Source organism: Serratia sp. UGAL515B_01 (genome assembly GCF_033095805.1).
Taxonomy (GTDB): Bacteria; Pseudomonadota; Gammaproteobacteria; order Enterobacterales; family Enterobacteriaceae; genus Chania.
This window is the reverse complement of sequence record NZ_CP109901.1, coordinates 3,052,689-3,283,374: the sequence shown is the minus strand read 5'-3', so window position 1 is coordinate 3,283,374 and position 230,686 is coordinate 3,052,689. Positions and strand designations below refer to the sequence as shown.

183 protein-coding genes, 7 tRNA genes, 3 rRNA genes, 10 pseudogenes, 1 riboswitch and 1 other annotated feature (2 of these 205 only partly in view) are annotated in these 230,686 nt (G+C 48.2%); of the genes and pseudogenes, 138 read left to right on the top strand and 65 right to left on the bottom strand.

The window, feature by feature from the left end; genetic code table 11:
• Both OK023_RS14750 and ftsP read left to right on the top strand, forming a co-directional pair.
• Window positions 1-339 carry the 3' end of a 1-acylglycerol-3-phosphate O-acyltransferase gene (locus tag OK023_RS14750; protein WP_317693439.1) on the top strand. 396 nt of this gene lie to the left of the window's left edge, so the window shows 339 of its 735 coding nt (coding positions 397-735); its start codon lies off the left edge, out of view; the stop codon is at window positions 337-339.
• Window positions 340-492: 153 nt separating this feature from the next.
• The gene (gene ftsP / locus OK023_RS14745) at window positions 493-1,908 is read left to right on the top strand and encodes a cell division protein FtsP (protein ID WP_317693438.1); all 1,416 of its coding nucleotides are present in this window, start codon (window positions 493-495) and stop codon (window positions 1,906-1,908) included.
• An 81-nt stretch (window positions 1,909-1,989) separates the two neighbouring features.
• On the opposite strand, the gene OK023_RS14740 is transcribed toward ftsP, so the two are convergent.
• A complete protein-coding gene (locus OK023_RS14740; RefSeq protein ID WP_317693437.1) occupies window positions 1,990-2,919 on the bottom strand; it encodes a PfkB family carbohydrate kinase in 930 nt (309 codons plus the stop codon).
• 227 nt (window positions 2,920-3,146) lie between these two features.
• A pseudogene (locus tag OK023_RS14735) lies at window positions 3,147-3,395 on the bottom strand (ADP-ribosylglycohydrolase family protein); the annotation flags it as partial.
• 207 nt (window positions 3,396-3,602) lie between these two features.
• Here OK023_RS14735 and OK023_RS14730 point away from each other — a divergent pair.
• Together OK023_RS14730 and OK023_RS14725 are read left to right on the top strand one after the other, a co-directional pair.
• Window positions 3,603-4,337, top strand: a complete 735-nt coding sequence (locus tag OK023_RS14730) for a GntR family transcriptional regulator (protein ID WP_317693436.1) — start codon at window positions 3,603-3,605, stop codon at window positions 4,335-4,337.
• An 88-nt stretch (window positions 4,338-4,425) separates the two neighbouring features.
• Window positions 4,426-6,591 carry a YgiQ family radical SAM protein gene (locus OK023_RS14725; protein WP_317693435.1) on the top strand — a complete coding sequence of 722 codons (2,166 nt, stop codon included), beginning with the start codon at window positions 4,426-4,428 and terminating at the stop codon, window positions 6,589-6,591.
• A 32-nt stretch (window positions 6,592-6,623) separates the two neighbouring features.
• Here the strand turns inward: OK023_RS14725 and OK023_RS14720 are convergent, their stop codons facing one another.
• The 3 genes from OK023_RS14720 to ahr all read right to left on the bottom strand — a co-directional run bounded on the left by OK023_RS14720 (window position 6,624) and on the right by ahr (window position 9,208).
• Window positions 6,624-7,229 (bottom strand): transglycosylase SLT domain-containing protein, encoded by a 606-nt coding sequence (locus OK023_RS14720; protein ID WP_317693434.1) that lies wholly within the window; start codon window positions 7,227-7,229, stop codon window positions 6,624-6,626.
• A gap of 105 nt (window positions 7,230-7,334) precedes the next feature.
• The gene (dkgA, locus tag OK023_RS14715; RefSeq protein WP_317693433.1) at window positions 7,335-8,150 is read right to left on the bottom strand and encodes a 2,5-didehydrogluconate reductase DkgA; all 816 of its coding nucleotides are present in this window, start codon (window positions 8,148-8,150) and stop codon (window positions 7,335-7,337) included.
• A gap of 11 nt (window positions 8,151-8,161) precedes the next feature.
• Window positions 8,162-9,208, bottom strand: a complete 1,047-nt coding sequence (gene ahr, locus OK023_RS14710; protein ID WP_317693432.1) for an NADPH-dependent aldehyde reductase Ahr — start codon at window positions 9,206-9,208, stop codon at window positions 8,162-8,164.
• Between the two features lie 330 nt (window positions 9,209-9,538).
• Here ahr and OK023_RS14705 point away from each other — a divergent pair, with 330 nt between their 5' ends.
• Together OK023_RS14705 and OK023_RS14700 are read left to right on the top strand one after the other, a co-directional pair.
• Window positions 9,539-10,360, top strand: coding sequence for a transcriptional regulator (locus OK023_RS14705; protein WP_317693431.1), 822 nt, complete (start codon window positions 9,539-9,541; stop codon window positions 10,358-10,360).
• Window position 10,361: 1 nt separating this feature from the next.
• On the top strand, window positions 10,362-10,853 hold the full coding sequence (locus OK023_RS14700; RefSeq protein WP_317693430.1) for a hypothetical protein: 492 nt from the start codon (window positions 10,362-10,364) through the stop codon (window positions 10,851-10,853).
• Window positions 10,854-11,046: 193 nt separating this feature from the next.
• Here the strand turns inward: OK023_RS14700 and OK023_RS14695 are convergent, their stop codons facing one another.
• Window positions 11,047-16,134, bottom strand: coding sequence for an Ig-like domain-containing protein (locus tag OK023_RS14695; protein WP_317693429.1), 5,088 nt, complete (start codon window positions 16,132-16,134; stop codon window positions 11,047-11,049).
• An 879-nt stretch (window positions 16,135-17,013) separates the two neighbouring features.
• Between OK023_RS14695 and OK023_RS14690 the strand changes: the two are divergent.
• Window positions 17,014-17,273 (top strand): annotated as a pseudogene (locus OK023_RS14690) (IS110 family transposase); the annotation flags it as partial.
• Window positions 17,274-17,848: 575 nt separating this feature from the next.
• Here OK023_RS14690 and OK023_RS14685 read toward each other — a convergent pair.
• Window positions 17,849-18,214 (bottom strand): annotated as a pseudogene (locus tag OK023_RS14685) (DDE-type integrase/transposase/recombinase); the annotation flags it as partial.
• Between the two features lie 113 nt (window positions 18,215-18,327).
• Here OK023_RS14685 and OK023_RS14680 point away from each other — a divergent pair.
• The gene (locus OK023_RS14680) at window positions 18,328-22,644 is read left to right on the top strand and encodes an autotransporter domain-containing protein (protein ID WP_317693428.1); all 4,317 of its coding nucleotides are present in this window, start codon (window positions 18,328-18,330) and stop codon (window positions 22,642-22,644) included.
• 273 nt (window positions 22,645-22,917) lie between these two features.
• Here the strand turns inward: OK023_RS14680 and OK023_RS14675 are convergent.
• Window positions 22,918-22,995: pseudogene (locus OK023_RS14675) on the bottom strand (IS1 family transposase); the annotation flags it as partial.
• A gap of 72 nt (window positions 22,996-23,067) precedes the next feature.
• Complete coding sequence (locus OK023_RS14670; protein ID WP_411569364.1) at window positions 23,068-23,913, bottom strand: transposase; 846 nt, start codon at window positions 23,911-23,913, stop codon at window positions 23,068-23,070.
• On the opposite strand from OK023_RS14670, the gene OK023_RS19225 reads away from it, so the two are divergent.
• Complete coding sequence (locus OK023_RS19225; protein ID WP_411569429.1) at window positions 23,902-24,078, top strand: hypothetical protein; 177 nt, start codon at window positions 23,902-23,904, stop codon at window positions 24,076-24,078. The genes OK023_RS14670 and OK023_RS19225 overlap by 12 nt on opposite strands.
• On the opposite strand, the pseudogene OK023_RS14665 reads toward OK023_RS19225, so the two are convergent.
• Both OK023_RS14665 and yqhD read right to left on the bottom strand, forming a co-directional pair.
• Window positions 24,018-24,209: pseudogene (locus OK023_RS14665) on the bottom strand (IS1 family transposase); the annotation flags it as partial. The gene OK023_RS19225 and the pseudogene OK023_RS14665 overlap by 61 nt on opposite strands.
• A 177-nt stretch (window positions 24,210-24,386) precedes the next feature.
• Window positions 24,387-25,550 carry an alcohol dehydrogenase gene (yqhD, locus tag OK023_RS14660; protein WP_317693427.1) on the bottom strand — a complete coding sequence of 388 codons (1,164 nt, stop codon included), beginning with the start codon at window positions 25,548-25,550 and terminating at the stop codon, window positions 24,387-24,389.
• Window positions 25,551-25,774: 224 nt separating this feature from the next.
• Here yqhD and OK023_RS14655 point away from each other — a divergent pair, with 224 nt between their 5' ends.
• Window positions 25,775-26,662 carry an AraC family transcriptional regulator gene (locus OK023_RS14655; RefSeq protein ID WP_317697737.1) on the top strand — a complete coding sequence of 296 codons (888 nt, stop codon included), beginning with the start codon at window positions 25,775-25,777 and terminating at the stop codon, window positions 26,660-26,662.
• Window positions 26,663-26,668: 6 nt separating this feature from the next.
• Here OK023_RS14655 and OK023_RS14650 read toward each other — a convergent pair whose 3' ends face one another.
• The gene (locus OK023_RS14650; RefSeq protein ID WP_317693426.1) at window positions 26,669-27,334 is read right to left on the bottom strand and encodes a DedA family protein; all 666 of its coding nucleotides are present in this window, start codon (window positions 27,332-27,334) and stop codon (window positions 26,669-26,671) included.
• Window positions 27,335-27,556: 222 nt separating this feature from the next.
• Window positions 27,557-28,746: pseudogene (gene metC, locus OK023_RS14645) on the bottom strand (cystathionine beta-lyase).
• Between the two features lie 425 nt (window positions 28,747-29,171).
• Between metC and exbB the strand changes: the two are divergent.
• The 3 genes from exbB (at window position 29,172) to OK023_RS14630 (ending at window position 31,825) form a co-directional block, all read left to right on the top strand.
• Window positions 29,172-30,164: a tol-pal system-associated acyl-CoA thioesterase gene (exbB, locus tag OK023_RS14640; protein ID WP_317693425.1), complete on the top strand. Its 993-nt coding sequence runs from the start codon at window positions 29,172-29,174 to the stop codon at window positions 30,162-30,164.
• A 3-nt stretch (window positions 30,165-30,167) separates the two neighbouring features.
• A complete protein-coding gene (exbD, locus tag OK023_RS14635) occupies window positions 30,168-30,590 on the top strand; it encodes a TonB system transport protein ExbD (protein ID WP_317693424.1) in 423 nt (140 codons plus the stop codon).
• Between the two features lie 434 nt (window positions 30,591-31,024).
• Complete coding sequence (locus OK023_RS14630) at window positions 31,025-31,825, top strand: hypothetical protein (RefSeq protein WP_317693423.1); 801 nt, start codon at window positions 31,025-31,027, stop codon at window positions 31,823-31,825.
• A 208-nt stretch (window positions 31,826-32,033) separates the two neighbouring features.
• On the opposite strand, the gene OK023_RS14625 is transcribed toward OK023_RS14630, so the two are convergent.
• The 6 genes and pseudogenes from OK023_RS14625 to OK023_RS14600 all read right to left on the bottom strand — a co-directional run bounded on the left by OK023_RS14625 (window position 32,034) and on the right by OK023_RS14600 (window position 39,028).
• Window positions 32,034-32,723, bottom strand: coding sequence for a VIT family protein (locus tag OK023_RS14625; protein ID WP_317693422.1), 690 nt, complete (start codon window positions 32,721-32,723; stop codon window positions 32,034-32,036).
• 392 nt (window positions 32,724-33,115) lie between these two features.
• Window positions 33,116-34,402, bottom strand: coding sequence for a phosphopyruvate hydratase (gene eno, locus OK023_RS14620; protein WP_317693421.1), 1,287 nt, complete (start codon window positions 34,400-34,402; stop codon window positions 33,116-33,118).
• A 14-nt stretch (window positions 34,403-34,416) separates the two neighbouring features.
• Window positions 34,417-34,845 (bottom strand): universal stress protein, encoded by a 429-nt coding sequence (locus tag OK023_RS14615; RefSeq protein WP_317693420.1) that lies wholly within the window; start codon window positions 34,843-34,845, stop codon window positions 34,417-34,419.
• A gap of 77 nt (window positions 34,846-34,922) precedes the next feature.
• Window positions 34,923-35,894 carry a manganese-dependent inorganic pyrophosphatase gene (locus OK023_RS14610; protein WP_317693419.1) on the bottom strand — a complete coding sequence of 324 codons (972 nt, stop codon included), beginning with the start codon at window positions 35,892-35,894 and terminating at the stop codon, window positions 34,923-34,925.
• Window positions 35,895-35,934: 40 nt separating this feature from the next.
• Window positions 35,935-36,010, bottom strand: a riboswitch (Fluoride riboswitch).
• Between the two features lie 1,702 nt (window positions 36,011-37,712).
• A complete protein-coding gene (locus OK023_RS14605) occupies window positions 37,713-37,994 on the bottom strand; it encodes a hypothetical protein (RefSeq protein WP_317693418.1) in 282 nt (93 codons plus the stop codon).
• A 342-nt stretch (window positions 37,995-38,336) separates the two neighbouring features.
• Window positions 38,337-39,028 (bottom strand): annotated as a pseudogene (locus OK023_RS14600) (IS1 family transposase).
• An 824-nt stretch (window positions 39,029-39,852) separates the two neighbouring features.
• Here OK023_RS14600 and OK023_RS14595 point away from each other — a divergent pair.
• From OK023_RS14595 to OK023_RS14575, 5 genes are all read left to right on the top strand, one after another.
• Entirely contained in the window at window positions 39,853-41,574 is a 1,722-nt protein-coding gene (locus OK023_RS14595) for an ABC transporter permease subunit (protein WP_317693417.1), read from the top strand.
• Between the two features lie 14 nt (window positions 41,575-41,588).
• A complete protein-coding gene (locus OK023_RS14590) occupies window positions 41,589-42,380 on the top strand; it encodes an ABC transporter ATP-binding protein (protein WP_317693416.1) in 792 nt (263 codons plus the stop codon).
• An 830-nt stretch (window positions 42,381-43,210) separates the two neighbouring features.
• Entirely contained in the window at window positions 43,211-43,993 is a 783-nt protein-coding gene (locus tag OK023_RS14585) for an ABC transporter ATP-binding protein (protein WP_317693415.1), read from the top strand.
• 25 nt (window positions 43,994-44,018) lie between these two features.
• Window positions 44,019-44,309, top strand: coding sequence for a hypothetical protein (locus OK023_RS14580; RefSeq protein WP_317693414.1), 291 nt, complete (start codon window positions 44,019-44,021; stop codon window positions 44,307-44,309).
• A 330-nt stretch (window positions 44,310-44,639) separates the two neighbouring features.
• A complete protein-coding gene (locus OK023_RS14575; RefSeq protein ID WP_317693413.1) occupies window positions 44,640-45,515 on the top strand; it encodes a LysR family transcriptional regulator in 876 nt (291 codons plus the stop codon).
• Window positions 45,516-45,731: 216 nt separating this feature from the next.
• Here OK023_RS14575 and OK023_RS14570 read toward each other — a convergent pair whose 3' ends face one another.
• Complete coding sequence (locus OK023_RS14570; protein WP_317693412.1) at window positions 45,732-45,944, bottom strand: YdgH/BhsA/McbA-like domain containing protein; 213 nt, start codon at window positions 45,942-45,944, stop codon at window positions 45,732-45,734.
• A gap of 1,050 nt (window positions 45,945-46,994) precedes the next feature.
• Here OK023_RS14570 and OK023_RS14565 point away from each other — a divergent pair.
• The gene (locus tag OK023_RS14565) at window positions 46,995-47,966 is read left to right on the top strand and encodes an isoaspartyl peptidase/L-asparaginase (protein WP_317693411.1); all 972 of its coding nucleotides are present in this window, start codon (window positions 46,995-46,997) and stop codon (window positions 47,964-47,966) included.
• A gap of 174 nt (window positions 47,967-48,140) precedes the next feature.
• Here the strand turns inward: OK023_RS14565 and OK023_RS14560 are convergent, their stop codons facing one another.
• Window positions 48,141-48,845, bottom strand: a complete 705-nt coding sequence (locus OK023_RS14560) for a hypothetical protein (RefSeq protein WP_317693410.1) — start codon at window positions 48,843-48,845, stop codon at window positions 48,141-48,143.
• A gap of 529 nt (window positions 48,846-49,374) precedes the next feature.
• On the opposite strand from OK023_RS14560, the gene OK023_RS14555 reads away from it, so the two are divergent.
• The 4 genes from OK023_RS14555 to OK023_RS14540 all read left to right on the top strand — a co-directional run bounded on the left by OK023_RS14555 (window position 49,375) and on the right by OK023_RS14540 (window position 55,104).
• The gene (locus OK023_RS14555) at window positions 49,375-50,160 is read left to right on the top strand and encodes an SDR family oxidoreductase (protein WP_317693409.1); all 786 of its coding nucleotides are present in this window, start codon (window positions 49,375-49,377) and stop codon (window positions 50,158-50,160) included.
• Between the two features lie 22 nt (window positions 50,161-50,182).
• Window positions 50,183-51,655 carry an FAD-binding oxidoreductase gene (locus OK023_RS14550; protein ID WP_317693408.1) on the top strand — a complete coding sequence of 491 codons (1,473 nt, stop codon included), beginning with the start codon at window positions 50,183-50,185 and terminating at the stop codon, window positions 51,653-51,655.
• Between the two features lie 426 nt (window positions 51,656-52,081).
• Entirely contained in the window at window positions 52,082-53,521 is a 1,440-nt protein-coding gene (locus tag OK023_RS14545) for an FGGY-family carbohydrate kinase (protein WP_317693407.1), read from the top strand.
• Window positions 53,522-53,772: 251 nt separating this feature from the next.
• Complete coding sequence (locus tag OK023_RS14540) at window positions 53,773-55,104, top strand: MFS transporter (RefSeq protein ID WP_317693406.1); 1,332 nt, start codon at window positions 53,773-53,775, stop codon at window positions 55,102-55,104.
• 84 nt (window positions 55,105-55,188) lie between these two features.
• On the opposite strand, the gene OK023_RS14535 is transcribed toward OK023_RS14540, so the two are convergent.
• From OK023_RS14535 to OK023_RS14520, 4 genes are all read right to left on the bottom strand, one after another.
• Entirely contained in the window at window positions 55,189-56,112 is a 924-nt protein-coding gene (locus tag OK023_RS14535) for a LysR substrate-binding domain-containing protein (protein WP_317693405.1), read from the bottom strand.
• Between the two features lie 369 nt (window positions 56,113-56,481).
• Window positions 56,482-62,808: an Ig-like domain-containing protein gene (locus OK023_RS14530; protein ID WP_317693404.1), complete on the bottom strand. Its 6,327-nt coding sequence runs from the start codon at window positions 62,806-62,808 to the stop codon at window positions 56,482-56,484.
• A gap of 724 nt (window positions 62,809-63,532) precedes the next feature.
• A complete protein-coding gene (locus tag OK023_RS14525; RefSeq protein WP_317693403.1) occupies window positions 63,533-64,432 on the bottom strand; it encodes a LysR substrate-binding domain-containing protein in 900 nt (299 codons plus the stop codon).
• 781 nt (window positions 64,433-65,213) lie between these two features.
• Window positions 65,214-65,378, bottom strand: a complete 165-nt coding sequence (locus OK023_RS14520) for a hypothetical protein (RefSeq protein WP_317693402.1) — start codon at window positions 65,376-65,378, stop codon at window positions 65,214-65,216.
• Between the two features lie 722 nt (window positions 65,379-66,100).
• On the opposite strand from OK023_RS14520, the gene rfaQ reads away from it, so the two are divergent.
• The 5 genes from rfaQ (at window position 66,101) to OK023_RS14495 (ending at window position 72,464) form a co-directional block, all read left to right on the top strand.
• Window positions 66,101-67,297 carry a putative lipopolysaccharide heptosyltransferase III gene (rfaQ, locus tag OK023_RS14515; RefSeq protein WP_317693401.1) on the top strand — a complete coding sequence of 399 codons (1,197 nt, stop codon included), beginning with the start codon at window positions 66,101-66,103 and terminating at the stop codon, window positions 67,295-67,297.
• Entirely contained in the window at window positions 67,294-68,517 is a 1,224-nt protein-coding gene (locus OK023_RS14510) for an O-antigen ligase family protein (RefSeq protein ID WP_317693400.1), read from the top strand. The genes rfaQ and OK023_RS14510 overlap by 4 nt, the downstream gene beginning before the upstream one ends.
• Window positions 68,518-68,740: 223 nt before the next feature.
• A complete protein-coding gene (locus OK023_RS14505; protein WP_317693399.1) occupies window positions 68,741-70,171 on the top strand; it encodes an alkaline phosphatase in 1,431 nt (476 codons plus the stop codon).
• A gap of 44 nt (window positions 70,172-70,215) precedes the next feature.
• On the top strand, window positions 70,216-71,745 hold the full coding sequence (locus tag OK023_RS14500) for an alkaline phosphatase (protein ID WP_317693398.1): 1,530 nt from the start codon (window positions 70,216-70,218) through the stop codon (window positions 71,743-71,745).
• A gap of 35 nt (window positions 71,746-71,780) precedes the next feature.
• Entirely contained in the window at window positions 71,781-72,464 is a 684-nt protein-coding gene (locus OK023_RS14495; RefSeq protein ID WP_317693397.1) for a hypothetical protein, read from the top strand.
• Between the two features lie 47 nt (window positions 72,465-72,511).
• Here the strand turns inward: OK023_RS14495 and pulA are convergent, their stop codons facing one another.
• Window positions 72,512-75,805, bottom strand: coding sequence for a pullulanase-type alpha-1,6-glucosidase (pulA, locus tag OK023_RS14490; protein ID WP_317693396.1), 3,294 nt, complete (start codon window positions 75,803-75,805; stop codon window positions 72,512-72,514).
• 555 nt (window positions 75,806-76,360) lie between these two features.
• Here pulA and gspC point away from each other — a divergent pair.
• The 14 genes from gspC (at window position 76,361) to gspS (ending at window position 88,634) form a co-directional block, all read left to right on the top strand.
• Window positions 76,361-77,218 carry a type II secretion system protein GspC gene (gspC, locus tag OK023_RS14485; RefSeq protein WP_317693395.1) on the top strand — a complete coding sequence of 286 codons (858 nt, stop codon included), beginning with the start codon at window positions 76,361-76,363 and terminating at the stop codon, window positions 77,216-77,218.
• Between the two features lie 33 nt (window positions 77,219-77,251).
• Window positions 77,252-79,201, top strand: coding sequence for a type II secretion system secretin GspD (gspD, locus tag OK023_RS14480; protein ID WP_317697734.1), 1,950 nt, complete (start codon window positions 77,252-77,254; stop codon window positions 79,199-79,201).
• Window positions 79,198-80,703, top strand: coding sequence for a type II secretion system ATPase GspE (gspE, locus tag OK023_RS14475; RefSeq protein ID WP_317693394.1), 1,506 nt, complete (start codon window positions 79,198-79,200; stop codon window positions 80,701-80,703). Before gspD ends, gspE (OK023_RS14475) begins: the two co-directional genes overlap by 4 nt.
• 1 nt (window position 80,704) lies before the next feature.
• Entirely contained in the window at window positions 80,705-81,928 is a 1,224-nt protein-coding gene (gspF, locus tag OK023_RS14470) for a type II secretion system inner membrane protein GspF (RefSeq protein WP_317693393.1), read from the top strand.
• A 16-nt stretch (window positions 81,929-81,944) separates the two neighbouring features.
• Window positions 81,945-82,376, top strand: a complete 432-nt coding sequence (gspG, locus tag OK023_RS14465) for a type II secretion system major pseudopilin GspG (RefSeq protein ID WP_317693392.1) — start codon at window positions 81,945-81,947, stop codon at window positions 82,374-82,376.
• Between the two features lie 21 nt (window positions 82,377-82,397).
• Window positions 82,398-82,949: a type II secretion system minor pseudopilin GspH gene (gene gspH / locus OK023_RS14460; RefSeq protein WP_317693391.1), complete on the top strand. Its 552-nt coding sequence runs from the start codon at window positions 82,398-82,400 to the stop codon at window positions 82,947-82,949.
• Window positions 82,946-83,311, top strand: coding sequence for a type II secretion system minor pseudopilin GspI (gspI, locus tag OK023_RS14455; RefSeq protein ID WP_317693390.1), 366 nt, complete (start codon window positions 82,946-82,948; stop codon window positions 83,309-83,311). Before gspH ends, gspI begins: the two co-directional genes overlap by 4 nt.
• Window positions 83,308-83,907: a type II secretion system minor pseudopilin GspJ gene (gspJ, locus tag OK023_RS14450; RefSeq protein WP_317693389.1), complete on the top strand. Its 600-nt coding sequence runs from the start codon at window positions 83,308-83,310 to the stop codon at window positions 83,905-83,907. Before gspI ends, gspJ begins: the two co-directional genes overlap by 4 nt.
• Entirely contained in the window at window positions 83,904-84,881 is a 978-nt protein-coding gene (gene gspK / locus OK023_RS14445; protein WP_317693388.1) for a type II secretion system minor pseudopilin GspK, read from the top strand. Before gspJ ends, gspK begins: the two co-directional genes overlap by 4 nt.
• Window positions 84,878-86,068: a type II secretion system protein GspL gene (gspL, locus tag OK023_RS14440; protein ID WP_317693387.1), complete on the top strand. Its 1,191-nt coding sequence runs from the start codon at window positions 84,878-84,880 to the stop codon at window positions 86,066-86,068. Before gspK ends, gspL begins: the two co-directional genes overlap by 4 nt.
• On the top strand, window positions 86,061-86,549 hold the full coding sequence (locus OK023_RS14435) for a type II secretion system protein M (protein ID WP_317693386.1): 489 nt from the start codon (window positions 86,061-86,063) through the stop codon (window positions 86,547-86,549). The genes gspL and OK023_RS14435 overlap by 8 nt, the downstream gene beginning before the upstream one ends.
• A complete protein-coding gene (locus OK023_RS14430; protein WP_317697732.1) occupies window positions 86,539-87,282 on the top strand; it encodes a type II secretion system protein N in 744 nt (247 codons plus the stop codon). Before OK023_RS14435 ends, OK023_RS14430 begins: the two co-directional genes overlap by 11 nt.
• A gap of 22 nt (window positions 87,283-87,304) precedes the next feature.
• Window positions 87,305-88,159, top strand: coding sequence for an A24 family peptidase (locus tag OK023_RS14425; protein ID WP_317693385.1), 855 nt, complete (start codon window positions 87,305-87,307; stop codon window positions 88,157-88,159).
• Between the two features lie 82 nt (window positions 88,160-88,241).
• Entirely contained in the window at window positions 88,242-88,634 is a 393-nt protein-coding gene (gene gspS, locus OK023_RS14420) for a type II secretion system pilot lipoprotein GspS (protein WP_317693384.1), read from the top strand.
• A 16-nt stretch (window positions 88,635-88,650) separates the two neighbouring features.
• Here the strand turns inward: gspS and gspB are convergent, their stop codons facing one another.
• Window positions 88,651-89,199 (bottom strand): type II secretion system assembly factor GspB, encoded by a 549-nt coding sequence (gene gspB / locus OK023_RS14415; protein ID WP_317693383.1) that lies wholly within the window; start codon window positions 89,197-89,199, stop codon window positions 88,651-88,653.
• A gap of 1,092 nt (window positions 89,200-90,291) precedes the next feature.
• Between gspB and OK023_RS14410 the strand changes: the two genes are divergently transcribed.
• From OK023_RS14410 to OK023_RS14395, 4 genes are all read left to right on the top strand, one after another.
• Window positions 90,292-91,053, top strand: coding sequence for a fimbria/pilus periplasmic chaperone (locus OK023_RS14410; RefSeq protein ID WP_317693382.1), 762 nt, complete (start codon window positions 90,292-90,294; stop codon window positions 91,051-91,053).
• A 27-nt stretch (window positions 91,054-91,080) separates the two neighbouring features.
• A complete protein-coding gene (locus OK023_RS14405) occupies window positions 91,081-93,585 on the top strand; it encodes a fimbria/pilus outer membrane usher protein (RefSeq protein ID WP_317693381.1) in 2,505 nt (834 codons plus the stop codon).
• 173 nt (window positions 93,586-93,758) lie between these two features.
• Window positions 93,759-94,256, top strand: a complete 498-nt coding sequence (locus OK023_RS14400) for a hypothetical protein (protein WP_317693380.1) — start codon at window positions 93,759-93,761, stop codon at window positions 94,254-94,256.
• 119 nt (window positions 94,257-94,375) lie between these two features.
• Entirely contained in the window at window positions 94,376-94,864 is a 489-nt protein-coding gene (locus tag OK023_RS14395; RefSeq protein ID WP_317693379.1) for a hypothetical protein, read from the top strand.
• Window positions 94,865-94,928: 64 nt separating this feature from the next.
• On the opposite strand, the gene OK023_RS14390 is transcribed toward OK023_RS14395, so the two are convergent.
• The 5 genes from OK023_RS14390 to OK023_RS14370 all read right to left on the bottom strand — a co-directional run bounded on the left by OK023_RS14390 (window position 94,929) and on the right by OK023_RS14370 (window position 100,006).
• On the bottom strand, window positions 94,929-95,318 hold the full coding sequence (locus OK023_RS14390; RefSeq protein WP_317693378.1) for an SHOCT domain-containing protein: 390 nt from the start codon (window positions 95,316-95,318) through the stop codon (window positions 94,929-94,931).
• A gap of 171 nt (window positions 95,319-95,489) precedes the next feature.
• Window positions 95,490-96,593 carry a hypothetical protein gene (locus OK023_RS14385; protein WP_317693377.1) on the bottom strand — a complete coding sequence of 368 codons (1,104 nt, stop codon included), beginning with the start codon at window positions 96,591-96,593 and terminating at the stop codon, window positions 95,490-95,492.
• A 300-nt stretch (window positions 96,594-96,893) separates the two neighbouring features.
• Window positions 96,894-98,345, bottom strand: a complete 1,452-nt coding sequence (locus OK023_RS14380) for an alpha/beta hydrolase (RefSeq protein ID WP_317693376.1) — start codon at window positions 98,343-98,345, stop codon at window positions 96,894-96,896.
• Between the two features lie 150 nt (window positions 98,346-98,495).
• Window positions 98,496-98,963: a glycine zipper 2TM domain-containing protein gene (locus OK023_RS14375; RefSeq protein WP_317693375.1), complete on the bottom strand. Its 468-nt coding sequence runs from the start codon at window positions 98,961-98,963 to the stop codon at window positions 98,496-98,498.
• Window positions 98,964-99,268: 305 nt separating this feature from the next.
• Window positions 99,269-100,006, bottom strand: a complete 738-nt coding sequence (locus tag OK023_RS14370; RefSeq protein ID WP_317693374.1) for a carbonic anhydrase family protein — start codon at window positions 100,004-100,006, stop codon at window positions 99,269-99,271.
• Between the two features lie 267 nt (window positions 100,007-100,273).
• On the opposite strand from OK023_RS14370, the gene mltB reads away from it, so the two are divergent.
• From mltB to OK023_RS14320, 10 genes are all read left to right on the top strand, one after another.
• Window positions 100,274-101,344 (top strand): lytic murein transglycosylase B, encoded by a 1,071-nt coding sequence (mltB, locus tag OK023_RS14365; protein WP_317693373.1) that lies wholly within the window; start codon window positions 100,274-100,276, stop codon window positions 101,342-101,344.
• A 479-nt stretch (window positions 101,345-101,823) separates the two neighbouring features.
• Window positions 101,824-102,312 (top strand): nicotinamide-nucleotide amidase, encoded by a 489-nt coding sequence (gene pncC / locus OK023_RS14360; protein WP_317693372.1) that lies wholly within the window; start codon window positions 101,824-101,826, stop codon window positions 102,310-102,312.
• Window positions 102,313-102,486: 174 nt separating this feature from the next.
• The gene (gene recA / locus OK023_RS14355; RefSeq protein WP_317693371.1) at window positions 102,487-103,551 is read left to right on the top strand and encodes a recombinase RecA; all 1,065 of its coding nucleotides are present in this window, start codon (window positions 102,487-102,489) and stop codon (window positions 103,549-103,551) included.
• 60 nt (window positions 103,552-103,611) lie between these two features.
• Window positions 103,612-104,127, top strand: coding sequence for a regulatory protein RecX (locus OK023_RS14350; protein WP_317693370.1), 516 nt, complete (start codon window positions 103,612-103,614; stop codon window positions 104,125-104,127).
• A 132-nt stretch (window positions 104,128-104,259) separates the two neighbouring features.
• On the top strand, window positions 104,260-106,902 hold the full coding sequence (alaS, locus tag OK023_RS14345; RefSeq protein WP_317693369.1) for an alanine--tRNA ligase: 2,643 nt from the start codon (window positions 104,260-104,262) through the stop codon (window positions 106,900-106,902).
• A gap of 423 nt (window positions 106,903-107,325) precedes the next feature.
• Window positions 107,326-107,511 (top strand): carbon storage regulator CsrA, encoded by a 186-nt coding sequence (gene csrA / locus OK023_RS14340; protein ID WP_004091602.1) that lies wholly within the window; start codon window positions 107,326-107,328, stop codon window positions 107,509-107,511.
• Between the two features lie 313 nt (window positions 107,512-107,824).
• A tRNA-Ser gene (locus OK023_RS14335) sits at window positions 107,825-107,917 on the top strand.
• A 3-nt stretch (window positions 107,918-107,920) separates the two neighbouring features.
• Window positions 107,921-107,997: transfer RNA gene (locus OK023_RS14330), tRNA-Arg, on the top strand.
• A 59-nt stretch (window positions 107,998-108,056) separates the two neighbouring features.
• Window positions 108,057-108,133 (top strand) — tRNA-Arg (locus OK023_RS14325).
• 59 nt (window positions 108,134-108,192) lie between these two features.
• Window positions 108,193-108,269: transfer RNA gene (locus OK023_RS14320), tRNA-Arg, on the top strand.
• Window positions 108,270-108,474: 205 nt separating this feature from the next.
• Here OK023_RS14320 and OK023_RS14315 read toward each other — a convergent pair.
• The gene (locus OK023_RS14315) at window positions 108,475-109,650 is read right to left on the bottom strand and encodes an acyltransferase family protein (protein ID WP_317693368.1); all 1,176 of its coding nucleotides are present in this window, start codon (window positions 109,648-109,650) and stop codon (window positions 108,475-108,477) included.
• Window positions 109,651-110,329: 679 nt separating this feature from the next.
• Here OK023_RS14315 and yqaB point away from each other — a divergent pair.
• The 3 genes from yqaB to gshA all read left to right on the top strand — a co-directional run bounded on the left by yqaB (window position 110,330) and on the right by gshA (window position 112,967).
• Entirely contained in the window at window positions 110,330-110,896 is a 567-nt protein-coding gene (yqaB, locus tag OK023_RS14310; RefSeq protein ID WP_317693367.1) for a fructose-1-phosphate/6-phosphogluconate phosphatase, read from the top strand.
• Window positions 110,893-111,321, top strand: coding sequence for a YqaA family protein (locus tag OK023_RS14305; RefSeq protein ID WP_317693366.1), 429 nt, complete (start codon window positions 110,893-110,895; stop codon window positions 111,319-111,321). The genes yqaB and OK023_RS14305 overlap by 4 nt, the downstream gene beginning before the upstream one ends.
• A gap of 83 nt (window positions 111,322-111,404) precedes the next feature.
• Window positions 111,405-112,967 (top strand): glutamate--cysteine ligase, encoded by a 1,563-nt coding sequence (gshA, locus tag OK023_RS14300; RefSeq protein ID WP_317693365.1) that lies wholly within the window; start codon window positions 111,405-111,407, stop codon window positions 112,965-112,967.
• 398 nt (window positions 112,968-113,365) lie between these two features.
• Here gshA and OK023_RS14295 read toward each other — a convergent pair whose 3' ends face one another.
• A complete protein-coding gene (locus tag OK023_RS14295) occupies window positions 113,366-114,655 on the bottom strand; it encodes an HlyC/CorC family transporter (RefSeq protein ID WP_317693364.1) in 1,290 nt (429 codons plus the stop codon).
• Window positions 114,656-114,718: 63 nt separating this feature from the next.
• On the bottom strand, window positions 114,719-115,510 hold the full coding sequence (locus OK023_RS14290) for an inner membrane protein YpjD (protein WP_317693363.1): 792 nt from the start codon (window positions 115,508-115,510) through the stop codon (window positions 114,719-114,721).
• Between the two features lie 166 nt (window positions 115,511-115,676).
• On the opposite strand from OK023_RS14290, the gene ffh reads away from it, so the two are divergent.
• The 5 genes from ffh to rplS all read left to right on the top strand — a co-directional run bounded on the left by ffh (window position 115,677) and on the right by rplS (window position 119,289).
• Window positions 115,677-117,038, top strand: coding sequence for a signal recognition particle protein (gene ffh / locus OK023_RS14285; protein WP_317693362.1), 1,362 nt, complete (start codon window positions 115,677-115,679; stop codon window positions 117,036-117,038).
• 214 nt (window positions 117,039-117,252) lie between these two features.
• Complete coding sequence (gene rpsP, locus OK023_RS14280) at window positions 117,253-117,501, top strand: 30S ribosomal protein S16 (protein WP_004932501.1); 249 nt, start codon at window positions 117,253-117,255, stop codon at window positions 117,499-117,501.
• Between the two features lie 18 nt (window positions 117,502-117,519).
• On the top strand, window positions 117,520-118,068 hold the full coding sequence (gene rimM, locus OK023_RS14275) for a ribosome maturation factor RimM (RefSeq protein WP_317693361.1): 549 nt from the start codon (window positions 117,520-117,522) through the stop codon (window positions 118,066-118,068).
• 52 nt (window positions 118,069-118,120) lie between these two features.
• Entirely contained in the window at window positions 118,121-118,888 is a 768-nt protein-coding gene (gene trmD / locus OK023_RS14270; protein WP_317693360.1) for a tRNA (guanosine(37)-N1)-methyltransferase TrmD, read from the top strand.
• 53 nt (window positions 118,889-118,941) lie between these two features.
• Complete coding sequence (gene rplS, locus OK023_RS14265) at window positions 118,942-119,289, top strand: 50S ribosomal protein L19 (protein WP_025423346.1); 348 nt, start codon at window positions 118,942-118,944, stop codon at window positions 119,287-119,289.
• A gap of 154 nt (window positions 119,290-119,443) precedes the next feature.
• Here rplS and OK023_RS14260 read toward each other — a convergent pair whose 3' ends face one another.
• Window positions 119,444-120,031: a YiiX/YebB-like N1pC/P60 family cysteine hydrolase gene (locus OK023_RS14260; RefSeq protein WP_317693359.1), complete on the bottom strand. Its 588-nt coding sequence runs from the start codon at window positions 120,029-120,031 to the stop codon at window positions 119,444-119,446.
• A 451-nt stretch (window positions 120,032-120,482) separates the two neighbouring features.
• Here OK023_RS14260 and OK023_RS14255 point away from each other — a divergent pair, with 451 nt between their 5' ends.
• The gene (locus OK023_RS14255; protein WP_317693358.1) at window positions 120,483-121,556 is read left to right on the top strand and encodes a 3-deoxy-7-phosphoheptulonate synthase; all 1,074 of its coding nucleotides are present in this window, start codon (window positions 120,483-120,485) and stop codon (window positions 121,554-121,556) included.
• A gap of 6 nt (window positions 121,557-121,562) precedes the next feature.
• The gene (gene tyrA / locus OK023_RS14250) at window positions 121,563-122,684 is read left to right on the top strand and encodes a bifunctional chorismate mutase/prephenate dehydrogenase (RefSeq protein WP_317693357.1); all 1,122 of its coding nucleotides are present in this window, start codon (window positions 121,563-121,565) and stop codon (window positions 122,682-122,684) included.
• Between the two features lie 262 nt (window positions 122,685-122,946).
• Here the strand turns inward: tyrA and pheA are convergent, their stop codons facing one another.
• The 4 genes from pheA to bamD form a co-directional block, all read right to left on the bottom strand.
• Window positions 122,947-124,104 (bottom strand): bifunctional chorismate mutase/prephenate dehydratase, encoded by a 1,158-nt coding sequence (pheA, locus tag OK023_RS14245; RefSeq protein WP_317693356.1) that lies wholly within the window; start codon window positions 124,102-124,104, stop codon window positions 122,947-122,949.
• A gap of 141 nt (window positions 124,105-124,245) precedes the next feature.
• Window positions 124,246-124,371, bottom strand: a sequence feature (Phe leader region).
• Window positions 124,323-124,370: a pheA operon leader peptide PheL gene (pheL, locus tag OK023_RS14240; protein WP_317697730.1), complete on the bottom strand. Its 48-nt coding sequence runs from the start codon at window positions 124,368-124,370 to the stop codon at window positions 124,323-124,325. It overlaps the preceding feature by 48 nt.
• Window positions 124,372-124,493: 122 nt before the next feature.
• Window positions 124,494-124,835 (bottom strand): ribosome-associated translation inhibitor RaiA, encoded by a 342-nt coding sequence (gene raiA / locus OK023_RS14235; RefSeq protein ID WP_317693355.1) that lies wholly within the window; start codon window positions 124,833-124,835, stop codon window positions 124,494-124,496.
• A 317-nt stretch (window positions 124,836-125,152) separates the two neighbouring features.
• The gene (gene bamD / locus OK023_RS14230; RefSeq protein WP_317693354.1) at window positions 125,153-125,884 is read right to left on the bottom strand and encodes an outer membrane protein assembly factor BamD; all 732 of its coding nucleotides are present in this window, start codon (window positions 125,882-125,884) and stop codon (window positions 125,153-125,155) included.
• A 131-nt stretch (window positions 125,885-126,015) separates the two neighbouring features.
• Here bamD and rluD point away from each other — a divergent pair, with 131 nt between their 5' ends.
• The 9 genes from rluD to OK023_RS14185 all read left to right on the top strand — a co-directional run bounded on the left by rluD (window position 126,016) and on the right by OK023_RS14185 (window position 137,993).
• Window positions 126,016-126,990 (top strand): 23S rRNA pseudouridine(1911/1915/1917) synthase RluD, encoded by a 975-nt coding sequence (rluD, locus tag OK023_RS14225; protein ID WP_317693353.1) that lies wholly within the window; start codon window positions 126,016-126,018, stop codon window positions 126,988-126,990.
• 2 nt (window positions 126,991-126,992) lie between these two features.
• Window positions 126,993-127,724 (top strand): purine nucleoside phosphorylase YfiH, encoded by a 732-nt coding sequence (gene yfiH / locus OK023_RS14220; RefSeq protein ID WP_317693352.1) that lies wholly within the window; start codon window positions 126,993-126,995, stop codon window positions 127,722-127,724.
• A gap of 130 nt (window positions 127,725-127,854) precedes the next feature.
• Window positions 127,855-130,428 (top strand): ATP-dependent chaperone ClpB, encoded by a 2,574-nt coding sequence (gene clpB / locus OK023_RS14215; protein ID WP_317693351.1) that lies wholly within the window; start codon window positions 127,855-127,857, stop codon window positions 130,426-130,428.
• Window positions 130,429-130,994: 566 nt separating this feature from the next.
• A 16S ribosomal RNA gene (locus OK023_RS14210) occupies window positions 130,995-132,536 on the top strand.
• A gap of 205 nt (window positions 132,537-132,741) precedes the next feature.
• A tRNA-Glu gene (locus OK023_RS14205) sits at window positions 132,742-132,817 on the top strand.
• Window positions 132,818-133,035: 218 nt separating this feature from the next.
• Window positions 133,036-135,945 (top strand): 23S ribosomal RNA (locus OK023_RS14200).
• Between the two features lie 118 nt (window positions 135,946-136,063).
• Window positions 136,064-136,179: ribosomal RNA gene (rrf, locus tag OK023_RS14195) — 5S ribosomal RNA — on the top strand.
• Together the 16S, 23S and 5S rRNA genes with 2 tRNA genes alongside form the textbook arrangement of a ribosomal RNA operon.
• Window positions 136,180-136,273: 94 nt before the next feature.
• A tRNA-Asp gene (locus OK023_RS14190) sits at window positions 136,274-136,350 on the top strand.
• Window positions 136,351-137,198: 848 nt separating this feature from the next.
• Window positions 137,199-137,993, top strand: coding sequence for an endonuclease/exonuclease/phosphatase family protein (locus tag OK023_RS14185; protein WP_317693350.1), 795 nt, complete (start codon window positions 137,199-137,201; stop codon window positions 137,991-137,993).
• 58 nt (window positions 137,994-138,051) lie between these two features.
• On the opposite strand, the gene mltD is transcribed toward OK023_RS14185, so the two are convergent.
• Both mltD and gloB read right to left on the bottom strand, forming a co-directional pair.
• Window positions 138,052-139,440, bottom strand: a complete 1,389-nt coding sequence (gene mltD / locus OK023_RS14180; RefSeq protein WP_317693349.1) for a murein transglycosylase D — start codon at window positions 139,438-139,440, stop codon at window positions 138,052-138,054.
• A 71-nt stretch (window positions 139,441-139,511) separates the two neighbouring features.
• Complete coding sequence (gene gloB / locus OK023_RS14175) at window positions 139,512-140,267, bottom strand: hydroxyacylglutathione hydrolase (protein ID WP_317693348.1); 756 nt, start codon at window positions 140,265-140,267, stop codon at window positions 139,512-139,514.
• A gap of 44 nt (window positions 140,268-140,311) precedes the next feature.
• Between gloB and OK023_RS14170 the strand changes: the two genes are divergently transcribed.
• Window positions 140,312-141,040, top strand: a complete 729-nt coding sequence (locus OK023_RS14170; protein ID WP_317693347.1) for a class I SAM-dependent methyltransferase — start codon at window positions 140,312-140,314, stop codon at window positions 141,038-141,040.
• Here the strand turns inward: OK023_RS14170 and rnhA are convergent.
• Window positions 141,037-141,504: a ribonuclease HI gene (gene rnhA, locus OK023_RS14165; protein WP_411569363.1), complete on the bottom strand. Its 468-nt coding sequence runs from the start codon at window positions 141,502-141,504 to the stop codon at window positions 141,037-141,039. The two genes, OK023_RS14170 and rnhA, sit on opposite strands and share 4 nt — an antisense overlap.
• A 72-nt stretch (window positions 141,505-141,576) precedes the next feature.
• On the opposite strand from rnhA, the gene dnaQ reads away from it, so the two are divergent.
• Together dnaQ and OK023_RS14155 are read left to right on the top strand one after the other, a co-directional pair.
• Entirely contained in the window at window positions 141,577-142,317 is a 741-nt protein-coding gene (gene dnaQ, locus OK023_RS14160; protein ID WP_411569362.1) for a DNA polymerase III subunit epsilon, read from the top strand.
• A gap of 154 nt (window positions 142,318-142,471) precedes the next feature.
• Window positions 142,472-142,548, top strand: a tRNA-Asp gene (locus tag OK023_RS14155).
• Between the two features lie 152 nt (window positions 142,549-142,700).
• On the opposite strand, the pseudogene OK023_RS19220 reads toward OK023_RS14155, so the two are convergent.
• Window positions 142,701-142,823, bottom strand: a pseudogene (locus OK023_RS19220) (amidohydrolase); the annotation flags it as partial.
• A 285-nt stretch (window positions 142,824-143,108) separates the two neighbouring features.
• Here OK023_RS19220 and OK023_RS14150 point away from each other — a divergent pair.
• From OK023_RS14150 to OK023_RS14140, 3 genes are read left to right on the top strand one after another with little or no spacing between them, the layout of a single operon-like run.
• Entirely contained in the window at window positions 143,109-143,723 is a 615-nt protein-coding gene (locus OK023_RS14150) for a methylthioribulose 1-phosphate dehydratase (RefSeq protein WP_317693345.1), read from the top strand.
• Window positions 143,720-144,409 carry an acireductone synthase gene (mtnC, locus tag OK023_RS14145; RefSeq protein ID WP_317693344.1) on the top strand — a complete coding sequence of 230 codons (690 nt, stop codon included), beginning with the start codon at window positions 143,720-143,722 and terminating at the stop codon, window positions 144,407-144,409. Before OK023_RS14150 ends, mtnC begins: the two co-directional genes overlap by 4 nt.
• A complete protein-coding gene (locus tag OK023_RS14140; protein ID WP_317693343.1) occupies window positions 144,406-144,948 on the top strand; it encodes an acireductone dioxygenase in 543 nt (180 codons plus the stop codon). The genes mtnC and OK023_RS14140 overlap by 4 nt, the downstream gene beginning before the upstream one ends.
• A gap of 79 nt (window positions 144,949-145,027) precedes the next feature.
• Here the strand turns inward: OK023_RS14140 and OK023_RS14135 are convergent, their stop codons facing one another.
• From OK023_RS14135 to OK023_RS14125, 3 genes are all read right to left on the bottom strand, one after another.
• Window positions 145,028-145,282 (bottom strand): SemiSWEET transporter, encoded by a 255-nt coding sequence (locus tag OK023_RS14135; RefSeq protein WP_317693342.1) that lies wholly within the window; start codon window positions 145,280-145,282, stop codon window positions 145,028-145,030.
• Window positions 145,283-145,284: 2 nt separating this feature from the next.
• Window positions 145,285-146,700: a melibiose:sodium transporter MelB gene (gene melB / locus OK023_RS14130; protein ID WP_317693341.1), complete on the bottom strand. Its 1,416-nt coding sequence runs from the start codon at window positions 146,698-146,700 to the stop codon at window positions 145,285-145,287.
• Between the two features lie 76 nt (window positions 146,701-146,776).
• On the bottom strand, window positions 146,777-148,126 hold the full coding sequence (locus OK023_RS14125; RefSeq protein ID WP_317693340.1) for an alpha-glucosidase/alpha-galactosidase: 1,350 nt from the start codon (window positions 148,124-148,126) through the stop codon (window positions 146,777-146,779).
• A 268-nt stretch (window positions 148,127-148,394) separates the two neighbouring features.
• On the opposite strand from OK023_RS14125, the gene melR reads away from it, so the two are divergent.
• Window positions 148,395-149,327 carry a transcriptional regulator MelR gene (gene melR / locus OK023_RS14120; protein ID WP_317693339.1) on the top strand — a complete coding sequence of 311 codons (933 nt, stop codon included), beginning with the start codon at window positions 148,395-148,397 and terminating at the stop codon, window positions 149,325-149,327.
• On the opposite strand, the gene mtnA is transcribed toward melR, so the two are convergent.
• A complete protein-coding gene (gene mtnA, locus OK023_RS14115) occupies window positions 149,301-150,353 on the bottom strand; it encodes an S-methyl-5-thioribose-1-phosphate isomerase (RefSeq protein WP_317693338.1) in 1,053 nt (350 codons plus the stop codon). The genes melR and mtnA overlap by 27 nt on opposite strands.
• Window positions 150,354-150,500: 147 nt before the next feature.
• On the opposite strand from mtnA, the gene mtnK reads away from it, so the two are divergent.
• Window positions 150,501-151,700 carry an S-methyl-5-thioribose kinase gene (gene mtnK / locus OK023_RS14110; RefSeq protein ID WP_317693337.1) on the top strand — a complete coding sequence of 400 codons (1,200 nt, stop codon included), beginning with the start codon at window positions 150,501-150,503 and terminating at the stop codon, window positions 151,698-151,700.
• A gap of 70 nt (window positions 151,701-151,770) precedes the next feature.
• Here mtnK and fadE read toward each other — a convergent pair.
• Window positions 151,771-154,231, bottom strand: a pseudogene (gene fadE, locus OK023_RS14105) (acyl-CoA dehydrogenase FadE).
• 312 nt (window positions 154,232-154,543) lie between these two features.
• Here fadE and lpcA point away from each other — a divergent pair.
• Together lpcA and OK023_RS14095 are read left to right on the top strand one after the other, a co-directional pair.
• Window positions 154,544-155,125 carry a D-sedoheptulose 7-phosphate isomerase gene (lpcA, locus tag OK023_RS14100; RefSeq protein ID WP_317693336.1) on the top strand — a complete coding sequence of 194 codons (582 nt, stop codon included), beginning with the start codon at window positions 154,544-154,546 and terminating at the stop codon, window positions 155,123-155,125.
• Between the two features lie 213 nt (window positions 155,126-155,338).
• Entirely contained in the window at window positions 155,339-156,109 is a 771-nt protein-coding gene (locus OK023_RS14095) for a class II glutamine amidotransferase (protein ID WP_317693335.1), read from the top strand.
• Here the strand turns inward: OK023_RS14095 and dpaA are convergent.
• Window positions 156,077-156,835, bottom strand: a complete 759-nt coding sequence (dpaA, locus tag OK023_RS14090) for a peptidoglycan meso-diaminopimelic acid protein amidase (protein ID WP_317693334.1) — start codon at window positions 156,833-156,835, stop codon at window positions 156,077-156,079. The genes OK023_RS14095 and dpaA overlap by 33 nt on opposite strands.
• 672 nt (window positions 156,836-157,507) lie before the next feature.
• Between dpaA and OK023_RS14085 the strand changes: the two genes are divergently transcribed.
• From OK023_RS14085 to dinB, 8 genes are all read left to right on the top strand, one after another.
• Window positions 157,508-158,857, top strand: coding sequence for a Na(+)-translocating NADH-quinone reductase subunit A (locus OK023_RS14085; protein ID WP_317693333.1), 1,350 nt, complete (start codon window positions 157,508-157,510; stop codon window positions 158,855-158,857).
• Between the two features lie 3 nt (window positions 158,858-158,860).
• Window positions 158,861-160,102 (top strand): NADH:ubiquinone reductase (Na(+)-transporting) subunit B, encoded by a 1,242-nt coding sequence (locus OK023_RS14080; protein ID WP_317693332.1) that lies wholly within the window; start codon window positions 158,861-158,863, stop codon window positions 160,100-160,102.
• Entirely contained in the window at window positions 160,092-160,886 is a 795-nt protein-coding gene (locus OK023_RS14075; protein ID WP_317693331.1) for a Na(+)-translocating NADH-quinone reductase subunit C, read from the top strand. Before OK023_RS14080 ends, OK023_RS14075 begins: the two co-directional genes overlap by 11 nt.
• Window positions 160,879-161,508, top strand: a complete 630-nt coding sequence (locus OK023_RS14070; RefSeq protein WP_317693330.1) for an NADH:ubiquinone reductase (Na(+)-transporting) subunit D — start codon at window positions 160,879-160,881, stop codon at window positions 161,506-161,508. Before OK023_RS14075 ends, OK023_RS14070 begins: the two co-directional genes overlap by 8 nt.
• Window positions 161,509-161,514: 6 nt before the next feature.
• Complete coding sequence (gene nqrE / locus OK023_RS14065; RefSeq protein ID WP_317693329.1) at window positions 161,515-162,111, top strand: NADH:ubiquinone reductase (Na(+)-transporting) subunit E; 597 nt, start codon at window positions 161,515-161,517, stop codon at window positions 162,109-162,111.
• A gap of 15 nt (window positions 162,112-162,126) precedes the next feature.
• Window positions 162,127-163,350 (top strand): NADH:ubiquinone reductase (Na(+)-transporting) subunit F, encoded by a 1,224-nt coding sequence (gene nqrF / locus OK023_RS14060; RefSeq protein WP_317693328.1) that lies wholly within the window; start codon window positions 162,127-162,129, stop codon window positions 163,348-163,350.
• A gap of 124 nt (window positions 163,351-163,474) precedes the next feature.
• Window positions 163,475-163,702: a (Na+)-NQR maturation NqrM gene (nqrM, locus tag OK023_RS14055; protein ID WP_317693327.1), complete on the top strand. Its 228-nt coding sequence runs from the start codon at window positions 163,475-163,477 to the stop codon at window positions 163,700-163,702.
• A gap of 136 nt (window positions 163,703-163,838) precedes the next feature.
• Entirely contained in the window at window positions 163,839-164,900 is a 1,062-nt protein-coding gene (dinB, locus tag OK023_RS14050) for a DNA polymerase IV (RefSeq protein ID WP_317693326.1), read from the top strand.
• A gap of 100 nt (window positions 164,901-165,000) precedes the next feature.
• Here the strand turns inward: dinB and pepD are convergent, their stop codons facing one another.
• Complete coding sequence (gene pepD / locus OK023_RS14045) at window positions 165,001-166,461, bottom strand: beta-Ala-His dipeptidase (protein ID WP_317693325.1); 1,461 nt, start codon at window positions 166,459-166,461, stop codon at window positions 165,001-165,003.
• A 340-nt stretch (window positions 166,462-166,801) separates the two neighbouring features.
• On the opposite strand from pepD, the gene gpt reads away from it, so the two are divergent.
• Window positions 166,802-167,260 carry a xanthine phosphoribosyltransferase gene (gene gpt / locus OK023_RS14040; protein ID WP_317693324.1) on the top strand — a complete coding sequence of 153 codons (459 nt, stop codon included), beginning with the start codon at window positions 166,802-166,804 and terminating at the stop codon, window positions 167,258-167,260.
• 286 nt (window positions 167,261-167,546) lie between these two features.
• Here gpt and hofC read toward each other — a convergent pair whose 3' ends face one another.
• The 4 genes from hofC to nadC form a co-directional block, all read right to left on the bottom strand.
• Window positions 167,547-168,746, bottom strand: a complete 1,200-nt coding sequence (gene hofC, locus OK023_RS14035) for a protein transport protein HofC (RefSeq protein ID WP_317693323.1) — start codon at window positions 168,744-168,746, stop codon at window positions 167,547-167,549.
• Window positions 168,743-170,179 (bottom strand): type II secretion system protein GspE, encoded by a 1,437-nt coding sequence (gspE, locus tag OK023_RS14030; protein WP_317693322.1) that lies wholly within the window; start codon window positions 170,177-170,179, stop codon window positions 168,743-168,745. Before gspE (OK023_RS14030) ends, hofC begins: the two co-directional genes overlap by 4 nt.
• 11 nt (window positions 170,180-170,190) lie before the next feature.
• Window positions 170,191-170,628, bottom strand: a complete 438-nt coding sequence (gene ppdD / locus OK023_RS14025; protein ID WP_317693321.1) for a prepilin peptidase-dependent pilin — start codon at window positions 170,626-170,628, stop codon at window positions 170,191-170,193.
• A 206-nt stretch (window positions 170,629-170,834) separates the two neighbouring features.
• Window positions 170,835-171,725: a carboxylating nicotinate-nucleotide diphosphorylase gene (nadC, locus tag OK023_RS14020; protein ID WP_317693320.1), complete on the bottom strand. Its 891-nt coding sequence runs from the start codon at window positions 171,723-171,725 to the stop codon at window positions 170,835-170,837.
• Window positions 171,726-171,967: 242 nt separating this feature from the next.
• Here nadC and ampE point away from each other — a divergent pair, with 242 nt between their 5' ends.
• Window positions 171,968-172,822, top strand: a complete 855-nt coding sequence (ampE, locus tag OK023_RS14015) for a beta-lactamase regulator AmpE (RefSeq protein WP_317697727.1) — start codon at window positions 171,968-171,970, stop codon at window positions 172,820-172,822.
• A gap of 36 nt (window positions 172,823-172,858) precedes the next feature.
• Here ampE and hemL read toward each other — a convergent pair whose 3' ends face one another.
• Window positions 172,859-174,148 (bottom strand): glutamate-1-semialdehyde 2,1-aminomutase, encoded by a 1,290-nt coding sequence (hemL, locus tag OK023_RS14010; RefSeq protein ID WP_317693319.1) that lies wholly within the window; start codon window positions 174,146-174,148, stop codon window positions 172,859-172,861.
• A gap of 387 nt (window positions 174,149-174,535) precedes the next feature.
• Here hemL and clcA point away from each other — a divergent pair, with 387 nt between their 5' ends.
• Window positions 174,536-175,969: a H(+)/Cl(-) exchange transporter ClcA gene (clcA, locus tag OK023_RS14005; RefSeq protein ID WP_317693318.1), complete on the top strand. Its 1,434-nt coding sequence runs from the start codon at window positions 174,536-174,538 to the stop codon at window positions 175,967-175,969.
• A gap of 144 nt (window positions 175,970-176,113) precedes the next feature.
• Window positions 176,114-176,458, top strand: a complete 345-nt coding sequence (gene erpA, locus OK023_RS14000; protein ID WP_317693317.1) for an iron-sulfur cluster insertion protein ErpA — start codon at window positions 176,114-176,116, stop codon at window positions 176,456-176,458.
• Between the two features lie 65 nt (window positions 176,459-176,523).
• On the opposite strand, the gene OK023_RS13995 is transcribed toward erpA, so the two are convergent.
• Genes OK023_RS13995 through mtnN form a run of 3 tightly spaced genes read right to left on the bottom strand, consistent with a single transcriptional unit; the run spans window position 176,524 to window position 178,659 of the window.
• Complete coding sequence (locus OK023_RS13995) at window positions 176,524-177,150, bottom strand: TRIC cation channel family protein (protein ID WP_317693316.1); 627 nt, start codon at window positions 177,148-177,150, stop codon at window positions 176,524-176,526.
• A complete protein-coding gene (gene btuF / locus OK023_RS13990; protein WP_411569424.1) occupies window positions 177,147-177,935 on the bottom strand; it encodes a vitamin B12 ABC transporter substrate-binding protein BtuF in 789 nt (262 codons plus the stop codon). The genes OK023_RS13995 and btuF overlap by 4 nt, the downstream gene beginning before the upstream one ends.
• 22 nt (window positions 177,936-177,957) lie before the next feature.
• Window positions 177,958-178,659 (bottom strand): 5'-methylthioadenosine/S-adenosylhomocysteine nucleosidase, encoded by a 702-nt coding sequence (gene mtnN, locus OK023_RS13985; RefSeq protein ID WP_317693314.1) that lies wholly within the window; start codon window positions 178,657-178,659, stop codon window positions 177,958-177,960.
• Window positions 178,660-178,797: 138 nt separating this feature from the next.
• Here mtnN and dgt point away from each other — a divergent pair, with 138 nt between their 5' ends.
• Both dgt and degP read left to right on the top strand, forming a co-directional pair.
• Window positions 178,798-180,318: a dGTPase gene (gene dgt / locus OK023_RS13980; protein ID WP_317693313.1), complete on the top strand. Its 1,521-nt coding sequence runs from the start codon at window positions 178,798-178,800 to the stop codon at window positions 180,316-180,318.
• A gap of 310 nt (window positions 180,319-180,628) precedes the next feature.
• Window positions 180,629-182,059 (top strand): serine endoprotease DegP, encoded by a 1,431-nt coding sequence (degP, locus tag OK023_RS13975; protein ID WP_317693312.1) that lies wholly within the window; start codon window positions 180,629-180,631, stop codon window positions 182,057-182,059.
• A gap of 71 nt (window positions 182,060-182,130) precedes the next feature.
• On the opposite strand, the gene barA is transcribed toward degP, so the two are convergent.
• Window positions 182,131-184,866, bottom strand: a complete 2,736-nt coding sequence (gene barA, locus OK023_RS13970; protein WP_317693311.1) for a two-component sensor histidine kinase BarA — start codon at window positions 184,864-184,866, stop codon at window positions 182,131-182,133.
• A 788-nt stretch (window positions 184,867-185,654) separates the two neighbouring features.
• Between barA and relA the strand changes: the two genes are divergently transcribed.
• The 4 genes from relA (at window position 185,655) to eno (OK023_RS13945) (ending at window position 192,292) form a co-directional block, all read left to right on the top strand.
• Window positions 185,655-187,886 (top strand): GTP diphosphokinase, encoded by a 2,232-nt coding sequence (gene relA, locus OK023_RS13960; protein ID WP_317693310.1) that lies wholly within the window; start codon window positions 185,655-185,657, stop codon window positions 187,884-187,886.
• 114 nt (window positions 187,887-188,000) lie between these two features.
• Window positions 188,001-188,801: a nucleoside triphosphate pyrophosphohydrolase gene (mazG, locus tag OK023_RS13955; RefSeq protein ID WP_317693309.1), complete on the top strand. Its 801-nt coding sequence runs from the start codon at window positions 188,001-188,003 to the stop codon at window positions 188,799-188,801.
• A gap of 346 nt (window positions 188,802-189,147) precedes the next feature.
• Window positions 189,148-190,785, top strand: coding sequence for a glutamine hydrolyzing CTP synthase (gene pyrG, locus OK023_RS13950; protein ID WP_317693308.1), 1,638 nt, complete (start codon window positions 189,148-189,150; stop codon window positions 190,783-190,785).
• A 211-nt stretch (window positions 190,786-190,996) separates the two neighbouring features.
• Complete coding sequence (eno, locus tag OK023_RS13945) at window positions 190,997-192,292, top strand: phosphopyruvate hydratase (RefSeq protein WP_317693307.1); 1,296 nt, start codon at window positions 190,997-190,999, stop codon at window positions 192,290-192,292.
• A gap of 95 nt (window positions 192,293-192,387) precedes the next feature.
• On the opposite strand, the gene OK023_RS13940 is transcribed toward eno (OK023_RS13945), so the two are convergent.
• The 3 genes from OK023_RS13940 to hutU form a co-directional block, all read right to left on the bottom strand.
• Window positions 192,388-193,782 (bottom strand): amino acid permease, encoded by a 1,395-nt coding sequence (locus OK023_RS13940; protein WP_317693306.1) that lies wholly within the window; start codon window positions 193,780-193,782, stop codon window positions 192,388-192,390.
• 105 nt (window positions 193,783-193,887) lie between these two features.
• Window positions 193,888-195,423 (bottom strand): histidine ammonia-lyase, encoded by a 1,536-nt coding sequence (gene hutH, locus OK023_RS13935; protein WP_317693305.1) that lies wholly within the window; start codon window positions 195,421-195,423, stop codon window positions 193,888-193,890.
• On the bottom strand, window positions 195,420-197,111 hold the full coding sequence (gene hutU, locus OK023_RS13930) for a urocanate hydratase (protein ID WP_317693304.1): 1,692 nt from the start codon (window positions 197,109-197,111) through the stop codon (window positions 195,420-195,422). The genes hutH and hutU overlap by 4 nt, the downstream gene beginning before the upstream one ends.
• Before the next feature lie 432 nt (window positions 197,112-197,543).
• Between hutU and queE the strand changes: the two genes are divergently transcribed.
• Window positions 197,544-198,215 (top strand): 7-carboxy-7-deazaguanine synthase QueE, encoded by a 672-nt coding sequence (gene queE, locus OK023_RS13925; protein WP_317693303.1) that lies wholly within the window; start codon window positions 197,544-197,546, stop codon window positions 198,213-198,215.
• A 167-nt stretch (window positions 198,216-198,382) separates the two neighbouring features.
• On the opposite strand, the gene queD is transcribed toward queE, so the two are convergent.
• Complete coding sequence (gene queD, locus OK023_RS13920) at window positions 198,383-198,742, bottom strand: 6-carboxytetrahydropterin synthase QueD (RefSeq protein WP_317693302.1); 360 nt, start codon at window positions 198,740-198,742, stop codon at window positions 198,383-198,385.
• Window positions 198,743-199,111: 369 nt separating this feature from the next.
• On the opposite strand from queD, the gene cysJ reads away from it, so the two are divergent.
• The 3 genes from cysJ (at window position 199,112) to cysH (ending at window position 203,459) form a co-directional block, all read left to right on the top strand.
• Window positions 199,112-200,914: an NADPH-dependent assimilatory sulfite reductase flavoprotein subunit gene (cysJ, locus tag OK023_RS13915; RefSeq protein WP_317693301.1), complete on the top strand. Its 1,803-nt coding sequence runs from the start codon at window positions 199,112-199,114 to the stop codon at window positions 200,912-200,914.
• Window positions 200,914-202,629 carry an assimilatory sulfite reductase (NADPH) hemoprotein subunit gene (gene cysI, locus OK023_RS13910; protein WP_317693300.1) on the top strand — a complete coding sequence of 572 codons (1,716 nt, stop codon included), beginning with the start codon at window positions 200,914-200,916 and terminating at the stop codon, window positions 202,627-202,629. The genes cysJ and cysI overlap by 1 nt, the downstream gene beginning before the upstream one ends.
• Window positions 202,630-202,724: 95 nt before the next feature.
• Window positions 202,725-203,459, top strand: coding sequence for a phosphoadenosine phosphosulfate reductase (gene cysH, locus OK023_RS13905; RefSeq protein WP_317693299.1), 735 nt, complete (start codon window positions 202,725-202,727; stop codon window positions 203,457-203,459).
• Between the two features lie 77 nt (window positions 203,460-203,536).
• On the opposite strand, the gene OK023_RS13900 is transcribed toward cysH, so the two are convergent.
• The gene (locus OK023_RS13900) at window positions 203,537-204,247 is read right to left on the bottom strand and encodes a helix-turn-helix transcriptional regulator (RefSeq protein ID WP_317693298.1); all 711 of its coding nucleotides are present in this window, start codon (window positions 204,245-204,247) and stop codon (window positions 203,537-203,539) included.
• A 142-nt stretch (window positions 204,248-204,389) separates the two neighbouring features.
• On the opposite strand from OK023_RS13900, the gene OK023_RS13895 reads away from it, so the two are divergent.
• The 31 genes and pseudogenes from OK023_RS13895 to OK023_RS13745 form a co-directional block, all read left to right on the top strand.
• Window positions 204,390-204,749 carry an antiterminator Q family protein gene (locus OK023_RS13895; protein WP_317693297.1) on the top strand — a complete coding sequence of 120 codons (360 nt, stop codon included), beginning with the start codon at window positions 204,390-204,392 and terminating at the stop codon, window positions 204,747-204,749.
• A gap of 328 nt (window positions 204,750-205,077) precedes the next feature.
• The gene (locus tag OK023_RS13890) at window positions 205,078-206,409 is read left to right on the top strand and encodes a DUF1073 domain-containing protein (protein ID WP_317693296.1); all 1,332 of its coding nucleotides are present in this window, start codon (window positions 205,078-205,080) and stop codon (window positions 206,407-206,409) included.
• Window positions 206,410-206,646: 237 nt separating this feature from the next.
• Window positions 206,647-207,060, top strand: coding sequence for a DUF4054 domain-containing protein (locus OK023_RS13885; protein ID WP_317693295.1), 414 nt, complete (start codon window positions 206,647-206,649; stop codon window positions 207,058-207,060).
• Between the two features lie 63 nt (window positions 207,061-207,123).
• Window positions 207,124-207,519, top strand: coding sequence for a head-tail adaptor (locus tag OK023_RS13880; protein WP_317693294.1), 396 nt, complete (start codon window positions 207,124-207,126; stop codon window positions 207,517-207,519).
• On the top strand, window positions 207,503-208,096 hold the full coding sequence (locus OK023_RS13875) for a hypothetical protein (protein WP_317693293.1): 594 nt from the start codon (window positions 207,503-207,505) through the stop codon (window positions 208,094-208,096). Before OK023_RS13880 ends, OK023_RS13875 begins: the two co-directional genes overlap by 17 nt.
• A gap of 4 nt (window positions 208,097-208,100) precedes the next feature.
• On the top strand, window positions 208,101-209,570 hold the full coding sequence (locus OK023_RS13870; RefSeq protein WP_317693292.1) for a DUF3383 domain-containing protein: 1,470 nt from the start codon (window positions 208,101-208,103) through the stop codon (window positions 209,568-209,570).
• Between the two features lie 15 nt (window positions 209,571-209,585).
• Window positions 209,586-210,026: a DUF3277 family protein gene (locus tag OK023_RS13865; RefSeq protein ID WP_317693291.1), complete on the top strand. Its 441-nt coding sequence runs from the start codon at window positions 209,586-209,588 to the stop codon at window positions 210,024-210,026.
• 2 nt (window positions 210,027-210,028) lie between these two features.
• Window positions 210,029-210,427: a phage tail assembly chaperone gene (locus tag OK023_RS13860; protein WP_317693290.1), complete on the top strand. Its 399-nt coding sequence runs from the start codon at window positions 210,029-210,031 to the stop codon at window positions 210,425-210,427.
• A 2-nt stretch (window positions 210,428-210,429) separates the two neighbouring features.
• Entirely contained in the window at window positions 210,430-210,609 is a 180-nt protein-coding gene (locus OK023_RS13855; RefSeq protein WP_411569423.1) for a DUF6889 family protein, read from the top strand.
• 49 nt (window positions 210,610-210,658) lie between these two features.
• Window positions 210,659-212,347 (top strand): hypothetical protein, encoded by a 1,689-nt coding sequence (locus OK023_RS13850; protein ID WP_317693289.1) that lies wholly within the window; start codon window positions 210,659-210,661, stop codon window positions 212,345-212,347.
• Complete coding sequence (locus OK023_RS13845) at window positions 212,347-212,982, top strand: phage baseplate protein (protein ID WP_317693288.1); 636 nt, start codon at window positions 212,347-212,349, stop codon at window positions 212,980-212,982. The genes OK023_RS13850 and OK023_RS13845 overlap by 1 nt, the downstream gene beginning before the upstream one ends.
• On the top strand, window positions 212,979-213,278 hold the full coding sequence (locus tag OK023_RS13840; protein ID WP_317693287.1) for a phage baseplate plug protein: 300 nt from the start codon (window positions 212,979-212,981) through the stop codon (window positions 213,276-213,278). Before OK023_RS13845 ends, OK023_RS13840 begins: the two co-directional genes overlap by 4 nt.
• Window positions 213,279-213,311: 33 nt before the next feature.
• Complete coding sequence (locus tag OK023_RS13835; protein WP_317693286.1) at window positions 213,312-214,268, top strand: phage protein; 957 nt, start codon at window positions 213,312-213,314, stop codon at window positions 214,266-214,268.
• A complete protein-coding gene (locus OK023_RS13830; RefSeq protein ID WP_317693285.1) occupies window positions 214,258-215,013 on the top strand; it encodes a Gp138 family membrane-puncturing spike protein in 756 nt (251 codons plus the stop codon). The genes OK023_RS13835 and OK023_RS13830 overlap by 11 nt, the downstream gene beginning before the upstream one ends.
• Window positions 215,013-215,366: a hypothetical protein gene (locus OK023_RS13825; protein WP_317693284.1), complete on the top strand. Its 354-nt coding sequence runs from the start codon at window positions 215,013-215,015 to the stop codon at window positions 215,364-215,366. Before OK023_RS13830 ends, OK023_RS13825 begins: the two co-directional genes overlap by 1 nt.
• Window positions 215,363-216,547: a baseplate J/gp47 family protein gene (locus OK023_RS13820; protein WP_317697723.1), complete on the top strand. Its 1,185-nt coding sequence runs from the start codon at window positions 215,363-215,365 to the stop codon at window positions 216,545-216,547. The genes OK023_RS13825 and OK023_RS13820 overlap by 4 nt, the downstream gene beginning before the upstream one ends.
• Complete coding sequence (locus OK023_RS13815; RefSeq protein WP_317693283.1) at window positions 216,544-217,212, top strand: DUF2612 domain-containing protein; 669 nt, start codon at window positions 216,544-216,546, stop codon at window positions 217,210-217,212. The genes OK023_RS13820 and OK023_RS13815 overlap by 4 nt, the downstream gene beginning before the upstream one ends.
• Window positions 217,205-217,918 (top strand): phage tail protein, encoded by a 714-nt coding sequence (locus OK023_RS13810; RefSeq protein ID WP_317693282.1) that lies wholly within the window; start codon window positions 217,205-217,207, stop codon window positions 217,916-217,918. Before OK023_RS13815 ends, OK023_RS13810 begins: the two co-directional genes overlap by 8 nt.
• Entirely contained in the window at window positions 217,918-218,520 is a 603-nt protein-coding gene (locus tag OK023_RS13805) for a tail fiber assembly protein (RefSeq protein ID WP_317693281.1), read from the top strand. Before OK023_RS13810 ends, OK023_RS13805 begins: the two co-directional genes overlap by 1 nt.
• Window positions 218,521-218,532: 12 nt before the next feature.
• Window positions 218,533-219,441 carry a hypothetical protein gene (locus OK023_RS13800; RefSeq protein ID WP_317693280.1) on the top strand — a complete coding sequence of 303 codons (909 nt, stop codon included), beginning with the start codon at window positions 218,533-218,535 and terminating at the stop codon, window positions 219,439-219,441.
• A 354-nt stretch (window positions 219,442-219,795) separates the two neighbouring features.
• Window positions 219,796-220,176 carry a phage holin family protein gene (locus OK023_RS13795; RefSeq protein ID WP_317693279.1) on the top strand — a complete coding sequence of 127 codons (381 nt, stop codon included), beginning with the start codon at window positions 219,796-219,798 and terminating at the stop codon, window positions 220,174-220,176.
• Window positions 220,166-220,477, top strand: coding sequence for a phage holin family protein (locus OK023_RS13790; protein ID WP_317693278.1), 312 nt, complete (start codon window positions 220,166-220,168; stop codon window positions 220,475-220,477). The genes OK023_RS13795 and OK023_RS13790 overlap by 11 nt, the downstream gene beginning before the upstream one ends.
• Window positions 220,473-220,725 (top strand): annotated as a pseudogene (locus tag OK023_RS13785) (IS1 family transposase); the annotation flags it as partial. The gene OK023_RS13790 and the pseudogene OK023_RS13785, both read left to right, overlap by 5 nt.
• Window positions 220,726-221,343: 618 nt before the next feature.
• Window positions 221,344-222,486, top strand: a complete 1,143-nt coding sequence (locus OK023_RS13780) for an LPS O-antigen chain length determinant protein WzzB (RefSeq protein ID WP_317693277.1) — start codon at window positions 221,344-221,346, stop codon at window positions 222,484-222,486.
• A gap of 700 nt (window positions 222,487-223,186) precedes the next feature.
• Entirely contained in the window at window positions 223,187-224,437 is a 1,251-nt protein-coding gene (locus OK023_RS13775) for an oligosaccharide flippase family protein (protein WP_317693276.1), read from the top strand.
• Window positions 224,424-225,590, top strand: a complete 1,167-nt coding sequence (locus OK023_RS13770; RefSeq protein WP_317693275.1) for an EpsG family protein — start codon at window positions 224,424-224,426, stop codon at window positions 225,588-225,590. The genes OK023_RS13775 and OK023_RS13770 overlap by 14 nt, the downstream gene beginning before the upstream one ends.
• 7 nt (window positions 225,591-225,597) lie before the next feature.
• The gene (locus OK023_RS13765; protein ID WP_317693274.1) at window positions 225,598-226,794 is read left to right on the top strand and encodes a glycosyltransferase family 4 protein; all 1,197 of its coding nucleotides are present in this window, start codon (window positions 225,598-225,600) and stop codon (window positions 226,792-226,794) included.
• A gap of 118 nt (window positions 226,795-226,912) precedes the next feature.
• Window positions 226,913-227,947 (top strand): polysaccharide biosynthesis protein, encoded by a 1,035-nt coding sequence (locus OK023_RS13760; protein WP_317693273.1) that lies wholly within the window; start codon window positions 226,913-226,915, stop codon window positions 227,945-227,947.
• Between the two features lies 1 nt (window position 227,948).
• Window positions 227,949-229,052 carry a UDP-2-acetamido-2,6-beta-L-arabino-hexul-4-ose reductase gene (wbjC, locus tag OK023_RS13755; protein ID WP_317693272.1) on the top strand — a complete coding sequence of 368 codons (1,104 nt, stop codon included), beginning with the start codon at window positions 227,949-227,951 and terminating at the stop codon, window positions 229,050-229,052.
• Window positions 229,052-230,182, top strand: coding sequence for a non-hydrolyzing UDP-N-acetylglucosamine 2-epimerase (gene wecB, locus OK023_RS13750; RefSeq protein ID WP_317693271.1), 1,131 nt, complete (start codon window positions 229,052-229,054; stop codon window positions 230,180-230,182). The genes wbjC and wecB overlap by 1 nt, the downstream gene beginning before the upstream one ends.
• Window positions 230,183-230,686, top strand: partial view of a glycosyltransferase family 4 protein gene (locus tag OK023_RS13745; RefSeq protein WP_317693270.1) — the beginning only. Its footprint extends 720 nt past the window's final position; 504 of the gene's 1,224 nt are visible here — the first part of the coding sequence; it begins with the start codon at window positions 230,183-230,185; its stop codon lies beyond the right edge, outside the window.

The following is a 230,686-nucleotide window of genomic DNA, read 5'->3' as shown; positions in this document are numbered from 1 at the left end:
GAAGCCATTAAAGAGAAAGATATTTCTATCTGGATGTTCCCTGAGGGGACTCGCAGCCGAGGCCGGGGCTTGTTACCCTTCAAAACCGGTGCATTTCATGCTGCGATTGCGGCTGGGGTGCCGGTTGTTCCGATTTGTATTTCTACCACCAGCGGCAAGATTAACCTGAACCGCTGGAATAATGGCCATGTGATCGTAGAGATGCTCGAACCGGTTGAAACCAGCGGTTACAGCAAAGAGCAGGTGCGTGAAGTTGCTGCCCGTTGCCATGAGCTGATGAAGGCGAAGATTGAACAGCTGGATGCTGAAGTGGCACAGCTTGACGCCACAAAAAAATAAATTAATTAGCAGGCCAATATCATCGGTTTAAGGTCGCCCTGTTATTTTCGGTGAGAAGGCCGGTGCGGGAACGAGCGGTATTATTTTCAGGCCCCAATGGCTTGACCACATTGGCTCTTTTCATTTGCTTTGGTTTTTCTTCATGGAGAAAATATGTCACTCAGTCGACGTCAGTTTATTCAGGCATCGGGCTTGGCACTCTGCGCCGGAACGGTACCACTGAAAGCTGAGGCGAGCGGCACGCAAACCCTGTTACCCATTCCGCCTTTGTTAGAGTCCCGTCGCGGTCAGCCATTGTTCTTAACCATGCAGAATGTGCACTGGGCTTTTATGAACAACCGCAAAGTGTCTGTCTGGGGCATCAACGGTATGTATATGGGGCCTACAGTGCGAGTGTACAGTGGCGATGATGTTAAGTTGATTTACAGTAATCACCTTACTGAACCGGTCTCGATGACGATCTCTGGGTTACAGGTGCCGGGCACGTTGATGGGGGGGGGGCCGCGGATGATGTCGCCTAATGTCGACTGGTCACCTGTCATACCTGTTCGCCAGGCCGCTGCTACCTGTTGGTATCATGCCAACACGCCGAATCGTATGGCTCACCATGTCTACAACGGTTTGGTCGGTTTATGGCTGGTTGAAGATGAAAACAGCAAAAATCTGCCGTTGCCGAAGCACTACGGCGTTGATGATTTTCCGCTGATCATTCAGGACAAGCGGCTGGATAACTTTGGCTTGCCTGAATACACTCCCCCTGCTCAGGGCGGTTTTATGGGTGACACGCTTTTGGTCAACGGTGTACAAAATCCGTTTGTTGAAGTATCCCGTGGATGGGTGCGTTTACGCCTGTTGAACGCATCTAATTCGCGGTGCTACAACTTACAGTTAAGCGATGGGCGGGCGATCAACGTGATTGCAGGCGATCAGGGCTTTCTGCCAGCGCCGGTAGCGGTACAACAACTTGCTTTGGCACCGGGTGAACGCCGTGAAGTACTGATAGATATGTCAAAGGGAGATGACGTTTCTATTACTGCCGGTGAAGCAGCAGGGATTATGGATCGCTTACGTGGCCTGTTCGAACCTTCGAACAAGCTTATTTCTACCCAGGTGTTGACGCTGAAGCCTACGGGGTTATTGTCACTGGTTACGGACACACTCCCCAGGAACCTGCTGACTAATCAGGTTCTGGAAGGTAAGAGCATTCGTACGCGTGAATTCCGCTTGGGTGATAGCGTGACAGGGATTAATGACGCTCTCTGGGACATGAACCGCATTGATGTGCAAGCGATGCAGGGAACGTGGGAGCGTTGGAATATTCATGCCGATCGGCCACAGGCATTCCATATTCAAGGTGTACAGTTTCTGATAAAACGGGTGAATGGCGCACAACCGATGGCAGAGGACCGCGGCTGGAAGGACACCGTCTGGGTCGATGGTGAGGTTGAGTTACTGGTGAACTTCAATCAGGTTTCTTCCAAGCACTTTCCGTTCTTGTTTTACAGCCAGACGTTGGAGATGGCCGACCGTGGCTCAACGGGGCAGTTTGTGGTGCAGGAAACGGCTTAAGTAAAACTTGAATCACCCCGGGTGTAGAGTGCAGGGTAAAATGCAGTAAGGCTCAGTAAGAATGAACTGAGCCTTGGAAAATCAGGCAGGAAAACGCTGTTGTAACTGTTGCCAGTCTGGTGCTCCGGCCGCTCCTCGATGGGCTACTATGTAGGCTGCGACACGGTTAGCCAAATCGACAGCCTGCGGCAGCGGCCACCCAGCGGAAAGACCGGCAAGTAAGCCTGCACAGTGCGCATCACCGGCGCCAATCGTATCGACTACTTCAACAGGATAAACAGGAACATGATGTGGCGCATTGCGGCCATCACAAATCCAGGCACCGTCACGATCCAGGCGGCAGATGAGCGTAATGTTATGTGAAGCCGCATAACGCTGAGCCGTGCTGACGGGGTCGCCTTCACCACACAGGATAGTCACTTCATCGCGGTTCAGTGTAAGTAGCGTATTGCTATCACTAAGCATGGCAAAAAACGATTCGTCCAGTTGACCGATGCGTGGGCCAGGATCAATCAGCCGCCATTGATCGAACGGCAGACGTGTTAGCCATTCGCGCAATGCTTCGCCAGGCTCCCCCACCATTTCACAACCATTGGCATAGACCACCGTTTCTGGTGTGAGCGGCAGAGTGGCTAATTGCGCTTTGTTCCATTGCGTCTCACAGCCCGTCACCGTGATAAACGTGCGTTCACCGCTTGGTTCTACTAATGCCAAACACCAGCCATTATCTTTCTGGCCGTGGCGTAACAGCACCGGTAAATCGAGCTGTTGCATGGCGGCCTCAATGGCACTCCCCCATTCACCGTTACCAACAGGAATACCGTTGACGACGGGAACATTCAGACAGCGAAGTGCGCGCGCTACGTTGAAGGCACAACCACCAATTTGCCGCTCTTGTGGTTGCGCTTCGATATCTTGACCACTGATTGGCAGGTTTAGCAAAGTGAGGACGATATCGCCTACGGCCCCACCCACAACCAAAATCGGTGTTACTGCAACAAAATCACTCATTGACGTCCCCGGTTATTGGCCAAATAAAAACCATAAGCGAACAGGCTGGCCAGGAAGGAAACGAATAGCTCCTGGCTGGGATCGGCAAACAGGCCTTTGGCCAATGGGCCATCAATAAAACCGGTTTTGGTCATCATCAATCCACAGAGTGCCACGAGAAACCAGCATAGCAGTGGAACGTTCTGTATACCGCGATTTTTACCTTTCAGGCCATAGAGAGCATGACGACCTTTGCTTGCTAACAGTGTATCCATCAGTGCGACGGCCTGTTGCGTGTCGTCGGTGAATTCCCCGGCGACAAATCCGTTTGCTGCTATATTTTCCTCTGGGCCAGGCAAGAAGTAAGTTATCCGACCAAAATAATCACGAACTCGCTGTAATGGCCAAAGTTCTGATGGCATCCTCATTGCATCGCCAACGGCCTGCCCGTAAAGCGTGCCGAGAATGGCATGGTGAGGATCCTTTGTTTTTCCCATTTATTTACTGTTCCCTTGCGTTGCCGCCTAATGTCAAAAAACATCGACTACGATAACGTTATGTGTGAAATGGATTCAATTAAAGTCCAATGATTAATGAATGTGATGCCAACCTATTTTCAACTCACTCACTGAGATGTTCTTAATCTTGAGCGTGATAAATATGATCGAGATGACGCGCTTGATAAGCGTAAAAGGTAAGGGACTATGAAGGATTTGACTGTCTGGCTTCAGCAGCAGTTTTTGCAGGCTGCGGCGGCGCCACGCTATATTCAGCTGGCGACAACGATCGAGGTGGCTATCAAGCAACATGTGTTAGAGGTGGGGGATTTCTTGCCGCCAGAGCGGGCAATAGCTCAAGTTCTTGATGTGTCGCGCGTGACCGTCAGCAAGGCGATGAAACTATTAGAAGAGAAAGCACTGGTTTCACGCCAACAGGGGAGTGGAACGCGTGTCGCAATGCATATCGGTTATTCTCTCAACCCTGATCAAGGCTTTACCGCTCAGGTGCTGCGCAGTGGCAGCAGCGTTAGTAACCACTGGTTGCTGCGTATCCGAACGACCGCACCTGCCGATGTGGCCAAGGCGCTGGAACTCGAAGGGAACAGTGTGGTGGTTAAACTGTGCCGTTTGCGGTTGACGGAGGGCAACCCGGTTTCGTTGGAAACCACTTATATACCGCCTCATTTCCTGCCTGACCCCGAACAACTGGAACACTCGCTTTATGCCCTATGGCAGTCGCGCGGTATCGTGCCGGAAGGAAAACATTTTCTGTTGAAGGCGGTCACCTGTAATGAAGAAAATGGCAGCTTGCTTAATATACACAGTGGCACACCCTTGTTGCGGATTGTTCAGACCAGCCGCAATGCGCAAGGTGAAGTATTGGAGTTGAGTGAAACACTGTGTCGCAGTGATATTTATGAGTTTGAGGTGAATAGCTGAGTAAATTGAGAAATAACCATGCTCTTTTGTCATGGAGTGCGTATAATCGCCGCCCGGCGATAAATTAACCTGTACAAGAGTACCCGTAATGAGCAGCATCAGCCTGATCCAACCTGAACGTGAACTGTTTTCTTACAAACCTTATTGGGCCGAATGTTTTGGCCCCGCGCCATTCTTGCCGATGTCGCGTGAAGAAATGGACCAACTGGGTTGGGACAGCTGTGATGTGATTATTATCAGCGGAGACGCCTATGTCGATCATCCGAGTTTTGGCATGGCGATCGTTGGCCGCATGCTGGAAGCTCAGGGTTTTCGCGTTGGGATTATTGCTCAACCGGACTGGAGTAATAAACAAGATTTTATGCGTTTGGGCAAACCGAACCTGTTCTTCGGTGTGACTGCGGGCAACATGGATTCCATGATCAACCGCTACACGGCCGATCGCAAGCTACGCCATGACGATGCCTATACGGCAGGTAACGTCGGGGGGAAACGCCCCGACCGTGCCACTTTGGTCTACAGCCAACGCTGTAAAGAAGCCTATAAAGATGTGCCAATCGTTTTAGGGGGCATCGAAGCCAGCCTACGGCGGATTGCGCACTATGATTACTGGTCTGATACCGTGCGCCGTTCGGTGTTGGTTGATTCCAAAGCCGATATTCTGATTTACGGCAACGGCGAGCGTCCGCTGGTGGAGTTGGCACACCGCCTTGCGGCAGGTGAGAATATTGCGGATATCCACGATATTCGCAATACCGCTGTGATGCGTAAACAGCCATTACCGGGTTGGAGTGGTGTAGACTCTACTCGTCTGGATAAACCAGGCCGTATTGAACCTATCCCTAACCCTTACGGTGAAGATTTACCTTGCGCCGATGGTGGTAAGCCAGAGCCTGAAGCCAAACCCGTTACCGTGCGTGCAGCCAAACCAAAACCGTGGGAAAAGACTTATGTACTGCTGCCTTCCTTTGAGAAGGTGAAAGCCGATAAAGTCTTGTATGCTCACGCTTCCCGTATTCTGCACCATGAAACCAACCCTGGCTGTGCACGTGCACTGATGCAAAAACATGGCGATCGCTATGTCTGGATCAATCCACCAGCCATCCCACTCACTACGCCGGAAATGGACAGCGTGTTTGGCTTGCCTTATCAGCGTGTGCCGCACCCATCCTATGGTGAAGAGCGCATTCCGGCCTATGACATGATCCGCTTCTCGGTGAATATCATGCGTGGATGCTACGGGGGCTGTTCATTCTGCTCGATTACCGAGCACGAAGGGCGCATTATCCAGAGCCGTTCGGAAGACTCCATCGTGCGTGAGATTGAAGAGATCCGCGACAAGGTTCCAGGCTTTACCGGAGTTATTTCCGATTTGGGTGGCCCAACGGCTAATATGTATATGTTGCGCTGCACCAATCCGCGTGCAGAGCAAACTTGCCGCCGTGCGTCCTGCGTGTATCCAGAAATCTGTACCTATATGGATACCAACCACGAGCCGACCATCAAGCTTTATCGCCGTGCCCGAGAGCTGGAAGGGATCAAGAAAATCCTGATCGCTTCCGGTGTGCGTTACGATCTGGCGGTAGAAGATCCGCGCTATATCAAGGAACTGGCGACGCACCACGTCGGCGGTTACTTGAAAATTGCGCCGGAGCATACCGAAGACGGCCCACTGTCCAAGATGATGAAACCTGGTATGGGCAGTTACGATCGTTTTAAGCAACTGTTCGACCAGTATTCCAAACAGGCGGGTAAAGAGCAGTACCTGATCCCTTATTTCATCTCTTCACATCCTGGTACCCGTGATGAGGATATGGTCAATTTGGCACTGTGGCTTAAGAAAAACCGTTTCCGTCTTGATCAGGTGCAGAATTTCTACCCATCACCAATGGCAAACTCCACGACCATGTATTACAGCGGCAAGAACCCGTTGGGTAAAGTGGGATATAAAAGTGAAGAGGTGTTTATTCCACGTGGCGAACGTCAACGCCGCTTGCACAAAGCGCTGTTGCGTTATCACGATCCGCTCAATTGGCCATTGATCCGTAGCGCGCTGGAAGAAATGGGTATGAAACACCTGATTGGCGGCCGCCGCGAGTGTTTGGTTCCAGCCCCGAGCCTTGACGAACAGCGTGAAGCCAAACGCCTGCAACGCAGTACCCGTCCTGCGTTGACCAAACATACCGATATCACCCGCCAGCGCACGCCAACTAACAAACCGCCGCGTAAGCCGGTTCGCAGTACCAAAGCCTGAGCAAAAGGCGCTACCTGAATGGTAGTGCCTTGCTATAAATGGCTATAGGCTTTTTCAACTTTCAGCATGTAGCGAGGTGCTTGAGGAGAAGGGTGATGCTGGCGGATATGCCAGTGAAACGCCTCAGGCGACAGGCTGTTAATCATGCGGATTGCTTTCTGACGGTCATTGGAAAAGGTGCGCAACAGTGCACCTGCGCCATTGGCATAAGCCGCCTCTGTGGCATAGCGGCGTGTGACTGGGTTTTCAATCCACTTCAATTGCTGGTATTGCAGTGAACCGATATAAGCGGCTCCAAGGTCGATATTGGTCGCGGGATCGAGCAGGTCATTATCATCCGGGCAGCCCCTTTTACCTTTATAACGATAGGCATCGCAACCCGCGCCATTTGCCTTGAGTTGCATTAAACCAATGGCGTTGGAACGACTGACTGCTTGCGGGTTAAAGCCCGACTCTACCTGAATAATGGCGGTGATCAACTTTTCATCGACGCCATATTCTTTGGCTGCGTCTGCGATTTCGTCATTATAAGTCTGCGTATCATGATAGTTCGGTTGACGCTTGCTGGAACAGCTGGCCAACAGCACTGGCATGATCAATATAACCCAGCGTGGTAAGTAAGAAAGAGAGAAGGTCATACGGCTCCGTGTAAACAGTGCAATCACCAACCTGCATCTTGGGATTACATGTGGATGGCGTCAAATCTTTAAAGCATGGGGCCAACCGTGCGGCCCCATGCAAGGCTACAGTAAATCGGGGTTTGGCCCCAGACGCTTGCCGATATCCAGTTTTGCGATCTCGCTCAGCTCATCCTTATCCAGCTTAAAATCAAAAACGTCAAAATTCTCACGGATACGTGCCGCTGTTACCGATTTGGGGATGGCGATCAGACCGCTGTCCAGATGCCAGCGCAACACAATCTGTGCCGGACTCTTGTTGTACTTTTCTGCCAGCTTCTTGATCAATGCCTGATCGAATACCCCTTCTCCACCTTGGGCAAGGGGGCTCCAGGACTCGGTGATAATGTGATGGGTTGCGTTCCAGGCGTGTAGTTGGCGCTGTTGCAGCAATGGATGCAGTTCGATCTGGTTGATCACCGGGGCGACACTGGTTTCTTCAAGTAAGCGTTGCAGATGTGGAATATTGAAATTACAGACGCCAATGCTTTTTACCAGGCCTTGCTGGCGCATTTTGATCAAACTGCGCCAGGCATCGACGTATTGATCCTGAGCAGGTTTCGGCCAATGGATCAGATAGAGATCGACGTAATCGAGACGCAGCTTTTTCAGGCTGTTTTCCAGTGCCGCTTGTGGATCGTGCTGATCGTCGTTCCACAGTTTGGTAGTGATAAACAGCTCGTTACGTGGGATAGAAGCGGATTGCAGAGCTGCGCCTACCCCTTCCTCATTCTGGTAAATTGCGGCAGTATCGATAGAGCGATAGCCGATCTCCAGTGCTTGGCTAACAGCAAAGGCCGTTTCTTCGATACTGGCTTGCCAAACGCCAAGACCTAACTGCGGCATCAGGTTGCCATCGTGGAGTTTGATGATGGGCTGCATGTTTCTCTCCTTTAGGCGTGCATATCCAGTACGATCCGGTAACGGGCTTTGCCTGCGGCCAGATGTGCCATGGCATCGTTCACTTTACTGAGCGGGAAATGCTCTACTTGTGGCACAATGCTATGGCGTGCACAGAATGCTAACATCTCTGCCAACCGTGAAGGGGCACCGGTTGGCGAGGCTGAAAGCTCAGCCTGTTTGCTGATGAACGAGAATACCTGAACCGGTACCGGGTCTGGTATAGCACCGACAAAATGCAGGCGGCCTTTGGGCGCGAGCGTACTGATAAAGGCATCCCAATCCAGTGAAGCACTGGCAGTGACCAGAATAAAGTCGAGCTGGTTAGCGATGGCTTTTAACGCCGATTTATCATTGCTGGCGACTACGCGGTGTGCCCCCAGAGAAAGTGCTTCATCACGTTTGCTGGCTGATGACGTAAAGGCCGTGACTTCGCATCCCCAGGCATGCATAAAACGGATTGCCATATGGCCCAGACCACCGATACCGACGACGCCAACACGCTGCGTTGGACGCACATCGTATTGCAGTAAGGGGTTGAAAACGGTGATCCCACCACAGAACAGCGGCCCGGCACTGGTCACATCAACGCCCTCCGGTAATGGGATCGCCCAAGCCCAATGGCTGCGGATACGGTCGGCGAATCCCCCATGGCGACCAACGATGGTGGGTTGCACTTTATGGCACAGGTGTTGATCGCCAGACATACATGGGTGACAGTGCATACAACTGCCTCGGTTCCAGCCTATACCCACCACCTGACCCACTTTCAAGCCTTTATTTAGCGCATGACTGCCGAGTTGGGTCACTTTGCCGACGACTTCATGGCCGGGTACGAAAGGGTAGCGGGTCATCCCCCATTCGTTATTCAGCATCGATAAGTCGGAGTGGCAGACACCACAATAATCGATAGCAACTTCAATATCATCACTACCCAACGCACCAGCATCGAAGCTGAAGGGTTCAAGAAGTTTCCCTTTGCCTGGCGACGCCCAGGCATGAATGGTATTGTCAGCAACCATGCTTGATTGGTCTGGCATAGTATTCTCCCATGGGTTAACGAAACGCGGTGACGCGAAAAACGCAAAGGCGCAGATAGAGGTTTACTACAGCCTAAAGCCTAGCAGGAAACGACAATGTTGCTTTTATACCCTTCATACTTCAAGTTGCTTGGGTGTCGGCTACGCCTCGCTTCTCGCCCCAGTCACATAGTGGGCTATGCTCCTGGCGACTCATGGTCTTGCTGCCTACAGGCAACTCGAATTATTTTGGGGATATATACCAGCAACGAGCGGAAGTAGACATTCGCCAACACCGGTAATCGTTGCTAATACTAATAACATAGAGCCAGACTTGGGAGAAATGACACTGTGGACTACCTTTTTGACGATGTATTGCTATATCGTTCTGATGACGGTGTGCTGCTTCCCGTGGGTGAAAACGATGATAATGTCATCACGTTAACACCTGTGCTCAACAGGATGCTGATTCTTCTTATTGAAAAAAAAGGGCAATTAGTTACTCGAGAAGAGTTTCTAGAAAAAGTTTGGGATAACCATGGAAGAATCGCGTCTTCTAACACATTGACTCAGTACATTAGCACGCTGCGAAAGATTTTTTCTGACCATTTGAAAAAAGAGTGTGTTGTCACCCTGCCCAAACGAGGGTATATGTTATCTGCTGATGTTAATGTTGTCGCCCTGAGTCGCCCTGATGCAGGTCTAATTGAAGTGGACGTTGAACCCGAATCCAGCAACGACGCGCCGCTATCTGAGTCGGTAAAAGAGCATAATGACGAACGCCCCGCAGGCAAGACCATCAGTAAACGGATGATAAAAATCACACTGGCTTTATTGACAATAACATCAGTGGCAGCCGTACTCTATTTTCTTTTATTTGAGCAGATTAATAGCGATAAAAAGGTATTAGCTGCTGGGAGTATTGACCATTGCCAAATCTTTTTTTTACCTGATTACAATGCTCGTATGAAAGTAAAAAGTGACATAGATATGGATAGGGTTAAAAAACATATTAAACAGTTTGATTTAAATTGCATTGATGGTGCTGAATTCTTTTTTTATAAGAATAATACTACCGGACTACCGGTAAATATTTACAGTTTACTTAGTCGCTGCGTCAAGGATAGTGATTCTCACGATGAATGTGTCACAACTAAAATTAGTGGGCAATAGTATGAAAGTGAAATTTTTTTTCCTGGCATTGCTTACCGTTATCTTGATTATCTCCTTACTGTTTTTTTTCATCAAAAAACCGATGAACCAGGAGAGTAAGTTATGTTTGAGTACCGCAAAGTTTAAAGTGGAAAATGGTAATAATCTGCTTACTTACACTATCAGTTATCGTCTCTTCTTTAGAGGGGGGAATGGTGTGGGATATGCAGCGATGAGAGGAGTAGTGATGAAAAATGAAACTGAGTATGTCCTTGCCAGGAACGTAGCTTTTAATTATTTTGATCAAAATGGTACTAACCATTTTGAGGCGAAAATAAATGAAATGACAAAAACTGGGCAGGATAGCGTGCCTGATCTTTTAATTGAAAAATATTTCCCCTATACCATGCCCGATAAAAAAAGTTACTTCAGGATAGATGAAATAAGTCAAGGGCGTTTCCTTATTTCAGCCAATCAAGGGCCATTTTTAATCTGTAGTGGGGCTATTCAATAGATGATTTTTTGTTGCCAATATACTTATCGTACTTAGAGCTGCATGACAAAAACGGATGGCGTTTTTATCATGCAGCTCTAAGTGTTTTGTGTATAACGCTATGTTGATAGAGTGACCACTCCCATGCTGCAATCAGATGATGATGTAATCTGTTTGAGCATCTTAGGGAATGGTACCCTGTTTTAAATAGACATTAACCCGCAGTATAAGCCGTTATAAATTTAACCTGATGGATGATTCTAGAACCATACACCTCATAACCTTGTAATGTATAACCGGCTTCTAATACAAACTCCTCTACTGTTGTTGAGGTGAGTTCTCCTTGGTAACTACCACATGTCTTGCTGGTGCCGTCTTGATACACAAACTCCAATCGGCCTATAACGTTCCCACCATAATTAACACTATTCCCGTTGGTGATTTTAATTTTGCTTACCTTGTTGGCATTAGCAATATTGAGTGTTTCGGTACCCGTTCCACCGACTCCGCCCATACCATCGACCAGCCAACCGCATGATAAGGGGATCAGATAATCAGGTGCCTGGATGATGATGCTTCCTTGCTGATCGCCAGTTCTAGCGCTGCCAAACGCCTTGGAGTAAACCAAAGGTGCAACTTCTAAGTTGGTGCTGACATCAAACTTCACACCTTCGTAGGTTCCGGTTGCCTTAACATGTGCGGTACCGGGTGTAATGGCTGAAACCATGCCTGCTGAGTTGACGGTAGCAATGCCAGCATTATCGGATGACCAGGTTGTGTCAGTAGCAACAAGGGCTTTGTTACCTTTGTCGTCCGTGCGATACAGCGCCAGTTGATAAGAACTTTTCTCTGCGATTTTCTGATTGGCAGGAGAGAGTTCAAAGGTCACGAAGCCCAGATTGACGCTGGCTGTTTTGCCCGCCACAGTAGCCGAAACGCTCACCGTACCTGCACTGCTGCTGGTGATTGGTAAGGTAGCCAGACCGCTGGTGTCGGTTTTCAGTTCAGTGTTGCTCTGAGTGCCCCCTACGCTAGTGACGATAAAGGTAACGTCATAGCCCGTCAGCGGATTACCTTTGGCATCAGTAACCAGCAATATAGCGCTATTACTGGTGATACCATCAGCCAACGTGTAGCCGGTGTTACTGGCTTTCATCGCGTTGTCGGTGATCGTCGGGGTGCTGCTATCCGCAATAAAGTCGAGGCTGATGCTGGCATCTTTGCCACCCACGTTGGTGGTAACCGTCACAGTCCCTGCTTTTTCACTGGTGACCGGTAGGGTCGCAATGCCGTTGACATTGGTTTTCACCGTCACGTCTTTTTTGCTGCCGTCGGCACCGGTCACGGTGAAGGTGACTTCATAGTCCGTTACCGGGTTTCCGTTGGCATCTACCACCGGCAGCGAGACGGTATTGCTGGTCTCACCATCGGCCACGGTGCTGCCAGTGTTACCGGCAGTGAGGGCGCTATCGGCAATCGTCGCGGTGCTGCTGTCGGCCACAAAGCTCAGTTCGGTGCTGCTGCTGACGCCGCCCACGTTGGCGTCGACCTTCACGCTGCCTGCCTGGTTGCTGGTGACTGGCAGAGAGGCGATACCGTTGGTATCGGTAGTGACCGTCTGCTGACGAGTCGTACCGTCCGGGTTAGTGACGGTAAAGGTCACGTCAAAGTCGGGGATCGGGTTACCGTTGGCGTCTTTCACTGGCAACTGGACGGTGTTGCTGTCGGTGCCGTTGGCCACGGTGTCGCCTGCGCCAGCGGTCATGCCGTTCTGGTCAATGGTGACGGTGCTACTGTCGGCCACAAAGCTCAGTTCGGTGCTGCTGGTCACGCCGCCGACTTGTGCTTCTACCTTCACGCTGCCCGCTTGTGTGCTGGTGACCGGCAGAGAGGCGATGCCGTTGGCATCGGTGGTCACCGTCTGCTGACGGGGGGTACCGTCCGGGTTAGTGACGGTAAAGGTCACCTCAAAGTCGGGGATCGGGTTACCGTTGGCGTCTTTTACTGGCAACTGGACGGTGTTGCTGTCGGTGCCGTTGGCCACGGTGTTGCCTGCGCCAGCGGTCATGCCGTTCTGGTCAATGGTGGCGGTGCTACTGTCGGCCACAAAGCTCAGTTCGGTGCTGCTGGTCACGCCGCCCACGTTGGCGTCGACCTTCACGCTGCCCGCCTGGTCGCTGGTGACCGGCAGAGAGGCGATGCCGTTGGCATCGGTGGTCACGGTCTGCTGACGAGTCGTACCGTCCGGGTTAGTGACGGTAAAGGTCACCTCGAAGCCAGGGATCGGGTTGCCGTTGGCATCCTTCACTGGTAACTGGACGGTGTTGACGTCGGTACCGTTGGCCACGGTGTCGCCTGCGCCAGCGGTCATGCCGTTCTGGTCAATGGTGGCGGTGCTACTGTCGGCCACAAAGCTCAGTTCGGTGCTGCTGCTGACGCCGCCCACGTTAGCTTCTACCTTCACGCTGCCCGCTTGTGTGCTGGTGACCGGCAGAGAGGCGATGCCGTTGGCATCGGTAGTGACCGTCTGCTGACGGGTAGTGCCGTCCGGGTTGGTGACGGTAAAGGTCACCTCAAAGCCGGGGATCGTGTTACCGTTGGCGTCTTTCACTGGCAATTGTACGGTGTTGCTGTCGGTGCCGTTGGCGGTGGTGTCACCCGCTGCTGCGGTCATGCCGTTCGGGTCGATGGCGCTGGTGCTGCTGTCGGCCAAAAAGCTCAGTTCAGTGCTGCTGGTCACGCCGCCCACGTTGGCGTCGACCTTCACGCTGCCTGCTTGTGTGCTGGTGACCGGCAGAGAGGCGATGCCGTTGGCATCGGTGGTCACCGTCTGCTGACGGGTGGTGCCATCCGGGTTGGTGACGGTAAAGGTCACGTCAAAGCCGGGGATCAGGTTGCCGTTGGCATCTTTCACTGGCAGTTGTACGGTGTTGACGTCGGTGCCGTTAGCCACGGTGTCGCCTGCGTCGGCGGTCATGCCGTTCGGGTCAATGGTGGCGGTGCTGCTGTCGGCGATAAAGCTCAGTTCGGTGCTGGCGGTGGTGCCGCCGACTTGTGCTTCTACCTTGACGCTGCCCGCCTGGTCGCTGGTGACCGACAGAGAGGCGATGCCGTTGGCATCGGTGGTCACCGTCTGCTGACGGGTGGTACCGTCCGGATTAGTCACGGTAAAGGTGACGTCAAAGCCGGGGATTGGGTTGCCGTTGGCGTCTTTCACCGGCAGTTGCACGGTGTTGACGTCGGTGCCGTTGGCGACGGTATTGCCTGCTTTTGCCCCCATGCCGTTCTGGTCAATGGTGGCGGTGCTGCTGTCGGCCACAAAGCTCAGCTCGGTGCTGCTGGTCACGCCGCCGATTTCTGCTTCGACCTTCACGCTGCCTGCCAGGTTGCTGGTCACCGGCAGAGAGGCGATGCCGTTCTCATCGGTGGTCACCGTCTGCTGGCGAGTCGTGCCATCCGGGTTGGTGACGGTAAAGGTGACGTCATAGCCGGGGATCGGATTGCCGTTGGCGTCTTTGACCGGCAGTTGTACGGTGTTCACATCCTTGCCGTTGGCCAGGGTGCTGCCGTCTTTGCCAGACAGGCTGTTTTTATCGAGAGTCGCCGTCGTATTGTCTGCCGCCAGGGTGACGGTAGCTGGCTTCACAGCGAGGGTTGCCCCGGTGATGTTGGCACCGATCTTCACCACCCCCGCACGACTGCCTGCCGTAAAGGTGGCCAGATAGACACCGGGACGCTCTGGGGATTCGGTTATCTCACCGATGGTATGCGCCGTCGGTTCGGCCGACATCGAGGCTGCCTGGATTTTTTTGGCCGTTGATGGCGACTCTAACTCGCTGTTCAGGCTGATTTGCCCGGCGATCCCGCTGATGGGGCTGCCGCTGCCGTCTTTCAGGGATAATTCTACCTGCGTGGTAGAACGACCATCGGCCGGTAAACGGGCATTTTTAATCGTCAGTTCGGAGGTTGCCGCAATACCAAATCCGGTCACGGCGATTTCCCCCTGTGCAGGGGCAGAACGGTTACCCGCTTTGTCCACCACGGTGACACTGATCGGGTAGCTGTTATTGCCCTGCAGGCTGTACGCGGGCAGCACCGCTTGCCACCCTTGCCCTTTAGGCATGATTTTCCCGCCGGCTGCGGTAAACCCGTCGGCCTGCCATTCAAACGACGCCACGCCATGCTTGCTGGTGACGGTGATCGGCAACGCGATCGTCTGGCCGGCGTCCCCCTGCATCAGCGGGGCCATGACCACGTTCAGTAACTGTTGTTCGCGGTATTGCAGAACAATTTCATTATTACGGTCAACCAGCTCGTAGCGGCTGCCCGCCAGGGTACGTTTTGCCCCGACGTTGGCTGGGTCAAGCTGCTGCGACAAAGGGGTGCCAAGGGCGTAGTTGAAGGAGAGGTTGAAGCGAGTTTCCTCCATGCCACTGTTGCCGTGCTTATGGTCAGCACCGAGGGTCAGCAGTGGAATAGGGGAGTAATTCACGCCGACGGTAAAGGCCGACGGGTCGGATTGGCGGTTATCTTTGCCAAACAGGCCGACCTCATCACCGAAATAGTGCTCGTAAACCAGCTTGCCGCCCAGCTGTGGCAGTGAAGGCAGATAGGCTTCGGTGCGGATATCAAAGCCGTTGGCGGTTTTTTCATCAAATCCGTCCAGGTCGCGTGAGTTCTTCCAGCCGGTGGCGCCAAAATAACCGTTGGCGCCGATACGCAGGTAATCACGGGCATATTCGCCGCCAAGACCAATGCGCGAATGGCGCCCTTGAACGTCTCGGTCAAGGAACAGGTTATAGCCAAACATCTGCTGGTCGAGGAAGTGACGCTGGCCGATGCCCGCGTTAAGGGTGAGGCGGTCGTTAATGTAGCGCGTGCCTAACTGGCTGAAGGTGAGCAAGCTTGGGGTATCCTGCAGCGGCAAGAGGACGTCGACCTGGCTGCCTTCAAGCGTCAACTTGTCATCCACATTGAGTTGTACTTTGGCGGAGCCAACCTGATTGAGCCAGTTTTCTACGGCGGTGTTTGCCGAGCTGGTCGCGGCTCCACGGGCGATAGATTCAGCCTGTTTGGTTGGGTCACCGCTGGCTAACACACCGGCTAAACGGGTGGCGGCGTTGGCCGTTGCCTGTTCATCTTCGCTATGGGCCTTCTTCGCCGCCATAACGGCGGGCGTATAGACAAGGCTCATGGGGAAGGCGACTTGGGTGACAATATTAGCCCAGGCTAATAACGTGGATAACCGAGATTTTTTGGGTGCTTCTTGCTTACGGCGAGAAGAGAGGTCGTATTTATTCACTGCAACTACCTTTACGAGATAAATTAAAAAGATGTGCTCGATATTTGCAGGAAGGGCTCTCTGTACATTCGCGCGACCTGTCTTTATCGAGATACACAAGGATGATGATGTTGGGTATAAATAACCTTAAATCTGCGTGTTGAATTTCACTCCTTAATCAGGTTAATAATTGAAGAACAGATATCTGCTACGTTAACTTATGATCAAGCGTAAGAAAGAAATTTAATAAAGTTTATATATTACTTCTCATCATATTGGTTGAAGGCGCAACTTATCTTGACAATCCTGAACGCATTCTGGATATCAGAAAGAGTTTTTATTTTTCTACTGAAATGAGCCATTCTAAGCACAATGGCTTTACACCATATTCAATCAATCTAACATTTAAATTTCCAATTAAAAAAACACGCAAGTGGACAGTATTTATATTCAACGCTGTATTGGAGATACACAGGTGAATAGCTGAAGCAATAAGTTGCCGAACTGTTATTTCACCGTGTATGTAAATCGATGTGAATAGTAAAAACTTTTATGCATGGTGTCAACTTTCAATATTTCGGTTAAGGTTTTAAAAAACAATATAAAAATCAGTATTTTGCTATTTATTTATTGGTTTTTTATTGTATTTATGTAACTTTTAATTCTGATTTTGTGTTTTTGGTGGTTAAAAGTATCGTTAAAAATAATTTTATAGATAAATATCCATTTATATGGTTTTTTTTAATATTTTATATTAAGCTTATAGTGTTTATATATAAAAAAAATAATAAAAAACCAATCGATAAATATTATTTCAGATGGTTGTAACATATATTAAAGGCTCTGTTGTATTAAGCTGTCGTCGGATAAAATTCAGCATTTTTATGGTGTTACCTACCCATGACTTGGGTTCGAGATGCCTTGGTTGGCGTTGATATCGTAAAATGTCTGATACAGGTTCACTTCATTGATGAAAACTGCGGTGAGGTGGTGGGGAAACAGCTCAGTAGCCAGGATTTTCTAGCGTTCTTCAGTCATTGAGGGCTCAGTTCCATTCGCGCAGCGGCTCTCGGTATTGGGCCAGACAAGGGCAACAGGTTTGCCTGCTCCAGGCGCGGTTTGTTAAAGCTTTCGTTATGTGCAACAAAAATGACATGATGAGATTGTCACCTGCGGAATAATTTTATTTGTTAACTGCCTAGATAACCAGCCGCACCACTTTTTCTGACCTTTCTAAATAGCTGCGCATAATAGCGGTGATGCAGGTTAGCCGACCATTGAGCGCAGGGATGTGCGATACGAGCTCCCAGGGAAGGGTTCTCGGCGCATCGGCGTTCCTCATCATTCCCACCTGCCGGCAGCATGATGTGTAGCGGTATTAAGAACACCTATTTAGGCTAATGCGAAAGCGCCAAACTGGTTGAATAATCTGTTACCCAGACGGAACACCCATGTTGCGATGGTGGCAATAGCGAATAAAAATTTTCGAATAGGGTGGGTTTTGTTTGCATATGACAGAACGTTTGAGGTTAATTATAGTGATTTTTATTTAAAAAATTGATTTATAAGTATTTTGAATGGGCGATTCAAAGGCGGCGGCCTCAAACAAAGTCCGGATGTATGGCTGCAATCTCAACCTTGTTCTGGTTATAACAAAACGATTGTTTGGCAAACGGGGGCATCCATGTATGCTGCATTAGCGCAAGGAAATGAGAGAAAATTGCGCTGACACTTTTTAGGGACCCAACAGATAAAATTGTGTCGCTGGGGATAAAACCTCGCCATCGGGATCTTGAAGTATCCTTTTACGCATCATGTGCACTAACTCAATGCCTGACAATATCGTCTGCACTCAGCGAAATGATTTAAAGCCCAGCATCAGGTGTATCTGACGTTTGATATTTCGGTGTTCCTGCTCAATAAGGTTGTTTAGCTATGTGTTCTGCCTGACGATAATGATTTCTTTTTCAGTTTTTTCGGTGTAGAAAATTGCCAGAGCGGCTTTATTAGTACTATTTTTACCTATAGTGATTATTTCGGGTTCACCGTGATAACGGATGACCTTACGAAATAAACACTGCGTGGCGGAAGCTTTCCTTTGGTGGTCAGCGGGTTTAAATATAGGTCTGACAATCGGGGTTCGAGTCTTGAACTCATCAATTTCTCCAATACTGCGTTTTAAAGCGAAATTTATAAATATCAATGGATGAAAAAATGGAAATTACAGAATGTTTTGATCAAAAGGAAGATATTATTCTTCACACACCTAAATTAACTCCTCTAGCAACTATTTTACTGGTGCTTTTTTCGGCGAACGCCATGGCTAACGGCCAAGGCGGTAATAGTGCTGATTTTTATGGTTTAAATGGTGCTTATAGTGGACCAGGCGGCGGCGGCGGCGCCAATGGTCTGGGAGGCGTTGCTTTTACGCCGGGTCGTGCTGGTAATGGCTCAAATGGCGGTGCGACTGGAAACGGTGGAAATGGCGCAAATGGAGCACGAGCAGAATTGACTGATCCTGCTTCAACAGGCGGTAACGGTGGCTTGGTGGGCAGTTCACTGACCAATTATGTGGGCGGTAACGGGGGCAATGGGGGGGATGCTCTATGTCTTTCAGGCTGCTCGTCAGGATTTGGTTCTGCCGGTGGCGGTGGCGGCGGTGCTGGCTTTTATGGCACCGACTTATCTGTCGTGACGGATGCTGCCAGAGGAGGGAATGGGGGGAATGGTGGACAAACGAGCACTACCGGTTCAGGAGCTGATGGAGGTTCTGGTGGTGGTGGTGGTGCTGGGGTTTATCTAACGGGCAGTGGTACGACCATCACGAATGCCAGCATTACCGGAGGGAATGGTGGGAATGGTGGGAATGGGAGCGCTGGATCGGGAGGTGCTGGCTATGGTGGTGGCGGTGGTGGTGGCTTGGTAAGCACTGGCGTTAATGTGATTAATAGCCAGGTTATCACCGGTGGTAACGGTGGTATCGGTGGTAACGCTTTAACTACTAGTTTTAACAGCGCGGGTGGTGCTGGCGGTGCTGGCGTTAATGGTAGTTCTTTCTCTTTTACCAATACCGGCACTGTTCAGGGCGGTAATGGCGGTTCAAGTACTGCTGGTGCAAGAGCTAGAGGGATTGCGGACCTGGGTGGAGCGGGCATTATTGGCAGCAACCTTAATGTGATCACGTCTGGCGTAATTAACGGTGGTCTGGCAGGCGATACAACTACCCGAGCCAATGCTATTACCTTTGATGGTGGCACTAATAGTCTGGAGCTGCGATCTGGTTTTAGCTTTAACGGTACGGTAGTCGGTACGGGAACCGATACCTTGATTCTGGGGGGCGATGCCGATAGTAGTTTTGACCTCACCCAAATCGGTACTGCTGCTCAGTACCGTGGATTTACCCAGTTTGGCAAAACGGGGAACAGTACTTGGATACTCAATAATATTGCTGCTCAAGCACTGAACTGGAATGTTCAAGCCGGTATCTTGGAACTGGCACTTACCAACGCCTTAAATGGGGGCAGTGTATCATTGTCTGGGGGGGAGTTATCTTTCAGCAATGCTGGTACGTTTAACGGCAATGTCACTTTAAATCAGGCAGCACCAATCAATGTTAACATCGGTACTGTGACCTTGAGTGGTCTGGTGAGTGGTCTTGCCGGGCTGACGAAATTGGGCGCGGGCAATCTTGAGTTGAGTAATGCAGCTACCTACACGGGTAATACCGAAGTTCAGGCGGGTACGCTCACTTTGGGTGCCGCTGACGCTATTGCCAGCAGCGCTGCCGTTACCATCGATAGTGGTGCGCAGTTAGCCTTGGGGGCCAACGACCAGCAGATTAATAATCTTTCTGGTGCAGGGAACGTGCAGGGAACGGCTACCTTAGCGGCCAATAACAGCAGCGATAGCACCTACAGTGGAACGTTGACCAGCGCCAATCTGACGAAAACCGGTACGGGTACCCTGACAATGTCAGGCAGTGGCAATACCCTTTCGGGGAATGTGCTGGCCAGTGCGGGTGTATTGAACTGGGAAAATACCGATACGGTTCAGATTGACGGTAATTATACCACCGCAACAGGGGCAACCACTTCAATTGGCAGTACGCAAGGGCGTTTGGCTATCGGTGGCGACCTGATACAGGAAGCGGGTTCAATACTGAGCGTCACCATTGGTGCTTCAACAGATATCACGGCTCGCAGCGCACAGTTGGACGGTGCCATCATCAATTTTGATGGGTTCACCGATCCGTTCGTCGGCAATCTTCCTGCGCGTGCCAGTCAGATTGAAGGGCAAAGTTATACGGTTATGCAGACCACCGATGGCATCACCGGTTTTACCCCATCAACAGTTCAACATCCAGACTATCTGTTGGTGGATAAGAGCCTGGCTAATGGTGACCTGGATTTATTATTAGGTACGCGTCTGGCCTGGACCTCTGGCAGTCTTGAAGAATCCACAGGCTCCTTTACCTTGGCTTCAGGGACTGGGTTTAACGTAGACGTGGTCCTCGCTGACCAAACCGGTCCGTTCATTGAAACAGGATGGGATGGTAACAGCCTGACCAAAAATGGTGCAGGGCTATTACAACTCTCTGCTGTTAATACCTACACGGGGGGAACAACGCTAAACGACGGGATACTGGAAATCTCGCAGGATGCCAATTTGGGGGCCAGCAGTGGTGCTTTGACGTTTAATGGCGGTACACTCCAGGTTGACCAGAGTTTTACCACGTCACGTACCCTAAACGTGGCCACCAATGGTGGTGCGCTTGATGTTGCCGGTGAGAGTCTGACGTTGGCAGGCACACTGGAAGGTGAAGGAAACCTGGAGAAAACAGGAGCAGGTACGCTGAACCTTCAGGGCGATGCCAGTAACTATACCGGGGATTTGGCTATTAATCAGGGTGATCTGAACCTCAACACCTCTTTGGGGGGATCTCTGAGTGGAGCCAATAACAGTACCCTGTATACCTATGGCAACACAGTAGCAGGTGACCTGACTCTCAGCACGGGTTCTCGTCTTGTGATGAATTCGGCTAGCCTTGTGATGAGTAGGGCTATTCAACCGATGAGTTTGAGTGCCGCTGCAATAAGCCCTCTGAATACATTCACCGTGCTGGGTAATGCCAGCTTTGCCAATGGCGGGATTTACGCACCGAGCATTAACGAGAGTGGTGCTGCCGATCTGTTGTCTGTTGCCGGTAATGCCAATCTGACCGGCGGGGGGCTTGCAGTCACTGCCTTGCCAGGTAATTACAGCGTAGAGCCTATGCGTTATCTGGTACTGACCGCTAATGGTGGTGTCACTGGTGAGTTTTGGGATTATTCCATTTCTAACCCGTTGTTATCGTTAACTCCGGAATATGATGCTAACAACGTCTATCTGTCTGTTGCGCGTAATGATAGATCGATCAGTAGTATAGGCGTAACGCCTAACCAACGTCAGGTTGGGGCAGCTATAGACAGTCTGGGAGGGTTAAATCGACTTAATTCCGCGATTGTAGCCTTGCTTGATGTGAATGCCATCAATAACGCACTCAATCAGGTCTCGGGTGAAATTTACGCCTCTTTGAAGTCTGCGATGATTGAAGATACTCACTTCATTCGTGATGCTGCCAACGATCGTCTACGCAGCGCTTCCAACGGTGTTGGTGGTAATTCAGCCGCGTATAATGAAAAAGGTCAGGCCATCAAACCTACCACGCCCGATCAAGTTTTCTGGGTTAACTCTTGGGGTTCATGGGGTAACCTTAATGGGAGCAGTGATACGGGTGCCAGGATGACTAAAAACATCGCTGGTTTTGTCATGGGTAGCGATGTGCAAGTCGGTGAGTGGCGTGTCGGTGGGCTTGCTGGTTATACCCATACCTCAAACGACGTAGAGAGCCGGGCATCAAGCAGCAAAGGTAACAATTACCATGTAGGTGCTTACGCTGGCCGTAGTCTGGGCATGGCACAGTTGCGTACGGGGTTGGCGTATAGCCGTTATAATAACTCGGTTGAACGCTCTGTAGATTTCCCTGGATTCAGTGACCATTTGACCAGTGATTTCAATGCCAATGCAGTACAAGGTTTCGGTGAGCTTGCGTTACCTCAGCAATGGAACGGTTTGCATGTTGAGCCGTATGCTAACCTGGCTTATGTATATCTGAAGTCTGGCAGCTTTAACGAAACTGGCGCAGAGGCGGCACTGAGTGCAGATAGCCAAAGCAGTAACAGTACGTTCAGCACCTTGGGAAGCCGCTTTGAGTACCGCTTGCCGAATGTTGATAAGCCAGTTGTATTGTCAGCACAATTAGGTTGGCAGCATGCTTATGGCAAGACGACACCTAAGTCCACACAGCATTTTAATAGCAGTATTGATTTTGATGCTGTGGGTACGCAACAAATGAGGAATGCGCTGGTAGTCGGAACGGGCGCCCAAGTGAATATCAATTCTGATATGAAACTGGGATTATCCTATCAAGGGCTTATCGGTGACAAAGGCCGTGAAAATGGGGTAATGGGAACATTTAACTGGTCCTTCTAACCCTCATTAGCTCTGTTGCATTAGCGTAGAGAAATTAGCTAAAGTTGCGCTGCCGGTTATTTAGGCAGCCAATGATAAAATTGTTCTGCTGGTGACAATTTGTTGTCAGCAGGATGCTGAAACAGCCCATTATGTATCATCTGTAGCAATTCAATTCGACAGAATCCAAAAAAATCCCTCGATCTTCATCGGGGGATTTTTGTATGAAAGACGGCATATTATAACTGGGATTTTATGAAATTTAAGGTGGTAATGATCGGTCGTGACGCAGATTTATTGATAGTGATGAATAGTAAAATACCAACCGATGATCTTATCGTGCATTTCCTCTGACTTCGAAAAGCAAATTGTTCATGGTTAGGAAATTGGATCCCTTTTTTTCCCTTAGGTCAGAGGCAAAAGAGGGTGATAGGGCCATGAATTTCATCCGTTCAGGCAGCGCGAGGTTGACGATTGATTAAAATAACCCCCCATTTTGATGCTAGATCCAAATTTCAGGCAGATCTTCCCTACGCCGCTTGCCGTAACCATCGCTCTGTTTTGAATTCCTGCCGACGCCGGGTTAATAACTCTTCTGCCCGGATGCCGGCTTCTGCACTGTTGAAAACCATCCTGCTTCCACATAACACGCACTGGTAGGGATCTACATTGGTAAATTTCTTCATCAGCGACGCAAAGCCCGGTTTCTGTGGTTTTGCCTTCATGGGCGGTGTAGACCTTAGGCAATAACTCACCCCGTTTGCGGTTGGCTAGAAAACCGTAATACCTGACCATCTTAAAATGGCGTGACGGGATATGGCTCATATAGCGCCACAGCATCTCTTCTTGGCTGAGTCGTTGCGTGCGGTGTTGCTGAGTCCGGTGGTCATAGTCATGATGTACAACGGCTCCGCCGTTGTAATGACGCAGTTTTGAGGCTGCGATCTGCGACCGTTTCAGATAGCGGCCGAGGTAATTGACGTTTTGCCGGGCAGGTTTCGTCTTTTTGGCAAAGTGGATTTTCCAGCGACGCTGAAACTGCGCCTCAAGAAACTGGCACCATTCCCGGTAGTCCCGGATAAGTTGATAGCCGGCAGCAGGTAAATCGAGTGAGGCGTAGCTTTCACGCAACAGGGCGATGACGGCCTGACGCCAATAGCCCTCAACGATTTTCTTTTTGAAGTAAATCGGCCGCCAGACGCCGTGTTTGAGGCACAAACCTCCGCGAGTGACGGACAGATGAATGTGCGGATACTGATTGAGCTGGCGGCCATAGGTATGCAGGGCCACAAACAGGCCTATTTCGATATCGAGCTTTTTGGCCCATTTCAGCAGGGTATTGGCGGCACAGGCGAAGAGTTTATTGAGCAGGGACCAGTTGTTGGCAAAGGCGGGCTACTGTTCATCGCCATATTAACAAGGGTTTGGTGTGTGTCTGGTTTGACGCCGGAGTAGCTAAAGTTGAGCTGAAAGCTCTTTGAGCAGCGCTTGCAGATGTAACGCTGGGCACCGGATGCTGAATGTCCGTTACATCGTACACCCTGGGTTTCATTGCATTGAGGGCAGACGACATCAACTTTTGCCATGAATTTTATCCAAAGTGCGGAGCATACGCGATCAACAAGTCTGCGTCACGACCGTATTGTTGCAGAGGATGCAGGTTAACTGGCGGTCGAACATATTGATGCACGGTATGAACTTAAAGGAATAGGTATTGATGAAATGCATCCCAATGCGATTAATCGCATTGGGAAAGGTACTGCTTAGCGAGCAGCCTGATAAATACGCTGGCTGACTTCTAGAGTGATGTCCTGATGCTCACCGAGTGCGGTCATATTATGCTGGTGCAATTTATCGATCAGCGCAGGTATGGAACTACCATCGAGTTGATAATCGGATAAACGGGTAGGAACCCCCATTTCCTCAAAGAAAGCGCGAGTGGCGGCAATGGCTCCATCAATGCGCTTCTCTTCAGAACCCTCACGCAGGCTCCAAACGCGTTCAGCATATTGCAGCAGTTTTTCGCGTTTTTGCGCTTTTTTCTCATTCAGCAGGGCAGGTAGTACGATTGCCAGCGTTTGGGCATGATCCAATCCGTGCATGGCGGTCAATTCATGGCCAAGCATATGTGTCGCCCAATCCTGAGGGACACCGGCCCCAATCAACCCATTAAGCGCCATGGTTGCGCTCCACATTACATTGGCACGTACCGCATAGTTTTCCGGTTCTGCCAGCGCTCGTGGGCCTTCTTCCAACAGAGTGAGTAATAGGCCTTCCGCAAAGCGGTCTTGTACTTTGGCATTAACCGGATAAGTCAGATATTGCTCTAGGGTATGGACAAACGCATCGACGACGCCGTTGGCAATTTGGCGTGGCGGCAGTGAATAGGTGATTACCGGGTCTAGAACGGCAAACAATGGCTGTACGTGTGGAGAGAAAAAGTGTTGTTTGTCACCGCTACTCTTGCGAGTAATCACGGCGGCAATATTGGATTCAGAACCGGTTGCTGGCAAGGTGAGCACGCATCCCATCGGAACGGCTTCAGTGACGTTACTGCCTACGGTCTTCAGAATATGCCAGGGATCGCTGTCCGCCGTGTAGTGGGCCGCTGCAGCAATAAATTTAGTGCCATCAACGACAGAACCCCCCCCTACGGCCAATAGGAAGTCGATCTTCTCTGCCCGTACCAGCTCAACGGCTTTCATTAGCGTTTCGTAGGTAGGGTTGGGTTCAATGCCGCTGAATTCTAGCGTGTTATGGCCAGCTAGTGCGGAATAGACCTGATCCAGTACACCATTTTTCTTAACGCTACCGCCACCGTAGGTGATCAGAATGCGAGCATTCTCCGGGATCTGTTTACCCAGTTCTGCAATCTGATCTTTACCGAACAGGATTTTTGTTGGGGTATGAAGAGTGAAATTTTGCATCTGCATTTTCTCTATATGGCATCAGTAAGGCGCCAACTGGCGCAAGGTAACAGGTATACATTGTCAGTAACTTAGCCAGAACACACAATGCACATTCCTGTAAGTGTCTTGCCTATTCCTATAATCCACTGTAGAAACCGTGAGATTTTTTCTACTATGCTTGCCAAATGACGCCGTATACAAGAGGAAGCCCTGTGGCACAGATAAGTGAGTTACATCGACGAATGGCGCATCAGGCAATGCGCTTTTCCACAGGCCGGGGCTACAACCCTTCGCCAATCCCCAAAGTGAAGATCCTGTATGTTGATGAACATTGTCCGCGTCAGCCGGTAATGTATGAGCCAGGGATTGTGATTATCTTTCAAGGCCATAAAGTCGGGTACTGTGGTAGTAAGGTGTTCCAGTACGATCCCCGTAATTACTTGTTGATGACGCTACCCTTGCCGTTTGAATGTGAAACCTTTGCCAGCCCGGAACAACCGTTGGTAGGCTTGGCGGTGAATATCGATACCCAGATGTTGCAGGATTTGTTGATCGATATTGGCGATGATAACGACTTGATGCAACCACGAATAGAAAGCAGCGGTGTTAACCTTTCCCCATTGAGTAATGAAATGCTATGTGCCACCGAGCGTTTATTGGACGTCATGGCGAAACCGCTTGATGCTCGCGTGCTAGGCCCTCAGATTGTGCGTGAGTTGCTCTATTATGTACTGCGTGGGAATTGCGGCGCTTCGTTGCAGGAATTGGTCAACCGCAACACCCATTTTAGCCAAATCGCCAAGACGCTGCGGCGTATTGAGAGTCAATATGCTCAGAGCCTGAACGTTGAACAGTTGGCATGTGAGGTGAACATGAGCGTTTCTGCATTTCATCATAACTTTAAAGCGATAACCAATACCTCACCGTTGCAGTACGTCAAATCCTACCGTTTGCATAAGGCGCGTTTGCTGATGGTACATGATGGGCTAAAAGCCAGCACGGCGGCGATAAAGGTAGGGTACGAGAGTGCTTCGCAATTTAGCCGTGAGTTTAAACGTTTTTTTGGCATAACGCCGAGCGATGAGATTGCCCGGCTGCGGGAAAACAATGTGACAATGATGCAGGGCTAATGCGTATTACCCAACTCTGGATGCGCGCTTTTGGCGCCAAATTACTAGAACGGCACCCAACAGGCCGAATACCAGCAGTGCCATAGGCAGGATCATTAACCCTGTCATCACCTGATCTTCATGGCGTTTGACTAATGGGATCTGGCTGAAAGCGTAGCCGAGAGTAACCACTGAACCCACCCAAAGTAAGCCGCTTAGCCAGTTAAAGATCTGAAAGCGTGTGTTATTCAGGCCTGATAGGCCTGCGATCGTCGGTAATAGGGTGCGTACAAATGCCAGGAAACGACCAATCAGTAATGAAACCAGTCCGTGGCGGTCAAACAGCATGTCTGCGCGCTGATGATATTGAAGTGGTAACTGTAGCAGCCAGCCTTTGACTAACGATGTATGGCCGAGCCATCGTCCTTGCAGATAGCTGAACCAGCAGCCAAGGCTGGCCGCAATGGTCAGGATAATCAGGACGGGGATGAAGCTCATCACGCCTTTTGCAACCAGCGCGCCGGTCAACAATAGCAAACTGTCGCCAGGTAAAAAGGCGGCTGGCAGTAACCCGTTTTCCAAGAACAGCGTGGCGAAAAGTACGGTATAAACCACCCAAATTACACTTGGGTCGGCAAGGGCAGCAAAATCTTGCGTCCACAGTGCGTGAATAATTTCTTTCAATACATCCATTTTTTGTCCTGTGGTGCTTGGGCTGACTTTCTGTCGGCTAACGTGTTTTTGAACATGCTTAATAGCGAATTTAGGTTGAGCCTTTCAACCACTTTGACATATGCAAGTGAGGTTGCCAGTGTAACGCTATTAGTCTCAGCGGACATTAAACAGAACGTAGAAATGTGTCAAACGAAGGAAAAACAAGAAAAAAGAGGGCGGCAGGGCCGCCGCCCAGAAAATTTAGTGGGCAATGCGTGCAAAACCGGCAGCCAGATCGTCAATAAGGTCCTGCACGTTTTCCAGCCCGATATGTAGACGTACCAGTGTCCCAGAAAAATCTACACCACCGGCAGGACGGATTGCCCACAGTTCTTCCGGTTGGTTAGCCAAGATCAGCGATTCATAACCCCCCAAGAATAGGCCATGCCAAAGTGGTTAAAATTATCAAGATAATTAGCCAACTGCGTATTGCTCAGGCGCTGTTTCAGTACAAAGGAAAATAGCCCGTTACAACCGCTAAAATCACGACGGTAAAATTCGTGGCCCTTGCACTCCGGCAGTGCTGGGTGATTGACGACTGCAACCTCTTGCCGTTGTTGTAACCATTGTGCCACGGCAACGCTGCTTTGTTCATGCTGTTTAAGCCTTACGCTCAGCGTACGCAGACCTCGGCTGGCCATATAGGCGGTGTCGGCATCAACCATTTGCCCCATCAGGTAAGAATTTTCACGCAGTTGTTCCCAGCAGCGAGCGTTAGCGACCGCTGTTCCCAGCATATAGTCAGAATGTCCGATGATATATTTGGTGCCTGCCTGAATGGAAATGTCGATATCAAAATCCAGCGCTTTAAACAGCACACCAGCCGCCCAGGTATTATCGATCATGATGATAATTTCTGGATTAACGGCGCGAATGGCCTTGACCATTGCCGGGATATCTTGCACTTCCATGGTGATTGATCCGGGCGATTCCAGGAAGACGACGCGAGTATTGGGCTGGATCAACGAGGCGATCCCGGCCCCAATCAGTGGAGCAAAATAACGGGTGGTCACGTTCATCCGGGAAAGGATACGGGTACAGAAATCCTGGGTGGGTTCATAGGCCGAACCTGTTACCAGAACGTGATCGCCAGCACTGACAAATGACAGAATGGCATTTGAAACGGCGGCCGCTCCGCATGGGTAGAGCACACAGCCTGCACCGTTTTCCAATTCTGTCATGGCATCCTGAAGGGCGAAATGGGTGAGGGTGCCGCGGCGTCCGTAAAATAGTTCTCCATGAGCTCGTTGGGCGGTAGCGTGCTTTTTGGCAGCAACCGATTCAAATACTAGCGAAGAGGCGCGTTGGGTGACTGGATTGACGGCGCCTTGAGTGTAGCGGTTGCTTCGTCCGGCACCGATTAGCGCGGTTTCGAGATTCTTTGATGTCATTATGTCATTACCTTTACTCTAAATAGGTGCGGCTAGGCTGTGCTCTTAACTGCACGAGAGCGCCGTTTATTGTCTTTGTCCACAAGGCAAAGCATGAGTCGCGAAGCTAAGAGCACAGTCTAATACCTCGATATTTTACGCTTCAGGCCGATAGGTATGATGCAGTAATGTTGAACACAGAGTAAGCCCCGTTTGCGATGGATTTTACGTTAGCATGATATTAAACAGCCATCTAGACGTTTTTACTTCTGTTTTAAAGGTGAAACGGCACTACCGATAGTCAAGGTACACCACCGAGATATCATTTTTATCCGCTGATGCGTTATTGCGTAAATAATAATGATAACCACTATCAATCCCTGATTGGTTTGGTATCATCTCACGCTGAATTCTTCCTTAAATATTGATATGGGTGGAGGCGCAGCGTGAAAGTGGCTGATAAGACAATAAATCAAGAAACTTGTGGTGGACGCCGTGAGTATTGGGCAGCGCTGAGAGGCAGTGTGATTGCCACGCTGGTTTTGATGATGGGATTAGTGGGTAGTGCGCAGTCTGCCCCTACCACAGAGCCTACAGCAGTGCAGAGTATTGCGACCACAACGGCATCAGCCGCACCGGTTTCTCCTCCTACCGAAGCCATCACTCCTGAAGCGACTCCCCCTGTTAACCCAGTTCCGGCTATCCAACCATCTGATGCCTTTGGCATGGATCTTTCGGTTTGGGGAATGTATCAGAATGCTGATGTTGTAGTGAAAACGGTCATGATCGGATTGGTTCTGGCTTCTGTCGTTACCTGGACCATTTTGTTTTCCAAAGGAAGTGAATTGATCCGCTCCAAGCGCCGTCTGCGTCTTGAACAGCAAGCTCTGGCTGATGTGAATTCTTTGGATGATGCCTGCGAATTGGCACAAAGTTTCTCGGAAGAAAGTATCAGCACGGTATTGCTGCAAGATGCACAAAACGAGCTGGAACTGTCGGCAGCCTCTGACGATAACAACGGAATTAAGGAGCGCGCCGGTTTCCGCCTTGAGCGTCGTGTGGCTGCCTATGGCCGTCAGTTGGGGCGTGGCAATGGCTTTTTAGCGACTATCGGTGCTATTTCTCCCTTTGTCGGTTTGTTCGGTACCGTCTGGGGCATTATGAACAGTTTTATTGGTATTGCTCACTCGCAAACCACGAATCTGGCAGTGGTTGCACCGGGTATAGCGGAAGCATTGCTTGCTACCGCTATCGGCCTGGTTGCGGCGATCCCAGCCGTGGTGATCTATAACATTTTTGCTCGTGTTATTGGTGGCCACCGTGCCCAAGTGGGTGACGTGGCTGCTCAGGTTTTGCTCATGCTGGGACGGGATTTGGATCTGGCCGCTGCGGCTGCAGCCAAACGAGCCAAACACGCTCATCAATTGCGTGTGGGGTGAGTGATGGCGATGCGCTTTAATGAAAATCTGGATGATAGCGGTGAGCTGCATGAAATTAACGTCACACCGTTTATCGATGTCATGTTGGTGTTATTGATCATCTTTATGGTGGCTGCACCCTTGGCAACGGTGGATATTCGTGTCGATCTTCCCGCTTCCTCCGCCAAGCCGCAGCCGCGTCCGGAAAAACCAATATTTTTATCGGTCAAGGCAGACAAGCAACTGTATGTTGGCGATGAGCCAGTATCGGTTGAGCAACTGACTAGGGTGCTGGACCAGCATACGCATTCAAATAAAGAAACCACTATCTTCTTTCAGGCGGATAAAACCGTTGATTATGAAACGCTGATGAGCGTCATGGATACGCTGCGTGGGTCTGGTTATTTGAAAGTCGGGTTGGTGGGTATGGAAGGTACCGCGAGGTAACGCTTCAGCGTTGCGGAGCACACGCCCAAAGCCCATATTTTGCGTTGTCGGACTTCCCCCTCAGGTTTGATGACGCACTTTTGGGGCTGCCATACCACCATGAATTAAGCAATACTGCCAAGGCCTCAAATCCTTTCGACTGCGCTTGGTTAGTGTTTGTCAGAGCCTCGGGGGTAAAAGGCATACTTCAGCATTCAAAAGAAGAAGAATGATCTTCTTGCCGCTTGATAGATAACTACTTCCACTTAGCATTTCGCCTTAATACGACAGAGTCTATATCACTGTCACATTATGCAGGTAACATAGTCTCTGAAGTAACTTGGATATATACCCGTCGCCCTTCAAGCTGCAGCGAGCCGGCCGCCTACAACTCTTGAATGAACTTGAGTAAAGAGGCGCTGCTGTTTTGAGCGGATGATTATCAAGGAGATCTCATGTCACTTACACGAAGACGTTTTTGTTCATATGGTGCCGGGGCGTTGGTTTACCCGGTGGTAGGTTCGACCCTGACGGCTTGTGACCAAACAAATGCCGGTGGTTTTTCCGATGAAAAACAACAACTATTGTCATCAATGCAACGATATCTTATGGCTGAGTTGGAAGATGAGTCGCTGGCTAATGAACTGGCTGGTATGATCTATGATTCGTGTTTTATTTCACAGCCTGAAAGTTGTTCTATCAGTTCGGTTAACACCATATTGGCATTGGCATTTGGTAACCGGCCTACAACAGTTATCCCCAAGCCTGGGGAGGCCGAGCCATTGGCTGAACCCGGGCCAACAAACGAGAAACTGGCAGACTCTGTCTATGAGTTATATAGCCAACAACCCGTACCGATTTACGCTCAATGGGAAATTGCCCGTTTTTTGGAAAGTAAATATCAATTAACGGATATTGTTTCTATCGAGCCGGTTTTTACTGCTGAAGGTAAAATTGAGTATCTGAGTACGCTCGGCGTGGTTCAGCAGGCAGTCAGTACCGCAGGAGGCGCTGACAATTTGGGGATTTGTGCGGTGATCGGGCACCATGACCATATTCGTCGTTGCGTAATGACCGCGAAACTATGTGGGGTGAACGCTTTTAAAGCGCAGGATATTGTATTGCCTGCTGACTATGATCTTGAGTCTGGTCAGGCTTGGACGCGTAGCCGTGACCTCTACGTTCCGGTGGATTTGGTCAATCGTATGCAAATGAATGCACAATTAAAAATTACCAAGAAGTACCCAAATGGCTAAATAGGCGTTTCTTGACTTCCAAACAGTTGCGCGTAATCGTACCGCAAATTGGGGGGATGCAGATCAGCTGGCGGTTGAGCGTATGGATGCGTGTACGCGTTCCGGCGTAGGGCCCAACGAGTATCGGTGTTCCGCATCATTGAGCTTAAAGCCTGGCGGTGCGTTCCATAACCCACGTGCGTCAGTCTGTTTGCGTTTGCCCGACGACTCAGCCGCTAACTGAGCCAAATAGAGCACCAACGCCGGATGACACGCCCATCGCCAACGCACTCCAAAAGGTGATGCGGATAACCCCTGGGCGTATTGGTGCACCGCCCGCTTTTGCCGCAATACCCCCCAAAATAGCAAGAGAAACCAACGCTGAGAGGGCAATAGCCGGGATGGCCCAATCTGCTCTGGTAATAAAAGCCACGATTAAGGGTAATATTGCTCCTGCAGCAAAGCTCATCGCTGAAGTCCACGCCGCCTGTAATGGGCGCGCTGTGGTGATTTCTGATATTCCCAGTTCATCACGTGCGTGCGCCCCCAGAGCATCATGTGTCATCAGCTTTTCTGCGACCTGTTTTGCCAGAGCCACATCAAGACCACGGTGGACATAAATGGACGTTAACTCGCGGTGCTCCCCTTGATAGTCGTCATCCAACTCTGCCTGTTCCTCGGCTAGAGCGGCTTTTTCTGTGTCTGATTGGGAAGATACTGACACGTATTCCCCGGTAGCCATCGACATTGCACCAGCCACTAAACCGGCTATGCCTGCTAATAGCAGGTTCTGATGGGTCGCATTCGCTGATGCGACACCCAGCAACAGACTGGCCGTAGAAACTATCCCATCGTTTGCGCCAAGAACAGCAGCCCTTAGCCAGCCGATTTTTTCTATGCGGTGTCGTTCTCTGTGCATACTGCTTCTCCCTTGATTCGTCGATAACGCAATCACTATAGCTGATGAGCTGCATTTTGAGAGCGTTTAGGTCTATGACGCACAGTATCATTTTGCGTATGCAACAAGTGCCCATTTTTTGCTGAGCAACGCACTTTCCAGCGGATTGACAACGGCATCGTTGATCAGGGCGACAACAGTTGATTTTTTATTCGGTGTGGTGTGTTTAAAGAATAGATTGGCAATCAAGAAAATCAGTAGGTTGTCAGGAATAAGGAACACACAATGTTATAGAGATCAAGCTTTAGGCTGTGCCTCTTAGTGGTAGCGACGGCACCAAGGATAACTAAGAGGCACAGCATGGCATTTATGGTGCCTCCATAAGCCTGCGGCTCAGGAGGCGTTTGATAGAATTAGCGTTTTTTGAAGGCTGACTTACCTGCGAAAATGGCCGCATTGCCCAATTCATCTTCAATGCGCATCAGTTGGTTATATTTCTCTATGCGCTCCCCTCTGCTTGGTGCGCCAGTTTTCAGGTGGCCCGCTCTGAGCGCAACGGTCATATCGGCAATAAAGCTGTCAATGGTTTCGCCGCTGCGGTGTGAAATAAAGGCACCCCAATCGTTATCGTGACAAAGTTGGACTGCATCAATGGTTTCACTCAAACTACCAATCTGGTTTAGCTTGATCAGCGCTGCATTTGCCAGCTTCTCGTCGATGCCTCGTTGAATGTATTTCACATTGGTAACAAAAAGATCGTCACCAACCAGTTCAACTTTGTCTCCCAGAACATCACTCAGAATACGCCAGCCAGCCCAATCGTCTTCGGCCAAGCCATCCTCGATCAGCACAATCGGGAAATCCTTCACCAGTTGAGCGTAGTAATCAGTCATTTCTTGTGCATTGAATTCGGCATTTTCGCTGCGCAGACTGTATTTCCCATTAGAGTAAAACTCGCTGGAGGCGGGGTCCATACAAATGACAATATCCTCACCGGCTTTGTACCCGGCTCTTTCAATAGCCTGCACTATCAGCTCCAACGGTTGGCGGTTTGAAGCAACGGCCGGGGCAAACCCCCCCTCATCACCAACACCGGTAGATAATCCTTTTTCCAGCAACACCTGACGCAGTGTCTGGTAAACTTCACTGCCCCAGCGCACAGCGTCACGCATGGAAGGTGCACCCCATGGCGCAATCATGTATTCCTGGAAATCAGCACCTTGCCAACGGGCATGAACGCCACCGTTAATGATATTCATACAGGGAACAGGCAATAGATTAGCACCAATCCCCCCCAGATAGCGGTAAAGAGGCATATGCGATAATTGTGCAGCCAGGCGAGCAACCGCCAAGGAGACACCCAATATCGCATTTGCCCCCAGACGCGCCTTATTCTCGGTACCGTCCAATGCAATAAGACAATTATCAATATCGCGCTGCCGACGTACATCAAAGCCGATCAGTGCATCGTTAATTTCCGTATTGATACTGTTAATTGCTTCCAGAACCCCCTTGCCGCCAAAACGATGCTTATCGCCATCGCGGCGCTCCATCGCTTCGCGTGAACCGGTACTTGCACCAGACGGAACAGAAGCACGAGCAACAACACCGCCTATTGAAGTCACTTCGACTTCAACCGTTGGGTTGCCTCGGGAGTCGAGTATTTCTCTTGCATATACACGTTCAATTTCATAGCTCATGGTATTCACCTTATCTAGGGAGTTGGAATATGTTTGACCAGTACATCAACCGATAAGTGGTTGATGTACTCAAAGGAATAAGAGGCAAAAACCCCGAACAGGCGGTTTTTATGCCCAAGCATCACCAAGTCTATACCTTCACTTTCGACCAATGCCTCAACGTCTTTAAAACGATTAATACTGACGATAGACTTCACCTCAAGGCTTATGTTGGTGGGATGTACTAGGCGGCTAAGCATTGCATCTGCCTCGATCACTTCGTGTGATTGGCGATCTTTGGTCAGTGAGTCACTGGTGTAATCCAGTTCTCGATAGTCAGAACTGATATGACCAATCGTGATATGTGTTCCCATTTCTTTAGACAGTCGTTCGGCATGATGTAACATCAATTGACCATCTGTTTCATTTTGAACCAGTAACAATGCGTGCCTGTATATATGCATACGTCACCTCTTCGTAGTAGGTAGAACCCGCTATCCTGCCGGTGCGATCGCTTCGCTTGCGAAGGCAGGGAACATCGTTATCTTTCTTGTACCATTGAATCCCTTAGGCATAAGTTATCTGTCAACCATGGGAGTATTTGTTTTTTTCTGCTTGTCATACCTGGCAGTGACACTGTGCGTGGGCCAAAAATTTTGTTGTCCGAGAAGTATAGGATGGAATTTTGTTGAGCAATGTCAGTGACCATCAAAACGATCGCATCCTTGCCTGTTGCCTGCTTGGTTCGTTCCAGTTCTTGTTGCAGAGAAGCCAGGAGCGGAGATATATCTGCCATGTCACGCACTTCTATTTGTGATAACAAAATCGAAAAATCATGGAGTTGGTAGTTTTTAGCATCGCGATTGAGCAATTGCTCGGCAGACTGCTCTGTGACGTCTGTTTTTGCGGTGATAAGTCCATCGACGAAGTCGTTGTAATCAATATCGATAATTTTACGTAATGTATCGACTGCTACTCGATCCTGTATTGTTGTGGTTGGAGCACAGAGTGCTACGGTATCACTCAGGATTGCGCCTAACAGCAACGTAGCTTGCGCTGCAGTGAGTGGCATTGGGTTTTCGATGGTAAGAATATGCAAGAGCACTGTTGCACTGCAGCCGACAGCGCGAACCCAGACATCAGGAGGATTTTTGGTGATTAGCGTACCGAGGCGATGGTGATCAATAATACCTACGATATCGCTGGTAACTAGGGAATCAGGTCCTTGTTCAACCTCAGTAAAATCGACCAGCCACACTTTTTTGCCAGTCAGATCTTCGCGTAGTAAGTCTGGTGCATTAACGCCTGCTGTGTTGAGTATATAGCGGGTTTCTGGCGTTAAATCCCCCAAACGAAAGGGTTTGGCGGGAATACCTCGATGGTTTAGCCAGTCTGCGGTGACCAGCGCACTGCAAATACTGTCGCTGTCAGGATTGCGGTGCCCGAAAACGTGAATGAACCGATCTTGCTCTGAATGTGTTAATGAAGAGGTAATAATATCATTTTTTTTCATGGGAATACCTGACATACCTGCCTAATAGAAAAAGCAAAATTGCATATCAGGTGTCATCATCCGGTTCGAATGAACTCGGCGGTTGGGAAAGGTGGAACACCATCACCTACGACCCAGTTTATATGAAACCTATTCTAAGTGCAATCGTATATCTGGATGCAAGTGAATATCTTTGGCTGAATATCTACTCACGCATTACCCATGTCTGTGAATAGTGATAGTGGGAGAGTTCAGTCATTATATTGGCTGATCAAAATATTTTAATTAAAGTGGCAGTAGACAGTAAGATAGAGAGTGCGATGGTACTGATTAAACCTGTAGTGCTGAAATGGAATGTAAAGAATTTATTGTCATTGATATATTTTATAGATGATAGGCCATAGGCGTAAATAATATAAACCATTGTTTGCAAGATAAAATCAATGGTGTTTGAGTAATACCCTGTAAAATTTGTCAAGTAAAATGAGTATATTATTTCACTGATTGGCGCTAATAAAATAACGCTTTTTATGCTTTTTACTACGCCAAGTAATACAATTAGTAAATCGACTAGAAAAGCTGAAAAAGTAACATAATAACTAATGTGTGGCCTTATTGAAAAGTAATTGGATAGGAAAAAGATAAAATCTAAAACAGTGTTGACAATAAGTATATAAAAGAAAGAAATTATGATTTTTTCGTGAAGATTCCGGATCGTTTTTTTTTTCATTAATCTTTACCAAAATATATCAGATAAGTGGCTATATACACTAAATAATTCTAAATAGCTGCGCTTGATAGTCCTACAGGTGGGAGAGATGAATGTTAGCCGACCGTTGAGCGCTTGGGGGCGCGATAAGCTCCCCCAAGGAGGGGCACGGTGCGTCGGCGTTCCTCATCATTCCCACCTGCCAGAAGCGTGATGCATAGCGTTATTAACAACACCTATTTAGGCTGTGTCTCTCAATTGTCGGTGGTGCCGTCGCAGACCCAAAACCCCTTATCAAGGCGGAGGGTGAAGGGCAGAGTGGCCCTCTTTTAAGCCCGACAACACAGAAAACGGGCTTCTGGGGTGCCCCCTCCGGGCATGGGTCATTGGCGTGCATTGCTGCGTTGTTCGCCGCTTATTTTGCCCACCAAACTCGCGCCTTGCTCTGTGAGCAAATTACCGCCAGCGGCGCTCGCGTGCAATTGAGGGACACAACCCGTTTGCAGGTAGGCACTACGCCTGTGGAAAATTTGTCAGGAACAAGTTTGACCCATGTATGCATTTGCCGCAGGGGAAGTCACCATGAACGAGGATTCATAATCCCCATTAGCGTAATCCACTATTGTCACAGTGGTGTTGGTGATGGTCAGCATACAGCAACTTGAAGTATGATGAGTATGGTAACTCACTAAAAACTCCGGGAAGTATTAGATACTCTATCGGTATTGAATAGTGTAACTTTTTGTTATTAAGTATGTTACCAAGGCATTTAGGGTAGGTGTACGCTATGATGCATTAAGAATATTTACTAATTATTGAATGTAAGTAGCCAATAGCGAATGATATAAGCCAGGAAATAACCACATACTCCCAAAGAATATACTCCAGAGCCGTTAGGTTAGCTGCTTTTAAATCTTTCATCATTAAGCTAATATCAATAGGAGATAAATGCAGTGATAAAATTAATATCCAAAAGAAGAAGGTGGGGGTATTTTTTAAACTAAAGATAATAACCCCGAATAGAGTTGATGGGATTTTTATTCCGCTCAATGTCAATGTAACTACCTGTTTTTATGTTTATTTTAAATGGATAACTTAAATTTCCATGTATGCTAAAATTCAGGTTGAGATTAATCTCCTCCGTGAATGCTAAACGTCAAGACGTTTCCGTTTTCACTATTGTCCTGATCATAAGGTGAGTATGGATTTATTATTTGACGACGTTCATTTTTATTGAGTCGTTCAAACATGTCTGGTTTTTTATGTTGTATATAAAAGCAGGCATTGCCAATGCAGTGTTCTTTATTATCTCCCTGCCACGATACGTCAGGTGCTTTTAGGCTACTGATGTCTACAGCTAAAGTGTTAAATGAGAACATTATTCCTAGTAGAATGAGGGTGATTTTTTTCATTGTATTAACTCCAAACGATAATTAATGTCTATACCCAAAATAATTCGAGTTGCTTGTAGGCGGCAACTGAGCGAAGCCCCAGGAGCTTACTCGGGTAAGTGACTGGGGTGAACGAAGGCAGTCAACACCCAAGCAACTTGAAGTATGACGAGTATAAGTAAATGCACTCAATACAGCGACACTCTAAGTTTATGGCCGCCAGCGGCGCTTGTATGTTATTGAGAAATTCAGCCTGTAACCCGTTACCAAACTTCTCACATAGCTAACACAGCTATTAGCTTAAAGCTGCTACATTCAACTTAACGTATACAAGATTAATTTTATCGGTAATGTCTCCAATTATTAGAACAGGTATTTTTCGATAAAGGCACCGATAACCTTTTCATGACGTTCTACAGAGCGTGAGAAGCAGAGGTTTTTACGGGCCGGTCTTTTGATTCTGGTTCTCAGTGTCGGGTTGTTACGTTCAATGCGCTGAGTAAAGATTTTACCGGTCAGATGTCAGTCGTTCGGTACCTCCCGGCTGTAGCTGTCCAGTCGTCGCTGGTGATCATACCGATGTTGAATAGCGTGAGCAGTGCCAGCAGTTCACGGCAGGTTTCATCGGTTCGTGGACCCAAAGTGTAGGTCAGTACTCCGCCTGTTTTGGTGTTATAGGCGTATCAGAACCAGTGCTGCCGTGGCTTTACTGCCTACCGAACTCCATTGCTCATCGAGTCCGCAGATAAGCGCCACATCAGCATGGGTCACAGGCGAAGACGTTATTCGCTTCGGCGCGAGTTTTTTAAAGAGCGTATGACGGTGTTCATGCCGATTTTTAACGTCCTGGCGGTATTACGAACGCTGGCACCGTTGAATGCCATTTCGGTGTTCTGCTCTTTAACGCCAAGCTTACGGGCTTTATAAGTGTAGGTGAGCTGGAACACGCGGCGGCAGTCACGGCAGCGAAATCTGTCATGGCCTTTAGGGTTCTGACCATGGCTATAAACCTGAGCAGACGGACCGCGTGGACAATGAACGATAACTCTGGCCATGAGAGAATCTCAAAAGCCCGCATTACACATCAGATCCAATCAATTACAGGCACTACCTATTTTCCGTACGTCTATCAACATGTTGATAGACCCTTCATTCTTCAAGTTTTATGGGGGTTGGCTTCGTCAGTTCGCACCCGTCACATAGTGAGCTATGCTCCTGGCGACTCTCAGACTTGCCGCCTACATGCAACTCGAATCATTTTCGGGTATATATTTTCACTTCACTGGCCTTTATATCTGTTTATATTAACAATGTATCATTTTAAAGAAATGTTTATCATCCTGTTACATATATAACCAAAAAAATCGGTATATCAGTTTGCATTTTATTATTGAAAAACCTTATCATGCCCACGAGTTTTTCACTATGGGGGTCCTTATGGACGATGAAAGTTTTAGTTTTAGCTTAGTACTATTGATAAACTTTCAGTAATGCAACCCGCGTTGCGTTCTGAAAGATACAGAATGCAGCACAGTCACCTTATTGTTCATTAATAGCTGGCCATGGTAGCCCAGATACTGATGACATCTGCTTGTCCTGCCTTATTTCAGTAGTACTCATCGTTTACGATTAGCATAAAAATATACATTACACCCGAATCATTCGAGTTGCAGTAGGTTGTTACCCGACGGTAAATTGTATTTGATTACCATCGGCAACAGCCCTTCTGGTGCGAGGCCCAAGGATGGGCAATATCGCACTATTGCTACACATGCAACTCGAATTATTTTGTGTATATATGCGTTTAAATGGAGACGAACCGCCTTATTCGGCCGGGCGTTTCCTGCTGTAATTTCGAAAAAATTATGGGATTGGCATTATGAAAAAAAGCCACAGTACGTTTATTTCTAAAAAGTACTACTTAAATGACATTATTGTATTAGTGATAGGATTATTCGCTATCATTGGCTTTGTGCGTGCATGGGGAGATATGCACGAGACATTCACTGAGCACAGTGTTGCTAACATCACTCTGGATACTTGGAACCTTTTTTATTACTCATTAAGAACAACTATGCGATTTGCGATCGGCATGGTTTGGTCCTTACTCTTTTCAATTGTTTTTGCCGTGTTAGCGGCCCGCTACGTGCCTCTGCGCAGAGTCATTTTGCCCTTTGTCAACTTTATGGAATCCGTACCTCTAGTCGGGTTTTTGACTTTCACTACCGTTTATTTTCTCGGTCTTTATCCACATAGTGTCATGGGCTTAGAGTGCGCTGCCATCTTTGCGGTGTTTACCGGCCAGGCATGGAACATGATGTTGACGCTATATCAGACACTACGTATTGTTCCCCGTGAATTGGATGAAGCTGCACGAAGCTTTAACTACAATCCTTGGCAACGTTTCTGGCGTTTGGAGTTTATTTATTCTGTGCCAGGGTTACTGTGGAATGCCATGGTGTCACAATCAGCAGCGTGGTTTGCGTTGGTAGCTTCAGAGGCTATTCCAGTCAGCGATAAATCAGTGGAATTACCCGGCGTGGGTTCCTACATTGCAGAGGCGTTGGCGCAGCAAAATGTTCACGCGATTGTATTTGCTGTGATTGCGTTAGCTGCCAATATTATCGTGCTCGACCAGCTGGTATTCCGCCCGTTGGTTCGCTATACCGCACGTTTCAAGTATGAAGATGTGGCGGCTAACAGAACGGCCGGTAGTTCATGGTTTTACAACAGCCTGTCATTTTCCCATGTCGGTGCGTTCTTGGCTGTGGTGCTGCGGACGCTGACCAATTTGTGGTTGTTTAAGCTACCACAACTCTGGTATGCGCTTGGTTTACATAAATTATTCCGTATTACTGCCAAAGCCAATTGGTTGTGGAGCAGCATTTGGTATCTCGTTGTCGTCGTCGCTTGTGCCAAATATGGTTACCAGCTGTGGGAGTATTTTCCTAAGCAATACTTTGCGATGCTTCCTGAGTGGATGTTACTGACATCAGCGCGCGTCGTTGCTGCGATGCTGCTCAGTATCGTCATTTTTACCCCGTTGGGCGTGTGGATTGGTATGAATCCGCGCTTGGTAAAATTCTTCCAGCCTATTATTCAAATTCTTGCTGCCATTCCGCCTAATATTTTCTATCCGCTGATCGCGGCCTTCATTGCGGTTTACCATCAGGATCTGGGGTGGTGGGCGATCCCAATGATCATGCTTGGCACACAATGGTATGTGTTGTTTAACGTGATTGCGGGTGTTACCGCCATTCCTTCACAAATTACTGAAGTCAGCCAAACCTTTGGCCTGCGTAGTTTCAAATGGTGGCGTTATTACATGTTACCTGCGATTTTCCCCTACATTGTTACCGGCATTATTTCTGCAGCTGGTGGTGCGTGGAATAGTGCTATTGCGGCGGAAGTCATCCAGTGGGGAGCCACTACGCTCAGTACCACAGGGTTGGGAGGGTTCATTTCAGTCGTGACTGATGCTGGTAAAAACCCAGAAGCTGCTCTTGGCTGTGTCGCCATGTGTGCGCTGGTAGCGTTATGCGTGATATTTGTCTGGCAACCGCTTTACCGTGTAGCAGAAACAAAATTTAAATACGACTAATTCGGGGAAAACAAATGACTAAGCAACAAGTGATTCTCAGCGCAAAGCAAGTCAGCAAAACGTTCATTGGCGAAAATAAATTGCCTAAAGAGGTTCTTCGTGGCGTAAGTTTGAACGTTTATAAAGGCGAGTTTGTGACTATCCTCGGACAGTCTGGTTCCGGTAAATCTACGTTACTACGCATGTTTGCCGGTTTAATTACTCCTGATAACGGTATGATTTATCTGGAGGACAATCTTGTTGAAGATCCTGGCGCCAATGTCAGCATGGTGTTCCAGTCTTACGCGCTTTACCCCTGGCTCACGGTTTACGACAACATTGCTTTTGGCTTATTGGCACAAGACTTACCACCTGCATTGATTGCTAAAAAGTTGAATGCGTTATTAACTCTGGTTGGCTTGAACGGTTATGAAAAAGCGTGGCCGCGCGAGCTTTCTGGCGGCATGCGTCAGCGTGTTGGTTTTGCCAGGGCCCTGGCTGTAGAACCTAAGGTGTTGTTGTTGGATGAACCTTTTTCTGCTCTTGATATCTTTACTGCCCATAAGCTGCAGACGGATTTAATGAATATCTGGACGAGTGGAAAGATTAATACCAATGCGATAGTGATGGTGACACACGATGTGGAAGAGGCCGTGATGATGTCCGACAGAGTCGTCATTATGGATGCCAGTAGCCGACAGATTGCTGATGAGTTTGTCATTAATAAACCGCGTGAAATGCGAAACAAGCACAATATGGCAGCGGTTATTGATGAAATAGGTGGTCGTTTGTACGCTAAAATAGCGATATCACAGCAGGCATCGTAGCCTAAATAGCGTGTGATAGTGCTACAGGTGTGAGCGATGCAGGTTAGTTGACCGTTGAACGGATGGATGCGCGATACGAGCCCCCAGTAATGGGGGCTCGGCGTGTCGGCGTACCTTGTACCTTATCACTACCTCAAACGTACAGCGTAGCGGTATTAAGAACACCAATTTAGGTTACAGAAAAGTTGAAGACTTGCTAACTCGAAGGAAGGCTTTATTAATATTCTTCGTTATTAATATAAAATTACATTTTCGGGTTATTAATAAAGTTATTTTAAATTGAATGTCCCTCTTGTTGTCAGTAGTATATGACCACCTGATTATTATGGAATGACATTATAGATGGTGATATTTCACTATTTGTTGCTGATAATACTGAAGGTTCAGACTAATGAATTTTTTTAGTTCTGAAAGTGTCAGGATATGCTATTTGATAGCGTCATTTCATCCTGCTTTATTTTCTTAGGTATCTTTCAGTGGCTATGCCAAATGTACTCAGATATGCAATAAAGTCTATGCAGATATACTTGAAGTATAAAGGGAAATATTGGAAACGTATTTTCTTGGCAAGAGTTGTCAACAATGGCTACACATTATCGTAACACTACGGTGTTTTTTCATATATATCCAAAAAATCGGAACGTATATAAAGCTATACTCTAAATAATTCGAATTGCTTGTGGACGGCAAGGCTGACGCTTCTGGAGCCATAGCCTGCTATGTGATTGGCGCGATAGAACGTAGCCAACACTCAGCAACTTGAAATATGGCGAGTATATAAGTCATTTAAAAGCCAACTGTTAGACTCAAAGAATATTAAAGGTAAAGTGATGAACAAAAAGAAAAAGCTGCTTGTTGTCAGTAACGTTAGCCACAGTTTTCAGCCTGTCACTGAAAATTCAAATTTAGTGCTTAATGAAATTAACTTCAACGTTTACGATAAAGAAGTGGTCAGTATATTAGGTAAATCCGGCTCAGGTAAATCCACGCTACTGCGTATTATCTCAGGGTTGATCACACCTGATCTTGGTTCAGTCATATTGGGTGATAGCAAGGTATTGGGCCCGGATCCACAGATCAACATGGTCTTCCAGACGTTTGCCATTTACCCTTGGTTGACGGTATATCAAAATATTGCCTTTGGCCTACAGGCACAGCGTTATTCTCAGGAAACTATCGATAATCAGGTTAATAAAATGTTGCACCTGATTGGCCTGGAAAAATACCGCAACGCTTTTCCTCGGGAGCTTTCCGGCGGCATGTGCCAAAGGGTGGGGTTTGCACGCGCACTCGCGGTGGAACCTGAGTTACTGCTGCTTGATGAGCCATTCTCATCCCTTGATATTTATACAGGGGATAATCTGCGTAGTGACCTGATGCGTATCTGGTCCACCCGACAAATCAAGACTCGTGCGATGGTTATGGTGACCCACAGTGTCAATGAGGCAGTGATGATGTCAGACCGCATTATTTTGTTAGGTTCAAAACCCGGCACTATTACCGGTAATTATCAAATCACAACCCCACGCGAGAACAGGACTAAACAAGTTATGCACGAATTGATCGAAGAGATTGGCGAGGAGTTAAGCGATCAGATTGCGGCTCTGGCTTAAAAACTGTGTCCAGACTGTGCCCCTTTTGTGGTCAAGACAGAGGACTGTTGCCATTGAGGGACACCGCCTGAATACAGCAGCAACACTTTGGGGGGCTGCTGCCGTTGGCGCTTGCGCGGGGTGTGCATTGTATGGTGATACATTAGCCGCAACGGTAGATGCTTTAGCTGCCAATATTTTATTGCGTCCGATAGCTAATATTATTAACAAACAACCATTCAGTGATGTAAATAGTGAATGTATATATCAAAGATGTGTTATTGCTTTTGAATATGAGCAATGTGATGTATTAGATAAATTTAAGGGAATGTTGTAAACCGAGAGTTTTTTATTTCGCACCTGGATATAGAACCTTTCGGTGATGATGATGTGGTGAGCACTGCGACATTAATGCCAGCTTCGGTGACGATTGCTGTACTGGATAAAACAGTTAATAATTTATTGGCTGATAAAATGATAAAGCAAGCGTACTATAGCCGAATCTTTGTATCAGGCTAACCTGATATTATTCGTGAGTTGCGTGCTGATTTCTTGCAAATTCCGTTATCAAGCAAGACTAAAAACCTTTCCACCTACTAGGTGTTATTGGTTTAGTCTTTCATTTATGATTTTATATTACTAATTAAAAGAATGGGAAAAAGTCACCATGAAAAGTATGCCAAAGCTATCTCACTTGACGATCTTTAAAGATATTGTCTCTTGTGGCAGCCTGCATGAAACATCTAAGAAATTAGCGATTTCTCAGCCTACGCTCAGTCGTATTATCAAAGAGCTTGAGGAAAACATTGGCTCACGCCTTTTAGAACGCAGCAACCGAGGTGTTAAGCTTACTGAGGTAGGGGCGGCGTTCTATAAGCGTATTGACACGATTACCAATGAATTAAGAAATGCTATCTATGAAGTTCGTGGTATGAAAGAGTCGGGAGAGAAATTTTTGCGTGTTGGAATGAGCACGTATCCACTCATGTGTTATTTGCCTAAAGCACTTAAGACCTTTAATCAGCATTACCCCCACACTCGCGTGACGGTGGTTGAGGATAACCCTGAAGGATTGGTAGCAAAATTGAGGAATAGTGAACTAGATCTGGTTGTGTGCAGCTTAAGCGAAGGAATTAGCTGTGTCGATCTGGTGACTCAGGATTTTAAATGTGAGAAGTTTTCTCTTTATCAACCAAGCAATCAGGATGTTGTTGAACAACCTTTTAACGAGAACAAATGGGTAATCCCACGCTCCAGTGCTGTCGGCCATGCAGCGATAAAAGACATTGTGCCTCAACTTAATCAACACGCTAACATTGTGGAAACTGACTCTTTTCTTGCCACCTGGTGTTTGGTTAAGCAGCAAGGTTATCTTGCCCTGCTAACCGATCAGGTTGTCTCACAATACAATTCACAGCTAAGTCTCAAGAAGATAGAGGTTGATGAACTCGATATCAGTGCCCATTTTTATATAATCAAACGTAATGAACCAATCACTCCGGTAATCACCAATGACTTTATCGAAATCTTGATGGCTATGTGATGTACCTGCCGCCCCTCAAGCTGTAGGGGCTATTTATGAGACTATCTCTCCTGTAGCTGGGTTAATCATTATAATTCAATTGATTAGGTTTTTTGCTACTGAGTTGTGCCATTTAAATCGCTTGCAGATAGAAACGCCCCAGCCACTTATTTACTTAGTGACTGGGGCTTCAAGTTATTTTTTTTTGTATCAAATTATGGATGTTACTGGCTTGAATTACTTTGATAGCTCAGCAGTCATATAAACGCGATTACCCACATGAGCACTTGTGATGGTATAGGATTTTGCACCAGCAGCTTTTGCTTTAGCTGCAATTCTGGCTTCGGCTGTGTCAAGTGTACTCCCTGTTGCTGAAATTGACTGAGCGAAACTACCGAAAGAAATCAGGGACAGTATGGAGATAGCAATGATTCTTTTGATATTTCTCATGATAATTATCCTTTAATTTAGATGGGTTATTTCCTATGACGTTGGGGATTATAGTTTGTTTTTAATAAATTCCATAGTGGAATGATTTGTAAAAATAGATCAAAAAAATTGATGCAAACGAAAGAGTAACAACAAAATAATAATATTTTTATTAAATACGCATGTGTAACAAAAAATGACACGCCTCCTTTTTTCATTATATGAATATACATTCTATAAATGTAATAAATATATGGGCTATACCCTTAATGATTTAATTTTCATGACGGCAGCCTGGTAGAGTGAGTCTCAGTAATGAAAGTTGTAAGCAGACTGTTTGAAGTTTAGTAGGCATGTTGTTCTAAACGAATTGAGCCGAGCTTATTTGAAGCTCAATAATAGTTTTGGCTATCAAGCATCGTTGGATTGTACGGTATAATCATATTTATAGTGATGATGGTTTTTTTTATGATATTTATCAGTTAAATATATCTGCTGTAGGTTATTTTTTTGGTATGTCCAAAAAATGGAATTAAGCTGTCACGATATGTCTATGTACCCAAGTAAATCCAGGCGGTGAAACCGTTGCAAAAGAATGAGCAGAGCAAAGTCACTAATCTCCTGAAATTTGGAAAATGATAAGCATATTGGGATAGTTTCGCTTATTAATTGATGAATTAAATTAACGTATGGATGGCGCCATTCAGAACACATCTTGACCGTCAGCGGAGTATCACTGTTCTTCCTATCATGCTGGAAGGTGAACACATGAGTCTGTTAGACATTCGTAATCTTTCCGTGGAGTTCGGTGTGCGTGAAAAATCGTTTGCGCCGTTGAGAATGTGAGTCTGGGAAGATCGCAAAATAAAGATTAAGATCATGGGTGAGCTACTTAGCCCATTGAATCTGCCTACAGGTTTGCCTTCCATAAGCGTTGCCCGTTTGCCGATGAACGTTGCCAACAGGACGAACCCCAGTTACGTGCATTTGGCAATATCCAGGTGGCCTGCCACCATGTGGAAAGAATTAATTGATCGCGGCTCATAATCAGCAACTTGTTAAGGCTATAAAATGAAACCAATAAAACCCGTTATCGTGATCCATGGTGGTGCAGGAACAATCAGTCGCCAGGCCGTCACGGCTGAAAAAGAACAGGAATACCATAGTGCATTGCGCGCTATTTTAACGGCAAGCCAAAAAATTCTTACCGATGGGGGCAGTGCCGTCGATGCGGTAACCCTGGCGGTGACCATGTTAGAGGACTGTCCATTATTCAATGCGGGTAAAGGCGCGGTATTTACCCACGCAGAAACCCATGAGCTGGATGCGGCAATCATGCGTGGGGAAGATCTGCAAGCCGGTGCGGTTTCTTGCGTCAGACATATTAAAAACCCGATCAAAGCGGCACGGGCAATCATGGAACAGAGTGAGCATGTGTTGCTTGTAGGCGATGGCGCCGAGGATTTTGCCCGCCAGCAGTCCCTGGAACTGGTGGACAGCAACTATTTTTCTACCGAAGCACGTCGCGACCAGCTCTATCGTGTGAGAGATCTCCAGGGGGGAACTGCCCTCGATCACAGTGCTGAAACCTTGACCGTACAACCGGCACCTATTGATGAAGAAAAGAAGTTTGGCACCGTTGGTGCAGTTGCGCTCGATAGCCTAGGGAATCTCGCTGCGGCCACTTCCACGGGCGGGATGACCAATAAACAGGTTGGCCGCGTTGGTGACAGCCCGATTTTTGGCGCAGGAACCTACGCAGATAACCGCACCGCAGCCGTTTCCTGTACCGGCACGGGTGAAATGTTTATGCGCATGGTTTCTGCCTATGATGTTTGTGCATTAATGAGCTATACGGAATTGCCCCTTGAGCAAGCCACCAATAAGGTCGTCATGGAAAAACTGTCGTCGATGGGTGGGGAAGGTGGCCTGATAGCCGTTGATGCCCAAGGCAATATCAGCCTCTGTTTCAACAGTGAAGGGATGTATCGTGGTTATGCTTATGCCGGTGAGCAGGATAGCGTAACCGCGATTTTTAAGTAACCATCCCTTAACTGCCAGCAGTGGTGCCGCAGACTCAAATGACCGCCAGCATAGTTGAATGACGCTGGCTAAATGATTGGCGTTGCGTGAAGGCGGCAAGCTCGAGAGGCTTTACTCGCTTGCCGCCAATCTGTCACTTGTATGCTCTTGAGAATAGGGGCGATTCCAGAGACGTTAAATTTTTGAATTGAATTTCTGTATAATTTCTTCCAAAAAAATAAAGAACAATGTTCGCGACTTTTCGTAGGGTTTTAGTGCGCTATTACCGCTGCTGTTAGTGAGATAAAAAAGCGTATTTTTCTGTAGTTTTGGGAAGTAGCGGAACTCTTCAAATAAAAAGATAATTTCCTTATAATTCAATCCAGTTAGCTCCTCATCAAAAGACTTGAATAGTCCTGTAGTCGAGAGTATCAAGAGTTTGGTATCTTTATTATCGGCGTTCCTGAGAGTGGTGATTTCATTAGTTGCCAAGGTGAATACATCAGAAAAAATACGCAAGCGATAAGCGAAATAATCAGCACAAATATAAGAGGGACCTAGTCCATAGATGATTAACTTATTGCAATCTTTTATCTTCAACCAGAAGTCATTCGCCAGGTTATCGTCAAAATTTGCGATGTAATCTGATATGCGCTGTAATTCGTCAGAAGGTTTTAGCGGGGGGGCGTCATTCTGTTCACTGATAATGAATTTTTTGTATTGTTTGAAGGATTCAAACCCCATTTTTCTGACAAATTTAGAGATTTTTGATGTTGAAACATCAAGCTGCGTGCTGAGTTCAGTAATAGAGATCGTTGAATTATGCTGAATGTATCCCTTGGTACTGTCCAGTAGTTTTTTTTCCAACACATTCAGATTTGAGCAATCAACTTTAATCATGATTTATTTCCGATGTAATGTCCTGAACGATCCACAAAAGATCTCAAATTGCAGCATGGTAGGCAGAAGCCTGACCAGAGGGCGGTGATCGTGGCGCTTCAAGTATGAAGACGCAGCGCTTAAACAGCCCATTAATGCCTGAAATTAACGCTATTATAGGTCGTATTTCTAAACTACCACTTTTACTCAACGGCTTAATGTTACGAGAAAATCTGCCTGATGAGTACCCCGCCGCATGACGATATAAGCTCATGGCGCGTTTATCGTCCCATTTCTTAGCGTTAATAGTAGTTATTTTTAGTTTTAAAAACCATAAATATTGTTTTTATAAGATTATTAATTCAATTGAATTTATTAAATCGTTATTAAAATTCAATTAAGTTGTTTTTTTTGCTTTTTAAATCTTTTATTGTTATTTTTTTCCATTAAAGTGACTTGATCGACTTTTTAATGGAAAATTTTTGCTATAAATGTTAACCAGGATGAGGTGATGTGAAAGTGAAAAGTTAAATATTCATCAGGAAAAAACATGTTGGAAAAAATCACAGATTTTAGTTTGAATCTGTTCTCCCTCAAGGGGAGGACAGCGATTGTTACCGGAGGTAACAGTGGATTAGGGCAGGCGTATAGCATTGCATTTTCTAAAGCCGGGGCTAATGTTGCGGTTATTGCCATTGCTGACGACGATGGTCAAACCCGTCGGTTGGTTGAAGAGTGTGGCAGCGAATATCAGTTTATTCTCGCCGACATCACCCAGGAAGGTGAACCACAGCAGGCAATAGATAAGGTTGCAGCTCGTTTTGGCACAATCGATATACTGGTGAATAATGCGGGGATGTGTATCAACGAGCCGGATGTCCTTAAATTTACCCGTGTACAGTGGGATAAAATGATTGCGCTCAACTTGAGCGCGGCTTTTGAAATGTCTCACGAAGTTGCCAAATATATGATCCCGCAACGAAGTGGAAAAATTATCAATATTGCCTCTATGTTTTCTTATTTGGGTGGGCAATGGTCTCCTGCTTACTCGGCAAGTAAACATGGCATTGTTGGCCTGACTAAAGCCTATTGCGACGAGTTAGCACAGTTCAATATTCAAGTTACTGCTATTGCCCCAGGGTATTATGCAACGCCATTAACTGAAAAAACGCGTTCTGATCCTGAAGCGAATGCACGGGTGCTTTCCCATATTGCGGCTAACCGTTGGGGGAACATCGCCGATTTGATGGGAACCGCCGTATTTTTAGCTTCGGATGCTTCCAATTATGTCAACGGCTCAGTGATCGCTGTTGATGGCGGTTTTTTAGTGCGTTAATAAAAAGACGATAAGGGTAATTATGAACAAGCATGACACATTAGAGCAGCTACGTAAGTTGCTGAAAACGGATCAGGTCATCACTGAACATGCCAAGCTGTATGATGCTGCGGCCGACAGATATAAAAAATATGCCAAGGCTAAAGAGCAACTGAATGTTCCACTCCCTACAGCAATTGTGCTGCCAGAAAGTGCTGCCGAGGTTGCCACGATACTTGAGTTTTGCAATGAAAATGCCATCAACGTTATTCCAAGAAGCGGCAAGACGGCTACAGAGGGGGGGCTGGAAAACTGGAAAGAGAATACCTTGGTGATTGATTCTGCGCGGCTGAATAAAATCGTCAAAATTGATCCCTACAACATGGAAGCCACCGTTCAGGCAGGTGTTTGTCTGCAAACGCTGGAAGATGAAGTACGCAAGCTGGGTCTGACTACCGGCCATTCTCCGCAGTCTAAACCCGTTGCGCAATATGGCGGATTGGTCGCAACCCGCAGTATTGGCCAGTTCTCGACCTTGTATGGCGGAATTGAGGATATGGTACTTGGCTTAGAATGTGTGTTCCCGAACGGGCATATTTCACGCATCAAGAGTGTTGCACGACGCGCGGGTGGGCCGGATATCCGGCATGTTGTTATTGGTAATGAAGGCAGCCTGTGTTTTATCACCGAAGTCACGGTGAAGTTGTTCACCTTCTATCCAGAAAACAACAAGTTTATTGGTCACTTAATCAAAGACGTGGCATCAGGTATCAAAATCCTGCGTGATGTCATGGTTGCAGGTTATCGCCCTTCAGTTGCACGGGTTTATTCAGAAGAAGATGCAGCACAGCACTTCTCCGCTTTTCATGAAGGCAAGTGTGTACTGATATTCATGGTGGAAGGGCCATCCGGGATCGTGAATGCCACTATCGACGGGATCAATGCCATCATTGAGCAAAACTCTGCCGGGATACTAAAACCTGTCAAAAGCCAGTTGATTGAAAACTGGTTCAATCATCTTAATTGGTCGCAGGCCAGGATCGAACAAGAGGTGAATGACATGGTTAACCATAGCCGACATGATGGTTTCACCACCGAGATCTCAGCAAGCTGGGAAATGATCCCCAAAATCTATGATCGCGTGATCCAGCGTATCCGCAGTGAGTTCGAGCGTAGCGACGATCTCACCATGCTAGGGGGGCACTCTTCGCACAGTTATATTAACGGCACCAACATGTATTTTGTTTATAACTACAATATTCACTGCGAGCCTAAAGATGAAATGCGTATTTATCATCACCCTATTCAGCGGATCATTGTCGAAGAAACGCTAAAACTGGGCGGTTCTATGTGTCACCATCATGGTATCGGTAAATATCGTAATGAATGGACCAAGGATGAGCACGGTAGCGCATATTATATTCTGCAAGGCTTGAAAGAAACTTTTGATCCACAGGGAGTGATGAACTTTGGTTGTATTTATCCACAACCAGGTACTGAGCATTTTTTTGAATAACAGTGAAACACGATTCAAAGACAAATAAATATTATATCTATACCCAAAATAATTCGAGTTGCTTGTAGGCGGCAACTGAGCGAAGCCCCAAGAGCTTACTCAGGTAAGTGACTGGGGTGAACGAAGGCAGTCAACACCCAAGCAACTTGAAGTATGACGAGTATACTGCCTCTGTAGTTATAGTTTTATTTATATTTTTTAATTAATTGTTGGCATACGGTCCACGGACGGAGCGTATGCCAAAAACTCGATAGTGTTGCAGATACTTTAACTTACTTAAGTTGAATAAATGTTGCTTGCAGTGGCTCAGTAGGGATGAAATCGAGTGCAACTAATAGGCATGCAACTGAAGTATAACAAGTATAAGGTCAATTAATAAAAATTTTATCCAACTATCGATCGTGTCAAGAATAATGGAAATGAATAATGAAAAATCTATTAATGGGTATTGATAGTGGTTCACAAAGTACCAAAGTAGGTCTTTTTGACCAACAGGGAAATGAAATTTGTTATGGCAGCGATTTATTAAAGAGTACTGAAACACCCGCACCGGGTGTTGTTTATCATCCTGGAGACGATCTCTGGGAAAGCTTGTTACGAGCCGTAGAGAATTGTCTTGATAACTTCACTGGCGATCGGAGCCAGATTTTGGGAATAGGGTTATGTACTATTCGCTGTTGCAGGGTTTTACTGGATGAAAAAGGCGACCTGGCTGAACCTGTCATCAGTTGGATGGACATGCGTATGTCACAACCCTATATTCACCAAAATGAGGCAGTGAAATATGTGACTACGACCTCCGGTTATCTGGGTTTTAGGCTCACTGGCTCCTTTAAAGACAGCTGTTCCAACCAGGAAGTATATTGGCCGATGGATTGGCAAACTTTACAGTGGGCTGATGACGCTGAAATCCAATCTCAGGGGTTAAAGCGCAGCCAACTTTTCGAATTGATCAAGCCAGGTGAAAGTTACGGCCCACTGAGGTCGGAACTGTCTGAGCGTTTTGGTCTACGTTCGGATATTCACGTATTTGCTACAGGCAATGACAAAGCAGTAGAAGTGTTGGGTGCGGGTATTGACACTGCGGATGAAATTATGATCTCGTTGGGGACATTTATTTCAGCCATGCTCTATCGTCATGATTATTACTCTAATGCCGAGACTTTCTTCCCAACCCTAGCATGTGAACCTTTTAAGTATGTCTACGAATCCACAGGGATCAGACGTGGCATGTGGACGGTCAGTTGGTTTAAAAATCTGGCTGGTGAAGATATCAGCAAGATCGCAGAGATGGAAAACATCAGCGAAGAGGACGTATTAAACCGTATTGCTGAATCGATTGCACCCGGTTCTGAGGGGTTGATAACCCTTCTTGACTGGTTGAGCCCACCTAGCCACCAATTCCGTAAAGGAGTTATGTTTGGTTTTGATCAGCGGCATACGAAATATCATATCTACCGTTCTATTTTGGAGGCGATTGCGTACACGATAAAAAATAATATTGATTTAATGCTCAAGGAAATCTCCTCCTCAATTAATACTATTTATGTTATCGGTGGCGGGGCAAAAAGTGATGTTTTAGTACAGATTATCTGTGATCTGTTTGGTAAAGAAACCTATACCCTTAAGGCAAATAGCTCTGCTTGCCTTGGTGCTGCCATGTGTGCTGCTGTTGGATTAGGGCTGGTGGAAGATTTTAATCACGCCAAAAGAGAAATGGTTCATATTAAGAAAAAATACTCCCCTAATCAGGAAAACCATATTTACTATGATGGCATTAATAGCAATGTGTATACCAAAATAAGAGACTACACCGATCCTCTTCTATCAGAGGTTCATAAATTCCTTAATAAAGCATCAACGTAAAGTCATTTATTAAAACTATACCCAAAATAATTCGAGTTGCTTATAGGCGGCAACTGAGCGAAGCCCCAGGAGCTTACTCAGGTAAGTGACTGGGGTGAACGAAGGCAGTCAACACCCAAGCAACTTGAAGTATGACGAGTATATTCCAATCTACAAACGATGGTGTACCCAGGTATTGGTTCAGTACCTGGGTAGGGTGTCTCGTTGTGTGGAATGTTAAGGTTGAAACAGTATCATACAGGTAGACAATTATGGAAAATAGAGTAAATAAAACACCAATAAAAAACAGCAACAGATATCTGCAAATATTGCTGTTGACCATCGCAGGTGGGGCAATCTACCCTATGCTATATTTAAGGCAAATCTACCAGGATACGATGATCCATGCCTTTAATATCTCCCATGTACAACTCGGTGAGTTATATTCTGTTATGGGGCTTTTATTCTTTATCTGCTATACGCCCAGTGGCTGGTTAGCTGATAAAATAAAACCGATGAAATTGATCACTTTATCTCTATTAGGGACAGGGTTATTAGGTTTGTGGTATAGCACCTTGCCTTCGTACACAGCGCTACTGATTATCTTTTCAGGTTGGGGAGTGACAACCGGGCTAACCTTCTGGGGCGCAGTGATGAAACGCATCAAACTGCTGGCTTCCAAAAATGAAGCGGGGCGTTTCTATGGTATCTATGATGGAGGCCGTGGTTTAGTTGAGTCAATTCTGGCCAGTATTGCGCTCTATATTTTCTCGGTAACGGTGGGCCCGGACGATACAAATATCGTTCAAGGATTGGTTTATGTTATTCACATGTATTCCTGGTTTTGCATTTTTTTAGCAGGCGTATGTTTTATCTGTATCTCTTTCGAAAGCAAACAGCCTGAAGAGAAAGAAGAGAAACAGGCTAAAGTAAACAATAAAAGTTTACTCAAGGATCTCGGTTATATTTTACGGCAGCCTGAAGTGTGGTTGATCGCCATCATTATTTCCTCTGGCTACCATTTATTCTGGTCCACTTACAGTTTCTCTGGGTATTTACAGTCCGGCGGTTGGGGCTTGACTGCGGTGATGGCAGGCACGATCACGACCATAAAACTGTGGTTACGCCCGGTAGGTGGCGTTGGCGGTGGCTTTTTGGGCGACAAGTTTGGGAATATCAAAGTATTAACCCACGCGCTGACGTTGAGTGCGTTAGGGTTGGTAGGGCTGATCTGTATCCCTTCAGTCAACTTACCGGCGAATGTTGTCGTCGGGTTCTGCATTTTCTTTATTCTCTTTGTGGGTCTGCTGACTTATGCCGTACGTGGTCTGTATTGGGCGATTATAGAGAATCTGAAAGTGCCAGAAAGTAAACTCGGCCTGGCAATTGGGGTGATTTCAGCCATCGGATATTGCCCAGACATCTTTATTCCGCTGATCAATGGCTACATTATGGACTATGCCCCAGACCAGAAAACGGGCTATCAACTATACTTCAGTTATACCGTTGTTATGGCCTGTTTCGGTATCGTTGCCTGCTATGTGCTGAAGCAACGTGTCAGCGTGCGGCCTGCACCTGCGGTAACGCCGGTGACTGTCGAATAAATAGACTGGTTGCCCCCGCAATGATATCTGCGGGGGCAACCAGCGGTAACCTTGATACAGTCAATGTCATCACGTTCTACCCTATCACTGGTTTTTATCAGTCAGCAGACAGAAGCATGCCTGCTTAACTTTATCTATCAGTTGTCTGGCCAGCGGAGTTAATCCCTGTTGTTGTCTATAAAGTAAGATGTATAGCGCATCAGGCAGTTTCTCTTTTATTGGCACCCTTGTTATAAGGTCTTTGATAGAAGAAATCTCAAGGGTTGCTTTGGGAGCAATAAAAAGATAGTCCTCATTTAAAGTAAGTTGTTCACCAATGACTAGCGAGTCACCATAAATCACAATATTCTTGTCTTCTTTGCCATTTGGAAAAATAAAATCTTCCAAACCCTTAAAGTATCCACTTCTTGTGCTCGGAAAAAACCATTTTGCCCCTTTCAATTCACTTAATGAACGGCAGTTAGAGAGCTGATGTCCTTTTTTTGCAATGATACAAAATTCCGTATTGAAGCAGCTTTCAACCGTAAATTCATTCATCGATATTTCAGGTGACTCAATACCAATGTAAAAATCTAATCGCCCCAGGCGTATTGGGGCAATTAACTCGCAAAGTTGTCCCTCGACAATCGTAATATTTGCACTCGGGTTTTTCTCTTGAAACGCATTAATCAAAGAGGGAAGCACACTAAAAGCGGGGAGGTGTGAACAGCCAAAAGTGACATTGCCCTGAGATTGTTCACTCAGTTGATGCAGCTCGTCTACGGCTCTTTCCAGATCGTTAAGCAACGTGTTGACCCTGGGTTCAAAAACGCGCCCCATCTCGGTTAATACCATGCCTTGTGGGCCTCTGGCAAGTAAGGTTACCCCCAGTATCCGTTCTAACTCCTGAATGCTTTTGGTCATCGCAGGCTGAGTTTTAAACAGAGCCTGCGCTGCGGCTCTGACGTTTCCATAATGGATAATTGCCTGAAAATCCCTGAGCTGATTGATTTTTGGCAGTTCTTTCATGGTTCACCATATAGGTTTTAACGCTGATGGAAGATTCTAAATTTAAGCCTAGATGCTGGACCAATAAATGTAAATGCCAGGAAATTTTAGGGGGCTCGATTAGGATTTTTAGATATCAATACGGCATTTAAAACTGATGGAGTGTGGTTTTGAGGGATTAGTGACTTACCTTTAAAAGGTAATATATTTCTGCTTATTATTTGCGGAAAAGCAGTGAGTTTTGCAAGAGCAATGGCGGTAACTAAACGGATATCCCCCACTCGAAAGTGGGGGGGGTATATGTAGGTGTTGTGGCCAGCCTATCTAGTGTTGAATACAATACCGATCAGGCAAGAGATACTTTATCTGATGACCTGGTAATACTACTTATTAGCCAGCCCCCAATTTAAATACCTTATTCACTGTCGTCGTTTTGAAATCATCTTTAATGCCCGTTACTGTGACTGTAACATCGGTACTGATAAACCTATTCGCGTAGGCCGCTGCCTCAGTCGCATAAGCATCATTGGCAGGAGAATAAGTAGCTGTTCCATCGCTCTTGATTGTTGCCCCATCAGTACCATTTACACTAGATGCCACCGACGTCACAGTTGTGAGTTTTGCACCACTGAGGTTATAAATCAACTCTCCTGAAATGGTATTGCCGTGCTTGTCGTATAACGGTAGTGCTTTGAGGGTCACATAGTTTCTCATGAAAATGTTACCTCTTTGCCTTACATCGAGAGTCTGTCTAGTCACCCCCATAACGGGAGTGGATTGCGCGGCATTCCATGCCCCTGGCGTTATTGTCACTGCTGTTGACAGCCCCTCTAACGTAACACCGGAAGATAACACGGTAATGCTGGCAACGCCGGCCTTGGTACCATTGATACTTGCGGTATAAGTACCGTCATTGTTGTTAACCACTGCTGTTATCTCGGTGTCAGCCAGGTCGGTAACCAACTCAATATCCAGATCCTTAATGGCATTGCCGTTCGCATCTTTGGCAGTAAGGGTAAGCGTAGAGCCCGTGCGGTCATCGGCATTAATGCTAGCTTTGCTTGGCATTAACGTCGATTGTTCACTGCCTACCGCTCCTGGCACTAATGTGACGCTGGTTGTCAAGCTCAGTGGATTGCCACCCACGCTGGCCTGCAGTGTTGTAATACCCGCTGCCACACCTGCGGTCAACGTCGCGGTATAGACCCCGTTGTCGCCTTCGGTCACGCTACTTAACGTACCCAACGTACTGCTAAAGGTGACGTTCTGACCGGTTACCGGGTTATTGTTGCTATCTTTCAGCATCAACGTAATCAGCGTTGTATCCGTCCCGTTTGCCACGATATTGGTTGCTCCAGTCTCCAGACTCGAGTTTACAGCTGTCATCTCGCCTGCTACAAAGCTCAGTTCAGTGCTGCTGGTGACGCCGCCGACTTCTGCTTCCACTTTCACGCTGCCCGCTTGTTCGCTGGTGACCGGCAGAGAAGCGATACCGTTGGCATCGGTGGTCACGGTCTCCTGACGGGTTGAGCCGTCCGGATTGGTCACGGTAAAGGTGACGTCAAAGCCGGGGATCGGGTTGCCGTTGGCATCCTTGACCGGTAATTGCACGGTATTCACGTCGGTGCCGTTGGCCACGGTATTACCTGTTGCCGCGGTCATGCCGTCTTCCTCGATCTTCGCCGTGCTGCTGTCAGCAATAAAGCTCAGTTCAGTGCTGGTCGTTACGCCGCCGACTTCTGCTTCTACTTTCACGCTGCCCGCTTGTTCGCTGGTGACTGGCAGAGAAGCGATACCGTTGGCATCGGTGGTCACGGTCTCCTGACGGGTAGAGCCGTCCGGGTTGGTCACGGTAAAGGTGACGTCAAAGCCGGGGATCGGGTTGCCGTTGGCATCTTTCACCGGCAGTTGCACGGTGTTGATGTCGGTGCCGTTGGCGGTGGTGTCACCCGCTGCTGCGGTCATGCCGTTCTCATCGATCTTCGCCGTGCTGCTGTCAGCAATAAAGCTCAGTTCAGTGCTGGTCGTTACGCCGCCGACTTCTGCTTCTACTTTCACGCTGCCCGCTTTGTCGCTGGTCACCGGCAGAGAAGCGATACCGTTGGCATCGGTGGTCACGGTCTCCTGACGGGTTGAGCCGTCCGGATTGGTGACGGTAAAGGTGACGTCAAAGCCGGGGATCGGGTTGCCGTTGGCATCCTTGACCGGTAATTGCACGGTGTTGACGTCAGTGCCGTTGGCCACGGTATTACCTGTTGCCGCGGTCATGCCGTCTTCCTCGATCTTCGCCGTGCTGCTGTCGGCCACAAAGCTCAGTTCAGTGCTGGTCGTCACGCCGCCGACTTCTGCTTCCACTTTGACGCTGCCCGCTTGGTCGCTGGTGACCGGCAGAGAAGCGATACCGTTGGCATCGGTGGTCACGGTCTGCTGACGGGTAGAGCCGTCCGGGTTGGTGACGGTAAAGGTGACGCTAAAGCCGGGGATCGGGTTACCGTTAGCATCTTTGACCGGTAACTGCACGGTATTCACATCCTTGCCGTTGGCCACGGTATTACCCGTTGCCGCGGTCATGCCGTTTTCATCGATCTTCGCCGTGCTGCTGTCAGCAATAAAGCTCAGCTCGGTGCTGCTGGTGACGCCGCCGACTTCTGCTTCTACTTTCACGCTGCCCGCTTGTTCGCTGGTCACTGGCAGAGAGGCGATACCGTTGGCATCGGTGGTCACCGTCTGCTGACGGGTGGTGCCATCCGGGTTAGTCACGGTAAAGGTCACGTCAAAGCCGGGGATCGGGTTGCCGTTGGCATCCTTGACCGGTAACTGCACGGTGTTGACGTCAGTGCCGTTGGCCACGGTATTACCTGTTGCCGCAGTCATGCCGTCTTCCTCGATCTTCGCCGTGCTGCTGTCGGCAATAAAGCTCAGTTCAGTGCTGGTCGTTACGCCGCCGACTTCTGCTTCTACTTTCACGCTGCCCGCTTTGTCGCTGGTGATCGGCAGAGAAGCGATACCGTTGGCATCGGTGGTCACGGTCTCCTGACGGGTGGTGCCATCCGGATTGGTCACGGTAAAGGTGACGTCAAAGCCGGGGATCGGGTTGCCGTTGGCATCCTTGACCGGTAATTGCACGGTGTTGACGTCAGTGCCGTTGGCCACGGTATTACCTGTTGCCGCGGTCATGCCGTCTTCCTCGATCTTCGCCGTGCCGCTGTCAGCAATAAAGCTCAGTTCAGTGCTGGTCGTCACACCGCCGACTTCTGCTTCCACTTTGACGCTGCCTGCTTTGTCGCTGGTCACCGGCAGAGAAGCGATACCGTTGGCATCGGTGGTCACGGTCTGCTGACGGGTAGAGCCGTCCGGGTTGGTGACGGTAAAGGTCACCTCAAAGCCGGGGAGCGGGTTGCCGTTGGCGTCTTTGACCGGCAGTTGTACGGTGTTGACGTCGGTGCCGTTGGCCACGGTATTACCTGTTGCCGCGGTCATGCCGTCTTCCTCGATCTTCGCCGTGCTGCTGTCGGCAATAAAGCTCAGTTCAGTGCTGCTGGTGACGCCGCCCACGTTGGCTTCGACCTTCACGCTGCCGGCTTTATCGCTGGTGACCGGCAGAGAAGCGATACCGTTGGCATCGGTGGTCACCGTCTGCTGACGGGTTGAGCCGTCCGGATTGGTCACGGTAAAGGTGACGTCAAAGCCGGGGATCGGGTTGCCGTTGGCGTCTTTGATCGGTAACTGCACGGTGTTGACGTCGCTGCCGTTGGCGGTGGTGTCACCCGCTGCTGCGGTCATGCCGTTCTCATCGATCTTCGCCGTGCTGCTGTCGGCAATAAAGCTCAGTTCAGTGCTGGTCGTTACGCCGCCGACTTCTGCTTCTACTTTCACGCTGCCCGCTTTGTCGCTGGTCACCGGCAGAGAAGCGATACCGTTGGCATCGGTGGTCACGGTCTGCTGACGGGTAGTGCCGTCCGGGTTAGTGACGGTAAAGGTGACGTCAAAGCCGGGGATCGGGTTACCGTTGGCGTCTTTCACTGGCAGTTGCACGGTGTTGCTGTCGGTGCCGTTGGCCACGGTGTTACCCGCCGCTGCGGTCATGCCGTCTTCATCGATCTTCGCCGTGCTGCTGTCGGCTACAAAGCTCAGTTCAGTGCTGCTGGTTATACCGCCCACGTTGGCTTCGACCTTCACGCTGCCCGCTTTGTCGCTGGTCACCGGCAGAGAAGCGATACCGTTGGCATCGGTGGTCACGGTCTCCTGACGGGTAGAGCCGTCCGGATTGGTCACGGTAAAGGTGACGTCAAAGCCGGGGATCGGGTTGCCGTTGGCATCCTTGACCGGTAATTGCACGGTGTTGCTGTCGCTGCCGTTGGCCACGGTATTACCTGTTGCCGCGGTCATGCCGTCTTCCTCGATCTTCGCCGTGCTGCTGTCAGCCACGAAGCTCAGTTCGGTGCTGTTGGTCACGCCGCCCACGTTGGCTTCTACCTTCACGTTGCCGGCTTTATCGCTGGTCACCGGCAGAGAGGCGATACCGTTCTCGTCGGTTTTCACCGTCTGCTGACGGGTTGAACCGTCCGGGTTGGTGATGGTAAAGGTCACGTCAAAGCCGGGGATCGGGTTGCCGTTGGCGTCTTTCACTGGCAGTTGCACGGTGTTGACGTCGGTGCCGTTGGCGACGGTATTGCCTGCTTTTGCCCCCATGCCGTTCTGGTCGATGGTGGCGGTGGTGCTGTCGGCGACAAAGCTCAGTTCGGTGCTGCTGGTCAAGCCGCCGATTTCTGCTTCGACCTTCACGCTGCCTGCCAGGTTGCTGGTCACCGGCAGAGAGGCGATGCCGTTCTCATCGGTGGTCACCGTCTGCTGGCGAGTCGTGCCATCCGGGTTGGTGACGGTAAAGGTGACGTCATAGCCGGGGATCGGATTGCCGTTGGCGTCTTTGACCGGCAGTTGTACGGTGTTCACATCCTTGCCGTTGGCCAGGGTGCTGCCGTCTTTGCCAGACAGGCTGTTTTTATCGAGAGTCGCCGTCGTATTGTCTGCCGCCAGGGTGACGGTAGCCGGTTTCACGGCGAGGGTTGCCCCGGTGATGTTGGCACTGAGTTTCACCACGCCCACTTTGCTGCCCGCCGTAAAGGTGGCCAGATAGACACCAGGACGGTCTGGGGATTCGGTTATCTCACCGATAGTATGTGGCGTTGGTTGCTGCGCTGAAGCCGCAGCCGGGCTGATTTTGTTGGCGACGGATGGTGCTTGGAACTCGCTGTCCAACGTGATTTGCCCGGCGATCCCGCTGATGGGGCTGCCGCTGCCGTCTTTCAGGGATAATTCTACCTGCGTGGTAGAACGGCCATCGGCCGGCAAGCGGGCATTTTTAATCGTCAGTTCGGAGGTTGCCGCAATACCGAATCCGGTCACGGCGATTTCCCCCTGAGCAGGGGCAGAACGGTTACCCGCTTTGTCCACCACGGTGACACTGATCGGGTAGCTGTTATTGCCCTGCAGGCTGTACGCGGGCAGCACCGCTTGCCACCCTTGCCCTTTAGGCATGATTTTCCCGCCGGCTGCGGTAAACCCGTCGGCCTGCCATTCAAACGACGCCACGCCATGCTTGCTGGTGACGGTGATCGGCAACGCGATCGTCTGGCCGGAATCCCCCTGCATCAGCGGGGCCATGACCACGTTCAGTAACTGTTGCTCGCGGTATTGCAGAACAATTTCATTATTACGGTCAACCAGCTCGTAGCGGCTGCCCGCCAGGGTACGTTTTGCCCCCACGTTGGCCGGGTCAAGCTGCTGCGACAAGGGGGTGCCAAGGGCGTAGTTGAAGGAGAGGTTGAAGCGAGTTTCCTCCATGCCACTGTTACCGCGCTTATGGTCAGCACCGAGGGTCACCAGTGGAATAGGGGAGTAATTTACGCCGACGGTAAAGGCCGACGGGTCGGACTGGCGGTTGTCTTTGCCAAACAGGCCGACTTCATCACCAAAATAGTGTTCATAAACCAGCTTACCGCCCAGCTGTGGCAGAGCGGGCAGATAGGCTTCGGTGCGGATATCAAAGCCGTTGGCGGCTTTTTCATCAAACCCGTCCAGGTCGCGTGAGTTCTTCCAGCCGGTAGCGCCAAAATAGCCGTTGGCGCCGATACGCAGGTAATCACGGGCATATTCGCCGCCAAGACCAATGCGTGAATGGCGCCCTTGAACGTCTCGGTCAAGGAACAGGTTATAGCCAAACATCTGCTGGTCGAGGAAATGACGCTGGCCGATGCCCGCGTTAAGGGTGAGGCGGTCGTTGATATAGCGCATGCCTAACTGGCTGAAAGTGAGCAAGCTTGGGGTATCTTGCAGTGGTAACAGGACATCGACCTGGCTGCCTTCAAGCGTCAACTTGTCATCCACATTGAGTTGTACTTTGGCGGAGCCAACCTGATTGAGCCAGTTTTCTACGGCGGTGTTTGCCGAGCTGGTCGCGGCTCCACGGGCGATAGATTCAGCCTGTTTGGTTGGGTCACCGCTGGCTAACACACCGGCTAAACGGGTGGCGGCGTTGGCCGTTGCCTGTTCCTCTTCAGTATGGGCCTTCTTTGCCGCCATGACGGCGGGGGTATAAGCCAGGCTCATGGGGAAGGCGACTTGGGTGACAATATTAGCCCAGGCTAACAGCATGGATAGCCGAGATTTTTTAGGAGTCTCTGGATTATTGGCAGAGAGTACGACGTGTTTTTTCACGGTAAATACCTTATAGATAAATTAAAACGATATGTTCAATATTCAAAAGATCGGCTCGGTACAGCTGCCTCATCTATTTATCGAGATTTGAAAGCGTAATTAATTGGCTTAAAATTAATGCCAATCATTAGACTGTGATTTGGGTTTTAATGATTGTGGCTATTTTTTCATATCAGTAAAATGAGTTTTGCGAATAATAATATAGAGTGAAATTAAAAAATAATCACAATAAGTCGAGTTGGTGGTAATGAAAACACCGGGTTATACTTTCGTAAAATGTCTAAAACGATAAGTTTAAAGTTAATTAATGAACTCTTTTTTATATGAGTTCATATCTCAAATGGATTTTTTTTGATACTCAGTTTATCCATGAGTCCTTGCCCTTGCCTTTGTGAATGTGGTGCTTGATTTCTTGAGAGTCTATATGACAATTTTATGACATCCTTTTTTCTGTAGCGCTCCCCTATTAGCTAGCCACTATTGTATTGGGTGTTACAAAGAACGTAAATAAAGTAATTTTTATAGGTGATAAATTTCACGCAGTCTATTTTGGGGAGTTAACTTATTTTCATTGCTGATAAAAATAAGTTTTTTAATTGCAATGGCATGTGATTATATTCAGCGCCTATCTTTGCGCTATCTATAAATAATAACGTAAGTTTGGTCAATAAAAATCTGTGTATACTCGAGTGATTTCAAGCGACAAGATGGCGGCTAAAGTCATTTATTGCTCAACCTTGCTGTACCAAGGGTAGTTCTTACACTCTCTGTGCAGTTTGTCTATCATCGTTTTTGCCACCATCGTCAGTGGCAGGCGATGGGAGTAGATAAAACTGTAGGTTGCATCAGGTAATGGTTCTGCGATGGGTATTATGCAGAGTTGTTGGTTTAAGTAAGGCACCTGAAGGAGCTCTTTTGCGGCCACGGTCAGAAAATCAGCATTTATGACCATCTGCAATGCTGTCGCTGCGGTATCCCCTCTGATGATAGTTTGTGCTTTTTGCTCCCCTTCAGGGAAAAGCAGGGCATCCAGTTCACTGTAGTAACCTATTTTGGCTGTTGGTAAATACCATTTTGCCTCTTTGAGCTGGCTCAGTGAGGTGCTTTGGGCTAGTGGGTGCCCACGGCGTGCTACAACCGCAAAAGGAGTAGTAAAGAATGGCTCTTTGATAAAATCGCTAGTTAGAACAGTTTCCGGCGACGTTGCACCGATGACAAAGTCTAATTTCCCCTCACGTAGTGTAGGTAATAGCTCGGAAAGTTGTCCTTCCGTAAGATTAATGTTGACCTGCGGAAAGCGTTTATGAAAACGCTGGACTGCCGATGGCAACATGGTAAAAAATGGCAATGACGAACTCCCTAACTCAATGGTTCCACGGGAGTTGGTGCTAAGCTGCTTTGCTTCATTGACAGCTCGTTCTAACTCTTTCAGTACTAATTTAACCCGGGGTTCAAAGAGTTTGCCTGCTTCAGTCAGTACCACACCACGTGGTCCGCGAATCAGAAGTGAAGTTCCCAACATCTTCTCAAGCTCATTCATTGATTGTGTCAATGCAGGTTGGGTCTGATGCAGGGCTTTGGCGGCAGCTCGAAAACTCCCGTGTTCTATAATTGACTGGAACATTTTTAATTGATTGGGTTTAGGCAGGTTTTTCATAACTGTGCTGTCTGTTTCTCTCTATGTCACTGATGTTTTATGTTAAGGAATAGCGCTTTTATTGATTTGGATTATTATCTTTTTTTGGAAGTAAGCCAAAACAAGATAAAAGTAATGCATTGGTAGTTTATCTTGTTGTTGTCGTGTCAATTCAAGTATTGGGTAATATGCTGTGGAAATGTCAACGGTGTTTTTTACCCAAAATTACCCTATAAATCTTCCCCTCAATGCTGATAAATTTACCTTACTTTAACTATGCAACGTAATATGACCCAATCACTTCGACTGACAAGGACGTAAGCTTTGCATTGTGAGGTAATGTTTATCTGTATAATGATGGATATAACTTTATTTTAAAGTAGTATAAGATTTTGCTTATGGGTTGTGAAGGAAATATTTTCTATCGGTGATAATGGAAAGTAATTGTTGAAAGAAGGCTAGCTAACGCCTTAATGAATAAAGAAAGTTTCCAATAACGCCACTGTCGTTCTGCAACCTTATTTTGTAAATACTTTTACTTATCACTTATAAAGATAATTTATTTTCAGTATTTGTGTTTTACCTTTGAAAAAATCTCATTGAAAAACGCCCATCTTAAAAGATTATCAATATTTTATTGTGTAAAATAGTGTCAAATACAGTCTTCACTATGTTGATTGGCTGCGAATCTCACTATTTTAAATGCCATTCTACAGCAAGATTTTTTATTAATTCTCATTAAGAAATTTAAATAAAATTATTATATCTGCTATCGCTTGTGAAGTGCTCGGTACATACCGATTTCTACGAAGTTCAGTAAGACTTGCTGAATGGTACTGCTCGCCTCTGTCAGCATGAGCAATGACATTGCATGCTCAACCAACTGGCGTTTTGATATGCACATTTTCAGCAGCGAATTCGCTTTCACGTTCATAGCCTCAGGGATCCCTGACGAAATTCGGGAGTGGGTTGCTTACCTGGTTTTTACTGATTGGTGCTGATTTTGTCATATCAGTTAACTCTGGTTGGGAGTTTACTCTTGCTCAAATTGGCATCGGAAAAGTCTATACACGCCAAGCAAAGTAGAAGCAGCAATGACTTTATTACTAAGCAGTGCGGATGGGTGAATGTTTACTAATGGGGTAAACGTTTACGCTCGGCTCAAAAGGAGCGATGGAATGACCGTGATTACCGGGCGTTCGGCGATATCATCCATCGTTTTTTGTGTTACAACGCCGTTGGCGGCCTCATTAAACGCTGAAACTCACTCAGCGCGTAGCTCAAGAGTTGTTTGAATTTTCCTCTAGCAGATTTGTCGTTTAGTTTTCATCTATCTACAACGTTAATTCACTTAGGTATAAAGCAGAGCCAGTGCTACAGATAAATCTGGCTTCACTCTAGATGTGGAAGTTTCTATACGATGTTATTTAATAGCGTTAGTCACTGGTATTGTTGATAAATAATAACTTATTGAACTGCTATTTAGAACAATGTAGCATTGCGGCGCAGCGAGATGCGCAGGCGATAGGGCCTCTGCCGCGTTGGTGGCTATTCATATCGTCTTATATTGGTATCGGCTAATCGTATTGTCGACGAGTGATGAACGCCTCGACCTCCGTGGAAGGGAGCCTTTGTATTGTTTCGAGATGATGAAATATGACGACTACCCAACCGACAGCTTTATCTGCCCGCCAAACGGTATTACCTGGCAATTTATCCAATCGTAATAAGGTACAGCGCATACTGGTCATCAAGCTGCGCCATTTTGGTGATGTACTGTTGACGACGCCACTACTCAGTACACTGCGTGTCAATTACCCTAACGCACAGATCGATGTCCTAGTTTATAAGGGCACTGAAGCGATGCTGGCGGGGAATCAAGATGTTTTTCAGTCCTACACCGTAGATCGTAACCTTAAGCATCAGGGTTTCAAAGAGCAGTTTCGCGGGGAAAAGGCCCTGTGGAATAGGCTGCGGAGTGCGCACTACGACTTGGTGGTTAATCTGTCTGACCAGTGGCGTGCGGCGTTATATTGCCGCTTCCTGAAACCATCTTTCAGCTTGGGATTTCGTTACTCTAAACGCAACAACTGGCTGTGGCAGGCTTGTCACTCTCTACTGGTGGCGACCGACGAACACCAGCAGCAGCACACCGTATTGAATAATCTTGATATTCTTGCCCCATTGGCGTTGCCAAACCAAATGACCAAAGTGACACAGGCTTACCGTCAATCTGATGTTGATGAGATTGAACGTCTGGAGCAACTACACCACGTGACCCGTTTTGTGCTGGTGCAACCTACCGCCCGTTGGGCGTTCAAGACTTGGTCTATAGCGGGTTTTACCGAGGTTATCAATCACCTCACGGCCAGAGGGGAAACCGTAGTACTGACCGGAGGACGTGCAGAGGATGAAATCGCTATGATAGCTGCCATTGAAGCGGGGCTTAGCCTGCCGCATCAGGTGATCAATCTGGCTGGTCGCCTTGAACTGCCGGAGCTAGCCGTGTTAATCGATCGGGCGAAGCTGTTTATCGGTGTGGACTCTGTACCGATGCACATGGCTGCGGCCCTGCAAACCCCTTCCGTTGTGCTATTTGGCCCGAGTAATCTGGAACAATGGTCCCCTTGGCAGGTACCGCACACCCGATTATGGGCAGGGGATTATCGTGTATTACCGGCCCCTAATGAGATAGATACCGATACCACAGAACGTTATCTGGATGCCATTCCTGCCAAGGACGTTATCCAAGCTGTTGACCACCACCTTATGGACGAAGACGCTTCAACCAGAGATTATGCGCGCTTACAGACAGCGTGTTCATTTAACCCAGATATAAGCCCATCGCCATGACATCAAAAAACCTGTCTTCTACGTTGCCACTCACGCCCGTTCGCTTTCAATTGTTCAGCCTGATTGCATTTTTACTGGGAATTTTTCTACCCAGCTCTAACGCGTTGATGAATATTTCGTTAGCGCTGGCCGCGATTTGCGTGCTGTGGCAGCGGGATTTCCGCTATGTGATGCCGTTACTTAAGGATCCTTTGGTCTGGTTACCTGCCTTAATGTTTGCCTTACTGGCTATTTCGTTGCTAACCAAGCACCACGACTACGGCCCGAAGATGGTAGGCAAATACCAGAAGTTGCTGTACATACTGCCGTTAGCGCTGTTCTTCCTGATTGATAAACGATTGTTCTCTCGGTTTGTCGACGGTTTTTTACTGGCCAATGTGGTGATACTGGCTATCAGTCTGACGTCGGGCATCGGGCATGTCACACTGTGGGGGCTTGAGCCAGAGAACCCGACGGTTTTCAAATTGCAGATAACACAAAACGTGTTTATGGCGTTGGCCGCTCTGGTGTGGTTGTCTCGCGCCTTTGCGCAATCTGGCGTGAAACGTCTGATATACGGTGCGTTGGTTGTTTTGGCAGCCGCTAATGTGTTGTTAATGGTTCAAGGCCGTACTGGTTATGTTGCGCTGTTCGCGGGGGTAGGCATCTGGTTGTTGTTGACGTTCCAGCGCCGGCAGCGTATCGGGGTTTTGTTTTGTGGTCTGCTGGTTGCCGTCGCGTTGGTTTTGATACCAAATCGTGCCACGGAACGCCTGACGCAAGGTCTACAGGAGATCCGCCACTGTGTGTTGGCTCCGGCGGAGTTAGCCTATCAGGTTTGTGACAACTCGATGGGGCAGCGTACCAGCTTTGTCCGTGAATCATTACGCCTGATCAAACAGGCACCGCTGTTGGGAAATGGTGCCGGGAGCTTCTGGTACAATAATGTGGAAAGCGGCTACAACGTACATAACCCACATAATGAGTATCTGCTACAAACGGTACATAGTGGCCTGCTCGGGTTGGCGATATTCCTTGGTTGGATGTTCTGTTGCTTTCGGGCGGCCTGGCGTCAACCAGTAGCCTGCCGCAACCTGCTGGTAGCCGTGCTTGGCAGCTATATGGCCTGCCACTTTTTCAACTCGTTCCTACTAGACTCCTCCGAGGGGCACCTGTTTATGGTTATCGCCAGTTTCTTGGTGGGCGCGGTAGTGGTGAGAGAGGTTAGACCCGATCCCTAGGAAAAAGTGATTTGCGTTAGGTTGTGCCAGCTTGATTGCACCTTCGTAACGCTGTAACCCGCTCAATGGCCCCAATCCTGTGGGGCCTTTTCGTTTACTCCGTAACCTGCCGTGTTCATTATCTTATCTCCTTCTTTTACTGACATATTTCTGTCACACGCTCCCTATAGTTTGTATGTGCTAGCAATGAATGCAAAAACGAAATTTTAGATAGGGAGGTTAGATGAAACACAACATGCTCAGCCTGATGATTCTCGGATTGGTGTTGGCTGCATCAGGGTGCAATGACAGTAATTCGGTTAACAATATTGAAAACTCAGCATCGAAGCCCGCTAAGAACGTGCTGTTTTTTTTGGGGGATGGTATGGGTATTGCCACATTGACTGCTGCACGTATTTATAGCGTTGGTGAAGAGGGCAATCTGACGATCGATACCCTGCCGGAAAGCGCGTTTGTCCACACTTATTCGAACGACGCACAGGTGACCGACAGTGCGCCTTCCATGTCCGCCTATATGACGGGGATCAAGACGAATAATGAAGTGATCTCAATGTCCCCAGACACCTTGGCCACAAACCCGCAGGGCAAAGCTTATCACGTTAATTTTGACAGTACCTGCCCGCCGGACAACGGTCAGGCGGTGGAAACGTTGCTGGAAAAAATGAAAGCCGCGAACTATAGCACCGGGATTGTGACCACCACGCGGGTCACGCACGCAACACCTGCGGCGACCTATGCCCATATCTGCCATCGGGATGCGGAAAACACTATTGCCGCCGCGTTAGTACCCGGTGGCACAGGGTTTAATACCAAGCTAGGAGAGGGTATTGATGTGATCTTTGGAGGAGGCGTTAGCTATTTCACACCAAAGACGGCGGGGGGGACTCGCGGCGATCAGCGTAACCTGGTTGCAGAATTGCAGGCAGCCAATTATCACTATGCAGCAAACAAGCAGCAGTTCGATCAACTGCCGGTTGATGGTAGCAAACTCGTCGGCCTTTTCACGCCTAATCACATGTCTTATGACCTGGATCGCGATCCGGAGCAGGAACCTAGCCTGGCAGAGATGACGTCAAAGGCGATTGATGCTTTGGCTGCTAAAGAAAAAGGTTTTTTTCTGATGGTAGAAGGTGGCCGTATCGATCACGCCCTTCATGCGACTAATGCTCGCCGGGCCTTGCAGGACACGGTTGCGTTCGATCAGGCAATCAAAGTGGCACTGGAAAAGATGCAGCAGCTTGACCCCGATTTGAAAAATACCCTGATTGTAGTCACTGCCGACCATGACCACACGTTGCAAATGAATGGCTATGCACAGCGCACTGGCAAAACGGAGGAGGGTAATCCTGGGGTGTTAGGCATCGTGAAGAATTATGTCAGTGGTGTTGACTCAACGGATGTGGATGGTAACCCGTATACCATTATCGGTTTCGGTAATGGCCCTGCTCATAAGGCAACCCGTGGCCCTATCGACGACCACGAGCTGGAAAGTGCCGATTTTCTGCAGGAATCCGTTATTCCTTTAAACACAGAAACGCATGGTGGTGGTGATGTTTTCCTCGCAGCGCAAGGGATGGGGTCGGAACTGTTCAGTGGAACGCTGAATAACGATCGGGTGTTTAGCCTGATTAAGCAGGCGATTGACTTGCCGTGAACCCTCGTTCACTCAGCGCAACCCCTCTTTCCAGAATGAGCAAAATGATGAAAAAAAGACAATCTGTGGGCAAAACCAATGGCTGTTCTCTGTTTCTGTTGAGCCTATTAACGTTTGCTAGTGGGAGTACCTACGCCGCAAACGAAGCCAAGAACGTGATCTTCTTCTTGGGTGATGGCATGGGGCCAGTGACCGTAACGGCGGCACGTATCTACAAAGGTGAGAAACAGCTGGCGGCTGAGCCGGGCTCACTGAACAGCAGTGAGCGCGCGGAACTGACTATGCAGTCGTTGAAGTATGCTGCACGTATTAAAACTTTCTCCAATGATGCCCAAACCACCGACAGTGCCCCCTCTATGGCTGCGTATATGGCCGGTGTGAAGGCAAACAATGAAGTGATTTCAATGTCTGCCGATACCAAGGCCTATACTGCCGACGGTGCACAGTATATATCGGGCGAGGACAGTACCTGCCCAGCGGGCAATGGTGAACGTGCCCGAACCTTGTTAGAACTCTCCAAGGCTATGGGGCGTTCGGTTGGCGCGGTATCAACCACCCGAGTGGGTCATGCGACGCCAGCGGCCACCTATTCCCATATTTGTAATCGTAATGGTTACAACACTATCGCTGAACAATCCGTACCTGGGCATCCTAACTACAACAGTTGGTTGGGGGATGGCGTGGATGTGTTGATGGGAGGGGGGCAACGTAACTACCTACCGAAATCGGTTAACCCCAGAAGCAAGAGAAGCGATAATCTGAATCTGGTGAGTGCGATGGAGAGTGCAGGTTATACCTACGTCGACAGTGGTTCTCAATTGCGTAATCTGAACACCGATTCGGTCGATAAACTGTTTGGTTTGTTCGCACAAAGTGAAATGGCTTACGAACTGGATCGGGTCAATCAGGATCTGGATCAGCCAAGCCTGGCCGAAATGGCGGAGAAAGCGTTAGAAGTGCTCAGCCGTAATGAAAAAGGTTTTTTCCTGATGGTGGAAGGCGGGCGTATTGATCATGCTCTGCACGGCAGTAATGCCAAACGTGCATTGGAAGATACTCTGGCGATGGATGAAGCCATCAAGACGGCGCTCACATTTATGGAGGCCAAAGACCCTGGTCTTAAAAATACCTTGATTGTAGTGACCGCTGACCATGACCACTCCATTGCCTTTAACGGCTACGGCAAGATCGGTAATCCGATCCTTGGCAAGGTTTACGATTACCAGAATGGAGAACTGGCCAAAGCGGCCGACGGCAAACCGTACACAACACTGGTTTTTGGTAACGGTGGTCGTCCCAATGCCAGCGGCAGTAGCCAAATCAATGTGGAGGATAACAATGCCCCTTGGGTTGCTCCAGCACGTGGTACAGAACGTGAGGATCTCACTGATATTGACACCACACAGGATAATTTCCTGCAGGAAGTGGGGATCAACCTGGGAGCTCCTGGAGCGGAAACGCATGCCGGGGGGGATGTCATGCTTTACGCCGACGGCGCGGGTTCACAAATCTTTAAAGGGACTATGGATAACACCAAAGTCTTTTTCAAAGTGAAAGAGGCAGCAGGTTTATGATGGACTGGCGGAGAATATTTGGTCTGGCGCTACTGATGGCGACAGTTTTACCTTCTGGTGCAGCGGAGCAAGGATCGCAGGTACAGGCAGATGCTGTGCCGTCCGTCAACCTGCGATTGGACTATGAGAACCGGGCGATAGGGCATGATGGTATCACGCGAGATAGTCGTTATACCGATCTAATGTATCGCCGTGCGGGTGTGGTTTGGATCGAACGTGAGCTGCCTACTGCTGTGCTTGAAAGCAAAGAGCATGATCATGAGCCTGCTTCCCCTCATGCGGGGCATGCGCACAGTGAAGCTCAGGGGGCACCACTGTTGATAAAGCAAGATGCTGAAACCGGCAAAGTGAGCGTACAGCTGGTATTGCACAATCTGCAACGCGTGATTGATGTGGAGTTGGCGCACTACGGCAACGTAGGGTACGGCGGATCTTGGGCTTCAGCCTACTGGCTGGTTGATCCCACAGCCTTGAGCCGCATGGAGAAACAAGGCCCGGTTGTTGATGGTATACAGCATTATTTGCTGCATAAAGGGGAGAAAACCACCAAAGTGGCCTGGGACGTGGTCGGTCAGTATGCTCGCAGTATTGAGCAACGAGATAGTCATGGCATCTCGATCCAACGTATGACAGCGACACCCTTTGCCGATCCGCAGCGGTTACCTTGGCAACCGCTGGCTGATTATCAACGCGGTGATTACTCCGACCTGCTGGATTGAGTGGGATTTCAACCTCACGCCCTGTAAAGGCGTGAGGTTGAAATGAGTTATTTACTGCTCACGGGTAGACCTATACCCTGGGACGATCCCTGCGGTTTAGCCAGTAGTGTAACCGACCACGCGGGTACCGTGATGGTGCCATCAGTGGCGATAACAATACCTGATGCCAGCGACTGGGTTCCCAATTCCTGCTGAATAGCGCTCAGACTGAGATTTTTACCCGTAAAATCACTTATCGTTCTGGCTTCTGGTGCCGCATTAATCACTACCACCAGTGCATCGGTTTGCGGATCGAGATCTTTACCTGCCTGAGTGCCGTCATCAATGGTCATCACTAGCAACCCTAACTGTTGTGTTGCACCGGTGTTGCGGAAATCAACGCGTTTAATCACTTCACTGCCGCTTCCCAGAGTGATAAGCGGTGAGGAGTGACGTAACCGGGTGAGCTCCTGATAGAACGCAGTCATTCGCGTGATTTCTGAGCAGTCAGGCGTAGCAACCGCGTCTTTTACCTGGCTGATTATCCCGTAGTTTACGCCATCATCACTAATACGCGGCATACCTACGTTGAAGTTATTGTCCTGATAGCTGTAGTCAACGCGGTTATACCAGTCACCGGAGTCATAGGAGTCGCGGGTGAAGGACTTGGAGCGTAGCAGTTCGGAGCCTTGTTGATCGAAGGCCAATCCTTGACCCAGCAATGCAGTGGCCAGAGAAACCGCCTGCATCCGCACACGGGTTGCCAGATCGGCTTCATTTGCCGCTTTATAGCCGATCATATCCCACAGGGTCTGGTTGTCGTGTTTGGAGACATAGTTGACGATTTCGGTAGGATCGCTGGCGTAGCCACCGATTGCGCCGTTGTAGTCAATTTCACTGCCTTTCTTCAGGTTACCGTCTTTATCGATCAGCAAGAACTCGGCCAGATTGCCCGCCATCCCCAAACGTGTCAGATCGGCCAGATGGCGCACGGAATCTTCGCTTTGCTGGGCCAGCTCGTTGGCCAATACGCCAGCCCCGTTGCCCAACCCCTGATTTTGCCGCAGAGCTTCTTTCTCATCGAATGGGCCACCGCCACGCACGGCATCGCGCAGGCGGTCGGAGAAGGTGCCAATACCAGTGCCTTTCAGGTTGATTTGTGAGGCGATTTCAAAGCGATCCTCCTGCCCGGAATTCCAACCTTCACCAAAGAAATAAACGTTAGGGCTCACCACGTTGACTTTTTCACGTGCCGCGAGGATCTGGGCTTTAGGGTGATAACCCATCAGATCGAAACGGAAAGCGTCAATCTTGTAGTCTCTACTCCAGACAACTAAAGAATCTTCAATCAGCTTGGCGAACATCCGGTGTTCCGGTGCCGAATCGGAACAGCAGGTGGCAGATTCCACGCTACCGGTCGATTCGTTCAAGCGCTGGTAATACCAAGGCACAATCTTATCCAGCACGGAGGTGCGATCGGTTGGGCCCGCAGCGTTGGTATGGTTGTACACCACGTCCATAATGACGTTCATACCCAACTGCTGTTTGATGGCCTGCACCATGGTGCGGAACTCTTTGATACGCAGCGTCCCTTCTGGATTGGTGGAGTAGGAGCCTTCCGGCACCGTGTAGTGGAAAGGATCGTAGCCCCAGTTGTAGGAATCGGTTTGTGATACGTAGCCGTTCAATTCCTGTACTTGCGGATTGTTCTGGTTATCATCCTGCTTCAGTTCGTTGAGCACTTCACTTATGGTCGAGGCGCTGTTGCAGTAATCAGCAAAGCGGCTCTGCCGAACGGCACTGTTCAATTCACACAAACGGCTGAAGGGCTGTGGCAGATCGGCCACTTTATCTGAGAACTCATTCACCGTGGCCAGATCGAACACTGGTAACAATTCAACGTGTGTCACTCCCGACTGCGCCAGTTGCTTGAGGTGTTTGACCATATTGCTGTCTTCTGCGGTTAGCGCCAGATATTTGCCGCGTATGGCTTCAGGCACCGTCTGGTCAAAGGCAGAAAGATCGCGGATATGGGATTCATGGATCACCATGCTGGCAATATCGGCTTGGGTCGCCTGTGGATGGGGCATACTCAGGCTGTCCCAGCCTTCGGGTTTCAATTCGCTGTCATTGAGATCGACGACCTGGCTGTACTCCGAGTTGCTCGAGAGGCTATGAGAGTAAGGATCGGTCACCTCGTACTGTTCAACTTTGCGCGATTGTGGGTGGTAAACGGTGAGCGCGTAACGGTAGAAAGCCCCTTTGAGATCGCTGCCGCCCTGATAAGACCAGGCACCAGAGTCAGTATCGTGTGTCATCGGATAACTGCCGATCACTTTTTTATCCACGCTGTAGAGCACCAGTGCTACCTGTTGGGCGGTCGGTGCCCACAGGCGGAAAGTGATACCAGAACCTCCTATCACCGCACCGTACTCCAGCTCCTCGGCGGCGGCAGAGAAGCGATCATCCAGCACACCGGCGGTTTGTACCTGCGTAGCTGAACTGATGACCCCATCCTGATCGGTAGCAAGCGCAATGGTTTCGCCGGTCAGTAATTCGTCTACACTGACATTTTCCGGCAACTTAAATGCGGCATAATTGGCAAGATGTGGAAAGCGCACGCGCGTCTCTTCGCTGAGGGTGGTGGGGGTCAAAGAGAAATAGCGATCGGTAAATTGTCCTTCGCTGTTGGCGCTTACCTTGCTACTGTGGTTGTAGTAAAGGCGAACAATCGGTTTATCTTTCCCGGCGGGCCAGAGGATAGTCTGTTTATCTACCCAGTGTGCCTCTGCCTGTGCGACCCCGAATGCGGCACGGAAAGCTTCGGCGCGAGTATCGTAAAGTATGTTGCTGCCCGCAAGGACAGACACTGTGCGGTCGGGGAAATCGCTAAACGTCAAACGCATGTCTGCGTCGATCAGCTTGTTGGTACCATCGCGCAGAATAAAGTTGATGCAACCGGTCGTTTTGTTGAGATCTATCACCCAATAGGGGCCGTATTCATCACTGCCTGTTGGGGTGTTGCTGGTGTCATCCCAGCCCGCAAGGGGTTCTTTCAGTGCGTCACAGGTATCATTGTTCCACAAAAACAGGTTTTTAGTGCTGGGAAGACTTCTTGCCGCTTTTCTGCTGACAGCGGCGACATCAACCAGATGGATCACTGCCCTGTTCCCCTCAGCGACGACTGCTTCACCGGGGATGGCAACGTTAGGTAAATGCGCAACGGGTTCTTGGTCACTGGGAGTAGGGGTATCAGGCGTATTTGGTGTGCTGGCTTTAATACTGGAAGAATTGTTGTTATCACAGCCGTTAAGTAACACCAACGAACTTAAGAGTAGGGCATTACAGGTATGTTTAAGCATTCTAAATTCCCTCTACCCTTTGTTCTTTAAGATGTAGGAGGATTGGCTGTGTTATTCGGCCCATCCTTGGATTTCGTCCCCTAGGGCGCTTTCCACAGTGTTCAAATCGGCCTAAGACCAATTTGTCTCTTGTTCGCGCCACCTACCTGCATCTTGAAGTAACTTGGGTATATCAGACTCACATAATAGAAAGTAAGAGACGGTATTCGTTTGTAAAACAAGGGCATTAGATATTGCTGATGGGGCAGGAGCATCCTCCTGTTGGGGGAGGCCTCAGGGCGTAGGGGGAAGGAGGATACCCAACCGGGTAGGGATGATGAACCCCACAAAGGCCAGAATTGTTATTTAGGTTAAAAAAATAAATCACTTTTAAAACAGAAAGATGAAAATTTTACTTGGCGGGAAATAATTATTTTTTCGTTATGTGAGTTTGTATAAAGTATGAGGCTAAAAACAAGGATGCTGCGCAGAACCTTGGCATAATGCATAACAGGCACACGGCGACTAAAACATTGGGTATTGTTTTTCCTTACAGGGATATTACTAAGAGAAAGCATGATGCAATTTTCTGGGATGACATTGTCAATCAAGGGATCCGTTTTAAAGTGGTTAACCCCACGTTGGGTGCTGTATGTAGCCCTCTTTCTGATGTTAAATCAATTGGCTATGCTGACTTGGCACCTTTGGTTACCTTCTGAAATCCCAGCCCCTGTACTGAGCAAAGAAAATTTACCGCAGGTAAGTAAAGCGCGCAGTGACACGGCAGTGGTCACTCATTTTACCCTGTTTGGTACTGCGTCCCCAGCTTCCACTAAGGCTGTAGATATTGCCGGGTCTGATTCCTCTTTGCTTAAGGCACCACCTTCGGTGCTTAAAATCAATTTGACCGGCATTGTGGCAAGCCCGACCCCCGCACACTCTATTGCTATTATCGCCAAAGGCAGCAAGCAGTTTAGTCTGACTATTGGTGACAACACGCCGGGATACGACGCCAAAATCGCGGCTATATACCCCGATCGAGTGGTGATTAGCTATCAAGGGCGTTATGAAGCGTTGCATCTGTTCGGTGAGTCGTCCGTTGTGGCCAAGGCGGGCGGTGAGAGACCCCTATCAATTCAGGCTGAACTGAAGCAGCAGCCGCAAAATATTCTGAACTACCTGAACATCTCCCCCGTCATGGTAGGTAACAAACTGACCGGGTATCGCCTGAATCCTGGTGTGCAAAAGGAGTTGTTCCAAAAGGTTGGGTTGCGGGAAAACGATCTGGCTGTGGCTATTAATGGTCTAGATCTGCGTGATGCCCAACAGTCTCAGCAGGCACTGAAACAACTGCCTGAACTCAGTGAACTGAATCTTACCGTCGAACGCGATGGTCAATTGCAGGATATCTACATTGCTCTTGGAGATAATTAATTGTTTAAAAAAGGGATAATCAGGAGCTTACGCATTCTGGTGTTGGCTACCGTGCTGTTGGGTACAGGGTCAGGATGGAGTGCTGAGTTTTCGGCCAGTTTCAAGGGGACGGATATTCAGGAGTTCATTAACACCGTCAGTAAAAATCTGAATAAAACGGTGATTATTGATCCCTCCGTGCGCGGCACGATCACAGTACGCAGTTACGATATGTTGAACGAAGAACAGTATTACCAGTTCTTTCTCAGCGTGTTGGACGTCTACGGTTTTGCCGTTGTGGATATGCAGAACGGCGTGTTGAAAGTGGTACGTTCAAAGGATGCCAAAACCTCTGCGGTGCCGGTCGCTAATGATGCCGAACCTGGACAGGGCGATGAGGTGGTGACGCGCGTAGTGCCGGTTAATAACGTAGCGGCCAGGGATCTCGCCCCTTTGCTGCGTCAACTCAACGACAATGCTGGCGCGGGCAGTGTGGTGCACTACGAGCCTTCCAACGTACTGCTGATGACCGGACGTGCGGCGGTGATCAAGCGTTTGATGGAGATAGTTGAGCGGGTAGACAAAGTAGGCGATCGCAGTGTGGTGACCGTGCCTCTTGCGTATGCTTCAGCGACCGAAGTGGTCAAACTAGTGACCGAATTAACCAAAGATGCCAGCAAATCGGCAATGCCGAGCCTAATGACTGCCAACCTAGTCGCCGACGAACGTACCAATTCGGTGTTGGTCAGTGGTGACCCTAACTCCCGTCAGCGCATTATCACCATGATCAAGCAACTGGATCGCGAGCAGGCGGTGCAGGGTAATACCAAAGTGATTTACCTCAAGTATGCCAAGGCGACCGATCTGGTTGAAGTGTTGACTGGCGTCAGCAGTAGTATTCAAAACGAACAGAAGGATGCGAAACCTGCCGTGGCGTTGCGCAAAGATGTCACTATCAAGGCACACGAACAGACCAACGCCCTGATCATCACCGGTGCACCAGATGTTATACGCGATCTTGAAAAGGTGATTGCGCAGTTGGATATCCGCCGAGCTCAGGTGCTGGTTGAAGCCATTATTGCCGAGGTACAAGATGCTGATGGTCTGAATCTCGGCATTCAGTGGGCGAATAAACACGCAGGGGTGACTCAGTTCACCAATACCGGGTTGCCGATCACTACCGCGATTGCCGGGGTCAATCAGTACAATAAAGATGGCACTCTCAACAACAGTATGGCCAGTGCCTTGAACAGCTTTAGCGGTATTGCTGCCGGTTTTTACCAGGGCAACTGGGCAATGCTGTTGACCGCACTGTCTAGCAGCAGTAAGAACGATATTCTGGCAACGCCGAGCATTGTAACGCTGGACAACATGGAGGCGACCTTCAACGTGGGTCAGGAGGTGCCGGTATTGTCGGGTTCACGAACCACATCGGGCGATAACATTTTTAATACCGTGGAGCGCAAAACCGTTGGTATCAAACTGAAGGTAAAACCACAGATCAACGAAGGGGATTCAGTGCTGCTGGAAATCGAGCAGGAGGTTTCCAGCGTGGCGGATTCAGCTTCCAGTAGCAGTGCTAACCTGGGGGCGACCTTCAATACTCGAACGGTAAATAATGCTGTTTTGGTGGGCAGTGGCGAAACCGTGGTTGTCGGGGGGTTGTTGGACAAAACCGTACGCGACAGCGTTGATAAGGTGCCCGTCCTTGGCGACATTCCCGTGCTGGGATACTTATTCCGCTCCAATAGCCAGAAGGTTGACAAGCGCAACCTGATGCTGTTTATCCGCCCATCGATTATCCGCGATCGCGATGAGTATCGCCGTGCCTCATCGGCTAAATATCAGGCGTTTAATCAGGAACAGCAACAGTTACGTGGCAAAGAAACCCAAGGGTTAACCCTGAACAACGAAGTATTGAAGTTGCCTGCGGATCAAAATGGGGCCACTTTCCGCCAGGTCAATTCGGCGATCAGCGCGTTCTATCAGCGAGGAGAGCAATGAGTGATACCTTAGCGGAAAACGGTGAATTACGCCCTCAACTGCCTTTTGCCTATGCCCGTGCGCAACGCATTTTGCTGCTGCATGGTCAGGCCGGGTATCATGCGCTTTGCGTTGCCGATACCGCGGGTAGTGCACTACTTGAAGCTCGCAGGGTGGCGGGAGATGCAATTACCGTCAGTACGCTCACTGCTGAAGAGTTTGAGAAGCAACTGGTTAGCAGCTATCAACGTGACTCGGAAGAGGCGCGGCGCATGATGGCTGACATTGGCAACGAAATGGATTTTTACACGCTGGCTGAAGAACTGCCAGACAGTGATGACCTGCTGGATGCTGACGATGATGCGCCGATTATTCGTTTGATCAACGCGATGCTGACCGAGGCGATTAAAGACAAAGCGTCGGATATCCACATTGAAACCTATGAACGTCATCTGCAGATCCGTTTTCGGGTGGATGGCGTGCTGCGCGAAATCCTGCGGCCCCAGCGGCGGTTGGCATCGTTGTTGATATCCCGTATCAAAGTGATGGCACGGCTGGACATTGCGGAAAAACGCGTTCCACAGGATGGCCGCATGGCATTGCGCATCGGTGGTCGAGCTATCGACGTGCGTGTTTCCACCTTGCCTTCCAATTATGGCGAGCGGATCGTATTGCGTTTGCTGGATAAAAATAGCGTTAACCTCGATCTGAACACCCTGGGTATGTCGCAGCAAAACCAGCGGCAGATCGATGAACTTATCCAACGCCCCCACGGTATTATTCTGGTGACTGGCCCAACAGGCTCCGGCAAGAGTACCACGCTGTATGCGGCACTGAGCCGGTTGAATGCCAGTGAACGCAACATCATGACAGTCGAAGATCCTATCGAATACGAATTGGACGGTATCGGCCAGACTCAGGTCAACCCTAAGGTGGATATGACCTTCGCCCGTGGCTTGCGCGCTATTTTGCGTCAGGACCCCGATGTGGTGCTGGTGGGGGAAATTCGTGATAGCGAAACTGCCCAGATTGCGGTGCAGGCTTCGCTGACCGGTCACCTGGTTCTATCAACCCTACATACTAATAGTGCGTTGGGGGCACTGTCGCGTTTGCAGGATATGGGGATCGAACCCTTCTTACTGTCAACTTCACTGTTGGCGGTGTTGGCACAGCGTTTGGTGCGTACCTTATGCCCTGATTGTCGCCACCCCTATCAGGCGGATGCGGTGCTGGCTCAGCAGATGGAGATCCTGCCTGGAACCACTGTTTGGCAGCACAAAGGGTGCCCACAATGTAACTTTACCGGTTATCGGGGCCGAACAGGAATTCATGAACTGCTCTTGATTGACGAGCGGGTTCGCGCTGCCATCCACCGAGGTGAACGTGAGTTCGCTATTGCCCGCCAACTGCGTAATGAATACGTGACGCTGCGCCGCAGCGGTTGCGAAAAGGTGCTGGCGGGAGAGACCAGTTGGGAAGAGGTGGTTCGCGTCACGGAAAGCCAGCTTCAGGAAGAGGTGTGATATGGCACTGTTCCATTACCAAGCGTTAGACCAGCGCGGCAAAAAACGCCGGGGTGTACAGGAGGCGGATTCAGCCCGCCATGCACGCCAACTTCTGCGGGAGCAAGGGCTGGTTCCCGTGAGTCTGGATGAAGGGCAGGATGAACACCAACGTGCCCGCAGCGGTAAACGTATCCTATGGCAGCGCGGCATTAGCAGTGCCGATCTGGCGTTGTTAACCCGGCAACTGGCGACGCTGGTGGCCGCTTCGCTGCCGCTGGAAGAAGCACTGGATGCCGTTGCGAAACAGAGTGAAAAACCACGCCAGCGGGCGCTGATGGCGGCAGTTCGTACCAAGGTGTTGGAGGGGCACTCGCTGGCGGAAGCGATGGGGGGCTATCCCGCCAGCTTTGAGCGCTTGTATTGTGCCATGGTGGCGGCGGGGGAAGCCTCTGGCCATTTAGACCTGGTATTGAACCGGTTGGCCGATTATACCGAACAGCGCCAACAGATGCGTACGCGTATTATGCAGGCGATGATTTATCCCTGTGTACTGACCGTGGTTGCCATCAGCGTGATTGCCATTTTGCTTTCTGCCGTAGTGCCCAAAGTGGTTGAGCAGTTCGTTCATATGAAACAGGCGTTACCGCTCTCTACCCGCATGTTGATGGCATTGAGCGACGGTGTACGGACTTTTGGCCCTTGGTTACTGCTGCTGATACTGCTTGGCATATTGCTGATGCGCATGCTGTTGCGTCAGGATACGCGCCGCGTGGCTTTTCACCGTCAATTGCTGCGCCTGCCGGTCATTGGTCGTATTGCCCGAGGCCTGAATACCGCGCGCTATGCTCGAACGCTCAGTATCCTTAATGCCAGCGCGGTACCGCTGTTACAAGCGATGCGTATTAGCGGTGAAGTCTTGACCAATGAATACGCACGCAGCCAACTGACCATCGCTACCGAATCAGTGCGTGAAGGGGTGAGCCTGCATCGGGCTTTAGAACTGACCGCACTGTTCCCACCGATGATGCGGCACATGATCGCCAGCGGTGAGCGCAGTGGTGAGCTAGATAGCATGCTAGAGCGTGCGGCAGATAATCAGGATCGTGAGTTTTCTGCCCAAATGCAATTGGCACTAGGGTTGTTTGAGCCTTTGCTGGTGGTCAGTATGGCGGGCGTTGTGTTGTTTATTGTTTTGGCGATCCTGCAACCGATCCTGCAACTAAATACCTTGATGAGTTCCTAAACTAATGGAGATAAACATGCAGCAACAGCATCAGCGTGGCTTTACCCTGTTGGAAATTATGGTGGTAATTGTGATCCTTGGCGTCTTGGCCAGTCTGGTCGTGCCCAACCTGATGGGGAACAAAGACAAAGCAGACCACCAGAAAGTGGTCAGCGACCTGGTGGCGCTTGAAAGCGCGTTGGACATGTATAAGCTCGATAACAGCCGCTATCCCACCACTGAGCAGGGGCTGCAAGCGTTGGTGAGCAAACCGTCTGCCCAGCCGGAACCGCGTAATTACCCTCAAGACGGCTATATCCGCCGCTTACCGCAGGACCCGTGGGGGGCTGATTACCAATTGTTAAGCCCAGGGCAGCACGCTCAAATAGATATTTTCTCTTATGGGCCGGACGGCATGCCGGACACTGAGGATGACATTGGCAACTGGACAATCGGTAATAAGAAGTAGCCAGCTAAGGGACGCGGCCTAGTGCGTGAGCGCGGTTTTACACTGTTGGAAATGATGTTGGTGGTGCTGCTGATTGGCAGTGCTGCCACTCTGGTGATGATGTCATTTCCTGCCGGTCAGAAGAATACCCCACAACAGCAATTGGCACGTTTTCAGGCTCAGTTGGATTTTGCTCTGGACGACAGCCAACAAAATGGTCAGGTGTTGGGGATACAGGTACGGCCGAACGGCTGGCAGTTCAAGATCCTGCGGCAGCAAAAGCCAGTAAGTAGTGACGTGCCGTCGGGCTCTGATGTCTGGCAGGGGTATGCCTGGCAAGAGTGGCAACCGCGCCGTGCGGCATTGGGCAATGAACTGCCTGAGGGTATGCAACTTGAACTGCAGTTCCCAGGTCTTCAGGATTGGCCGTCTGCGAATGCTGAAGCGACAGAACCGGATATCATGCTGCTTCCTGGTGGGGAAATTACGCCGTTTAAACTGCTTTTTTTGCGAGCGGATAGCGACCCTGAAGTTTGGCTACAGGTTGATAAGAATGGAGCAGTGACTACTTCAGAGCATGAGGCCGTAGAGTGAGAAGGCAACGTGGAATGACCCTGCTGGAAGTGCTTGTAGCGCTGGTGGTGTTTGCGCTAGCGGGGTTAGCGCTGTTGCAAACCACGGCACAGCAAGCGAGCGGTATTGGTCGCATGGAGGAAAAGATACTGGCGAGCTGGCTGGCGGATAATCAGCAGGTCCAACTGCATTTGGAGCATGTCTGGCCGGAGAAGCGTTGGAGCGAAAAAACGGTCACTTTTGCCGGGGAACGTTGGTACCTGCGCTGGCAGGGTGTCGATACCCAAATCAGTCAGATGCGTGCACTCGATGTTGAAGTACGCCGTAAAAAGGAAGACGAGTCCGCGTTAGTCTTTTTGCGTAGCTACGTGGTGCGCAAATGAAGCGTAAAAAGGCACAGGGTTTTACCCTGCTGGAAATGCTGTTGGCTCTGGCGATTTTCGCTGCGTTGAGCATTAGTGCATTCCAAGTATTGCAGGGCGTTATGCGTAATGACGAGATTTCTCAACGCAAAGTGCAACGCCTGGCTGAGCTGCAACGGGCGTTTGTGCAGATGGACAAGGACTTTGGCCAAATCATTCCACGCCGTAGCCGTGGCAGTGAGCGCATGCTTTCTGCCGCACGTTACCAATTGCAGAGTGAAGATTGGGCGGCCTCTTTCACGAGAAATAGCTGGCAGAATCCTTTGGGTACGCTGCCAAGATCGGAATTACAGAGCGTAGGCTACCGCCTACGCAATCATCAGTTAGAACGATTGAGTTATTCCCATACGGACCCGCAGGAGGGGGAGACACCGGTGATGAAGGTATTGCTCACCGACGTCAGCGCTTTTCGACTGAGGTTCTTTTCCAAGGGGGCCTGGCTGGATAGCTGGGATAATCCAGCAACGTTACCACAAGGGATTGAGGTAACGCTAACGGTGAACGGCTTGGGTGAACTTACCCGCTTGTTCGCTCTCCCTGAGGGGCCGAAAGAGTGAAGTCTCGGCAGAAAGGCGTTGCGCTGTTGGTGGTGCTGTTGATCCTTGCCCTGATGGTTACGGTTGCTGCTACCATTGCAGAACGTAATGGGCGGACTTATCTGCGCACGGTAGCGCAGTTGGATCACCAGCAGGCGAAATGGTATGGCGTTGCTGCAGAGGCGCTGGCAGGGACCATTTTGCAAAGAGACATGCTGGATTCACCGAATAAAACGCATCTGGCACAAAACTGGGCGCAAGATGAACGTCGATTCCCGGTTGAAGGCGGGGAAGTGTTGGGGCAAATCGTTGATGCTCAAGCCTGCTTTAATCTTAACGCCATCAATCAAGGAGCAGAGGGACAGGCAGGTATACCTTACCCCGCCCAGGTATTTACGCAGCTATTAATCAATCTAGGAGAAGAACCGCTGCGGTCTGAACAGGTGACTGCCGCCCTGCGCGATTGGATAGACAGCGACAGCGAACCCGGCATCAATGGTGCGGAAGATGATGTTTATATGGCGCTGGATGAGCCTTACCTTCCAGCCAATCAACCGATGAAGGATGTTAGCGAATTGCGCACGGTCTATGGCGTTGACACCGGTATTTATCAACGGTTGTTGCCTTATGTGTGCGCACTGCCAACACAGAAGTTACTAGTGAATGTAAACACTTTACGTATCTCTCAAACGCCTTTAATGGTGGCACTGTTTCTAAACGAACTTTCTTCAGCAGAGGCTTCGCAGTTATTGCAACAGCGACCACGTGAAGGATGGAGCAGCGTGGCAGAATTCTTGACTCAATCGTCGTTACAGGCATTTGATACCACAGCTGCCAAGCCAATGCTGGCGGTTAAAAGCGACTTTTTTCTCGCTAATTTCAGCGTGCTGATGGGAAATAACCATTTTAGTCAGCAGAGTTTATTGCAGAATGCAGGCAATAGTTTTCATGTGGTACAGCGGAAATACGGATTAAGCATGATGGTGATGCCTTGACTGAGAATATAAAGCGCAACGGAGAAGCACGGTTGATCCTGCGGTTACCCAGTACCGATACCCAGCCGATACAGTGGCGATGGGCTCACCGGCAAGGGAACCTGGCTGCAGGAGAGTCTGACCCGGAACTGGCACGTCTACTGGCCACTTACCCCGCATGGGTACTGGTTCCGGCAAGCGAGTTTGCTTTCCATCAGGTGACGCTGCCGCGACGGGCACGACGTCAGAGCCTGCAGGTGTTGCCGTTTATGCTGGAGGAGCAACTGGCAACAGATGTCGAGCATCTTCACTTTGCCATTTTGCAACAAACGGGTGACCAGTGTGACGTCGCGGTGGTAGAGAAATCGGCCATGCAGCGCTGGATTGCCCGCTGTGAGCAACTGGGGGTTCGCATACAGGCATTACTCCCCGACGTGCTGATGCTACCGCTGGTTGCTGACGGTTGGAGTGCTGTTTGCCTGAACGATCAATGGCTGTTCCGCCGGGAGGCTCATGCCGGGATGATAGTGGAATCCTCTTGGCTGCCTGAATTGTTGGCGATATGGTCACCATCGTTTATCGCCAGTTATTCAGCGCCCCCATCAACGACGGTAGGTACGCTCGAATGGCGTGAGCAACCAAGGCGGGATTTATTGCAACTGGCGGCAGAAGGTGAAGTTTATCATGGTGCAGATCTACGTCAGGGGGAGTTTACCCGTGCTAGCCCTTGGCGTGCGGGTTTACGCCCCTGGCGCCCGGTGATGCTGGTGCTGGCGGGCTACTTACTGTTACTGAGTGTCGATGCAGGATTGTCGCACTATAGGCTTTGGCAACAGGCAGAATACTGGCGGACGCAGAGTGTGCGGCTTTACCAACAACTGTTCCCGGCAGAGAAAAATGTGGTTAACCCACGGGTACAAATGCAACAACATTTGCAGGAGTTACAACCTATCGGACAGACCGGGTTGAACGAGCAGATGCGTCAGTTGCAGCAGTTGATCGCCAAAAACTCGACAATCCATCTACAGGCGTTGTCCTATGACGCCGGTCGTAAAGAAATGAAAATCGATCTACAAGCTCCCTCATTCCAAGCTTTGGAACAGTTCCAGAACAGTATTGGGCAGCATTATCGGGTGCAACCTGGTGAAGTTAAGCAGGGTCAAGGCAGGGTAGAGAGCCGATTGATTCTGGGGATACAGGATGAATGAGCTAAAACGCCGTTGGTTGCAGATCAGCCCCCGTGAACGTGGGCTGCTATTGGGATGCGGGGTGTTGATTGTCCTGAGCTTGTGCTACTACACGCTATGGCAGCCTTGGCAACAACGGGCAGAGCAGTGGCAGCATACTATCTCACGTGAGAAGGATACGGTGGAATGGATGTCTCAGCAGGCTCCACGCCTGCGCCAGCAAACACCTCCCCCGGTGCAGGGCGAACCGATCAGCCTGTCGGCTACGGTGACGCGTAGTGCCTCAGCTCAGGGGATCATCATTGCCCGTATACAGCCGCAGGGAGAACGGTTGGCTGTTACTCTTGAACCAAGTGATTTTAACCGGTTGATGCTTTGGCTCACCCAGTTGGAACGACAATATCGTATTCGTATCCTGGCCTTTGATGTGGCGGCAAAGCCTGAAAAACCAGGATGGGTAGCGGTAAACAAACTGATGCTGGAACACAGTGATGGGCGCTAAAGCGAAAAAAGTTGTCCTGTTGCTGGCCTGCTACCTGCTGTTGCTGTGTTGGAATGCCCCTGCACAGGTGTTGCGGAATTTTTTGCCAGCGGATATGCGGATTGGTAGTTTCGCCGGTTCACTATGGCAAGGCAGCTTGCGCCAATTTAATTGGCAGCAGCTTACACTGGCAGAAGTGAACTGGCAGATTACGCTATCCTCATGGCGGCCCGCATTGAAGCTTGAACTGCGTGGTCCGCAGGGCATTCAAGGCGCTGGGACATTGCGTGGCTGGTTTAGTCTTCAGCTGTATCAATGGCAGTTCTCAGCCCCGGCAGATTGGCTACAGCAACAGTTACCTTTGCCGCTGCCGGTTACTGCTCAAGGTAACCTACAACTGCGCTTACAGCAGGGGGAAATTGGCCCTGGCGGCTGTGTGAGTCTCATCGGCGGGGCGATCAACTGGCATAATGCCCAGTTGGAGACCCCTTTAGGTGCAGTTGAACTGACTCATGTTCAGGGGCGATTAAGCTGTGATAAGAAAGGAGCGCTTGCATTGGTGCTGAAACAGAACTCTGCTCATCTGAGTTTGACGGGGCAAGGCAATCTTGGATTCGACGGACGCTATCAGTTCAATGGTCAATTACGCGGTGGTCCTGAATTACCTAATGTTATTAAACCGCTGATGAATCAGTTAGGTAAAGCTAATGACCAAGGGCAGATCGCTTGGCAGGTTCAGGGACGCGTCTTGTGAGCCGCAACGACAGGGAGGTTTTATGAGTTTGCTGTTGAATTTTACAGAGGCTTTTCCTCTGATCTGGCTGTGTTCGGTAGGGGGGCTCGGTGCGATTGTTGGCAGCTTTCTGAACGTGGTAATTTACCGGTTGCCCGTGATGCTGGAGACGCGCTGGCAACGTGAGGCGTTGCTACAATTGGCACAACCTTTGCCAGAGAATACACCACGTTTTAACCTGCTGTTACCACACTCTTGTTGCCCCCGTTGCCAGCAACCGATTGTGGCCAGGGATAACGTTCCACTGTTGAGCTTTTTGTGGTTAAAAGGTAAAGCCCGTTGTTGCGGTGCGCGCATTTCTTGGCGTTACCCATTGGTTGAACTGGCCACGGCCAGTTTGTTTATGCTAGCGGCGGCGGTTTTGCCGTTGGGCATGCCGTTAATGGGAGTCTGGATATTTCTGTCGTTTTTACTGGTGTTAGCGGTGATTGACCTCCGTACGCAACTGTTACCCGATGCGCTGACGTTGCCACTGCTATGGATTGGGCTGTTTTTTAATCTGCAAGGGCATTTTGTTGATCTGGAAGAGGCAACGGTAGGCGCAATGGCGGGTTATCTGTGCTTATGGGCCCTGTTCTGGTTATTCAAACTGGCGACAGAAAAAGACGCGCTTGGCTATGGTGATTTCAAATTGCTTGCCGCGTTGGGGGCTTGGTTAGGCTGGCAGGCGTTGCCGCAGGTGGTTCTGCTAGCTGCGAGCTGTGGACTGGTATTTACTTTGGTGCAACGTGTTGTAACACGCAAGAGTTTCGACCAGCCCTTAGCCTTCGGGCCCTGGCTGGCGTTGGGCGGTGTAGCTTGCATGTTGATGTCTTTAAACGTCGTTGGGCTGTGGTAACGTGGGGTTAGCACCCTTATTAATATTTTCCACTGACAAGCGGTAGTGGATTGGGTGGAATGGAATTAGGGAAAATAACAATATGATTAAGTTACCTCTATTTGTGCGCTTTACTTCTGTGCTGTTTGTTTTGGGCGTTGTGGGTTGCCAGCAACCGCACTCCTTACGCCAGAATAAATCCGTGCCCCTTAATGTTCAGGTGGAACAGCTCGCTTCGGTAGTGGCTGGCACTAAATACCTTAAATACAAGTGTAATCGCAGCGATTTACCTGCGGATGCGGTGATCAACCAGGTTGCTAACAAGGTGGCAAAACAACGCGGCTGGGACCCGTCGGCGTATGCGGCACTGCCTCAGCGTAGCGAGGCTATTTATCAGAGCTTAGCTAAAGACAGTACACCAGAACAGACTAAATGTAGTAGTTTTAACAGCCTGTTGGCCCCTTTCACCGATGAGTTGCGCAAAGAAGCGCGGTGAGCCCTTGATGTTGGGTTTACCTTTCAGTGGAATTTGCCACATCAACGTTGCCACCAGGCCAGTCCTCTAACGCATCAAGCGTGAACACCTCACCGTTAAAATCGAAGATAGTCACATCCTGCTGGATTTGTTCAATGGTGAGGTTAGGAGCGGGACTGTCACCTTCTTTATAGCGCTGCCCATTCATCGTTATGCTGCGTTTTTCATCCTCAGAAGCGTAAATATGGGCGCTGTAATGTAGTACGGGCAGTTCATCACTAGCCAATGCCTTTGCCTGCGGTGGTTGAACTGCTGTGCTGTTTTGCTTTGCGGCGTCTTTTTTGGCTACTACGGTTACATCAGGTTTAACCTGCGCAACGTGGTTTTGCGCTACGGCGGAGGGGACGACCTTCGCGATCGTGACTGCCGTGTGATCGAGGATTGGGCTGCTAAGCCAATGTTCCCTAGAAAACCAGCCTAACGCGATAAATAGCAGTGCATATATAGGTAGGAGATAATGAGGAATAAACAGTCCTCTGGTGTCATGTTTCCTGACTTCTGGTGCTGATTCCGTTTGCTTGTCCACGACCCTAAGCCCTTACGTTAATGCATTTTGCAATAGCCAGAGGCTCTGCAAATTATTGGTATAGGAAGAAACTATCTTTCCGGCTGGTGCGGGTCAAGAGTAGTTTAGATATGCTTTATGTTAATTTATTGTTATTTAACAATTTTTAATTAAGTTGATTGAATTTTGCGCTTATATGGTTTAAGCGTCTCTTGGATTTTATGGCGTGACCTTTAACTTGCCTAGATAGCCGACTGTTGAGTGCACGGATGCGCGATACGAGCCCCAGGAAGGGGTTGCTGAGTTGTTCGCCGCTTATTTGGCCCACCCAACCTCGCGGCTCACGCCTTGCTCTGCGCGCAAATTACCGCCAGCGGCGCTCGCGTGCAATTGAGGGACGCAGCCAGGATACCATCGAAATCCTAAACGCCTGACAACGGTGCCCGTGTGCCATTAACGGGTACAGATTATACCCGTCATACTTGAAGTTGCTTGAGTGTTGGCTTTCCACGCTCACCCCAGTCACTTACTTAGTTAAGCTCCTGAGGATTCACTGCGTTGCTGCCTTCATGCAACTCGAATGATTTAGAGTATATAGCATTTGTTTGATACTCAATAATAGGTATTAATCTAAATAAGATATTCATCCATTTTTATACTATTGTTGAATAAATCACGCTTGCTTAGATAATTTTCCTAAAAGGGCGTTATCATCAAGGCTAAATTAATTTTCTTCAGGAATGTATTGTCCTATAGGACATCCTGAATAATAGCCTTGATCCATTGATGTTATTTATATATATATTAAAATATAAATTTACCAATCATATTTCAATTTATTTTTATAAAAAACCATTTTATATCAGTGACTTAAGAAAATGGAGTGTGCCGCATTGGTAAATAATGAAAATGATTTACCTAATTAACTATCAGGTTGCGTTAATTATTCATTGTAACTAAAAAGTACTTAAATGCTTTATATGAAATATTTTTATACATAAGCTTGATTATAGTAATAATGCAATTTATTATGCGGATAACATTGGACGTTTTATCTATCTGTGTTTTTTTACTTAGAATGTTTATCTGAAGATAGTCTATATGGAGATTTTAATGTCAAAACATCTCGGATCTGTAAATTACGTAGCGATAGCATTGGCTTTTTTATTCAGTATCAATGCTTATGCTAAAGCCAATATTGAAACGAAAACTAAATCATTTTCTGTCGAATTGAATACGTCAAGAATAGTCTATCTTTCTGGAGCAAAGAATGTCACGTTCAGTGTTAATAATCCTCAGGATTACCCTATTTTAGTTAGATCAACTGTCGTAAAGGAAGATAAGAAAACAGCGGCACCTTTTATTGTTACACCACCGTTATTTCGCTTGGATGCAAAACAAACCAATAGTTTGAGAGTGATACAAACCGGCGGTAGTTTTCCAGAAAACAAAGAGACTTTACATTGGCTTTGTATTGCAGGAATACCACCTAAAGAAGATGATGTCTGGGCTCAGAGGGGACAAACAAAAAGTAACGATGATATTGCTCAACTGAACGTTAAAATTAGTGTTAACAATTGCATTAAATTATTTGTAAGACCGCAAAAAATTAAAGGCGATATCGATGAAGGTTACGCCTCGTTGAAATGGCAGCGCAAGGGGAATGTGATTGTTGCCCAGAATCCTTCGCCTTTCTATATAAGTATTGCATCAATAAAAATTGGTGGGAAAGAGTTACCCGATATGGATTATATCGCTCCTTTCTCCAGCCATGAGTTTGCGCTTCCGCAGGGGGCTAGTGGGGAAAGGGTTGCTTGGCAAGCCATAACGGATTACGGTGGAAAAACGAAAACCTTCGAGAAAAAAATACAATAAAACTGCTTATTTTTACAAATTTATTTTATGGATAATAAACAGCTCGTCGTATTGACTGTAGCTATGCTTTTCTTAATTCAGGGTAATTGTAAGGACTACGATTTTGATGTCAGCGCATTGGGCGAGAGCTATAAGGATGTTGATTTATCATTACTCAGCGAAGGGGGGCAGCTACCTGGTATTTATACCGTAGATATTTTAGTTAATGGTGAAAAAAGAGATACCCGAGAAATGTATTTTAAACAAGCCCGAGGGAATGATAATCAGGTAAGCTTGCAGCCCTGTATTTCAACCAAGCTACTCAGCAGTTATCGTATCAAAACTGATGATTACCCTGATTTAAATCATTCCACGGGGCAGGGTGAGGCTGATTCAGCTTGTGCCGATCTATCGGCTATTCCGAATGCTAACGCGACATTTGATTTTAATAATCAGCAGTTGTATTTGAGTATTCCTCAAATAGCGCTTTATTCTGAATCGCACGGTTTAGCGCCAGTAGAACAATGGGATGATGGGATCCCGGCTTTGTTACTTAATTATCGAGCCAATACTAATCGGGTAGAGCTTCACAATCTGGGGCAATCCAACACCTCAAGTTATTTACAATTGAATCCAGGTATCAACATTGGATCATGGCGCTTGCGTAACCAGGTGAACTGGCAACGTCTAAGTAACGGAAGTTCGCAATGGCAGAACTTGTATACCTATGCAGAGCGAGGGTTTTATAAGTCAAAAAACAAGTTAACCCTTGGTGACAAAACTACGCCTGATAATATTTTTGATAGTTTGCCCTTTCGTGGTGTGATGCTGGGTTCCGATGATAGTATGGTTCCTGCAGATCAGAGAGATTATGGTCCTGTGATACAGGGGATTGCCAGGACGTTAGCCCGAGTAGAGGTTAGGCAAAATGGTTTCGTCATTTATAATGCGACGGTGGCGCCAGGGCCTTTTTCCTTAACGGATATTAACTCCTATGATTTCGGTGGAAATCTCCAGGTGACGGTATGGGAAACGGATGGTAAACCACAAGTATTTTCTGTGCCTTACCAGAAGCCTGCGATAGCCTTGCGGCAAGGCTATCTTAAATACAACGTTATGCTGGGCCGCTACCGCTCATCGCAGGCTGCAGAAGCCAAAGAAAAAATTGTTCAGGCAACTATGATGTATGGTTTGCCTTGGGATCTGACTGCCTATGGCGGTGGGCAATTTGCTCAAGGCTACGCGGCTTTGGCGTCAGGTTTGGGGATGTCCCTCGGTCTGATGGGGGCGCTTTCAATAGATGTGATGCAAACCCGCGCAGAGGTATCAGACAGGAATAGAGAAACGGGTCGTATTTGGCGTTTAAGATACAACAAGATGATTTTATCATCGAATACCAGCCTGTCTGCCAGTTATAATACTTATACTAATAAAGGTGTTGCTTCATTTAATGAATTTATGAATCAAAAAAATAATTTATTAAATATCGCAGGGAAAACAAAAGCAAAAAAATCCATGACTGCATTGACGTTGAGTCAGCCATTGTCAAAATATGGGTATTTCAACTTCAGTATGTTGAAAAATAATTATTATAATGCTGCACATGATAGCTCAATTAGCGCAGGTTATTCGTTTAATTTTTTTAGAGCTAACGTGTCACTTAATTTTTCACTGAATAAAAGTATAAGGGAAAATAACATAACCCAAACGGATAAGTTAAGCAGCTTGTGGGTTTCTATTCCTCTCGGAAATTGGTTAAAAACACCGGCTAACATGACGCTGCAAACATCGTTATCTGATAATAGACGTAGCACAATACTGGGCCTTAACGGCCAGGCTGTTGATCATCAGTTGTACTGGGATATGCGCCAAAGTGTGACTCAAAACAGGGAATCTAAAAGTACTAATACTGACAGGTCACTTTTTATGACTTGGTACGGTGGTTACGGCCAGGTATCGGGTAACTATCAGTACAGTGCCGAGATGCGTCAGGCAGGTGCTGAGATTGATGGTAGCCTTATTGCCCATCGTCACGGTTTTACCTTCGGCCAACCTTTAGGGGAAACCGTCGCACTGATAGAAGCGCCAGGTGCGACAAATGTTCCTGTAGGAAATTGGCCTGGAATAAAAACGGACTTTCGTGGCTATGCTGCGGTCTCTTATTTAAATCCCTATCAGGACAATATTCTAACGCTCAACCCAGCCTTTTTGTCTGATGAGACGGAAGTGCTGGTTTCTGATGTCTCTGTTGTGCCTACAGAGGGGGCAATAGTTTCTGCTAAATTTGTCACTCGTACTGGTGGCAGAGGGTTAATCCAGCTTAAGCAGACCAACGGAGCGGTTGTTCCTTTTGGCGCATTGGCACAATTGGAAAGTGAAATAGTGACATCAAGTATCGTTGGTGAGGACGGGCAGCTTTATATCTCTGGGCTTTCTGCGAAAGGCATATTAAACGTTCGGTGGGCAAAAGAGAGTTGTAAAGCTGAGTATGTACTGCCAGAAAAAAAGAATGAGGCAGGACTGTATGTAATCTCGGCGTTATGTAGAAGCTGACAGCCTTTATTTTTCGTAATTGGCTAACGCACTAGGTTGAGGTTTTTACGCCTATAGATAGGCTGTTAATATTCATTGGGTGAATAAGGAGGTGAAGATCATTAATTTTTTATTTGCAGTTTTTAATGTGTGATTTTTTAACTTAATAAATATTTAATTTAAAGGAAATGAAAATGAAATTGAATTCAAAAATCAGTATTGCCGCCGTGATGAGTGCCGCGCTTTTCTCTGCTGCTGCCAGTAGTGCAGATTTCACTAATATTACCAGTGGTTCCGCAGAGATTAACGTGGTCGAAAAAACTGTGGTATTAATGAATATAACTCCTCTGGCTGGCTTGGGATCAGGTCAGCTAAAAGAGAATACTCCGCTAGCATCTTTCCTGGCAAGTACCTCTAGCTCTAATGGTTTTGTTGCTGTTCGTTGGGGGAACGGTGCCCACGCTAACTTTAACATTGGTGGAGTAGATATAATTGGGATTCCTAGTAAAACGGATCCTAAAAACATTTTGCCGCTAAAACTGGTTGCACCTGAGTTGAAGCATGTAAAAGATACTGAGTGGTATTCTAATAATAAGTCACGTATCGATGGTCACGTAGTATTGGCGACTCCTCTAGATGTCAAAGCTGGTACCTACGCTATTACACTGGATGCCGCTTCTTACACCCTGTAAAGCAATATACATGGTCTGAATGGGATTTATGTTTGAACCCGTTGAGGCTCATTGTAAATTGTTATCTGATGTTATCAGAATGATGCTGTTTAGGCATCATTCTGACAGGGAGTAACCGAATGACAACTGCATCGAAGTTAGCATCATTACTTGTAGCAGGTGTTGCATTAACAGCGTTTACTGTACAAGCAGAAAGTTCTTTTAACAGTATCACCTCGGCATCTGCAAATTTAGAGATTACCGAAAATAATATTGTGAAAATGGACATAATCAGCTTTGACAACAAGGCGGCAGGTTTTACGGCGGCTGGTACATTGTTTGCTAAGTTCCAGGCCAGTAGCTCGAATAACCAGGATGCTGTTGCGGTTGCCTGGGCGGGAAATTATCTGCCTGCGGGTAATGACGGCGTCATTATTAACGGGGTAAACAATCCCCGTAATCTTGTTATCCTGAAAATTGATTTTCCTGGCAAGCAGATGATCAACGGAACACGCTGGCTGACGGCATGGAAACCTACCATGGCTGGCCAAGTTGTACTGGCAAGTGAGACGTATGTAACGGCTGATACCTATGATATCAGGCTAGAAGCAACCTCTTTTAAACTGTAATGACAGAGGACACCGTTTTTTGGTGTCCTTTTTTAATCTCTTTGGCTGAAACCTGATTAGGGTATCAGGCTAATGCTTTTGCCTTGAGTTGCAAGTATTCACTCTCGGTAATCACTCCGTCATCCCATAGTTTCTTGGCATCAGCAATCTGATCTGCTGGAGATTTACCGGCAACTTCGCGAATGTACGCGTTAGTTGCGGAGACTGACTTTTGTACCTGTGCACGATGGCGTTCAGCCATACCCTTACCTCGCGTAATAAGATAGACGAGTGAAGTGAGCAGAGGAATGAAAAGCAAGAATATAATCCAGACTGCCTTAAATAAACCGCTGAGTTCGTGATCACGGAAAAGGTCAGAGACTACCTGGAACAAGATAAATAGATAAGCCACAAAGAAAAAGATTGAGAATGTTGTCGCCAATATATCCCATAAAGTCAGTAAATGGTTTGTCATTGAAGCTCCTAATAGTCAAAATAATTTGACATCCCCCAGTCACAGATCCCATCCAGCCTCTGGGGGAGTTAGCCTCATTCCTGAGGTTTGCCTTTGAGCGTGGCTGACTGGCTTATCGCTCCGTTGCTGTCATTGCTCCACAATCTTGTTGCTAGGCTACGCTGAAAATCTTTACAGTGGGTAACGCAATATGGCGTTAAGGTCAGCTCCTGAAGGCAAGTCATCATTGCGCACTGCCAATACTCTGGCACCGGTAGCAATTGCTCGTTTGGCTATCTCATCAATCAAACCATAATTTGCTTCATCTTCGCCGCCAGCAAAGGTGAGCACACCATTCTCATCAATAGTTCCGTTGAGGGTACTATCGAGATTAATCAACAACAAATCAATCGCACCGAAAGTTGCAGCCCTTGCCGCGTCTGAAAGATCCTGAGTGACACGGCGTTCTCCTGCTCGTGCATCAAAGCGTAATTTTAAAGTGTTCAACTGTGCCTGGTAGTAATTATCCATTAATGGCCTTACAAGAGTGACCAATTCAGAGACACCAAGATGCTCGGCATTGCTGAATAACGTTTCTTCAGCCAGATTGGGGAGAGTGTTGGTTGAACGGTAGATGGAAGCTAACGGTTCGGTACTGACAAGAATTAATGGTGAGTCATGCCTGGCAAATAGCGGGCGCAATGCCTGATCAATTTGACGTGTATACTGCGCCAGACGAACTTTATGGTGTACCGCACCATGATGATGATCGTTTAACGCCGCGTCTCCCATTGCATCTTTCATTCGCGCTGGCATACCGGATACGGTGACTTCTTCTGCTGGCGCATCAGCAAAGAATTCGATCAACCGTGTCTGATTTTCGGAAAGCGCGAGAATATAAGCCGAATGGGGAAAGGTTAATGCGCGTAACAAGGGCTTAAGATAGAAACGATCGCCAACATCAAGTCGATTGGCGAGTTTGTTGGCTAGCCGGTAAGTACGAATACTGTCTGGAGTCACTAAGACTGCTAGACTGTGTGCATGCAAATCCCAAAATGACTCGTCTTCCAGTACTGAGTGCAATTCCTCTTCTAATAGAGCAACTCGGCGCTTGTCCAGGCCTCTCTCCACAACCTGCTGCAGTGCTTCCTTGATAAAGTTACCAAACTGAATTTTGCTACCCTTAAGTTGCTGGCGAATAGGCGAGGTTTGGAGGTAAATGGAGATGCAGGCATCAGAACGTACATCAGCTAGATAGGAATACTCTTCACGGCTTGGAATATCAACATGGAGCATTTAACACCTCGCGAACTGAGAATTTTTTAATTCTGGCAAATGAAACGACCAAAACTCATTGGCTAGAATCTTAGACAAATGGTATGTGTTTCAATCCCAAGTGTAGACTATCTTTGAACAAATGTTGGCGGCAATGGAGCGAGAAACCAGTCTGGAAGCGATTTGAATCGCACTGACATGGCACACACACAGAGTGAGCTTCAGGAGTAGAAGTTGATTTCCCCCAGAAACGGGCTAAACCCGTAGACTGGGGGAGTACTAACATGCCTGCATTAATCAGCTACTGCGTGACTACAACAGTTATTTCGGCACGGGACCAATGTTCTCATCAATGCGTCTAAGCATATAGGGGAAAAACGGGTTGGAAGAGAGGCGCATTAGCGAATCCAGCCCGACGACTAGCACTGAACGTTCACCACGCGCGGCAAAGGTACCCAGACTGATACCATATTGATTCCGTGGCTGCGGGTAACGCCCATAGAGAGAATCACTCAATGGGAAGGGTAACGCAACGTGAGACAGCGAAAAGATATCTGGCAAATAGGTGATACCGAGCATTTCGGTTGTTTCTGCCGTTTGCCCTGCAGCCGTAGTACGCGCTAGCGTATCAGTGGTTTCTGGTGTCACATTAGTGACAATCGTGGCCTTGTAGTTACGCGGTGGAGGCGGTAGTAGCCTTGGTAATGCGGTATAGGAAGCGGTTCTGAGCAGTGGCCCGAAACTTACCGCCTGGTTCAAATCAAACAACACCACTTCACTACCGTTGGCCGGTAGGTGGTTATACAGGGCGGTAATAACCGCACGGGTACTGACGGTGGAATCCATTACTGATTGGAACGTCAAGATCGGCGGTAATTCCTTGATCTTTTGGTTACGTGAATCGGTAGCAATTTGTTTTTGCAATACCTGAGTGAGTTGGAACGACTGACGTGCCGCATTCACTGGGAACGAATTGTATTTGAACGGATTGAACTCCGGTACAATGCCCAGCCATGCCGCCTTGGCAAATGCCGGGAAAATCGCTGGCCAACCAGCAACGCCAGCAAAACGGGCAAAGCTTGTGACACCAATCATCGGTGAAATCAGTACGACACGCTCTGGTTTTGCCAGCTTGGGATCATCCAACGCATCCAGAGTATATTTCATTGCTAATGCCCCACCGTTGGAAAAACCAACGATGTGCAATGGCACGTCATTACCGGCTAGGCTTCTTGCCTGGCGTACAGCCAAACGGGTAGCTGCCAGCCAGTCCTGCCACTTCACATTTGTTAATGCTCCTGGCACGGTGCCGTGTGCTGGTAGACGAATACCAACCGCTACGTAGCCGTATCGCCGATAGCTATCAGCAATGTGACGCAGGCTGTAAGGGGTATCAGTCAAACCATGTAATAACACCACCGCGCCTTTCGGTTTACCTTGCGGCATCATCATATAGGAGCGGTTCCAGTCGGTAGAGAATTTTTCCGGGTAGATAGGGCTACCAGAATAATAACGGTTCAATGGCGTCCGTGCACTGCTGTCTAACTTATCAGTAACATTTAGCTTGACCTCGTTGAAGATGGCTCTTTCGGCTTTCAAGTAGTCAGCCCAACTGGCTTTATCTATTGCGTCAGCACGCATTTCATCGGGGACGAATGTGTGCCAAAGCTGGAGGGATGGCCCACTCTGCGTATCGTAAATACGCATACCTAATGCACCAATGATTAATAAAATCACTAACAGTGCAATACGCTTTATCCATTTGAGAAACATATGTTCTTCACTCCGTTTCTTATTGTAATTAAAGAGCCGGAAAACTCGTAATCATCCCGAAAGGCTGACTCTCTGTGTTATACACCACCAGAAAATGACCCCTTGATAAGTCGATCTTAACCGTCGAATAACCTAAAAAATCCGTAAGTATTATCGTGGTGATACGGTTACGGTACTTCCGTTTGTCGCAATAGCAACGCGTTGTCCTGCACGGAACTGGGAGGACCCCTGAGCCTGTACGACAATAATGGTAGTTCCATCATCGCGCCGAACCTCAAGCTCTAAACCTGCACTGCGGTTCATTGAGCTTTGAATGCTCTGGCCTGCTACTGCTCCGCCAACAACGCCTGTTGCTGTTGCCAAGTTGCGACCTCTGCCGCCGCCAACGGTATTGCCCAAAAATCCTCCAACCACTGCACCACCAATTGCTCCGGCTGCGTTAGTACCATCACCACCCTGGATTGTTACCTGGCGGATTGACACTAATGTTCCATAAGTCACGGTTTGTACCTGCCTGGCTTGCGCTGCTGTGAAGGTATCACCTGAAGAGGTTTGGTTCGCTGCACAGCCACTGAGAAGTGCGGTTGCAATAGTTATGACAACAATTGTTTTAGTCATAAATAACTCCGAGCATATTGAGTGTGTAGAAGAGAGCGGTCTGCCTTACAGTTTGAAGTATGGCATGAAGCTGATTTTATTCAGGTAGTTCTGAAAAAAATTATGGTTGGTTAACAGGATATAAATTGGAGTTTGTATTTTTTATTTATAAATCAATTTGTTACTTTTTTTGTGCGGTAATTGATTATTGATGTGGTATATACGTGTCATACTTCAAGTTGCATGTGTGTTGGCTTACCACGGCAATTCTAAGAGGCACCGCTTATTGCGGTGCCCCAGGCAGTGTTAGGACAAGTTGACTACTCTCAAGCGATAAATTCGACTTTACCACCAGTTAGATGGTACATACTGCCGACAATCTTTATTTTCCCTTCTTCTTCTAGTTTCTTCAAAACTGGGCTGTTTTTACGAATGTCTTCTATTGTCATTTCAACGTTGGTTTTAGCAACGGCATCAACAAAGTCATAGTTACTGCCTACGCGTTCACCTTTATAATCGGTTTTGTCGATAGCCGGTTTGATTTTGTTGAGTAGCCCTGTCAGGTTACCCAGTTGGGCGTTATCAATAGCCCCTCTCACGGCTCCGCAGCCAGTATGCCCCATCACCAATACCACTTTAGCCCCTGCGACGGCACAGGCAAACTCCATACTACCCAAAATATCATCATTTTGGATATTGCCAGCCACACGACTGTTGAAGGTTTCACCAATGCCGACATCCAGTAGGATCTCTGCCGGAGCGCGCGAGTCAATGCAGCTTAAAATAACGGCGGCTGGGAACTGCCCATCTTGGCTAGCTTGTTTTTGAGCCACATAGTCATGTTGGTGCATTTTTCCTTCACGAAACCTCATATTGCCTTGCTTAAAGCTTTCTATGATGTCGTTTGGGGTCATATTATCGCGTTCTTCTTTGGTCATCGCTGCAGCATAAGAGACAGATGGTGCAGTGAAACCGGCAATCCCTGTCACGGCAAGGACAGAGAGAGCGGCTGTTTTTTTCAAAAGGGTACGGCGTGCTGGTTCTTGAGAGTGTAACTTACTCATAACGTCACTCCTTGAGTGCTATCTGATGAGAAGGTAGTTTATTCAGGGCTTACCGTTGATACTGCAGGTAAGAATGATATCTATATTTTATGTTAAACAGATTTTACCCTGATGTTGGCAGTTTAAGTGTATATGCCCTTTTCCTTTTTGCTGGATTATTTCGCGGTCAATTTTCGAGTAACAGCAGATATATATTCCTGTTTGTTCCTGTCAGACAATGCCTTAACATAGCGGCAATTCTCTTTGTCTGGCTTATATGGATTTCTGATGCGCCATCTGGTCTCTTTTTTACCCCTGATCCCTTTTTTAGCTGCTTGCAGCAGTGAGCCGGAACCTACCGCTCAAGCCCCACAACCCAGCCTGGTGCAGACTGGGTTCCAGCTTGAACCAGAACATGCCGTTCATCCTTTAAGTGGGGATTTTGCCGATAACCCAGCAACGGCAAGGTTTATCGATAAAATGGTACAGAAGCATGGCTTTGAACGTCAGCAACTGCATGATGTACTGGCACAGGCCAAACAGTTGGATTGGGTAGTCCGCCTGATGGACAAACAGGCGCCTGCGGTGCAACCCTCGACTCGACCAAACGGTGCTTGGCTTCGATACCGCAGTAAGTTTTTGACGCCTGATAATGTGCAAAATGGTGTCGCGTTCTGGAGCAAATATGAAGAGGCATTACACCGCGCCTCGCAGATTTACGGTGTGCCACCGGAAATCATTGTTGGCATCATTGGGGTTGAAACCCGCTGGGGGCGGGTGATGGGGAAAACGCGCATTATAGATGCGTTGGCAACGTTGTCATTTAACTACCCGCGCCGTGCCGATTACTTTAGCGGGGAGTTGGAAACTTTCCTTCTGATGGCGCGTGCAGAAGGGGATGATCCTCTGTCCTTGCTGGGTTCCTATGCAGGTGCAATGGGCTATGGCCAGTTTATGCCATCATCGTTCAAGAACTATGCTGTTGATTTTAACGGTGATGGTCATATCAACCTGTGGGATCCGGTAGATGCCATCGGCAGTGTGGCGAACTATTTTAAAGCCCATGGCTGGACGCGAGGGGCTCCGATAGCGATCCAGGCCAATGGCCAAGCGACTGGCCTAGAAACTGGCTTTAAAACCCGTTACTCGGTTGCCAATTTGGCAGTTGCAGGTTTGACACCACAACGCCCGCTTGCCGGTAATCAACAGGTCAGTCTGTTGCGTTTGGATATGGGTAACCGCTTTCAATATTGGTTCGGGCTACCGAATTTCTATACGATCACCCGCTATAACCATAGTGTTCATTACTCCATGGCAGTATGGCAACTAGGGGAAGCGGTTAGCCGTGCACGACGTTAGGCAGTGTTCCTCAATTGCCAGTGGTGCCGTCACAGACCCAAAAGCCCGTTATCAAGGCGTAGGGTGAAGGGCAGATAGCCCTTTGTTCAAGCCCGAGAACGCAGCTTCGTAGTGAGTTTTCAGCAGAGTACAGTTTTTTCAGTCCTGTACTCTCTTCTGAATCTGCCCCCACAACGTGGAAGCGTGTTTCCTCTGCAAGCGTTTCTATCCAAAGAGATCCTTAATTTGCCTCTGTTGCTGTGGGGATGGGCTCTGAATGATTTTGTCGCCTAAAAATGGGGTTCAGGCGTGCTATTGCCAGGAATGGGAATATCCGTACAGACTGTTTTCTATCTTCTTCTATTGCCGTAGCAGTTCAGACTTGGAAGTAAAACACTCCTCTATGCGAAGCATGGCACATTTCCAGTTGGTTGCCGTCCGCGAGCGCCGATAAATGCTACTATCGGGGTATGTGTACCTTGATTAAAAAAGGAGAGGTGATGGGGGCGAATATGCTACGTGAACTCAGTATTTCCGTAGGGCAAAAATTGAAGGTGAACCGGCAATCGATCACCTGCGCAGAGTCTTGTACCGGCGGGGGAATTGCTAAGGCTATTACCGATATTGCCGGTAGCTCTGCCTATTTTGAACGTGGTTTTGTGACCTACAGTAACGCGGCAAAGCATGAATTATTAGGGGTTGCTGAAACGACCCTATCTGCTCACGGTGCCGTCAGTGAAAACGTGGTGCGCGAGATGGCAGTTGGAGCGCTTAAGGCTGCCAATGCGGATCTAGCTATTTCGGTTAGCGGTATTGCGGGGCCTGATGGTGGTAGCGAAGATAAACCTGTAGGTACGGTCTGGTTTGGTTTTGCTACACGTTCCGGAAGAGTGCTGACGCGCAAGATGCACTTTGCTGGCGATCGAGATGCGGTACGCTTGCAGGCAACGATTTTTGCACTGCAAACCACACTGGACGTATTTTTATAAAATTAGGCTTGATACTGTATGACCATACAGTATAATTGGTGATATTTCCTACCTATCCCCGCGCTACTTCAAGATGTAGCTGACACTGCTACAACATGAAGTGGATAAGGGAATAGCATTCATTCAGCGGCAGTGTGTGGGATGACACCGGCATTGCGAAACGAAGGAGCAAAAATGGCTATTGATGAGAACAAGCAAAAGGCGTTAGCAGCAGCACTGGGCCAAATTGAGAAGCAATTCGGCAAAGGCTCCATCATGCGTCTGGGTGAAGACCGCTCCATGGACGTAGAAACAATCTCCACGGGTTCGTTATCGCTCGATATTGCCCTGGGGGCTGGTGGCCTGCCAATGGGCCGTATCGTTGAGATTTATGGCCCAGAATCCTCCGGTAAAACGACGTTGACCCTACAGGTTATTGCTGCGGCTCAGCGTGAGGGTAAAACCTGTGCGTTTATCGATGCTGAGCATGCCCTTGACCCCATCTATGCCAAGAAATTGGGTGTCGATATTGATAACCTGCTCTGTTCTCAGCCGGATACCGGTGAACAGGCACTAGAGATCTGCGATGCACTGACGCGCTCAGGGGCTGTCGATGTGATCATCGTTGACTCCGTGGCGGCGTTGACGCCTAAAGCAGAAATCGAAGGCGAAATTGGTGACTCACATATGGGCTTGGCGGCACGTATGATGAGCCAGGCAATGCGTAAACTTGCCGGCAACCTGAAAAACGCAAACACCTTGCTGATCTTCATCAACCAGATCCGTATGAAGATTGGTGTAATGTTCGGTAACCCTGAAACCACGACCGGTGGTAATGCGTTGAAATTCTACGCCTCGGTGCGTCTGGATATCCGCCGTATTGGTGCGATCAAAGAGGGTGATGAGGTAATTGGTAGTGAAACCCGTGTGAAAGTGGTGAAAAACAAGATTGCTGCGCCATTCAAACAGGCTGAATTCCAAATTCTCTACGGGGAAGGCATCAACAGCCGTGGCGAACTTGTCGATCTAGGCGTGAAACACAAAATGATCGAGAAAGCCGGTGCTTGGTATAGTTATAACGGTGAGAAGATAGGTCAAGGGAAGTCGAATGCCTGTAATTTCCTGAAAGAAAACCCTGCAATTGCGGCTGAATTGGATAAAAAACTGCGTGACCTGCTGCTGCACAGTAATGGTGAGGCGGTTGCTGTGAGTGTTGAGGATTTAGATGGTCACGAGGCTGAAACCAGCGAAGAGTTCTAATCTCTACCGATGAGCATGCGCATCACTATGGTGCGTATGCTGTTCATCAGGTTTTAATCTATGAAACAAACCGTTGATCCGTCTTCTGGCAATAAACAAAATGCGTTGTTAAGCCGTGCTATGCGCTTATTGTCACAACGCGACCATAGTGAGGAAGAACTGCGCCGCAAGCTGGCTGCGCCACCGTTTGTCTCGAATCCTACCGCAGAGAATTCCGCAAAGTTCGTTGATCCAGCCATTGTTGAACAGGTGATAGCCTATTGTTACCAGCATAATTGGCTTGATGACCTGCGCTTTGCCTATAGTTTTATTGCCAGCCGCAGCCGCAAAGGTTACGGCGCACAGCGTATCCGTTCGGAGTTATTACAAAAGGGCGTTGAAAAAGAAACGGTACAGGTTGCTTTGGCTGAATGTGGGATTGATTGGTGCGAACAGGCTAAGCAGGTTGCGCGGCATAAATTTGGCGAGTTACCCCCTCAAGAATGGAGAGAGAAGGGGAAATTGCAACGCTATCTGCTTTATCGCGGTTTCTTTATGGAAGAAATTCAGTCAATTTATCGTGATTTTGCGCAATGAATGCACTCGGTGTTTTACTTCCCCTTGAAGAAAATTTATCTTATCCCCACTTTGAGTTCGTGAGCAGGTAATATCGTCAAGATATCGCATCTCTTGCTCACGGGTCGTTATTCTAGCCTTTCCGGGAAAATTATGAGCAAGAGCACCGCTGAAATCCGTCAAGCGTTTCTCGATTTCTTTCATAGTAAAGGTCATCAGGTTGTAGCAAGTAGCTCCTTGGTGCCTAACAATGATCCGACATTGCTGTTTACCAATGCTGGCATGAACCAATTTAAAGACGTTTTCCTGGGGCTGGACAAGCGAGCCTACTCGCGTGCAACCACTTCACAACGTTGTGTGCGTGCCGGTGGCAAGCACAATGACCTGGAAAATGTTGGCTATACCGCCCGTCACCATACTTTCTTTGAAATGCTGGGCAACTTCAGTTTCGGTGATTACTTCAAGCCCGAGGCTATCAGCTATGCGTGGGAACTCTTGACCGGCGAAAACTGGTTTAACCTGCCGAAAGAGAAGCTTTGGGTTACCGTTTATGAAACCGATGACGAAGCTTTCGATATCTGGCAGCACCAGATTGGCATTCCTGCAGAGCGCATAATTCGTATTGGTGATAACAAAGGCGCGCCTTTCGCTTCTGATAACTTCTGGCAGATGGGAGATACTGGCCCGTGTGGTCCTTGTACAGAAATTTTTTACGATCATGGTGATCACCTTTGGGGAGGGCCTCCAGGCAGTCCAGAAGAAGATGGTGACCGTTATATCGAAATTTGGAATATCGTGTTTATGCAGTTCAACCGTCAGTCTGACGGGACTATGCAACCGCTACCAAAACCTTCAGTAGATACCGGTATGGGGTTGGAACGTATTGCTGCAGTGCTGCAACATGTGAATTCCAACTATGAAATTGATCTTTTCCACACCTTGATTGCTGCGATTGCTAAACTGACTGGTGCAACCGATCTGAGCAATAAATCACTGCGCGTTATTGCCGACCATATTCGCTCATGTGCATTTTTGATCGCTGATGGGGTCATCCCTTCTAATGAAAACCGTGGCTACGTGCTGCGGCGTATCATTCGCCGTGCGATAAGGCATGGCAATATGTTGGGAGCCCAGGAGACCTTCTTCTATAAGTTGGTTGCTCCGTTGATCGAAGTAATGGGTTCGGCTGCAGATGAGTTGAAGCGCTTGCAAACCCAGGTTGAGCAAGTACTGAAAACCGAAGAAGAGCAGTTTGCACGTACGCTGGAGCGCGGTCTGGCTTTGCTGGATGATGAACTGGCTAAATTACAGGGAGATACCCTTGACGGTGAAACGGCATTCCGTCTGTATGACACCTATGGTTTCCCTGTGGACCTTACGGCAGACGTTTGTCGTGAGCGTGGGCTGAAAGTTGATGAAGTGGGTTTTGAACAGGCGATGGAGGCTCAACGACGCCGTGCGCGTGAATCAAGCGGCTTTGGTGCTGACTATAATAACCTGATCCGCGTTGATGGTGTAAGCCAATTCAACGGCTATGACCGTGAAGAGCAACGGGTTAAAGTGACAGCGTTGTTCCGCGACGGTCAGCCTGTGGGGGAGATCCATGCCGGTGAAGAGGGTGTGGTGATTTTGGACGAAACGCCATTCTATGCAGAATCTGGTGGTCAGGTTGGCGATAAGGGCATACTGAAAGCTGCCGGTATCGAGTTTGTAGTTGGTGATGTGCAAAAGTATGGTCAGGCAATCGGTCATTTGGGTAAGCTGACTGCTGGTACGTTGAGACTGAATGACAATATCGATGCTGTTATCGATAGTTCTCGCCGAAACCGTATTCGCTTGAATCACTCTGCAACTCATTTGCTGCATGCCGCATTGCGTCAGATTCTTGGCGAACACGTATCACAAAAAGGTTCGTTGGTTAACGACAAATACCTGCGCTTCGATTTCTCTCATTCTGAAGCGATGAAGCCACAGCAAATCCGTGCGGTAGAGGATTTGGTCAACCAACAGGTCCGTAGAAATCTCCCTGTGCAGACTGACGTGATGGCATTGGACGAGGCGAAAGAGAAAGGGGCAATGGCACTGTTCGGTGAAAAGTACGACGATAACGTACGTGTGTTGTCTATGGGAGATTTCTCAACTGAGCTATGTGGTGGTACTCATGCCAGTCGTACCGGTGATATAGGCTTATTCCGTATTCAGAGTGAATCGGGTACTGCTGCGGGTATCCGCCGAATTGAAGCGGTAACAGGGGAAGCTGCGATTGTTGCCCTGCATCAACAGAGCGATTTGCTACAGGATATTGCCCAGCAGGTAAAAGGTGACAACAATAACCTGAGCGATAAAGTCCGTGCAGTACTTGATCGCTCACGCGCGCTTGAAAAAGAGCTACAACAGCTGAAAGATCAGCAAGCTGCGTTGGAAAGTGCTTCACTATCGAGTAAAGCCAAGTTGGTAAATGGTGTGAAATTGCTGGTTAGCCAGTTGGATAACGTTGAGCCAAAAATATTGCGCACTATGGTTGATGATCTCAAGAATCAACTGGGGTCTGCGATCATTGTTTTGGCTACGGTAGAAGAAGATAAAGTCAGCTTGATTGCTGGTGTTACCAAAGATTTGACAGACCGGGTTAAGGCTGGTGAACTGATTGGTACCATTGCGCAGCAGGTTGGTGGCAAGGGTGGTGGTCGCCCGGACATGGCAATGGCCGGGGGGAGTGATATCGATGCCCTGCCTGCGGCATTGAACAGTGTTGAAGCCTGGGTGGCATCTGCACTATTAAAACAAAATAAATAGGCACATTAGAACGCCATAATCATTGAGTATCCGTTGTTCCTCAAGTTACAGATGTGTCGGTTGTGCTTGTTCACCTGTCATTTGGTTTAGCAAGTGACAGGGATGATGAACCTTAATTTGGTGCTCATCCTTTTGGGTAGCATAAGCGCTGGGCAGATTGGTTTTTGACCGAGTTGCTGCTCATCTGCAACTTGAAGTAACTTGGGTCTTAATTATGGCGTGTTTATGCATTGTTGATGCAATGCAGTTACAATTACGGGAACAAAGTTTTTCTGGTCAGCTAAACTTATCTTTAATCTGGGGTGATACTAAGCTGGCATACCTTATATTGTGGTGTATTGGCTTATGTTCTCACTGTATATCATGGATAATGGCGGGGAAACTGAGAGACCCGACTCTTTATAATCTTTCAAGGAGCAAAGAATGTTAATTCTGACTCGTCGAGTTGGTGAAACCCTCATGATTGGCGATGAGGTCACGGTCACAGTACTTGGGGTGAAAGGCAATCAGGTTCGTATTGGTGTTAATGCCCCAAAAGAAGTCTCTGTTCACCGCGAAGAAATCTATCAGCGCATCCAAGCCGAGAAGTCTCAACAGACGACTTACTGATTTCTAAGAAGCACCTCGTTGTATAACGAGGTGCTTTTGCTGTACTTAATACCCTTTTTACCTCTACCCCACCGTTACTCCTAAAGCTCACTCACTCCCTTCCCTCGAAACTTTATATGTATGGCACTGCTGTGTTCTTTGTTGATGTCCCTCTTTTTTGTTTTTAAATTACTCATGTTGCCTGTGATTTGTGCAAACGCACGTCAGTTGGGAAAAATTGTTTGACTTATAAGTCGGGGAAAGTAATATGTGCGCCACGCAGTGCCGATGAGCTTTTCTAAAGCATGTAAGGCATAATTCGAAAGAAGCGTATGGTGAGGTGGCCGAGAGGCTGAAGGCGCTCCCCTGCTAAGGGAGTATGCGGTCAAAAGCTGCATCCGGGGTTCGAATCCCCGCCTCACCGCCATTTGCATCCATAGCTCAGCTGGATAGAGTACTCGGCTACGAACCGAGCGGTCGGAGGTTCGAATCCTCCTGGATGCACCATATCTAGCCATATGGTAAAGGCGTAAGAGTAACACCACGTGGTGTCAAAAAATCCCCATGCATCCATAGCTCAGCTGGATAGAGTACTCGGCTACGAACCGAGCGGTCGGAGGTTCGAATCCTCCTGGATGCACCATATCTAGCCATATGGTAAAGCCGTAAGAGTAATACCATATGGTGTCAAAAAATTCCCGTGCATCCATAGCTCAGCTGGATAGAGTACTCGGCTACGAACCGAGCGGTCGGAGGTTCGAATCCTCCTGGATGCACCATCTAAGAAAAACCCGCTAAGGCGGGTTTTTCGCTTTACGGCAGTGAGGAGAGCTATTGGAGGTTTAAGCCAAACAGAGCGCTTGGCAACAGCCGAAGGTGGGATCTCCGTATTTCCCCTTCCATGTCGATGGTGTGCTCTGTTTCGGTCATCATTTCACATGGCTAATTTAGCTGTATGATACGAATCTACGCTGATTGAAACGGTCAGATTTTGATATAGATTTGTCTGCGGTAAAGCATTGAACTTATAGAACAGTTGACGTAGAGGAATAGCAGGGCGTATACCACTGAACTCGGATAGTCACCTAACACAGGCCTTAACACCCCTTCGTAGATATATTGGTGGATCGTGACTAACGAATCGTAGTTGCCAAACGGGATGGTATTTAGCAGTAAAGAAAGAAAGGCCGCATTGACGTAGATAAATAACGGATTAATGCCTAACGCTTCAAAAGGCCGAGACCAGGTTATCTTGCCCTTGATATCAATAATCCACATGAGTAACGCCAGGAAAGAAGCAGCTAGACCACAAGTCACTAGGACGAAAGTGGGTGACCATATTTTTTTATTAATTGGGCAACCGTAGCTGAGTAAAAAGCCAATGAAGGTCAGGCTGGTGCCGATAATAAATAATGCTTGTACTTTCTGTGCAGTATCCCTAGTTCGTGAGAGTATTTTGCCGCAATAAAAACCTAGCAGCACATGGGCGATAGCCGGGAGTGTGCTTAGCAAGCCTTCAGGGTCAATCGCCAGCCCGGCATCTTTGTACATATGATTAACGCCGAGAACGGCTTGGTCGAGCCGCGAAATAATATTTTGCTCACTTTGTTCAAACCCATTACCCGCGAGCAAAATGGCAAAATATCCTAGCAGGAGTGTGATAATGATATGCGGGATGTATTTGTGGTTGACCACGAGTGCAATTATTGCCGTGGCTGCGTAACAGATAGCCAATCGTTGCATGACGCCCAAAATACGGATGTGTTCAAAATTCCACAGTGATGGCCCCATGCGTTGCCAGAATTCAACTCCTTCAGCGGTAAGCTTGTAGGATGTCCTGAGAAAAAGGGCGAACCATGCAATCAACAATCCAATCATAAAGATAACCAGTGTACGGGTTAAAATTTTGGTTATGGTCGGCGCGCTGGCGGAGAACTTACTTTTCTCCAAAGAAATATAAGTAGAAATACCCATAATGAACATGAAGAACGGGAAAACCAGATCGGTGGGTGTTAGCCCGTGCCAAGAGGCATGTCCGAGCGGAGTATAAACGTAGCTCCAGGAGCCAGGGTTATTGACCAGAATCATTCCTGCGATTGTCATACCTCTTAGAACATCTAAAGAAAGCAAACGATTATAAGAACTGGAGATATTCGACATGTGTCTTGTTGTCCTGAAAAAGTGTGGAATACGTGTTGTACTTGAACTGCAATAGTTTGTTCCCAATAGGCGATTACTTATTAGGCTGTGTTCCTTAATTGCTGCATGTCAGCAATACAGTAATATGTTCGAATGGCCCAAGCCTTGAGGGGACGGACCCAAAGTTCTATCGGGTTTGTACAAAGAGCATCTTGCCCTTCGCCCTGATAACGGATTGTGGGGTCTACGATCGCACCACAGGCAATTAAGGGACACAGCCTGAACCCATTCGAATTGATGAATTTACGTTTTAATTGCCGCCAATATATGTACTAGTAAATAGGTTCGGTTGATGCAATTTATGTCACAACTCAGAAAAAATAGTTACCAAACGTTAAATTTCCATACCGGATGAAAATAGATTATTGATGTTATAAATCTATCTATTTTTCAATTAAATGAACGCTTTTAAGCTGGAGTTGGTGTGATGACATTGCTTTAGCAACGGTTCGCAGAGTGTGTGTAGTGAGTTGTATTATTTATGTGCTCTATCCTCGGAAAAACCGCTTTGTGTGGTGGAGTAGCTTTCAAATCCCTTAAACTGCACCTCAGTTCGTAATGTTCCGCATTGTTCGAACAGCGACAACCTTCCAGCTTTACGTTAAAGTGACTCTCTTTCCTCAATGATCATGGAGTAACGATGTACGATCGCTACCAAGGTCTTATTTTCGACATGGATGGCACCATTCTGGACACCGAGCCGACGCATCGCAAAGCGTGGCATGAAGTTCTGGCGCGTTATGGCATGAAGTTTGATGAAACAGCCATAGTGTCTCTGAACGGTTCACCAACCTGGCGGATTGCCCAAGCGATCATTGCTTCACATCAAACCGATCTTGATCCTTACTATCTTGCTGCTGAGAAAACCCGTGCGGTTGAAGAAATGCTGTTGGACAGTGTCCGACCATTACCGCTGGTTGAGGTGGTAAAGTCTTATCACGGTCGTCGTCCTATGGCTGTGGGAACGGGGAGTGAGCACCGTATGGCGGAAAGGCTGCTTCGTCATTTAGGGTTGTTCCAATGTTTTGATGTGATTGTCGGCGCTGACGATGTTCAACGGCATAAGCCTGAACCGGACACTTTCTTACGCTGTGCTGAACTGATCAATGTAGCGCCAGAAAACTGCGTAGTTTTCGAAGATGCAGACTTCGGCATTCAGGCTGCTATCCGTGCCAATATGGCCGTGGTGGATGTCCGAAAGCTGTGATCAGTACGCTGGCAGTCATGTCGTTATTTGGTAGTAGTTTCCTCAGTGCTACACTTTTACCAGGCAATTCAGAAATCGTGTTGGTTGCTCTGTTGGCTAAAAGCAGTGTTTCACCAGGTTTGCTGGTGCTGGCTGCAACGTTGGGAAATACTCTAGGTGGGTTGACCAATGTTATTATCGGGCGCCTGTTACCGGCGTTGAAACCGCAACGAGGATTGGAAACGGCTCTTGGTTGGTTAAAACGTTTTGGCCCGGCTGCGCTGCTGTTCAGTTGGGTGCCGGTTATTGGCGATTTGTTGTGCGTGTTGGCAGGCTGGTTGCGTATGCCATGGGGCTCCGTTGCAGTGTTTCTGTGTGTTGGAAAGGCATTGCGTTACATCATACTGACGATGATGACGCTGCAGGGACTTGCCTGGTGGCAATAGCCAAGTGAATATAACTTAATATTCACTTGAACGCAGATTCAGTATGCTTACGAGTTATCGATTTTTAGAAGCGGGAGGTCAATTTGATCCCGGACGTATCACAAGCGCTTTCTTGGTTGGAAGCTCACCCTTATGCATTAAAAGGGATCAGGCGCGGTATTGAGCGGGAAACATTACGTGTTACCGCTGATGGTAAGCTCGCCAGCACGGGGCACCCCAAAAAATTGGGTGCCGCATTAACGCATCATTGGATTACTACAGACTTTGCCGAGGCGCTTTTAGAGTTTATTACGCCGGTTGATGACAACATCGATCACTTGCTGATGTTTTTGCGTGACATACATCGCCATGTTACGCGCAATCTCGATGATGAGCGCATGTGGCCGCTAAGCATGCCATGCTTCATTGAGAGTGAGCAGGATATTGAACTGGCACAGTTTGGCACATCTAACATTGGCCGGATGAAAACGCTTTACCGTGAAGGACTAAAGAACCGTTACGGCGCGTTGATGCAGACTATTTCGGGTGTGCATTACAATTTCTCCTTGCCTTTGGAATTCTGGCAGGCATGGGCGGGCGTTAAAGACGCTGAAAGTGGTAAGGAGCAGATCTCTGCGGGGTATTTCCGCCTGATCCGCAACTATTATCGCTTTGGTTGGGTGATCCCCTATCTGTTTGGTGCCTCACCGGCAATTTGTTCTTCTTTCTTGAAAGGGAGAGAAACATCGTTGCCGTTTGAGCGGAACGAGCAGGGAATGTGTTACCTACCCTATGCTACTTCGCTGCGCCTGAGTGATCTTGGCTATACCAACAAATCACAAAGCAATCTGGGTATTACTTTTAATGATTTACAGAGTTATGTCAAAGGGTTGAAACGCGCTATTGCTACGCCTTCGGAAGAGTATGCCAAGTTGAGCGTGAAAGAGGGGGATCGCTACCTGCAACTGAACAGTAACGTGTTGCAGATCGAAAACGAACTCTATGCCCCCATTCGGCCAAAACGGGTGACCAACAGCGGTGAATCACCGTCAGATGCGTTGTTACGGGGCGGGATTGAGTATATTGAAGTGCGTTCGTTGGATATTAACCCGTTCTCGCCGATTGGTGTGGATGCGGTACAGGCACGTTTCCTGGACCTATTCTTGGTATGGTGTGTGCTGGCTGATGCGCCTGAAATGAGTAGTGATGAACTGCTTTGTACTCGGAAAAATTGGAATCGCGTGATCCTGGAAGGGCGAAAACCAGGTCAAACTATCGGTATCGGCTGTGATGATAGCCGCGAACCATTGGATAGGGTCGGCAAAGCACTGTTTGCTGATTTAAAACGGGTTGCTGAAGTGCTTGATAGCGATGCAGGTAATCATCAGTATCAACAAGTGTGTGATGAGTTGGTCGCAGCATTTGACGATCCAGAGCTGACGTTTTCCGCCCGGATCCTTAAGATGATGAAAGCAGAAGGTGCTGGCAGCGTGGGCTTGGAACTTGCCGAGCAATACCGCAAGATGCTGATGGAAGGTCCATTGGAAATTCTGACCGAAGAGCAATTGGAACAGGAACAGAAAGATTCGTGGCAGCGTCAGCGTGATATCGAGGCCAGCGATACGTTAAGCTTTGATGAATTCCTGAAGGAAAATGGCGGGAGTTGAAAAAGAAAAAGGCCACATCAATGTGGCCAAATATGCATCTCTAATAGCAGGGATGATGATAACAATATGCGCGTCTTTCCTACATTAAGACTCACTGGGTTACAAAAGGTTTCCTTGAATCGGAAAAATTTTTGAAGTAATTACGCAGCTGTGACGAAATAGCGCTATACCCAAGTGATTTCACGTTGCGGCGGCCTATGGGAAGCGCGTTCCTTCAAGCTGTGGCAATCTGGGCGCACTGTAGAGATTTGGTACGCACCACGTTGTTTTCACGCTTTGTCCGACGTAAATGACCTTCAGCGGTATTTACCTGCAATTAAGAGACACTGCCAGGTTTCAATGCGAAGCTCAGTAACAATAAAGACGCGATATTCGCGTCTTTTTCTTTTGTATCGGGCTTAACGGTTTTGCAAACTAGCCTGTAATGACTTTATAGGCGTGACCCGTACCTGTTTGATCATATTGTCCTGCACGTCGATGATATCGATGTCGTAGTGATTGATGCGCACTCTCGTCCCTGTACTTGGAATATCTTCCAGCTCTTCCAGTATCATACCGTTGACTGTTCGAGCTTCAGTGGCGGGTAATGTCCAGTTGAATGCTTTATTCACTTCACGGACGTTGGCTGTGCCGTCGATCAATACCGAACCGTCGCTCTGTGGATTGACCTCTTCTGCCAGCGTTGGTGACATTGAGGTTGTAAAGTCACCCACGATCTCTTCAAGGATATCTTCTACCGTGACCAAGCCTTGGATATCTCCGTATTCATCCACTACGATGCCAACTTTTTCTTTGTTACGCTGGAATTTTATCAATTGCACATTGAGTGAGGTACCTTCCGGTACAAAGTAGATTTCGTCAGCAGCACGCAGCAGATTCTCTTTGTTGAACTCTTTTTTCTCGGTCATCAGACGGTAGGCTTCACGTACTCGCAACATACCGATGGCGTCATCCAGAGAGTCACGATAAAGCACGATGCGACCATGTGGAGAATGTGTAAGTTGGCGCATGATCGACTTCCACTCAGCGTTGATATCAATACCGACGATCTCGTTGCGCGGCACCATGATGTCGTCTACCGTCACTTTTTCCAGGTCAAGTACCGAAATCAACATGTCTTGATTGCGGCGTGAGATCTGTGATTGGGATTCGTTCACAATGGTTCGCAGCTCATCCTGGCTTAATGCGCCGCTGATACGGACATTAGTATGGATACCGAAAACACGTAGTAGCAGGGCAGTGATGCTATTGAGGACCCATACAAACGGGAACATTATTTTCTGCAAGGGTATCAGTAGAAAACTGCTGGGAAACGCAACGCGTTCAGGATGGAGTGCCGCAAAAGTTTTCGGTAATATTTCTGCAAACAACAGCACGATAAAGGTAAGTACACCGGTAGCAATCGCTACGCCAATATCGCCATACAGACGTATCCCAACGATAGTCGCCAGAGCGGAGGCCAAAATATTTACCAGGTTATTGCCGATCAGTACCAGGCCAATTAACCGATCTGGTTTTTGCATCAACTTCTCCACACGGCGTGCGCCTCGGTTGCCTTGTTTTGACAAATGACGGAGACGGTAGCGATTGAGCGCCATCATGCCGGTTTCGGAAGCTGAAAAATAAGCCGATATCACAATCATTATGACCAAAATGAGAATGAGGGTCCCTGTCGAAACGTGCTCCAACGCGGTATTCCTTATATAAAGGGGGAAAAAACCTAACCGGGATCAGGTACGCTAGATTCTATTTTAGCGCACCATGACTTCTTGGATTAGGCGGCTACCGAAGTAGGCCAGCGTGAGAAGAAAAGAGCCAGCGAAGCTGAACCAGACAACGCGCCGACCACGCCAACCTTCATGGTAGTGTCCCCATAGCAAAACGATGTAGACAAACCAGGCAGTAATAGAAAGCACGGCTTTATGTACATTCTCTTTGCTGAACAGGTTATCCATATAGAGCAGGCCAGTGCACAAGGTTAACGTTAACAGCACTACGCCGATCTGAGTGATGTGGAACATTTTACGTTCAATGCTCATTAGTGGTGGCATATCGGCACTAAAGCTGAGTTTTTTGTGCTTGAGCAAGTAATCAAGCCAGGCGAGTTGCAGAGCATAAAGCGTGGCGATAATTAACGTTGCGTATGCGAATAGCGCCAGACCAATATGGACCATCAACTCTGGGCTAGCTTCCAGATGGGTAATAAACTCACCAGGCAGAAAGCTGGCAAATGCCAAGTTTATCATCGCAAAACTGTAGACAATCGGCAGCAGAAACCAGCCACGATCGCGTGAGGCGACGAAGGTCATCACCGAACAGATGATTAGGCTGACGGTAGAGCCAATGTTCAGTAGACTCAGATTTTGCCCAGTACTGACATCAAAAATACGCTGCTGTAGCGCAATAGCATGACAGAACAGTGCTACAACGGCTGAAACAAGGGCCAACTGACGGTATGCGCTATTCTTCCGCAACAAACTGGGAATGATCAGTCCAAGGCTTAGCAGGTAGGCCATCAGAGCCATAATAGAAAAAACTGGCATAGCGTTATTTCGCATCGGCATGGTTAATTTGAGTATCAGTATAACGTCGAGCGTGTCCCACTCCAACCAATCTCCAACGCTGAAGCAGAGATCGTAGCAGCTTCGTGTTATAATCGCCGCAATTGTGTCGCCACTGCGGCCTGACTCTTACGTTGAGCATGAGACGATGTTTGAAAATTTAACCGATCGATTATCGCGCACTCTGCGCAATATCAGCGGCCGTGGCCGGCTGACAGAAGAAAATATTAAAGATACTCTGCGTGAAGTACGAATGGCACTGCTGGAAGCGGATGTTGCGCTACCTGTCGTGCGTGACTTCATCAATCGCGTAAAAGAGAGCGCGGTTGGTCATGAGGTGAATAAAAGCCTGACGCCAGGCCAGGAGTTCGTCAAGATCGTCAAAAACGAACTGATTGCCGCGATGGGTGAAATAAACACTGAGCTGAATCTGGCAGCCCAACCACCTGCAGTCGTGTTGATGGCAGGGTTACAGGGGGCGGGGAAAACCACCAGTGTTGCCAAGCTCGGTAAGTTTTTGAAAGAAAAACAGAAGAAAAAGATTTTGGTGGTATCAGCCGATGTGTATCGCCCTGCAGCGATCCGCCAGTTGGAAACCTTGGCTGAAGGCGTTGGTATTGACTTCTTCCCGTCAGACATCAAAGAAAAACCAATCGAGATTGTTGATCGCGCATTGCAGCAGGCCAAGCTGAAGTTTTATGACGTATTGATCGTCGATACCGCAGGCCGTTTGCATGTCGATGAAGCGATGATGGATGAGATCAAACAGGTACATGCGGCGCTCAAGCCGGTGGAAACGCTGTTTGTCGTAGACGCTATGACCGGTCAGGATGCAGCTAACACCGCTAAAGCCTTCAACGAAGCACTACCGCTGACGGGCGTGGTGTTAACCAAGGTTGATGGTGATGCTCGCGGAGGTGCGGCTTTATCGATTCGTCACATTACTGGTAAGCCAATCAAGTTCCTCGGTGTGGGTGAGAAAACCGATGCACTTGAACCTTTCCATCCCGATCGCGTCGCTTCACGTATTCTAGGCATGGGCGATGTGCTGTCACTGATCGAAGATATCGAAAGCAAGGTTGACCGCGCGCAGGCGGAAAAGTTGGCTAACAAGTTGAAGAAGGGTGATGGTTTCGATCTGACCGATTTCCTTGAACAACTGAAACAGATGCGCAACATGGGTGGCATGGCCAGTATGTTAAGCAAATTGCCTGGCGCGGGCCAACTGCCAGATAACGTGAAATCACAAATGGACGATAAAGTGCTGGTGCGTATGGAGGCGATCATCAATTCGATGACACTGAAAGAACGCGCTAAACCTGAAATAATCAAAGGTTCGCGCAAACGTCGAATTGCCATGGGGGCGGGTATGCAGGTGCAGGACGTCAACCGCTTACTGAAACAGTTCGACGAAATGCAACGCATGATGAAAAAGATGAAAAAAGGCGGGATGGCGAAGATGTTGCGTGGCATGAAAGGTATGATGCCGCCAGGCTTCCCAGGCCGTTAAGATCTGTCCGCATTGGTCGTGCGGCAGGTTTGCTGATTTACCCTTCGTGGTAAAAACTGCCTGAAAGTGTGATGGCTGCAAAGCGATTTCTTGGCAATCGACGCTTTAGATTGCTTTTTGCGCCAAAATGAGTAAAATTTTTGGGCTTTTTATATTGCAACCGGGCCCCGTCCCTCAATGGGGCCCGGCTGTTTTATTAACTAAAGAGGATGTTATGGTAACAATTCGTTTGGCACGTGGCGGCGCTAAAAAGCGTCCGTTTTATCAAGTAGTAGTGACCGACAGTCGTAATGCTCGTGATGGGCGTTTCATCGAGCGTGTAGGCTTTTTCAACCCGATCGCATCTGGTCAGGCTGAAGCTCTGCGTCTGGATCTGGACCGTATTGAGCACTGGGTTGGTCTGGGTGCAACCGTTTCTGATCGCGTTCACGCGCTGATCAAAGACGCTAAGAAAGCAGCTTAATCTGTCGCGGTGGTGGCAATGAGCAAGCAACTCAAACCGGTAGCACCGATCACGCCGATTGTACTCGGTAAAATGGGGTCTACTTACGGCATCCGTGGTTGGCTCAGAGTATTTTCATCCACCGAGAACGCCGAAAGCATATTTGACTATCAGCCTTGGTTTATCCAGCGTTCTGGTCAATGGCAGCTTGTTGAGCTGGAAGACTGGAAGCGCCACAGCCAGGACCTGATCATCAAAATAAAAGGTATTGACGATCGGGATGCGGCGAATTTACTGACGAATTGCGAAATCGTCGTGAATTCCGAGCAGTTGCCTCCTCTGGAAGGCGATGATTATTACTGGAAAGACCTAATGGGCTGCCAGGTAGTCACCCCCTCTGGATACGAGCTGGGTAAAGTCATTGATATGATGGAAACCGGTTCAAACGACGTAATGGTTGTGCGAGCAAACCTGAAAGATGCATTCGGTATGAAGGAGCGGTTAGTTCCGTTTCTTCATGGGCAGGTTATCAAGAAAGTCGATCTCGCTGCCAAAATTATTGAGGCAGATTGGGATCCTGGTTTTTGACCTCCGGATTAAATGGTCGAAGCAAGTGGAATAACACAATGGGGATTGGCTGGTGTTCATTGGTATTGTAAGCCTGTTTCCTGAGATGTTCCGTGCGATCACCGACTACGGGGTAACTAGCCGGGCAGTAAAGAATGGCCTGCTGAGCGTGCAGTGTTGGAGTCCACGTGACTTCACCTACGACCGGCATCGTACCGTGGATGACCGCCCTTATGGCGGTGGCCCGGGAATGCTGATGATGGTGCAACCTTTACGGGAAGCTATTCATGCAGCGAAAGCAGCGGCAGGCGAGGGAGCAAAGGTGATTTATCTGTCACCTCAGGGGCGCAAACTGGATCAAGCTGGTGTGTGCGAACTGGCGGCTAATCAGAAGATGATTCTGGTCTGTGGCCGTTACGAAGGGATAGATGAGCGCGTGATCCAAACCGAAATTGATGAAGAATGGTCAATCGGCGATTACGTACTCAGCGGTGGCGAACTGCCGGCAATGACTCTGATCGATTCAGTCGCCCGTTTTATACCGGGTGTTCTGGGCCATCAGGCCTCAGCAGAAGAGGATTCCTTTGCTGATGGGTTGTTGGACTGTCCACACTATACCCGCCCGGAGGTGTTGGAAGGGATGGAGGTTCCGCCAGTTTTGCTGTCGGGCAACCATGCCGAGATACGTCGCTGGCGCTTAAAGCAGTCGCTGGGCCGTACCTGGCTTAGAAGACCTGAACTTCTAGAAAGCCTAGCTCTGACTGACGAGCAAGCGGTGTTGCTGGCTGAGTTCCAACGGGAACATCACGCCAAGCGACAGGACTATGAAGGAAACGTCTGAGCATTGTCTCGACGAGACCGATATATCAGTTTACCTAGGGTAAGAGACATATTATGAGCAACATTATTAAGCAAATTGAACAAGAGCAGATGAAGCAAGACGTACCTTCATTCCGTCCGGGTGATTCCGTGGAAGTTAAGGTATGGGTCGTTGAAGGTAGTAAAAAGCGTCTGCAGGCATTCGAGGGCGTGGTTATCGCTATTCGTAACCGCGGTCTGCACTCTGCATTCACTGTTCGTAAGATTTCCAACGGCGAAGGTGTTGAGCGTGTATTCCAGACTCACTCCCCAGTAATCGACAGCATTACTGTTAAGCGTCGTGGTGCCGTTCGTCAAGCCAAACTGTACTACCTGCGTGAGCGTACTGGTAAGGCTGCTCGTATCAAAGAGCGTCTTAACTAAGATACAGCTAGCGCTGCATCCAAAAGTTAATAGTTATCAGGGGATTACCGTTATGGTGATCCCCTTTTTATGTTGTGATACAAACTGGCCATACTGCACGTTTTGAGATACGAAGCATGTTAAAATTTTCAGTTTGATGGCAAAGGTACAAAGCCTAGATATACCCGCTAGGAGGGCCTTGAATTTCGATGATACTCAGGCGCTCGTCTTTACTGATTGAGCCAGGATTTGAGCCAGGTTGCCCCTGTGGCACATTCATACCAAATTTCGCATAGTATTCGATCCAGACTGGAAGGATTTTTCCAGATGCTGGGTCATGAAAACTCATTGGCTGTTCGACAAAAAATTCATTTCCTCCGTTAGCATACCTGAACATATCCACGATAAGTTCACTGCAATACAACGCTGAAGTTTCGGTGAGATAGAGCTGGTCGTAAGGTCTATTTCGCTGCTCAAGGCCATATTGAATAGCGTTAGGAATAAGAGAGCGGAATTGTCGATGCAGCCGAGTCAGGATATATCTGGGTTTTCCAAACTTGAATTCTGAGCGCCGCAGGAAAACGGATAGGCTGGTAACACGAACCTCTGGAGGAAACGCTTCGAGTACGAAAGTCCCTCTGTTATTCACTACAATCACCCCGACATGATTTACCCGGGCTCCACGGTACCCTTCTGTAACTGCCGATATTGCGTTTGAGGCGGAGCCAATTTGTGTAAAGATCAAATCTCCTTGTTTGAACATTAACGCCTCTTGATATGTTGTTGAATTAATGTGAACGAAAAATATACTTTTTCTTGCCCGAAAATGAAGAAAGTTGACCTGAAGTGCAATGTATCATAGCTGCATCCGCCCTAAGGAACTTGAAGCTCTCAGGTAAGGGACTTTACCTTGAAGCCAGAATTTTATCCGCTGTAATGGCTTTTAACTCTCATTGATAATATGTTTGTATCAAAAGGTTTACAAAAAACAATGAGGCTTTCAACGAGCCATTGGTAAGCCAATTTATTTTTTATTAATTAAATCATTGTATTGTTATAATTCAACTATCCGGTTGTCATTTTTATTTAAATAGTAATTTTTTATTTACAAAGAATGGATTTAAAAATTTACAATATATGGTAGTGTATTAATCTACAACACTCAATGTTCTAACAACGCTCACGCATAACAGCTAAAGACAGGAAGCAGCATCATGCAAAAAGACGTGCTCAACAACGTACATATCAGTGCAGAACAGGTTCTGATCACTCCGGAAGAGCTAAAGCAACAGTTTCCGTTAAGTATTCGCGATGAAAGTGAAATTGCGGCTGCCCGTCAAACAATTGCCAATATTCTCAAAGGGCAAGATCATCGCCTGCTGGTGGTTTGTGGGCCGTGTTCGATTCATGACCCTGATGCTGCGCTAGATTACGCACGTCGTCTGAAGACGTTGTCGGATGAATTGAGTGATCAGCTGTATATCGTTATGCGTGTCTATTTTGAAAAGCCAAGAACGACTGTGGGTTGGAAAGGGCTGATCAACGATCCTTATATGGACGGTTCGTTTGATGTCGAGGCCGGTTTACACATTGCACGCCGCTTACTGTTGGATCTGGTTGGTATGGGATTACCGCTGGCGACTGAAGCATTGGATCCTAACAGCCCTCAATATCTGGGCGATCTGTTCAGTTGGTCTGCGATCGGGGCCCGTACAACAGAATCTCAAACGCACCGCGAAATGGCTTCAGGCCTCTCAATGCCAGTAGGTTTCAAGAATGGTACCGATGGTAGCCTTGGAACTGCGATTAATGCTATGCGTGCCGCGTCAATGTCGCATCGTTTTGTCGGTATTAACCAGTCTGGGCAGGTTTGCCTGTTGCAAACCCAGGGTAATCCAGATGGGCATGTGATCCTCCGCGGAGGAAAGACACCGAACTACAGTGTAGAACACGTTGCGGCGTGTGAAAAACAGATGCAGGCAGCAGGACTTCATCCTTCCTTGATGATAGATTGCAGCCATGGTAACTCTAATAAAGATTATCGTCGTCAGCCTGCTGTTGCTGAATCTGTGGTAGAGCAGATTAAGGCAGGTAACCGTTCGATCACAGGTATCATGCTGGAGAGCCATCTGAATGAGGGTAGCCAGTCTTCTGAGCAGCCCCGTGCAGAGATGCGTTACGGCGTTTCTGTGACGGATGCCTGTATCAACTGGGAAAGCACAGAGACTCTGTTGCGCCAAATGCACCAGGAACTTGGTGCGGCGCTGATGGCACGCACTGGAGAGTAGTAAGCTATGGTGGCTGAACTGACCGCACTACGCGATCAAATTGATGAAGTAGATAAAGCTCTATTAGCATTATTGGCAAAGCGCTTGGCATTGGTGGCAGAGGTAGGAGAAGTCAAAAGCCACTATGGGTTGCCGGTCTATGTTCCTGAACGAGAGGCTGCAATGCTGGCCTCTCGTCGCAAAGAAGCTGAAGGCCTTGGTGTTTCGCCAGATTTGATCGAAGACGTGCTGCGACGCGTAATGCGCGAGTCATATACCAGCGAGAATGACAAAGGTTTTAAGACGTTGTGTCCGCAACTGCGTCCTGTGGTTATTATTGGTGGTAAAGGGCAGATGGGGCGGCTATTCAATCGGTTGCTGACGCTTTCTGGTTACCAGGTAAAGGTACTTGATCAGGAAGACTGGCCACAGGCTGATGAGTTACTCGCAGATGCTGGTATGGTGATTGTTAGTGTCCCCATACATGTTACAGAACAGGTGATAAACCAACTGCCGACTCTGCCGGAGGACTGCATTTTGGTCGATCTGGCTTCGGTAAAAAATCGTCCATTGCAGGCGATGTTGGCAAGGCATGGTGGCCCGGTACTTGGGTTGCACCCTATGTTTGGTCCTGATGTTGGTAGCGTTGCCAAACAGGTCGTCGTGTATTGTGATGGTCGCCAGCCTGAAGCCTATCGGTGGTTACTAGAACAATTGCAAGTGTGGGGCGCGCGGTTGCATCGCATCAGCGCTGTTGAACACGATCAGAATATGGCCTTTATTCAAGCGTTACGTCACTTTGCCACTTTTGCCTATGGTTTGCATCTGGCGGAAGAAAATGTGCAGTTGGAACAATTGCTGACACTGTCTTCACCGATTTACCGGCTGGAACTGGCAATGGTAGGCCGCTTATTTGCTCAGGATCCGCAGTTATACGCGGATATCATTATGTCCTCTGATGAAAATATTCGCCTGATAAAACGTTATTATCAACGTTTTGGTGAGGCGATCAAACTGCTGGAACAGGGCGATAAACAGGCATTTATCCAAAGTTTCCAGAAGGTTGAACACTGGTTCGGTGATTACGCTCAGCGTTTCCTCGTTGAAAGCCGTTCATTGCTGTTGCAAGCGAACGACAGCCGCCAATAACGCACCAGTATGGAATCTTGAGCGTCGTTGATGCCAGGTGATCACAGTTAATTAAAGAGTCTAGGCTGTGTGTGGTGCCGTCGCAGCCCCTACGGGCTGATGCCATTGGCGTGCATTGCTGCGTTGTTCCCAGCTTATTGGGTCCACCCAACCTCGCGGCTCACGCCTTGCTCTGCGCGCAAATGACCGCCAGCGGCGCTCGCGTACAGTTAAGGGACACAGCCTAGTATTGGGTTCGACAATGTCGAACCCTTTTTACTTGCTAAGACGGATCAACGGGTACAACGTTTTCGCTTGGATAACATCCCAAAACTTTCAGTGAACGGGTGATGGGAGCTAAACCTTTAAGCGCCTTCGTCATCGCATCAGAACGCAGGTTAGCTTGGACATCGATGTAAAACATCTCCTCCCACGGGTTGCCATTGATCGGGCGTGACTCCAGTTTGGTCATGATAATGCCATTGTCACGCAGCACTAATAATGCTTCAACCAGGGCACCTGATTGCTGACCAGTTGCCATAATCAATGTGGTTTTGGCTGGAACCTGTTCGGAAACGTCAATGGCTTTGCGTGCCAGTATGATGAAGCGGGTAATGTTCTGCTGCTGATTAGCCAGATTGTGTTCCAAAACCTGTAGGTTGTATAACGCGCCACCGGCCTCGCTGCCTAATGCTGCCGCTTTTGGCGATTTTAATTCGGCGACTTTCTCCATTGCGGCTGCGGTACTTTCGCAATACTCAATTTTCCAATGTGGGTAACGATTAATGAATTGACTGCATTGCTGGAAAGGTTGCGGATGACTGTAGACAACGTCGATCTGGCTCAGATCTGTTGCACCTGTTACCAACACACAGTGATCGATTGGCAGAGTAAGCTCACCTACGATCGAAAGACTGGTATGTTGTAACAGGTCATACACATCATTAATTGAGCCTGAGCTTGTGTTTTCGATAGGTAAAATAGCGTAATCCGCCTGACCCGTTTCAACTTGAGTGAAGATGTCCTGGAATTTCTGGCAACCACATTCGATTAACTGATCGAAGTGACGAGCGGCGTATTGGCGTGCTGCTAGATGAGAGTAAGAACCTTTTGGCCCAAGGAAAGCGATGCGAGCAGAATGTTGGCTAATGCTATTAAGTTGATGCTGTAGCAGGGCCTGCTGGGTGAGAACGGAATCTTCTATAATCAGTTGGAATAGGCGAGTGATGTAAAATCCATCGAGATCATAAGGTTTTGCTGCGGTGATCAGTGCGTTCAGTAGATCACGCTCACGCTCTTTATCGCGGATCGGACGGTGTGAATGGAGTTTGGTTTTACCCACTTCCACCGCTAGTTCACGGCGTTCAGCCAGTAGGGCCAACAATTTCATATCTAGTGTGCTGATGCGTTCGCGTAGCACGAGTAACGGGTTATCAGTCATAATCAGCTTTGCCTTGTATTTTTATATTCCATCGTCTTTCAAGCTGCAGCGTTGTTACATCAGACAATTAACTCACTTATTTTCGAGAGTTGGCCGTTAGGCTGCGACGTGAAGTCTATAGGGTAATGTTGTCAAATGGTCATAAAAAAAGCCTCCTGTTCCGGGAGGCTTTAGTGTTCGTCTTCGCATTCTTTATCACACGACGAAACGCCTCCCAGTCAGGGGAAGGTAAAAAAGAATGCGAAGAAGAACGGTTTGTGGCTCATAACTGTCCAAAAATGGGTTAACCAAGCTTTAAAGTAACCGCCGGCTTTTCTTTCTGTCAATAAAAACTGCCAACATTAAACGCGCCGAAGGGCGCGTTTAATGCAAAACAATCGGATACTGGGTTATTCCTCTTCGGGTATCACTTCTGGAGCCATGTCTTTCACACTGGCATATGCGCGGCGTGCTTCACTTTTATGCTGTACTTTGTTCAACTGCCGTTCAAGCTTGGCGATTAATTCATTAACAGCAGCGTACAGGTCTTCATGTTTTGCGTTAGCGATCAGTGGGCCGTTAGGTGTGGTAATGGTTGCGTCTGCAGAAAACCCTTTAGGCTCTTTAGATAAAACAATGTGTGGGTTAATCAGTTGTGCCTGCCATTTATCCAGTTTGGTGAGACGGTCTTCGACGTGGCTACGGATTGCGGGGGTAATATCCATTTGTTTGCTGGTAATGTTGATTGTCATATAACCTACCTCTCTCAGTCTTTCCGTCTTGTATAGATTTAGCATACCCCGCTTTTGGCTGAAATGCGTGAGAGAAATGACTTATTTTTTTCACTTTTTGTATGGTTAACTTAATCTGTGATTTAACATCTGAAACTTTCATCTAACGCTTGAGTCTATGCAGTAAATCGCGCATTATCGTTAGGTTAACGAGAGGGTTAATTCTCACTAACGCCGTGTTTTTTATTGTGCATTTATTCAAGCACCATTGAGTTTACGGCAAATGAAAACGGCAGCTTGAGCTGCCGTTTTGTATTGTACATCGTGTCATACACTGCTTAAGACGGGTTAGCTGCGATAATTTTCGCTACTTTGTCGGCTTGAGCATTCAATTGTAGTTGCCGATAGGCGTTTTCCATCAGCGGAAGTGCATCGCGGGTTGCTTTAGTATCCGGGAATTCTCGCATCATCTGCTCAACACGATTAACGACCGCGACGTAGGCACCACGTTTAGTGTAGTATTCCACCACTGAAAGCTCATACTTCGACAAACGGTCCTTCAGAAATACCAGACGTTTGTAAGCATCAGTCGCATACTGGCTGTTCGGATACTGCTGAATCAACTGACTGAAGTCGCGGAATGCTGAACGAGCAAATTGCGGGTCCCGGTCAGAACGGTCAACTCCAAAGAAGCCCTGCAACGCGCTATCATCCAGTGCCATATCCGTCAGACCACGCATGTACAGGACGTAATCGATGTTCGGATGTGTTGGATTCAAGCGCATAAAGCGATCGATAGAGGCTTGCGCCAGCGGTAAATCGGCAGATTTATAGTAGGCATAAATCAGATCCAACTGGACCTGTTGAGAGTACGGCCCAAATGGATAGCGGTTATCTAACGCTTCAAGTTGCGTAATCGCGCCCTTAAAGTTACCGTCCTGCAGTTTTTGCTGTGCAGTAGCGTAGATTTCCGCAGGCGGGCTGTCGGGAACTACATCTTTGGATGTGGAGCAACCTGCCAGCGCCAGGCTCAATGTGGCTGCCGCCACCAGATATTTCATACGCGTCATGACGTTTTGATTATCCTCAGGGTGTTATTTCAGGAGACTGTCCGTTAAGCTCCCGACAAAAGACCATTTACAATAACACAATATATTAAACGGCATCGCCGTGAAACCCAACGTTAACGAAGAAGCTGCATATGGCACAACAATTACAACTCACCGCAACGGTGGCCGAAACTCAACTCGGACAACGTTTAGATCAAGCTTTGGCCGAATTGTTCCCTGATTATTCACGATCGCGTATAAAAGATTGGATCCTTGAAGATCGGGTTCTGGTCAATGGCAGAACGGTAAACAAGCCGAAAGAGAAGGTGCTAGGGGGAGAAACAGTCGCCATTGATGCCCTGATAGAAGAAGAGGACCGTTGGGAAGCTCAGGATATTGCACTGGATATCGTCTATGAAGATGCCGATATTATGGTGATCAACAAACCTCGTGATCTGGTTGTACACCCAGGGGCAGGTAACCCAGATGGCACAGTATTGAATGCATTATTACACCACTTCCCGGCTATTGCTGATGTGCCGCGTGCAGGTATAGTCCATCGTCTGGATAAAGATACTACCGGCCTTATGGTGGTAGCAAAAACCGTTCCAGCTCAAACCAGACTAGTAGAAGCGCTCCAGGCACGTGATATTACCCGTGAATATGAAGCTGTGGCGATCGGTACAATGACAGCTGGCGGTACAGTAGAAGAACCGATAGCGCGCCACTCTACCAAGCGAACTCATATGGCTGTGCACCCGATGGGCAAACCTGCGGTTACCCATTACCGTATCATGGAACATTTCCGCGCACACACTCGCTTGCGTCTACGTCTGGAGACCGGCCGTACGCACCAGATCCGCGTACATATGGCACACATTAATCATCCATTGGTAGGAGATCCACTCTATGGTGGCCGCCCACGCCCACCGAAGGGCGCTTCTGATGCGTTTATCAATACGTTGCGCGGTTTTGATCGTCAGGCTCTGCACGCTACCATGTTGCGCCTTTATCATCCTATCAGTGGCATTCAGATGGAATGGCATGCGCCATTGCCGCAGGATATGGTTAAACTGATTGATGCGCTAAAAGCGGATACTGAAGAATTCAAAGATCAAATGGATTAGTAATGAACGCGCTTATTCTACCTGATTGGCCGCTGCCTGCGGGAATTAAAGCCTATAGCACCACTCGTCATGGCGGCGTCAGTTTGCCACCTTACGATTCGTTTAACCTAGGAGCTCATGTGGGTGACGATGCACAAGCTGTCGAGCGTAATCGTCAATTGCTGGTAGAAAAAGCGGGTTTGCCAAAGATGCCGGTCTGGCTTGAGCAAGTGCATGGCACAAAGGTTCTGACTCTAGATGGGCAAATCCCCACAGATTTGCGGGCCGATGCGGTTTATACTAATGTTTCGGGGCTAGTCTGTGCAGTAATGACTGCTGATTGTTTACCCGTATTGTTTGCTTCACAAACGGGCGATGAAGTCGCAGCCGCTCATGCTGGTTGGCGGGGGTTAAGCAATGGCGTATTGGAAAATACCGTTGCACGTTTTACTGCCGCGCCAGATAAAATAACTGCTTGGCTTGGCCCAGCCATTGGTCCACATCAGTTTGAAGTTGGTGCAGAAGTACGGGATGCCTTTATCATTGCAGACACTACTGCTGATGATGCGTTTATTCCTCATGGCGAAAAGTTTCTCTCAGATATCTATCTTTTGGCACGTCAGCGTTTGCAGCGGGCAGGTATTTCCGCCATTTATGGCGGAGAACACTGCACTGTGACTCAAATGAGTCATTTTTTCTCCTATCGACGCGATGGATTAACCGGACGTCTGGCAAGTTTGATCTGGGTGATATAACCTACTGCCTTAGGACGATCCACAGATGCATGACGTGGTACTTATAATATAGTGTCGAGATAACCTTGAAAATTTGAGGGATGACCTCATTTAATCTCCAGTAGCAATTTTGACCTATATCGGAGGTGTTATGCGTCTGGATCGTCTTACTAACAAATTCCAGCTTGCCCTCGCCGATGCCCAATCCTCAGCCCTTGGGCGCGACAACCAATTTATTGAACCGTTACATCTGATGAGCGCTTTGCTCAATCAGGAAGGGGGTACGGTTCGTCCATTACTGACATCCGCCGGGATCGACGCTACGCGTGTTCGCACAGATATCGAGCAGGCACTGGCTCGTCTACCGCAAGTTGAAGGCACTGGTGGTGATGTTCAACCTTCCCATGAACTGGTTCGTGTACTCAATCTGTGCGACAAGCTGGCGCAAAAGCGCGCGGATAAGTTTATTTCTTCCGAACTGTTTGTGCTGGCGGTGCTTGAAGATCGCGGTAGCTTGACCGACCTGTTGAAAGCGGCGGGTGCATCGGCAGAAAAAGTCTCCAAGGCCATTGAACAAATGCGGGGTGGTGAAAACGTGGATGATCAAGGTGCTGAAGATCAGCGTCAGGCATTGAAAAAATACACTATCGACCTTACCGAGCGTGCCGAACAGGGCAAACTCGATCCGGTGATTGGCCGTGATGAAGAGATCCGTCGAACCATTCAGGTACTGCAACGTCGGACCAAAAACAACCCGGTACTGATTGGTGAGCCAGGGGTCGGTAAGACCGCCATTGTTGAAGGTTTGGCACAACGCATTATTAATGGTGAAGTGCCCGAAGGGCTGAAACATAAGCGAGTTCTTTCCCTTGATATGGGCGCGTTGATTGCTGGAGCAAAATATCGTGGGGAGTTTGAAGAACGTTTAAAAGGGGTACTGAACGACCTCTCCAAACAGGAAGGCAGTGTCATTCTGTTCATTGATGAGTTGCACACCATGGTAGGTGCCGGTAAAGCTGACGGAGCGATGGATGCCGGCAACATGCTCAAACCAGCGCTTGCACGTGGTGAGCTGCACTGCGTCGGCGCGACCACACTAAACGAATATCGTCAGTATATAGAGAAGGATGCTGCGTTAGAGCGCCGTTTCCAGAAAGTCTACGTAGCGGAACCGAGCGTTGAAGATACCATTGCTATTTTACGTGGCTTGAAAGAACGCTATGAACTGCATCACCATGTGCAGATTACTGACCCGGCGATTGTGGCTGCGGCGACTCTCTCGCACCGTTATATTTCTGACCGCCAACTGCCTGATAAAGCTATCGACCTGATCGATGAAGCGGCATCTAGTATCCGCATGCAGATGGATTCAAAACCAGAGTCTCTTGATCGTCTGGAACGCCGTATCATTCAGTTGAAGCTGGAGCAACAGGCTCTAAATAAAGAATCGGATGACGCCAGTAAAAAACGTTTAGAAATGCTGAGCGACGAATTAGATCAGAAAGAGCGGGAATATTCGGAGCTGGAAGAAGAATGGAAAGCAGAGAAAGCCTCTCTTTCCGGCACTCAGAATATCAAAGCTGAGCTTGAGCAGGCCAAGATCACGCTTGAACAGGCACGCCGTGTGGGTGACCTTGGGCGTATGTCTGAACTTCAGTATGGCAAAATCCCTGAGTTGGAAAAACAGCTTGCTGCGGCAACGCAGGCTGAAGGCAAAACGGTGAAGTTGTTGCGTAACCGTGTTACCGATGCCGAGATTGCAGAAGTGTTGGCGAAAGCGACCGGCATACCTGTTGCCAGAATGCTGGAAGGCGAGCGTGATAAACTGTTACGCCTGGAGCAGGAACTACATTCACGCGTGATTGGCCAAAATGAGGCAGTCAATGCGGTGTCTAACGCTATTCGTCGCAGCCGTGCTGGTCTTTCAGATCCTAATCGCCCGATCGGTTCCTTCTTGTTCCTTGGCCCTACCGGGGTAGGAAAAACCGAACTGTGTAAAGCGTTGGCATCGTTCTTGTTCGATAGCGACGATGCTATGGTTCGAATCGACATGTCCGAGTTTATGGAGAAACATTCCGTATCACGCCTAGTGGGAGCACCTCCTGGCTATGTCGGCTATGAAGAAGGGGGATATCTGACAGAAGCTGTTCGCCGCCGCCCTTACTCAGTGATCCTGCTCGATGAAGTGGAAAAAGCACATCCGGATGTATTCAACATTCTATTGCAAGTGTTGGACGATGGGCGTCTTACCGATGGGCAAGGCCGTACCGTTGATTTCCGCAATACAGTGGTGATTATGACCTCTAACCTGGGCTCTGATATGATCCAAGAGCACTTTGGCAAGGTTAACTATGCCCAGATGAAAGAATCGGTCATGGAGATGGTAAGTCATCATTTCCGTCCAGAATTCATCAACCGTATAGATGAAGTAGTGGTTTTCCATCCGCTAGGTCAGAAACACATTGCGCAAATTGCCAAGATCCAATTGGCACGTCTTTATAAACGTCTGGAAGAGCGTGGATATGAAGTTAGTATTACGGAACCTGCGCTGGAGCTGTTGGGTAAGGCTGGTTATGACCCAGTTTATGGGGCGCGGCCATTGAAGCGAGCTATCCAACAGGAAATCGAAAATCCGTTGGCGCAGCAAATCCTGTCCGGCAAGCTAATTCCTGGCAAACCGGTGACGTTGGATGCTGAAAACGATCACATTGTTGCCAAACAATAAACATCGCCGCTGTTTGTAACTATGCAAAGGGGCGTTTTTTAGCGCCCCTCTATATTGTGTCTTTATCCAACTTTGCCCAGTATTTGCTTTCTTCAGGTCCCTAAAGTCTCACTTTACAGCCTATAAAACATCCTTAAATGGTGTTTTTGGTTGTTATTTGCTCATTTGAAACATTTTTTTAAATTAGGGGTTGCGGTGTTTTTAGAACGCCCTATAATGCGCCTCCACTGACCGGGAACAACGACTTCTTTATAGCAAAGCAGGTTGCCCAGGCAGGAAGCAGCAAGCCGGTGAAAACACCACTTCTTAATAAGAAAATGGCTTGACTCTTCAGCGGGAAAGCGTATTATCTGCCTCCCGCGTTACCGTGAAAGTTTCCGGTAACCAACGCTCTTTAACAATTTATCAGACAATCTGTGTGGGCACTCACAAGACGATATCCAGCTGCTTAGGCAGCAAAAAAATATCAAGTCTTGAAGAGTGACCAAGCAGTAATTCATGCGAATGAATTATTACGAAAGTTAATTTTCGAGCATCGCTTCACGAGTTGAAGCAAATCAAGCTTTTAATTGAAGAGTTTGATCATGGCTCAGATTGAACGCTGGCGGCAGGCCTAACACATGCAAGTCGAGCGGTAGCACAGGGGAGCTTGCTCCCTGGGTGACGAGCGGCGGACGGGTGAGTAATGTCTGGGAAACTGCCCGATGGAGGGGGATAACTACTGGAAACGGTGGCTAATACCGCATAACGTCGCAAGACCAAAGTGGGGGACCTTCGGGCCTCACACCATCGGATGTGCCCAGATGGGATTAGCTAGTAGGTGGGGTAATGGCTCACCTAGGCGACGATCCCTAGCTGGTCTGAGAGGATGACCAGCCACACTGGAACTGAGACACGGTCCAGACTCCTACGGGAGGCAGCAGTGGGGAATATTGCACAATGGGCGCAAGCCTGATGCAGCCATGCCGCGTGTGTGAAGAAGGCCTTCGGGTTGTAAAGCACTTTCAGCGAGGAGGAAGGGTTCAGTGTTAATAGCACTGTTCATTGACGTTACTCGCAGAAGAAGCACCGGCTAACTCCGTGCCAGCAGCCGCGGTAATACGGAGGGTGCAAGCGTTAATCGGAATTACTGGGCGTAAAGCGCACGCAGGCGGTTTGTTAAGTCAGATGTGAAATCCCCGAGCTTAACTTGGGAACTGCATTTGAAACTGGCAAGCTAGAGTCTTGTAGAGGGGGGTAGAATTCCAGGTGTAGCGGTGAAATGCGTAGAGATCTGGAGGAATACCGGTGGCGAAGGCGGCCCCCTGGACAAAGACTGACGCTCAGGTGCGAAAGCGTGGGGAGCAAACAGGATTAGATACCCTGGTAGTCCACGCTGTAAACGATGTCGATTTGGAGGTTGTGCCCTTGAGGCGTGGCTTCCGGAGCTAACGCGTTAAATCGACCGCCTGGGGAGTACGGCCGCAAGGTTAAAACTCAAATGAATTGACGGGGGCCCGCACAAGCGGTGGAGCATGTGGTTTAATTCGATGCAACGCGAAGAACCTTACCTACTCTTGACATCCACGGAATTTGCTAGAGATAGCTTAGTGCCTTCGGGAACCGTGAGACAGGTGCTGCATGGCTGTCGTCAGCTCGTGTTGTGAAATGTTGGGTTAAGTCCCGCAACGAGCGCAACCCTTATCCTTTGTTGCCAGCGATTCGGTCGGGAACTCAAAGGAGACTGCCGGTGATAAACCGGAGGAAGGTGGGGATGACGTCAAGTCATCATGGCCCTTACGAGTAGGGCTACACACGTGCTACAATGGCGTATACAAAGAGAAGCGACCTCGCGAGAGCAAGCGGACCTCATAAAGTACGTCGTAGTCCGGATTGGAGTCTGCAACTCGACTCCATGAAGTCGGAATCGCTAGTAATCGTAGATCAGAATGCTACGGTGAATACGTTCCCGGGCCTTGTACACACCGCCCGTCACACCATGGGAGTGGGTTGCAAAAGAAGTAGGTAGCTTAACCTTCGGGAGGGCGCTTACCACTTTGTGATTCATGACTGGGGTGAAGTCGTAACAAGGTAACCGTAGGGGAACCTGCGGTTGGATCACCTCCTTACCTAAAGATATTAGTTGAGTGCAGTGTCCACACAGATTGTCTGATGAAAAGTAATGAGCAAAAAACCTGTGGTATGGGTGGTTAAGTGCTGTGCGGTTTGTGGCTGTCAAGTGCAGTGACAAGTCACAATGGCGCTCGATTTTTCTTGAAAAATCTCACCTTTACCCGAAATTATCGAATCGGTGATTCGATAAGCAAATTTCGGGTCCCCATCGTCTAGAGGCCTAGGACACTGCCCTTTCACGGCTGTAACAGGGGTTCGAATCCCCTTGGGGACGCCAATTCGATAATGAGTGAAAGACATTATCACCGAATATCTTAAAGATGACTTTCGAGTCGTGTTTAAGATATTGCTCTTTAACAATCTGGAACAAGCTGAAAATTGAAACCTGACAGCTGAAACTTATCTCTCCGTAAAAGTATTGAGATAAGGACTAACCTGTCAGAGAGTCTCTCAAATGTTTGCAGCACGAACGATGGAAACATCTTCGGGTTGTGAGGTTAAGTGACTAAGCGTACACGGTGGATGCCTAGGCAGTCAGAGGCGATGAAGGGCGTGCTAATCTGCGATAAGTGTCGGTAAGCTGATATGAAGCGTTACAACCGGCAATACCCGAATGGGGAAACCCAGTGCAATTCGTTGCACTATCCTGTCATGAATACATAGTGGCAGGAGGCGAACCGGGGGAACTGAAACATCTAAGTACCCCGAGGAAAAGAAATCAACCGAGATTCCCCCAGTAGCGGCGAGCGAACGGGGAACAGCCCAGAACCTGAATCAGGGTGTGTGTTAGTGGAAGCGTCTGGAAAGTCGCGCAGTAAAGGGTGATAGCCCCGTACACTAAAATGCACATTCTGTGAGTTCGATGAGTAGGGCGGGACACGTGACATCCTGTCTGAATATGGGGGGACCATCCTCCAAGGCTAAATACTCCTGACTGACCGATAGTGAACCAGTACCGTGAGGGAAAGGCGAAAAGAACCCCGGCGAGGGGAGTGAAATAGAACCTGAAACCGTGTACGTACAAGCAGTGGGAGCCTTCTTAATGGGGGTGACTGCGTACCTTTTGTATAATGGGTCAGCGACTTATATTTTGTAGCAAGGTTAACCGAATAGGGGAGCCGTAGGGAAACCGAGTCTTAACTGGGCGTCTAGTTGCAAGGTATAGACCCGAAACCCGGTGATCTAGCCATGGGCAGGTTGAAGGTTGGGTAACACTAACTGGAGGACCGAACCGACTAATGTTGAAAAATTAGCGGATGACTTGTGGCTGGGGGTGAAAGGCCAATCAAACCGGGAGATAGCTGGTTCTCCCCGAAAGCTATTTAGGTAGCGCCTCGTGAACTCATCTTCGGGGGTAGAGCACTGTTTCGGCTAGGGGGCCATCCCGGCTTACCAACCCGATGCAAACTCCGAATACCGAAGAATGTTATCACGGGAGACACACGGCGGGTGCTAACGTCCGTCGTGAAGAGGGAAACAACCCAGACCGCCAGCTAAGGTCCCAAAGTCATGGTTAAGTGGGAAACGATGTGGGAAGGCACAGACAGCCAGGATGTTGGCTTAGAAGCAGCCATCATTTAAAGAAAGCGTAATAGCTCACTGGTCGAGTCGGCCTGCGCGGAAGATGTAACGGGGCTAAACCATGCACCGAAGCTGCGGCAGCGACGCTTAGGCGTTGTTGGGTAGGGGAGCGTTCTGTAAGCCGTTGAAGGTGGACTGTGAGGTCTGCTGGAGGTATCAGAAGTGCGAATGCTGACATAAGTAACGATAAAGCGGGTGAAAAGCCCGCTCGCCGGAAGACCAAGGGTTCCTGTCCAACGTTAATCGGGGCAGGGTGAGTCGACCCCTAAGGCGAGGCTGAAAAGCGTAGTCGATGGGAAACAGGTTAATATTCCTGTACTCGGTGTTACTGCGAAGGGGGGACGAAGAAGGCTAGGCTAGCCGGGCGACGGTTGTCCCGGTTTAAGCGTGTAGGGGGTGTGACCTGGTAAATCCGGTTGCATATCAACCCTGAGGCGTGATGACGAGTCACTACGGTGGCGAAGTGGTTGATGCCCAGCTTCCAGGAAAAGCCTCTAAGCATCAGGTAACACAGAATCGTACCCCAAACCGACACAGGTGGTCAGGTAGAGAATACTCAGGCGCTTGAGAGAACTCGGGTGAAGGAACTAGGCAAAATGGTGCCGTAACTTCGGGAGAAGGCACGCTGGCACGTAGGTGAAGAGACTTGCTCTCGGAGCTGAAGCCAGTCGCAGATACCAGCTGGCTGCAACTGTTTAATAAAAACACAGCACTGTGCAAACACGAAAGTGGACGTATACGGTGTGACGCCTGCCCGGTGCTGGAAGGTTAATTGATGGGGTTAGCGGCAACGCGAAGCTCTTGATCGAAGCCCCAGTAAACGGCGGCCGTAACTATAACGGTCCTAAGGTAGCGAAATTCCTTGTCGGGTAAGTTCCGACCTGCACGAATGGCGTAATGATGGCCAGGCTGTCTCCACCCGAGACTCAGTGAAATTGAACTCGCTGTGAAGATGCAGTGTACCCGCGGCAAGACGGAAAGACCCCGTGAACCTTTACTATAGCTTGACACTGAACATTGAGCCTTGATGTGTAGGATAGGTGGGAGGCTTTGAAGTGTGGACGCCAGTCTGCATGGAGCCAACCTTGAAATACCACCCTTTAATGTTTGATGTTCTAACTCTGCCCCATAATCTGGGGTGAGGACAGTGTCTGGTGGGTAGTTTGACTGGGGCGGTCTCCTCCCAAAGAGTAACGGAGGAGCACGAAGGTTAGCTAATCACGGTCGGACATCGTGAGGTTAGTGCAAAGGCATAAGCTAGCTTGACTGCGAGAGTGACGGCTCGAGCAGGTACGAAAGTAGGTCTTAGTGATCCGGTGGTTCTGAATGGAAGGGCCATCGCTCAACGGATAAAAGGTACTCCGGGGATAACAGGCTGATACCGCCCAAGAGTTCATATCGACGGCGGTGTTTGGCACCTCGATGTCGGCTCATCACATCCTGGGGCTGAAGTAGGTCCCAAGGGTATGGCTGTTCGCCATTTAAAGTGGTACGCGAGCTGGGTTTAGAACGTCGTGAGACAGTTCGGTCCCTATCTGCCGTGGGCGTTGGAAGATTGAGAGGGGTTGCTCCTAGTACGAGAGGACCGGAGTGAACGCACCACTGGTGTTCGGGTTGTCATGCCAATGGCACTGCCCGGTAGCTAAGTGCGGAAAAGATAAGCGCTGAAAGCATCTAAGCGCGAAACTTGCCTCGAGATGAGTCTTCCCTGGGCCTTTAAGGTCCCTGAAGGAACGTTTAAGACTAAGACGTTGATAGGCTGGGTGTGTAAGTGCAGCGATGCATTGAGCTAACCAGTACTAATGATCCGTGAGGCTTAACCTTACAACACCGAAGGTGTTTTGGATTTGAGAGAAAAGAGTCGGTTTTCAGCGAAAGTTCCGGATTGGTTCTGATGGCTGCACGTGAGAAAGCGTGAGCGGTTGGGATGAAACAGAATTTGCCTGGCGGCAATAGCGCGGTGGTCCCACCTGACCCCATGCCGAACTCAGAAGTGAAACGCCGTAGCGCCGATGGTAGTGTGGGGTCTCCCCATGCGAGAGTAGGACACTGCCAGGCATTAAATAAGCGTTATCAGAGTGACACCTGGTAATAGGCATAGACACGAGCGTGTTTTTGCCAGCATTGAAAAATGCAACGTAAAAGAATCGGTGGAGCGGTAGTTCAGTTGGTTAGAATACCTGCCTGTCACGCAGGGGGTCGCGGGTTCGAGCCCCGTCCGTTCCGCCACTTATTGATAAGCCCTGAGTTTATAACTCAGGGCTTTTTCGCATAAAAAGTACCGTGAACACACAACATGTTGTCATTATCTTTGAGCAATAAGCCAACGGCATCAAAAGTGCTCCTATTACTAAAGTAGGAGTTTATCGGAGTACTGCCAGGGCCAAGATAATGTACTACTATCGGGTGCATGCCACTTCTTCCCCTAGCCCTCCAACGTTTCCTGTCAAGAGGTGGTGTGAAGGGCGCGCAAGCACCACAGTGCAGGCAATATCTGAGTCATATAAGTAAAAAATGGCTGCATTGTTTTCCACTTGCCTCGTGTGGTATATCTAAAGCAGGTGGCATAAGTCCTGCCCCAGACATAGCTATGGTTAAAGTTTGAGTCGCATAGCATGCATCACCCTTCAAGAGTAACTTTTACAGACGTATACGTTTAGCCAATTGAAATTAACTAGGCTGTGTCCCCTTAACTGTCCGTGGTGCCGTCGCTGCCCCAAAAGCCCATTATCAAGGCGGAGGGGGACGGGCAGAGTCGCCCTCTGTTCAAGCCAGACAACACAGAGAATGGGCTTTTGGGGCGTGACCCTACAGGCTGGCGCCATTGGCGTGCATTGCTGCGTTGTTCGCCGCTTGTTGGGTCCACCCAACCTCGAGGCTCACGCCTTGCTTGTGCGCAATGACCGCCAGCGGCGCTCGCGTACAGTTAAGGGGACACAGCCTAATCCCACCGCTATAACAAGATGCGATGAATTCTTTAATTACGATGCCTGTAGAGTCATGTAAGCGTATAATCATTTCATTAGTAGTGATAACACTGCTACCAGTTTTATACTGATGGAAAATAGGCGAATAACATGCCGAAACTAACTTATGCAATGAGGTATGTCGCAGGTCAACCAGTTGAGCGAATTTTTCCTGGAGTTATCAACCAGCCTTTACCATATGGGGTTGCATTACCTGCTTCCAGTGTATTGCGGGTAATGGTATGGAATATTTTCAAACAACAGCGCGCTGACTGGCTTTCGGTGTTGAAAAATTATGGAAAAGATGCGCAACTGGTTTTATTACAAGAGGCGCAGGCCACACCTGAATTAGTCAATTTTGCTACCTCCAACTATCTAGCGGCCGATCAGGTACCTGCTTTTGCATTACCTCAACATCCTTCCGGTGTAATGACGCTTGCAGCTGCACATCCGGTTTATTGTTGCCCGTTACGTGAGCGCGAACCATTGTTGCGTCTGTCCAAGTCTGCGTTAATTACTGTTTACCCACTTTATAATGGCCAACTGTTGATGGTAGTGAACGTCCATGCGGTGAACTTCAGCTTAGGGGTTAATGTTTACAGTAAACAGTTAGGGCCTATAGGGGAGCAACTCGCTAGCCATAAAGGGCCAGTGATTATGGCGGGAGATTTCAACGCTTGGAGCCTTAAGCGCATTAATGCTTTATATCAGTTTGCTGGTGATATGGCGTTGCATGAGGTTAATTTTATCAACGATCATCGTCGAAAAGCGTTTGGTCGCCCGTTAGACTTCATCTTTTACCGTAACCTATGCGTAGCGGAGGCATCGGTGTTGGTGACTAAAGCCTCAGATCACAATCCGCTATTGGTGGAATTCTACCCGGAAATCGATAAGCCGGTTTGGTAAAATAAAACAATAAAAAAGCATCCCGAAGGATGCTTTAGGAGGGCTTTTGTGCCCAAATTTAGCTGTCTGGTGATGCTTTGTTGTTAACAAATAAGGTCAGTTTCAGCCCTGGTTGCAGATGGCTCGCTTTAGCGAGTGCTGAGTTCCAACGTTTTACATCTTTAATATCAACACCATGACGTCGTGCGATACTGGCTAACGAATCACCTTTACGGACTTTATAGGTAATACTGCTGTTAGTTCTGCTATTTTTGGCTACCTTTAGGGTTTGGCCAATCTTAAGCGTACTTTTGGCACGCAAGTTATTCCAGTTTTGCAGATCGCTTGTCTTAACGCTCAACCGCTTAGCTATGCTGGATAACGTATCACCTGAACGAACCTTGTACGCACTTCCGCCAGACAACCCGCTGTTTTTTGCCAATTCCAATTTACTGACCACAGGAACAACAATTTGTCCATCTGCTAGCGAGACTTTCAATTGTTCAGCATGCCCTTTGGGAACCATGATGTAGTGGGGCCCATTCGGAGCTGTTACGCCTTTTTTATAGCCAGGATTGTAAGCTTTCATCTTGGTGACTGAAAGTCCCGCCATTTCAGCCGCTTGAGTGAGTCCAATTTGCTGGCCGACATCAATTCGCGCTAACGCACGGGTTTCGTCAGTTTTCGGTAATTTGACGCCGTACTTTTTGCTGTGCTTGATAATGTCTCTCAATGCCAACATTTTAGGGACATAAATTGACGTTTCACGCGGAAGCGACAATGCCCAAAACTCAGTAGACTTACCTTGACGTTTATTTGCCTTAACCGCTTGCATCACACGGCCTTCGCCACTGTTGTAAGCAGCGACGGTGAGTAACCAGTCGCCATCAAACATGGTGTTCAAACGCTCCAGCATGTCGAGGGCTGCGGTTGTTGAAGCAACGACATCACGTCGCCCGTCATACCACTGATTATTCTTCAAACCATAATTGCGACCCGTTTGAGGCACGATCTGCCATAGCCCTGCGGCATTAGCATGTGACGTGGCATGCGGGTTAAAAGCGCTCTCCACTATGGGTAGCAGTACCAGTTCCATAGGCATCTTACGTTTTTTAATCTGCCCGACAATCCAGTACATGTACGGCTCTGCCCGTAATGTAACATCGTGGAGATAGCTCTTGTTTTGTAAATACTTTCTTTTTTGCTCACGGATCCGGGAATTTTCCGGAACCTCCATCTTCAGCTCGTCGCTAATGAAGCTCCACAGGTCTTTTTGCGCGGCACTACTGGTATTACTCTGCCACTGCATCGAGCTCGCTCGACCATCCGCTGTGTGCTCTCCTGCTTCACTTTCTTGACCTGCCGAAGACAGACTCTGTGCATGCTGCTCTGGAACCTGTGAGCCCTGCTGGACCGACTGGCAACCCACTAGCAAGACTGAGGCGAGAATCATCGCTTTAGTCTTCATATATATGTCAATCTAGTTGCTTAAAAGACGAGCGATCATACTTTGCTTCGTCAAAAAACACAACAAAAAGGTTAGAAGCGATCCTTACGGAGGCGTAACTCAGAAAAAACTGAGTGAAGTGTTTGTGGAGGGGAGTAAACGCCTATTTTTTTTTGTAAATCATGATCATGGCATCGTAAAAAGAGATTTATTTTCCGCTCTAATTGCAAGGTTGTTGGCACACTAGGTATGCCTTTTGCCCGTAATACCTCAACTTGTTGCTGATATGTTTTAATATCTCGATCTTGTGGCAAAACGGCCCGCGCAAACTTAAGGTTTGATAGAGTATATTCGTGTGCGCAACAAATTAAGGTTTCATCGGGAAGTTGTGCGAGTCTTTGAAATGAGAGGTACATTTGTTCTGCGGTACCTTCAAAAAGTCTGCCGCAGCCTGCAGAAAAAAGGGTATCCCCGCAGAAAAGATAAGGTGCACTGTAGAATGCAACGTGTCCTAGGGTATGTCCGGGAACCGCGATTGTTATGAATTGGCGTCCATTAATCTCTATAACATCGCCATCGTTGACCTGATGATTCGCACCTTTTTTGCCCGTTTCTTGTGGTCCATATACTGGCAAATTTGGGTATTGAGCAATAATCTCTGGTACGCCATCAACATGATCGTTGTGATGATGGGTTAACAATATCGCATCAGGGATCAAATGCTGGCGAGATAGTGCTTCCAAAACGGGGCCAGATTCTCCGGGATCGACGATGACACAGTGTCCTTGCTGGTTATCTAATAGCCAAATGTAATTGTCCTGGAAAGCAGGAATGCTGATAAGATTCATAGTAAACCTCTCGTTTGCAACGGCTTAAAAGAAGAAAATAAATTATGAAACCAGCCCATACTCTGCAAAATCTCGTCAGCCCGCACTCATGGGCTGAGTTGCCGTGGGGGGAATACTATCGTGGGGCGCTTGAACGGCAGTTGCAACCTTGGTGGCCAAAATTATTTGGCTTCCATCTTCTAAAAATCGGTAATCTTAGCGCCGAGCTGGACACTGAAAAATGTGTGATTTCACATCAGGTCAGTGTCGGTTTGGACGGTAGTAATCTTGACGTACTAGCAGACCCATATCAATTACCCTTTGCCGTAAAATCTGTTGATGCCTGTCTGCTAGCCCATACGCTCTCTTATGCAGACGATCCACATCGCATGTTACGAGAGATTGACCGAGTGATGATTGACGATGGCTGGTTGGTCATCAGCAGTTTTAACCCTTTCAGCCTGTTGGGGTTAGGTAAATTGATTCCTACGTTACGCCAACGTCAGCCTTATGTAAGCCGAATGTTTAGCCAGATGCGTTTACTGGACTGGCTCAGCCTGCTGAATTACGAGGTGTTGGAACAATCGCGTTTTCATGTCCTTCCTTGGCAGCGAAAAGGTGGCATTTTTTTAAGCACCCATTTACCCGCGTTAGGGTGCTTGAGTGTTATCGTGGCGCGCAAGAGAACGCTACCCTTGACGCTAACACCGATGAAACTCGGTGCAAGAAAACCTTCTCTCAGTCGCGCTGTGGGAGCTACTAAGAGCTACCGTAAACCGGGTCGCGTCCCTTAAGCTTCGGGCTGATAGCCTAAGTCATCCTGCGTCGGATTACCGGCGGCATCGCGGGCTAGCACATCGCAGCGTTCGTTTTCCGGGTGACCGGCATGGCCTTTGACCCATTCCCAACGGATGGTATGTTGGCCAATAGCTGTATCAAGACGCTGCCAGAGGTCGACGTTCTTTACGGGTTTTTTATCGGTCGTTTTCCAGCCGCGTTTTTTCCAGTTGTGGATCCAACTGGTGATCCCTTGGCGGACATATTGGCTATCAGTGCTCAAGATAACCTCACAGGGAGCGGTCAGTGCTTCGAGTGCAACAATCGCGGCCATTAACTCCATACGGTTGTTGGTCGTCAGACGGAAACCCGAACTGAACATTTTTTCGTGTTGCTTATAACGCAAAATTGCGCCGTAGCCACCGGGGCCCGGATTACCGAGACAGGAACCGTCGGTGAAAATCTCTACCTGTTTGAGCATCTCTGGTAGACTCTTCCAATCAGTTTTATAAAGGCTAAGTCTGACATAAACGAGCGCTATGAGCACTGCAATATGATCTCAACACCAATTAGACAGATTGTTCTTGATACCGAAACGACCGGTATGAACAAGTTAGGGGTTCACTACGAGGGCCACCGTATCATCGAGATTGGGGCTGTCGAGGTGATCAACCGTCGCTTTACCGGGCGAAACTACCACGTTTACGTCAAGCCTGACCGTCTGGTAGACCCTGAAGCTTATGGTGTCCATGGCATCAGCGACGAATTCCTTGCAGATAAGCCAACCTTCGAACAAATCGCCGATGAGTTCCTGGATTTTATTCGTGGCAGTGAACTCGTTATTCATAACGCGGCGTTTGATATCGGCTTTATGGATCATGAGTTCCGTATGTTGCAGCAAAATATCCCGAAGACGGAAACTTTCTGCACTATAACCGATACGCTATTGATGGCTCGCCGCCTCTTTCCGGGCAAACGTAACAACCTTGATGCTCTGTGTAGCCGTTACGAGATAGACAATAGTAAACGAACGCTTCACGGTGCTTTGCTTGATGCGGAGATCCTGGCTGAAGTCTATTTGGCGATGACTGGTGGTCAGACCTCAATGGCTTTTCAAATGGAAGGAGACACACAAAAAACGAATTCCGCACAGGAAATCCAGAGGATCGTAAGGCCTGCGTCAACTATGAAAGTGGTGTATGCCAGTGATGAAGAAGTGAACTCTCATGAGGCGCGCTTGGATCTGATTGCCCAAAAAGGCGGCATTTGCTTGTGGCGTACAAAGGTCGAATGATGGCATGTTTGTCGTAAAAATTACATTCACGTTCCCAATCGTTGCTGAGCCCGTTGAAAAACTGTGCAAACGACTCTTTTTATAAGAAAAGACGTTGACGAAATGCAGGGGCAGCCGTAGTATTCGCCTCGTTCTCCCGAAAGGGAACATTCGCGGAGCGGTAGTTCAGTTGGTTAGAATACCTGCCTGTCACGCAGGGGGTCGCGGGTTCGAGCCCCGTCCGTTCCGCCACTTATTGATAAGCCCTGAGTTAGTAATAACTCAGGGCTTTGTCGTATTTTTTGAGCGCAACATAAAGGAATTAGTAGCCCCGCATGCGGTGTGAGCCTAGTAGCAAAATCCAGACTGGATATGAGTGAAGGAATGAGGTTTTCTCAGAAACCTTAATCGTTATACCGGAAACTGTCGGCATCACGCCAGGCAGGAAAAGCATCGCGATAGGCTTGCAGGGCATCCAGTGAAAGTCCGGCATCCAACCTGGCTATGTCCAGCGCTTCTCCCGGCTCACCCTTGTTCTGCGCGAAAATTACCGCCAGCGGCGCTCACGTGCAATTGAGGGACACTGCCTAATACTCCTGGCGCTTATATTGCCAACTCTATAGCACGATGCTAATCTTTGGCAATCAAGACGTTTAGATGTCTATATGAGTGTGCCTAGGTTATTTCAAGAAGCCCCGAAGTAGCAACTGAGTGAGGCCTCAGGAGTATTGATTAGGGTGGGCAAAGGCAGCTAACACCGCTGCAACTTGAAAGGCAACGGGTATATCCCTACCTTGCAGGAAACAGAATAAATGACGGAAAACCCGCAACTACATGCCTTACTGGCTGCCTGTCACTGGATTGGTGAAAAAGGTTGGTGCCCTGCGACCGGCGGCAATATGTCGCTACGCCTTGATGACAAGCAATGTCTGGTGACCGAGTCCGGTAAGGATAAAGGCCGTCTGACTGAGCAGGATTTCCTGCTGGTGGAAACGGTGACCAACCATGTCCCCAGTGGACGTACCCCTTCGGCGGAAACCGGCCTGCATACGCTGATCTACCGTTTGTTCCCACAGGTTGGTGCGATTCTGCATACCCATTCAGTCAATACTACGGTGCTGTCCCGCGTAGAAAAAAGCGAAGCGCTGGTTCTGCAGGGTTACGAAATGCAGAAATCCCTCAGTGGGCAAAAGAGCCATCTTGATTGCGTCAGCATTCCTATTTTTGACAACGACCAGGATATTCCAGTGTTAGCTGCGAAAGTGGCCGCCTTTGCCGAAACGATGCCATTACACTATGGCTTTCTGGTTCGTGGTCATGGTCTTTACTGCTGGGGCAGGCAGGTGGCGGAAGCTCGTCGTCATCTTGAAGGGCTTGAATTCCTGTTCCAGTGTGAACTACAGCGTCGTTTACTGGAGGCTAAATGATCCGCGCCATTGTTACTGATATTGAAGGCACTACCAGCGATATTCGCTTTGTTCATCAGGTGCTGTTTCCTTATGCGCGTGAGCGGCTGGGGGAATTTATCCGCAATCACTCCAGCAAGGAAGAAGTCGCGGTACCACTGGCGGCGTTACGTGAAGAGATTGCTCAACCTGATGCCGATAATGAACAGCTTATCTCCACGCTTTATCGCTTTATGGATGAAGATCGCAAATCTACCGCACTGAAAACATTGCAAGGGATCATCTGGCGCAGCGGCTATCTTAATGGTGACTTCACAGGGCACCTCTATTGCGAAGTTGCTGAACAGTTGGCTACTTGGCAGCAACAAGGAGTAAGGCTATACGTCTATTCTTCCGGTTCGGTAGAGGCACAACAGCTGCTGTTTGGTTATAGCGATGCCGGTGATTTGCGGCCATTATTCAGCGGCTACTTCGATACTCATGTCGGTGCAAAGCGTGAAACGGCGTCGTACCAGAATATAGCCAGGACAATAGGTATTTCCCCGGCGGAGTTATTATTCCTTTCCGATATCCATCAGGAACTGGATGCGGCGCGGGTAGCAGGCTGGCACACCTGTCAATTGATCCGTGACGCAGCCGATCCGCAAAGCCTGCATCCGCAGGTTAACCGTTTTGATCACATCAAGTTAGGGGAGTTTGCCTCATGAGTGGATTGACCATTTTTAGTGATAAAGAACCGCAACAGGCAGTGTGGCAGAGCAATGACGCTCAGGCTATCCAACAACAACTTGCCCAGATTGGTGTGCGTTTTGAGCGTTGGCAGGCCGATCGCGAGTTGGGAAATGCTCCACAACCAGAAGCGGTCATTGCTGCTTATCAGCGTGAAATCGATCGGCTGGTCGCAGAGAAGGGGTATCAGAGCTGGGATGTGATTAGTATGCGGCCAGACAACGACCAGCGTGAAGCACTACGCGAAAAGTTTCTTGCTGAACACACTCACGGTGAAGACGAGGTACGTTTTTTTGTTGAGGGAGCGGGGCTGTTCTGCCTGCATCTAGAAGGCAAGATTTTCCAGGTCCTGTGCGAGAAAAACGATTTGCTCTCTGTACCAGCCAATACCCGCCACTGGTTTGATATGGGGTCTGCGCCAAATTTTACTGCTATCCGTCTGTTTAATAACCCGCAAGGGTGGGTTGCCCATTTCACCGGGGATAAAATTGCCGATGCCTACCCACGCCTGGATTGATCTCGATTGACTTTATATCTGTATTTCCTGAGTGCCTTTTCTCCTGCTCATTTACCGTGCAAGAGAAAAGGCGAGCAGTTCAACGATTTTGGTACTTGATGATCAGAATCGGTAGTGCAAACAGCAAAGTCAGCAAGTTAGCCAGGCTGACTGTCAGGTTGTCGATCAAAACCCCGTAAATCAGCCACATCAGTACGCCCAGAACAAACATGCCATACATTAATAGTGAAATACCTTGAGTGTTTCGTGTCGAGATCACCTTGATGGCCTGTGGCAGAAACGAAAGTGTTGTCAGACACGCTGCAAAGTAGCCGATGAGAGAAACCCACTCCATGTTTACCCCTTTGCTTCGGGCAACAGTATGTGTTTGATTTCTTGGGTATGCTCTTCCTCAACCTGATGATATTTATCCTGTAAGTGAGTTTGGATGGTGTATTGGAAGTTCCCGTTAAGTTTATAAAACCGGAAGTAAATGAACAGAGTGATACAGAAGAACAGCGCAGGTAGGGCGATCATGATGATTTGCATCCCGATGACGGTTTCTGCGGATTGGGCAACGTTGGGAACGTAGCCAACAATGCCAAGCACTACGCCGATAAAGAACGCTGAAAAAGCCGAACCGGCTTTCACGACTAACGTTTGCACCGAATAGGCAATACTCTCACAGCGCACGTTCAGCTTATATTCACCATAGTCGACGGTATCTGCCACCATGATCACTTGCAATACCCAGAACAATGCCGTACCGATGTTGAATAACACACCGGCGAGCGAAATCAGCAACAGGTTGTGGTATCCCACAGTTGCAATCCACAGCAGTACACCGCTGCCGAGAATTGGCATGATCGAGGCTCCTGCCCATAACGCGCGGCGCGAAAGGGTTTTCACTAGGCGTGGGAACAGGATTAGCGTAACCAGGTTGGCCGCGCCCGCGTAAGACATGTAGTAAGGGAAAAGCGCAGTATCGCCAATCACGTAGGTAAAATAATAAATCGCAAAACCGGTGATAACGTTGGAAGCAATGTTGTAGGCGAGCGCCATACCGAGCAGACAGGAAAGCTGATCGTTTTTGTAGATCAGGCCGATCATCGCCTTCAGATTAATTCGGTTTGATTCTGCCGCCGGGTTGTCGGATGAATACACTTCCTTGACGTTGCGCAGCGTGATAATTGTGGAAGCTACGAAGAATGTGATCAGTACCAAGGTAAACATCTGAAAGCCGAAACCGCGATCCTCACCGCCAATATAATTGACAAATGGCAGTGTTACACCCGCCGTCACAAAACCGGCCAAACTGGCGAAGAAACGGGGATAAGGCACCAACTTTTCACGTTCGCGTTTGTCCAGGGTTATGGTTGGCACCAGCGACCAGAATGGAATATCCATCAGGGTGTAGGTCATGCCCCAAAGAATGTAGGTGACGATGGCGAATATCAGTTGCCCTTGGCCTTCGAAGTGATGGGCACTGAACAGCATAAAAAGCACGATCGAGTTAGCGATCGTGCCGATCAGTATCCAGGGTTTGAATTTTCCCCAGCGGGTACGGGTACAGTTGACAATCCAGCCCATGATGGGATCGTTGAGTGCATCCCAGATCCGTGCAACCAGGAACAGTGTACCGACCACGCCTACGGATAGGCCAACAACGTCGGTGTAATAATACATCAGGTACATATAAACAATACCGATGGCGAAGTCTTTACCGAAAGCGCCAAAACCGTAGCTCATCTTGGTGGTTATTGAAACACTCATAGGCTATAGGGCCACTGTTACCAGCGCCCTCCTGTTATTTTAGTGAAGGAGCCCAGCGTTTAAACGCTGGGCGTTCTCAGTGAAGCCAGGCAGGCAACCAGTCGCCATGAGCGGCGATCAGATCGTCCACCAGTGCATAAATCTCTTCGATCCCCAGCACCGCTGCGGTATGGGGGTCCAGCATGGCTGCGTGGTAAACAAAATCTTTGTTTTCAGTGAGAATGGCTTCGGTGAGCAACGTTTGTACGTTGATGTTGGTTTGCATGAGTGCGGCAAGATGCGAAGGCAGTTTGCCCACTTTGGTTGGGCGGATCCCATTGGCATCGACCAAACAAGCCACCTCGACACAGCATCCTTGTGGCAGGTTATCGATCAGGCCATCGTTACGCACGTTGCCATAGATGACGTTGGGTTCGCCGGTCCACAACGAGTTCATGATCGTGCTGGCGTACTCATTGGATTGTTTTATATCAATACGTTCTGCCGTTTTATATTGCTCGAGTTCCCTATGCCAGCTTGCCAGTTGCTCCACGCAACGCTTCGGATATTCATCCAGTGGCACTTTGTAACGTTCAATCAGGTCATTGCGCCCTGGTTTGATAAACCACGGGGTATATTCGGCAAAGTGTTCAGAGGATTCCGTCACAAAGTAGCCCAACTTCTTGAACATTTCATAACGCACAATGTTCTGACAGCGCGGGTTACCGTGAATATTCGCTTTCGGTGCTTGACCAGCCGCATAAGCATCCAGCAAGTCAGGGTAAATGCTGCGGTAGCGCCCATTGGCCTCTTTTTTCTCCAGCTCAAGATAGAAGGCCATATGGTTAATGCCTGCGCAACGATAGCGTAGTTCGCTAGCGTCGATATTCAGATCCCGTGCTAGTTCTTCCGCTGTGCCCTGAACGGAATGGCATAGTCCAACCTGTTTAATCTGCGGATAGCGAGCAAACATAGCCCAGGTATTCATGGCCATCGGATTCACGTAATTGAGCATGGTGGCATTTGGGCATACTTCCGTCATATCGGCGCAAATCTGCCACAGATGTGGAATAGTGCGTAACGCACGCATGATGCCGCCGGGGCCAAGCGTATCGGCAATGGTTTGTTCCAGGCCGTGGCGTTTGCACACTTCAAAGTCCGTGACGGTACAGGGTTCATAACCGCCGATCTGAAATGCGACAACCACAAAATCGGCTGCCTTGAGAGCGGTTTTCTGATCGGTATGGCAGGTGATATGTCCGTTAGCACCGGCTGAATCCATCAATTTACGCACCACAATGTGTGACTCTTCCAGACGCGTTTCGTCAATGTCCATCAGCGCGATATGCGCAGATTTGAAGGCCTGACGGTGAAACACATCACCGAGGATGTTTTTGACAAAAATGGTAGAGCCAGCACCGATAAAGGTGATTTTGGGGACCGACATGCTTCTTTCTCCAGTGGCGTATAGCGATGCACCATGGTGGCATGAGGCGAAGTTGTAACGCTTCCATGTTCCTGATTGAGCATTCCCATAAACTCAGATTTTGCGCATGGCTCTTCTGAATCTGAGTTTATGGGATAAAAAGGTGAGGAAAGCAGAGAATACCGGGGATTTAAAGCAACGCTAATGGTTGGGATGTGGCCTTGATCCCGCCGAAACTTCCTCTGCTGTGCCATTATTCTGATAATTCAGGAACAGGAAGACGATTGCTATGGAAAACTCTGTGGTTCGCGTTTTAGCGCCCGATCCCGACATGTTCAGCAGTACCGACCCCGAGGCTCGTAGCCCTCTGTCGCTCTATTCCGATTATCAACGGATGGATATTGAGTTACGTGCTCCTCTCGCTATGCCGTCTAGCCACTGGCATGGTCAAGTGGAAGTTAATGTGCCGTTCGACAGCGACGTAGAATATGTGATTAACGATGAAGTGGTGCAGTTTAAACAAGGACACATCACGCTATTTTGGGCATGTGTACCGCACCAGCTTACACGGCCCGGTAACTGTCAGAGTATGGCCATTCTGAATTTGCCGATGCATCTTTTTCTCTCTTGGCCTCTGGATCGGGAGTTAATCAACCATGTTACCCACGGCATGGTGGTAAAATCGCAGGCATCTCATCAAATCAGTGCCTTTGAAGTGCGGCGTTGGCAGAAAGAACTCACCAGTTCCGATGAGCAAATCCGGCAATTAGCGATTGATGAAATAGGAGTGATGCTCAAGCGTTTTAGCCTTTCCGGCTGGCAGCCTATTCTGCTCAATAAAGCTTCCCGCACTCACAAGAACGGCGTCTCCAAGCACGCGCAGTTTTATGTGAGCCAGATGTTGGGGTTTATTGCTGATAACTATGATCAGGCGCTTACTATTGACAGCGTAGCTGAACACGTAAAGCTCAACTCCAATTATGCGATGGGTATTTTCCAGCGCGTGATGCAACTGACTATGAAGCAGTACATCACCGCAATGCGCATCAATCATGTCAGGGCACTGTTGAGTGATACGGATAAAACCATTCTGGATATTGCGCTGACTGCTGGCTTTCGTTCCAGCAGCCGCTTTTACAGCACTTTTCAAAAGTACGTTGGTATGTCGCCACAAAAATACCGAAAACTCAGCCTGCTACGCAGGCAAAGTTTCTTTGTCTGAACCTAATGCCTGCTGAAAAATACCAGCAGCAACCTGCTCTGGCGTGATCACGCCACAGTCTAGTACCCAACCGCTAATCAACGCTGCGGGCGTGACATCGAATGCTGGGTTATAGGTTGCTGCATCATCGGGTGCCCATTGGCAAGAGCCAAAACTGCCGCTGACGCCGGTCACTTCTACCGCAGCCCGCTGTTCAATCGGAATGGCTGCGCCGTTCGGGCAATCTGGATCGTGAGTGGTGTGTGGGGCGGCAACATAAAACGGAATATGGTGATAATGGGCCAGGACCGCCAGACTGTAAGTACCGATTTTATTGGCAACATCACCATTGGCTGCGATGCGGTCTGCCCCTACCCAAACGGCATCAACCTGGCCAGAGGCCATCAGGCTGGCAGCCATCGAGTCACAAATCAGCCGATAAGGAATGCCCAATTCACCCAGTTCCCAGGCGGTAAGGCGCCCTCCTTGCAGGAGAGGCCGAGTTTCATCGACCCAAACTTGGGTGATCTTGCCTTGTTGGTGTGCACGTAATAGAACACCGATGGCAGTACCTACACCTGCCGTTGCCAGCCCGCCAGTATTGCAATGGGTCAGCAGGCGACTACTCGGTTTTACCCACTCGGCGCCGTTATCGGCGATACGATCGCACAGCATGCGATCCTCATCCACCAGTCGTAGCGCCTCTTCAGCCATAGCCGTTACCCAATCAGGCTGCGCCAGCGCGAGCTTCATGCGATCCAGATTGTTCATTAGATTTACCGCGGTCGGGCGTGCGGCGCGTAACGTTTGCAACGCCTGTTCTAGGTCGGTTCTTGGCAGGCCGCGTTCGGCCAATAGTGCAATCAATAGACTGGCAGAGAGGCCGATTAACGGGGCACCACGAACACGCAGGGCGCGGATGTGTCCGACCAATTGTTCTACGTTGTCGCAGGGTAGCCAGCATTTCTCTTGTGGGAGAGCCTGCTGATCGAGGATCCAGAGGCGGTTTTCTTTCAGGATCAGACTGGTGGCGTTAACTGTTTGCATCGGTTGTTAAATCCTCGTGTCTTTCTTATTGCATCTGTGAAGTCATTCTGCCAACATGGCGTTCGGATGTATAGACGTCTAAACGCTTTTGCGTCTAAAAAAATGTAAGAATATCGCTGCTGACCGGAGAGAATACAGGGGTTGGGAATGTCACAATATCGTACGTTTACTGTTGCTGATGCCGTTGAATACGCCCGTCAATACGGACAAATGCCCGACCCACAAGCGCTGGTAAGCGCCGATGAGATAGGGGATGGTAATCTGAACCTGGTGTTTAAAATCCGTGATCGTGCAAGAATAAGCCGGGTAATTGTTAAGCAGGCTCTGCCATACGTGCGTTGTGTTGGAGAGTCTTGGCCGTTGACGCTTGATCGCGCGCGTATCGAAGCGGAGACCTTACTGATCCATGGTGCACTATGTTCGCACCATACGGTGCGAGTACTGCACCACGATCCTGAACTGGCGGTCATGGTGCAAGAGGATCTCTCAGACCACCATATCTGGCGTAGCGAACTGATGAAGGGGCACTACTACCCGCAGGCGGTAGGACAACTGGCGGAATATCTGGCACAAACGTTGTTCCATACCTCCGATTTTTACCAGGCAGCACAGGCAAAAAAAGCGGAAGTGAGTCGTTTTACTAACCCTGAGCTGTGCCAGATCACCGAAGACCTGTTTTTTACCGATCCTTATCACGACCATGAACGCAATCAGTTCGACGATGTGTTACTGCCACACGTCACGGTGTTAAGAAAAGATACTGCTCTAAAGCTGGCTGTTGCAGGGTTAAAACACCGTTTTCTGAGCAAGGCAGAGGCGTTGCTACACGGCGATATTCACAGTGGCTCAATTTTTGTTGCAGAGGGCAGATTGAAGGCGATTGATGCCGAGTTTGGCTTCTACGGACCCATTGGGTTTGATGTCGGTACTGCACTGGGTAACCTGTTACTCAACTATTGTGGTTTACCAGGATTGCTTGGACCACGTGAGGCTACGGATTGCCGTGAACAGCGTCTATTGGATGTGCGTGAACTTTGGCTGACCTTTGCCGGCCGTTTTTTGAGTTTATGCCAGCAACACAGCCGTGATGTTACTCTGGCAACGCCGGGTTACGCTGAACAGTTCTTGCAACAGGTATGGCAGGATGCGGTAGGGTATGGTGGAACTGAATTGATCCGTCGCACCATCGGCTTGGCGCATGTTGCCGATCTAGACAGTATTGCAGATCCTGAAATGCGTGCTGAATGCCAACGCAGTGCGTTGAATCTAGGCCGTACGCTGATCGTTAACGCAGCGCAAGTCGAGCATGTTGACGCTCTCTTGGCACGAATTCGCCAACACGGTTGAAATTAACTTCGTCTTACAAAGCAAAAGGGGCGATGTAAATCGCCCCTTTTGTATCCCTGGCTGGTGGCCATTATGCAGCTTCAGTCTGTTGCTGGCGTTGTTCTTTCTTAACAAGCGTTTTTTCTGGTTTTTGTGCTGCCAGCGCATCCGGCGCAAAGTCATCAACGTTGATTGAACGCAGCCTGCTCTCTTCTGCTTTTACCAGGATCTTGGCTTCATCTGCACTGATTTTGCCTTCTGTCAGTGCGCGTTGTGCCAGACGATCAAGACGGGTGAAAGGCAGATCCTTACCGGCTTGTTTGCATAGACGCTGGTGGATTGGTTCTGCGGCCATCACGTCAGCCAGCGCAGCTTCCATTAAACCAACGGGGTTATGCTCGCTTGGCGTCAGATATTGGCCACGACCCAAGCGGCTGCGGGTTGCCGAAGGCAGTTGAAGGATCTTCGCCAACTGGTGATCAAGATGGTCAGAGGGGGCTGAATTCACGCGTCCGAACGGGAAAACCACCAAACGCATGATCCCGGCGATAAAGCGATTTGGGAAATTACGCAGCAAATCGTCCAGCGCTTGCTCAGCCTGATTCAGGCAATCTTGCACACCCCAGTGTACCAGCGGCAAATCTTCTTTTTGGCGTCCTTCATCCTCATACCGTTTCAGCGTTGCTGAGGCCAGGTACATTTGGCTGAGTACGTCACCCAGGCGGGCAGAGATGCGCTCACGGCGCTTCAGGCTACCACCTAGTACCCCCATAGAAACGTCAGATAACAGTGCCAGGTTGGCACTCAGACGATTCAACTGCTGATAGTAGCGGCGCGTAGCGTCCTTGGTTGGTGTGAAGCTGGTACGGCCATTGGTCAGGCCTAGCCACAAACTGCGAATTTTACAGCTGGCAATATGGCCAAGGTGACCAAACAGTGCCTTGTCAAAGGCATTCAGGTCGTTATTCTGCGCCGCAGCCATTTCTGTCAGGACATAAGGATGGCAGCGGATAGCACCTTGCCCGAAGATCATCATGCTACGGGTCAGGATGTTGGCACCTTCGACGGTGATAGCGATAGGGGCCCCCTGATAGGCCCGTGCCAAGAAGTTGGAGTTGCCCAGCATAATGCCCTTACCAGCGGTGATATCCATCGCATCTATAATCGACTGCTGACCACGCTGGGTACAATGGTATTTGACAATGGCTGAAAGTACCGCTGGTTTCTCGCCTTGCATCAGCGCATAGGTGATCAGTGAGGCCGCTGCATCCATGACATAGGTGTTACCGGCAATACGTGCCAACGGCTCTTCAATCCCTTCCATCTTGCCGATAGAGATTTTGAACTGACGACGGATATGGGCATAAGCACCGGTTGCCAAAGCAATCGATTTCAGACTACCGGTTGAGTTGGAAGGCAAAGTGATACCTCGGCCAACCGACAGGCATTCAACCAGCATACGCCAACCCTGACCGGCCATTTTTGGCCCGCCAATAATGTAATCAATCGGTACGAATACGTCGTTGCCACGCGTTGGGCCATTCTGGAACGGTACATTGAGTGGAAAATGACGGTTTCCGATCTCTACCCCTAGTGTGTTGGTTGGGATCAGCGCACAGGTGATCCCCGGAGATTCGTTATTGCTCAACAGACGGTTCGGGTCATACAGTTTGAAAGCCAGACCTAATACCGTTGCAATAGGAGCTAAGGTAATGTAGCGCTTGTTCCAAGTCAGCCGCATGCCCAGAACCTGCTCACCTTGCCATTCACCCATGCAAACGGTACCCACGTCAGGGATCGCTCCTGCGTCAGAACCGGCTTCGGGGCTGGTCAGTGCAAAGCAAGGAATTTCTTCGCCACGAGCCAAGCTGGGCAGATAGCGTTTTTTTTTGCTCTTCAGTACCATAGTGTTGCAGTAGTTCACCTGGGCCGAGGGAATTAGGTACACCGACGGTAATGGCCAGAATACCGGAAACGCCCGCCAGTTTTTGTAGGACGCGAGCCTGAGCATAAGGAGAAAAATCGAGGCCACCGTACTCTTTCTTAATGATCATGGCGAAGAAGCGGTGTTCTTTCAGATAAGCCCAAAGTTCAGGAGAAAGGTCGGCAAGTTCATGGGTGATTTGAAAATCACTGGCCATACGGCAGGCTTCTTCCACCGGGCCATCGATAAAGGCTTGTTCTTCTGCGGTCAGTTTAGGCTGCGGATAGTTATGTAGCTTGTTCCAGTCGGGTTTGCCACGGAACAGATCGCCCTCCCACCAGGTGGTTCCTGCATCAATAGCTTCTTTTTCGGTGCTTGACATGGGGGGCATCACCTTACTGAAAGCATGCAACGCTGGTGCAGAAAGCAGAGAACGGCGCAGTGAGGTGATGTTGAGTGGCAACAGTACGATTGCTAGAGGCAGTAAGATCCAATAAGTCCACATGCCAATAGTGCCCATGGCCGCTGTATAGACGAACAGAATGAGACTGCTGAGCGTTAGGCTGACTCGATGATAAAACACCGCACCAATGAGTGCGAGTAAAACAACGATACTGAGAACCATAATGAGAAGCTCCGTAGTAGTAAGAGGTCTGACCTGTCGAGGCTATATAATGGTTGTAGTACACGCCAATGTTTTTATCAATGCATTTACACTTTAATTACAACTCAGATCACAAACCGCCAGTGGAGCGCTCAACAACTTAGATCAGATCTTGATGTTAACGCGGTTTTATTCACAGCACTTCTCGGTTTTTCTGCAATCCGCTACACTGCGAGACGAAAGATTGATGATGTATTCCCTGTTACCCAAAGCTTCGGTATTGCTGGCTGCAGTGCCAGGTATTTTGGTTATAAAGCAAAACAAGAGGCTATCTCTATGTACCACGATTTAATTCGTAGTGAACTGAACGAAGCGGCTGATACTTTGGCAAAATTTCTTGCTGATGATGCCAATATTGACGCGATCCAACGTGCAGCAATTTTGTTGGCAGATGCTTTTAAACAGGGTGGAAAGGTGATTTCCTGCGGTAACGGAGGCTCTCACTGTGATGCGATGCATTTTGCAGAAGAGCTCACAGGCCGCTACCGTGAAAATCGTCCGGGCTATCCAGCTATCGCCATTTCGGACGTTAGCCATTTATCTTGCGTAAGCAATGACTTTGGTTATGAGTATGTTTTTTCTCGCTATGTAGAAGCCGTTGGGCGTGAAGGTGATGTTCTGTTGGGGATTTCGACTTCGGGTAATTCTGGTAACGTCATCAAGGCGATTGAAGCGGCCCGTGTCAAAGGGATGAAAGTGATCACCCTGACCGGTAAAGATGGTGGCAAAATGGCCGGTAGTGCCGATGTGGAAATTCGTGTTCCGCACTTCGGTTACGCCGATCGTATTCAGGAAATTCATATCAAAGCGATCCATATCTTGATTCAGTTAATCGAAAAAGAGATGGTGAAAGCGTAACGGTTGGAAGGGCATGTTGCCCTCACGAACATAATGTCAAGGCATTTGCCAAAAGTATACCCAGCTACAACGGTGTTGGCTGCGTGACTCGGCAGCTCCTTCGGGGGACGCTGCCGGCAGTGATAAAATCGGTTCTTGACCGATTTGTCACTCAGTTGCTGTTTGAAGTCATCGGGGTATAAAACGGTCAGTGATATGAAGGAGTGGCAGACGATGTGTGAACTGCTCGGGATGAGCGCGAACGTACCCACTGATATCTGTTTTAGTTTTACTGGGCTGGTGCAGCGTGGTGGCCGAACAGGGCCACATAAAGACGGTTGGGGTATTACCTTCTATGAAGGGAACGGTTGCCGCACGTTTAAAGACCCGCAACCGAGTTACAATTCACCTATTGCTCGCATGGTACAGGAATATCCGATCAAATCCCGTGCCGTGGTTTCCCACATACGCCAGGCTAATCGTGGTAAGGTCGCACTGGAGAATACCCATCCTTTTACCCGTGAGCTCTGGGGACGTAACTGGACTTATGCTCACAATGGTCAGTTGAAAGGATATCGTCAATTGGCGACGGGCAACTTCCGCCCTGTGGGGCAGACCGACAGCGAATATGCCTTCTGCTGGATGCTGCAACAACTGACATTAAAGTATCCACGTACTCCCAGTAATTGGCCAGCCGTGTTCCGCTATGTTGCGAAACTGGCCGATCAACTGAGGCAGAAAGGGGTCTTTAACATGCTGCTGTCGGATGGGCGTTTTGTTATGGCCTATTGCTCAACCAACCTTTACTGGATCACCCGACGAGCACCGTTTGGCAAAGCAACACTGCTCGATCAGGATGTGGAGATTGATTTTCAGCAACAGACCGCACCAGACGATGTCGTAACGGTTATTGCAACACAACCGTTAACGAGCAATGAAACCTGGCACAAAATAGTACCAGGCGAATTTGCCTTATTTTACTATGGTGAGAACCTTGTTTCTTGATGACGGATCGGTGTCAATCGTTGAGGCATACTGTGTTTGCTGATCATTACTCGTCACCGGATTAGCTAACACATATTGACCATTGGCGACTTCCACTGCTGGCGGCTGATGGTTTTTAGCAAAATAGTCATAACCAGGTTTTAGCTGCTGCCAGAAGCTCATGTGATCGGAAAAACGATGACGTTGCAGATTCTCTTCAGTCATGCGGAACGGATATATGCTGATATCCACCTTGGTTTGGCCGTGAGCAAATGCTGCTTCTACATAACGATAAATCTCGTCCATATATTCGTTGGTCATCGCGTAGCAACCAACTGATTTGCACTCTCCGTGGATCATCAGATAAGCACCGGAATAACCTTGCGCTTTATCGTAATCATTCGGAAAGCCAATATTTATGGCTCGATAATATTTGCTGTCGGGTTTCAGTTGGCGCACATCTACGCTATAAAAGCCTTCAGGGCTTTTGAAGTCACCTTCGCGGCGTTTCGGGCCAAGGCCCCCTGAGAAATTGCAGATCGGGTAGCTATTCACCAGGCGGAATTCATTCCCCATTTTGGCGTACAGTTCCAGCTTGCGTTCTTCTTTGAATATTTGAATATAGACTGGCGAGCCCAATAATTGTTTTGTCACCACCGGTACTTCTGGCGCCTGCTCGCTAGCGCTACAAGCTGTGATCATTGGTATACAAAATAACATCGCAAACAACAGCGCGATTTTCCTCATTATGCTTCCTGATTAAATTTATCTTTACCCAAGGTATTTCAAGTTGAAGCCAAGCGATCAACTCATGATTTTCCAGTCACTCCAGGCTAACGCCAGTGCTCAGGATAGACGGATGTAGCCAACAAGTTGTTTCTTGATAGGCACTTTGTATGCTGTTTCAGAGAACGCTGACAGCGTGCCGATGGCCTTGAACCGCATTAAACCCCGCCAGATTACCAGTGTGTTATTTTTTAGCAATAAGGCAATTGTATAAAAAAAATCCAATCTTCGATAAAGATGAATGGATTGACAGATTTTAACGACGAGTGCCGTGAAATGCCGTCGATTCAGTGGTATTTGCTTGACTCAAGTCACTAGATGATAGGTAAAAATGTTGCCAAAGATGTTAATATACCAGCGGCGATACTTCGTCATAAGTACCGTAAATTAAATAGGGTGGAATTGCATGAAACTTCATCGTTCTCACCTATATTATTCAGAGTAGCGTCTTAATATTTTGAATTATGGACGCGAGCGTAAATACCTTAAAAGGTCAGTGTGAAAATTTCATGTTGAGCATGCTAGTGTCGTGTTCATCCGGACGTTGCCAAGGCAACTTCATCCATCTTGCGTTGTCTGCGCCTGCCTCTGGGGCTGGTAAGACAGGCGAAATTTAAAAACCTTGTATATCCTATGATTAGAATCAGAAAAGGGTTAGACCTGCCAATCACTGGGGCACCTTCTCAGGTGATTCAGAACGGTCCGGTTATCACAAAAGTGGCACTGCTTGGCCAAGAGTACATCGGTATGCGACCTTCTATGTTAGTACAGGAAGGCGATCGTGTTAAAAAAGGTCAGGCGCTGTTTGAAGATAAAAAGAATCCCGGCGTTTTCTTCACTGCTCCCGCCAGTGGGCAGGTTGTGGCGATCAATCGCGGCGAGCGCCGTGTGCTGCAATCTGTGGTCATTGAGATAGAAAATGGTGGCGATGAGCAGGTAGAGCTCGCTTATTATCAACAGGCAGACTTGCCGATGCTTGAGCGCGAGCAGGTAGAGCGCGATCTGCTTGCTAGCGGTCTTTGGACCGCATTGCGAACCCGCCCGTTTAGTAAAACACCGCGACCAGGAACTTTACCTCGCGCAATTTTTGTCAGTGCTATTGATACCCAACCGTTAGCAGCCGATCCGCTGGTGATCATTGCTGAACAACAGGCGGCATTTAATGCCGGGTTGACGGTGTTAGCGCGATTGACTGAAGGCAAAGTACACGTCTGTCATACCGCCGGCAAACGCTTGGAGTGCTTGCACTCAGCTCAGATCAGTTATAACGAGTTTTCTGGCCCACATCCCGCTGGTTTGGTGGGGACACATATTCATTTCCTTGAGCCGGTTAGCCTGAAGAAAACTGTTTGGCATATTGGCTATCAGGATGTGATCGCTATAGGCACGCTGTTTACCACCGGACAGCTGGATACCCGCCGGGTAATTGCGCTGGCTGGGCCTCAAGTGGAGCAACCGTGTCTGTTGAGAACTCGATTAGGGGCCAGTCTGGATGAGTTGACGGCTGCCCGTCTTAAAGCGGGTGAGAATCGCGTGATTTCCGGATCGGTCCTGAGCGGTACCCATGCCACAGGCCCTAACGCCTGGCTCGGTCGTTTCCATACCCAAGTTTCAGTGCTGCTGGAAGGGCGAGAGAAAGAGTTGTTTGGCTGGATTGCTCCTGCGCCGGATAAATTCTCGATAACCCGCACTACGCTGGGGCATTTCCTAAAGAATAAACTGTTTGCTTTCTCGACCACCACTAATGGCGGAGAACGTTCGATGGTCCCGATCGGCAATTACGAACGGGTAATGCCACTGGATATCCTGCCGACCCACCTGTTGCGTGATTTGCTGGCTGGTGATACCGACAGCGCTCAGGCGCTGGGCTGTCTAGAGCTGGATGAAGAAGATCTGGCGTTGTGTACCTTCGTTTGCCCTGGAAAGTATGAATATGGCCCAGTGTTGCGCGAAGTGCTGACCAAGATTGAGCTGGAAGGATAACCAATGGGCCTGAAGAACTATTTTGACAAGATTGAACATCACTTCATGCCGGGTGGCAAACTGGAGAAGTGGTATCCGTTGTTTGAAGCAACCACCACCATTTTTTACACGCCTGGAACGGTGACACACGGGGCTTCGCATGTTCGTGATGCTATCGATCTGAAACGTATGATGATCCTGGTGTGGCTCGCCGTATTCCCAGCCATGTTCTGGGGCATGTATAACGTCGGCAATCAGGCGATTCCAGCTCTGCATCATCTCTACAGCGGTGAACAGTTGCAGACGGTATTAGCGGGAGACTGGCATTATCGGCTGGCGGATTGGCTGGGAGCATCACTAAGCGCTGATGCCGGATGGATCAGCAGAATGGTGCTGGGGGCGACCTACTTTGTGCCACTGTATGCAGTCGCCTTCCTGGTTGGGGGCTTCTGGGAGGTTCTGTTTGCGGTGATCCGCAAACATGAGATTAATGAAGGTTTCTTCGTCACTTCTATCCTGTTTGCGTTGATTTTGCCACCGACGTTGCCTTTATGGCAGGCGGCATTGGGTATCAGTTTTGGTGTTGTCGTAGCTAAAGAGATCTTTGGCGGTACTGGCCGCAATTTCCTTAACCCGGCGTTGGCTGGGCGCGCCTTCCTGTTTTTTGCCTATCCGGCACAGATTTCTGGCGATCTGGTCTGGACCTCTGCCGATGGCTTTTCTGGGGCAACACCGTTGGCGCAGTGGAGCACGGGGGGGATTAATAATCTGGTTAACCAGGCAACCGGTCAATCGATTAGTTGGATGGATGCGTTCATTGGCAACATTCCAGGTTCGGTCGGTGAGGTTTCTACGCTGATGATCCTGATCGGTGGAGCAATTATTCTGTTCGCCCGCGTTGCTTCGTGGCGCATCGTGGCTGGCGTGATGATCGGTATGATCGCAACGGCCTATTTATTCAACATTATTGGTTCTACCACCAACCCGTTGTTTGCCATGCCGTGGTACTGGCATTTGGTATTGGGGGGATTTGCGTTCGGTATGATCTTCATGGCCACCGATCCGGTTTCCGCCTCGTTTACTAACAAGGGGAAGTGGTGGTACGGCATGTTGATTGGCGTGATGTGTGTGCTGATCAGGGTGGCTAACCCAGCCTACCCAGAAGGCATGATGCTGGCGATCCTGTTCGCCAACCTGTTCGCACCACTGTTCGATTACCTGGTGGTGCAGGCTAACATCAAGCGGAGAAAAGCACGTGGCGAATGAATCAAAGAATGACAGCATTGCTAAAACACTCTGGGTTGTGCTGCTGCTATGTCTAGTGTGTTCTGTGGTGGTTGCAGGTTCCGCTGTGGGCCTCAAATCCAGGCAGCAAGAGCAACGGTTGTTGGACAGACAACGTAATATTCTTGATGTTGTTGGTCTTCTGGAACGCGGTATGACAGGGGAGCAGGTGAAGGCAACCTTTACCAAAAGCATTGAACCCCGTTTATTGGACCTCAATAGCGGTGAGTTTGTAGCAGGCCATAATACCGAATTTGATCTGGCCGCGGCATTACGCAGTGATGCCAAGAGTAGAGCACTGCCCGCCTATCAGGATCTGGCGGGTATTCGCCGTCTCAGCAATTATGCAGAAATTTACTTGGTGCGTAACGAAAGTGGCGCGATAAACAAGATCGTATTACCGGTTTATGGCACAGGGCTGTGGTCGATGATGTACGCTTTTGTTGCATTGGACGCAGATGGCAATACTGTGAGAGGGCTGAGTTTTTACGCGCATGGTGAAACTCCGGGGCTGGGGGGAGAAATACAAAACCCTAACTGGCGTGCGCAGTGGGTGGGTAAACAGCTATTTGATGAAAATGGTAACCCTGCTATCCGTATCGTAAAAGGTGGCGCTCGCCCGGGGGATATACATGGTATTGATGGTCTTTCAGGTGCGACACTGACTTCTAACGGTGTGCAGAATATTTTCAATTTCTGGTTGGGTGAGCATGGCTTTGGCCCATTCCTGCAAAGAGTCCATGAAGGAGCGCTGAAGAATGGCTGATTCCAAAGAGATTAAGCGGGTGTTACTTGGGCCGCTGTTTGATAATAACCCGATCGCCCTGCAAGTGCTTGGCGTCTGTTCAGCTCTAGCGGTAACGACCAAGCTCGAAACGGCGGTGGTAATGACCATTGCGGTCACTCTGGTTACCGCGTTTTCTAGCTTCTTCATTTCGTTGATCCGCCATCATATCCCGAACAGTGTGCGTATCATCGTACAGATGGCGATCATCGCTTCGCTGGTGATTGTGGTCGATCAACTATTGCGCGCTTACGCATTCGAAATTTCGAAACAGCTTTCTGTTTTCGTCGGTCTGATTATTACCAACTGTATCGTCATGGGACGTGCGGAAGCCTACGCCATGAAGTCCCCCCCGATTGAAAGCTTTATGGATGGGATCGGCAATGGATTGGGCTATGGTGTGATCCTGATTTTGGTGGGATTTCTGCGCGAGCTGATTGGTTCGGGCAAACTGTTTGACATTACGGTGCTAGAAACGGTGCAAAGCGGTGGCTGGTATCAACCTAATGGCCTGTTCCTGTTGGCACCGAGTGCATTCTTTATCATCGGCCTGCTGATTTGGGGGCTACGAGCTCTTAAGCCAGCGCAGATCGAAAAGGAGTAACCGCCGATGGCACATTATATCAGTCTGTTTGTTCGTGCGGTGTTCGTTGAGAATATGGCATTGGCTTTCTTCCTTGGAATGTGTACTTTCCTGGCCGTCTCGAAGAAGGTTTCTACCGCATTTGGTTTAGGGATCGCAGTCACCCTGGTGCTTGGCATTTCTGTGCCGGTAAATAACCTGGTTTATAACCTGATCCTACGCGACGGGGCGCTGGTGGAAGGTGTTGATCTCAGCTTCCTCAACTTCATTACCTTCATTGGCGTGATTGCTGCTTTGGTGCAGATCCTTGAGATGGTCCTCGATCGGTTCTTCCCTGCCTTGTATAACGCTTTAGGTATCTTCCTGCCATTGATTACGGTTAACTGCGCCATTTTTGGCGGTGTCTCGTTCATGGTGCAGCGTGACTACAACTTTGTTGAGTCTGTCGTGTATGGCATTGGTTCCGGGACCGGATGGATGCTGGCGATTGTTGCCCTGGCGGGGATCAGAGAGAAACTGAAGTATGCCGATGTCCCAGCGGGTTTACGTGGCTTGGGCATTACCTTTATTACCACCGGATTGATGGCATTAGGCTTTATGTCATTCTCCGGCGTTCAGTTGTAAAGGCAGGAAGCATTTATGGAAATTATTTTAGGCGTTGTCATGTTTACCTGCATCGTCATGATGCTGGCGTTGTTGATCTTGTTTGCCAAATCCAAGTTGGTGAATACGGGTGACATCGCGGTTGAAGTTAATGGCGATCAAGATAAAAGTTTTACTGCCCCTGCGGGCGATAAATTACTCAACATGCTTTCTAGCCAGGGGATCTTTGTCTCTTCTGCCTGTGGTGGTGGTGGCTCCTGTGGTCAATGTCGGGTAGTCATCAAAGAAGGTGGTGGGGATATTCTGCCGACAGAACTTTCCCATATCAGCAAACGTGAGGCTAAAGAGGGTTGCCGTCTGGCATGTCAGGTCAATGTGAAGCAGAACCTGAAAATCGAACTGCCAGAAGAGATTTTCGGCGTAAAAAAATGGGACTGCGAGGTTATTTCCAACGATAACAAAGCCACCTTTATCAAAGAACTTAAGCTGCAAATTCCTGATGGCGAGGATGTGCCATTCCGTGCCGGAGGATTTATCCAGATAGAAGCCCCTACGCATGAAGTGAGTTATGCAGATTTTGACGTACCGCAGGAATATCGTGGTGATTGGGATAAATTCAATCTTTTCCGCTTTCGTTCGGTCGTTAAAGAGAGCACGGTACGGGCCTATTCAATGGCCAACTACCCCGATGAGAAAGGCATCATCATGCTCAATGTGCGTATCGCCACGCCACCACCGAACAACCCGGATGCACCGCCAGGTATTATGTCCTCGTATATCTGGTCGCTAAAAGCGGGGGATAGGGTGACGATCTCTGGGCCATTTGGTGAATTCTTTGCCAAGGATACGGATGCCGAGATGGTCTTTATCGGTGGTGGTGCAGGCATGGCACCTATGCGCTCACATATTTTTGATCAACTGAAGCGTCTGAAATCCAAGCGTAAGATCTCTTTCTGGTATGGTGCCCGCTCACTGCGTGAGATGTTCTATGAAGATGATTTCAATCATCTGCAGGAAGAGAATGAAAACTTTACCTGGCATGTGGCGCTTTCTGACCCTCAGCCAGAGGATAACTGGACGGGATATACCGGTTTTATTCACAACGTTCTGCTGGAAAATTATCTCAAAAATCACCCTGCGCCAGAGGACTGCGAATTTTATATGTGCGGGCCGCCAATGATGAATGCGGCAGTAATCAAGATGCTGAAAGATTTGGGCGTTGAAGACGACAATATCATGCTTGATGACTTTGGCGGTTAATGCGTGCCTCCGGTGGTAGTTGCGTGAACGGTTGGATGCAGGTTGGTAAAAACTGTAAGCGGACTTGAAGAACGTTATTCCGACGCGTTCAAGCTCTACTTGGGGAAAAGTTAGTGAGGCGGTTATGCTGATGGTATTTGTTGCATCATTTGTGCTGTTTATACTGGTTGTGGGTGGTATGTCGCTAGGCTATGTATTTCGGCGCAAAACCCTGCAAGGTAGTTGTGGTGGTATCACTTCCTTGGGAATAGAGAAAGTTTGCGACTGTCCTACTCCCTGCGATACGCGCAAGAAACGCATGGCAAAAGAAGCTCTGCGACGCGAACAACTCAATAAGCACCGCATTCTCTGAAGCTGAAAGGCCCTGCTGATAGGGCCTTTCAGCTGCCGGTACTTTTCCTTCATCCGTAGAACAGCGTGTTGATGATGTACGCACTATTGAGCTTTCTGTTTGTGACTGTATACTTATACAGTTATCTTGGAGGGCTATGCGTAAAATCATTCATGTAGATATGGATTGTTTCTTCGCTGCAGTTGAAATGCGCGATGATCCCAGCCTGCGCGATATTCCATTAGCCATTGGTGGCAGCGTCGAACGACGTGGCGTGATAAGCACAGCAAATTACCCTGCGCGCCGTTATGGAGTGCGTAGCGCAATGCCTACCGCTATGGCCCTCAAACTGTGTCCCCATCTTAAATTACTACCTGGGAGAATGGCGGCCTATAAGGAAGCTTCGCAGCATATCCGTGAAATTTTTGCTCGCTATACCCCCCTGATTGAACCTCTTTCGTTGGACGAAGCTTATCTGGATGTGAGCAACAGTAGCCAATGCAATGGTTCTGCTACGCTGATCGCTCAAGAGATCCGTCAGGCGATTTCCGACGAACTGAGTCTCACCGCTTCTGCAGGTATTGCACCAATCAAATTCCTTGCAAAAATCGCTTCCGAATTGAATAAACCTAATGGTCAGTTTGTGATTGCTCCCGGCCAGGTACCCGCATTTCTGCAACAACTGCCGTTGAGCAAAATTCCGGGGGTGGGCAAGGTTACAGCTAACCGCTTAGAGGAACTGGGGTTAGTCACCTGTGCAGATGTACAACGCTATGATTTGGCAGCGTTACTAAAACGTTTTGGTAAATTTGGCCGAGTGCTGTGGGAACGCTGCCAAGGGATCGATGAGCGAGAAATCTCTCCCAATCGCTTACGAAAATCAGTGGGTGTAGAACGAACCTTGGCGAAGGATATTCACTATTGGAAAGATTGTGAAAAGCTGATTATCGAGAAGCTCTATCCAGAGTTAGAGATGCGTTTGCGCAAGGTCAAACCGGATCTCTGCATTGCCCGGCAAGGCGTCAAGTTTAAATTCCAAGATTTTCAACAGACTACGCAAGAGCATGTTTGGCCTGTTCTTAACAAAGAAGATTTGATCAACGTTGCGCGTCAGGTATGGCATGAAAGGAGGAACGGCCGTGGTGTGCGGCTGGTTGGCCTGCATGTGACGCTACTGGATCCTCAGCTTGAACGGCAATTGGTGTTGATGTGGGAATAATAACCAAACTTGAAGCTGTTGAAGAGCATTATGTATGAGGCGAATGAGCCCACAGTTCAGACACGGAGATAGCCCCAGCAAGGTCATTGGGGCTTGAGCATTAAGCGCGTTCAGGAATGTTTTTCAGCAACTCAGTCAACAGTGTCCAGTATTGACCCACGCTGGCGATGTGGACTTGTTCATCAGGCGAATGCGGCCCGGTGATGGTTGGCCCAATGGAAACCATATCCATATCAGGGTAAGGTTTTTTGAACAGACCACATTCCAGACCTGCATGGATCACCATGATGTTTGGTGTTTTGTTGAACAGTGTCTGGTAGGTTTCGCGTACCAGTTGCATTACCGGTGAGTGTGCATCCGGCTGCCAGCCTGGGTAGCTACCTTTAGCAACAACTTCCGCCTGAGCCAACTGGCCCAGTGCAGTCAACATGCCAACAACATAGTCTTTACCGGTGTCGATCAGTGAACGGATCAAGCAGATAATTTCTGCTTCTTTTTCATTGGTAGTGACTACGCCAACGTTAAGTGAAGTTTCAACCACACCTTGTACTGCATCGCTCATGCGAATAACCCCGTTTGGCATGCCATTCAGCAGCGCTATGAAACGGTTCTGGCAATCAGCGGTTAGCGCCTGTGCAGGACTGGCTATCGGCTCCAGCAAAACGGTAACGTTTTTCTCTTTTGCAACCAGCTCATTTTTTAATATATTCAGGAACTGCTGACTCAGTACTTTTAGCGCATCGGCTTTGGCCGCAGGGACTGCAACTACGGCAGAGGCTTCGCGCGGTATCGCATTACGCAGTGTACCGCCGTTTAGCTCGAGCAAGCGTAGTTCCAATTCTTGCGTATGGGCAAAAAGGAAACGTGCCAGTAGTTTGTTGGCGTTGCCAAGGCCATGGTGGATATTAGCGCCAGAGTGGCCGCCTTTTAGTCCCTTGAGAGTCAGTTTCAGCGTTTGATAGCCAGTAGGAACCGCTTCACGTTGTAAGGTGAGGGTTGAGATAAAATCAATACCACCAGCGCAACCCATATAGATTTCGCCCTCCTCTTCGGAATCGGTGTTGATCAGGATCTCGGCTTGCAACCAGTTTGGCTGAAGGCCAAAAGCACCATCCATACCTGCTTCTTCAGTCACGGTCAGCAGTACTTCCAGTGGGCCGTGCTCTATGCTGTCATCGGCTAACACCGCCAGTGCAGAGGCCATACCTATGCCGTTATCTGCGCCTAGAGTGGTGCCATGAGCTTTTACCCATTCGCCGTCAATATAAGGCCGAATCGGATCTTTGACGAAGTCGTGAACAGTGTCGTTGTTTTTCTGTGGCACCATATCCAGATGCGCCTGCAGGGCAACTGGTTTACGGTTTTCCATTCCTTTGGTTGCGGGCTTACGCAGCAGGATGTTACCTACAGTATCGCGCTCGGCATGCAGACCCTTCTCTTTAGCCCAAGCGAGGATATGTTGAGCCAACGCTTCTTCATGGTAAGAAGGGTGCGGAATAGCGCAGATTTTGGCAAAGATATCCCATAAGGGCTGTGGTGAAAGTTGAGACAATTCAGACACTATAAGTCTCCTATAACAGCACTTTCATCGGTGTGTAGGTGCTGTGCGGTTAGGGTTAGTGGTATATGCCACGGTGCCTAAAGAATATCATTTTATTCTACGCGGTGTCCCTCAATTGACCGTCTTTAGCTACATAGCCTAATGTGAGGAAGCGCCAGCCCTCCATTTCTTTGGTTTCAGATTTAATCAGTGTTAATACTCCAAGGACTAACTGACGAAATACTCATGGAACCCGCAGTTAAACTGGTATTCAGCGTTTACAGTCTCTATAATCTCGCGCAACCTTTTTCCCCTTAATTACTGAGTAAGCCACAGACATTGCTGGCAGGGATATCATTCTATGAGCGAAAAATACGTTGTTACTTGGGATATGTTGCAAATGCAAGCCCGCAAATTGGCTCACCGCCTACTGCCAGCTACGCAATGGACTGGCATTATTGCCGTAAGCCGTGGCGGTCTGGTTCCAGCTTCTTTGCTGGCGCGTGAACTGGGGATACGTCACGTTGATACTGTCTGCATTTCCAGCTACGACCATGACAACCAGCGCGAAATGAAGGTACTCAAACGTGCCGAAGGGGATGGTGAGGGCTTTATCGTGGTTGACGATCTGGTTGATACCGGTGGCACTGCAAAAGCGATCCGTGAGATGTACCCGAAAGCCCATTTTGTTACCATTTTTGCTAAACCGGCCGGCCGCCCTTTAGTTGACGACTATGTGGTAGATATTCCTCAAGACACATGGATCGAGCAGCCGTGGGATATGGCTGTTACCTTCGTGCCACCGATTGGTGGGCGTTGAGTTTCACCCAATATACTTATCAAAATACCCGGTGATACAGAACGATTTACCGGATAACACATTTGATATCCTAACTGCCCTGCGCCTTGATGGCAGGGGCGTTTATACCCGCTACCATGCAAGCTGCAGCGGTGTTGGTTACTTTCACTCACAAAATCTTATCAAGTAACGGTATAGAAAAGTGTCCTAAACAGAGGAACCACTTTCTATGTTTGAGCTCAAGGCGCGATCAACCGTCCCTTATCCTGTCGATGTTGCGGCTCATGCCGTGTTTTCTGTTTTTGCGCTAACCCAATACGTTGCCGAGTTGGAATATTGGCAAATACATGGCGATGATGAGAGCACCAACAATTCCTCCGACTACCATCATCAGCATTGGCTCTAGGGCTTGTGCCAGAGTATCGGCGAGCTCGTGTGTTTGTTCTTCATGCCAAAGTGCCAGTTTGCCTAATAGAATATCTAGTGTGCCGGACTCTTCACCAACCCTAACTAATTGTTGGCATAGTGAAGGGAATAGATTTTGTTGTGCCAGTGATGTATGAAAAGAATGTCCCTGAGCGAGTTGTTGTTTTATTGTTTCCAGTGCCTGACGATAAAATACATTACCAACTGACAATATCGCGGCATTTAGCCCTTCCACCAGCGTCAATCCAGCCTGCTGTGTCATGGTCAGAATATGAAATATTTGGCTCAGACAGTTACCCTTAACTAGCAACGAGATCAGTGGTAAACGCAGCAAAACGGCCTGCTCGCGTTGTTGCCAAACGGGTAACGGGTGCATCTTATGCAGATAGCACCATGCAAGGCCTGCAAGAACAATCAATAGATATGGACCGGTGTTGATCAGTGCTGCAGAGAGTGCCAGCAATCCTTGAGTAAACCAGGGTAATGGGGCGTTAAAGGATTGATAGACCTTAGCAAATTCAGGTAGTACCAAAACCAGCATCAGGATACTGACTAGAAAGGCGACCAGACAGATAAATAGGGGGTAACGTAGCGCTTTCATTACTTTTTTCTGTAACTTCTGCTGCGCTTCTTGTTGTTGAGCCAATTGTAGACAACAACGGTCCAAGTTACCGGTTAACTCCCCAATGGCTATCAGTTGGCGGTAGATTAAGGGAAACACAGCATGCTGCTCTGCTACGACTTCAGAGAAAGGATTCCCCATTGCCACCCTGTCGCCTATTTCCAACAGCAGACAACGCCAGGCTACCGATTGATGTTCTTGAGCCAGTAGCTGCAAGCTGTTAACCAATGGTAACCCCGCTTGTAACAGGGTCGCCAACTGCCGGGTGAACTGGATCATGTGTTCTCCACGCCATTGGCCCGGTGTGATTCGCCTCCCCGAACTGACCTGATAGGGTTGTAGCCCTTGTTCAAACAATTGCTGGTATGCGTGGTTTTTATCTGCCGCCATTAACTCGCCACTGCGTATGTCTCCGCGATTATCGATGGCTTGCCAAGTATATATTCGTCGTACTTTCATAATGAGTTTTCACCGGATTTGTTCATCCCCACGACGCGATATATCTCCTCCAGAGAAGTAATTCCTTTAGCGACCAGTTTCAGACCTGCTTGTAAAAGCGTTTCTTGCCCCTGCTGTTGTGCGATATCGGCGAGTTGCATGACTGAAGCATTGTGCAGAAGGGCATTTTGTATTTCGGACGTCATACTCAGAAATTCATAGACACCGATACGGCCATAGTAGCCCCCAAAGCAATTTTCACACCCGGCAGCTCGCCAAGGAAACAGAGGTTCCGGCCAGATAGCCGTCGGGAAATGCAAAGGTTCAGTTTCAGGGTGGCGACAATAGGTACACAGGCGCCGCACCAGGCGTTGAGCAATTACCAATTTCAGGCAGGCTGCTAGCAGGTAACCCGGAATACCCATGTGGGCCAGACGCGTTAGAGTTTCGCAGGTCGAATTGGTATGCAGGGTCGAGAGCACCAAGTGCCCTGTCTGTGCGGCTTTTACTGCGATCTCGGCCGTTTCTCTGTCTCGGATTTCGCCGATCATGATCACATCAGGATCCTGCCGCAACAGTGCTCGGAGTATGCGGGCGAAATCCAGATCGGTTTTGCTGTTGATTTGGGTTTGATTAACACCAAATACGGGAATTTCGATCGGATCTTCTACGCTACACAGATTACTTTGCGCATCATTCAACTGGCGTAACCCACTATATAACGTGACGGTTTTACCACTTCCCGTTGGTCCAGTTACCAGGATCATGCCTTGTGGATTGGTAAGGGCGTTGGCGAATAGTCCAAGTGCTTCCTGACTCATTCCCAACTGGTCAAGTGGCAAATCTTGGCGTTCGGTCTGTAGTATCCTCAACACGACTTTTTCACCATGCAAAGTTGGTAGGGTAGAGATACGCATTGAGTAGCTGGCGTTGTCTAACTGCACGTTAAGTTGACCATCTTGCGGTAGACGACGTTCTGCGATATCCAATTGCCCCATGATTTTCAACCTTGCCGTAATTCGGGTTGCCATTGACAAAGGCGGCGAAGCGATAGCCTGCAAAACGCCATCGATCCTGATCCTGACACGAAGCATTTGCTGATAAGGTTCAAAATGTACGTCGGAGGCTCGCCGCTGAATAGCATCGCGCAGTGTCTGATTAATAAATTGTACTACTGGCGTATCGCTTTCTTCATTGAGTGAAGAGGTCATATTGCCTGCTGCTTCTTGGGTGCGAGCAGTCGGTGGTGCTTGCCATTTGTTTTGCGTTTGTTGGAGCTGGGCAAGAGGCCATTGCTCAACGCTAATACTCTTACCTGTGGCAAAACGCAGGGCGTTAACCAATTCAGAAGGAATTTCGCCATGCAGGGCGATGGTCAGTTTCTGGTCATCTTCAGTGATTGCCAACGCCTGATAACGTTGACACAGTGCATGTACTTCATCGCTGATTTTCATGATGTTTTACCTCAGCTTGCCACGTCATCAAAACGGAAAACTTCCAGACAGGTTTCCTGCAAATTACTGTTCTCACTGCTGCATCGACGTGTCCAGCGAAGGGAACCCGTCGTCGTTGATACAGGGGCTAGCGTCACCGTAAGGCCCTGCAAGCTTTGTGTGCCAGTGAGACTAATAACCCCCTGTTTCACCTCAATCGTGCTGACATAACGTGATGCTTCGCTTGCTGGAATACCTTTGGTCCCCGCGTTGCATTCTGAAGGCGTACCGTTTTCCAGCGAGCACATTTCAATTGCCATTTTGTATGGTGCCATGGCTTGTAACATGTCTGTCATGGCGGCTTTCTGGATATAGCGCTGATAGGTGGGAATACCAATAGCGCTAAGAATGGCGATGATGGCAATGACCACCATCAGTTCGATCAGGGTAAAACCGCGTTGTGCTTCCATTCAGTGTTTCCTCCATATCAATGTGGAGATAACGTTAAAACGATGGATTGCGGGTGACTAGCGTGGAGGGAATGTTGTGCGCAGCCTTTCCAAAACAATGTTTTTGCGTTACGCCGTGTTGAGAAAAAATGCGCAGTGTTTCACAACTTGAAGAGCGAAAAACGCCTCTTCAGAATAGAAGAGGCGTAACAGGAAAAGGGGGGGAGCTATTTGAATCGCATCGAAAGATCGAGTGCGGTGATGTGTTTGGTCAGCGCACCGACGGAAATATAATCAACCCCAGTCTCGGCAAACTCCTGCAGCGTTTGAGCAGTCACGTTACCAGAAACTTCCAACTGGCTGCGTCCCTGTGTTAAAGCGACGGCGTCGCGCATCATTTCTATGCTGAAGTTGTCCAACATGATGATATCGGCACCCGCATCCAGCGCCTGCTGCAGTTCGTCCAACGATTCAACCTCTACTTCTATTGGTACATCTGCGTGTAACCAGAAGGCTTTTTCCACCGCATTCTTGATCGATCCTGAAGCAATGATGTGGTTTTCCTTGATCAGGAAAGCGTCAGTAAGACCTAGGCGATGATTATTGCCTCCGCCGCATAACACAGCATACTTTAGTGCGGTCCGCAGGCCTGGCAAGGTTTTACGTGTGTCCAGTAGACGCGTTTGTGTACCTTTTAGCAGTTCAACGTAGCGGCTTACCGCAGTCGCTACGCCTGAAAGTGTCTGCACAAAATTCAGTGCGGTACGTTCTCCGGTCAACAGTATCCGAGCCGGGCCGTTCAAGTGGCATAATGGTTGATTAGGGGCCAGTTTATCGCCATCATTCACTAACCAGTCTATCTTTACTTTACCCCCCAACTGGATAAATACCTCCTGTAGCCAACGACGGCCACAGAAGATGCCTGGTTCTCGGGTGATAATGGTGGCTTCAACCTGCTTGTCAGCAGGTAACAGTTGCGCGGTAATATCGCGTTCTGGATCGACTGTTCCCCCGAGATCTTCGCTCAGTGCCTGAGCAACGGCAGCGGGAACATCATTTTCAATACGTTCAAGAAGCGCGGCGCGGCGGCTGTCTGCACTGTAGCGGCGTGTCGGCATAGAAAACTCCGAAATGGGCGGTAGTAAAGTAGCTGAACATGCTACTCTGTTGCAGTAACAAGTACCACCGTAGCGAAGTGCCTGCGAGGTGGGTGAGCCAGATTCGTCACCTTGCTTTTACACAGTGATTAAGCGCACTATCGCATAATATCGGCCTGCGACTTACTGGAACTGGATTGGTAATCCTGATTTGCATCCGGCAGTACGAGGCTGGGGAACAGAACAACGGAGAGAATTGGCTAATGACGCTGTTTACGCTGTTACTGGTTTTGGCGTGGGAACGTCTGTTTAAACTGGGGGAACATTGGCAATTGGATCACCGTCTCGAGGTGATTTTTAAGCGCTTGCATCGCGTTTCTTTGGGGCAGACGCTGGGGATGGCCCTTGTTTGGATGCTGGTGGTCTGGGGCGTTCTATGGTTAGCCAAAGGGCTGTTTTTTGGTGTTGTTGTGTTACTGCTGTGGATAGTAATTGCATCGCTGTGCGTTGGTGCGGGGATCGCGCGCAAACATTACCGGGCCTATTTGAAAGCTGCGCGACAGGGTGATGCTGATGCCTGCGATCAGATGGCGGAAGAGCTGGCATTAATCCATGGCTTACCGGTGGATTGCAGCAAAGAAGAACGTTTATGCGAACTGCAAAACGCGTTGCTGTGGATTAACTATCGTTACTATTTGGCACCCTTGTTCTGGTTTGTGGTTTGTGGGGCGTACGGTCCAATCGCGTTGTCAGGTTATGCTTTCCTTAGGGCTTATCAAACCTGGTTGGCGCGTCATCACTCGCCGCTTGAGCGTTCTCAGTCAGGAGTGGACTTCCTGTTGCACTGGTTGGATTGGGTCCCGGTTAGGTTGGCAGGGATCGCCTATTCACTGTTGGGACATGGGGAAAGAGCCTTACCCGCCTGGTTTGCTTCTCTGGCAGACAGCCATACCCCTCAGTACCAGGTTTTAACACGTCTGGCGCAGTTCTCTTTAGCGCGTGAACCCCATAAAGACCCGCTGCAAACACCCAAAGCCGCAGTATTGTTGGCACGAAAAGTTACGTTGATTATTCTGGTTGTTGTTGCGTTGCTGACGATTTACGGCAAGTTAGTCTAAAGGAAAATACGGGCGCAAGGTGCGCCCGCAAGCTGATTATAATTTGGCGAAGCAGCGGCGTGCTGCATTTATAGTACGCTGAATATCTTCATCGCTGTGTGCGATAGACATAAACCCTGCCTCGAACGCGGACGGCGCCAGATAAACGCCCTCATCCAACATCAAATGGAAGAAGCGCTTGAAGCGTTCGACATCGCACCGCATTACGTCCTGATACCGGGTAACAGTTGGTGCATCGGTAAAGAACAAGCCAAACATTCCGCCAACATGGTTGACGACGAAAGGAATGTTTTCGGCTTTTGCAGCCGCAAGCAGGCCTTCTACCAATTTGTTGGTCAAGTCGGTCAGTTTTTGGTGAATCCCCACTTGCGAAACTTCGGTCAGGCAGGCGAAACCTGCGGCCATAGCAATCGGGTTACCTGACAGCGTACCTGCCTGATAGACCGGCCCGGTAGGCGCCAGTGCAGCCATGACTTCGCGGCGACCACCAAAGGCACCGACAGGCATGCCACCGCCAATAATCTTGCCAAGGCATGTCAGGTCTGGCACCACACTGTAATAATCCTGCGCGCCAGCCAACGCCACGCGGAATCCTGTCATCACTTCATCAATGATCAGCAGTGCGCCATACTTGTCGCACAATGCGCGAAGACCAGGTAAGAACTCTGGCAGAGGGGGAATACAGTTCATATTGCCTGCTACCGGCTCGACGATAATACAGGCGATTTCAGCAGGATATTGTTCGAAGGCAGCGCGTACCGAGTCGAGGTCATTATAGGTACAGGTTAATGTGTGTTTGGCGAAATCAGCCGGTACACCAGGGGAGTTCGGTTGCCCCAGCGTCAGCGCTCCAGAACCTGCTTTGACCAGCAAGCAGTCAGCGTGACCGTGGTAGCATCCTTCAAACTTGATAATTTTGTCACGCTTGGTGTATCCACGAGCCAGACGAATAGCGCTCATAGTGGCCTCAGTCCCAGAGTTCACCATGCGCACCATATCCATGGTCGGTACCAAATTGGTCACTAATTCGGCCATTTTGACTTCCATTTCGGTTGGTGCACCGAAGCTTAACCCACGCTGTGCGGCCTCTATCACTGCATCGCGGATCGACGGGTGGTTATGGCCTAACACCATTGGGCCCCAGGAACCGACGTAATCAATATAGGCTTTGCCATCGACATCAAAAAGATAGGCACCATCAGCACGTTCGATAAACAGCGGTGTACCGCCCACACCGGTGAATGCACGCACTGGAGAGTTAACTCCACCTGGGATTAACTGTTGCGCCTGGGCGTACAGACTTTCGGACTTATTGTGCAAGCTCATAAACCGGCTCCTGGATATTTATTTGAATGATTTGACTGCGCCATTCTAGAGGAGTGTGCTGACAGATGAAACGATCATAATCATATACCTTGGCTGTGTGCCTTAACTGTCCGTGATGCTGTCGTGGGTACTAAAGCCCGTCATCAAGGCGCAGTGGGAAGCGTAGGGCGGCTGTCCACCAAATCTCACAACTCATGCCTTGCTCTGCGAGCAAATGACCGCCAGCGGTGATCGCGTACAGTTGAGGGACACCGCCTACTGCAGAGTGAGCCGAAGTAATTTGTAATCCTTTAGTGATATTAAAAAAAGCGACAGTACGGAGACTGAGCTAGAATAAGCAACTTCGCTATTTGTATGACTTATTAACTTGATATTGAATAACCCATTATGACTGAATTACAACCGCCATCTTCGAGGGCGCATGGCCCACGCCCGCGTTTGAGACAAAAAGCAAGAGTCCGCCAGTTTATTCGTCAGGATAAAACACCGGTTGCGATTCTGATCATGGCTGCTGTCGTTGGCGTTTTGGCTGGGTTACTGGGTGTTGCCTTTGAAAAAGCGGTGGATTGGGTCCAACAGCTGCGTCTTTCGGGGTTAGCCTATGTGGCCAACTATTGGTTCCTTGTTTGGCCACTGTCATTTCTTTTTTCAGCCGTACTGGCCATGTTGGGCTATTACCTGGTTAAGCGTTTCGCCCCCGAGGCGGGAGGCTCAGGTATTCCCGAGATCGAAGGCGCTTTGGATGAGCTGCGCCCTGTTCGCTGGTGGCGAGTGATACCGGTAAAGTTTGTCGGCGGCATGGGCACATTAGGGGCTGGAATGGTGCTGGGACGCGAGGGGCCAACGGTACAGATGGGGGCCAATATGGGGCGCATGGTTTTGGATTTATTTCGCATGCGCAGCGCCGAAGCGCGTCATTCGCTACTGGCAACCGGTGCTGCAGCTGGGCTATCCGCAGCCTTTAATGCCCCTTTGGCCGGCATTTTGTTTATCATCGAAGAAATGCGCCCACAGTTTCGCTATAGCCTCATTGCTATAAAAGCGGTATTTATTGGTGTGATCATGTCGAGCATTGTCTTTCGTATCTTCAACGGCGAACAGGCAGTGATTGAAGTCGGTAAACTTGCTTCGGCACCGTTAAATACCTTATGGCTATATCTGGTGTTAGGGGCGGTATTTGGTGTCGTTGGCGTGGTGTTCAACGCCATGGTGTTTCGCACACAGAACATGTTTGCGCACATTCACGGTGGTAACCTGCGTAACATATTGATTATTGGCGGTCTTCTGGGTGGTGTTTGTGGGGTTATCGGTTTGATCCAACCGGAGGCCGCTGGTGGTGGTTTTGCCTTGATCCCGATTGCCGCGGCAGGAAATTATACCGTGGGAATGTTACTGTTCATTTTTATTGCCCGTGTGGTCACGACGCTACTTTGTTTTGGTTCTGGTGCGCCTGGCGGTATTTTTGCGCCAATGCTGGCGCTGGGGACGCTGTTTGGTACGGCTTTCGGGCTTGCTAGTGGCCATCTGTTCCCGCAATACGGTATTGAAGCGGGTACTTTTGCTATTGCAGGAATGGGGGCCCTGTTTGCTGCGACCGTGCGTGCGCCATTAACCGGCATTGTGCTTGTATTGGAAATGACCGACAACTATCAACTGATTTTGCCGATGATCATTACCTGTCTTGGGGCAACATTGGTGGCGCAATTTCTGGGTGGAAAACCTCTGTATTCCTCCTTGTTGGCCCGCACATTACAAAAGCAGGAACAGGCGTTAACAGAGAAAACAGGTAAAGGAAATACAACTAATGCGGTGAATACTTGAACGCCACACTCAGGTATTAGATAATCCAAGGCATTAATCAGGTCGCTATGTTACGCTGTGTTTCTTAATCGCCAGTAACGTTCGTGTGAAATTAAGGAACACAGCCCGGTAACCTGATGCTGAACAATCTTGGGAGTTATGAGTATGAGTGATGAAACAGCACTGCCCTTGCAATTTACCGAGGCAGCAGCAAACAAGGTTAAATACCTGATTGCAGATGAAGAGAATCCAAACCTGAAATTGCGGGTTTACATTACCGGCGGCGGCTGTAGTGGATTCCAGTATGGTTTCACTTTTGATGACAAAATCAATGAAGGTGATATGACCATTGAAAAACAGGGCGTTTCGCTGGTGGTTGATCCAATGAGCTTGCAATATCTGGTTGGGGGGTCTGTGGACTATACCGAAGGATTGGAAGGTTCACGTTTTGTTGTGACCAATCCTAATGCGAAAACGACCTGTGGTTGTGGTTCCTCATTCAGTATCTGATAACCGCCTATGAAACCCGCTAACTTTATCGGTTTGCGGGTTATCTATGACCTAACAAAACCCCGTTATTGCTCGAGAACAAATGCCGGTAATTTTAGGTGCCAGCGGATGGCCGCAAGGCGAATGCCAAGCGTGATCACCATACCCAGCATCATGGCTTGCTGAATTGGCATGCCAAAACTGTAGAATGCCGTTGCATGCACGGTACCGCCAATAATACAGGCTGTTGCGTAGACCTCAGTTCGCAGGATCATCGGGATTTCACGCGCCAGCACATCGCGGATAATCCCGCCCCCCACGCCGGTAATTACTCCCATACAGACTGCAACCAGTGGGCCACTGCCAGCGGCAAAGGCCTTGTTCACGCCGATACCAACGAAAACGGCCAGCCCGACGGCATCCAACACCGGGAGTATCCATTTTGGTAAACGGCGGGGCTGACGTACGAGCAACAGTGTCAGCACACAGGTGGTCATGGCGACCACCAGATCGGTGGGATCTTTAACCCAGAATACCGGGCCGTTGGCTAATGCCATATCACGTATAGTGCCACCGCCTACTGCGGTGACTACACCGAGAACCAGTACCCCAAACGGGTCCATCCGCAGTTTGCCTGCCAAGAGCACGCCAGAGATAGCAAATACCGCAGTGCCAAGAATATCTAGCCAAAACATGAGACTGTAGCCGATCATCGGGGGATCTCCGCCAATTGACTGCACAATGCTTGTGCTGCCAGCATTATGCGCGGGCCTGCGCGATTGAACCAATCTTCATTTAGAGCTATCACTGGCACGTTCAATTGTGGCGCCCAGAAGGCTTTTACACTCGCGATTTGCTGTTCTCCTCCGGTAGTGACGATGGCCTGTGGTTTGCGTACCAGCACCTGTTCACGGCTGACCTGTGGCCAAGGCATTGGGCTGTCGGCAAAAATATTCTCTGCACCACATAAAGAAAGCACCTGGCTCTGCAAAGTATCCGCAGAACTGGTGAACAGCGGTTGGGTACCGAACTGTAATAAGACGCGCTGTGTTGAGTTATTGGCATAACGGGTTTTCAGCTCAGCTATTTGGTGCCGGATCTTATCTGCAGCCTGATGTGCCTTTTCTGGGTGGGGGCTGTATTTTGCCAATGAGTCCAAAGACTGAGCGATCTCATCAATATTCTTAACATCTGAATAGAAAATAGGAATGCCGAATGACGCAAGTTGATCTAATACCCTTTGGGGATTACCACCACGCCAGGCCAGGATCAAATCAGGTTTTAGGGCCAGCACGCGTTCTAGATTGATCCCTTGCCAGGATGCTACCTGTTCCAGTTTTTTGGCTTCAGGTGGGTAATCAGAATAAGCGCTCACTGCCAGCAAAGTATCACCCATGCCAGCGGCATAGGCGAGTTCAGTCGTGTTAGGTGCTAGGCTGACCACGCGTTGGGAAGCATTGACGGGCAATACTATCCACAGCAAGAACCCACACAGCAAGTGATAAAAGTGTACTCTCACGCTAACCACGTTCAGCCAGGATTTGTAGCATGGCATTTACCATCAATGATGACTGCTTGGCGGCCACGACTAGAAACTCATCAAAACTCATGTGTGATTGGTGATCGGCAACGTCAGAAATGGCACGCACAACCACAAACGGTGTACCGAACTGGTAACAGACATGGGCGATGGCGGCAGCTTCCATCTCAACTGCTGCAACGGCGGGGAAGGTTGCACGGATCCGAGCCAGCGGTTCCGCGCCATTGATGAAGGCATCACCGCTGCAAATCAAACCACGTGACGCATTCAGATTAAGCTGTTTGATGCAGCTCTCGGCTAGGGTAATAAGCTGGGCATCGGCGATAAATGCTGCGGGGCAACCTGCCATTTGACCCGGTTCATAGCCAAAGGCGGTAACATCAGCATCGTGATAGCGCACTTCTTCAGATACTACGATGTCGCCCACTTTCAACGTAGGTGCCAGCCCACCAGCGGAACCGGTATTGATCACTACGTCGGGTTGGCAGTGTTCCAGCAGTAATGTGGTTCCCATTGCTGCTGCGACCTTGCCTATACCTGATTTGAGCAGTGCGACTTCAACACCGCCGATTTGGCCGGTATAGATTTCACAGCCTGCGCGTTGAACAGTCTGGCGGTTTTCAATTTGTTCGCGCAGCAGTGTAACTTCTTCTTCCATTGCGCCGATGATGCCTACTTTCATAAATAACACTCGCTGATTGCATGTAGAAATTGCGCCATAGTCTATCATGGCTCAGAGAGAGAGATAATCGGCAATACCGTTGCATCCTGTGCTGGGAATTGTTATCACGGAGGTAATGGGTAACGGTGGGAGATAGAGATGTCCGGGATCGACTTTAAGCAAAAGATCAGTTTTCAGCGCCCTTTCGGCCAACCAATAGAAGCTGAAGAAGAGTACGACATCGTCCGGCTGTTTGAGAGCGATCGTGGGCGAATTATTAATTCAGCGGCAATACGTCGTTTACAGCAGAAAACGCAGGTGTTTCCGTTAGAACGTAATGCTGCGGTGCGCAGCCGTCTGACACACTCGATGGAAGTGCAGCAGGTGGGGCGGCATATTGCTAAAGAGATCCTCAATCGTTTCAAACAGGATAAACGTATTGATACGCTCGGCCTGACGAAGTTGCTCGATCCCTTTGAGAGCATTGTCGAGATGGCTTGCCTGATGCACGATATTGGCAACCCCCCTTTTGGCCATTTCGGTGAGTCGGCAATCAATGATTGGTTCCGCCAGCGTCTTGATCCTGCCTACTGTCGCAGTGAGCCTGACAGGCATGACCTCTGCCGGGTTGATGTTCTTCGCTTAAGCGAAGGGGACAGTGCTCTCAACTCCTTGCGTAGCCGTATTCGTCAAGATCTCTGTCATTTTGAAGGCAATGCCCAGGCGATTCGTTTGGTATACACCTTGCTGAAACTGAATCTGACTTACGCCCAGGTTGGCTGTATTTTGAAATATACTCGTCCAGCTTATTGGGCAAGCGAAATTCCGGTCACTCACGGCTATTTGATGAAAAAGCCGGGATTTTATCTGGCTGAAGAGGCCTTTGTTGCTGATTTACGGTGTGAATTGAATATGGGCGAGTTTGACCGTTTTCCTCTCGCCTATATTATGGAAGCCGCGGATGATATTTCTTATTGTGTTGCTGACTTAGAAGATGCTGTTGAAAAAAATATTTTCACTGTTGCGCAGTTATATCAACACCTCATACAGGAATGGGGGGAAATCATCCCCGGGGATCTGTTTGATGAAACAGTCGTGAGTGCATTTCGTAAAATCGAACCTGGTAGCGGCGCTCGCAGAAGTTCGGAAGATCAATTCTTTATGTATCTGCGGGTATTTACCGTGGCCCGGTTGGTTCCACATGCAGCACAACGTTTTATTGATAATCTTGACGCGGTATATCATGGCAACTTTAATGGCGCTCTATTAGAGGATTCAAGCCCGGCCTATAAGCTGCTAAAAATCTTCAAGAATGTTGCTTTCAAACACGTGTTCAATCATCCTGAGGTAGAGCAGCTTGAATTGCAGGGATATAGGGTTATCAATGGGTTACTGGATATTTATAGCCCATTGTTAAAGATGTCATTAACGGATTTTAGCCAGTTGGTAAGTGAGGATAGCCATCGTGCATTCCCCATTGAAACAAGACTGTTTCACAAACTCTCTACCAAGCACCGTCTGGCGTATATCGAAGCGGTCGAAGGTTTACAGGATGTCTCTGCGCAAGAGCGAGCCATGAGAGAATATTATTTCCGCGCCCGGCTTTTACAGGATTATATCAGCGGTATGACCGACCTTTATGCTTATGATGAGTATCGCCGTTTAATGGCAGCGGAATAACTGCAGAGATCAACATACTCTAAATAATTCAAGTTGCATCAGGGCGGTAAGTTCCCAAAAGCACGGATAATGCAATAACCAGAGCGTTCGAGTTTAGCCAACATATGGATAACCTGAAATATGACGAGCACAATGACTTATTTCCCAGGGACTAAGGTAACCGGTGAGTATTATTTCGAGTTTTGTAAAGGCCATCAATATTTGTTTACTATTACCTCTCATTGGATTCGGAACTTCAGGTTATTAATAAGTTCTTATTAACCACTAAACCCTGATATTTTTTGAACGACTGACTGTAAGAGATACACAGATGAAAAAAACAGCACTAGCTTTAAGCGCCTTGGCTTTTAGTATTGGTTTGACTTTGGGTCCGGTAAGTTTTGCTTCTGCCGCAGAAAGTGCCTCTGCATCAGCGATTACCCAGCCGTTACCCAGCCTTGCACCTATGCTAGAGAAAGTCATGCCTTCTGTGGTGAGCATCAACGTTGAAGGGAGCACTACGGTGAATTCCCTAAGTATGCCGCCACAGTTCCAGCAGTTTTTCGGTGATAACTCACCGTTCTGTCAGGAGGGTTCGCCTTTCCTCGGTTCACCAATATGCCAAGGGGCTCAGGGAGCTCCAGGTAAGACCAAAGAAGCGTTTAGAGCGTTGGGATCGGGTGTCATCATTGACGCCGCTAAAGGGTATGTGGTCACTAACAATCATGTGGTGGATAATGCCAGCAAGATCCAAGTACAACTGAGTGATGGGCGTCGTTTTGAAGCCAAGGTGATCGGTAAGGATCCCCGTTCTGATATTGCATTAATCCAAGTGAAAGAGGCTAAAAACCTGACTGCCATAAAAATGGCAGATTCTGAACAACTGCGCGTCGGTGATTATACGGTGGCGATCGGTAACCCCTATGGTTTGGGGGAAACCGTCACCTCGGGGATTGTATCTGCTTTAGGGCGCAGTGGCCTGAATATTGAAAACTATGAGAACTTTATCCAAACCGATGCGGCAATCAACCGAGGGAACTCCGGTGGAGCATTAGTGAACCTTAATGGTGAACTGATCGGTATCAATACTGCTATTTTGGCGCCTGAAGGCGGTAACATCGGTATTGGTTTTGCTATCCCAAGCAATATGGTGAAAAACCTGACGGCGCAGATGGTGGAATATGGCCAAGTGAAACGCGGTGAGCTGGGCATCATGGGGACTGAACTCAATTCTGATATTGCTCAAGCCATGAATGTGGATGCGCAACGCGGTGCATTTGTCAGCCAGGTTGTACCAAAATCTTCGGCCGATAAAGCGGGTATCAAGGCGGGTGACGTGATTGTTACCATGAATGGTAAAGCGATCTCCAGTTTTGCATCGTTCCGTGCTGAAATTGGTACTTTGCCGATTGGCAGCAAGATGGCTTTGGGTATTATTCGCAATGGTAAACCGTTGACGATCGACGTCATATTGGAGCAGGGCAACCAGACTCACGTTGAATCCGGTAGTATTTATACCGGCATTGAAGGTGCAGAGTTGAGTAATAACTCAGCCAAAGAAAAAGGCGTTAAAGTGGACAGTGTCAAGGCTGGCAGTGCAGCAGCACGTATTGGTCTGAAAAAAGGTGACCTGATCCTTGGGGTTAACCAGCAGCCGGTAGAAAACTTGGGTGAACTGCGGAAAATTCTTGATAGTAAACCTACAGTGCTGGCACTGAACATTCTGCGCGGTGATACGTCTTTGTATCTGCTAATGCGCTAAGACGTCCCACTTATGCATAAGGCACGCTTCTGCGTGCCTTGTTGTTTTGCCTTGATATTTTAAAAAATAAGTCACTCAGCCAGTCGAAAACGTGCCTCGGTATTCACCAATTCTATCTCATCTAAAAGCTCAAACCATTCCGGTTCTAAATCGCTGCTATTGACACCCTGACGTAACTGTTGCTCGAGATAGAAGCACAGCTGCTTGAGACGGGGAACGCCGCTGTAGCTGCAACTGCCGTGCAGTTTGTGGATCAGTTCGAGAATACTGTCGTCCGGTTCCCCCTCCAACAACGCTCTCACCCGATCACTGACCTGTGGCAGGAATTCAACTAGCATTAGCAGCAGATCGCGAGCCAGATCTTCTTTATTGGCGGCTTGGCGCAATGCTAGTGACCAATCTAATGATAGCGATAACTCAGCTGTAGGGCGTAGTTTGGTGGGTTCAGGTTCAACGTCAATGGTGTGGTAGCGGGAAAGCACTTTCGTCAGCATTGCTTCATCAATAGGTTTCGCGAGATAGTCATCCATACCTGCTTGCAATAGATGTTCGCGCTCACCACTCACTGCGTGAGCAGTGACTGCGACAATCGGTGTGGAATTGTGATGGGGCATTTGGCGAATGAGTTCGCTGGCACGGAGTCCATCGATGTTTGGCATCTGAATATCCATTAGGATCATATCGAGCACATTGTCTCGTGCTAGCGCAATGGCTTCTTCACCGCTTTCACACAGCAGCGTTTTTTCCACCTGTTCTGCCAGCAATGTTCCAATCAACTTTAGGTTTGCCGGGTTATCATCTACTGCCATTACTGTTAATGGCAGGCGTTTACGGAGTTGGGGCAGACTCAGCCGATGTAGTGCTTCCGTACGTAGTAAAGGATACAACCGATTGCTGCTGATCGGTTTGATCAGGCAGCCGGTTGCGCCGAGCTTTTTCATTTCTTCGGCGTCAATTTGTGCTTGGCTAGGCAGAGCCAGGATCACCCGAGTGGAAATTTTCAGTGCTTCTGTGAGCTTATCCTTATGTTTTATCAGGCTATCTCTATAAGGGATCGGCACGCTGAGGAGTAGAAAGTCATAATCGCTCTTTGGCAATTGCCCCAGTGTTGGCGAATACACAACTTCTAACTGGGTGGTGCTTAATAGGCTCAATGTGGCTTGCGCAGCGGAAGGATTGGCTTCGATATAGGCCAACGTTTTGCCTTTAAGGTCTGGCAAACAAGGGGGCAGCATCAGCATGCCTTCATTGAGATCAAGTGTGATATGGAACCAGAAGGTTGAACCTCGTCCCAACTGGCTGTGAAAGCAAATATCACCCCCCATCTCTTTCACCAGTTTTTGGGTGATTACCAGGCCCAGACCGGTACCACCATGGCGTCGAGAAATGCTGGCATCCGCCTGACGAAAAGCTTGGAACAGTTGTGATTGCTGGCGTTCAGAAATACCGATACCGGTATCATGGATCTGTACTTCCAGCTCAACTTGTCGTTCTAGCTGGTTACGCTGTTCCACGCGGATATCAATATTGCCCGTCTCGGTGAACTTCACCGCATTGCCTAGCAGATTGGTAACGATTTGTTGCAGACGCAGTGAGTCACCAATTACGTGCTCGGGTACATCATTATGCACATCCAGCGTCAGCTCCAGCCCTTTTTCATGTGCACTGGGGGCCAGTAATACGATAACTTCATCCAGCGTTTCACGCAGAGAGAACGGAATATGCTCCAGCACCAGCTTACCGGCCTCTAGTTTGGAGAAATCCAACACATCGTTAATGATCGTCAACAGATTGTTGGCAGAACGTTCAATGGTTTGGAGATAGTCGATCTGCGTAGCGCTAAGATTGGTTTTCAACATCTGACGGGTAAAGCCAATGACACCATTGAGCGGGGTCCGCAACTCATGTGACATATTAGCCAGAAATTCGGATTTGATTCGAGCAGCTTCCTGCGCACGCTTCTTTGCCAGATCCAGTTCAACGTTCTGGATTTCCATTTGCTCTAATGTTTCGCGCAGATCAGAAGTGGCTTGATCGATATTTTGCTGCATCTCCTCATGATAGGCAGTGAGTGACATTGCCATAGAGTTGATGCCGTTTTTCAACATATGCAGTTCGCCGAGCATAAAGCCTTCAACTCGGCTGTCGAGTTGGCCACGGCGGATACGGTCGACCGTATTGACCATGTTGCGGATTGGGCCGGTGACATCGCGCATCAGGCGATAAGCAAACAGAATTGCGATACACATACACAACAGTAGCAGTAAGGTCGAAATGAAGATCTCTTTATATTGTTGTAATCTTACCGACTGTAAATCCAGCTCAATGGCGACATAACCGAGATTGTTGTCAGGCTGTATATCGCTGTTGCTATTTTCGTCCGGATAATGGGTTTCTGACACAATTGGCGTTCGAAGGATTAAAGAGTCACCCCGCCGCGTCAGCATTAATTCGGTGGGGATTGGGACATCCTTCGGTAACTGTAATTGAGTATAATTGTAGTGATAATTGGAAGTGACAAACAGGTTGTTATGCGTATCAAATACGGTAATAGAACGCACAATATCCGAATGACGACGGTGAAGAAGGCTAACCAATTGCCTGACTGACTCACGGCTACGAAAGGTCATGCCATATTCGCTGGCTACGGCTAAAGGTTCGATAATGCTGGCACCAGCATCAACCAACTGTTCCTGCAGTTCGTTGTAGCGGTGTACCACAAAGAAGGTGCTCAGCAGAAGACCGATCATTAATGTTGGCGCCAGGATCAGGATCATCATCCGCGCCCGCAAGCTGTATTTGGTCATGGGATTCCAATGTGGAAAAATTGGGACTAATTCTAGTTAGCTTAATGAACCGGCACGTAATCGACAATATGGCGTAATGCTACGTGACGACCCAAGCAGCTTCACAAGTATTAACTTCACTGTAACGGTAACCGATCTCGATCCATTCAGCCATGAAAGTAACGCTGTATTTTTTTGCTGTTATTCTACCGGGCGGACAAGCAGAAACTCAACTGACGGAAAATAAATAGCAATTCACTCAAGGTAAGTTGAAACGTCTGAGTATTGGGTGCCGTAATCGGGTATTGGTTCTGTTGTGCAGAATAGTCAAGCAGTACCTTTTAATTGCCTGCGGTATTCGTATGTAATTAAAGAATACCGCCACGTTTTTAGCTCAGCGTTGACCAGATGGCAAAAGTGGTAGTCGGAGTTGCCACGCTGGTTGCGAATAGGCAATATAATGCACATAAAAATTTACTGAGTAATGTATCCTTTTTTCCCTGGAAATTTTGGGGATGACGTTGAGTGACAACCTTGGGCAGCACAGGGATTTGATTAGGTTACGCTGGACTCTGCCCGCGCAGGCGCGTTTAGAATGATGCCATATATTGTCAAGTTTGCATCACAGCGCGTGATTTATGTTTCCTTCAATCCTACGATGCTGGCATATGGCAGCAGCGTGTTGCTCAACGCAGGTTATCGTATTGCTCGCGTGCGGATGTCGTATATGTTTTCGCACACGGGGCATCTTGAATCCATGACGCTGGATATACAGGCGTCAGGGGTCGCTGCAAAGGTCGGGAGAAGTTATGGTTGCGATAAGAAGTGCACATCTGAATACTGCAGGTGAATTCGCCCTTGATGATTGGATCGCCAGCCTGGGTCTTCCTAACGCTCAGTCAGGTGAGCGATTGGCCGCAACCTGGCGTTATTGTGAACAACAGACTAAAAATCATCCCGATTCGTCACTGTTACTCTGGCGTGGCCTTGAAATGGTAGAGATCCTCTCCACGCTGAGTATGGACAACGAGAGCATGCGTGCGGCGTTGCTGTTTCCGCTGGTGGATGCCGCGATTGTGCAAGAGGCAACGCTGACCGAAGTGTTTGGTCCAGGAATTACCTCTCTGGTTCATGGTGTACGGGACATGGATGCTATTCGTCAACTGAAAGCCACGCACAATGACTCTATGGGATCTGAGCAGGTTGATAACGTTCGCCGTATGTTATTGGCTATGGTGGAAGATTTCCGCTGTGTGGTTATTAAGCTTGCCGAACGGATCACCCACCTGCGTGAAGTCAAGGATGCGCCAGAAGATGAACGCGTATTGGCGGCAAAAGAGTGTTCCAATATTTATGCACCACTGGCCAACCGCCTCGGTATTGGACAACTGAAGTGGGAATTGGAAGATTTCTGTTTCCGCTATCTGCATCCTGACGAATACAAACGTATCGCCAAGCTGTTGCATGAACGCCGTATCGATCGTGAGCAGTTTATTGATGATTTTGTTGCCTCATTGCACGAAGCCATGGTGGATGAAGGCATCAAAGCGGAAATTTATGGCCGTCCAAAGCATATCTATAGCATCTGGCGTAAGATGCAGAAAAAATCCTTGGCCTTTGACGAGTTGTTCGATGTGCGAGCGGTGAGGGTTGTTGTCGAGCGTTTACAGGATTGTTATGCGGCATTGGGTATCGTACACACGCATTTTCGCCACCTGCCGGATGAGTTCGACGACTATGTTGCCAACCCGAAACCGAACGGTTATCAATCGATTCATACCGTGGTGCTCGGGCCTCGGGGAAAGACGCTGGAAATCCAGATCCGTACCCGTCAGATGCACGAAGATGCTGAACTTGGCGTTGCCGCACACTGGAAATATAAAGAAGGTGCGGTAGCAGCAGCGCGTTCTGGTTATGAAGAGCGTATTGCCTGGCTGCGAAAACTGATTGCCTGGCAGGAAGAAATGGCTGACTCAGGTGAGATGCTTGACGAAGTCCGCAGCCAAGTGTTTGACGATCGCGTCTATGTGTTTACGCCAAAAGGTGACGTAGTGGATCTGCCTGCGGGTTCGACGCCGCTCGATTTTGCCTACCATATTCATAGCGACGTTGGCCACCGTTGTATTGGCGCAAAAATAGGTGGCCGAATTGTGCCATTTACTTACCAATTGCAAATGGGTGATCAAATCGAAATCATCACTCAAAAGCAACCGAACCCAAGCCGTGACTGGTTGAATCCGAATCTGGGTTATGTGACGACGAGTCGTGGACGCTCTAAGATCCACAATTGGTTCCGCAAACAAGACCGTGACAAAAACATCCTTGCCGGCCGGCAGATGTTAGACAATGAACTTGAACATCTCGATATCAGCCTGAAAGAGGCTGAAAAACTACTGATTCCACGTTATAACGTCAACTCGTTAGATGAGGTGCTTGCAGGGATTGGTGGGGGTGATATTCGCCTGAATCAGATGGTGAATTTTCTTCAGGGCAAGCTCCATAAACCGAGTGCAGAAGAGCAGGATCGCGAAGCACTGCGACAACTTACCCACCACAAAGCACCAGCGGCTGCCCGTAGCAAAGATCATGGTCGAGTAGTGGTTGAGGGCGTTGGTAATCTGATGCACCACATTGCTCGTTGTTGCCAGCCTATTCCAGGTGATGAGATTGTAGGCTTTATCACTCAAGGACGAGGGATCTCGATCCACGGTGTGGATTGCGAACAACTGGCCGAACTGCAATCTCATTCGCCTGAGCGGATCGTTGATGCCGTCTGGGGGGAGAGTTATTCCAGTGGTTATTCGTTAGTGGTGCGAGTAGTGGCTAACGATCGTAGTGGATTACTACGCGACATTACCACGATTTTGGCCAACGAAAAGGTCAATGTATTGGGGGTAGCCAGCCAGAGTGATACTAAAAAGCAGTTAGCCACGATTGATATGGACATCGAAATTTACAATCAGCAAGTGCTGGGGCGTGTATTGGCTAAGCTCAACCAATTAGCGGACGTTATCGAAGCAAAGCGCCTTCACGGCAAATGAATACCCGGTATTCTTTAAACAGAATTGTTTTAGCGCCTCGGTACGGTTTGTGATCCACAGGTGTAACCTTTATAAGGGCACGTTTGTGCCCGCTTTCTTTTTAGAGAAATCAATATGATCCAGTCCACCCCGTTACAACGTCTGTTGACCATCATGAAAACCTTACGCGATCCGCAGGGGGGATGCCCGTGGGATCTCAAGCAAACCTTTGCCACTATTGCGCCATATACACTGGAAGAAACTTACGAAGTGCTTGATGCCATTGAGCGCCAGGATTATGCCGATCTGCGTGATGAGTTAGGTGATCTGCTGTTCCAGGTCGTGTTCTACGCCCAGATGGGACACGAACAGGGACTATTTGATTTTGACCAGGTCTGTAACGCCATTAGCGACAAGCTTGAACGCCGTCATCCACACATTTTTGGTGAAGCTGAAGCTGCCGATAGCGAAACCGTTTCGGCACGCTGGGAGCAATTGAAGGCAGGTGAACGGGCAGAGAAAGCGTTGCATTCGGCGCTGGATGATATTCCTAATGCCTTACCTGCCTTGATGAAAGCTCATAAAATACAGAAACGCTGTGCTGCGGTGGGGTTTGATTGGAACACCTTAGGGCCAGTATTGGATAAAGTGTACGAAGAACTCGACGAAGTGATGCATGAAGCGCAGCAAGCTGTCGTGGATGAACAAAAACTGGAGGAGGAAATTGGCGATCTGCTATTTGCTACGGTCAATCTTTCTCGCCACCTCGGCTATAAAGCTGAAAATGCGCTGCAAGCCGCCAACCGTAAGTTTGAGAGGCGTTTTCGTCAGGTGGAAGAAATCGTGCAACAGCACGGCTTGCGGATGCAAGATGCCTCACTGGAACAGATGGAAGAGGCTTGGCAGCAGGTGAAGCACATGGAAAAATCATCTTAAATACTCGTTTTCACAGTAATGTTTGTTTGATCGGAGACAATGTTCAAATTAGCTGAAACGGTTAAGCTGAGTCTCATGGCTTGCGAAGTGTTCGATAAAAAGCTAACAAATGGAAATGTAATGTATTTTTTAATCAGTAATGCAAATTACTGGCCATATTTTTTTGTAATTTGTTGTTTTTAAAATAATTAAAGCGTTTTTTTTCGGGTTTTATCTGCATTGACTCATCGGCGGAAAGAGAAGATGGATGACAAAACGATCGTTTGTAGGTCAAGAGAGGTTCGGGTATACTACTTTCCCGTCTTGGTTCTTCCATCGTCTTTAAACCTAAACTCTCAGGTTCAGCATGACAACTAATTATATTTTTGTGACCGGCGGGGTCGTATCCTCTCTGGGTAAAGGCATTGCCGCAGCCTCTCTGGCGGCTATTCTTGAAGCCCGTGGCCTCAACGTTACCATCATGAAACTGGACCCGTACATCAATGTGGATCCGGGCACCATGAGCCCGATTCAACATGGGGAGGTTTTCGTCACCGAAGATGGCGCAGAAACCGATCTTGACCTGGGTCACTACGAGCGCTTTATCCGTACAAAAATGACGCGGCGCAACAATTTCACCACAGGTCGTATTTACTCTGAGGTATTGCGTAAAGAACGTCGTGGCGACTATCTGGGTGCGACAGTTCAGGTTATCCCACATGTGACCAATGCGATCAAAGAACGCATCATTGAAGGCGGTGAAGGGCATGACGTGGTGCTGGTTGAAATTGGTGGCACGGTCGGTGATATAGAATCTCTGCCATTCTTGGAGGCCATTCGCCAGATGGCGGTTGAAGTGGGCCGCGAGCATACGTTGTACATGCATTTGACACTGGTGCCATACTTGGCAGCAGCGGGTGAAGTGAAAACCAAGCCGACCCAGCACTCAGTAAAAGAACTGCTTTCCATTGGTATCCAGCCTGATGTGCTGATCTGTCGTTCCGATCGCACGGTTCCTGCTAATGAACGTGCTAAAATCGCACTGTTCTGCAATGTCCCTGAAAAAGCCGTTATCTCTTTAAAAGACATTGATTCTATTTATAAAATTCCTGCTCTATTGAAATCCCAAGGGTTGGATGATTATATTTGTAAACGATTCAGCCTCAGCGCACCGGAAGCTGACCTGACCGAATGGGAACAGGTGATTTACGAAGAAGCCAATCCAGGTGGTGAAGTCACTATCGGCATGGTTGGTAAATATGTCGAATTGCCGGATGCGTATAAGTCGGTGATAGAGGCGCTGAAGCACGGTGGTTTGAAAAATCGTCTGACCGTCAACATCAAGCTGATCGATTCGCAAGATGTTGAAACACGCGGTGTTGAAGTGCTGAAAAACCTGGATGCGATCCTTATTCCTGGTGGCTTTGGTTACCGTGGTGTGGAAGGAAAAGTGATGACAGCGCGTTATGCGCGCGAAAACAAAATCCCTTATCTGGGCATTTGCCTAGGTATGCAGGTGGCTTTGATTGAGTTTGCCCGTAATGTGGCCAGCATGGAAAATGCCAACTCGACGGAGTTTGTGCCAGACTGTAAGTACCCTGTGATAGCCTTGATCACCGAATGGCGTGATGAAGACGGTAACGTTGAAGTACGTACTGAGGAAAGTGATCTGGGGGGAACCATGCGTGTTGGCGGGCAACAATGCCATCTGACAGACAACAGCCTGGTGCGCAAGTTGTATGGAGAGAAAACCATCGTTGAGCGTCATCGCCACCGTTATGAAGTCAACAACATGCTGTTGAAGCAGATTGAAGCCGCAGGCTTGCTTGTTGCTGGCCGTTCTGCTGACAACAAACTGGTTGAGATTATTGAACTGCCTGACCACCCATGGTTTGTGGCCTGTCAGTTCCACCCGGAGTTTACTTCGACACCACGTGATGGGCACCCGTTGTTCGCTGGTTTTGTCAAAGCGGCGGGTGAGTATCAGAAGTGTCAGGTGAAATAAGAGTTTGTAGATAAGCGACGCGCGGCAAAACCGCGCGTTGTTCGTCTGGAGTTTTATACCCAAAATAATTCGAGTTGTATGTAGGCGGCAAGTTTGAGAGTCGCCAGGAGCCATAGCTCACTATGTGACTGGTGCGAGCGGACGAAGCCAACACCCATGCAACTTGAAGAATGAAGGGTATAGTTTAATTTGTGACTTGAGGAAAACCTGTATGTCTAAAATTGTTAAAGTCATTGGTCGTGAAATCATCGACTCACGCGGAAACCCTACAGTTGAAGCTGAAGTGCATCTGGAAGGTGGTTTCGTCGGTTTGGCTGCAGCGCCGTCAGGTGCATCTACCGGTTCCCGGGAAGCACTGGAACTGCGTGATGGTGACAAATCTCGTTTTCTGGGTAAAGGCGTGTTGAAAGCCGTTGGTGCGGTAAACGGCCCAATCGCTCAGGCATTGCTGGGTAAAGATGCCAAAGACCAGGCTAACATCGATAAAATCATGATCGACCTGGACGGCACTGAGAACAAGTCCAACTTTGGCGCTAATGCTATCCTCGCTGTTTCGCTGGCTGCTGCTAAAGCTGCTGCTGCGTCCAAAGGTATGCCTCTGTATGAGCACATTGCAGAACTGAACGGCACTCCAGGCAAATTCTCTATGCCTTTGCCAATGATGAATATCATCAATGGTGGTGAGCACGCTGACAACAACGTCGACATTCAGGAGTTCATGATCCAGCCAGTAGGCGCGAAAACCCTGAAAGAAGCTGTGCGTATCGGTTCTGAAGTTTTCCATCACCTGGCTAAAGTGCTGAAAGCCAAAGGCATGAATACTGCCGTGGGTGATGAAGGTGGTTATGCGCCAAACCTGGGTTCAAACGCTGAAGCGCTTGCTGTTATCGCCGAAGCGGTGAAGGCAGCAGGTTACGAGCTGGGTAAAGACGTGACCTTGGCGATGGACTGTGCAGCTTCTGAATTCTACAAAGACGGTAAATACGTTCTGGCTGGCGAAGGCAACAAAGCGTTCACCTCTGAAGAGTTCACTCACTTCCTGGAAGATCTGACCAAACAGTATCCAATCGTTTCTATCGAAGATGGTCTGGATGAATCTGACTGGGCGGGCTTTGCATACCAGACTAAAGTACTGGGCGACAAAATCCAGTTGGTGGGTGACGATCTGTTCGTAACCAACACCAAGATCCTGAAAGAGGGTATCGAGAAAGGTATTACTAACTCGATTCTTGTCAAACTTAACCAGATCGGTTCTCTTACTGAAACTCTGGCATGTATCAAAATGGCAAGAGACGCGGGCTACACTGCGGTGATCTCTCACCGTTCAGGTGAAACCGAAGATGCCACTATTGCTGACTTGGCAGTAGGGACTGCGGCAGGCCAGATCAAAACCGGTTCTATGAGCCGTTCTGACCGTGTTGCAAAATACAACCAACTGATCCGTATCGAAGAAGCTCTGGGTGATCGTGCCCCGTTTAATGGCCTGAAAGAAGTTAAAGGTCAGTAATAACGCTTTGATTTATATCAGATAAAATAAAAAACCCGCTAAGGCGGGTTTTTTTCTGTGCTCTACTTTTATCACCCGCTGAGTGGCACCTGTTTTCACTGACTTTCGGTACGGGCTACAACGGATGCGTCGCTGTCTTTTTTACGAACCCACACCCAGTAAGCTAACGTCAGGAATGCCACCCACACCAGCCCGACAAACAGTGCGATACGGCTCTCCTCGAAGTACCCAAGCAGGCCGATCACAAACAGCATAAACGCCGTTGCAAGCGCGGGAGCAACGGGCCACCAAGGTACCTGAAAGCTCAAATTGCGAGTTTCTTCTTCGGTAAGTGTTCGGCGCATGGCAATTTGTGAAAGTAGGATCATCAACCACACCCAAACCGTAGCAAAGGTAGCAATAGAGGCGATGATCATAAATATCTGTTTAGGGATCAGGTAGTTGAGTACTACTGCCAATAGTAACGCTATTGACATAACCAATACCGTCATCCATGGCACACCGTTTTTGGTCAGTTTGGAGAAGCTTTTCGGGGCCTGACCATCATTAGCCATGCCATACATCATGCGCCCTGCGCCGAAAATATCACTGTTGATGGCAGAAATAGCCGCGGTGATCACCACTACGTTGAGGACGTTAGCCGCCGAATTTATCCCTAAATTGCTGAAGATTGCGACGAATGGGCTACCATTCTGCCCAATGCTGTTCCACGGATAGATAGACATGAGCACCAGTAACGTCAACACATAGAACAGCAAGATACGTATCGGTACAGCATTAATAGCTTTTGGTAGTACCTTGTCAGGGTTTTTAGCTTCGCTTGCGGTAATACCGATAATTTCAATTCCACCGAATGCGAACATCACCACAGCAAGGGAAGCGATGACACCACTCACCCCATTTGGCATAAAACCGCCATGCTGCCACAGATTACTGAAACCGGTAGCTTGTTCAGTCATACCGAAGCCAAACAGCATTACGGCGGCACCGCCGACGATCATTGCCACGATAGCCGCGACTTTGACCAATGATAACCAGAACTCCATTTCGCCAAACACTTTGACGTTGCATAGGTTAAGCGCACCGATAAAGAAAATAATGCTTAGTACCCATACCCATTGTGCAACCTCGGGAAACCATAGCCCCATATAGATACCGAAAGCGGTCACATCGGCCAATGCAACAATCACCATTTCAAAGGTATAGGTCCAGCCGGTAAGAAAGCCGGCTAATGGGCCAAGGTAATGGTTGGCATAGTGGCCGAATGAGCCAGAAACGGGTTGATGTACTGCCATTTCTCCTAATGCCCGCATCACCATAAAGACTGCCGCACCGCCGACCAGATAGGCCAGCAATACGGCAGGGCCAGCTAACTGAATCGCGCCAGCTGAACCATAAAACAACCCAGTGCCGATGGCCGAGCCGAGGGCCATAAAGCGAATATGCCGCGCGTTCAAGCCGCGTTGTAGTTGTGGTTTTTCGATAGGCATGTTGCTCTCCGTTTTTAATATCGTTGTCGGACAGGCAGCGCTATCCGCGCCGGGGGAACGAACCCCGGCGAGATAGAGTACGAAATTGTAGGGTAGAAGAATGTGTTACGCCTGGCTAGGCAGCAACGTGGCTGGTACCAGAGAGGTCAAGTGACCTGCTGCTAACAGCTGGCTGGCTGCTTCGATGTCGGGAGCAAAGAATCGATCCTTGTCGTAATAACTGACATGTTCGCGTAGCAGGTGGCGAGCCTGTTCCAGGCCTTCAGTCGTCTTCAGCCCTTTACGCAGATCCAGACCTTGGCACGCAGCTAGCCATTCCACGGCCAAAATGCCGCGCACGTTATCTGCCATCTCCCACAGGCGACGCCCTGCCGCTGGCGCCATCGAAACATGGTCTTCCTGATTGGCTGAAGTTGGAATGCTATCGACACTGGCCGGATGTGCCAGTGCTTTGTTTTCGCTAGTCAGGGCTGCAGCGGTCACCTGTGCGATCATAAAGCCAGAATTGACACCGCCGTTCTCCACCAGGAACGGTGGTAACTGTGACATGTGTTTATCCATCATCAGAGAAATACGGCGCTCAGAGAGCGAACCGATCTCAGCAAATGCCAGTGCCAGGTTATCTGCAGCCATGGCGACGGGTTCAGCATGGAAATTACCACCTGACAGAACATCCCCTTGTGCGGCGAATACCAGAGGGTTATCTGAAACGGCATTGGCTTCGATCTCAAGAACTTCAGCCGCTTGGCGGATTTGCGTCAGACAGGCACCCATCACCTGAGGCTGGCAGCGCAGAGAATAAGGGTCCTGCACTTTTTCGCAGTTTTGATGTGAATCAGATACATCACTACGTTCTTTCAATAGATGACGATAAGCCGCGGCGGCATCGATCTGACCACGCTGACCACGCACCTCGTGAATGCGTGGGTCGAAAGGGCTGCGTGATCCCAGCGCCGCTTCCACTGTCAGGCTGCCCGCTACCGTCGCAGCGGCATACAGATCTTCTGCGTCAAACAGACCGCGCAGGGCGAAAGCAGTAGAAACCTGTGTGCCGTTTAACAGCGCCAGACCCTCTTTAGCGGCTAGCGTCAAAGGTTTCAAACCGGCTTTTGCCAGTGCATCGGTAGCTGTTAACCATTCGCCTTGATAGCGGGCTTTCCCTTCACCCAGCAGCACCAGACTCATATGCGCCAGCGGCGCCAGATCGCCAGAAGCACCGACAGAACCTTTTAGTGGGATATGTGGATACACTTCGGCATTGACCAACGCCATCAACGCCTGGAGTACTTCCAAACGGATACCTGAGAACCCGCGTGACAGGCTGTTGATCTTCAGAACCATGATCAGACGTACCAGATTGTCATCGGTGGCAGCACCCACACCGGCCGCGTGCGACAGCACGATAGAGCGTTGCAGGTTTTCCAAATCGTCACGGGCAATACGCGTTGAAGCCAGCAGACCGAAGCCAGTGTTAATACCGTAGGTTGTACGGTTTTCTGCCACAATACGTTCAACGCAGGCCACGCTCTGCTGGATCGCACCATAGGCGTTGTCGTCCAGTGTCAGCGTGACCGGATGTTGATAAACCTGACGCAATTCTGCGAGGGTCATTTTGCCTGGGCGGATAGTCAGCGCTTTCATGCTTTATCTCCTTGAGTCGCAGTCACCATTGGCAAGTTAAGGCCTTGCTCACGGGCACAGTTGATAGCAATGTCGTAACCGGCATCGGCGTGGCGCATTACACCCGTCGCTGGATCATTATGCAGTACACGTGCGATACGCTCCGCGGCTTCATCGGTGCCGTCACAGACGATAACCATACCGGAATGTTGGGAGAAGCCCATACCTACACCACCACCGTGGTGCAGAGAAACCCAAGTTGCGCCGCTGGCGGTGTTAAGCAGTGCGTTGAGCAGTGGCCAGTCGGACACTGCGTCAGAACCATCTTTCATCGATTCTGTTTCACGGTTTGGGCTGGATACTGAACCAGAGTCCAGATGGTCGCGGCCAATCACGATGGGTGCAGAAAGTTCGCCACGACGAACCATTTCATTAAATGCCAAGCCCAGTTTTGCTCGCTGACCAAGCCCAACCCAACAGATACGTGCGGGCAAACCTTGGAAACTGATGCGTTCACGTGCCATATCCAACCAATGATGCAAATGTTCGTCATCTGGGATCAGTTTTTTGACCATCGCGTCAGTTTTGTAGATATCCTGCGGGTCGCCAGACAACGCAGCCCAGCGGAATGGACCAATTCCCCGACAGAACAGAGGGCGAATATAGGCGGGCACAAATCCGGGGAAATCGAAGGCGTTCTCGACACCCATTTCTTTAGCCATCTGACGGATGTTATTTCCGTAGTCGAAGGTTGGCACTCCCATTTTCTGGAATGCCAGCATGGCGGTAACATGCTCGGCCATCGACTGTTTAGCTGCCGTAACCACCTGAGCAGGTTCGGTTTGCGCACGGCGACGATACTCCTCCCATGTCCAGCCTTTTGGTAAATAACCGTTTAGCGGGTCGTGGGCGCTAGTTTGGTCGGTCACCATGTCTGGGCGCACGCCGCGTTTGATCAGTTCTGGCAGGATTGCTGCCGCATTGCCGCATAGGGCGATGGAGATTGCTTTGCCTTCACTGGTATATTTTTTGATACGCGCCAATGCGTCATCCAGATCCTTGGCTTGTTCATCGACATAACGGGTTTTCAAACGGAAATCGATGCGGCTCTGCTGGCATTCGATATTTAGCGAACAAGCTCCGGCAAGCGTGGCTGCCAAAGGTTGTGCGCCGCCCATACCACCCAACCCTGCAGTCAGCACCCAGCGGCCCTGTAGGTTACCCTCGTAATGCTGGCGGCCAGCTTCAACAAAGGTTTCGTAGGTGCCTTGCACAATGCCCTGGCTGCCGATGTAAATCCAACTGCCAGCGGTCATCTGGCCGTACATTGCCAGACCTTTGGCATCCAACTCGTTGAAGTGTTCCCAGGTTGCCCAGTGAGGAACCAGGTTAGAGTTGGCAATTAGCACACGTGGAGCATTGCTATGGGTTTTGAACACGCCAACCGGTTTACCTGATTGCACCAGCAGGGTTTCGTCGTCTTCTAGATTTTTAAGGGATTCGACAATTTTGTCGTAGCAATCCCAATCACGCGCTGCGCGGCCAATACCGCCATAGACCACCAGCTCGTGCGGATTCTCTGCTACTTCAGGATCAAGGTTGTTCATCAGCATGCGCAGTGGCGCTTCGGTCAGCCAGCTTTTTGCATTTAATTTTGTGCCGCGTGGTGCGCGTACATCGACATTGCGAACTCTGTTATTTGCAGTCACAGCGATTTCCTCAAACAGTATCGGTACAGATCTCATGACGAGGCAGAAACGACCCCAAGTCATAACAATGCGTAGGTTTAATTAACATATACTTGTATGTACAATCATATGCAATACCAAAGACTGGAGAAACAATATGGCGAATAGGAGGCAAATATTGATTTAGTTTGTTGTTTTTTATTGAATTTAAAGTGTGTTTTTCAGTAATCTTCCGTTATGGGGCAGGAAGATTTTACGCAAAACAGAATCAAATTTGTGTCATTTTTGAGCGATAAGTCACAATAATGTTACATGGGATTTACAAAAAACGTCTGATACGAAGTCGTAATACATTGTTCGATGTATTAATAGGAAAAATGAGAGTTTGTTGGTGCTGGACGCCTGTTTGGGTTCTGCGATAATCATGCTTTACCCTTCTGAATTGAGAAATCGATGATTTACCCGATTAATGAAATATTCCAGACCTTGCAGGGTGAAGGCTATTTTACCGGAGTTCCGGCTATTTTTATCCGCCTGCAAGGGTGTCCCGTAGGATGCAGTTGGTGCGATACCAAACATACTTGGGAAAAGGACGTTGATCGGGAGGTGGATATGCACCGGCTCTTGGTAAAGCGCGAAGAGAGTGACACGTGGAGTCGCGCCACCCCGGAACAACTACTCAGGATCATCCAACAGCAGGGATATGCCGCCCGCCACATTGTGATCACGGGGGGGGAACCGAGCATTTACGATCTGAACCCACTGACCACGTTTTTGGAAAATAACGGTTTTAGCTGCCAAATTGAGACCAGCGGTACTTATGAGGTCCGTTGTTCTTCCTCTACCTGGGTGACCGTTTCGCCAAAAGTAAATATGCGCGGGGGATTCAAGGTGTTATCTCAGGCCCTGATTCGTGCCGATGAGATCAAACACCCGGTTGGGCGTGAGCGCGATATTGAAGCGCTTGATACGTTGTTGGCCACGCTAGATGACCAAAAGCAACGCATCATCGCTCTGCAACCGATTAGCCAGAAAGAAGAGGCAACGCGGTTGTGTATTGAAACTTGCATTGCCCGTAACTGGCGGCTTTCAATGCAAACTCATAAGTATCTCAACATCGCCTGACAATTCGCTTGCGGTGGTGGGTTTTGACTAGGCTATGTCCCTTAATTGCATTCGGGCACCGCTGGCAGTCATTTGTGCGCAGAGCAAGGGTAAGTCGTGAGGTTTGGTGGGCCCAATAAGCGGCCAGCACTTTGCCTTGATGACGAACTTTTATGTCACGGCACAACCTAGCCTTTATACACACAGCCTGCTGTACAGGTTTCTTTCACCATCACGGCGCTCAGTTCTGGCAGTTGTGGCTTCACTTGCTGCCAAATCCAGGCGGCAAGCACCTCGCTAGTCGGATTCTCTAATCCAGGAATGTCATTCAGGTAATGATGATCAAGACGTTGCCAAATCGGGTTGAACGCGGCTTTAAGATCAGCAAAATCCATTACCCATCCGGTATGCGCATCCACTTCGCCGGTGACTTCTAAACGCACCACAAAAGAATGCCCGTGCAGACGGCCGCATTTATGGCCTTCAGGCACATGTGGCAAGCGGTGTGCGGCTTCAAACTGAAAATCTTTAAACAGCGTGGTTGGCATCAAGATAGTCTCATTGATTCAAAAACTGTCGCATAGTAACGGAAAGCAGTGCTGCTTGCCATGTATCCCAGTCAGTTAAGCCATATCACTTTTTTTGTTAGGTTTGAGATATTTTTATCGGCAGTGTTCATCAGCCATAAATACGGTTCATTAAAAAAATATATATTTATCAATTTATTAAAAATAAATTCTTATCTGTTTAACCTCTATCCCTTACCGGAAAAACTGCTTAGTCATTTTGGTTATTATTTATTGCTATCCCTTATTTAATCGTTGCAATGACGCTCGTTAACCTTACAAACTCTCCTGATCTTTTCAGGAAATCAAACAGCGACTGACACTAGCCAAGCATAGGATATCCGTACTGCGATGACGACTCAGGCCCCCCCACCATTCTTGCACCCGCTGACACCCGAGCAGCTTTCACGCCTGCAGGCAACGATTGCTGAATATTCGCCAACGCAACTCGCATGGTTGTCTGGCTATTTTTGGGGGAAGGTTGAACAGCAACCGGGTATCGTTGCCTCAGCACCCGTTGCTCAAGCTCCCACAAGCAGTATTACCATTATCTCGGCTTCCCAGACGGGTAATGCTCGCCGTCTGGCCGAACAGCTGCGTGACGATCTGCTGGCGGCAAAACTGAGCGTCACCTTGGTCAGTGCCGGGGACTATAAGTTCAAGCAAATCGCACAGGAACGCCTGTTGGTGGTGGTGGCTTCCACCCAGGGGGAAGGCGAGCCAGCGGAAGAAGCGGTTGCACTGCACAAATATCTGCATTCGAAAAAAGCGCCCAAGCTGGATGAAACCGCCTTTGCGGTGTTCGGTTTGGGCGATAGTTCCTATGAGAATTTCTGCCAGTCTGGTAAGGATTTTGACGCCAAATTGGCCGAGTTGGGTGCCGAGCGTCTGGTTGAACGCATCGATGCTGACGTGGAGTACCAGGAGCTGGCAACGGCCTGGCGTAAGCAGGTGGTTGAAGTGTTTAAGGCTCGCGCCCCGGCTGAAAACAGTGTATCAGCCGCGTTGGCCAGCGGTGCCGTCACCGCATTGGAAAACAGCCCTTATAGCAAAGAACAACCACTGACGGCACAGTTGGCCGTGAAGCAGAAAATCACTGGCCGTAGTTCTGATAAAGATGTACGGCATATCGAAATCGATCTGGGGGATCCCGGGCTGCGTTATCAACCTGGCGATGCTCTCGGCGTTTGGTTTGACAACGATCCTGCGTTAGTGGACGAATTACTGCAACTGTTATGGTTGACAGGAGACGAATTGGTTCAAGTTGAGGAAAAAGCGCAGTCATTACGTGATGCATTGCTTACTCACTTTGAGTTGACGCAGAACACCTCCCCGATTGTGGAGAAATATGCCGCTCTGTCGCGAGATGAAACGCTGATTAGCCTGTTAGCCGATAAAGCTAAACTTCAACACTACGCGCACAACACACCTATTGTTGACATGGTACGTCGTGCTCCAGCCGATTTGAGCGCTGAACAGCTGATTGGCCTGCTCCGTCCACTGACTCCCCGCCTGTACTCCATCGCCTCATCCCAGGCAGAAAATGAAAGCGAGGTTCATATTACGGTGGGGGTCGTGCGTTACGAGATCGATGGTCGAGCACGTGCTGGTGGGGCTTCCAGTTTCCTCGCCGATCGTTTGGAGGAAGAGGGCGAACTACGTGTATTTATCGAACATAACGATAATTTCCGTCTGCCTGCCAACCCGGAAACGCCAATCATCATGATTGGCCCCGGCACCGGTATTGCCCCTTTCCGCGCCTTCATGCAACAGCGTGAGGCCGACGGGGCGACAGGTAAGAATTGGTTATTCTTTGGTAACCCGCACTTTACTGAAGATTTTCTCTATCAGGTTGAATGGCAGCGCTATGTGAAAGATGGCCTGTTAACCCGCATCGACCTGGCCTGGTCTCGCGATCAACAGCACAAAGTTTATGTGCAGGACAAACTGCGGGAGCAGGGGGCAGAGGTTTGGCGCTGGATCCAACAGGGAGCCCATATCTATGTCTGTGGTGATGCTAACCGCATGGCGAAAGACGTTGAAAACACATTATTAACACTGGTGGCCGAGCACGGTGGTATGGATACCGAGCAGGCAGATGAATTTTTAAGTGAGCTGCGCCTTGAGCGCCGTTATCAGCGAGATGTTTACTGATGAATGATAAACACCCTGGGCCTCTGGTGGTTGAAGGCAAACTTGCCGATGCCGAGCGCTTGAAGAAAGAGAGCAACTTCCTGCGTGGTTCCATTGCGGAAGATTTAAAAGACGGCCTTACCGGCGGTTTCACTGGTGACAACTTCTTGCTGATCCGTTTCCATGGCATGTATCAGCAGGATGATCGTGATATTCGTGCCGAGCGTGCCGAGCAGAAGCTAGAACCTCGTCATGCCATGATGCTACGCTGCCGTTTACCAGGTGGGATCATTACCCCACAGCAGTGGCTGGGCATCGATCAGTTCGCACAGGAAAGTACCTTGTACGGCAGCATTCGCATTACCAACCGTCAGACATTCCAGTTCCACGGCATTCTGAAAGGCAATGTTAAGCCAGCACATCAGCTATTGGGGCATCTTGGTTTAGATGCACTGGCAACGGCTAATGACGTAAACCGTAATGTGCTATGCACGTCAAACCCGGTAGAGTCAGCGTTACATCAGCAGGCCTATGAGTGGGCTAAAAAAATCTCCGAGCATTTGCTGCCTCGTACCCGTGCTTATGCAGAAATATGGCTGGATAAAGAAAAGATCGCGACTACCGATGAAGAACCGATCTTGGGTGCAACGTATCTGCCGCGCAAATTTAAAACCACGGTTGTCATTCCACCACAAAATGATGTCGATCTGCATGCTAATGACATGAACTTTGTGGCCATTGCCGAGCACGGCAAGCTGGTGGGTTTTAATCTTTTGGTCGGTGGTGGCCTGTCGATCGAGCATGGCAATAAGAAAACCTATGCACGTACGGCGAGTGAGTTTGGGTATATCCCGCTGGAGCACACGCTTGCCGTCGCTGAAGCGGTGGTCACTACGCAGCGCGATTGGGGGAACCGTACCGATCGCAAGAATGCAAAAACCAAATATACCCTTGAGCGGGTTGGGGTTGATACCTTCCGTGCCGAAGTGGAAAAGCGAGCAGGAATTCGTTTCGAACCGGTGCGCCCTTATGAGTTTACTGGCCGTGGCGATCGTATCGGCTGGGTGAAAGGGGTTGACGAACTCTGGCATCTGACGCTGTTTATTGAGAATGGTCGTTTGCTTGATTATCCGGGGCGAACATTGAAAACCGGTATGGCTGAGATTGCCAAGATCCACCAAGGCGATTTCCGCCTCACGGCAAACCAGAATCTGATCGTTGCCGGGGTGCCGGCAAGCGAGAAAGCCAGAATCGAAGCGTTAGCACGGGAACATGGCCTTATCGACGATCGCACCAGTGAGCAGCGTAAAAATTCTATGGCCTGCGTGTCTTATCCCACCTGTCCACTGGCGATGGCGGAAGCCGAGCGCTTCCTACCTACATTTGTTACCAAGGTAGAAGGCATCATGCATCAGCATGGCGTGGGTGACGAACACATCGTGTTGCGTATCACCGGTTGCCCAAATGGCTGCGGGCGTGCGTTGTTGGCGGAGATTGGCCTTGTGGGTAAGGCGATTGGTCGCTACAACCTCCATTTGGGAGGCAATCGTGAAGGAACGCGTATTCCGCGTATGTACCGCGAAAATATCAACGAAGAGGAAATCCTACAGAATATTGACCAACTGGTAGGCCGCTGGGCAAAAGAGCGCACGGTAGGTGAAGGATTCGGCGACTTTACCCTTCGAGCTGGGATTATCCAGCCGGTTGTGGATCCCGCACACGATTTCTGGGGGTAACATTCAAGGCTGCATTTCATATTGAGGCAACCACTCCTTCCTTCTCATCTATAAAGGTGAGAGGGAAGGAGTCACCATTTTTAGGAGATTTCAACATGGCTGAACTCGATCTGGTTGCGCTGAATGGGCTACCAAAATCAGGGCAAGCGTTGGCACTGGCGGTCGTGAATGGTCAGTTGGAACACCTTCCGGCGCAGGAGCGTGTTGCTTGGGCGCTGGAAAATCTGCCTGGGGAGTTCGTACTCTCTTCAAGTTTTGGTATTCAGGCAGCGGTATGCTTGCACTTGGTCACACGTATCAAGCCGGATATCCCGGTGATCCTGACGGATACAGGCTATCTGTTCCCAGAAACCTACCGGTTTATCGATCAACTGGTCGACAAACTTCAGCTGAATCTTCAGGTGTTTCGTGCTGAGCATTCACCGGCCTGGCAAGAAGCGCGATACGGCAAGCTTTGGGAGCAAGGGGTAGAGGGGATCGAAAAGTACAACCAGATCAACAAAGTTGAGCCAATGGATCGCGCATTGGAAACGCTCGGGGCCAAGACTTGGTTTGCCGGTTTACGCCGTGAGCAGTCTGGTAGCCGAGCCAACCTGCCAGTGCTGGCGGTACAACGTGGCGTATTCAAGATCCTGCCGATTATCGACTGGGATAATCGGCAGATTTACCAATACCTGACTGAACATGGGCTGAACTATCATCCACTCTGGGAGCAGGGTTATCTTTCAGTTGGTGATACCCACACTACCCGTAAATGGGAAGAGGGCATGAGCGAAGAAGAAACCCGCTTCTTCGGCCTGAAGCGTGAGTGTGGACTGCATGAGGGATGACTGGAGTAGAGTGTGACTGCGCCACGGGCGATTAAGGAAGATTGCTGGGTAAGGTGGGGGAATCCCCCCCACTATTTTTACCAGAGAGTAGAAGACCAGAAAACCCGGCCAATAATATGAATACGCTGTTCAAACTCCTGACGATTCAAAGACTCATCTGGATATTCGGTGCTATTAAAACTTTTAATGATAACCCCGCCATCAGGCTTGGCAACCAGCTGCTTGACGCGGATTAAATCCCCATCACGAATCGCGTAATAATCACCGTCGTTAATCGGAAAGTTATTCGCAGTATCGATACCGACCACATCTCCGCTGCGTAACAGTGGCGCCATGCTGTTGCCAATCACCCTTACCACTCGTGCATCACGGGCATTAACCCCCAATCGGCGTAGGGTATGGCGCCGAAACGGCAAACGATAGATTTCCCTTTCCTCTTCAGGCATTGCCCCGCTGCCTGCCGATGCCTCAATGTCTAGCACCGCGATATCGATGAACTCTTTCTGATCCTGTTCCATCGACTCCCACTCCTCGACACGTAAGCGACTCTCTTTGATTTCATCATGCTTAGGTGGCGTTGGTGCAGAATTTGTGTCACCAAACAACAACCATTGTGATGTTACTGAAAGTGCCGCTGCCAGTTTCTCCAAATTGCGTGGCGAGCGGGTTTGCCCAGTTTCAATTTTATTGATCGACTGCTGGCTCACCCCTACTTTTTCTGCCAAGGTTTTCTGGCTCAAGCCCAGCTCTTCACGCCGTTTAGCCAGGCGTTCACCTAAAGTTTTCATAATTCATCTCCTGTTCCCCTGATTATAAATAAAAAAAGTGCAATAACAACCTGTGAGAGGGTATACAACTTTCTTATGTTGATTTAACAACTATAAGTATATAGTATGTAACAACGATACAGAGCCTTTTCGTGGAGCAAAAATGAACAATATAAAGATAAGTCTTGAGACGTGGGGAAACTGGGCACGTTGTAATTTGGGAACCGAATATTCAACGGTAAATATCACTTTTCAAGAAGCCCTACCGATGAATAGCTCCAACCTGAGACGTATCGACGACAAAGAAGGTATGTTGATCGATGCCGCCGTGGCGGGGCTTAAATGCTTTGATTTGCTGGCATATAAATTGATAGTTGCTCATTATGTCTACCGCGTCAGCCAGAACCGTTTGGCAAAAGAGATCGGTAAAGCGCAGAGTTATGTTGCTAATCTACTGCGTGTTGCTGAGGCTTTTATCGCCGGGCAGATCTTCTCTTATACCGAGACAGCCACCGCCCGTTAAAGACCCTTTTAACATGCATTCCTGGGATACCGCCGTAAGGCGGTATTTTTTTACCCACAACAAAAAATAAAAAATAACACCAAAAAGGTGTTGATCTAATCTGATTAACTGGTATAGTGACAACTATAAGGTCAAAGAGTTGTATCTTGAACTCAGCCACCTGAAGCCCTTCTCCTTGTGTGAAGGGCTTTTTTGTTTGTGTCTTTGAAAACAGATCCAGGGCATGTCTATGTACGCTACGACTGTTAATTTGGTTTTTTTTCAACCAGACAGGTCAACCAGACAGACAGGTTTTGTTAAATATTATTCAATCATGTAAGGCGAGCGAATGGTAATAGATACGTCACTCAATAGTCAGACCTCGTCGGCCCAACTGGGTAACGGCGATATCATGTTGCTGCCTGGAATTCGTGTACCGCCATTTTCCGGCAGTGAAAATCCTCTTCCTGACAGGATCAGTAGTCAGCGGTCATTAATTGACAATGCTTATCGATCATCATGGTTGGTTGGCGCGGCGGTGGATACCGTAGCAGAGGATATGACCCGCAATGGGATAACGATCACCTCCACTTTGGAGCCCGATGCTAAGCAGCATTTGCAGAGCGCCTGGGAACGTTTAGCCCTGTGGGATAGTTTGAACAACGTCATCAAACTAGGGAGATTGTACGGCGGAGCGCTAGGAGTGGTCCTGCTTGATGATGACGACATGTCAACACCCTTACGGGTAGAGAACGTGAAGGCGGGGACTTTCCGCGGCATTTTCCCGATGCATCGCTGGATGGTATCTCCTTCACTGAACGAGAGAGAAAGTACGCTGGGGCCTGATTTTGGACAACCGCTTTTTTATCAGGTCACTGATACCTCAACCGGTATTCCTCCGTGGAAAATACACTACAGCCGGGTGATCCGTTTTGAGGGTATTACGCTGCCCAGTCAGCCAGAACAGGATGAAAACGGTTGGGGTATCAGCGTGATAGAACGCATTTACGATCGGATACTGGCATTTGACAGCGCCACAACCGCTGCCGTGCAGTTGATGAACAAAGCCCATTTGCGTACCTACAGCATGACTGACCTGCGCAAAATTTTAGCGATGGGCGGGCCAGCGAAAGACGTCTTGCTGACGCAGATGGCCGCCATTCAGCAAGGGCAATCGATTGATGGCCTAACGCTGATGGATGCCAACGATAAGTTTGAAACCCACTCTTATCATCTCAATGGTTTACCCGAGGTACTGGCACAGTTTGCACAACAGCTCTCAGGGGCGCTGAACATCCCACTGGTCAGGCTGTTTGGCCAATCTCCGGCGGGTTTTACCACAGGGGATGTGGATTTGGCGAATTATTACGATGGCATCGCTGCTCAGCAGGCGCGGCAGCTACGCCGCCCGATCTATACCCTGATGTCGATTCTACATCGTTCTGTGCTGGATAAAGCATTACCAGAGGATTTTGCATTTAACTTCAACCCGTTATGGCAGATGTCAGAACTCGAACGCAGCCAAGTGGCGGTACAGACCGTTGAGGCGATCGGTAACGCTGTTAGCAGCGGCATGATGAAAACCTATGCAGGCGCTGAACAGTTGCGCGATTCATCACGTGTCACGGGCATCGGCTCTACCATTCGTCAAGATGATTTAACACGTCTGCGTCAAGGTTGAGAAGGCCGTTTCCCTAGGATAGATCACCATGAAATATTTTTTTAATGCCCGGCTCGATAACACCCGTTATCGATTAGCCGACGGATTCCTATTGTGTTTTGGTACGCCGCTAGTACGTCCAAAAATAGCCGGTCAGCAATGTCGGACTCAAGATGCTGTTGGAGGGCCATCAGGGACTCACGCAGCACCGCAAACTGGATGGGATCACGCAGAAGCAATTAAAAGGGGGCACTCATTATGCCATCGCAACCTTACAACCTGACGCTGCCTACTGAGACGCAGTTCCGTACTGATTTTCCACAATTTACTGACGTGACCCGTTATCCCACGGCCCAGATTGCTCGCCACTTGGCATTGGCCGATCGGCTACTGGATGAAGCGCGCTATGGCCAGCTCTATGCCTACGTGGTTGAGCTATTCGTTGCTCATCATCTGACTCTGTTTGCTGACGATATGCGGGCCAGCGCACTGGGGGGAAGCAGCGGCGATAACAGTGGCGTACTGGCAGCCAAATCGGTGGATAAAGTCAGCATCCGTTATGACAACTGCGCCACCCTCAATCCTCAGGCGAACAGGTGGAATCATACCCGTTATGGGGCCGAGTTTTACGATTTTCTGCTGTTGTTTGGCGCTGGGGGACAGCAATTATGAACGCTAACGCGATGAAAAAGAGCGAGCGTACATCGCCGAGGAAAAAGGCCCGCAGGGGGGAACATGCCACTACTTGATGTGACCGATATTCTGCTGGATGCCGATTTTGCCGACTCGACGCTGGAAGTTACGCGCAACTGGTTGATGACAGACGACGATGGTGTCACCCGCGTTGCCCAACAATCCATGCCTTTTACCGGTGTGGTTATGGTGGATCATTCATTGATGACCCAGCGTATGCCGCCAAGCCAGACCATCAGTGGGTCGATACAGATCATTACGTTGGAGAGATTGACGCAAGGGCAGAGTGGACGCGACGCCGATATTGTCACCTATCAGGGGCGTGACTACAGAGTAACCTTTGTCGATCCCTACCTTGCCTATGGTGCTGGATTCGTACTGGCCCATTGTGAACTGATGCCGTTTGACGGCGGGGGTGCGGATGAGCAACAACGCTGACAGTAATAACCTGAACAACCTCGAAAACAACAGACTTAGCAACAACACCGAAAACACTTATCTGAGACCTATTTCGTCATCGCAACAGGATGACATCGAACTGGAGCGCATCCTTTCCCGTTGGGTACGGGGTGTCTCTGGACTGCCGCCGAAGCACGTTTTATTGCAATGGACTGCCGAACAGCCTCACCAGCCGTCGGCCTCGGAGGATTGGTGTTCACTAGGAATACTGAAATTTCAGGCTAACGATAATCCGGCATTCACCCATCAGACGGACGACAGCGTGCAGCTATGGCGCAATGAGCTGATTGAAATCATGGTGAGTTTTTACGGCCCTCATGGACAGCGGCTTGCTACCCAGTTCCGTGATGGTGTCGCCATTGCGCAAAACCGGGAAGAACTGAATCAGGCTGGCCTCGCATTTTCTGCGTCGGGAGCCATCGTTTCAGCCCATGAACTAAAGAATAATCAGTGGGTTAGACGTTACGATCAACACTTGACGCTCCAGCGCAAAGTGGTCAGAGAGTATGCGATCCACTCGATCCTCGAAGCACCAACACACTTTATTGGAGAGTAAGCTTATGTCACAGGGATTACCTGTTTCTAATATTATCAACGTGTCCGTAAACATGGCGGTTCGCGCCGCACAGGCCCGTAACTTTGGTTCTCTGCTGATTGTTGGCAGTTCGCCAGTGATTGATGCCAACGAACGCCTGCGTGCCTATAGCGATATCAGCGGTGTGCTGGCTGATTTTGGTCTTAACTCACCGGAATATCAGGCTGCCAACCTTTACTATCAGCAATCTCCGCGCCCGGTGGATCTGATGATTGGGCGCTGGGTGAAAACCGATGCTCCAGCCGCTTTGCGTAGTGGCGTTCTGACACCCGCACAACAAGAGCTAAGCCGTTTTGCGGTGGAAGATGCTGCAATGAAAATCACCATTGATGGCACCGTGAAAACCATCGGCCCCCTGGATTTTTCCAACGAAACCAGTTTGAACAGTATCGCAGCCAAAGTGGCTAACGCTATCGATTCCGCCGATGTGGTATGGGACGGTAACCGCTTTATTGTTAGCTCAAAAACCACCGATGAGACCTCTGCGGTTACCTATGGTTCGGTGAGTACCGGTACCGATCTGTCAGTGTTGATGGGGCTGGTTCAGAGCGTTGGGGCATTGATTGTTCCGCGCAAAGCGGCAGAAACGATAGATCAGTGCGTCGCTGCACTGGCCAACCAATCCACAGCCTGGTATGGCCTGATGATTGCTGATACCTCACTGAGTGATGCGGATGTCACCAAGGTAGCCGCGCTGATTGAATCTGACGGTGTCGCGCGCATCTATGGCCACACCACGCAAAACAGCAATATCTTCACGGCAGGCAGCAGCACGGATATTGCCAGCATCCTGAAAGAGGCGAACTATTCACGCACATTGGTGCAGTACTCAAGCGCTAACCCGTATGCGGTGGCTTCACTATTTGGTCGTGCTTTCACCGTCAACTTCAGTGGTAACAACACCACCATTACCCTGAAATTCAAACAGCAACCGGGCATTACGGCAGAAACACTGACGCAAACCGAGGCCAATACGCTGCAAAGCAAAAACGCCAACGTCTTTGTCAATTACAACAACGATACGGCGATCATCCAGGAAGGCGTGATGTGTAACGGCGACTTTATCGACGAACGTCATGGTCTGGACTGGCTGCAGAACTATGTGCAGAACAACCTCTATAACCTGCTGTTTACCTCTACCAGCAAAATTCCGCAAACCGATGGTGGTGTGACACGGCTGTTGACCAATGTCGAACAGTCACTGGCAAAAGGGGTAGATAACGGGCTGATTGCTCCAGGGGTATGGAATGGGGGGCCGCTGGGTATTTTACAACCGGGCGAGACGTTGACCAAAGGCTATTACACCTACGCCTCTCCTATTGCCGAACAGTCTCAAGCAGAGCGTGAAAAACGCCGTGCACCGGTGATCCAGTGTGCAATCAAACTGGCGGGCGCTGTTCATTACGCCGATGTCATTATCAACGTAAATCGTTAATTTAAGGAAAAAACTATGGCTACTTATTCATTTGCAGACGTTAGCGCGACCTTGGCAGGCCCTACTGGGGTTATTGATTTAGGCTATGGCTCTTCTAATGCCGACGAAGGGATCGTGGTTTCTATGAGCGGCCCGCAAAACAGCATGGTGCTGGGTGCCGACGGGGAAGTGATGCACAGTTTGCACGCTGCCAAATCAGGCACCATTACCGTCACGCTGCTGAAAACCTCACCGGTGAACAAAAAGCTCTCTTCGGTTTATGGCGCACAGGGCATGTCCTCAACGCTGTGGGGTAACAACATCATCACCATCCGTAATACCGCTTCTGGAGATACTATTGTGGCGCGCAACTGCGCGTTTCAAAAGCGCCCTGACCATATTAATGCCAAAGAAGGCGGCAATGTCACTTGGGTGTTTGACTGCGGCAAGATCGACCAGATGCTGGGAGAGTTCTAATTATGGAGTTTGAGTTAAAAGGGCAAGAATATCGGGTGCGGAAGCTCGATGTTTTCGACCAGTTTCGTGTTTCTCGTAAATTACTCCCCGTGGTGGCGGGGGTTTTCGAGGAGCTGCAAAGTGGTGAAATTACGCTTGCGGCCTTGTTGCCGCAAGTATCGGAAGCCGTGGCTGCAATGAGCGATGCCGATTGCAACGCCATTATTCACCCTTGTCTCTCTATGGTATCGCGCAAGAATGGCAAAATCTGGAGCGCGGTTTTCCAGGATGGGGTGATGATGTTTGATGATATCGACATGCTGAGCATGCTGGAACTGGTCGGCAATGTTATCAGAGATTCCCTTGGCGATTTTTTTCCCGTACCCCTCGCCAGCGAGATAGCCGACCTTCCAGCGGTTTAACGCTGGATACCCTGCCGGGGGGGGAAGAGTACCTGCTGCGCCCGGTCGAGGCAGGTCTTATTCCGTATACTGCACTGCGCGACCGCTCAATCAGCCTGGCCGATGTGGCATTAATGAATGAATTTCTCGACTTGCAGTTTGATAACGCTGAAAGGATAGAGAAATGGCGCCAGCGGAGTTGATTAAACCATTAGGGGATTGCTAAACCCTCTTAATTTTACAGAGGTAATCATGAGCAAAGGAATAAATATCCAAAGAGATGGGCCTAACTTAATTAAGTCAAGCAGTAAAATTTTTGGAAGTATTAAAGAAAATCAAACGATTGATGGGTTAAATGCAGATCAAACACGTGCTCTAGCGATAGTTGTTAGTGCTCGTGAAAGTACTAACAATAAACGCATTGTCAACCAAAGTGGATATTTAGGGTTATTCCAGTTTGGTGCAGAAGCTCTTGCTAATGTTGGTTTAATTAAAAAGGCTAACGTTAAACGCTTGCTAGAAAAATATCCGGAAGGAAAAGGATTGTACACCAAAAAAAACGGAGTGCCATCACCTCATGAGCAATTTCTCAGAGATGACAGTAACTGGATATTGCCTGGGGGGATGAATGCTTATTTGTCAGATGTAGGTGTTCAATATAAAGCGTTTATTGATAACACAAATTCTAATATTAAAATGGGAATGAGGGTTGATAAAACTTATAAAAAAACAAAAAATGGGAGAGTTGTTGATAAAGAATTCTCTCCTGCCTTAAATAAAAATAGCTCAGCAGCTAAAATAGCTGGGTTTGCGATGTCTTCACACATGAAACCGCTAGGTGCAGTAAAATACTATGCTTTAGGTATTGATGATGAAGATGGTAATAATACTAGTGTAAGTTCTTATGCTAAATTAGGTGAGCAAGCTGTAACTATTCTTGCACCTAATCTTGAAGGATATCAAGGTGAAAATCACTCATCATCTTTTAATAATGATAAAAACAATATAGAAGAACCCCTGTTGTTAAAGCTTCAAAATGAAGTTAAAGAACAACGTGGTATTGGTCAACCTTTGCCATTGACTCAGGAAGTCAAAGATAAATATAAGGATACAGGGTATAAATATGGAGCTAATGGCCAGATTATCAATGGTAAGATTTATTACGACTGCTCACATTTAACGCACGCAGTGGGGAAAAATCTTGGATATGATGTTCCTTATGAAAATAGTACTGCTTTAGCAAAATCCAAATATTACGAAAAAGTAGACCCTGAAAATGTTAGACCTGGAGATTTTGCAGTATGGCCTGGCCAGCATGTAGGTATAGTTGAAACGCCTATAGATCCGAATACAAAAATAGGACATTTCTATAGTACAAGAGGTCCTGACAAAGTAACGGGAGAACAGAGAGGACCGGCCAGCGTAGAGTTTGGCCCTAATGCGGTTTATTGGAATAAATCTCCTGAATACAGGCGTGTAAAAACAGAATTTTTAGATAAAAATCTCCAAAAAAATACCGCTGCCACTCAGCAAAAACCGACTTCTTCGAAAGCGCCTGCTGCGGCTAGGGCGGCCAAAAGCAACTCCAGCGTAGCGAAAGTCGCAAAACCAGACCCGCAGAAGGTCTTGGCAGAATCGGTCGCAAGACGTGCTGTTGCAGCAGTGAACTGGGCGCAATCAAAACTTAAACAATATGCGCCTAATTTAGCGCTGATGAGTAAAGAGTTGGCCTCGCGCCAGCCAGAGGATTTCCGCTCTGCAAAGGGTTGCTGTTGCTGCTGTTCTGCAGGAAATGCAGCCTCAACGGTGATTAACCAGAACACCTCTATTACGTTAAATTCCGCGTGTAAGGACCACCAAGAGCTAGGCAAAATAGTCGCCAATGCTCAGGATAAAGCGAATAGAGACACGGTGCGCAAACTCACACCGAGGACATCATAATGGATCTGTTATCAGTGCTGTTTAATCAGCAAAAACGGCGTATTGGTGCGATTGTCCCCAGCATTGTTATCAGTGAAAAACATAGCGATAGCACGGTCATTACCGAGCATCCTGTAGGGTTCGGTGCGGCGATTAACGATCACGCCTATAACCGCCCCGCTGATTTGGTGATGGAACTGGGCTTTGCCGGAGCAGGTTCACTGGTAGATTTTTTGGATACATCGGAGTACGAAATTGCAGGGCATGAAATTTCTATTGGTACCAGCCCGAAAGAGATCTATCAACAGCTATTGGATCTGCAAAACTCATTTGAATATTTTAGCGTGACCACCGGTAAGCGAAAATATAAAAATATGTTGATCCGTTCATTGGATGTGACAACGGATGAAGCTACCGAAAATGTATTGATGATTACCATCACTATGCAGCAAATCAATATTACTAATACGCAAACCATTACCGCCACACCGATGGAAAATATGGCTCAAGGGCAGAATACCGCAGGGACGACTAACACTGGGGTAAAAAATCCGCTGACTGTGAATCCAAATAATATGTTGAGATCCTTTATCGATACCGTTGCTGGCACGATAAAAACCGGGGTATCTACGCTTAAAGGAGTATTCGAACCATGATAGAGATCGCACTGACCGCGGAGAACCAGCGTTTTAGGATCACCTTGGGGAGTGTTGAATATCGAATGACACTACTCTGGCGTGATAATGCTGGCTGGATTTTAGATATTGCCAGCAGTACTGGCACTGCTATTGTCAACGGCATACCCTTGGTGACGGGCACCAATCTTTTACAGCCCTATCGGCACTTAGGGCTTAATGGTGCATTGGTGGTTGCCTCTGATGTGGATATTTATGCTACGCCCACTAAAGATAATCTTGGTCGTGCTGGGCATCTGTATTTTATTGCCACTTGACTTAAACGGAGCCACTTTATTTTTAGGTGAAATATGAGTGAAAACTGGAGAAGAAAATGTTCCCTGGTGGTGGTGGATGAGGAGGGGAATGGACTGGATCTATCGGCGCTTAAATTTACCTTCTCAATCACCTGGCAAGACACCAAATATCCGAAAAAAGCTGAATTTAAAATTTTCAATCTCTCCTCTGATGTAGCAAATAAACTCACCCGTGGAGAGTTTGCACAAATACAGCTGTTGGCAGGATATCAGGATAACGCCAGCTTGATATTCAGTGGAGAGATAATTTTTTCTATCGACGGTAGAGATAATGCCACGGATACCTTTGTCACTATTCAAGCGTCGGAGAATGATAAAGCCTTTTGCTACGCCACAGTGAATACCACCTTGGCAGCAGGATACAGCAAAACGGATGTCTTTCAGGCCTTATTAAAAGCGGTAAGAAACTTCGGTATTACCGCAGGGCTTATTCCTGAACTGGGTGATATCAAAATGCCTCGCGGTAAACCAATCTATGGTATGCATCGGGATGAAATGGATCGTTTGGCCTCTCAAACCCATTCTACTTGGCAATTTGTTAACAATACCATCCAGATGCGGCCTGAAAATACCCATAGTACCGACATTATCGTCCTTAATAATCAGACTGGGTTAATTGGTATGCCCCAACAAACGATTGATGGGGGCGTTAATTTACAATGCCTGATTAACCCCAATATTGTGATTAATAGTTTAATTCGCCTCGATAATAGCAGCGCCTATAAGACGACGTCATCAACGGGGAATATAAATGCCGACTCTGCCAAAGAGGCGAACCAGCAAGCCAAGGCAGCGTCTTCAACGCTATCCAAAGATGGTGATTATAGGGTGATTAATATTTCTTACCGTGGCGATACTCGTGGCAACGAGTGGTACATGGATCTGGTCTGTATCGCAAAAGGTCAGTCGGATGCTATCGCATTAAATAAGGTGGCGAGTCATGATTACTAACAAAGAACGAGCCAGTTCGGCGGAAGACATTCTCGACATCTTACGGGGTTCTATCTATTCAGAACTCCGCGTGGCAATGCCGGGCATCATCGAATCCTTTAACGTCGACGCCGTGACCTGTGAAGTTCGACCCGCCATTCGTGGCAAGGTTGAAAATCCAGACGGCACAGTGACTCAGGTTGAATTACCGCTGCTGGTGGATGTTCCCGTGATCTTTCCACGCGGTGGCGGCGTCAGCCTGACGTTTCCGGTGAAAAAAGGCGATGAGTGTCTGGTGGTGTTTGCCGATCGCTGTATTGATTTCTGGTGGCAGAGCGGTGATGTACAGGATGCCGTGGATGGGCGGATGCACCACTTAGCAGATGCCCTTGCCATTTTTGGGCCACAGTCGCAAACCCATAAAATCAGCAATATCAGTGTCTCATCGGCGCAACTGCGTAGTGACGACGGCGCTGCAACGATCGAACTGAACCCCAGCAGCCATGCGGTGAATGTTATCACCTCGGGAAAACTGACGGCGAATGCCAATGGCGGCACAGAGATCACCTCTCCCACTATCACGCTCAATGGCAATGTCACCATTAATGGCAACCTGTCACAAGGCATGGGGAGCGCAGGCGGCAGTGCCAGCATCAACGGACCGATGACCGTGAAAAATGACGTTACAGCGGCCGGCATTAGTCTGAAAAATCACAAACATGGTGGTGTACAGACCGGCGGTGGCACCACCGGAGGAGCACAATAATGCGCTATCGCAGAGAAGATAGTTCCGGCGACTATATTTTTGGCGCTGGAGATAACACCTTTATGGTCAACACCCCAGATGCAGTGGCTCAGGCGGTGAAAACCCGTTTTGCTTTGTGGCAAGGGGAGTGGTTTTTGGATACCACCGCAGGCACGCCGTATAAAACCGATATTCTGGGAAAACATAAATCGCTGGTTTATCAGATGGCTGTTCGTGAACGAATTCTGGATACCCAAGGCGTGAGTGAAATCACCGAGTTTCAGGTGCAAGCCAATCCGCAGACCCGGCGTGTGACCTTTACTTCCACCATCAATACCTTATTTGGCACAACCACCATCAATAGCGAGGCATAATGCTCAATCTCGATACATTAGGGCTATCGGCCAGCGTCGATGCCCACGGGATCAGTGCGCCCGATTATCAGACCATCCTTAGCACGCTGACGGCTTTTTTTCGCCAGATTTATGGCGAAGATGCCTACCTGGAACCTGACAGTAAAGATGGGCAGTGGATCGCCGTGATCGCGCTGGCCATTCATGATGCCAATAATATGGCGATAGCGGTATTTAACTCGTTCAGCCCTGCAACGGCACAGGGCCGGGCATTGGAAAATAATGTCAAAATCAATGGCATTACTAAAAACGCCGCTAGCCAATCCACGGCGGATGTGGTGCTCACTGGGCAAGTGGGGACGCAGATCACCAACGGTGTGGTACGTGATACCAATGGCATCAGTTGGAGCTTGCCGAGCAGTGTAGTAATCGGCCCATCAGGAGAGGTGAGCGTAACGGCCACCTGCCAGGTTATCGGTGCAGTGATTGCATTACCGGGCGAGCTTAACATTATTGGTTCACCTACCCGCGGCTGGCAAGCTGTCACCAACCCGCAAGCGGCATCGCCGGGGCAACCGGTGGAATCGGATGCTGAACTGCGCATCCGTCAATCGCGTTCGGTCTCTCTGCCATCACGTACGGTACTCGAGGGAATTATCGGTGCTATTGCCACTCTGCCCAATGTAGAACGCTACCGAGGCTATGAAAACGATACCAGCGCTACCGACAAAAATGGTATCCCCAGCCATTCGATCGCGATTGTGGTAGATGGAGGTGACGACCGGCAGATAGCTAAAACCATCGCCAACAAAAAAACCCCGGGAACCGGGACCTATGGCACCACCGTTGTCCCAGTGACCGACCAGTACGGTATCACGCGCGCGGTCTCTTTCTTTCGCAAAACCAGTGTTCCTATTTATGTCCGTGTCACATTGAAGCCTTTGGCGGGTTATACCACCAACATTGCCGAGGCGATTAAATCTGCCATTGCTGATTACATTAACGGAGTGGCGATCGGTGATCCGGTCTTGCTACACCGTCTGTTTGTTCCTGCCAATCTTAATGGCGAAGGACGCGCCTATGACCTTACCGACTTGCAAATGGGTACATCCGACAGCGAGTTGGCAGCAGCCAATATCAACGTCATGTTCAATCAGGCGGTCACTTGTGGAGCAGAGAATGTCACAGTGGTGACGATATGAATACTTATCAAAAACTTATCACCGCCTATCATGCAGATAAACCGCGATATATCAATACTATCGGTTTGAGCAGTGCACCGTTTGTGGCTATCCAGTCAACGCTGGGCGAGTTTATCAATAAGTTTGATCTTGACCGCGCTGTAGACAGCCAGCTTGATGCGTTGGGATTGTGGATCGGTATCGGACGCGTGGTCAGAAGCACCATCAACGGCATCTATTTTTCCTTTGATACCGCTGGGCTTGGTTACGACCAAGGGAGCTGGCAAGGTGAATTCGATGACATGGGATTTACCTCTTTGGATGATGATGCCTACCGCACCATTCTGCGCGCCAAAATCCTGGCGAACAACTGGGATGGCACGATGGCGACCCTCAGTAACATCTATCAGGGCGTTTTCCCCGATGATAAAACCCAGATCTTCGCCGTCGATAATCTTGATATGTCGATGAGCGTCTATCTGACCGGTTCCCCATTACCTGCTGTGGTGCAGTCCATCATTGCCTTTGGCTATCTGGATGTTAAACCCGGCGGCGTGCGTATTGCAGATTACACCATGGTATCGGAACCAGGGCCATTATTCGGTTTTGATGCTGACAATCAATATCTATCCGGCTTTGACAAAGGCATGTGGGGCCTGGACCTAAAGGAGATCATCAATGGCTAAAAATGAGTTTTTTCCCTTCGGCATTGGGGCGGGGGCTAACGTCCTCACCCCGGCTGAGTGGTCGGTACTGCCTACGCGCAGCCAGGGCTTTGCCTCCGGCGCAGCAAAATCGCAAGAACTGAATACCGCTTGGCGGCAGTCCAGCGTAATCAGCAGTGTAGTGGCACAGTTTATTGCCGACAGCAGCGGCAAGGATGTATTGGATAACGGTGACACCACGGCGTTACTCTCTGCGCTAAAAGGCCTGTTAACCCCAACCGGTATTCCACTGCCTTGGCCAACCGCTACCGCCCCTACCGGCTGGTTAAAATGTAACGGTGCGGCATTTAATAAATCACTTTACCCCAATCTGGCGTTAGCTTATCCGAGCGGGATATTACCTGATTTACGCGGCGAATTTATTCGCGGTTGGGATGATGGTAGAGGAGTGGATAGTAGTCGGGTATTGTTGAGTTCTCAGCAGGGTTCGAAAATCTTTGGTGACCTTATAGGTGGTAATAATGCTGGAGCTATAAATCAATGGTGGTGCGACCATCTTATTAGCGATGGATGGGAACAATTAGCTGCAGAAATCGTGAGCAATGGGGTACCTTGGGGGCGATTAGCACCATTTACAGGTGAGATTATAGCGAGAAATCTTATTCGCTACACAGGGTATCCCCGCCCTCGTAATATCGCATTTAACTATATCGTGAGGGCTGCATAATGAATATGGCTATTTTAGATAAAAATAATATTGCCACTACATCAGGCGTGCTCACCGTATTTAATTACGATGGCAAAACAGGAGAGTATCTTGACTCTTGTGAAGAGTATTTATCCGAGGGGGTTGGGTTACCTGCTAATTCCTGTATTGAAGCACCACCAAAAACAAGCACAGGATATATTGCTCGCCGTGTCGGCGATGTATGGGATGTTGTTGAAGACCATCGTGGTAAAACGCTTTATAGCACTGAGACTGGGCAATCCGTAACGATTAGCGAATTGGGTGCGTTACCAGTAAACAGCACTGAATTGGTACCCAATACGCCCTATGATAAATGGGACGGTAAAGAATGGGTTACTGATGAAATAGCGCAACATGATGCCGATATTGCTACTGCAACTCAACAACGTGCAGAATTGCTCGTATTGGCGAATGCAGCGATTACCCCTTTGACCGATGCGGTAGATTTAGGTATGGCTGCAGAGGAGGAAACGGTATTGCTCAATAATTGGCGACGTTATCGTGTTCAATTAAATCGCATCGAGATGGATGCTGCTCCTAATATTAATTGGCCTGAAATGCCTACGCAAAAGAATAAATAAAGGATATCACTCATGGCTAAAAATGAATTTTTACCTTTTGGTCTTAATAGCGATGCCAATGTATTAAACCCGACAGAGTGGTCATCACTCAACGCTAGAAGTGCGGGTTTTACTACCGGTATTGCTAAATCGAAAGAAATGAATACCGCTTTGCGGCAAGCTAGCGTCATTAGCAATGCGGTGGCGCAGTTTATCGCAGATAACAGTGGGAAGGATGTGCTGGATAATGGTGATTTAGCGGCGCTTCAAAATAATTTGTCGGCAGCGTTACTGAATAAAATGCCTGGCCGCCTTCTTAATGTCCAAACGTTTACTTCATCAGGTACTTATATTCCAACACCTGGCACGAAGTCGGTTATTGTTGAAGTCCAAGGTGCCGGTGGTGGTGGAGGTGGTACTCCCGCTACAGGTCCGACATCAGTTTCAGCTTCTGGGGCTGGTGGTTCAGGTGCGTATGCAATGGGGCATTACATAAATGGTTATGCAGGTGTCGCTGTCACTGTTGGAGTTGGCGGTGCTGGAGGAGTAGCAGCTTCCTCTGGTAGTACAGGAGAGAACTCAAGTTTTGGAAATCTAGTCATTTGTCCGGGCGGAACGGGAGGTGGGGGATTGAATGCTGTTGTGCCTCCTGCATCGCGCGGGGGATCCCAAAAAACAGCGCCGCCTAGAGGTGGTAATATTGTAAGCCTATCTGGTTCACCTGGGGGGGGGAGTTTCATTCATTACGTTGGTTCAGTGTACTTTGGTGCTGCTGCCCTTGGAGCCTCTAGCCGTTTTGGTGGTGGTGGTGCGGATGATGTTGCCGGTTCTTCTGGAGAGATCGGTGCTGGCGGTGGCGGCCATGTGGCCGCGTATAATGTACCAGCTATCAGTGGTGGGCGGGGTGGTGATGGTATTGTGATTATTTGGGAGTATACGTAATTTAGAATCGCATATAATAACATCATAAGGATAAATAAATTCAGATTTTCTCGGGTCCCCTGCACTAATATCGTTACCATTTCCTGAAAAAATATCCCTCAGACCTTTTTATACATATTTCGCCAGTGTCACAAAGGAGCTGGGGGCATGTATCAACTCGAATTATACCTCGGCGAATATGTTGCCACTGTGGTGTATAAAAACGGTCAGTATTAGGAATTGATGAGATATAGTCAGCCCGCAGTCGCTCCTGACGACGAGTCTGTCGAAGAGAGAAGAGAACTGTGTCGAGTGATGTTTGTCTGTTGTACTCAGCCCCGCGATGCGGGGCTTTTTTGTTTCTGAGGAGAGTCTATGTCAGAACCTGTTTCAAGTGCAGCAATGGCTACGGCTATTGTTACTGGCGCGACTATCGCCGGGCTATTGTCTGGTCCAGAGGCAGCCGACGTGGTTATTGGCGCGTTTATTGGCTCGGTGATTTTCGTCATTAGCGCGAAAGATTACCCTTTTTTTACCCGAACCGTGCTGTTTATGGTGTCGTTCGTTATTGGGGTTCTATCGAGTGATTTTTTTGCCAATGCGCTATCAACTACGTTGCCGGGCGATCTGGCCGTAACCAAACTTATTGGTGCTACTGTTAGTTCAGCTGTCAGTGTTCGTTTATTAATGGCGTTAACCAAGCGAGCGGCAGACCCCAATCTGCTAAAAAAAGGAGGTGACAACAATGAACCTTAACACGCTGTTGCTGGTTACTAATGGGATCGCCTGTGGCTTAATTGCGCTAAGGCTACTCACCTTCCGTCGCGGTAAAAATGAGCACGACTATGGTACGGCGATATTAGCGTTCTGCATTATTGCTGCCAGCGGCACGGTGGCAATTCGTCATGCTTTGGGCGTATACGATAATGTTGACGCAGCAGAAGCATTGCTCAACGTTGCGCTATGTATTGGTGTATTTTCAGTAAAGGGCAACATAAAACGATTAGTCAATCTTTCTGCTATTGCAAAAAGCGAGGCCGGGGTTGACCATAAGTAATCTACTTGCACTGTTCACGCCATTCAACACCGGTATGATCACCAGCGATAACTGGTGTAGCTACAGCCGGGAGGTACCGAACGACAGACACTGACCGGTAAAATCTTTACTCAGCGCATTGAGTGTAACAACCTGACGCTGAGAACCAGAATCAAAAGACTGGCCCGTAAAACCCTCTGCTTTCAAGCTCTGTAGAATGTTATGAAAAGGTTATCGGTGCCTTTATCGAAAAATACATGTTTTACTAATTGGAGGCATTACCGAAGAAACAAGATAAATCCTACCATCATACTGAGCTACCTTCCTATCATAAAAGAGAGCTTCCAGTTCAATAACATATACACATCACCGGGGATAAGGTCACAAACCTAAGCCAAGCATAGCCACGGTTTGAGCAGGATGTAATACAATAGGGGGACGTTATCCATAGCTATGGGCAATAGATAAGCTTAAATAGCCTGTTTTTTCACCAATTCGTACCAGTATTTTTTGCTGAAAAAAAAGTTGGTGAATGTTAGCATGCTGTTCTTTTTTAGTTGCACCCACATGTGGGTATGTACTTACAATCAGCGTGGTAATGTGACTGACGCTGTACAAACCTGATTTTAGCTACTTTGGTTGCTTAACGCCAAGGGCGGTAGCGTGCCTAAATAATAGGCTATGTACTTTGAGATAATGATAGTGCTTACATTTTAGCTACTTAAGGTTGTAGGCAGGTAGTAAGCGAGAGAATTCTGATGAATTTACTCAAGTAAACAATTCAGGAGAATGGGGGAAATCAAAACCTCTACATCTCGAAGAACTACGAATAGAGCTTTTTTGACTAAACCTGGATCCTCTGATTTTATAAAGTAATAGGATGTGTTATGCGTGAGCAGTTTTCTCCCCCTTCATCTGCCCACTACAGGGCAGATACTCAAGCAGATCGCTTTTCTCTTTCTGCCTCGCTGAAAAATAATCATAATGAAATAGATCTCTTTGCATTGTTGCAATTATTATGGTCTAAGCGTTGGTTGATTGCAGCAACAATAATAATCTTTACGCTCTTCGCCGGCGTATTTGCTTTTACTGCTAAAGAAAAATGGACTGCCAACACAGTATTATTACCTCCACGAATTGCTCAGTTAGGCGATTATCTAGAACTACGCCGTGAGTATGGGCTGGTGCTGAAGCAGCCCGTCGACCCTGCACAGTTAAGTGAAAAGTTGTTTGATGCGTTTATTACTTTTTCGCAAATGACTGATGAGAAGCTAAGCTTTTTGCAAAAAAGTGATTATTACCAGAAAAGTATTGCAAACTTGAAGAGTTCAGAAGCGAAACAAGCTTTGCTTTTCAATATGGCAGAAAAAAACTTAAACGTCAAAATAGACGATAAAAAACTGATTATTTCCATGCAGGCTGACAGCGCTATCGAAGCGAAACAGATGCTGGACGATTTCATCAGAGAAACAAATAAAAAAACATTTTCAGTACTTGATTCCGAATTTTTGAATAACATCCAAGCTAGAATTAATGCACTGCACAAAGAACATCAGGATATTATTTTTGACGTTCGTACCAAACGTGACTCAGAAATAAAAACATTAAAAAATGATCTGTCCCTAGCGCAAAAAAGTGGCATTCGCGATCCTATAAGCTCAGGCCTTATTTCAAAAAAACAAGGTGCTGATTTAGATAGTAAACACAACTTTATGCTGGGAGAAAAAATACTTAGCGCAGAATTACAACTAAAAATACAGTCTGAGCCAATCTATCCCGCTCGCTATTTCCAAATTGATAACGAGTTAAAGCAATTAGCACTATTACAACAAAAAAAAGCTGATGTACAATTTTACTCTTACGAGTTAGCACCGTTGTTACCTGTTCAACGTGATGCACCTAAGCGAAGTGTAATATTAATAGTTGGTGCATTTTTAGGTTTATTTTTTGGTATTGTACTGACGTTGATACAGTTTACTATTGGCATAATTCAGAAAAAAAAGAAGATGTACAATAGTACCCCAAGTTAATGGAGTATGTTCTTCAATAGTGTTAAATATCAATTTTTAAAGTATTTTATCAAAGTTTAAAATGTAAAGTCCTAGCCAAGTATTTCTAAGAGATTTCAATGCTCTGTTCCAGAAAATGAAACTATCGCTAATTTTGATGGCGTCATTCAGCAACACATAATTGAAAATTATTTTTATGATTAAAGTAGCTGTTTAACAGAATTTTTAAATTATCTTTGTATATACAATTTTTCAAACAAATTTAGATACGCGTTGTACGAAACAGACAATGTTCTCAGGCACGTAATACTTTACCAACTCAGCATTATTGTCATCTGCTCTGCCTACTAATTGGTGGTTTTTTGATGAAAACCTGGATATTCATACTTGTTTTTGAAAAGCTGGAAACACTTAAATTGTCGATAGTCTGGTATTCCTAAAATACCACGCTAATGATATCTTTCAGAACGAGATGTTATAAAATATTCAGCCTGGTACGGCCTCGTACTTTTTTCTGACCTTTAAGTATCCGACCATAGTTACTGTTGATTTTCTTCTACGGTGCCTAATAAGCTTACAATATATCGGTAAGTTAGATTAACGTGGGTATCAAGATTAATATTGTAAATGGTTTTGAATGGTATATTTAAGTAAAGGCTAAACATAAGAATATTTATCCGTATTATCTTAATTATACTGAAAGAAGCAATTCGGAAAAAACATGTTTAAATCAATGTCCAGTGTTGTTGCACAATCACTAATTAAAATTACACTCTCGATTTTATCTCTTAAATTTGTCGCATACTACATGGGACCTGCAGGTATGATGATGTATGGACAAATACAGTCATTTGCACAAATTGCAGGAGCAACAACTTCATCTGTAACCTCAAGCGGCGTTGTAAAATTTATAGCTGAAAAAGAGCATCCTAGGAAAGAGATAATATCCACGGCACTTTTATTATTATTTATATACTCCATTATTATTTTTATATTTTTTGCATTAGGAGTGAACTTTGCTGAAGGTAATATCATTAGCAAAGAATGGATCACCATCTATATGATGACTCCATTAGGAGCATTGTTTATCGGAGGAACTAATTTAGTAGTATCTATACTTAATGGAGAGCAAGATTTTAAAGGTTACTTTGTTTTTTCTATAACAAATTCATTTGCATTATCTTTATTGACCATCATTCTTTGTTATTTTTTGTATCAAACTGGAGCGATGCTATCTATTGTCCTATCTCCATTAGGAGCATTTTTTTTCTCAGCTATTTGGGTTAAGAAAATTAGGCACATGTTTGTTTTCTCTTTCTCAACGTTGAAAAACAACAAACTAATTGCATCTCTTTTGCAGTATTCATTTATGGCTATAATTTCTGCTGTTGTGGTGTACGGTACTCAAATATATATAAGAAACTTAATCAGTATAAACGTATCAATGGCTTCAGCAGGAATCTGGTTCTCTGCAACCAAACTATCAGAAGTCTATATGGGGATCGTAAGTGTACTTTTTTCATCCATACTTATTCCAAGATACACAATAAAAAAAGGTAACGCCTTAAAGGAAGACATAAAGTTATTTTTTTATATTGCTATGTTCTTAGGTTTCGGGCTCATTGCAGGTGTGTATTTATTATCGCCTTTTATTATTAGTATTATTTATGGGGCTGAATTCAAAGATGCTGAGAAAATTATTTTTCTATATTCTTTTGGTGATGCATTGAAAATAATTACATGGGTTTTCCTCTATGTAATGATATCGAAACAGTATGTTAAAATTTATTTGGTTTATGAAATTGCATCATCTATTCTATATTTTTTATTTTGCACATATGGTTTGAAATTGGTTGGCTTTGAGTTAATGGCTATCGGTTATCCATTACAGTCTTTTAGTTCACTAATACTTATTATACTATGGTATTATTTCGTTTTTAATAAAATGGCTATAAGTAATGACAGTATATAATATCATTTATTTCACTGTATGGCTGTTAGCCCTATTATCCTACTGCAAAGGCTTTAGCAGCAATGCATTGTACAGAGTACAGTCTTTAATTATAATATTATTTGCTTCAATTCGGTTTCAGACAGGTTACGACTGGCCTGTATATGAAGAACATTATAATTCATTGTCTAGTGGTTCTGTTTTTAGCTTAAGCTTTGAATTTGGATATGAGTATATCGTAAGAGTTTTTAATTATCTAGGTATCTCATTTCCTGTATTCAGTTTTTTTATCACTTTTATTCAAGTTTTCTTGATCACAAAATCGATTAAGTTTTTCTTTCCTAAGCATAGTTTACTTATATTAGCTACTATGTATGCATTACCTGACTTTTACCTTATTCCAGTTTTTTCACTAATGAGACAAGGTATGGCGGTTAGTTTGTTTTTTTGGGGGATGAGTCTCTACTTCTCTCATAAAAAGAAACTATCTTACATGGCGTTTTTCTTAGCTGTATCATTTCACTATTCGACTTTATCTATTTTATTGTTGGTTTTTTTATTATTCAAATTTACATCAAGGCGCTCAGTCTACTTGACTGTATTTTCTATTTCGATAATAGCATATTTATTATCTATAGATATGATTGGTTGGATAGGGAGTATAATTCTTCCCATGGTGGGCGATAAGTACTCCATTTATCTTGAGCGTGATGTCTATAATGCATCTCTAGTTTACCGGTTGTGTTATTCACTTGCGATGACCTTATTTTTTTCTATTATCTATCGTACTTGTTATGTCGATGACCGTAAAAATGATAATGAAATAAAATTCGACAGAAGAATATATAAGCTCGCATTTATGGGTATTATTATACCAGTGGCATTATATGCATTTCCTACAGTATCCACTAGGTTTCAGTATTTCTTTTCAATTTTTTCAATAGGTATTTGTTTTCATGCCTATGAAATTTTCAAAAGAAATAATCATGTAATAATATCTATTTTTCTCGCTATTATTTTTTATATGCCGTTTTATCGATTCCTAATAGACCCTCTATCATTAGTTTATACTCCTTATCAAGATTTATTTTTTTATGATGAAGATAGCTCTACGGGAAAGATAAGAACAACTGAATTATTAAATCAATTGCACGAACTGTGGTCAAAGAAATAGGGTTGTTATGAAAAAAATCACTTTATTAACTACGAAATATTCTGATAATAAAAAAGACGCGTGGCTGACTAATGAGCTTGCATATTCCTTGCGTGATGACGGGCATATAGTGAGTGTGGTTGTATTCTCCTGGCTACCTAATGAGCCTGAAACGAGAGTGAAAAAAATTGATGGTATCAATGTTGTTAGAGTTAAATTACCCAAAATAATGTATAATAAAAATATGTTTTTTACAGCATTAAAAATGTTTTTATTTCCACAGGTGGCAAAGTGGCATGTGCATAAAAATATAAAAGAGTGCGATCTTCTTATTACAAATACACCGTGTGTTACCATTCTTGGATTATCAAATTTTTTCAAAAATAAATTTAACTCTAAAACATACTTAGTGTGTTGGGATTTCTTTCCATTTTACTTAAAAGATCTATCATTAATTAGAAATAAATTAGTATTTAAAATATTTCATTATTTAGAAGAAAAAATGTATCGTTCCTTTAGTAAGATTGGATGTATGACTAAAGGTAATATTAATTTCTTATTAAAAAACTTTCCTACCGTCGATAAAGATAAAATACAGGTTTTGCCTTTGTGGGCTAAAACAAAGTACCTATTGCCGATTGACGTTAGCATGACAAGAAAAAAATATAATCTACCACAAGATGCAACTATTGTTGTTTATGGTGGAGCGATGTCTGTAGTTCAAGAGTTAACAAACTATATTGATCTAGCACGGGAATCTCTTAACCTTGACAAGAAAATTTTATTCTTGCTAATTGGTAATGGTACTGAAAAAACTAAGCTCGAGAAAATTGTCGCGGATGAGCAATTAGATAACGTCATGTTTATAAATTATGTACCAAGAGATGAATATGAAAACGTTGTAAGAGCATGCGATATCGGTTTTATTTCTTTATCTAGAAAATTAACAGTGCCTAGCTTCCCTTCAAAGAGTCTAGATTATTTCAAAGCATCATTACCAATCCTGGCATCTCTTGATGCTGTAACAGACTTTGGTTCTATTTTGGAAAATGAAATAAAAGCAGGGCTTTCTGTTTTAGCTGGAGACACCGAATCATTGTTATCTAAATTAGATATATTAGTATCTGATAGGAAATTACGTACTGAGTTAGGTAAGGCAGGAAGAATATACTATGAAAATTATTTAACCGTAGACTACGCTAAAAAAATGATCTTAGAGACATAAATATTCCCTATCATACAAGATTAACTATTTGTATGGGATGTATTCAATTAAGCTATTTTTATTAATATTTCACGCCCGATTTTCAACTATTATTTGCAACTTTTTTGGAAGGTATTAAATGTTTAAAAACAGGACTCTCCTCATCACTGGTGGCACTGGTTCTTTCGGGAATGCAGTATTGCGTCGTTTTCTCGATACTAATATCGGAGAAATTCGCATATTCAGCCGTGACGAAAAAAAACAAGATGACATGCGGAAAAAATATAATAATCCAAAGCTGAAATTTTATATTGGTGATGTTCGTGATTATTCCAGTATATTAAATGCCTCGCGTGGCGTCGACTTTATCTATCATGCAGCTGCACTAAAACAAGTTCCATCATGCGAATTCCACCCAATGGAAGCAGTGAAAACTAACGTTCTTGGAACTGAAAATGTACTAGAGGCAGCAGTTACTAATGAAGTTAAACGTATTGTTTGTTTAAGCACAGATAAAGCTGTTTACCCTATTAACGCAATGGGGATATCAAAAGCAATGATGGAGAAAGTTATTGTAGCCAAATCAAGAAATGTGAATAAAGATAAAACTGTCATTTGCGCTACTCGATACGGAAATGTGATGGCATCACGTGGCTCCGTAATTCCCTTGTTTGCCGATCTAATTAAAACAGCTCAGCCTCTGACTATTACCGATCCTAACATGACTCGTTTTATGATGACTCTTGACGATGCAGTGGATCTGGTTCTTTATGCTTTTGAGCACGGAGACAATGGTGATATCTTCGTTCAGAAAGCACCGGCTGCAACAATTGAAACTCTCTGTATTGCATTAAAGCAACTGCTCAATGTTCCAGACCACAAGATCAATATAATAGGTACTCGTCATGGAGAAAAATTATACGAAGCACTGCTTAGTCGTGAAGAGATGGTTGCAGCTGAAGACATGGGGGCATATTTCCGTGTTCCACCAGATCTGAGAGACCTTAACTATGGAAAATATGTCGAGCAGGGTGATAAGCGTATTACTGAAGTTGAAGATTATAACTCTCATAATACAGAACGTTTAGATGTTGAGTCGATGAAAGCTCTCTTGCTAAAATTGCCGTTTATCCGAGCAATGACCGCAGGAGAAGAGTACGAGCTGGATATATAATATGAAAATTTTAGTGACAGGAGCTAACGGCTTCGTTGGGAAAAATTTATGTATGCGGCTTGAGGAAGCTGGTTTCAGTAACCTTATCCAGATCGATAGAAACTCTTCAGAGGCTGAGCTAACATCTGGTTTACAAGAGGCAGATTTTGTTTTCCACCTCGCAGGTGTAAATCGTCCTGAAAATATTGAAGAATTCTCTGAAGGAAATGCTGACTTAACTCACAAGATCGTAGAGATCCTTGAGAGGATGAATAAGCGTACACCCATTATGCTCAGTTCTTCAACCCAAGCTGCCAAAGAAAACGCTTATGGCATAAGTAAAGCATCAGCCGAGAAATATATCGAAGGTTATGGTATTCGGACTGGGGCTGATTATTTCATTTACCGCTTTCCTAACGTCTTTGGTAAGTGGTGTCGCCCTAATTATAACTCATTCGTTGCCACATTTTGTCACAATATTGCTAGTGGTATTGATATCAATATTAATGACCCATCTGCACTCGTTACTTTGATTTATATTGATGATCTTTGTAATGAGATGTTGGCTATTCTTCACAAAAAAAGAACGGGAGGTTACTTACAAGTATTACCTGAATACTCAGTAACGGTGGGCGAAGTTGCAGACCTTCTCTATACGTTCAGAGATAGCCGCCAGACACTAGTTACAGAAGAAGTCGGCACCGGTTTTACTCGTGCTCTTTATTCAACCTGGTTGAGTTATCTGAAACCCGAGCAGTTTAGTTATACGATCCCCTCATATGCTGATGCCCGTGGTGTTTTTTGTGAAATGCTAAAGACAAAATCATCCGGCCAATTTTCATTCTTTACTGCACACCCTGGTATTACTCGAGGGGGGCATTATCATCATACTAAGAATGAAAAGTTTCTTGTGATAAAGGGCAAAGCGAGTTTTAAATTTGAACATATGATTACAAACGAAAAATATGAGCTGACTGTCTCATCAGACACTTATCAGATTGTCGAAACTGTTCCTGGGTGGACGCACGATGTCACAAATATTGGTGATGAAGAGTTGATCGTTATGCTTTGGGCAAACGAAATTTTTGATCGTGAAGCACCAGACACAATATCGAGACCATTATAATGAAAAAATTAAAAGTAATGTCAATCGTAGGTACTCGTCCTGAGATCATTCGACTATCTCGCGTACTTGCCAAATTAGATATGCACTGTGAACATATACTAGTTCATACTGGGCAGAACTACGATTTTGAACTAAATGAAGTCTTCTTTAATGACCTTGGTGTTCGTAAGCCTGATTACTTTCTGAATGCAGCAGGTAAAAGTGCTGCGGCTACGATCGGCCAGATAATCATGAATGTTGATGAAGTATTAGAGTCAGTAAAACCTGAGGCAGTATTAGTGCTTGGTGATACCAACTCTTGTATTTCAGCATTACCGGCTAAGCGTAGAAAAATTCCTATCTTTCATATGGAAGCGGGTAATCGTTGTTTTGATATGCGCGTACCTGAAGAGATAAATCGTCGTATTGTTGATCATACCGCAGATATTAATTTGACCTACAGCGATATTGCTCGCGACTATTTATTGGCAGAAGGTTTGTCTCCTGACCGCGTGATTAAAACAGGTAGTCCGATGTTCGAGGTATTGACTCATTATATGCCAGAGATTGATAACTCTGATGTATTGATGCGATTAAACCTTAGAGCTAATGATTATTTTGTTGTTAGTGCTCACCGTGAAGAGAATGTCGATTCGCCAAAGCAATTAGCGAAGTTAGCAGAAATATTAAATACTATTGCTAAAAAATATAATCTTCCCATCATAGTATCAACTCATCCACGCACTCGTAATCGAATTGATGAGCAAGGGATTTCTTTCCATCCCAATATTCAATTACTTAAACCACTTGGTTTTCATGATTATAACCACCTACAAAAGCATGCTCGTGCAGTGCTCTCGGATAGTGGAACTATTACCGAAGAATCTTCGATCATGAACTTTCCTGCCCTTAATATCAGAGAAGCTCATGAAAGACCAGAGGGGTTTGAAGAGGCATCGGTAATGATGGTTGGTTTGGAAGTTGAGCGAGTGCTCCAAGCTTTGTCTATTTTAGAAACACAGCCACGCGGTAATGATCGCTTATTGCGTCAAGTTTACGATTATAGTATGCCAAACGTATCAGATAAGATGGTTAGGATCATTCACTCCTATACCGATTATGTTAAGCGAGTGGTTTGGAAACTGTATTAAATGAAACTTGCCTTGATAATTGATGACTATTTGCCCAAGAGCACTCGAGTTGGTGCAAAAATGTTTCACGAGTTGGCACTTGAGTTAAATTCACAAGGTCACTGCGTAACAGTAATTACGCCCTGTAGTGAACAGGATAAAGATTTAGTTATCGGTAAATTTTCTGATGTCACAGTGTGGTACTTTAAAAGTGGCCCAGTAAAAAATGTTAGCAAGTTCCAACGCGTAGTAAATGAAACATTGTTGTCATTCAAGGCATGGAAGGCCATCCATTCTTATGTCAAGCATGATTCGTTTGACGGGGTGATTTATTATTCACCTTCTATTTTTTGGGGTAACCTTGTTAAACGAATTAAAAATCGGTGTCAATGTCCAAGTTATCTGGTACTAAGAGATTTCTTTCCTCAATGGGTTATTGATGCGGGAATAGTGAAAGATGGTAGTCTAATTGAGAAGTATTTTAGATTTTTCGAGCGTATCACCTACAACCAAGCTAATCATATT

Excerpts from the sequence above, each read along its gene's own strand:
- OK023_RS13850 (WP_317693289.1), top strand. The coding sequence starts at position 210,659 with ATGAGCAAAGGAATAAATATCCAAAGAGATGGGCCTAACTTAATTAAG.
- OK023_RS19225 (WP_411569429.1), top strand. The coding sequence starts at position 23,902 with ATGCAGGGCCACAAACAGGCCTATTTCGATATCGAGCTTTTTGGCCCA.
- gspC (WP_317693395.1), top strand. The coding sequence starts at position 76,361 with ATGATGCAATTTTCTGGGATGACATTGTCAATCAAGGGATCCGTTTTA.
- OK023_RS14700 (WP_317693430.1), top strand. The coding sequence starts at position 10,362 with ATGAAAGTGAAATTTTTTTTCCTGGCATTGCTTACCGTTATCTTGATT.
- OK023_RS14650 (WP_317693426.1), bottom strand. The coding sequence starts at position 27,334 with ATGGATGTATTGAAAGAAATTATTCACGCACTGTGGACGCAAGATTTT.
- OK023_RS14385 (WP_317693377.1), bottom strand. The coding sequence starts at position 96,593 with ATGCTCCATGTTGATATTCCAAGCCGTGAAGAGTATTCCTATCTAGCT.
- queD (WP_317693302.1), bottom strand. The coding sequence starts at position 198,742 with ATGCCAACCACGCTGTTTAAAGATTTTCAGTTTGAAGCCGCACACCGC.
- gspE (WP_317693322.1), bottom strand. The coding sequence starts at position 170,179 with ATGAAAATCAGCGATGAAGTACATGCACTGTGTCAACGTTATCAGGCG.
- OK023_RS13830 (WP_317693285.1), top strand. The coding sequence starts at position 214,258 with ATGATTACTAACAAAGAACGAGCCAGTTCGGCGGAAGACATTCTCGAC.
- recA (WP_317693371.1), top strand. The coding sequence starts at position 102,487 with ATGGCTATTGATGAGAACAAGCAAAAGGCGTTAGCAGCAGCACTGGGC.
- yqhD (WP_317693427.1), bottom strand. The coding sequence starts at position 25,550 with ATGCAAAATTTCACTCTTCATACCCCAACAAAAATCCTGTTCGGTAAA.
- yfiH (WP_317693352.1), top strand. The coding sequence starts at position 126,993 with ATGAACGCGCTTATTCTACCTGATTGGCCGCTGCCTGCGGGAATTAAA.
- OK023_RS14680 (WP_317693428.1), top strand. The coding sequence starts at position 18,328 with ATGGAAATTACAGAATGTTTTGATCAAAAGGAAGATATTATTCTTCAC.
- OK023_RS14125 (WP_317693340.1), bottom strand. The coding sequence starts at position 148,126 with ATGTCGGTCCCCAAAATCACCTTTATCGGTGCTGGCTCTACCATTTTT.
- ahr (WP_317693432.1), bottom strand. The coding sequence starts at position 9,208 with ATGCCAGACCAATCAAGCATGGTTGCTGACAATACCATTCATGCCTGG.
- OK023_RS14150 (WP_317693345.1), top strand. The coding sequence starts at position 143,109 with ATGACGGAAAACCCGCAACTACATGCCTTACTGGCTGCCTGTCACTGG.
- OK023_RS14400 (WP_317693380.1), top strand. The coding sequence starts at position 93,759 with ATGAAATTGAATTCAAAAATCAGTATTGCCGCCGTGATGAGTGCCGCG.
- gspS (WP_317693384.1), top strand. The coding sequence starts at position 88,242 with ATGATTAAGTTACCTCTATTTGTGCGCTTTACTTCTGTGCTGTTTGTT.
- OK023_RS14435 (WP_317693386.1), top strand. The coding sequence starts at position 86,061 with ATGAATGAGCTAAAACGCCGTTGGTTGCAGATCAGCCCCCGTGAACGT.
- OK023_RS14095 (WP_317693335.1), top strand. The coding sequence starts at position 155,339 with ATGTGTGAACTGCTCGGGATGAGCGCGAACGTACCCACTGATATCTGT.
- OK023_RS13825 (WP_317693284.1), top strand. The coding sequence starts at position 215,013 with ATGCGCTATCGCAGAGAAGATAGTTCCGGCGACTATATTTTTGGCGCT.
- gpt (WP_317693324.1), top strand. The coding sequence starts at position 166,802 with ATGAGCGAAAAATACGTTGTTACTTGGGATATGTTGCAAATGCAAGCC.
- erpA (WP_317693317.1), top strand. The coding sequence starts at position 176,114 with ATGAGTGATGAAACAGCACTGCCCTTGCAATTTACCGAGGCAGCAGCA.
- OK023_RS14135 (WP_317693342.1), bottom strand. The coding sequence starts at position 145,282 with ATGGAGTGGGTTTCTCTCATCGGCTACTTTGCAGCGTGTCTGACAACA.
- rnhA (WP_411569363.1), bottom strand. The coding sequence starts at position 141,504 with ATGCTCAAACAGGTAGAGATTTTCACCGACGGTTCCTGTCTCGGTAAT.
- ftsP (WP_317693438.1), top strand. The coding sequence starts at position 493 with ATGTCACTCAGTCGACGTCAGTTTATTCAGGCATCGGGCTTGGCACTC.
- OK023_RS14520 (WP_317693402.1), bottom strand. The coding sequence starts at position 65,378 with ATGAACGTGAAAGCGAATTCGCTGCTGAAAATGTGCATATCAAAACGC.
- rfaQ (WP_317693401.1), top strand. The coding sequence starts at position 66,101 with ATGACGACTACCCAACCGACAGCTTTATCTGCCCGCCAAACGGTATTA.
- OK023_RS13760 (WP_317693273.1), top strand. The coding sequence starts at position 226,913 with ATGTTTAAAAACAGGACTCTCCTCATCACTGGTGGCACTGGTTCTTTC.
- OK023_RS14510 (WP_317693400.1), top strand. The coding sequence starts at position 67,294 with ATGACATCAAAAAACCTGTCTTCTACGTTGCCACTCACGCCCGTTCGC.
- csrA (WP_004091602.1), top strand. The coding sequence starts at position 107,326 with ATGTTAATTCTGACTCGTCGAGTTGGTGAAACCCTCATGATTGGCGAT.
- gspF (WP_317693393.1), top strand. The coding sequence starts at position 80,705 with ATGGCACTGTTCCATTACCAAGCGTTAGACCAGCGCGGCAAAAAACGC.
- melR (WP_317693339.1), top strand. The coding sequence starts at position 148,395 with ATGGAAAACTCTGTGGTTCGCGTTTTAGCGCCCGATCCCGACATGTTC.
- OK023_RS14740 (WP_317693437.1), bottom strand. The coding sequence starts at position 2,919 with ATGAGTGATTTTGTTGCAGTAACACCGATTTTGGTTGTGGGTGGGGCC.
- alaS (WP_317693369.1), top strand. The coding sequence starts at position 104,260 with ATGAGCAAGAGCACCGCTGAAATCCGTCAAGCGTTTCTCGATTTCTTT.
- OK023_RS14185 (WP_317693350.1), top strand. The coding sequence starts at position 137,199 with ATGCCGAAACTAACTTATGCAATGAGGTATGTCGCAGGTCAACCAGTT.
- yqaB (WP_317693367.1), top strand. The coding sequence starts at position 110,330 with ATGTACGATCGCTACCAAGGTCTTATTTTCGACATGGATGGCACCATT.
- pyrG (WP_317693308.1), top strand. The coding sequence starts at position 189,148 with ATGACAACTAATTATATTTTTGTGACCGGCGGGGTCGTATCCTCTCTG.
- dpaA (WP_317693334.1), bottom strand. The coding sequence starts at position 156,835 with ATGAGGAAAATCGCGCTGTTGTTTGCGATGTTATTTTGTATACCAATG.
- OK023_RS13900 (WP_317693298.1), bottom strand. The coding sequence starts at position 204,247 with ATGAAAACTTTAGGTGAACGCCTGGCTAAACGGCGTGAAGAGCTGGGC.
- ppdD (WP_317693321.1), bottom strand. The coding sequence starts at position 170,628 with ATGGAAGCACAACGCGGTTTTACCCTGATCGAACTGATGGTGGTCATT.
- OK023_RS14370 (WP_317693374.1), bottom strand. The coding sequence starts at position 100,006 with ATGAGTAAGTTACACTCTCAAGAACCAGCACGCCGTACCCTTTTGAAA.
- OK023_RS13880 (WP_317693294.1), top strand. The coding sequence starts at position 207,124 with ATGCCACTACTTGATGTGACCGATATTCTGCTGGATGCCGATTTTGCC.
- hemL (WP_317693319.1), bottom strand. The coding sequence starts at position 174,148 with ATGAGCTTGCACAATAAGTCCGAAAGTCTGTACGCCCAGGCGCAACAG.
- mtnN (WP_317693314.1), bottom strand. The coding sequence starts at position 178,659 with ATGAAAGTAGGCATCATCGGCGCAATGGAAGAAGAAGTTACACTGCTG.
- OK023_RS14260 (WP_317693359.1), bottom strand. The coding sequence starts at position 120,031 with ATGTTCAAACAAGGAGATTTGATCTTTACACAAATTGGCTCCGCCTCA.
- OK023_RS13800 (WP_317693280.1), top strand. The coding sequence starts at position 218,533 with ATGGCTAAAAATGAATTTTTACCTTTTGGTCTTAATAGCGATGCCAAT.
- OK023_RS14605 (WP_317693418.1), bottom strand. The coding sequence starts at position 37,994 with ATGAAAAAAATCACCCTCATTCTACTAGGAATAATGTTCTCATTTAAC.
- OK023_RS14380 (WP_317693376.1), bottom strand. The coding sequence starts at position 98,345 with ATGTTTCTCAAATGGATAAAGCGTATTGCACTGTTAGTGATTTTATTA.
- nqrE (WP_317693329.1), top strand. The coding sequence starts at position 161,515 with ATGGCACATTATATCAGTCTGTTTGTTCGTGCGGTGTTCGTTGAGAAT.
- OK023_RS13805 (WP_317693281.1), top strand. The coding sequence starts at position 217,918 with ATGAATATGGCTATTTTAGATAAAAATAATATTGCCACTACATCAGGC.
- OK023_RS14590 (WP_317693416.1), top strand. The coding sequence starts at position 41,589 with ATGACTAAGCAACAAGTGATTCTCAGCGCAAAGCAAGTCAGCAAAACG.
- OK023_RS14425 (WP_317693385.1), top strand. The coding sequence starts at position 87,305 with ATGAGTTTGCTGTTGAATTTTACAGAGGCTTTTCCTCTGATCTGGCTG.
- mltB (WP_317693373.1), top strand. The coding sequence starts at position 100,274 with ATGCGCCATCTGGTCTCTTTTTTACCCCTGATCCCTTTTTTAGCTGCT.
- clcA (WP_317693318.1), top strand. The coding sequence starts at position 174,536 with ATGACTGAATTACAACCGCCATCTTCGAGGGCGCATGGCCCACGCCCG.
- OK023_RS13890 (WP_317693296.1), top strand. The coding sequence starts at position 205,078 with ATGGTAATAGATACGTCACTCAATAGTCAGACCTCGTCGGCCCAACTG.
- OK023_RS14390 (WP_317693378.1), bottom strand. The coding sequence starts at position 95,318 with ATGACAAACCATTTACTGACTTTATGGGATATATTGGCGACAACATTC.
- OK023_RS13770 (WP_317693275.1), top strand. The coding sequence starts at position 224,424 with ATGACAGTATATAATATCATTTATTTCACTGTATGGCTGTTAGCCCTA.
- OK023_RS13815 (WP_317693283.1), top strand. The coding sequence starts at position 216,544 with ATGAATACTTATCAAAAACTTATCACCGCCTATCATGCAGATAAACCG.
- OK023_RS13845 (WP_317693288.1), top strand. The coding sequence starts at position 212,347 with ATGGATCTGTTATCAGTGCTGTTTAATCAGCAAAAACGGCGTATTGGT.
- OK023_RS13810 (WP_317693282.1), top strand. The coding sequence starts at position 217,205 with ATGGCTAAAAATGAGTTTTTTCCCTTCGGCATTGGGGCGGGGGCTAAC.
- lpcA (WP_317693336.1), top strand. The coding sequence starts at position 154,544 with ATGTACCACGATTTAATTCGTAGTGAACTGAACGAAGCGGCTGATACT.
- relA (WP_317693310.1), top strand. The coding sequence starts at position 185,655 with ATGGTTGCGATAAGAAGTGCACATCTGAATACTGCAGGTGAATTCGCC.
- OK023_RS14535 (WP_317693405.1), bottom strand. The coding sequence starts at position 56,112 with ATGAAAGAACTGCCAAAAATCAATCAGCTCAGGGATTTTCAGGCAATT.
- OK023_RS13780 (WP_317693277.1), top strand. The coding sequence starts at position 221,344 with ATGCGTGAGCAGTTTTCTCCCCCTTCATCTGCCCACTACAGGGCAGAT.
- cysH (WP_317693299.1), top strand. The coding sequence starts at position 202,725 with ATGGCTGAACTCGATCTGGTTGCGCTGAATGGGCTACCAAAATCAGGG.
- OK023_RS13835 (WP_317693286.1), top strand. The coding sequence starts at position 213,312 with ATGAGTGAAAACTGGAGAAGAAAATGTTCCCTGGTGGTGGTGGATGAG.
- OK023_RS14495 (WP_317693397.1), top strand. The coding sequence starts at position 71,781 with ATGGCGACAGTTTTACCTTCTGGTGCAGCGGAGCAAGGATCGCAGGTA.
- OK023_RS14085 (WP_317693333.1), top strand. The coding sequence starts at position 157,508 with ATGATTAGAATCAGAAAAGGGTTAGACCTGCCAATCACTGGGGCACCT.
- OK023_RS14500 (WP_317693398.1), top strand. The coding sequence starts at position 70,216 with ATGATGAAAAAAAGACAATCTGTGGGCAAAACCAATGGCTGTTCTCTG.
- nadC (WP_317693320.1), bottom strand. The coding sequence starts at position 171,725 with ATGCCGACACGCCGCTACAGTGCAGACAGCCGCCGCGCCGCGCTTCTT.
- OK023_RS13895 (WP_317693297.1), top strand. The coding sequence starts at position 204,390 with ATGAACAATATAAAGATAAGTCTTGAGACGTGGGGAAACTGGGCACGT.
- OK023_RS14395 (WP_317693379.1), top strand. The coding sequence starts at position 94,376 with ATGACAACTGCATCGAAGTTAGCATCATTACTTGTAGCAGGTGTTGCA.
- mtnK (WP_317693337.1), top strand. The coding sequence starts at position 150,501 with ATGTCACAATATCGTACGTTTACTGTTGCTGATGCCGTTGAATACGCC.
- cysJ (WP_317693301.1), top strand. The coding sequence starts at position 199,112 with ATGACGACTCAGGCCCCCCCACCATTCTTGCACCCGCTGACACCCGAG.
- bamD (WP_317693354.1), bottom strand. The coding sequence starts at position 125,884 with ATGACGCGTATGAAATATCTGGTGGCGGCAGCCACATTGAGCCTGGCG.
- OK023_RS13940 (WP_317693306.1), bottom strand. The coding sequence starts at position 193,782 with ATGCCTATCGAAAAACCACAACTACAACGCGGCTTGAACGCGCGGCAT.
- OK023_RS14550 (WP_317693408.1), top strand. The coding sequence starts at position 50,183 with ATGAACAAGCATGACACATTAGAGCAGCTACGTAAGTTGCTGAAAACG.
- OK023_RS14655 (WP_317697737.1), top strand. The coding sequence starts at position 25,775 with ATGGCGCATCAGGCAATGCGCTTTTCCACAGGCCGGGGCTACAACCCT.
- hutH (WP_317693305.1), bottom strand. The coding sequence starts at position 195,423 with ATGAAAGCGCTGACTATCCGCCCAGGCAAAATGACCCTCGCAGAATTG.
- OK023_RS14575 (WP_317693413.1), top strand. The coding sequence starts at position 44,640 with ATGAAAAGTATGCCAAAGCTATCTCACTTGACGATCTTTAAAGATATT.
- OK023_RS14540 (WP_317693406.1), top strand. The coding sequence starts at position 53,773 with ATGGAAAATAGAGTAAATAAAACACCAATAAAAAACAGCAACAGATAT.
- dinB (WP_317693326.1), top strand. The coding sequence starts at position 163,839 with ATGCGTAAAATCATTCATGTAGATATGGATTGTTTCTTCGCTGCAGTT.
- dkgA (WP_317693433.1), bottom strand. The coding sequence starts at position 8,150 with ATGCAGCCCATCATCAAACTCCACGATGGCAACCTGATGCCGCAGTTA.
- OK023_RS13870 (WP_317693292.1), top strand. The coding sequence starts at position 208,101 with ATGTCACAGGGATTACCTGTTTCTAATATTATCAACGTGTCCGTAAAC.
- wbjC (WP_317693272.1), top strand. The coding sequence starts at position 227,949 with ATGAAAATTTTAGTGACAGGAGCTAACGGCTTCGTTGGGAAAAATTTA.
- OK023_RS14170 (WP_317693347.1), top strand. The coding sequence starts at position 140,312 with ATGAAACCAGCCCATACTCTGCAAAATCTCGTCAGCCCGCACTCATGG.
- OK023_RS13795 (WP_317693279.1), top strand. The coding sequence starts at position 219,796 with ATGTCAGAACCTGTTTCAAGTGCAGCAATGGCTACGGCTATTGTTACT.
- mtnA (WP_317693338.1), bottom strand. The coding sequence starts at position 150,353 with ATGCAAACAGTTAACGCCACCAGTCTGATCCTGAAAGAAAACCGCCTC.
- gspG (WP_317693392.1), top strand. The coding sequence starts at position 81,945 with ATGCAGCAACAGCATCAGCGTGGCTTTACCCTGTTGGAAATTATGGTG.
- mtnC (WP_317693344.1), top strand. The coding sequence starts at position 143,720 with ATGATCCGCGCCATTGTTACTGATATTGAAGGCACTACCAGCGATATT.
- OK023_RS14610 (WP_317693419.1), bottom strand. The coding sequence starts at position 35,894 with ATGAAAAAAAATGATATTATTACCTCTTCATTAACACATTCAGAGCAA.
- ffh (WP_317693362.1), top strand. The coding sequence starts at position 115,677 with ATGTTTGAAAATTTAACCGATCGATTATCGCGCACTCTGCGCAATATC.
- OK023_RS14525 (WP_317693403.1), bottom strand. The coding sequence starts at position 64,432 with ATGTTCCAGTCAATTATAGAACACGGGAGTTTTCGAGCTGCCGCCAAA.
- OK023_RS13765 (WP_317693274.1), top strand. The coding sequence starts at position 225,598 with ATGAAAAAAATCACTTTATTAACTACGAAATATTCTGATAATAAAAAA.
- cysI (WP_317693300.1), top strand. The coding sequence starts at position 200,914 with ATGAATGATAAACACCCTGGGCCTCTGGTGGTTGAAGGCAAACTTGCC.
- OK023_RS14560 (WP_317693410.1), bottom strand. The coding sequence starts at position 48,845 with ATGATTAAAGTTGATTGCTCAAATCTGAATGTGTTGGAAAAAAAACTA.
- OK023_RS14545 (WP_317693407.1), top strand. The coding sequence starts at position 52,082 with ATGAAAAATCTATTAATGGGTATTGATAGTGGTTCACAAAGTACCAAA.
- OK023_RS14430 (WP_317697732.1), top strand. The coding sequence starts at position 86,539 with ATGGGCGCTAAAGCGAAAAAAGTTGTCCTGTTGCTGGCCTGCTACCTG.
- nqrF (WP_317693328.1), top strand. The coding sequence starts at position 162,127 with ATGGAAATTATTTTAGGCGTTGTCATGTTTACCTGCATCGTCATGATG.
- OK023_RS13775 (WP_317693276.1), top strand. The coding sequence starts at position 223,187 with ATGTTTAAATCAATGTCCAGTGTTGTTGCACAATCACTAATTAAAATT.
- OK023_RS13865 (WP_317693291.1), top strand. The coding sequence starts at position 209,586 with ATGGCTACTTATTCATTTGCAGACGTTAGCGCGACCTTGGCAGGCCCT.
- dnaQ (WP_411569362.1), top strand. The coding sequence starts at position 141,577 with ATGATCTCAACACCAATTAGACAGATTGTTCTTGATACCGAAACGACC.
- OK023_RS14615 (WP_317693420.1), bottom strand. The coding sequence starts at position 34,845 with ATGCATATATACAGGCACGCATTGTTACTGGTTCAAAATGAAACAGAT.
- gspJ (WP_317693389.1), top strand. The coding sequence starts at position 83,308 with ATGAAGCGTAAAAAGGCACAGGGTTTTACCCTGCTGGAAATGCTGTTG.
- degP (WP_317693312.1), top strand. The coding sequence starts at position 180,629 with ATGAAAAAAACAGCACTAGCTTTAAGCGCCTTGGCTTTTAGTATTGGT.
- OK023_RS13790 (WP_317693278.1), top strand. The coding sequence starts at position 220,166 with ATGAACCTTAACACGCTGTTGCTGGTTACTAATGGGATCGCCTGTGGC.
- OK023_RS14140 (WP_317693343.1), top strand. The coding sequence starts at position 144,406 with ATGAGTGGATTGACCATTTTTAGTGATAAAGAACCGCAACAGGCAGTG.
- OK023_RS14555 (WP_317693409.1), top strand. The coding sequence starts at position 49,375 with ATGTTGGAAAAAATCACAGATTTTAGTTTGAATCTGTTCTCCCTCAAG.
- dgt (WP_317693313.1), top strand. The coding sequence starts at position 178,798 with ATGTCCGGGATCGACTTTAAGCAAAAGATCAGTTTTCAGCGCCCTTTC.
- OK023_RS14410 (WP_317693382.1), top strand. The coding sequence starts at position 90,292 with ATGTCAAAACATCTCGGATCTGTAAATTACGTAGCGATAGCATTGGCT.
- OK023_RS14630 (WP_317693423.1), top strand. The coding sequence starts at position 31,025 with ATGTCACTTACACGAAGACGTTTTTGTTCATATGGTGCCGGGGCGTTG.
- OK023_RS13885 (WP_317693295.1), top strand. The coding sequence starts at position 206,647 with ATGCCATCGCAACCTTACAACCTGACGCTGCCTACTGAGACGCAGTTC.
- hofC (WP_317693323.1), bottom strand. The coding sequence starts at position 168,746 with ATGAAAGTACGACGAATATATACTTGGCAAGCCATCGATAATCGCGGA.
- OK023_RS14070 (WP_317693330.1), top strand. The coding sequence starts at position 160,879 with ATGGCTGATTCCAAAGAGATTAAGCGGGTGTTACTTGGGCCGCTGTTT.
- OK023_RS14725 (WP_317693435.1), top strand. The coding sequence starts at position 4,426 with ATGAGCAGCATCAGCCTGATCCAACCTGAACGTGAACTGTTTTCTTAC.
- melB (WP_317693341.1), bottom strand. The coding sequence starts at position 146,700 with ATGAGTGTTTCAATAACCACCAAGATGAGCTACGGTTTTGGCGCTTTC.
- OK023_RS13995 (WP_317693316.1), bottom strand. The coding sequence starts at position 177,150 with ATGATCGGCTACAGTCTCATGTTTTGGCTAGATATTCTTGGCACTGCG.
- tyrA (WP_317693357.1), top strand. The coding sequence starts at position 121,563 with ATGGTGGCTGAACTGACCGCACTACGCGATCAAATTGATGAAGTAGAT.
- OK023_RS14375 (WP_317693375.1), bottom strand. The coding sequence starts at position 98,963 with ATGACTAAAACAATTGTTGTCATAACTATTGCAACCGCACTTCTCAGT.
- rluD (WP_317693353.1), top strand. The coding sequence starts at position 126,016 with ATGGCACAACAATTACAACTCACCGCAACGGTGGCCGAAACTCAACTC.
- OK023_RS14505 (WP_317693399.1), top strand. The coding sequence starts at position 68,741 with ATGAAACACAACATGCTCAGCCTGATGATTCTCGGATTGGTGTTGGCT.
- rpsP (WP_004932501.1), top strand. The coding sequence starts at position 117,253 with ATGGTAACAATTCGTTTGGCACGTGGCGGCGCTAAAAAGCGTCCGTTT.
- OK023_RS14350 (WP_317693370.1), top strand. The coding sequence starts at position 103,612 with ATGAAACAAACCGTTGATCCGTCTTCTGGCAATAAACAAAATGCGTTG.
- OK023_RS14405 (WP_317693381.1), top strand. The coding sequence starts at position 91,081 with ATGGATAATAAACAGCTCGTCGTATTGACTGTAGCTATGCTTTTCTTA.
- ampE (WP_317697727.1), top strand. The coding sequence starts at position 171,968 with ATGACGCTGTTTACGCTGTTACTGGTTTTGGCGTGGGAACGTCTGTTT.
- pheA (WP_317693356.1), bottom strand. The coding sequence starts at position 124,104 with ATGACTGATAACCCGTTACTCGTGCTACGCGAACGCATCAGCACACTA.
- wecB (WP_317693271.1), top strand. The coding sequence starts at position 229,052 with ATGAAAAAATTAAAAGTAATGTCAATCGTAGGTACTCGTCCTGAGATC.
- OK023_RS14720 (WP_317693434.1), bottom strand. The coding sequence starts at position 7,229 with ATGACCTTCTCTCTTTCTTACTTACCACGCTGGGTTATATTGATCATG.
- mazG (WP_317693309.1), top strand. The coding sequence starts at position 188,001 with ATGATCCAGTCCACCCCGTTACAACGTCTGTTGACCATCATGAAAACC.
- eno (WP_317693307.1), top strand. The coding sequence starts at position 190,997 with ATGTCTAAAATTGTTAAAGTCATTGGTCGTGAAATCATCGACTCACGC.
- OK023_RS14565 (WP_317693411.1), top strand. The coding sequence starts at position 46,995 with ATGAAACCAATAAAACCCGTTATCGTGATCCATGGTGGTGCAGGAACA.
- pulA (WP_317693396.1), bottom strand. The coding sequence starts at position 75,805 with ATGCTTAAACATACCTGTAATGCCCTACTCTTAAGTTCGTTGGTGTTA.
- rimM (WP_317693361.1), top strand. The coding sequence starts at position 117,520 with ATGAGCAAGCAACTCAAACCGGTAGCACCGATCACGCCGATTGTACTC.
- OK023_RS13860 (WP_317693290.1), top strand. The coding sequence starts at position 210,029 with ATGGAGTTTGAGTTAAAAGGGCAAGAATATCGGGTGCGGAAGCTCGAT.
- exbD (WP_317693424.1), top strand. The coding sequence starts at position 30,168 with ATGGCGATGCGCTTTAATGAAAATCTGGATGATAGCGGTGAGCTGCAT.
- pncC (WP_317693372.1), top strand. The coding sequence starts at position 101,824 with ATGGGGGCGAATATGCTACGTGAACTCAGTATTTCCGTAGGGCAAAAA.
- clpB (WP_317693351.1), top strand. The coding sequence starts at position 127,855 with ATGCGTCTGGATCGTCTTACTAACAAATTCCAGCTTGCCCTCGCCGAT.
- gspE (WP_317693394.1), top strand. The coding sequence starts at position 79,198 with ATGAGTGATACCTTAGCGGAAAACGGTGAATTACGCCCTCAACTGCCT.
- queE (WP_317693303.1), top strand. The coding sequence starts at position 197,544 with ATGATTTACCCGATTAATGAAATATTCCAGACCTTGCAGGGTGAAGGC.
- OK023_RS14570 (WP_317693412.1), bottom strand. The coding sequence starts at position 45,944 with ATGAGAAATATCAAAAGAATCATTGCTATCTCCATACTGTCCCTGATT.
- OK023_RS14290 (WP_317693363.1), bottom strand. The coding sequence starts at position 115,510 with ATGCCAGTTTTTTCTATTATGGCTCTGATGGCCTACCTGCTAAGCCTT.
- OK023_RS13840 (WP_317693287.1), top strand. The coding sequence starts at position 212,979 with ATGATAGAGATCGCACTGACCGCGGAGAACCAGCGTTTTAGGATCACC.
- OK023_RS14730 (WP_317693436.1), top strand. The coding sequence starts at position 3,603 with ATGAAGGATTTGACTGTCTGGCTTCAGCAGCAGTTTTTGCAGGCTGCG.
- OK023_RS14585 (WP_317693415.1), top strand. The coding sequence starts at position 43,211 with ATGAACAAAAAGAAAAAGCTGCTTGTTGTCAGTAACGTTAGCCACAGT.
- OK023_RS14625 (WP_317693422.1), bottom strand. The coding sequence starts at position 32,723 with ATGCACAGAGAACGACACCGCATAGAAAAAATCGGCTGGCTAAGGGCT.
- nqrM (WP_317693327.1), top strand. The coding sequence starts at position 163,475 with ATGCTGATGGTATTTGTTGCATCATTTGTGCTGTTTATACTGGTTGTG.
- OK023_RS14255 (WP_317693358.1), top strand. The coding sequence starts at position 120,483 with ATGCAAAAAGACGTGCTCAACAACGTACATATCAGTGCAGAACAGGTT.
- barA (WP_317693311.1), bottom strand. The coding sequence starts at position 184,866 with ATGACCAAATACAGCTTGCGGGCGCGGATGATGATCCTGATCCTGGCG.
- OK023_RS14315 (WP_317693368.1), bottom strand. The coding sequence starts at position 109,650 with ATGTCGAATATCTCCAGTTCTTATAATCGTTTGCTTTCTTTAGATGTT.
- OK023_RS14080 (WP_317693332.1), top strand. The coding sequence starts at position 158,861 with ATGGGCCTGAAGAACTATTTTGACAAGATTGAACATCACTTCATGCCG.
- gloB (WP_317693348.1), bottom strand. The coding sequence starts at position 140,267 with ATGAATCTTATCAGCATTCCTGCTTTCCAGGACAATTACATTTGGCTA.
- OK023_RS14595 (WP_317693417.1), top strand. The coding sequence starts at position 39,853 with ATGAAAAAAAGCCACAGTACGTTTATTTCTAAAAAGTACTACTTAAAT.
- raiA (WP_317693355.1), bottom strand. The coding sequence starts at position 124,835 with ATGACAATCAACATTACCAGCAAACAAATGGATATTACCCCCGCAATC.
- OK023_RS13875 (WP_317693293.1), top strand. The coding sequence starts at position 207,503 with ATGAGCAACAACGCTGACAGTAATAACCTGAACAACCTCGAAAACAAC.
- mltD (WP_317693349.1), bottom strand. The coding sequence starts at position 139,440 with ATGAAGACTAAAGCGATGATTCTCGCCTCAGTCTTGCTAGTGGGTTGC.
- rplS (WP_025423346.1), top strand. The coding sequence starts at position 118,942 with ATGAGCAACATTATTAAGCAAATTGAACAAGAGCAGATGAAGCAAGAC.
- eno (WP_317693421.1), bottom strand. The coding sequence starts at position 34,402 with ATGAGCTATGAAATTGAACGTGTATATGCAAGAGAAATACTCGACTCC.